Annotated in this window: 211 protein-coding genes, 7 pseudogenes, 3 riboswitches and 1 other annotated feature (2 of these 222 only partly in view); of the genes and pseudogenes, 41 read left to right on the top strand and 177 right to left on the bottom strand. The window is 39.5% G+C overall.

Annotation, left to right across the window (positions count from 1 at the left end; all coding sequences use genetic code 11):
- Positions 1-1,297, bottom strand: partial view of an Asp-tRNA(Asn)/Glu-tRNA(Gln) amidotransferase subunit GatA gene (gatA, locus tag NSQ61_RS17840; protein ID WP_094244375.1) — the 5' portion only. It extends 161 nt beyond the left edge of the window; 1,297 of the gene's 1,458 nt are visible here — the first part of the coding sequence; its start codon is at positions 1,295-1,297; its stop codon lies beyond the left edge, outside the window.
- Between the two features lie 16 nt (positions 1,298-1,313).
- A complete protein-coding gene (gene gatC, locus NSQ61_RS17835) occupies positions 1,314-1,604 on the bottom strand; it encodes an Asp-tRNA(Asn)/Glu-tRNA(Gln) amidotransferase subunit GatC (protein ID WP_063388808.1) in 291 nt (96 codons plus the stop codon).
- 273 nt (positions 1,605-1,877) lie between these two features.
- On the opposite strand from gatC, the gene NSQ61_RS17830 reads away from it, so the two are divergent.
- A complete protein-coding gene (locus tag NSQ61_RS17830) occupies positions 1,878-2,036 on the top strand; it encodes a YjcZ family sporulation protein (protein WP_082829587.1) in 159 nt (52 codons plus the stop codon).
- Between the two features lie 84 nt (positions 2,037-2,120).
- Here the strand turns inward: NSQ61_RS17830 and NSQ61_RS17825 are convergent, their stop codons facing one another.
- The 32 genes and pseudogenes from NSQ61_RS17825 to NSQ61_RS17675 form a co-directional block, all read right to left on the bottom strand.
- Complete coding sequence (locus tag NSQ61_RS17825) at positions 2,121-3,272, bottom strand: CamS family sex pheromone protein (protein ID WP_066250778.1); 1,152 nt, start codon at positions 3,270-3,272, stop codon at positions 2,121-2,123.
- 15 nt (positions 3,273-3,287) lie between these two features.
- Complete coding sequence (gene ligA, locus NSQ61_RS17820; protein ID WP_066250775.1) at positions 3,288-5,291, bottom strand: NAD-dependent DNA ligase LigA; 2,004 nt, start codon at positions 5,289-5,291, stop codon at positions 3,288-3,290.
- A gap of 26 nt (positions 5,292-5,317) precedes the next feature.
- Entirely contained in the window at positions 5,318-7,498 is a 2,181-nt protein-coding gene (gene pcrA, locus NSQ61_RS17815) for a DNA helicase PcrA (RefSeq protein WP_340807750.1), read from the bottom strand.
- A 27-nt stretch (positions 7,499-7,525) separates the two neighbouring features.
- Positions 7,526-8,212, bottom strand: coding sequence for a heptaprenylglyceryl phosphate synthase (locus tag NSQ61_RS17810; protein WP_144597458.1), 687 nt, complete (start codon positions 8,210-8,212; stop codon positions 7,526-7,528).
- A 209-nt stretch (positions 8,213-8,421) separates the two neighbouring features.
- Positions 8,422-8,727, bottom strand: coding sequence for a YerC/YecD family TrpR-related protein (locus tag NSQ61_RS17805; protein ID WP_063388817.1), 306 nt, complete (start codon positions 8,725-8,727; stop codon positions 8,422-8,424).
- 3 nt (positions 8,728-8,730) lie between these two features.
- Entirely contained in the window at positions 8,731-9,768 is a 1,038-nt protein-coding gene (locus NSQ61_RS17800; protein WP_066250766.1) for a DUF3048 domain-containing protein, read from the bottom strand.
- Between the two features lie 37 nt (positions 9,769-9,805).
- A complete protein-coding gene (locus NSQ61_RS17795) occupies positions 9,806-11,545 on the bottom strand; it encodes an adenine deaminase C-terminal domain-containing protein (protein ID WP_144597456.1) in 1,740 nt (579 codons plus the stop codon).
- Between the two features lie 372 nt (positions 11,546-11,917).
- The gene (gene purD / locus NSQ61_RS17790) at positions 11,918-13,168 is read right to left on the bottom strand and encodes a phosphoribosylamine--glycine ligase (RefSeq protein ID WP_340808164.1); all 1,251 of its coding nucleotides are present in this window, start codon (positions 13,166-13,168) and stop codon (positions 11,918-11,920) included.
- Between the two features lie 18 nt (positions 13,169-13,186).
- Positions 13,187-14,725 carry a bifunctional phosphoribosylaminoimidazolecarboxamide formyltransferase/IMP cyclohydrolase gene (gene purH, locus NSQ61_RS17785; protein WP_340807747.1) on the bottom strand — a complete coding sequence of 513 codons (1,539 nt, stop codon included), beginning with the start codon at positions 14,723-14,725 and terminating at the stop codon, positions 13,187-13,189.
- Complete coding sequence (purN, locus tag NSQ61_RS17780) at positions 14,722-15,303, bottom strand: phosphoribosylglycinamide formyltransferase (protein WP_066252087.1); 582 nt, start codon at positions 15,301-15,303, stop codon at positions 14,722-14,724. Before purN ends, purH begins: the two co-directional genes overlap by 4 nt.
- Positions 15,300-16,340: a phosphoribosylformylglycinamidine cyclo-ligase gene (gene purM, locus NSQ61_RS17775; RefSeq protein WP_311066580.1), complete on the bottom strand. Its 1,041-nt coding sequence runs from the start codon at positions 16,338-16,340 to the stop codon at positions 15,300-15,302. The genes purN and purM overlap by 4 nt, the downstream gene beginning before the upstream one ends.
- Before the next feature lie 26 nt (positions 16,341-16,366).
- Positions 16,367-17,776, bottom strand: coding sequence for an amidophosphoribosyltransferase (gene purF, locus NSQ61_RS17770; protein WP_063388823.1), 1,410 nt, complete (start codon positions 17,774-17,776; stop codon positions 16,367-16,369).
- A complete protein-coding gene (gene purL, locus NSQ61_RS17765) occupies positions 17,761-19,977 on the bottom strand; it encodes a phosphoribosylformylglycinamidine synthase subunit PurL (protein ID WP_340807744.1) in 2,217 nt (738 codons plus the stop codon). Before purL ends, purF begins: the two co-directional genes overlap by 16 nt.
- Entirely contained in the window at positions 19,961-20,644 is a 684-nt protein-coding gene (gene purQ / locus NSQ61_RS17760; protein ID WP_340807742.1) for a phosphoribosylformylglycinamidine synthase subunit PurQ, read from the bottom strand. The genes purL and purQ overlap by 17 nt, the downstream gene beginning before the upstream one ends.
- Positions 20,641-20,895, bottom strand: coding sequence for a phosphoribosylformylglycinamidine synthase subunit PurS (gene purS, locus NSQ61_RS17755; protein ID WP_063388826.1), 255 nt, complete (start codon positions 20,893-20,895; stop codon positions 20,641-20,643). Before purS ends, purQ begins: the two co-directional genes overlap by 4 nt.
- Positions 20,883-21,614 carry a phosphoribosylaminoimidazolesuccinocarboxamide synthase gene (purC, locus tag NSQ61_RS17750; RefSeq protein ID WP_327862861.1) on the bottom strand — a complete coding sequence of 244 codons (732 nt, stop codon included), beginning with the start codon at positions 21,612-21,614 and terminating at the stop codon, positions 20,883-20,885. The genes purS and purC overlap by 13 nt, the downstream gene beginning before the upstream one ends.
- A 90-nt stretch (positions 21,615-21,704) precedes the next feature.
- Positions 21,705-23,003 carry an adenylosuccinate lyase gene (purB, locus tag NSQ61_RS17745; protein ID WP_063388828.1) on the bottom strand — a complete coding sequence of 433 codons (1,299 nt, stop codon included), beginning with the start codon at positions 23,001-23,003 and terminating at the stop codon, positions 21,705-21,707.
- 47 nt (positions 23,004-23,050) lie between these two features.
- A complete protein-coding gene (gene purK / locus NSQ61_RS17740; protein ID WP_198318573.1) occupies positions 23,051-24,178 on the bottom strand; it encodes a 5-(carboxyamino)imidazole ribonucleotide synthase in 1,128 nt (375 codons plus the stop codon).
- A complete protein-coding gene (gene purE / locus NSQ61_RS17735; RefSeq protein WP_340807739.1) occupies positions 24,165-24,653 on the bottom strand; it encodes a 5-(carboxyamino)imidazole ribonucleotide mutase in 489 nt (162 codons plus the stop codon). The genes purK and purE overlap by 14 nt, the downstream gene beginning before the upstream one ends.
- A gap of 164 nt (positions 24,654-24,817) precedes the next feature.
- Positions 24,818-24,919, bottom strand: a riboswitch (purine riboswitch).
- Positions 24,920-25,103: 184 nt separating this feature from the next.
- Entirely contained in the window at positions 25,104-26,429 is a 1,326-nt protein-coding gene (locus NSQ61_RS17730; RefSeq protein WP_117017182.1) for an NCS2 family permease, read from the bottom strand.
- The gene (locus NSQ61_RS17725) at positions 26,407-26,568 is read right to left on the bottom strand and encodes a hypothetical protein (protein WP_157727845.1); all 162 of its coding nucleotides are present in this window, start codon (positions 26,566-26,568) and stop codon (positions 26,407-26,409) included. The genes NSQ61_RS17730 and NSQ61_RS17725 overlap by 23 nt, the downstream gene beginning before the upstream one ends.
- Positions 26,567-26,668, bottom strand: a riboswitch (purine riboswitch). Its footprint overlaps the gene before it by 2 nt.
- 38 nt (positions 26,669-26,706) lie before the next feature.
- Positions 26,707-28,227: a glutamine-hydrolyzing GMP synthase gene (gene guaA, locus NSQ61_RS17720; RefSeq protein ID WP_063388832.1), complete on the bottom strand. Its 1,521-nt coding sequence runs from the start codon at positions 28,225-28,227 to the stop codon at positions 26,707-26,709.
- 115 nt (positions 28,228-28,342) lie between these two features.
- Positions 28,343-28,444, bottom strand: a riboswitch (purine riboswitch).
- 33 nt (positions 28,445-28,477) lie between these two features.
- A complete protein-coding gene (locus NSQ61_RS17715; RefSeq protein WP_340807738.1) occupies positions 28,478-30,643 on the bottom strand; it encodes a DUF4129 domain-containing transglutaminase family protein in 2,166 nt (721 codons plus the stop codon).
- Positions 30,643-31,845, bottom strand: coding sequence for a DUF58 domain-containing protein (locus NSQ61_RS17710; RefSeq protein ID WP_242513761.1), 1,203 nt, complete (start codon positions 31,843-31,845; stop codon positions 30,643-30,645). The genes NSQ61_RS17715 and NSQ61_RS17710 overlap by 1 nt, the downstream gene beginning before the upstream one ends.
- 5 nt (positions 31,846-31,850) lie before the next feature.
- Positions 31,851-32,804 (bottom strand): AAA family ATPase, encoded by a 954-nt coding sequence (locus tag NSQ61_RS17705; protein WP_340807736.1) that lies wholly within the window; start codon positions 32,802-32,804, stop codon positions 31,851-31,853.
- A gap of 229 nt (positions 32,805-33,033) precedes the next feature.
- Positions 33,034-33,750 carry a 5-formyltetrahydrofolate cyclo-ligase gene (locus tag NSQ61_RS17700; RefSeq protein WP_339210499.1) on the bottom strand — a complete coding sequence of 239 codons (717 nt, stop codon included), beginning with the start codon at positions 33,748-33,750 and terminating at the stop codon, positions 33,034-33,036.
- Positions 33,751-34,006: 256 nt separating this feature from the next.
- Positions 34,007-34,174, bottom strand: a complete 168-nt coding sequence (locus NSQ61_RS17695; protein WP_082829641.1) for an aspartyl-phosphate phosphatase Spo0E family protein — start codon at positions 34,172-34,174, stop codon at positions 34,007-34,009.
- 352 nt (positions 34,175-34,526) lie between these two features.
- Positions 34,527-34,682, bottom strand: a pseudogene (locus tag NSQ61_RS20390) (helix-turn-helix domain-containing protein); the annotation flags it as partial.
- A 53-nt stretch (positions 34,683-34,735) separates the two neighbouring features.
- Positions 34,736-34,939: a hypothetical protein gene (locus tag NSQ61_RS17690; RefSeq protein ID WP_144597440.1), complete on the bottom strand. Its 204-nt coding sequence runs from the start codon at positions 34,937-34,939 to the stop codon at positions 34,736-34,738.
- A 147-nt stretch (positions 34,940-35,086) separates the two neighbouring features.
- A complete protein-coding gene (locus tag NSQ61_RS17685; protein ID WP_144597438.1) occupies positions 35,087-35,269 on the bottom strand; it encodes a hypothetical protein in 183 nt (60 codons plus the stop codon).
- A gap of 44 nt (positions 35,270-35,313) precedes the next feature.
- Positions 35,314-35,793, bottom strand: coding sequence for a hypothetical protein (locus NSQ61_RS17680; RefSeq protein WP_144597436.1), 480 nt, complete (start codon positions 35,791-35,793; stop codon positions 35,314-35,316).
- A gap of 61 nt (positions 35,794-35,854) precedes the next feature.
- Positions 35,855-36,334 (bottom strand): V4R domain-containing protein, encoded by a 480-nt coding sequence (locus NSQ61_RS17675; RefSeq protein WP_144597435.1) that lies wholly within the window; start codon positions 36,332-36,334, stop codon positions 35,855-35,857.
- 234 nt (positions 36,335-36,568) lie between these two features.
- On the opposite strand from NSQ61_RS17675, the gene NSQ61_RS17670 reads away from it, so the two are divergent.
- A complete protein-coding gene (locus tag NSQ61_RS17670) occupies positions 36,569-37,204 on the top strand; it encodes a hypothetical protein (protein WP_117017177.1) in 636 nt (211 codons plus the stop codon).
- A 371-nt stretch (positions 37,205-37,575) separates the two neighbouring features.
- Here NSQ61_RS17670 and NSQ61_RS17665 read toward each other — a convergent pair whose 3' ends face one another.
- The 20 genes from NSQ61_RS17665 to hpaB form a co-directional block, all read right to left on the bottom strand.
- Positions 37,576-38,076 (bottom strand): 3-phenylpropionate/cinnamic acid dioxygenase subunit beta, encoded by a 501-nt coding sequence (locus NSQ61_RS17665; protein WP_144597431.1) that lies wholly within the window; start codon positions 38,074-38,076, stop codon positions 37,576-37,578.
- Entirely contained in the window at positions 38,069-39,403 is a 1,335-nt protein-coding gene (locus NSQ61_RS17660; protein ID WP_094244350.1) for an aromatic ring-hydroxylating oxygenase subunit alpha, read from the bottom strand. The genes NSQ61_RS17665 and NSQ61_RS17660 overlap by 8 nt, the downstream gene beginning before the upstream one ends.
- A 102-nt stretch (positions 39,404-39,505) precedes the next feature.
- A complete protein-coding gene (locus NSQ61_RS17655; protein WP_066252126.1) occupies positions 39,506-40,243 on the bottom strand; it encodes an ABC transporter ATP-binding protein in 738 nt (245 codons plus the stop codon).
- Positions 40,243-41,019 carry an ABC transporter ATP-binding protein gene (locus NSQ61_RS17650; RefSeq protein WP_094244349.1) on the bottom strand — a complete coding sequence of 259 codons (777 nt, stop codon included), beginning with the start codon at positions 41,017-41,019 and terminating at the stop codon, positions 40,243-40,245. The genes NSQ61_RS17655 and NSQ61_RS17650 overlap by 1 nt, the downstream gene beginning before the upstream one ends.
- Positions 41,012-42,064: a branched-chain amino acid ABC transporter permease gene (locus NSQ61_RS17645; protein ID WP_066252130.1), complete on the bottom strand. Its 1,053-nt coding sequence runs from the start codon at positions 42,062-42,064 to the stop codon at positions 41,012-41,014. The genes NSQ61_RS17650 and NSQ61_RS17645 overlap by 8 nt, the downstream gene beginning before the upstream one ends.
- Before the next feature lie 13 nt (positions 42,065-42,077).
- Positions 42,078-42,959 carry a branched-chain amino acid ABC transporter permease gene (locus NSQ61_RS17640; RefSeq protein ID WP_063388844.1) on the bottom strand — a complete coding sequence of 294 codons (882 nt, stop codon included), beginning with the start codon at positions 42,957-42,959 and terminating at the stop codon, positions 42,078-42,080.
- A 76-nt stretch (positions 42,960-43,035) separates the two neighbouring features.
- The gene (locus tag NSQ61_RS17635; RefSeq protein WP_066252139.1) at positions 43,036-44,223 is read right to left on the bottom strand and encodes an ABC transporter substrate-binding protein; all 1,188 of its coding nucleotides are present in this window, start codon (positions 44,221-44,223) and stop codon (positions 43,036-43,038) included.
- A gap of 311 nt (positions 44,224-44,534) precedes the next feature.
- A complete protein-coding gene (locus tag NSQ61_RS17630) occupies positions 44,535-45,689 on the bottom strand; it encodes an iron-containing alcohol dehydrogenase (RefSeq protein WP_144597423.1) in 1,155 nt (384 codons plus the stop codon).
- Between the two features lie 27 nt (positions 45,690-45,716).
- Positions 45,717-47,168, bottom strand: a complete 1,452-nt coding sequence (locus tag NSQ61_RS17625) for an aldehyde dehydrogenase family protein (protein ID WP_340807724.1) — start codon at positions 47,166-47,168, stop codon at positions 45,717-45,719.
- 181 nt (positions 47,169-47,349) lie between these two features.
- Entirely contained in the window at positions 47,350-48,006 is a 657-nt protein-coding gene (locus NSQ61_RS17620) for a GntR family transcriptional regulator (protein WP_063388846.1), read from the bottom strand.
- Between the two features lie 56 nt (positions 48,007-48,062).
- Positions 48,063-49,577: a 5-carboxymethyl-2-hydroxymuconate semialdehyde dehydrogenase gene (gene hpaE / locus NSQ61_RS17615; protein ID WP_063388847.1), complete on the bottom strand. Its 1,515-nt coding sequence runs from the start codon at positions 49,575-49,577 to the stop codon at positions 48,063-48,065.
- 22 nt (positions 49,578-49,599) lie between these two features.
- Positions 49,600-49,986 carry a 5-carboxymethyl-2-hydroxymuconate Delta-isomerase gene (locus tag NSQ61_RS17610; protein WP_063388848.1) on the bottom strand — a complete coding sequence of 129 codons (387 nt, stop codon included), beginning with the start codon at positions 49,984-49,986 and terminating at the stop codon, positions 49,600-49,602.
- A gap of 56 nt (positions 49,987-50,042) precedes the next feature.
- Complete coding sequence (locus tag NSQ61_RS17605; RefSeq protein WP_063388849.1) at positions 50,043-50,777, bottom strand: fumarylacetoacetate hydrolase family protein; 735 nt, start codon at positions 50,775-50,777, stop codon at positions 50,043-50,045.
- Positions 50,774-51,565, bottom strand: a complete 792-nt coding sequence (locus tag NSQ61_RS17600) for a fumarylacetoacetate hydrolase family protein (protein WP_340807718.1) — start codon at positions 51,563-51,565, stop codon at positions 50,774-50,776. Before NSQ61_RS17600 ends, NSQ61_RS17605 begins: the two co-directional genes overlap by 4 nt.
- Before the next feature lie 49 nt (positions 51,566-51,614).
- Positions 51,615-52,532, bottom strand: a complete 918-nt coding sequence (gene hpaI, locus NSQ61_RS17595; RefSeq protein WP_340807715.1) for a 2,4-dihydroxyhept-2-ene-1,7-dioic acid aldolase — start codon at positions 52,530-52,532, stop codon at positions 51,615-51,617.
- Between the two features lie 105 nt (positions 52,533-52,637).
- Complete coding sequence (locus tag NSQ61_RS17590) at positions 52,638-53,522, bottom strand: FAD synthetase family protein (RefSeq protein ID WP_066252152.1); 885 nt, start codon at positions 53,520-53,522, stop codon at positions 52,638-52,640.
- A 4-nt stretch (positions 53,523-53,526) separates the two neighbouring features.
- On the bottom strand, positions 53,527-54,003 hold the full coding sequence (locus NSQ61_RS17585) for a flavin reductase family protein (protein WP_063388853.1): 477 nt from the start codon (positions 54,001-54,003) through the stop codon (positions 53,527-53,529).
- Positions 54,004-54,028: 25 nt separating this feature from the next.
- Complete coding sequence (locus NSQ61_RS17580) at positions 54,029-55,453, bottom strand: aldehyde dehydrogenase family protein (RefSeq protein WP_063388854.1); 1,425 nt, start codon at positions 55,451-55,453, stop codon at positions 54,029-54,031.
- Positions 55,454-55,479: 26 nt separating this feature from the next.
- Positions 55,480-56,460, bottom strand: a complete 981-nt coding sequence (gene hpaD / locus NSQ61_RS17575) for a 3,4-dihydroxyphenylacetate 2,3-dioxygenase (protein ID WP_063388855.1) — start codon at positions 56,458-56,460, stop codon at positions 55,480-55,482.
- Positions 56,461-56,623: 163 nt separating this feature from the next.
- Entirely contained in the window at positions 56,624-58,084 is a 1,461-nt protein-coding gene (hpaB, locus tag NSQ61_RS17570) for a 4-hydroxyphenylacetate 3-monooxygenase, oxygenase component (protein WP_327873367.1), read from the bottom strand.
- Between the two features lie 156 nt (positions 58,085-58,240).
- Here hpaB and NSQ61_RS17565 point away from each other — a divergent pair, with 156 nt between their 5' ends.
- Positions 58,241-59,161, top strand: a complete 921-nt coding sequence (locus tag NSQ61_RS17565; protein WP_063388857.1) for a LysR family transcriptional regulator — start codon at positions 58,241-58,243, stop codon at positions 59,159-59,161.
- Positions 59,162-59,363: 202 nt separating this feature from the next.
- Here NSQ61_RS17565 and NSQ61_RS17560 read toward each other — a convergent pair whose 3' ends face one another.
- Positions 59,364-59,804, bottom strand: a complete 441-nt coding sequence (locus tag NSQ61_RS17560) for a hypothetical protein (protein WP_327848107.1) — start codon at positions 59,802-59,804, stop codon at positions 59,364-59,366.
- A 680-nt stretch (positions 59,805-60,484) separates the two neighbouring features.
- On the opposite strand from NSQ61_RS17560, the gene NSQ61_RS17555 reads away from it, so the two are divergent.
- Together NSQ61_RS17555 and NSQ61_RS17550 are read left to right on the top strand one after the other, a co-directional pair.
- Positions 60,485-61,456 carry a 2-hydroxyacid dehydrogenase gene (locus NSQ61_RS17555; RefSeq protein ID WP_340807710.1) on the top strand — a complete coding sequence of 324 codons (972 nt, stop codon included), beginning with the start codon at positions 60,485-60,487 and terminating at the stop codon, positions 61,454-61,456.
- Positions 61,457-62,066: 610 nt separating this feature from the next.
- The gene (locus NSQ61_RS17550) at positions 62,067-63,359 is read left to right on the top strand and encodes an MFS transporter (RefSeq protein ID WP_066252165.1); all 1,293 of its coding nucleotides are present in this window, start codon (positions 62,067-62,069) and stop codon (positions 63,357-63,359) included.
- Positions 63,360-63,781: 422 nt separating this feature from the next.
- Here the strand turns inward: NSQ61_RS17550 and NSQ61_RS17545 are convergent, their stop codons facing one another.
- From NSQ61_RS17545 to NSQ61_RS17505, 9 genes are all read right to left on the bottom strand, one after another.
- Positions 63,782-64,723, bottom strand: coding sequence for an MTP-1 family protein (locus NSQ61_RS17545; protein WP_063388861.1), 942 nt, complete (start codon positions 64,721-64,723; stop codon positions 63,782-63,784).
- A gap of 256 nt (positions 64,724-64,979) precedes the next feature.
- The gene (locus tag NSQ61_RS17540) at positions 64,980-66,038 is read right to left on the bottom strand and encodes a BtaManbiosPhlase (protein WP_340807706.1); all 1,059 of its coding nucleotides are present in this window, start codon (positions 66,036-66,038) and stop codon (positions 64,980-64,982) included.
- Between the two features lie 1,114 nt (positions 66,039-67,152).
- Complete coding sequence (locus tag NSQ61_RS17535) at positions 67,153-68,208, bottom strand: galactitol-1-phosphate 5-dehydrogenase (protein ID WP_066251196.1); 1,056 nt, start codon at positions 68,206-68,208, stop codon at positions 67,153-67,155.
- A 24-nt stretch (positions 68,209-68,232) separates the two neighbouring features.
- Positions 68,233-68,415, bottom strand: a complete 183-nt coding sequence (locus NSQ61_RS17530; protein ID WP_066251194.1) for a hypothetical protein — start codon at positions 68,413-68,415, stop codon at positions 68,233-68,235.
- Positions 68,416-68,520: 105 nt separating this feature from the next.
- Positions 68,521-69,555, bottom strand: a complete 1,035-nt coding sequence (locus tag NSQ61_RS17525) for a zinc-binding dehydrogenase (protein ID WP_340807703.1) — start codon at positions 69,553-69,555, stop codon at positions 68,521-68,523.
- 38 nt (positions 69,556-69,593) lie between these two features.
- Positions 69,594-70,856, bottom strand: coding sequence for a PTS galactitol transporter subunit IIC (locus NSQ61_RS17520; RefSeq protein ID WP_340807701.1), 1,263 nt, complete (start codon positions 70,854-70,856; stop codon positions 69,594-69,596).
- Positions 70,857-70,901: 45 nt separating this feature from the next.
- Complete coding sequence (locus NSQ61_RS17515; RefSeq protein WP_063388867.1) at positions 70,902-71,186, bottom strand: PTS sugar transporter subunit IIB; 285 nt, start codon at positions 71,184-71,186, stop codon at positions 70,902-70,904.
- Between the two features lies 1 nt (position 71,187).
- Complete coding sequence (locus NSQ61_RS17510; protein WP_311066594.1) at positions 71,188-71,667, bottom strand: PTS sugar transporter subunit IIA; 480 nt, start codon at positions 71,665-71,667, stop codon at positions 71,188-71,190.
- A gap of 34 nt (positions 71,668-71,701) precedes the next feature.
- Positions 71,702-73,753: a BglG family transcription antiterminator gene (locus tag NSQ61_RS17505; RefSeq protein WP_340807699.1), complete on the bottom strand. Its 2,052-nt coding sequence runs from the start codon at positions 73,751-73,753 to the stop codon at positions 71,702-71,704.
- Positions 73,754-74,467: 714 nt separating this feature from the next.
- On the opposite strand from NSQ61_RS17505, the gene NSQ61_RS17500 reads away from it, so the two are divergent.
- Together NSQ61_RS17500 and NSQ61_RS17495 are read left to right on the top strand one after the other, a co-directional pair.
- Positions 74,468-75,604 carry a carbon-nitrogen hydrolase family protein gene (locus tag NSQ61_RS17500; RefSeq protein WP_327856621.1) on the top strand — a complete coding sequence of 379 codons (1,137 nt, stop codon included), beginning with the start codon at positions 74,468-74,470 and terminating at the stop codon, positions 75,602-75,604.
- Positions 75,605-75,606: 2 nt separating this feature from the next.
- Positions 75,607-75,774: a hypothetical protein gene (locus tag NSQ61_RS17495; RefSeq protein ID WP_157727840.1), complete on the top strand. Its 168-nt coding sequence runs from the start codon at positions 75,607-75,609 to the stop codon at positions 75,772-75,774.
- A 356-nt stretch (positions 75,775-76,130) separates the two neighbouring features.
- Here the strand turns inward: NSQ61_RS17495 and NSQ61_RS17490 are convergent, their stop codons facing one another.
- The 6 genes from NSQ61_RS17490 to NSQ61_RS17465 all read right to left on the bottom strand — a co-directional run bounded on the left by NSQ61_RS17490 (position 76,131) and on the right by NSQ61_RS17465 (position 82,244).
- Positions 76,131-77,114, bottom strand: coding sequence for an endonuclease I family protein (locus tag NSQ61_RS17490; RefSeq protein ID WP_327856623.1), 984 nt, complete (start codon positions 77,112-77,114; stop codon positions 76,131-76,133).
- A 116-nt stretch (positions 77,115-77,230) separates the two neighbouring features.
- Entirely contained in the window at positions 77,231-78,202 is a 972-nt protein-coding gene (locus tag NSQ61_RS17485; protein ID WP_340807695.1) for an MBL fold metallo-hydrolase, read from the bottom strand.
- A 598-nt stretch (positions 78,203-78,800) separates the two neighbouring features.
- On the bottom strand, positions 78,801-79,547 hold the full coding sequence (locus NSQ61_RS17480; protein WP_063388872.1) for an IclR family transcriptional regulator: 747 nt from the start codon (positions 79,545-79,547) through the stop codon (positions 78,801-78,803).
- A 653-nt stretch (positions 79,548-80,200) separates the two neighbouring features.
- On the bottom strand, positions 80,201-80,707 hold the full coding sequence (locus tag NSQ61_RS17475; RefSeq protein WP_063388873.1) for a flavin reductase family protein: 507 nt from the start codon (positions 80,705-80,707) through the stop codon (positions 80,201-80,203).
- 49 nt (positions 80,708-80,756) lie between these two features.
- A complete protein-coding gene (locus NSQ61_RS17470) occupies positions 80,757-80,969 on the bottom strand; it encodes a hypothetical protein (protein WP_144597393.1) in 213 nt (70 codons plus the stop codon).
- A 195-nt stretch (positions 80,970-81,164) separates the two neighbouring features.
- Positions 81,165-82,244: an LLM class flavin-dependent oxidoreductase gene (locus tag NSQ61_RS17465; protein WP_063388875.1), complete on the bottom strand. Its 1,080-nt coding sequence runs from the start codon at positions 82,242-82,244 to the stop codon at positions 81,165-81,167.
- A 354-nt stretch (positions 82,245-82,598) separates the two neighbouring features.
- Here NSQ61_RS17465 and NSQ61_RS17460 point away from each other — a divergent pair, with 354 nt between their 5' ends.
- Positions 82,599-83,972: an MFS transporter gene (locus tag NSQ61_RS17460; protein WP_340807693.1), complete on the top strand. Its 1,374-nt coding sequence runs from the start codon at positions 82,599-82,601 to the stop codon at positions 83,970-83,972.
- 180 nt (positions 83,973-84,152) lie between these two features.
- Here NSQ61_RS17460 and NSQ61_RS17455 read toward each other — a convergent pair whose 3' ends face one another.
- From NSQ61_RS17455 to NSQ61_RS17410, 10 genes are all read right to left on the bottom strand, one after another.
- Complete coding sequence (locus tag NSQ61_RS17455; RefSeq protein WP_063388877.1) at positions 84,153-84,704, bottom strand: glutathione peroxidase; 552 nt, start codon at positions 84,702-84,704, stop codon at positions 84,153-84,155.
- A 592-nt stretch (positions 84,705-85,296) separates the two neighbouring features.
- The gene (locus NSQ61_RS17450; RefSeq protein WP_340807691.1) at positions 85,297-86,352 is read right to left on the bottom strand and encodes an LLM class flavin-dependent oxidoreductase; all 1,056 of its coding nucleotides are present in this window, start codon (positions 86,350-86,352) and stop codon (positions 85,297-85,299) included.
- A 44-nt stretch (positions 86,353-86,396) separates the two neighbouring features.
- Entirely contained in the window at positions 86,397-87,455 is a 1,059-nt protein-coding gene (locus NSQ61_RS17445; protein WP_340807688.1) for an LLM class flavin-dependent oxidoreductase, read from the bottom strand.
- Positions 87,456-87,904: 449 nt separating this feature from the next.
- Positions 87,905-88,186 (bottom strand): hypothetical protein, encoded by a 282-nt coding sequence (locus NSQ61_RS17440; RefSeq protein ID WP_340807686.1) that lies wholly within the window; start codon positions 88,184-88,186, stop codon positions 87,905-87,907.
- 1,127 nt (positions 88,187-89,313) lie between these two features.
- The gene (locus tag NSQ61_RS17435) at positions 89,314-89,679 is read right to left on the bottom strand and encodes a PTS glucitol/sorbitol transporter subunit IIA (protein ID WP_063388881.1); all 366 of its coding nucleotides are present in this window, start codon (positions 89,677-89,679) and stop codon (positions 89,314-89,316) included.
- A gap of 84 nt (positions 89,680-89,763) precedes the next feature.
- Positions 89,764-90,783, bottom strand: coding sequence for a PTS glucitol/sorbitol transporter subunit IIB (gene srlE / locus NSQ61_RS17430; RefSeq protein ID WP_339197790.1), 1,020 nt, complete (start codon positions 90,781-90,783; stop codon positions 89,764-89,766).
- 20 nt (positions 90,784-90,803) lie between these two features.
- Complete coding sequence (gene srlA, locus NSQ61_RS17425; protein ID WP_066251165.1) at positions 90,804-91,358, bottom strand: PTS glucitol/sorbitol transporter subunit IIC; 555 nt, start codon at positions 91,356-91,358, stop codon at positions 90,804-90,806.
- A gap of 13 nt (positions 91,359-91,371) precedes the next feature.
- Complete coding sequence (locus tag NSQ61_RS17420; RefSeq protein WP_186439333.1) at positions 91,372-91,824, bottom strand: transcriptional regulator GutM; 453 nt, start codon at positions 91,822-91,824, stop codon at positions 91,372-91,374.
- Between the two features lie 4 nt (positions 91,825-91,828).
- Positions 91,829-93,769 carry a BglG family transcription antiterminator gene (locus tag NSQ61_RS17415; RefSeq protein WP_340807684.1) on the bottom strand — a complete coding sequence of 647 codons (1,941 nt, stop codon included), beginning with the start codon at positions 93,767-93,769 and terminating at the stop codon, positions 91,829-91,831.
- Between the two features lie 115 nt (positions 93,770-93,884).
- Positions 93,885-94,685 carry an SDR family oxidoreductase gene (locus tag NSQ61_RS17410; protein ID WP_066251157.1) on the bottom strand — a complete coding sequence of 267 codons (801 nt, stop codon included), beginning with the start codon at positions 94,683-94,685 and terminating at the stop codon, positions 93,885-93,887.
- Between the two features lie 876 nt (positions 94,686-95,561).
- On the opposite strand from NSQ61_RS17410, the gene NSQ61_RS17405 reads away from it, so the two are divergent.
- Entirely contained in the window at positions 95,562-95,795 is a 234-nt protein-coding gene (locus NSQ61_RS17405) for a hypothetical protein (protein WP_340807682.1), read from the top strand.
- Positions 95,796-96,562: 767 nt separating this feature from the next.
- On the opposite strand, the gene NSQ61_RS17400 is transcribed toward NSQ61_RS17405, so the two are convergent.
- Positions 96,563-97,966: a sensor histidine kinase gene (locus NSQ61_RS17400; protein ID WP_340807680.1), complete on the bottom strand. Its 1,404-nt coding sequence runs from the start codon at positions 97,964-97,966 to the stop codon at positions 96,563-96,565.
- Positions 97,963-98,646, bottom strand: coding sequence for a response regulator transcription factor (locus NSQ61_RS17395; protein WP_063388886.1), 684 nt, complete (start codon positions 98,644-98,646; stop codon positions 97,963-97,965). Before NSQ61_RS17395 ends, NSQ61_RS17400 begins: the two co-directional genes overlap by 4 nt.
- A 335-nt stretch (positions 98,647-98,981) precedes the next feature.
- Here NSQ61_RS17395 and NSQ61_RS17390 point away from each other — a divergent pair, with 335 nt between their 5' ends.
- The 5 genes from NSQ61_RS17390 to NSQ61_RS17370 are packed head-to-tail and all read left to right on the top strand — an operon-like array spanning position 98,982 to position 103,809.
- Entirely contained in the window at positions 98,982-100,259 is a 1,278-nt protein-coding gene (locus tag NSQ61_RS17390) for a right-handed parallel beta-helix repeat-containing protein (protein ID WP_340807679.1), read from the top strand.
- The gene (locus NSQ61_RS17385; RefSeq protein WP_327848122.1) at positions 100,252-100,797 is read left to right on the top strand and encodes a nitrous oxide reductase accessory protein NosL; all 546 of its coding nucleotides are present in this window, start codon (positions 100,252-100,254) and stop codon (positions 100,795-100,797) included. The genes NSQ61_RS17390 and NSQ61_RS17385 overlap by 8 nt, the downstream gene beginning before the upstream one ends.
- Before the next feature lie 43 nt (positions 100,798-100,840).
- A complete protein-coding gene (locus tag NSQ61_RS17380; RefSeq protein WP_340807677.1) occupies positions 100,841-101,653 on the top strand; it encodes an ABC transporter permease in 813 nt (270 codons plus the stop codon).
- Entirely contained in the window at positions 101,650-102,351 is a 702-nt protein-coding gene (locus NSQ61_RS17375; protein WP_339197808.1) for an ABC transporter ATP-binding protein, read from the top strand. The genes NSQ61_RS17380 and NSQ61_RS17375 overlap by 4 nt, the downstream gene beginning before the upstream one ends.
- A gap of 36 nt (positions 102,352-102,387) precedes the next feature.
- Entirely contained in the window at positions 102,388-103,809 is a 1,422-nt protein-coding gene (locus NSQ61_RS17370; RefSeq protein WP_340807676.1) for a PepSY-associated TM helix domain-containing protein, read from the top strand.
- 341 nt (positions 103,810-104,150) lie between these two features.
- Here the strand turns inward: NSQ61_RS17370 and NSQ61_RS17365 are convergent, their stop codons facing one another.
- The 6 genes from NSQ61_RS17365 to NSQ61_RS17340 form a co-directional block, all read right to left on the bottom strand.
- Positions 104,151-105,116 carry an Rpn family recombination-promoting nuclease/putative transposase gene (locus NSQ61_RS17365; protein ID WP_340808160.1) on the bottom strand — a complete coding sequence of 322 codons (966 nt, stop codon included), beginning with the start codon at positions 105,114-105,116 and terminating at the stop codon, positions 104,151-104,153.
- Positions 105,117-105,984: 868 nt separating this feature from the next.
- Positions 105,985-107,118 (bottom strand): hypothetical protein, encoded by a 1,134-nt coding sequence (locus tag NSQ61_RS17360; RefSeq protein ID WP_340807675.1) that lies wholly within the window; start codon positions 107,116-107,118, stop codon positions 105,985-105,987.
- An 11-nt stretch (positions 107,119-107,129) separates the two neighbouring features.
- Positions 107,130-108,383, bottom strand: a complete 1,254-nt coding sequence (locus tag NSQ61_RS17355) for a hypothetical protein (protein WP_327873705.1) — start codon at positions 108,381-108,383, stop codon at positions 107,130-107,132.
- Entirely contained in the window at positions 108,383-109,252 is an 870-nt protein-coding gene (locus NSQ61_RS17350) for an ABC transporter ATP-binding protein (RefSeq protein ID WP_327862907.1), read from the bottom strand. The genes NSQ61_RS17355 and NSQ61_RS17350 overlap by 1 nt, the downstream gene beginning before the upstream one ends.
- Before the next feature lie 2 nt (positions 109,253-109,254).
- Positions 109,255-110,013, bottom strand: a complete 759-nt coding sequence (locus NSQ61_RS17345; RefSeq protein WP_144597791.1) for a hypothetical protein — start codon at positions 110,011-110,013, stop codon at positions 109,255-109,257.
- The gene (locus tag NSQ61_RS17340; protein ID WP_063388899.1) at positions 110,003-110,554 is read right to left on the bottom strand and encodes an RNA polymerase sigma factor; all 552 of its coding nucleotides are present in this window, start codon (positions 110,552-110,554) and stop codon (positions 110,003-110,005) included. Before NSQ61_RS17340 ends, NSQ61_RS17345 begins: the two co-directional genes overlap by 11 nt.
- A 499-nt stretch (positions 110,555-111,053) precedes the next feature.
- Between NSQ61_RS17340 and nagA the strand changes: the two are divergent.
- A pseudogene (gene nagA / locus NSQ61_RS17335) lies at positions 111,054-112,237 on the top strand (N-acetylglucosamine-6-phosphate deacetylase).
- A gap of 598 nt (positions 112,238-112,835) precedes the next feature.
- Here nagA and NSQ61_RS17330 read toward each other — a convergent pair.
- Entirely contained in the window at positions 112,836-113,228 is a 393-nt protein-coding gene (locus NSQ61_RS17330) for an Rpn family recombination-promoting nuclease/putative transposase (protein ID WP_327873706.1), read from the bottom strand.
- 1,431 nt (positions 113,229-114,659) lie between these two features.
- Here NSQ61_RS17330 and NSQ61_RS17325 point away from each other — a divergent pair.
- A complete protein-coding gene (locus NSQ61_RS17325) occupies positions 114,660-114,926 on the top strand; it encodes a hypothetical protein (protein WP_339212136.1) in 267 nt (88 codons plus the stop codon).
- A gap of 31 nt (positions 114,927-114,957) precedes the next feature.
- Here the strand turns inward: NSQ61_RS17325 and NSQ61_RS17320 are convergent, their stop codons facing one another.
- From NSQ61_RS17320 to NSQ61_RS17290, 7 genes are all read right to left on the bottom strand, one after another.
- Positions 114,958-116,355, bottom strand: a complete 1,398-nt coding sequence (locus NSQ61_RS17320; RefSeq protein WP_327873708.1) for an NAD-dependent succinate-semialdehyde dehydrogenase — start codon at positions 116,353-116,355, stop codon at positions 114,958-114,960.
- Between the two features lie 105 nt (positions 116,356-116,460).
- A complete protein-coding gene (gene gabT / locus NSQ61_RS17315) occupies positions 116,461-117,762 on the bottom strand; it encodes a 4-aminobutyrate--2-oxoglutarate transaminase (protein ID WP_327873709.1) in 1,302 nt (433 codons plus the stop codon).
- Between the two features lie 1,269 nt (positions 117,763-119,031).
- A complete protein-coding gene (locus tag NSQ61_RS17310) occupies positions 119,032-119,799 on the bottom strand; it encodes a LamB/YcsF family protein (RefSeq protein WP_327873710.1) in 768 nt (255 codons plus the stop codon).
- A 10-nt stretch (positions 119,800-119,809) separates the two neighbouring features.
- The gene (locus NSQ61_RS17305; protein WP_327873711.1) at positions 119,810-121,165 is read right to left on the bottom strand and encodes an acetyl-CoA carboxylase biotin carboxylase subunit; all 1,356 of its coding nucleotides are present in this window, start codon (positions 121,163-121,165) and stop codon (positions 119,810-119,812) included.
- Between the two features lie 25 nt (positions 121,166-121,190).
- A complete protein-coding gene (locus tag NSQ61_RS17300) occupies positions 121,191-121,436 on the bottom strand; it encodes an acetyl-CoA carboxylase (protein ID WP_130157666.1) in 246 nt (81 codons plus the stop codon).
- 16 nt (positions 121,437-121,452) lie between these two features.
- Positions 121,453-122,424: a 5-oxoprolinase subunit C family protein gene (locus NSQ61_RS17295; protein ID WP_117017413.1), complete on the bottom strand. Its 972-nt coding sequence runs from the start codon at positions 122,422-122,424 to the stop codon at positions 121,453-121,455.
- Positions 122,421-123,290 (bottom strand): 5-oxoprolinase subunit B family protein, encoded by an 870-nt coding sequence (locus NSQ61_RS17290; RefSeq protein ID WP_327873712.1) that lies wholly within the window; start codon positions 123,288-123,290, stop codon positions 122,421-122,423. The genes NSQ61_RS17295 and NSQ61_RS17290 overlap by 4 nt, the downstream gene beginning before the upstream one ends.
- Positions 123,291-124,140: 850 nt before the next feature.
- On the opposite strand from NSQ61_RS17290, the gene gabR reads away from it, so the two are divergent.
- From gabR to pdxA (NSQ61_RS17265), 5 genes are all read left to right on the top strand, one after another.
- Complete coding sequence (gene gabR / locus NSQ61_RS17285) at positions 124,141-125,556, top strand: MocR-like transcriptional regulator GabR (RefSeq protein WP_445659466.1); 1,416 nt, start codon at positions 124,141-124,143, stop codon at positions 125,554-125,556.
- A 715-nt stretch (positions 125,557-126,271) separates the two neighbouring features.
- Positions 126,272-128,065: a sigma-54-dependent Fis family transcriptional regulator gene (locus NSQ61_RS17280; RefSeq protein ID WP_117017417.1), complete on the top strand. Its 1,794-nt coding sequence runs from the start codon at positions 126,272-126,274 to the stop codon at positions 128,063-128,065.
- 160 nt (positions 128,066-128,225) lie between these two features.
- Entirely contained in the window at positions 128,226-129,209 is a 984-nt protein-coding gene (locus NSQ61_RS17275) for a 2-keto-3-deoxygluconate permease (protein WP_117017418.1), read from the top strand.
- A 56-nt stretch (positions 129,210-129,265) separates the two neighbouring features.
- Positions 129,266-130,558 carry a four-carbon acid sugar kinase family protein gene (locus tag NSQ61_RS17270; protein WP_311066614.1) on the top strand — a complete coding sequence of 431 codons (1,293 nt, stop codon included), beginning with the start codon at positions 129,266-129,268 and terminating at the stop codon, positions 130,556-130,558.
- On the top strand, positions 130,555-131,550 hold the full coding sequence (pdxA, locus tag NSQ61_RS17265; protein ID WP_327873714.1) for a 4-hydroxythreonine-4-phosphate dehydrogenase PdxA: 996 nt from the start codon (positions 130,555-130,557) through the stop codon (positions 131,548-131,550). The genes NSQ61_RS17270 and pdxA (NSQ61_RS17265) overlap by 4 nt, the downstream gene beginning before the upstream one ends.
- Before the next feature lie 465 nt (positions 131,551-132,015).
- Here the strand turns inward: pdxA (NSQ61_RS17265) and NSQ61_RS17260 are convergent, their stop codons facing one another.
- Entirely contained in the window at positions 132,016-133,359 is a 1,344-nt protein-coding gene (locus tag NSQ61_RS17260; protein WP_063388908.1) for an MFS transporter, read from the bottom strand.
- A 437-nt stretch (positions 133,360-133,796) separates the two neighbouring features.
- Between NSQ61_RS17260 and NSQ61_RS20385 the strand changes: the two are divergent.
- Positions 133,797-134,063, top strand: a pseudogene (locus NSQ61_RS20385) (IS1634 family transposase); the annotation flags it as partial.
- 313 nt (positions 134,064-134,376) lie between these two features.
- Here the strand turns inward: NSQ61_RS20385 and NSQ61_RS17255 are convergent.
- Both NSQ61_RS17255 and NSQ61_RS17250 read right to left on the bottom strand, forming a co-directional pair.
- The gene (locus NSQ61_RS17255; protein WP_327873715.1) at positions 134,377-134,616 is read right to left on the bottom strand and encodes a hypothetical protein; all 240 of its coding nucleotides are present in this window, start codon (positions 134,614-134,616) and stop codon (positions 134,377-134,379) included.
- Positions 134,617-135,048: 432 nt separating this feature from the next.
- Entirely contained in the window at positions 135,049-135,990 is a 942-nt protein-coding gene (locus tag NSQ61_RS17250) for an Rpn family recombination-promoting nuclease/putative transposase (protein ID WP_327873716.1), read from the bottom strand.
- 702 nt (positions 135,991-136,692) lie between these two features.
- Positions 136,693-136,988: a binding site (T-box leader), on the top strand.
- Positions 136,989-137,044: 56 nt separating this feature from the next.
- On the opposite strand from NSQ61_RS17250, the gene NSQ61_RS17245 reads away from it, so the two are divergent.
- Genes NSQ61_RS17245 through NSQ61_RS17230 form a run of 4 tightly spaced genes read left to right on the top strand, consistent with a single transcriptional unit; the run spans position 137,045 to position 141,079 of the window.
- On the top strand, positions 137,045-137,914 hold the full coding sequence (locus NSQ61_RS17245; protein ID WP_063388964.1) for an SAM hydrolase/SAM-dependent halogenase family protein: 870 nt from the start codon (positions 137,045-137,047) through the stop codon (positions 137,912-137,914).
- 30 nt (positions 137,915-137,944) lie between these two features.
- Positions 137,945-138,499: an ECF-type riboflavin transporter substrate-binding protein gene (locus tag NSQ61_RS17240; RefSeq protein WP_327873717.1), complete on the top strand. Its 555-nt coding sequence runs from the start codon at positions 137,945-137,947 to the stop codon at positions 138,497-138,499.
- A gap of 50 nt (positions 138,500-138,549) precedes the next feature.
- A complete protein-coding gene (locus tag NSQ61_RS17235; protein WP_327873718.1) occupies positions 138,550-140,280 on the top strand; it encodes an ABC transporter ATP-binding protein in 1,731 nt (576 codons plus the stop codon).
- Positions 140,252-141,079 (top strand): energy-coupling factor transporter transmembrane component T family protein, encoded by an 828-nt coding sequence (locus NSQ61_RS17230; RefSeq protein WP_327873719.1) that lies wholly within the window; start codon positions 140,252-140,254, stop codon positions 141,077-141,079. The genes NSQ61_RS17235 and NSQ61_RS17230 overlap by 29 nt, the downstream gene beginning before the upstream one ends.
- A 492-nt stretch (positions 141,080-141,571) precedes the next feature.
- Here the strand turns inward: NSQ61_RS17230 and NSQ61_RS17225 are convergent, their stop codons facing one another.
- Positions 141,572-142,117 (bottom strand): transposase, encoded by a 546-nt coding sequence (locus tag NSQ61_RS17225; protein WP_327873721.1) that lies wholly within the window; start codon positions 142,115-142,117, stop codon positions 141,572-141,574.
- A gap of 5 nt (positions 142,118-142,122) precedes the next feature.
- Positions 142,123-143,624, bottom strand: a pseudogene (locus NSQ61_RS17220) (YifB family Mg chelatase-like AAA ATPase).
- A gap of 356 nt (positions 143,625-143,980) precedes the next feature.
- On the opposite strand from NSQ61_RS17220, the gene ehuB reads away from it, so the two are divergent.
- The 4 genes from ehuB to ehuA all read left to right on the top strand — a co-directional run bounded on the left by ehuB (position 143,981) and on the right by ehuA (position 147,259).
- On the top strand, positions 143,981-144,856 hold the full coding sequence (ehuB, locus tag NSQ61_RS17215) for an ectoine/hydroxyectoine ABC transporter substrate-binding protein EhuB (RefSeq protein ID WP_327873300.1): 876 nt from the start codon (positions 143,981-143,983) through the stop codon (positions 144,854-144,856).
- A gap of 167 nt (positions 144,857-145,023) precedes the next feature.
- The gene (ehuC, locus tag NSQ61_RS17210) at positions 145,024-145,680 is read left to right on the top strand and encodes an ectoine/hydroxyectoine ABC transporter permease subunit EhuC (protein ID WP_327862712.1); all 657 of its coding nucleotides are present in this window, start codon (positions 145,024-145,026) and stop codon (positions 145,678-145,680) included.
- Positions 145,677-146,348: an ectoine/hydroxyectoine ABC transporter permease subunit EhuD gene (gene ehuD, locus NSQ61_RS17205; protein ID WP_327862713.1), complete on the top strand. Its 672-nt coding sequence runs from the start codon at positions 145,677-145,679 to the stop codon at positions 146,346-146,348. Before ehuC ends, ehuD begins: the two co-directional genes overlap by 4 nt.
- Positions 146,349-146,431: 83 nt before the next feature.
- Positions 146,432-147,259 (top strand): ectoine/hydroxyectoine ABC transporter ATP-binding protein EhuA, encoded by an 828-nt coding sequence (ehuA, locus tag NSQ61_RS17200; protein ID WP_327862714.1) that lies wholly within the window; start codon positions 146,432-146,434, stop codon positions 147,257-147,259.
- A 406-nt stretch (positions 147,260-147,665) separates the two neighbouring features.
- Here ehuA and NSQ61_RS17195 read toward each other — a convergent pair.
- A pseudogene (locus tag NSQ61_RS17195) lies at positions 147,666-148,751 on the bottom strand (YifB family Mg chelatase-like AAA ATPase); the annotation flags it as partial.
- Between the two features lie 343 nt (positions 148,752-149,094).
- Between NSQ61_RS17195 and NSQ61_RS17190 the strand changes: the two are divergent.
- From NSQ61_RS17190 to NSQ61_RS17175, 4 genes are all read left to right on the top strand, one after another.
- Positions 149,095-149,862 (top strand): DeoR/GlpR family DNA-binding transcription regulator, encoded by a 768-nt coding sequence (locus NSQ61_RS17190; RefSeq protein ID WP_327873691.1) that lies wholly within the window; start codon positions 149,095-149,097, stop codon positions 149,860-149,862.
- Positions 149,863-150,013: 151 nt separating this feature from the next.
- Positions 150,014-151,336 (top strand): four-carbon acid sugar kinase family protein, encoded by a 1,323-nt coding sequence (locus tag NSQ61_RS17185; RefSeq protein ID WP_327873690.1) that lies wholly within the window; start codon positions 150,014-150,016, stop codon positions 151,334-151,336.
- Complete coding sequence (gene pdxA, locus NSQ61_RS17180) at positions 151,320-152,336, top strand: 4-hydroxythreonine-4-phosphate dehydrogenase PdxA (protein WP_339212137.1); 1,017 nt, start codon at positions 151,320-151,322, stop codon at positions 152,334-152,336. The genes NSQ61_RS17185 and pdxA (NSQ61_RS17180) overlap by 17 nt, the downstream gene beginning before the upstream one ends.
- A 50-nt stretch (positions 152,337-152,386) precedes the next feature.
- Positions 152,387-153,757, top strand: coding sequence for a GntP family permease (locus NSQ61_RS17175; RefSeq protein WP_015375993.1), 1,371 nt, complete (start codon positions 152,387-152,389; stop codon positions 153,755-153,757).
- Positions 153,758-153,811: 54 nt separating this feature from the next.
- Here the strand turns inward: NSQ61_RS17175 and NSQ61_RS17170 are convergent.
- From NSQ61_RS17170 to NSQ61_RS17055, 24 genes and pseudogenes are all read right to left on the bottom strand, one after another.
- Positions 153,812-154,040, bottom strand: a pseudogene (locus NSQ61_RS17170) (UDP-glucose 4-epimerase GalE); the annotation flags it as partial.
- 69 nt (positions 154,041-154,109) lie between these two features.
- On the bottom strand, positions 154,110-154,433 hold the full coding sequence (locus tag NSQ61_RS17165; protein WP_327873688.1) for an HIRAN domain-containing protein: 324 nt from the start codon (positions 154,431-154,433) through the stop codon (positions 154,110-154,112).
- 58 nt (positions 154,434-154,491) lie between these two features.
- Entirely contained in the window at positions 154,492-154,857 is a 366-nt protein-coding gene (locus NSQ61_RS17160) for a hypothetical protein (protein ID WP_327873687.1), read from the bottom strand.
- 321 nt (positions 154,858-155,178) lie between these two features.
- Positions 155,179-156,139: pseudogene (gene galE / locus NSQ61_RS17155) on the bottom strand (UDP-glucose 4-epimerase GalE).
- 290 nt (positions 156,140-156,429) lie between these two features.
- Positions 156,430-157,806, bottom strand: coding sequence for a sugar phosphate nucleotidyltransferase (locus NSQ61_RS17150; protein WP_340807664.1), 1,377 nt, complete (start codon positions 157,804-157,806; stop codon positions 156,430-156,432).
- Positions 157,807-157,828: 22 nt separating this feature from the next.
- Complete coding sequence (locus NSQ61_RS17145) at positions 157,829-158,950, bottom strand: glycosyltransferase family 4 protein (RefSeq protein ID WP_340807663.1); 1,122 nt, start codon at positions 158,948-158,950, stop codon at positions 157,829-157,831.
- Positions 158,947-160,035, bottom strand: coding sequence for a glycosyltransferase family 4 protein (locus tag NSQ61_RS17140; protein ID WP_327863714.1), 1,089 nt, complete (start codon positions 160,033-160,035; stop codon positions 158,947-158,949). Before NSQ61_RS17140 ends, NSQ61_RS17145 begins: the two co-directional genes overlap by 4 nt.
- 2 nt (positions 160,036-160,037) lie before the next feature.
- Complete coding sequence (locus NSQ61_RS17135) at positions 160,038-161,258, bottom strand: O-antigen polymerase (protein ID WP_340807662.1); 1,221 nt, start codon at positions 161,256-161,258, stop codon at positions 160,038-160,040.
- Positions 161,259-162,360: 1,102 nt separating this feature from the next.
- Positions 162,361-162,762, bottom strand: a complete 402-nt coding sequence (locus tag NSQ61_RS17130; protein ID WP_412675489.1) for a hypothetical protein — start codon at positions 162,760-162,762, stop codon at positions 162,361-162,363.
- Positions 162,763-162,827: 65 nt separating this feature from the next.
- Positions 162,828-163,274, bottom strand: a complete 447-nt coding sequence (locus NSQ61_RS17125) for a hypothetical protein (RefSeq protein WP_327864126.1) — start codon at positions 163,272-163,274, stop codon at positions 162,828-162,830.
- A 114-nt stretch (positions 163,275-163,388) separates the two neighbouring features.
- Positions 163,389-164,657 carry a lipopolysaccharide biosynthesis protein gene (locus NSQ61_RS17120; RefSeq protein WP_327864125.1) on the bottom strand — a complete coding sequence of 423 codons (1,269 nt, stop codon included), beginning with the start codon at positions 164,655-164,657 and terminating at the stop codon, positions 163,389-163,391.
- A gap of 12 nt (positions 164,658-164,669) precedes the next feature.
- Entirely contained in the window at positions 164,670-165,728 is a 1,059-nt protein-coding gene (gene pseI, locus NSQ61_RS17115; RefSeq protein WP_340807658.1) for a pseudaminic acid synthase, read from the bottom strand.
- Entirely contained in the window at positions 165,725-166,282 is a 558-nt protein-coding gene (gene pseH, locus NSQ61_RS17110; RefSeq protein WP_340807656.1) for a UDP-4-amino-4,6-dideoxy-N-acetyl-beta-L-altrosamine N-acetyltransferase, read from the bottom strand. The genes pseI and pseH overlap by 4 nt, the downstream gene beginning before the upstream one ends.
- Positions 166,279-167,373: a UDP-2,4-diacetamido-2,4,6-trideoxy-beta-L-altropyranose hydrolase gene (gene pseG / locus NSQ61_RS17105; protein ID WP_339193557.1), complete on the bottom strand. Its 1,095-nt coding sequence runs from the start codon at positions 167,371-167,373 to the stop codon at positions 166,279-166,281. Before pseG ends, pseH begins: the two co-directional genes overlap by 4 nt.
- A 15-nt stretch (positions 167,374-167,388) precedes the next feature.
- The gene (locus tag NSQ61_RS17100) at positions 167,389-168,120 is read right to left on the bottom strand and encodes a glycosyltransferase family protein (protein WP_340807653.1); all 732 of its coding nucleotides are present in this window, start codon (positions 168,118-168,120) and stop codon (positions 167,389-167,391) included.
- A gap of 12 nt (positions 168,121-168,132) precedes the next feature.
- Positions 168,133-169,317, bottom strand: coding sequence for a UDP-4-amino-4,6-dideoxy-N-acetyl-beta-L-altrosamine transaminase (pseC, locus tag NSQ61_RS17095; RefSeq protein WP_063388980.1), 1,185 nt, complete (start codon positions 169,315-169,317; stop codon positions 168,133-168,135).
- A gap of 40 nt (positions 169,318-169,357) precedes the next feature.
- Positions 169,358-170,329, bottom strand: a complete 972-nt coding sequence (gene pseB / locus NSQ61_RS17090) for a UDP-N-acetylglucosamine 4,6-dehydratase (inverting) (RefSeq protein WP_063388981.1) — start codon at positions 170,327-170,329, stop codon at positions 169,358-169,360.
- 43 nt (positions 170,330-170,372) lie between these two features.
- On the bottom strand, positions 170,373-171,011 hold the full coding sequence (locus tag NSQ61_RS17085) for a sugar transferase (RefSeq protein WP_240326809.1): 639 nt from the start codon (positions 171,009-171,011) through the stop codon (positions 170,373-170,375).
- A gap of 67 nt (positions 171,012-171,078) precedes the next feature.
- Positions 171,079-171,960 (bottom strand): UTP--glucose-1-phosphate uridylyltransferase GalU, encoded by an 882-nt coding sequence (gene galU / locus NSQ61_RS17080; RefSeq protein ID WP_340808156.1) that lies wholly within the window; start codon positions 171,958-171,960, stop codon positions 171,079-171,081.
- A gap of 649 nt (positions 171,961-172,609) precedes the next feature.
- The gene (locus NSQ61_RS17075) at positions 172,610-173,374 is read right to left on the bottom strand and encodes a tyrosine-protein phosphatase (protein WP_340808153.1); all 765 of its coding nucleotides are present in this window, start codon (positions 173,372-173,374) and stop codon (positions 172,610-172,612) included.
- Between the two features lie 96 nt (positions 173,375-173,470).
- A complete protein-coding gene (locus tag NSQ61_RS17070) occupies positions 173,471-174,169 on the bottom strand; it encodes a CpsD/CapB family tyrosine-protein kinase (RefSeq protein WP_066248043.1) in 699 nt (232 codons plus the stop codon).
- Positions 174,159-174,905, bottom strand: a complete 747-nt coding sequence (locus NSQ61_RS17065) for a YveK family protein (protein WP_066248041.1) — start codon at positions 174,903-174,905, stop codon at positions 174,159-174,161. The genes NSQ61_RS17070 and NSQ61_RS17065 overlap by 11 nt, the downstream gene beginning before the upstream one ends.
- 162 nt (positions 174,906-175,067) lie before the next feature.
- Complete coding sequence (locus NSQ61_RS17060) at positions 175,068-175,205, bottom strand: hypothetical protein (RefSeq protein ID WP_158640180.1); 138 nt, start codon at positions 175,203-175,205, stop codon at positions 175,068-175,070.
- A gap of 348 nt (positions 175,206-175,553) precedes the next feature.
- Positions 175,554-175,697: a hypothetical protein gene (locus tag NSQ61_RS17055; protein ID WP_186439282.1), complete on the bottom strand. Its 144-nt coding sequence runs from the start codon at positions 175,695-175,697 to the stop codon at positions 175,554-175,556.
- A 177-nt stretch (positions 175,698-175,874) separates the two neighbouring features.
- Here NSQ61_RS17055 and NSQ61_RS17050 point away from each other — a divergent pair, with 177 nt between their 5' ends.
- Together NSQ61_RS17050 and NSQ61_RS17045 are read left to right on the top strand one after the other, a co-directional pair.
- Positions 175,875-177,488 carry an SWIM zinc finger family protein gene (locus NSQ61_RS17050; protein ID WP_340807651.1) on the top strand — a complete coding sequence of 538 codons (1,614 nt, stop codon included), beginning with the start codon at positions 175,875-175,877 and terminating at the stop codon, positions 177,486-177,488.
- A 48-nt stretch (positions 177,489-177,536) separates the two neighbouring features.
- The gene (locus NSQ61_RS17045; protein WP_340807649.1) at positions 177,537-180,284 is read left to right on the top strand and encodes a DEAD/DEAH box helicase; all 2,748 of its coding nucleotides are present in this window, start codon (positions 177,537-177,539) and stop codon (positions 180,282-180,284) included.
- Positions 180,285-181,112: 828 nt separating this feature from the next.
- Here NSQ61_RS17045 and NSQ61_RS17040 read toward each other — a convergent pair.
- Complete coding sequence (locus NSQ61_RS17040) at positions 181,113-181,496, bottom strand: single-stranded DNA-binding protein (RefSeq protein ID WP_063388989.1); 384 nt, start codon at positions 181,494-181,496, stop codon at positions 181,113-181,115.
- A gap of 147 nt (positions 181,497-181,643) precedes the next feature.
- On the bottom strand, positions 181,644-182,039 hold the full coding sequence (locus tag NSQ61_RS17035; protein ID WP_117017298.1) for a hypothetical protein: 396 nt from the start codon (positions 182,037-182,039) through the stop codon (positions 181,644-181,646).
- Between the two features lie 260 nt (positions 182,040-182,299).
- Here NSQ61_RS17035 and NSQ61_RS17030 point away from each other — a divergent pair, with 260 nt between their 5' ends.
- Positions 182,300-182,701 carry a helix-turn-helix domain-containing protein gene (locus tag NSQ61_RS17030; protein ID WP_066248034.1) on the top strand — a complete coding sequence of 134 codons (402 nt, stop codon included), beginning with the start codon at positions 182,300-182,302 and terminating at the stop codon, positions 182,699-182,701.
- Between the two features lie 73 nt (positions 182,702-182,774).
- Positions 182,775-183,233, top strand: coding sequence for a YwpF-like family protein (locus tag NSQ61_RS17025; protein ID WP_063388992.1), 459 nt, complete (start codon positions 182,775-182,777; stop codon positions 183,231-183,233).
- A gap of 186 nt (positions 183,234-183,419) precedes the next feature.
- On the opposite strand, the gene NSQ61_RS17020 is transcribed toward NSQ61_RS17025, so the two are convergent.
- From NSQ61_RS17020 to NSQ61_RS16965, 12 genes are all read right to left on the bottom strand, one after another.
- Positions 183,420-183,680: a hypothetical protein gene (locus NSQ61_RS17020; RefSeq protein ID WP_311066647.1), complete on the bottom strand. Its 261-nt coding sequence runs from the start codon at positions 183,678-183,680 to the stop codon at positions 183,420-183,422.
- A 479-nt stretch (positions 183,681-184,159) separates the two neighbouring features.
- On the bottom strand, positions 184,160-184,582 hold the full coding sequence (gene fabZ, locus NSQ61_RS17015) for a 3-hydroxyacyl-ACP dehydratase FabZ (protein WP_094244697.1): 423 nt from the start codon (positions 184,580-184,582) through the stop codon (positions 184,160-184,162).
- A gap of 198 nt (positions 184,583-184,780) precedes the next feature.
- Complete coding sequence (locus NSQ61_RS17010; RefSeq protein ID WP_094244698.1) at positions 184,781-185,047, bottom strand: DNA-directed RNA polymerase subunit beta; 267 nt, start codon at positions 185,045-185,047, stop codon at positions 184,781-184,783.
- Positions 185,048-185,233: 186 nt separating this feature from the next.
- On the bottom strand, positions 185,234-186,064 hold the full coding sequence (locus tag NSQ61_RS17005) for a flagellar hook-basal body protein (RefSeq protein ID WP_340807645.1): 831 nt from the start codon (positions 186,062-186,064) through the stop codon (positions 185,234-185,236).
- 16 nt (positions 186,065-186,080) lie between these two features.
- The gene (locus NSQ61_RS17000) at positions 186,081-186,899 is read right to left on the bottom strand and encodes a flagellar hook-basal body protein (protein WP_063388997.1); all 819 of its coding nucleotides are present in this window, start codon (positions 186,897-186,899) and stop codon (positions 186,081-186,083) included.
- Positions 186,900-187,188: 289 nt separating this feature from the next.
- Positions 187,189-188,190: a rod shape-determining protein gene (locus NSQ61_RS16995; RefSeq protein ID WP_063388998.1), complete on the bottom strand. Its 1,002-nt coding sequence runs from the start codon at positions 188,188-188,190 to the stop codon at positions 187,189-187,191.
- Positions 188,191-188,334: 144 nt separating this feature from the next.
- A complete protein-coding gene (gene spoIIID, locus NSQ61_RS16990) occupies positions 188,335-188,610 on the bottom strand; it encodes a sporulation transcriptional regulator SpoIIID (protein WP_063388999.1) in 276 nt (91 codons plus the stop codon).
- A gap of 598 nt (positions 188,611-189,208) precedes the next feature.
- Positions 189,209-190,168, bottom strand: a complete 960-nt coding sequence (locus NSQ61_RS16985) for a 5-oxoprolinase subunit C family protein (RefSeq protein WP_063389001.1) — start codon at positions 190,166-190,168, stop codon at positions 189,209-189,211.
- The gene (locus tag NSQ61_RS16980) at positions 190,146-190,934 is read right to left on the bottom strand and encodes a LamB/YcsF family protein (RefSeq protein ID WP_063389002.1); all 789 of its coding nucleotides are present in this window, start codon (positions 190,932-190,934) and stop codon (positions 190,146-190,148) included. The genes NSQ61_RS16985 and NSQ61_RS16980 overlap by 23 nt, the downstream gene beginning before the upstream one ends.
- Complete coding sequence (gene pxpB, locus NSQ61_RS16975; protein WP_117017303.1) at positions 190,931-191,665, bottom strand: 5-oxoprolinase subunit PxpB; 735 nt, start codon at positions 191,663-191,665, stop codon at positions 190,931-190,933. The genes NSQ61_RS16980 and pxpB overlap by 4 nt, the downstream gene beginning before the upstream one ends.
- Positions 191,666-192,192: 527 nt before the next feature.
- Positions 192,193-192,696, bottom strand: a complete 504-nt coding sequence (locus NSQ61_RS16970; protein WP_340807644.1) for a GNAT family N-acetyltransferase — start codon at positions 192,694-192,696, stop codon at positions 192,193-192,195.
- 266 nt (positions 192,697-192,962) lie between these two features.
- Complete coding sequence (locus NSQ61_RS16965) at positions 192,963-193,826, bottom strand: M23 family metallopeptidase (protein WP_340807642.1); 864 nt, start codon at positions 193,824-193,826, stop codon at positions 192,963-192,965.
- A gap of 134 nt (positions 193,827-193,960) precedes the next feature.
- Here NSQ61_RS16965 and NSQ61_RS16960 point away from each other — a divergent pair, with 134 nt between their 5' ends.
- On the top strand, positions 193,961-194,398 hold the full coding sequence (locus NSQ61_RS16960) for a VanZ family protein (RefSeq protein WP_340807640.1): 438 nt from the start codon (positions 193,961-193,963) through the stop codon (positions 194,396-194,398).
- Between the two features lie 255 nt (positions 194,399-194,653).
- On the opposite strand, the gene spoIID is transcribed toward NSQ61_RS16960, so the two are convergent.
- The 27 genes from spoIID to prfA form a co-directional block, all read right to left on the bottom strand.
- Positions 194,654-195,673 carry a stage II sporulation protein D gene (gene spoIID / locus NSQ61_RS16955; RefSeq protein WP_340807638.1) on the bottom strand — a complete coding sequence of 340 codons (1,020 nt, stop codon included), beginning with the start codon at positions 195,671-195,673 and terminating at the stop codon, positions 194,654-194,656.
- A 192-nt stretch (positions 195,674-195,865) separates the two neighbouring features.
- Positions 195,866-197,179, bottom strand: a complete 1,314-nt coding sequence (gene murA, locus NSQ61_RS16950) for a UDP-N-acetylglucosamine 1-carboxyvinyltransferase (RefSeq protein ID WP_340807636.1) — start codon at positions 197,177-197,179, stop codon at positions 195,866-195,868.
- Positions 197,180-197,211: 32 nt separating this feature from the next.
- Positions 197,212-197,946: a YwmB family TATA-box binding protein gene (locus NSQ61_RS16945; protein ID WP_340807634.1), complete on the bottom strand. Its 735-nt coding sequence runs from the start codon at positions 197,944-197,946 to the stop codon at positions 197,212-197,214.
- A gap of 112 nt (positions 197,947-198,058) precedes the next feature.
- Positions 198,059-198,289, bottom strand: a complete 231-nt coding sequence (locus NSQ61_RS16940) for a DUF1146 family protein (protein ID WP_063389010.1) — start codon at positions 198,287-198,289, stop codon at positions 198,059-198,061.
- A gap of 385 nt (positions 198,290-198,674) precedes the next feature.
- Positions 198,675-199,088 (bottom strand): F0F1 ATP synthase subunit epsilon, encoded by a 414-nt coding sequence (locus tag NSQ61_RS16935; RefSeq protein ID WP_340734327.1) that lies wholly within the window; start codon positions 199,086-199,088, stop codon positions 198,675-198,677.
- Between the two features lie 28 nt (positions 199,089-199,116).
- Positions 199,117-200,535 carry a F0F1 ATP synthase subunit beta gene (gene atpD, locus NSQ61_RS16930; RefSeq protein WP_063389012.1) on the bottom strand — a complete coding sequence of 473 codons (1,419 nt, stop codon included), beginning with the start codon at positions 200,533-200,535 and terminating at the stop codon, positions 199,117-199,119.
- Between the two features lie 36 nt (positions 200,536-200,571).
- Positions 200,572-201,429 carry an ATP synthase F1 subunit gamma gene (gene atpG / locus NSQ61_RS16925; RefSeq protein ID WP_066251293.1) on the bottom strand — a complete coding sequence of 286 codons (858 nt, stop codon included), beginning with the start codon at positions 201,427-201,429 and terminating at the stop codon, positions 200,572-200,574.
- 90 nt (positions 201,430-201,519) lie between these two features.
- Positions 201,520-203,028, bottom strand: coding sequence for a F0F1 ATP synthase subunit alpha (gene atpA, locus NSQ61_RS16920; RefSeq protein ID WP_063389014.1), 1,509 nt, complete (start codon positions 203,026-203,028; stop codon positions 201,520-201,522).
- Positions 203,029-203,043: 15 nt separating this feature from the next.
- A complete protein-coding gene (locus NSQ61_RS16915) occupies positions 203,044-203,583 on the bottom strand; it encodes a F0F1 ATP synthase subunit delta (RefSeq protein ID WP_340807631.1) in 540 nt (179 codons plus the stop codon).
- The gene (gene atpF, locus NSQ61_RS16910) at positions 203,580-204,044 is read right to left on the bottom strand and encodes a F0F1 ATP synthase subunit B (RefSeq protein WP_082829615.1); all 465 of its coding nucleotides are present in this window, start codon (positions 204,042-204,044) and stop codon (positions 203,580-203,582) included. The genes NSQ61_RS16915 and atpF overlap by 4 nt, the downstream gene beginning before the upstream one ends.
- Positions 204,045-204,325: 281 nt before the next feature.
- Positions 204,326-204,538 (bottom strand): F0F1 ATP synthase subunit C, encoded by a 213-nt coding sequence (atpE, locus tag NSQ61_RS16905; RefSeq protein WP_063389017.1) that lies wholly within the window; start codon positions 204,536-204,538, stop codon positions 204,326-204,328.
- A 69-nt stretch (positions 204,539-204,607) separates the two neighbouring features.
- The gene (gene atpB, locus NSQ61_RS16900; protein WP_066251301.1) at positions 204,608-205,318 is read right to left on the bottom strand and encodes a F0F1 ATP synthase subunit A; all 711 of its coding nucleotides are present in this window, start codon (positions 205,316-205,318) and stop codon (positions 204,608-204,610) included.
- 6 nt (positions 205,319-205,324) lie between these two features.
- Positions 205,325-205,708: an ATP synthase subunit I gene (locus NSQ61_RS16895; RefSeq protein WP_063389019.1), complete on the bottom strand. Its 384-nt coding sequence runs from the start codon at positions 205,706-205,708 to the stop codon at positions 205,325-205,327.
- Between the two features lie 2 nt (positions 205,709-205,710).
- Positions 205,711-205,938 (bottom strand): AtpZ/AtpI family protein, encoded by a 228-nt coding sequence (locus tag NSQ61_RS16890; RefSeq protein WP_066251303.1) that lies wholly within the window; start codon positions 205,936-205,938, stop codon positions 205,711-205,713.
- Positions 205,939-206,121: 183 nt separating this feature from the next.
- Positions 206,122-208,368 (bottom strand): S8 family serine peptidase, encoded by a 2,247-nt coding sequence (locus NSQ61_RS16885; protein WP_340807629.1) that lies wholly within the window; start codon positions 208,366-208,368, stop codon positions 206,122-206,124.
- A gap of 275 nt (positions 208,369-208,643) precedes the next feature.
- Positions 208,644-209,273, bottom strand: a complete 630-nt coding sequence (upp, locus tag NSQ61_RS16880) for a uracil phosphoribosyltransferase (protein WP_063389021.1) — start codon at positions 209,271-209,273, stop codon at positions 208,644-208,646.
- Between the two features lie 189 nt (positions 209,274-209,462).
- Complete coding sequence (glyA, locus tag NSQ61_RS16875) at positions 209,463-210,704, bottom strand: serine hydroxymethyltransferase (RefSeq protein ID WP_311066659.1); 1,242 nt, start codon at positions 210,702-210,704, stop codon at positions 209,463-209,465.
- A 503-nt stretch (positions 210,705-211,207) separates the two neighbouring features.
- On the bottom strand, positions 211,208-211,756 hold the full coding sequence (locus NSQ61_RS16870; protein WP_063389023.1) for a TIGR01440 family protein: 549 nt from the start codon (positions 211,754-211,756) through the stop codon (positions 211,208-211,210).
- A gap of 12 nt (positions 211,757-211,768) precedes the next feature.
- Positions 211,769-212,215 (bottom strand): ribose 5-phosphate isomerase B, encoded by a 447-nt coding sequence (gene rpiB, locus NSQ61_RS16865; protein WP_063389024.1) that lies wholly within the window; start codon positions 212,213-212,215, stop codon positions 211,769-211,771.
- A 16-nt stretch (positions 212,216-212,231) separates the two neighbouring features.
- Positions 212,232-213,527, bottom strand: a complete 1,296-nt coding sequence (locus NSQ61_RS16860) for a methyl-accepting chemotaxis protein (RefSeq protein WP_066251307.1) — start codon at positions 213,525-213,527, stop codon at positions 212,232-212,234.
- A gap of 16 nt (positions 213,528-213,543) precedes the next feature.
- Complete coding sequence (locus tag NSQ61_RS16855; RefSeq protein WP_327848500.1) at positions 213,544-213,996, bottom strand: low molecular weight protein arginine phosphatase; 453 nt, start codon at positions 213,994-213,996, stop codon at positions 213,544-213,546.
- Between the two features lie 215 nt (positions 213,997-214,211).
- The gene (locus tag NSQ61_RS16850; RefSeq protein ID WP_063389026.1) at positions 214,212-214,757 is read right to left on the bottom strand and encodes a manganese efflux pump MntP; all 546 of its coding nucleotides are present in this window, start codon (positions 214,755-214,757) and stop codon (positions 214,212-214,214) included.
- A 262-nt stretch (positions 214,758-215,019) separates the two neighbouring features.
- Positions 215,020-216,063 carry an L-threonylcarbamoyladenylate synthase gene (locus NSQ61_RS16845; protein ID WP_094244718.1) on the bottom strand — a complete coding sequence of 348 codons (1,044 nt, stop codon included), beginning with the start codon at positions 216,061-216,063 and terminating at the stop codon, positions 215,020-215,022.
- A gap of 174 nt (positions 216,064-216,237) precedes the next feature.
- The gene (locus NSQ61_RS16840; RefSeq protein ID WP_063389028.1) at positions 216,238-216,669 is read right to left on the bottom strand and encodes a GNAT family N-acetyltransferase; all 432 of its coding nucleotides are present in this window, start codon (positions 216,667-216,669) and stop codon (positions 216,238-216,240) included.
- Positions 216,670-216,733: 64 nt separating this feature from the next.
- Positions 216,734-217,378, bottom strand: coding sequence for a stage II sporulation protein R (gene spoIIR / locus NSQ61_RS16835; RefSeq protein WP_066251316.1), 645 nt, complete (start codon positions 217,376-217,378; stop codon positions 216,734-216,736).
- A 114-nt stretch (positions 217,379-217,492) separates the two neighbouring features.
- On the bottom strand, positions 217,493-218,353 hold the full coding sequence (gene prmC, locus NSQ61_RS16830; RefSeq protein ID WP_130156429.1) for a peptide chain release factor N(5)-glutamine methyltransferase: 861 nt from the start codon (positions 218,351-218,353) through the stop codon (positions 217,493-217,495).
- A gap of 3 nt (positions 218,354-218,356) precedes the next feature.
- Positions 218,357-219,427 (bottom strand): peptide chain release factor 1, encoded by a 1,071-nt coding sequence (prfA, locus tag NSQ61_RS16825; protein ID WP_063389031.1) that lies wholly within the window; start codon positions 219,425-219,427, stop codon positions 218,357-218,359.
- A gap of 562 nt (positions 219,428-219,989) precedes the next feature.
- Between prfA and NSQ61_RS16820 the strand changes: the two genes are divergently transcribed.
- Positions 219,990-220,484 carry a MerR family transcriptional regulator gene (locus tag NSQ61_RS16820; protein WP_066251323.1) on the top strand — a complete coding sequence of 165 codons (495 nt, stop codon included), beginning with the start codon at positions 219,990-219,992 and terminating at the stop codon, positions 220,482-220,484.
- A gap of 88 nt (positions 220,485-220,572) precedes the next feature.
- Here the strand turns inward: NSQ61_RS16820 and NSQ61_RS16815 are convergent, their stop codons facing one another.
- The 9 genes from NSQ61_RS16815 to NSQ61_RS16775 form a co-directional block, all read right to left on the bottom strand.
- Positions 220,573-221,004, bottom strand: coding sequence for a hypothetical protein (locus tag NSQ61_RS16815; RefSeq protein WP_340807624.1), 432 nt, complete (start codon positions 221,002-221,004; stop codon positions 220,573-220,575).
- A gap of 134 nt (positions 221,005-221,138) precedes the next feature.
- Positions 221,139-221,711 (bottom strand): thymidine kinase, encoded by a 573-nt coding sequence (locus tag NSQ61_RS16810; RefSeq protein ID WP_063389034.1) that lies wholly within the window; start codon positions 221,709-221,711, stop codon positions 221,139-221,141.
- A gap of 85 nt (positions 221,712-221,796) precedes the next feature.
- Entirely contained in the window at positions 221,797-221,997 is a 201-nt protein-coding gene (gene rpmE, locus NSQ61_RS16805) for a 50S ribosomal protein L31 (protein ID WP_063389035.1), read from the bottom strand.
- A 138-nt stretch (positions 221,998-222,135) separates the two neighbouring features.
- Positions 222,136-223,413, bottom strand: a complete 1,278-nt coding sequence (gene rho / locus NSQ61_RS16800; RefSeq protein ID WP_063389036.1) for a transcription termination factor Rho — start codon at positions 223,411-223,413, stop codon at positions 222,136-222,138.
- A gap of 273 nt (positions 223,414-223,686) precedes the next feature.
- Positions 223,687-224,652 carry a class II fructose-bisphosphatase gene (glpX, locus tag NSQ61_RS16795; protein ID WP_063389037.1) on the bottom strand — a complete coding sequence of 322 codons (966 nt, stop codon included), beginning with the start codon at positions 224,650-224,652 and terminating at the stop codon, positions 223,687-223,689.
- Positions 224,653-224,700: 48 nt separating this feature from the next.
- A complete protein-coding gene (locus NSQ61_RS16790; protein ID WP_063389038.1) occupies positions 224,701-225,990 on the bottom strand; it encodes a UDP-N-acetylglucosamine 1-carboxyvinyltransferase in 1,290 nt (429 codons plus the stop codon).
- A gap of 285 nt (positions 225,991-226,275) precedes the next feature.
- Positions 226,276-226,917, bottom strand: a complete 642-nt coding sequence (gene fsa, locus NSQ61_RS16785) for a fructose-6-phosphate aldolase (RefSeq protein WP_066251329.1) — start codon at positions 226,915-226,917, stop codon at positions 226,276-226,278.
- A 113-nt stretch (positions 226,918-227,030) separates the two neighbouring features.
- Positions 227,031-227,891 (bottom strand): class II fructose-bisphosphate aldolase, encoded by an 861-nt coding sequence (locus NSQ61_RS16780; protein ID WP_063389040.1) that lies wholly within the window; start codon positions 227,889-227,891, stop codon positions 227,031-227,033.
- A gap of 177 nt (positions 227,892-228,068) precedes the next feature.
- Positions 228,069-228,440 carry a response regulator gene (locus NSQ61_RS16775; protein WP_063389041.1) on the bottom strand — a complete coding sequence of 124 codons (372 nt, stop codon included), beginning with the start codon at positions 228,438-228,440 and terminating at the stop codon, positions 228,069-228,071.
- A gap of 178 nt (positions 228,441-228,618) precedes the next feature.
- Here NSQ61_RS16775 and NSQ61_RS16770 point away from each other — a divergent pair, with 178 nt between their 5' ends.
- Positions 228,619-229,137, top strand: coding sequence for a DUF2529 domain-containing protein (locus NSQ61_RS16770; protein WP_063389042.1), 519 nt, complete (start codon positions 228,619-228,621; stop codon positions 229,135-229,137).
- Between the two features lie 429 nt (positions 229,138-229,566).
- Here NSQ61_RS16770 and NSQ61_RS16765 read toward each other — a convergent pair whose 3' ends face one another.
- Positions 229,567-230,686 carry the 3' portion of a CTP synthase gene (locus NSQ61_RS16765; protein ID WP_063389043.1) on the bottom strand. The gene runs 485 nt beyond the window's last position, so only the last 1,120 of its 1,605 coding nucleotides appear in the window; its start codon lies beyond the right edge, outside the window; its stop codon occupies positions 229,567-229,569.

Here is a 230,686-nt window from a genome sequence, read left to right as displayed (position 1 = left end):
GGTTCACATTGATTGTTAAAATATCGTTCGCATACATCGTGAGTGGATCGTCAATTTTTTCGCCGATTTTAAATGCTGGAGTCGGGGTTGTCGGTCCGATGATGACGTCATATTTTTCAAAAACGTCTTCAAAATCTTTTTTAATAAGCGTGCGCACTTGCTGCGCTTTTTTGTAATATGCATCATAATATCCAGAGCTTAATGCAAATGTACCGAGCATAATGCGGCGTTTTACCTCATTTCCAAAGCCTTCCGCGCGTGTTTGTTTATACATATCGATCAAGGTTTCAGCGTTGTCGGAGCGATAGCCGTAGCGGACTCCGTCAAAACGGGCGAGATTCGCAGATGCTTCGGATGAGGCAAGCAAATAATATGTAGCAATACCGTATTTGGAATGCGGCAAAGATACTTCTTCCCATTCTGCGCCCAATCCTTCGAGTACTTTTAAAGCAGCCAGTACGGCCTCGCGCGACTCACGGCTTACCCCTTCACCTAAATACTCTTTTGGAACCGCAATTTTCAGCCCTTTAATATCTCCAGTTAAAGCGGATATATAATCAGGAACTTCCACATTTGCACTTGTGGAATCCATTGGATCAAGACCTGAAATGACTTGAAGAAGGTAAGCGTTGTCTTCAACAGTTCTTGTTATCGGTCCGATTTGATCTAATGAAGACGCGAATGCGACTAATCCGAAACGGGAGACTCGTCCATATGTAGGCTTCAAGCCAACAACCCCGCAGAATGCTGCCGGCTGGCGAATCGAGCCGCCTGTATCAGAGCCTAGTGCAAACGGAACTTCTCCTGCGCTGACAGCCGCTGCGCTGCCGCCGCTGGAACCGCCTGGAACCGCTTCTAAATTCCATGGGTTTTTCGTCTTTTTAAATGCGGACGTTTCAGTGGATGATCCCATCGCAAACTCATCCATGTTTAATTTGCCGATCGTAATCGCTTCAGCTTCTTCCAGCTTGCGCATAACTGTTGCATCATAAATTGGGTCAAAGTTTTCAAGAATTTTGCTTGCACAGGTTGTGCGTAAATCCTTTGTCACAATGTTATCTTTAATTCCTATCGGCATGCCAAACAATAAACCGTATGTATCTTTTTTTCCTATTTCATTATCCAGTTGTTTTGCTTTTTCTCGGGCTCGTTCTTCATCGAGGGTTAAGAAAGCTTCTACCTTTCCGTCGACTTCTTGAATGCGCTTGTAAGACTCATCGACAAGATCGGAGACGGAAATTTCTTTTCGGTGCAGCATTTGTTTTAATTCAGATATTTTATGATCAAACAGAGCCATGTTCGCTTCGTCCTCCTTACTCAAGAATGGCTGGTACGCGGAATTGTCCGTCTTTTTGGTCAGGAGCATTTTTCAACGCAACTTCCCGTGGAAGACCCGGCTCAGGTTGATCTTCGCGCATGACATTTTTCATATCCAAAACGTGGGAAGTTGGTTGAACGTTCTCCGTATCCAATTCATTTAACTGCTCAGCAAACGTTATAATCGCGTCAAGCTGATTGGTAAACATCTCTGCTTCCTCTTCCGTAATTGCCAAGCGGGCAAGATGCGCAACATGTTTTACTTGTTCTTTCGAAATGCGTGACATTCCAATTCACCTCCACTTTTTCGAACACACTGCAATACTCTGATAATATCAAATTTTAGCCAGATAAAGCAACACCCCCGAAATGTTGAAACAATATTGCACGAAGGCAGGCTGAAAAAAGCCCCTCTTACAGATGATTTTCTTTTCATATGTAATTTTCAAAACGTCGAAGGACTTCAACCAAAAATTCAAATATAGGTACATTCGTCCAAACGTTTTATTCATTCGTGAATATAAAAATATTGTACGGTACATTATTCGGAGGTGAAAAACATGAGTTTTGGATTCGGTTCTTGTCAAGGCTACGGTTACGGAGGATATGACGGCGGATTCGGGTACGGTGGTGGATTCGGACACGGCGGCGGATTTGCCCTTATAGTAGTATTGTTCATTTTGTTGATCATTGTCGGTACTGCTTTTGTAAAGTGGTAAACACCGTTTAACCAAATGCCCGCCAAAAAACGATCAATATAAAGGTGATTTCAAAATCCCCCCTTTTTGAAATCACCTGTTTTTTTATTGAAAAACATGAACTGTCGGTTTGTCCTGCCCTGGCTCTCTAACGATGAGCGCTTCCGGACCTCTTGAAGAGTTGATGGTCACTTCCAGAGAAATATAGTTTTTGTAATATTCCACAACTTTTCCAGTTAAAAATTGCGTAAAGGCTATGACCTCTGTTTTTCCGTAAAACTGAACCGGTATTTCTATTTTCATTTGCTTCATTTCACCGTCTTGATAAAAAGCCTTCCCAATGACGCCTGTGTAGTTAGGGAAAAAGTCTTCAATATCTCCTTTTAAACGTTTAAATGTGTTGGCATCATCCGGTTTTTTCTTTGTTCCCTCTTCAGATGGGAAAAAGTAATACTCTTCGTTAATATTTTCCCACTTTCCGATATTTTCGCTTCCACCATCAACGATTGTTCTTGCAAAAAAGTGCCCTGGAACAATCGAAGATTTAGGCGCTTGTTCGTAAAGGGAAACGACAATCGGCACTTTTTCTAATCCTTCTATATCTCGAAGCCTCTTCACAACCACTTGTGCGATTTCCTTCCCTTTCTTTTCAATGGTGGCCTTGTCTATTTTATTTTCTTTTTGGATGCCGTCTTCCGTGCGGTAATAATAAACAGAATTCAAGGCCAAACCGATTGACACTCCGCCAAGCTCAAGTGTTTTTTCATCTTTTTTTACAAGGTAATTATGTTCAAGTATATGCGTTACATAAATGGGGCTTTTTTCGGAGCTTTCTGGCGGATTTAAACCTTCATTTTTGAAAGATTTATCCTTTTTTTTCGCTTCTTCTAAATCTTTTCCTTCCAGCTTGCGGCTAAGCCAGTTTTGGACAGTTTTTTTGTCTAAATATTGTCCTTCTTGAAACACATATTTATCCGTTGGAAACTTGTCGCTGGCCATCCGCATAAGACCAGTTTCAAATTCATCAACATCAAATCTTGTATTGAGATTGCTTGCCACAAGCCCTCGCGCTTCACTCGTTTTAAAAGGCACGAGCATCTTATAATAATCTTCCGAAATTCTGTATTTCGGTATAATTGCTTTTTCTTCCGTTGATTCTTCCGTCTCTTGTACAATTTGCTCCGGTTCTCCAATGTCCTGCGAGCATGCACTGAGCACAGCCATGCACGCTGCCGCTATGATCAAAAGTTTTTTCAAGGTACCTTCCCTCTCCTATTTCCTTAGTTCTTCAAGTAAACGAGACTCATCCCAAACCTCTATGTTTAATTCGCGAGCTTTTGCAAGCTTGCTGCCGGCATCTTCACCAGCGATTACAAGATCTGTTTTTTTGCTCACACTGCCAGTAACTTTTCCGCCTCTTGCTTCAATTTGTTCTTTTGCTTCATTGCGGGACATTTCAGCAAGCTTCCCTGTTAAAACGATTGTCTTACCGGCAAAATACGAATCCCCTTCATCTGAATTTGTCCGTTTCGGACCTTTATACGTCATATTGACGCCGAACGACTTTAATTCTTCAATCAATTCTTTTACTTCAGGCTGTTCAAAAAAAGTAGCGATGGAATCAGCCATTTTTTCTCCGATTTCCGGTATGTTGATTAATTGTTCTCTTGTCGCGCTTTGCAGCCGTTCCATTGTTTCAAAATGCTCTGCTAAAATCTTGGCGGCTTTTTCGCCGACATAGCGAATGCCTAAACCGAATAAAAGGCGCTCCAGCGAATTTTCCTTCGACCGTTCAATCGCGTGCAACAAATTATCCGTTGATTTTTCACCCATCCGTTCAAGCTGAAGCAATTGGGGTTTTGTTAATTTGTATAAATCCGCTACATCTTGAATCAAGCCTTCTTTAAACAATTGGGTGATGACGCGCTCCCCTAGTCCTTCAATATTCATCGCATTTCGGGAAACAAAATGGATGAGACCTTCGCGAATTTGCGCCGGACATTTTGGATTAATGCATCTAAGCGCAACTTCTCCTTCCAACCGGACCAGCTCGCTATTGCATTCAGGACAGTGCGAAGGCATCCGAAAATCCTGTTCATTGCCTGTTCTTCTGTCAACAAGAACATTTACAATTTCAGGAATGATGTCCCCGGCTTTTTTCACGACGACGAAGTCCCCAAGCTTAATATCTTTTTCCCGAATCAAATCTTCATTATGAAGGGAAGCTCGTTTGACGGTTGTCCCGGCAACCTTTACAGGCTCTAAGATCGCTGTTGGGGTAATGACGCCGGTGCGTCCGACAGCGAGTTCAATATCCAGCAGCTTCGTCACCACCTCTTCTGCCGGAAACTTATAGGCAATCGCCCATCTCGGGCTTTTCGCAGTTGCCCCGAGCGCTTCCTGCTGACGCAAACTATCAACCTTAATTACAACTCCGTCAATATCATACGGAAGCTGAGAGCGCTTTTCCAACAATTGATCAAGCAGCTCGATCACTTCGTCGATGTTTTTGCATTTTCTGCGTTCACGATTTGTTTTAAAGCCGAGTTCATCAAGCAAGTCCAATGCTTCACTATGAGAAGACACTCCGGTATCGCCAAGCTCTGCTATGTTATAGACGAAAATATCTAAATTTCGTTTCGCGGCAATTTTTGGGTCTAGCTGGCGCAAGGAACCAGCCGCAGCGTTTCTCGGATTGGCAAACGGAACTTCCCCTTTTGCAATGCGCTCCTCATTTAATTTCTCAAATGATGCTTTCGGCATAAATGCTTCCCCGCGCACTTCCATCGATAAATTTTTCTTTAGTCTCAAAGGGATCGAGCGGATCGTTTTTAAATTTTCCGTGATATCTTCCCCCGTCGTGCCGTCTCCTCGTGTTGATCCTTGTACAAACAGGCCGTTTTCATATCGAAGGGAAACCGCAAGCCCGTCAATTTTCAGCTCCACTACATATTCGACATCCCCAACTGCTTGGCGGACTCGCCTGTCAAAGTCACGCAAGTCCTGCTCATTAAAAGCGTTTGCCAAACTTAGCATCGGCACGCGGTGCGCCACTTTTCGGAAAGCATCTAAAACAGCGCCCCCCACCCGCTGGGAGGGAGAATCAGGGGTTTTCAGCTCTGGATATTTTTCTTCAAGTTCTATTAGTTCTCTCATGAGGCGGTCATACTCTGCGTCAGGAACAGACGGATTGTCAAGAACGTGATATTCATAATTATATTGATTCAAAAGCTTGTGCAATTCTTTTACACGGTTTTCTGCCGTACGTTTGTCCATATGTGTCAATTCCTTCCTTCAAATAGTTACTGTACTTTTTCAATTGGTGCAAATTTAGCAAGCAACCGTTTTATGCCGACAGGACTTGGAAATGCCACGTCAAGTTCTTGATCCTCCCCATCGCCTTTCACTCGGACGACAACACCGACACCCCATTTTCCGTGCACGGCTTTATCACCTACTGACCAAGCCTTTACATCTCCTCCCGCTGATTTCGCTCCGATTGTTCTATTTAGTTTCGGCTTTGGAGATTTCTTTTCATTTAAGTCTTCTAAAACCTCTTTCGGCATCTCTTCAATAAAACGAGATTCCGGGTTCATGTTTGTTCTTCCAAAAAGGGTCCTCATTTTCGCATTTGTTACATACAATTCTTCCTCTGCCCGCGTTATCCCGACGTATGCCAGCCGGCGCTCTTCCTCCATTTCCGCCTCTTCCATCAAGGCTCGGTTGTGAGGAAATACACCTTCTTCCATCCCGATCATAAATACAACCGGAAACTCTAAACCTTTTGCCGAATGGATCGTCATCAATAACACGGAATCTTTCTGCTCCGATTGCTCTTCATCAATGCGGTCAATGTCCGCAATCAAGGCCAAATCCGTTAAAAAGGCGACGAGGCTTTTGTCCTCATTTTGCTTTTCAAAGTTTTGAGTTACAGATAAAAATTCATCAATGTTCTCTAAACGACCTTGGGCTTCCAATGTTTTTTCCTGCTTAAGCATCTCCCTGTAGCCGGTTCTGTCAAGAATCTCTTCCACAAGCTCAGTAACAGACACATAGTCTTGCATTTGTGACAGCTGCTGGATCAATTCACGGAATTCCGTCAACACTTTCATAGCACGAGTGCTGACCCCGATATGTTCCATTTCTTCTAAAGCAGCAAACATCGAGATACCTTGCTGGGCTGCATAATTCATTATTTTTTCAACGGTTGATGCACCGATGCCCCGTTTCGGAACATTGATGATTCGCACCAAACTAATATCATCATTCTGGTTTGCCACTAGACGCATGTATGCAAGAATATCCTTGATTTCTTTCCGGTCATAGAACTTTATGCCGCCGACAATTTTATAATCAATATTCGATTTTAACAGCACTTCCTCTATGACACGGGACTGTGCATTTGTACGGTACAATACAGCAATATCGGAAAGTCTTCTTTTGCCCGATTGGACGAGCTCTTGAATTTGCTTGGCGACAAACTGGGCCTCCCCAATTTCGTGATCAGCCCGGTAGTAAATAATTTTTTTCCCCTCAGGGTTTTCCGTCCATAAATTTTTCGGCTTTCTGTTCATATTATTTTTAATGACTTCATTAGCCGCATGCAAAATACGCTTGGTAGAACGATAATTTTGTTCAAGCAAAATCACTTTAGCGTTCGGATAATCTTTTTCAAACGATAAAATGTTTCCGATGTCCGCCCCTCGCCAGCGATAAATCGATTGATCCGAATCGCCGACAACACAAATATTTTGAAAACGGGATGCTAGCATCTTTACAAGCGTGTATTGTGCGCGGTTTGTATCTTGATATTCATCAACATGAATGTATTGAAATTTCCGCTGATAATATTCGAGTACTTCTGGAACACGTTGAAAAAGCAGTATCGTTGACATAATGAGGTCATCAAAATCAAGAGCTTGGTTTTTCAACAATTTTTTTTGGTAGTCGATATAGATATCGCTGACAATTTGCTCCCACACATCTCCTGCTTGACGAGCAAATTCCTCCGGGGAAATGAGATCGTTTTTCGCGCTGCTGATAGTGCCGAGAATAGCTCGAGGATCATATTTTTTAGGATCAATGTTTCGTTCTTTTAAAATTCCTTTGATGACAGACAATTGGTCTGATGTATCCAATATCGTAAAATTGCGATTGACGCCGATCCGGTCAATATCTCGGCGAAGGATTCGCACGCACATCGAGTGAAAAGTGGAAATCCATATTTCCTCAGCACCAGGGCCAAGCAGTTGTTCAATCCGGTCTTTCATTTCCCTCGCTGCTTTATTTGTGAAGGTAATAGCAAGAATATTCCAAGGTGCTACTCCTTTTTCTGCCATTAAATAAGCGATCCGGTGGGTGAGAACCCTTGTCTTGCCGCTGCCTGCACCCGCCATGATTAAAAGAGGACCTTCCGTATGTTTCGTCGCTTTTTGCTGCTGTTCATTCAAACCTGAGAGGAGCTGCTCAGTCAAAAAATGCATTCAACACTCACCTCATTTTCACTTTCTTTACCCTTTGACAGCGCTGACGGTTTCAAGCGCTGCTTGTAAATTTTCATAAATGGCATTCCCGACAACGATGATATCAGCGTGCTCGGCCATTTCTTTTGCTTGCGCAGCATTTTGAATGCCGCCCCCATAAATAAGCCTAGTATTCGTTAAAACCGATTTCGCTGCTTTTACTGCTTCAACATTGCCGTACGTTCCGCTATATTCTAAATAAAAGAGCGGAAGATGAAACATGTTCTCCGCCATTCTCGCATACGCTTTAATATCATCCAAATTAAGCTCCGTCTTTGCTTCGGTCAATTTTGCCGCTTTGCACTCTCCATTTAAAATGCAATAACCTTCCATTAAAATATCATTCCAGTTCATAATGTCACCAAACTCTTTCATTGCTTGGTGATGCAGCTCCGTAATCCATGTAGTATTTCGGCTGTTTAAAACCGTCGGAATAAAATACAAATCAAATCCTGGAACAATCGATTCTAAATTCGATACTTCCAGCACGCATGGAACGAGAAAACGCCGCACCCGCGAAAGCAAAGAAAGAACATTATCTTCCGTTACATTGTCGCTTCCTCCAATGATAACAGCGTCCGTTTTTGATTCACAAATTTTTTCAAGCAGTTCATCGGAAATGGCTTTATCCGGATCGAGCTTAAACACATGTCTCCACTCGTTCACATCATACATACATAATCCTCCATTTCATATACCATTTCATTATTATATCAAATTATAATAGGACAAAAAAATGGTGAATCAATGAAAGTCTGTAGATGTTTAGAAAGAGTTTTTTTAATATGAGAGGGGGTTTTTTTAAGCTATGTTGAAGAAGCCTTTCAGAGTTTTAAAAGTTCTAAACTAAAAAAGAGCTGCTGATTTCACCCAGCAGCCCAAATTTATGACGAAGCGTTGTCATCTTTAATTCTTTCAAGCGCCATTGCATAAGCATCATTTCCGTAATTCAAGCACCGCTTTACCCGGGAGATTGTCGCTGTCGATGCACCTGTTTCTGTTTCAATTTTATGATACGTATAGCCTTCCTGAAGCATTCTTGCAACTTCAAACCGTTGGGCAAGCGATTGGATTTCATTGACAGTGCAAAGGTCATCAAAAAAACGGTAGCATTCCTCCAAATCTCTTAAAGAAAGGATAGCCCGGAACAATTGGTCTAACTCTCTCCCCCGCAGCTTGTCAATTTGCATGCATCATTCTCCTTTCTCAGCTGAATTTTGAAAAGCCTTATCCAAATCTGGCACGATATTGATCCAAGTATGGCCGGGAACTAATTTTACTTGTTCTTCATTTTCATAAGGAAGGATGCGTCCGTTCACATTTTTCCAATCGACCCTTTTCATCATACCTTTTTGCAAAAGAATTCCCTCGCCCCCAGAGTTTAAATCAATCGTTCTGCGACCGTAATCATCAAGAAAACGATGATCCGTTTGGACAATAAAAATATTGTCTAAAAGAACAGGTTCTTCCGTTTCGCGATCGACTGTCAGTTCGTCCCCGGAATACCGCTTATACCGGCCTAGCTGCTGATCGAATACATATTTAATGCGCCATTCCGGTTTAGAACCATAGGAAACAACAGCTTCTAACATTTCTTCTCCAGAAATGCCGCTTATTTCTTCATCTGAAAGAAAAGGCAACGGGGCAACTTCCTTTGTCATTGAATACCCGTTTTCTTTTGCTCCTTTTACGACATTTTCAAAAGAAATATACGAGTTATGAGGAGCTTTCCGGGTTGAATCCCGCCAAAACAGCGTACCATCATAAAACAGACCGTTTAAATAGTCTAGGTGCTCTGACTCCAGCATTTCTTTAGCAGTGGGACTCCAGCCGTGACTGATATAAATTGCTTCATACCCTTTACTCAAATCGACAAAATATTCCCGCGCACTTCTGACTGGACCGATAATTTTTGGTTTCTCGCTTTGATAAATGGCTAAAAAGCGCGTGATCGTGCCTTCAGCTAAAGCCTCGTAAACAATATCCGCTTTATTTAATCCTGATTGAGGCCTCGCTTTCGGATGGTTGTTAATCGTGACAGCAATTGGGCGGCTGTCAATGCTTCCGGTCGCAGCATTTCCTGTCAAAGGGCTTACGGCTGTTTCTTTTTCAACTGGCTGATTTTCAGATGATGACGGTTCGTCATTTGTTTTCTCTTTTTCTTTTTCATTTGTGCAAGCTGTTATAAAGACAAAGAAAAGCATCGTAAATAAAATCAATGTTCTTTTCATTCATTCACAACCTTAACTAATTTATCCCTTTTATATTTTAACGTATTATTGTCGGAAAGAGTATTGTTTTTTTCATAACATCATAAATTCCTTCCTGTGTAACCCGGATATATGGTAAATGTGTGCAGGATAAAAAGAGCAGGCTGTGAATCGGGTCTAAAAATTTATAGCCCTTTTCTCGCATAATTTGGACTAAATCATTTTCCTCCTTAATGAGATCTTTAAATTTTTTCGATGACGCAGCGCCGTTAATGTTAAGAGGCATTTCAAAAATCACTTGGCCATTTTCCGTTATTACTATTCCCCCGCCGATTTCTTTCAATCTGGAAAATGCATGCATCATATCTTGTTTGTTTTTCCCTATCAACACCACATCTCCAGTCGTTGAATAAGTGCTTGCAAAGCCTTTTATCCCCTTTGCGAAGCCTTTTAACATTGTATTGATCCGCCATTTCCCTTTTTTATCGATGACAGCGAGGAAGCTTTCGTCATGATCTAGCGGAAGTTCATCAACGAAGTTGTCAATAGTGATGGAATACGGCTCAATAATAACCGTGTTTCTCATTTTTAATCCCATCGGCATAGAAAATTGAAGATCATCCATTGTCAAATCCCAATCAAGTTCAAGCGGTGCAACTTCATATTTGTTCCAGTCTGCTTGAGGGAAATGATCAAACACCTGACCGTCCTTATGAATCCATTTCCCTTTCGCCAAAACAGCCACTGGGTTCGGGTTATTTTTCGCTTCCAGAAAATTTATGGAGGCTAACCTGCCAGGACCGATTACTCCCAATTTTGAATCAAGCATATAATATCTAGCAACATTGTACGTTGCCATTTTATAAGCCTCAAACTCTGGAATTCCGGCCTCCAGCGCTATTTGAATGGTCTGATTAATCATTCCATTTTCATAAAAAGCAGGCGTTGAACCATCCGTTGTAAAAAACATTTCGTCAAAACGATTAACTCCAAATGCAAGCAGCTCTTCCAACAATTTCGGCAAATCCGGCCGTATTGAAGAATAGCGGAGCGGCACGCTGTATCCGCATAACAATCGATTATATACTTCTTCTCCGCTAATAGATTCGTGATCGGAATCGACACCAAATAATTTCATTTTTGTCAATGTTTTTCGAGAAGCCCCTGGAAAATGGCCTTCTACACGCTTCCCGACCTTTTTTGTCTCATGAATCCAGTGTAAAAACAAGTCATCCCCTAAAAGAAGCTTTGGCCAGCCTGTCAATTCTCCTCCTTGAATAACGGCTGGATGCTCGATCCATTGTTTTACGACATCTGGCGGAATGAGTTGATCTTCTTCTCTGCATTCCGTTTGCAAGTCATAGCGGGCCCACCAAAAAAACTGAACTGGAGAAGATTGCATATCTTCAACAAAAGAAAACGCTTTCTTTTTTGGGAATTGTAATAGCAAAAATAGGTTATCGCATATTAGTGTTGTAGTTCCCGTTTGCGATACATGTTGTGCAAGCGAATGAGGATTATATAATTGAAACGGATGGGCGTGCGGTTCAATATAGCCAGGAACTAAATAAAGTCCTTTGCAATCAAATATTTCCGTATTTGCTGTTTTTTCCGGCTCTTCATTGCCGACATAAATAATGCGGTCTTTATAAATCCAAATATTTGACTTCACCCACTGGTTTAAATATGGATGTAAAAATACTGCATTTTTCAACCACAAGGTTGGTGCTAATCTATTTGAAACGACATCTATATGTTCACGAATTTCATGGGCTTTCCAAAAAGCACCAGATCGCATGATCTGCTCAGTCCTCCTCAATTAAAAGTAATTACTCAAAATAGTGACTCTGTTACTTTATATATTAACATATGAAAAATATTAAAGCACTAAAGTTTCTTACAAAATTTTGAACTTGGGATAACGGTGCAGAGGCTTTCTTGATTGATCGTTTCCTAATAGAAGAAACGCTGGTTTATTTTTAATAATGAGCGGTCAAAATAGGAAGTTGTTTAAGAAGAAGCTATGTCAAAAATGCCGATTACATTCCTTTATAAAATGAAAAGGACAGGAACAACCTCCTGTCCCATTGGAAAGGTTTATAAAATATGTGGTAGATATGTCTTTTATTTATTAGTATTCATCGGTTCGGAATATTGAAAGCCAAATTCGTTATAGTGCGCGATAGCCGATGTCTTTACGATAAAACAAACCTTCCGTCTCAAGCTCTTTTAATTGCTTGTACACTTTTTCTTGCGCATTTTTTAAATTATCTCCAAATGACGCCACAAGGTATACACGACCCCCGTCTGTTACAAATTGGCCGCCTTCCTCTTTTGTTCCGGCATGGAATAAAAGGGCATCCGCACTAACCTTTAACAAACCGATCGGTGTTCCTTTCTTATAGCTGCCCGGATAGCCTTCCGCCGCCACAACGACTCCCAACACCGCTTGATCTGTCCATTCAAGTTCAACCGGTTCTCCTTTTAACACTTTCAACATCACATCGATAAGGTCTGATTTTAGCCGAGGAAGAACTACCTGTGTTTCTGGATCTCCAAAACGCGCATTGAATTCAATCACCTTCGGGCCGTCTTTTGTCAGCATGAGGCCGGCATAAAGAATACCGGTAAATGCCGCTCCTTCATTTTTCAAAGCTTTCGCTACCGGCTTTAAAATTTTCTCTACAGACTCATGAACAACATCATTAGAAATCTGCGGGACAGGAGAATAAGCCCCCATTCCACCTGTATTCGGTCCTTTGTCTCCGTCAAAGGCCCGCTTATGATCCTGCGCAATCACCATCGGGTAAATGTTTTCTCCATTTACGAAAGCCATAAGGGAAAACTCTTCACCTGTCAAAAATTCTTCAATTACAACGGATTTTCCTGCTTCTCCCAGCTTATTTTCCTTTAAATAGCCGGACAGCGTGTCAATTGCTTCTTCATTTGTCATTGCAACAACGACACCTTTTCCCGCCGCAAGCCCATCCGCTTTAATCACAATCGGGGCGCCTTTTTCTTCTACATATTGCTTCGCTTTGGCAAAATCAGAGAACGTTTCATAATTGGCAGTCGGAATGTTATATTTTTTCATTAAATTTTTTGCAAATGATTTGCTTCCTTCAATAATTGCCGCTTCTTTCCTCGGTCCGAATACAGTTAATCCAGCGTCTTCAAATTCGTTGACAATACCGTTCATTAAAGGAATTTCAGGACCAACAATGGTTAAATCAATGTTGTTTGTTTTGGCAAATTGGATCAATTCGTCTGTTTGTTCTTCTGAAATCGGAACTCTTATTGCAACGTCTTTCATACCATCATTGCCAGGCGCGACATACACTTTTTCAACGAGAGGGCTATTGGCCGCCTTCCAAGCGATCGCATGCTCACGGCCCCCTTTTCCAATAACAAGTACTTTCATCATCAGTCATCCCCTTTCTTAATGTTTGAAATGACGGACTCCAGTAAAGACCATTGCAATTCCGTATTCATCCGCTTTTTTTATCGAATCTTCATCGCGAATGGATCCGCCTGGTTGTATGATTGCTGTAACCCCTGCTTTCGCTGCTTCTTCAACGGTGTCAGGCATTGGGAAGAACGCATCTGATGCAAGTGCACTGCCTTTCGCTTTCTCGCCAGCCTGTGCAATCGCAATTTTGGCAGCACCAACCCGGTTCATTTGGCCTGCACCAACACCAACGGTCATTTCATCTTTTGCCAAAACAATCGCATTTGACTTGACGTGCTTCACGACTTTCCAGCCAAGCTTTAAGTCCTTCCATTCTTGTTCAGTCGGCTGTCTTTTTGTTGGGATTGAAATGTTCGCGTCATCGAGCGTATAAATATCTTGATCTTGAACAAGAAGGCCGCCGTAAACAGATGTCAGCTGCTTCTCCGGTTGGAATTTTTTCGAAAAGTCGATCGTTAACAATCGAATATTTTTCTTTTTCGTTAATATTTCAAGAGCTTCTTGGCTAAACGAAGGGGCAATGATAATTTCCAAAAAAATTTCGCTCATTTTTTCAGCCGTTTTCTGATCAACTTCACGATTCAGTGCAACAATGCCGCCGAAAATTGAAGTCGGGTCCGCCTCATATGCCCGATTATAAGCTTCAAAAATGGTTTCACCTGCGCCGACGCCGCACGGATTCATATGCTTAACAGCGACCGCTGCCGGTCCATCAAATTCTTTGACAATGCTAAGTGCCGCATCCGCATCTTTAATGTTGTTATACGACAATTCCTTTCCATGGAGCTGGATGGCTTCGGCAATAGATGATGGAGGCGTGATCGGCTTTTTATAGAACGTTGCCTGTTGGTGAGGATTTTCCCCATAACGAAGGGATTGCTTCCTTTCAAATGTCACAGTAATCGATTCAGGCTCTTCTTCCCCTGCCTGCTCTGTTAAATATTCCGCAATCAGTGCATCGTATGCAGCAGTATGCCGGAATACTTTGGCAGCCAGCTTCCGTTTTGTTTCTATGCTTACTTCTCCGTTCTCTTTCAGTTCGGTTAAAATGACGGGATAATCTTCAGGATCAACGACAACCACTACATCTTGGTGATTTTTTGCAGCAGCCCGAAGCATCGTCGGCCCGCCGATGTCAATGTTCTCGATCGCTTCCTCAAAAGTCACGCCATCTTTGGCAATTGTCTCTTTAAACGGATATAAATTCACAACGACTAAGTCAATCGGTTGAATACCGTTTTCCTCCATCTGCTTCATATGGTTATCATTGCTGCGAACCGCAAGCAGCCCCCCGTGAATAGCAGGGTGCAGCGTTTTAACTCTTCCGTCCATAATTTCCGGAAAACCGGTTACTTCCTGAATTCCAATTACATCTATTCCATTTTCCTCAAGAAGCTTTTTCGTTCCGCCAGTGGAGATTACTTCAATCCCAAGATTGACAAGCTCTTGCACAAACGGAATGATGTTTGCTTTATTAGATACACTGACAATTGCCCGTCTGATTGTCATGCTTTCACCTCTAATTTTTCTAAAATTTTTCCTATTGTTTCAGGATAAAATGAATGCTCGATTTTATGGATTTTCTCTGCAAGTGTATTAGCATCATCATCTTCGCTGATTTCAACCGCACGCTGAGCGATGATCGGGCCTGTATCCATTCCTTCATCAACATAATGGATGGTGACACCCGTAATTTTTACGCCGGCACGGAGCGCTTGTTCAATTGCATGTTTTCCCGGAAATGCAGGAAGCAAGGAAGGATGTATATTCACAATTCTCCCCGCAAAAGCGTCAAGAAGAGTGTGGCCGATTAAACGCATGTAGCCGGCCAGCACGATAAAGTCCACTTGATAGTGCCTCAATTGCTGTAAAATATCTTCTTCAAACTGTTCCTTCGACTCATATTGCTTCGGATCAAAAACAAAAGCAGGAATCTGCTCCTTTTCTGCCCGCTCCACTACTTTAGCACCGGGTTTATCACAAACTAAAAGCATCACATTTGCTTTTAGCTTCCCGCTCTTTACATGGTCTACAATCGCTTGGAAATTAGAGCCGCTCCCGGATGCAAACACCGCGATCCGCTTCATGAAAAAGGCCCTCCTTTCAGCCGAATTCCGCTTCCTTCTTTTACCCGGCCGATGAGAAAAGCCTTTTCTCCCAGCTTTTCAAGCTCATTAAGGCACTGCTGAACAACATCTTCTTCGACCGCCAGAACAAAGCCGATTCCCATATTGAACACTTCAAACATTTCAGACAAATCGATATTTCCTTGCTGTTGAATAAAGGTAAAAATCGGATGAATCGGCCATGAACCGAAATCGATTTCTGCTCCAAGCCCTTCCGGAAGCATTCTCGGGATGTTTTCAATAAACCCTCCTCCGGTAATATGGGCCATGCCGTCAACTTTATATGCTTTCACAAGCGGCAGGACGGAAGAAACATAAATTTTTGTCGGCTTTAGCAATTCTTCTCCGAGCGTTTCGGTTAGAGGCTCGTATATTTCATGTAAATCAAGCTTATTTTCTTCCAAAAGCACTTTGCGAACGAGTGAATAACCGTTTGAATGGATGCCGTTTGATGAAAGGCCGATGAGAAAGTGCCCAGGCTTGATCCGTTCGCCTGTGACAATGTTTTCTTTCTCGACAACACCGACAGCAAAGCCGGCAATGTCGTATTCATCTTCATCATATACGCCGGGCATTTCCGCTGTTTCTCCACCGATGAGCGCACAACCCGCCTGCAGGCAGCCATCGGCAACACCTTTAACAATTTTTTCAATTTTTTCAGGGTCTGCTTTCCCGAGCCCCAAATAGTCCAGGAAAAAAAGCGGCTCCGCACCTTGTGCCAAAATGTCGTTTACACACATAGCCACAGCGTCTATTCCAATCGTATCGTGTTTATTCGCCATAAAGGCAAGCTTCAGCTTCGTTCCCACTCCGTCTGTTCCGGAAACAAGCACCGGCTCCTTATATCCTAAGCTTGCCAGATCAAACATTCCGCCAAAACTGCCGATCCCTCCTAAAACACCGGGACGCTTCGTTTTTTCCACATGCTTTTTCATGCGGCGAACTGCTTCATAGCCCGCATGAATGTCCACACCTGCTTCTCTATACGCTTTGGACATGAATTATCCTCCTTCGGTCTGTCATATTAGCCTTTCTCATGAGGAAGAATCGTATCTTCATAAATGTCTGTCGGATATTTTCCTGTAAAACATGCCATACATTGCCCGCGAAATTCACCTTCATATTTCCTTCCGATCGCATCCAGCATCCCTTCTGTGCTTAAGAAAGCAAGACTATCGGCGCCAATGATGCTGCGAATTTCTTCTACAGTATGAGAAGAAGCGATCAGCTCCTCATGAGTGGAGGTGTCAATACCGTAATAGCAAGGGTTGGCAATCGGCGGTGAACTGATGCGGACATGCACTTCTGTTGCCCCTGCTTCCCGCAGCATCTTGACAATACGCTTCGATGTCGTTCCTCTTACGATTGAGTCATCCACCATGACAACCCGTTTGCCTTCCACTACCCCGCGGACAGGGGAAAGCTTCATTTTCACTCCTTGCTCCCGCAATGATTGGGACGGCTGAATAAACGTACGGCCGACATATCGGTTTTTAATTAAACCGAGCTCGTACGGTATACCGGATGCCTCGGCATAGCCGATCGCCGCAGATATGCTGGAATCCGGAACTCCAGTCACTACGTCCGCCTCTACAGGCGCTTCTATCGCAAGCCGTTTGCCGAGATTTTTTCTTGCAGTATGAACATTTATTCCTTCCACATTGCTGTCAGGGCGTGAAAAATAAACGTATTCCATCGTACAAATCGCACGGTTAATCGTTTTGGAAAAACGTTCGCTTTTCAGTCCTTCACCATTGATGATGATAAGCTCGCCAGGCTCAACATCCCTTTCTAGCTGAGCTCCAACAGCATCAAAAGCGCAGGTTTCCGAAGCGACAACATATGCATCACCGAGACGTCCGATAGATAAAGGACGGAGTCCGTTCGGATCAAGGGCAATCATCAGCTCTGTTTCCGTCATGATTAAAAAGGCGTATGCCCCTTTAATCATCGTAAGCGCGTTTTTCACTTTATCTTTTAGCTCTAAATAGCCGCTTCTTTTAATTAAATGAGCAAGAACTTCTGTATCTGACGTTGTTTGAAAGATGCTTCCTTGATTTTCAAGCTGATGCTTCAATCCGGAAGCATTCACTAAATTTCCGTTGTGAGCTAATGCGAGACCGCCTTGCTCAGATCGAAAAAGGAACGGCTGGACGTTTTCATAACCGCCTCCTCCAGCCGTCGCATAGCGAACATGGCCAATAGCTCCTGTTCCTTTTAAATTGTCTACCCCATTGGCAAACACTTCTGTGACAAGTCCTTCCCCTTTAAACCCTGTCAGTTTTTCGCCGTCTGTTACGACAATCCCTGCCCCCTCTTGTCCGCGATGCTGAAGGCTGTGCAGACCGTAATAAGTGATTTGAGCAGCGTCCTTATGACCCCATATGCCGAATACACCGCATTCTTCATTTAGCCCCTTTATTTCAGCAAGCATGGGATAGCTCCTTTCCAAGCTTGTTCTAACTCTTCCACTGATGCTTGAATCAATGTTTCTCCATTGCCGTTGACAATTTTAAGAATTCCGCTGTTTGTGACCGTTCCGATAGCTTCAGCTTGAACAATCTTTTCAAACGCCTCTTTGTTTTCCGGTTTTACGGAAACGACGATGCGGGACTGGGATTCGCTGAACAGCCCTGCCAATGCATCACCGTTGATCGTTATTTCCGCTCCAAGGCCCGTTCCGATTAAGCATTCACTTAGCGCAACGGCCAGGCCTCCTTCGGCAACGTCATGAGCCGACTGGACAAGCCCTTCGCGAATGGCAGCTAACAGCTGATCTAAACGTTGCTTCTCTTCTTCCAGGTCAATTTCCGGCGCTTTGCCAAAGATCTTGCCTTCAAGCATTTTTTGCAATTCGCTTCCAGAAAATTCTGCTTTTGTCTCACCAAGCAAATAAACGATACTGCCCGCCTCTTTAAATGATTGCGTTGTAATATGATCTGTATCTTCAATAAGTCCGACCATACCGACAACCGGAGTTGGATAAATAGCTGTTCCGTTCGTTTCATTGTACAAGGAAACATTTCCGCCAATGACAGGTGTATTTAAAGCTAAGCACGCTTCGCTCATGCCGTCCACCGCTTTTTCAAGCTGCCAAAAAATCTCTGGTTTTTCCGGGCTGCCGAAGTTTAAACAGTCTGTAATAGCGAGCGGCACCGCTCCTGAACATACGATGTTTCTTGCTGCTTCACTAACTGCAATTTTTCCGCCGACTTCTGGATCTAAATATAAATAGCGTGAGTTGCAATCGGTTGTCATCGCCAAAGCTTTTTTCGTCCCTCTGATTCTAAGGACAGCCGCATCAGAACCGGGCGCCACGACAGTGTTCGTCCGCACCATATAATCGTATTGGTCATATACCCACTCCTTGCTGGCTATCGTTGGCTGTTTCAGCAATGCAAGAAGGGTTTCTTTGTAATCGTCAACTTTTGGAACATATGGCGGCATGCTTTGAAACTGGCGATAATATTCAGGTTCTTTAGACGGTTTATAGTAAACAGGCGCATCTTCCGCAAGCGCATCAACAGGAATTTCCGCAACGATTTCTCCTTTATGAATAAGGCGCAGCATCTTGTCATCTGTAACTTTACCAATCGGTGCAGCCTCCAGATCATATTTTTTAAACAGATCAATGATTTCCTGCTCCCGCCCTTTTTTAATAACGAGAAGCATTCTTTCTTGCGATTCGGATAACATCATCTCATAAGGAGTCATTCCTGCTTCCCGCTGAGGAACAAGATCCAAGTTCATTTCAATTCCTGAGCCCGCCTTGCTCGCCATTTCTGCCGATGAGCTTGTAAGCCCCGCTGCCCCCATATCTTGAATGCCGACAAGTGCATCAGATTTGATTACTTCAAGGCAAGCTTCCAAAAGCAGTTTTTCCATGAAAGGATCTCCAACTTGAACAGCCGGACGCTTTTCTTCGGAAGCTTCCGACAATTCTTCGGAAGCAAATGTAGCACCGTGAATGCCGTCTCTTCCGGTTTTGGCCCCGACGTACATCACTGTATTGCCGACACCAGTTGCTTGCCCTTTTTTGATATCTTCATGGTTTATGAGTCCGACACACATCGCATTGACCAGCGGATTTCCTTCATAGGAAGCGTCAAACTGCACTTCTCCTCCAACGGTTGGAATTCCGATACAGTTACCGTATCCGGCAATGCCAGCGACAACTTCTTCAAACAAATATTTGACACGCGGGCTTGTAAGTTCCCCAAAGCGAAGAGAGTTAAGGAGAGCGATTGGTCTGGCTCCCATCGAGAAAACATCGCGAATAATGCCTCCGACTCCTGTTGCTGCACCTTGATACGGTTCAATTGCAGAAGGGTGGTTATGGCTTTCTATTTTAAAGACGACGGCTTGATTGTCGCCGATATCAACAATCCCTGCTCCTTCACCAGGTCCTTGCAGCACACGTTCTCCTTTTGTTGGAAACTTTTTTAATACTGGTTTTGAATTTTTGTAGCTGCAATGCTCTGACCACATAACAGAAAAAATTCCAATTTCCGTGTAATTCGGCAATCGTCCTAAAATTTTTTCAATGAGGGCAAACTCCTCATCACTAACTCCCATTTGCTTATAAATTTTGTCGTTTTTTATCATTTCTGGACTTGGTTCAAGAATTTGTGACATGAGCTTCCCTCCAACTTCTTACAATCGATTGAAACAATTTCAACCCGTCTGTGTTTCCTAAAAGTTCGCTGACTGCCCGTTCCGGATGCGGCATCATTCCAAGGACATTGCCGCGTTTATTTACGATGCCTGCAATGTTATTTAAGCTTCCGTTCGGATTATCTTGATACGTAAAAACAATTTGCTTGTTTGCGATTAAATCTTCAAGAGTTTTTTCATCACAATAATAATTTCCTTCCCCATGTGCGATCGGAATGGTGATAATCTCGCCCTTATCATATTTGTTCGAAAACATCGTTTCGTTGTTTTCCACCTTTAATTTCACAGGGCGGCAAATAAATTTCAGCTTCTCGTTCCGTCTCATGGCACCCGGAAGAAGACCAGCCTCAAGCAAAATCTGAAACCCATTGCAAACGCCAAGTACAGGCTTCCCTTCATCTGCAGCTTTCACAACTTCCTTCATGACATTGGCAAAACGGGCAATGGCTCCGCTGCGCAAATAATCGCCGTATGAGAAGCCGCCGGGAAGGAGAATGCCATCGAAGCCACTTAAATCTTGAGCGTCATGCCAAACGTATTCGACTTCCTCTCCCAGTTCGTCTTTAATGGCATGGTACATGTCAACGTCACAATTGGAACCCGGAAAAACGATCACGGCAAATTTCACTTGACGGCTACCTCCTCTATTTCATAACGGTAGTCTTCAATCACAGGATTTGCTAAAAGCTTTTTACACATTTCGTCGACAATCTCTTCGACATTTCGATCCGTTTTTCCGATTGCTAGCTCCATGTACTTCCCGATACGAACATCTTCCACTTCGTTGAAATTCATTGAATGTAAAGCATTTTTCACCGCATTTCCTTGAGGATCAAGCACACTTTCACGCAATGTAACATATACTTTTACTCTGTACATGGAACTGTACCTCCTAAACGTTTTAAAATTTCTTTATAAGCATCCGTCAAATTGCCGATATCCCGGCGGAACACATCTTTATCAAGCTTTTCATTTGTATGTTTGTCCCAAAGTCGGCACGTATCAGGGGAAATTTCATCTGCAACAACAAGCGTTCCGTCGTTAAGCAAGCCAAATTCAAGCTTAAAATCTACTAGTCTCACGTTTCTTTCATGAAAATGCTTCAATAAAATATCGTTTACTTTGAAAGCTAATGTTTTTATTTCATCCAGCTGCTCTTTTTCCGCAAGCTCTAGTAGTTCAATATGGAAACTGTTAATTAAAGGGTCTCCCAGGTCATCATTTTTATAGTAGAACTCAATGATCGGCTTTTTAATCTCAGTTCCTTCGGCAATGCCCAATCTTTTGGACAAGCTTCCTGCCACAATATTTCGTACAACTACTTCAATCGGAATGATTGTCACCCGTTTGACAAGCTGTTCATTTGACGAAATTTTTTGAACAAAGTGGGTCGGAATGCCGTGTTCATTTAACTTTTCAAACAGCAAACTTGAAATTTCATTGTTTAGCTGTCCTTTGCCTACAATCTCAGCTTTTTTCTCCCCATTAAACGCGGTAGCGGAATCTTTATAATAAACAAGAAAAATGTTAGGATCGTCTGTTTCATAAATTTTTTTCGCTTTTCCTTCGTACAGCAATGAGCCCTTTTGAACGGTCATGATCATGCCTCCTAATGCGGAATATTGGCCTTTCAATTTATGTCAAGAGGCAGGGCAGTTTTTGCGATTTGCCGAGCCCCATTTGGACATCTATTGTTCTAACCCGCAGCGTTTAAAAATGTAATCCACATTTTTCAAATGGTAATTGTAATCGAAGCAGTCATCGATTTCTTCTTTCGAAAGCTTTGTTGTAATTTGTTTTTCCGCTTCGATCAGCTCTCTAAACGGAACTTGGCGCTCCCACGCTTCCATCGCTTTTGGCTGAACTAAATCGTATGCTTCTTCACGTGTCATACCTTTATTGATTAGCGCAAGCAAAACCCGCTGTGAGTAGATCAATCCCAGCGTTTTCTCCATATTGCGCTTCATATTTTCCGGGAAGACCGTCAAGTTTTTCACAATATTGCCAAATCGATTTAACATGTAATTCAACGCGATCGTAGCATCTGGCAAAATGATGCGCTCTGCCGAAGAATGAGAAATGTCGCGCTCATGCCACAATGGAACATTTTCGTAAGCCGTCAGCATCATTCCGCGAATGACCCTTGCCATTCCTGTCATGTTTTCCGATCCGATCGGATTGCGCTTATGCGGCATCGCAGATGAACCTTTCTGTCCTTTGGCAAAAAACTCTTCCACCTCGCGGGTTTCGCTCTTTTGCAAGCCGCGAATCTCAACTGCAAACTTTTCAATCGATGTAGCAATTAAAGCAAGCGTAGCCATGTACTCGGCATGTCGATCACGCTGCAATGTTTGCGTCGAAATCGGCGCCGGCTTTAAACCGAGTTTTTCACACACATACTGCTCCACAAACGGATCAATGTTGGCATAAGTGCCGACTGCTCCGGAAATTTTGCCGACTTCAATCTCTTCTCTTGCGCGTTTAAACCGCTCTAGATTTCGCTTCATTTCTTCATACCATAGCGCCAATTTCAAACCAAACGTTGTCGGTTCTGCATGCACCCCGTGCGTACGCCCCATCATGACGGTGTATTTATGCTCCAACGCTTTATCTCTTAAAATAGCGATGAAATTTTCCAAGTCTTTTTGTAAAATTTCGTTCGCTTGCTTTAGCAAATAAGATAAAGCGGTATCCACGACATCAGTGGAGGTCAATCCGTAATGCACCCATTTTCGTTCGTCGCCAAGCGTTTCTGATACAGCACGGGTAAACGCCACTACGTCGTGCCTTGTTTCCTCTTCAATTTGCTTAATTCGGTTCACATCAAATGAAGCACGTTCACGCAGTTTTTTTACATCTTCCTTCGGGATCACACCAAGCTCCGCCCACGCTTCACATGCTAAAATCTCCACTTCAAGCCAAGCTTTAAAGCGGTTTTCTTCCGTCCAAATCGCGCCCATTTCAGGACGTGTGTATCGTTCAATCATTCCTGCAACCTCCTATTGATCTCTCCGTCTTGTTTATGAATAGCTTGTCAAACATTCCAAATTTGAGTCGATTCGATATATGTCAATAGTTCCTCAATTTCATCACTGAAGAACGTAATATGTCCCATTTTTCTGTTGATTTTTGCCTCCGCTTTTCCATATAAAAATAATTTCCCTTTTTTCAGCAGCTCTTCGTTTTTCAACACAGGCTCTAGATGCTGGCCCAGTATATTCACCATAATTCCTTGATGAATGAGCTTCGTGTTTCCGAGAGGCAATCCGCAAATCGCGCGAATATGCTGTTCAAACTGCGATGTTTCACATAAATTTAATGAATAATGACCTGAATTATGAGGCCGGGGGGCGAGCTCATTTATATAAATTTCATCGTTTGCCACAAACATTTCAACTGCCAGCGTTCCAATCAGCCCAAGCTTCGCCGCCAATGTTTTTGCTGTTTCCTCCGCCTGTTCCTTCAACGAATCAGAAATTCTTGCAGGTACAATGCTTTCGTGCAAAATATTGTTAACATGAATGTTTTCGGCAACAGGCAATGTGCTGACTTCACCTGTCACGCTTCTAGTGACAATAACCGAAATTTCTTTGTCGAACGCGATCCATTTTTCCAATACACAGCGTCCGTTCTTCAACAAAGCTTTTGCTTCTTCTATATCTTCTTCTTGCTTTAGTACAAATTGGCCTTTCCCATCATATCCTCCGCGGCATGTCTTTAAAACACTCGGGATGCCTATGTTGGATACGGCTTGATAAAAATCATCTTCTGATTCAACGACTTCATACGGCGCAACTTTTACACCAGCGTTCGCCACTGCTTCCTTTTCCGTCTGGCGATCTTGTGTAATGGCGAGCAGTCTGCTTCCTTGAGGCAAGTAGGCGTTTTGCTCAAGCCAAGTTAACGCCTCGTAATCAATATTTTCAAATTCATACGTTATACAATCGCTCACCTTCGCAAGCTCTTTGATTGCATCCAAATCATCGTAACGGGCTGTGATTTCAATGTCGCTCACTTGGCCGCATGGAGAATTCGGTGTTGGATCAAGCACCGCCACTCGATATCCCATATTTTTGGCAGCGATAGCCATAAATTTGCCTAGTTGACCGCCTCCAATGATTCCAATTGTACTTTGAGGCAAAAGTTTTTTATACAAGCTGATCACTGCTTTCCATGACGTTTTTTCTTATATATTCTCGCCGTTGTTCAAGCTTTTGCTGAACATCAGCATCATTGATTGACAAAATTTGCGCCGCTAACAGACCAGCGTTCACCGCGCCCGCTTTTCCTATCGCCACTGTTGCAACAGGCACGCCGCCGGGCATTTGCACGATCGAGAGCAGCGAATCCAGTCCGTTTAACGCGTTTGTTTTAACCGGAACTCCGATGACAGGGAGAGTTGTTTTCGATGCAACCATTCCCGGCAAGTGTGCTGCTCCGCCTGCGCCTGCAATGATCACTTGAATTCCGCGATCCCTGGCAGTGCTTGCATATTGAAACATCCAATCAGGTGTGCGATGGGCAGAAACAACCTTTTTTTCATAAGGAATATTCAGCTCATCTAATATTTCACAGGCATGCTTCATCGTTTCCCAATCTGAAGTGCTTCCCATTATCACTCCAACGACAGGATTCATGGCGATGCTCCCCTCTTTATTTTTAATAATAGGTTGCCACCTTCGTTAAAAATCTTGACAATAATTGAAAGGCATAAAAAAAGCCCGCTTCTGCATTTTCCCTATCAATAAGGGAAAGTAACACAAACCGGGCATAAGCAATATGTATGCTCAGTTGAAAAATCTTGCCGATTACTTTCCCTCATAGTCCAACAATTTACGGTTGTTGGGTAGAAACTTTTGGGCCATATTCCCAAGATTATATGAGGTTTTAGTTTTCATATGTTGTTTTCGACTCCATCTTAACAATGAAAAATCATTATGTCAACGATAAAATCGAACATTATTTTTCTTTAAACCCCGAATGTTCGGATTTTGATGAACCTTGATCATGATCTGTGCCGTTTCACTGCCTTCTGAAACAAAAGAAAAGGATCAGACAGCATTTCAGTCTGATCCTTCGACTTCTTATTAATTGACAAGAAAGATGAAATAAAGCAGAAATACAATAGATAAACCATACAAAATCGGATGAATCTCTTTTCCTCTTCCTTTCAGAAGCATCGTGATCGGGTAGAAAATAAAGCCGATAGCAATACCGGTTGCGATGCTGTACGTTAATGGCATTGTAATCAAGATTAAAAACGCCGGAACAGCAATTTCAAACTGATCCCATTTTATTTGCCCTAAAGATGATACCATTAAAACTCCGACAATAATGAGCGCTGGAGCCGTAACAGAAGATGTAATAACGCTCAATAGCGGCGAGAAAAATAAAGCTAATAGGAAACATCCTGCCGTTATAATGGAAGCAAAACCTGTCCGCGCGCCTGCCGCAACCCCTGCTGATGATTCTACATAAGAAGTTGTTGAAGATGTTCCTAAAATCGCTCCGACAACTGTTCCCATTGAATCAGATACTAAAGCTCTGCCGATTCGCGGAAGTTTATTGTTTTTCAATAACCCTGCTTGATTGGCAACCGCAACCAGCGTTCCTGCCGTATCAAAAAAGTCAACAAACATAAACGTTAAGATTACGACAAGCATTTGTAAAGAAAAAATATCTCCTAAATGTCCTAAAGCTACTCCAAACGTCGGAGCCAAGCTCGGAATTTCCCCAATAATTTTATCCGGTTTTGGTACAAGGCCAAAAATCATTCCGACAACGGCCGTAATCACCATGCCGTAAAACACGCCGCCTTTCACTTGCCGAACCATTAAAATAATCGTAATAGTTAATCCAAAAATAGATAGAAGAGTATTTCCATTCCGCAAGTCTCCCAAGCCGACAAGAACAGCGTCATCATTAACAATTATGCCTGCATTTTGAAAACCGATAAATGTGATAAACAATCCGATTCCCGCACCGACTGCATGCTTCAGCTCCGGCGGAATGGAATCAATAATTTTTTCCCGCAATCCGCTAAGCGTCAGCAAGACAAGAAAGAGACCTGAAACAAGAACACCTGAAAGGGCTGTTTGCCAAGGGATGCCGTACGTCAAAACGACAGTAAAAGCAAAGAACGCGTTCAATCCCATACCGGGAGCAAGAGCTACCGGATACCGTGCCACAATACCCATGATGAGTGTCCCGATGGCTGCAGCCAACGCGGTCGCAGTGAAGACAGCTCCTTGATCCATTCTCAATTCATTGGGAAAATCAGCAACAGAGCTTAATGAAAGCGTTGCTGGATTGACAAACAAAATATAGGCCATTGAAAGAAAAGTTGTAATTCCGCCAATAATTTCCCTGCGGTAATTAGTGCCAAGTTCATCAAATTGAAAATATTTTTTCATTATAAAGTCCTCCTACAATTGGCTGTATAAAAAACTTTAAGCAAAAAAATAAGCGCTCCATTCCAAGGATGCGCTTGACCATGAGGTTGCTGAAAGCCCAATGTGAGAAAGGAAAAGGATCCTCTCCTCCTTCAGCCATCGAACCGTCAACACCTCGTAGTCAAGCTATTTACGGTAGCTTGGTAGAAACTTTCGGGCCATATTCCCGAAATTATACGAGAATGTTTATATTTATTATATAAAAATGATAATTCCGATTTATACAAGTTGGTCAGATTTATTCCCATTCAATTGTTGCCGGCGGCTTGCTTGTAATATCGTAGACAACTCGGTTCACGTGCGGCACTTCATTGACAATCCGCGTAGAGATCACTTCCAGCACTTCCCACGGAATACGAGCCCAATCTGAAGTCATGCCGTCAATTGAAGTGACAGCACGGATTCCAATTGTATGATCGTACGTGCGGGCATCGCCCATCACACCTACGCTGCGGATGTTAGGCAAAACGGTGAAATATTGCCAAATGTCCCGCTCTAATCCGGCTTTTTTAATTTCCTCTCGTAAAATAGCATCGGATTCCCGAACAATCTCTAGCTTTTCTTCCGTTACTTCTCCTAAAACCCGAATGGCTAATCCTGGTCCCGGGAACGGCTGCCGCCAAACGATTTCATCTGGAATACCAAGCTCTGTTCCAAGTGCGCGAACTTCGTCTTTAAAGAGTGTATTCAATGGTTCAATCAGTTGAAATTTCATATCCTCCGGAAGTCCGCCGACATTGTGATGCGATTTGATCGTTTGCGCCGTCTGCGTACCGCTTTCGATAATGTCTGTATAAAGTGTTCCTTGAGCAAGAAACTCAATGCCCTCCAATTTTGCCGCTTCATCATCAAAAACATAGATAAACTCGTTGCCGATGATTTTTCTTTTCTTTTCCGGGTCAGTAACACCCTTCAATTTTTCTAAAAAGCGGTCTTTTGCATCTACTTTAATGACATTCATGTTAAACCCTTCGCTAAACGTCTTCATGACGCTTTCCGCTTCCCCTTTGCGAAGGAGTCCGTGGTCAACAAAAATGCACGTTAATTGATTGCCGATCGCTTTATGGATTAAAACGGCTACAACAGATGAGTCCACCCCGCCGCTTAGCGCGCACAGCACTTTCTTATTTCCGACAGTTTTGCGGATGTTCTCTATTTGCATTTCAATAAAGTTTTCCATCGTCCACGAATTTGTGCACCCGCAAATGCGGAAAACGAAATTTTTCAATAGGTCGTTTCCAAATTCTGTATGGCGCACTTCGGGATGAAATTGAACCCCGTACATGTTCCGCTCATCATTGCTGATTGCGGCAAATGGACATGATGGGCTAGTGGCGTCTACTTTAAAGCCGTTCGGAATATCGGCCACAAGATCCCCGTGACTCATCCAAACGATTTGATCATCAGGCAAGCCTTCAAACAACGGCGATTTTTCCTTTACTTGTAAAGCTGCTTTCCCATATTCCCGGTGCTTCGCCTTTTCCACTTTTCCCCCGAGCAAATAGGTCATTAATTGCATGCCATAGCAAATTCCGAGCACTGGAACCCCGAGTTCAAAAATCCGCTCGTCGCAGCGAAAAGACTTTTCGTCATATACGCTGTTTGGACCCCCTGACAAAATAATTCCTTTCGGATTCATTTTTTTGATATCTTCTATCGACAGCGTATGCGGATGAAGCTCGCTGTAAACACCAAATTCGCGAATTCTGCGCGTAATTAATTGATTGTATTGGCTGCCGAAATCTAACACTAAGATCATGTCTTGGATGTTCTCCAACGTGTTCACCTCATTATTTTGATGGATCAATATATTGTTTCACATCTGACTTCAAAAAAATAGAATTCTACCGAAAAAAAGGCAGAATTCTAGTACATCTACTAACTTCTGCCTTCATAGTCGGGTTATTTACGGTAACCCGGTAGAGACTCTCGAACCATATTATCGAGGATATACGAAGGAGCTTCCCGCTATGAATTTTTTCTTATCATACCAAGTGATCAAGACCCGGTCAAGAAGTTGTTTTTTTGATTAAATCTTCCCATAATTCTTTCGATTGCTCCCATTCCTTGCTTGGATCATCGCCCCGATACAGCGCCCGCTCATAAATGTAAGTTAATTGCGACATACTATTTGTTCCAAACATTTGATCAATCTGTTTTGCATATTCTCTTAACGTTTGCCCGTTTTCCCGTTTGTAGCCACATCTTTCCAGAGATTTAAGCAAAAGCCTGTATGCTTTCAAAAAATCTTTCTCATCATGATTCCATTTATAGAAGCTAGTCATCCAACTAGTCATCCATTTATTTCTCGTTTTGAAAAGTATTAACACACATGCCGCTATAAACAAGATGAAACCGATGGAGACAATAACAGCTGGTGATAGCGAAAAAGGGAATTTCTTTGGCTGCTTAGCATCATCCGTATCGATTTGTTCTTGACTTTCTTCCTCAAGCGGCTGACTTTGTTCTTGTTCGGCAGCAGATGAATCTTGTTGATTTTCATTTGATTGATGTGCAAATTCCTGCGGATTGGAAAAACCGATCGTCGGTTCAAAAGGGACCCAGCCAATTCCAGAAAAATAAACCTCTACCCACGAATGGGCATTGTTGCTAGTTACTTCATACACTTCCAATCCTTCGCTTGTCGTTTCCACAAACTGCCCTGGGGTATATCCCTTTACCCAGCGCGCCGGAATTCCGACAGACCGAAGAAGAACAACCATAGATGTTGAAAAATTGTCGCAATATCCTTTCTTCGTTTCAAATAAAAACTGATCGACATAATCTTCATCCAATTCCGGGACAGCCACATCATTCGTTTCATATACAAACGGTTCTTTCAAAAAATACTGTTCAACCGCCTTGGCTTTATCATAAAAGTTGTTTTTATCTTTTGTAATCTCCACAGCGAGATTTTTCACGCGTTCCGGAAGGCTTGCGGGAAGCTGCGTATATCGTTCAACCAATTCTTTTGGAGCACCTTCATTCGAGTGAACAGCCTGCAATTTTTCAATTTCAAACAAGGGATCAGAATATTTCAAAGAATAACTGGAAAGTCGTTCCCCCGATTCATTAAACATTGGGAATATATTCTCCGTTACATGATCGATGCGGTATTGATCAGCATCACTGGAAATTTCCTGCAATCCAAGCGGATAAATAATATGCTGATATGGATATTCGCGCTCAATTTCTACAGTCGAAACAAGCTGTTCCGTTTGAACCTGACTACTCGTCAAGTTTAAATACGGACCGATAAATCCATTTGCAATGGAAAATTGTCTGTCGCTTGTCATCCAGCCTTTTCCTGTATAAACATCTTTTGTTTCAACTCGCCAATAATGCTGTCTTTCTACATACGTCCGAAAAGCAGGTGCATCGTTTGGAATGAACGGACCGCCCAATTGCTCATCATTGGTACCATAACCGATTTTTTTGACAACCGAATTTGACAAATGCTCCCCTTCTCCGTCCTGTTTATACTTCGAAAAATACGGTAAAGGGTCTGGCCATTGGGGGGCCGCTTTCGGAGCGAGCCACCCGATCGCAGCGGAAACAACAATCATTGCCAAAAGCGGCACAATCCATTTCCAATACAAAATAGACCTAAACGGAATTTTCTCCGAAAAAATCATCCTTTCAAAATAAAGAAGACCTAAAAGGAAAAATCCTACCACCGCTAACCGTATAATCGCATAAGTTGCATCATATGGCGAAAACGTATCTAATACTGCCACATACGTAATAGTTAAAATTAAAAATAATAAAATTCTTTTTCTCTGAATAATCCAATAGTTTAATAAATAGACAAGCAGCCACAATAATACAAAGAAAAGAAACGTCCGGAATGGAGGAGTCATTCCGCCGAAATACCTTTCGGTGATCAAGTTTAAGTTATAGCGAAGATCATGAATAAATTCTAATATCCATCCTATTTCAAAAACAGAGCCGTTGTAAAACAGCTGATGAATAAAAAAGAAAATATAGCATAATTTAACCGGATACGAGATATACCATTTTAGCTGCATAAATGTAAAAAAGAGAGAAATTCCGATAAATATAACGAAAATAACGGTATAGATAGAATCAGTCGAATATTCAAGCGGCCGCAGCCATTCCCACAGCAAAATAAACGATAGCAAATATAAACAAAAGTTAACGATTTGCTGTTTCATTATCGGCTTCCCACCCTTTGCGCTGCATCTCGGAACATGCCGGCGTCAACAGTGCGGACAGTTATCGAATGCCGCCGCAATTTATCTATTAGTTCTTGATCTCTTCTCGGCTTTTCAACCGCTTTTGTCACATGCCAAATGGTGACATGACGCGGCTTCGGAAACGCTAGAAGCTTGTCAATCAAGGAAGGGTGTAAATGACTTGTCATAATCATGATAGATGAATGCTGTCCCCATTTGTTCAATTCCTCTAAAAGCTGGTTGATAAACTCGTCCTCACCATCGCAATCCGCCACTGCTAAATGATACAGGATATGCTTCCAATGATGCTCATGATTTGATATAGGAAAAACTTTCTTCGTTTTCCCAACCGAAACTACCCCGAGCTTGGAACCGTTTTTGAGCACTGCTTTAGAGAACGAAGCTGTAAATGAGATAAGCTCTTCAAATGACGATGACTTTGTTCGATCGATGAAACAAACAATTTGTTGGCTATTTAGCTGCTCAAATTCCTTTGTCATGATCGAATGGCGTCTCGCTGTCGCCTTCCAGTCTATCCAAGATAATTTGTCTCCTGGTTCATATTCCCTTACCCCAGCAACAATCGAAACATCTTTTATATATCGTGTTCTAGCAAAACCTGCATCCTTTTCAAGTGAAAGTTGTTGGGGACGGTACTGAAACTCAAAAAATGGCGGATAGACCACAATGTGATTGTTTGCCGAATAAATGCCTTCTCTTTCAATGATTCCAAACAAATCTCCTGTTTTAAATCGCACTGTTTCAAAATGATGGGATCCCCTCGGAAGATTAGATAACGAATATTGGAATGAAAAACGTTTTTTCCACCAAGGAAACAAGACAATCTTCGCTGATCCCGAATTTTTCAGCTTTTCAGGAAGGACATCCTCAACGATTCCAAAGAAAAAAGGGAAGGGAAACGGCTGTTCAATTTCGATAGTACAAACAAGCGGTTCGCCTGCTTGAAATTCCGTTTTATTTAATTTGCGCCGAACTCGCAGCTTCTTCAGCGGATAAAGAGCCAACGCAACAGAATAAACAACAAACGGCAGCAATGAATACAATAAAAACCAGCTGACAAATCCTCCTTGAAACATGGCATATGCAAAGGAAGCCGCCACGAGCAATATTAAAAAAGCAAGGTTCCACGCCAGCCGTGTGCCTTTTAGCAAGCCTTTCATTGATTTCACAGCGACCTCACTACAGGCACAGGGATTTCGGCAAGAATATCTTCAATGATTTGTTCAGCTGTTTTCCCTTCATAACGCGCTTCAGATGTCAAAATAATGCGATGGGGCAGGACATGCACGGATAAATATTGAACATCATCGGGGATCACATAATCTCGGGCATGAATAAACGCATACGCCTGAGATGCCTTCATAAGTGCAACAGAACCACGGGGACTGACTCCTAAATAGACGGAATCATGGTTCCGCGTCTTATTTACGATGTCTACAATATAATGTTTAATCGTATCATCTACATATACTTGTTTGATTTCTTCCTGAAGTGTCGTTAGTTCGTCTTTGGTGATGACTGACGTTAATTCATCAAGCGGCTGTCCTTTTTCGGCTTTTGTCAACACTTCTATTTCTTCTGAAACAGAAGGATAGCCCATTTTCAGTTTTAGTAAAAATCGATCCAATTGAGCCTCCGGCAACGGATAAGTTCCTTCATACTCAACGGGATTTTGTGTCGCCATAACGAAAAAAGGTTTTTCAAGCGGCATTGTCACGCCATCAATGGTGACACTTCCTTCCTCCATGCCTTCAAGCAAGGCGGATTGGGTCTTTGGTGAGCTTCGATTTATTTCATCGGCCAAAATAATATTAGCCATAATCGGTCCTGGTCGGTATTCAAATTCAATCGTTTTCGGATTATATATCGATACTCCAGTAACGTCTGAAGGCAGTAAATCAGGTGTAAACTGAATTCTTTTAAAATCAGCCCCAACAGACTTTGCCAATGCCTTCACCATCATCGTTTTTCCAACTCCGGGTACATCTTCGAGAAGCACATGCCCTCCAGCAAGCAATGCCGACAAACTTAAAATGACCAGTTCACTCTTTCCTACAATAACTTTTTCAACATTTTCGACAATTTTTTCTAATTTTGGATGCATCGTCTCCCCTTGCATTTATAGGCCTCCCAATCATCATATCTGCACTTCTAACTCTATTATACAATTGCCTAATAGCAGAAAAAAATGATTCGTTTTCTAACTGTTTAAAATTTATTGTACATTGTTCCGTTTTCTTCTGAGAAAAGAAGAAGGGATAGAAAATTGAGAATTTTCACAAATTTTATGCTTCTAAATGAATGGGATGACGTCATGCTAAATAAAGTAAAATGCAAGGGAATGATCGTTAAGAACGCTTGTATAGCATTGCCCAAATTTCTTTTAAAACAGGCATTTGTTCTTTCTCTTCTTCACTTACTTGTTCCCAAATGATTCCTTCCGGCTTTGAATAAGGAGTGTTCGTTTTGATCAATTCTTTTTCTGTAGCAATCCAATCAACCGTCAAATCATACGGATCAATAGGAAAATCGTCTTCTACCAGCTGAATGCTATGAACAGTCGTGACGACAGGAACAGAAGGCTGCCCAAGCTCCCGAATAATGGCATATTCGCGATCGGCATATCCTTCACCTTTTCCAATTCTGCGCCCGTCCCTATGGACTGCAACCGATCCAACCACAATGAAATCAATAGTTGGCAGCTGATCGAGAGAGATTTCCTTTCCGAACGTATTCATATGTTTCAAGCTGGCGGCTTTTCTCTCTTCTCCTTTTGGCACCCATTCAGGCTTCACCATGATAAAACCGGATTTTAATCTTGGAGTTGGCATAAGAAGAATCTTTCCATCAATTAGCACTTTCGTCCGAATTGGAAGCTGCGGAGCATCAGGGTTCACCTTTACGACGTTTGCCGATTTATATTCAGGCATCGAAGCAACAATTTTTGCAGCTTGTTCAGCTCCTTTGAAATTTGGAATTCTATTTTTCAGCGGAAACGGAAAGCGTCCAAGCTTCTCTTTTTCAAGCTGAGTCCATATTTTTTCCCTGACGGCCTGTTTATCCATCTTCTAAACCTTCTTCCTGCGCTGTGATTTAACCTTTACAAATAAAAAAGCAGAGCCAATTGACAAACGAAAAGATGATGTTTTCATATTCTATCTTGGGGCTCATAGAACAAGAACAGCGGTATACTCCGGGAATCTAAAATATGTGTCGGAAAATCAAAAGAGCTGCCATTCTTACGATTGCCCAATTTGAAAGCTGAAAGGTAGATACCATTTTGATTCAAGATGGGAGATAATTTTATCAATACTGCCAAGTTCACTTCGTTTTTTTTAAGAGCTCGATTTGGTATTGATGAATCAGCTTATCAAGTTCCTGGCTGATTTTTAACACAACCTCAGATGTATATCCATATTTCTCAGCCAATGAAATCATATATGCTCGTTCATTTTCTATTTTAATAGATAGAATATTCATTTTATTCATTTTTCAGTAACCCCATTTTTTACGAGTTTTAGTAGTATTAATAGTACCATACTCTTACGAATAATGTAAAGATTTGTAATTTATTGAAGAAATTTGCGGAAGAAGGGGGTAAATTCCCCCATTTAAAAAGTATTGGGGTTTATTTTCTCCACCGTGTAGAAAAAAACGTTCCTAGCACAATAAACCCATTGTAAAATTTTTAAAATAGCGTTCACTTAAAAAATCGGATAATTATTTTTGTAAATTTCCTGAATGGATTGTATTTTCTGATGAAAATCCTCTGAAGCAGCCTGAGCGTGCAAGAGGGAGTAGAGTTTATTGGACAAATTGTCATGATTATAAAACTTGCGCTTTATTTCATTTTGACTTCAATGAGCCCTAAGAAAAGATAAATATTGACCGCAGCATGAACATCAAAGAAGCCTTGGCTCGACGATAAATCAAACCCGCCAATTTCTTGCATCCTCTTCAGTCGGTAACGAACAGACCCTAATGAAACATGCATTCTTTCGGTTGTTTTATATAGATGTCCGTTATTTTCAACATACCAATAAAGCGTTTCTAATAAATCTGAGCATGCTTGTCATCGTAGTTTTTTATTTTTTGAAGCATTGTATGTGCAAAGGCTTCCATTTCCGGTAAATTTTCAGAGCATATTAACTCCGCAACCGCTAAAAACTCCTTAAATGCTTTGACTTTCGCATTGCTTTTAGAAAACTTCATAATCTTAATTGTTTTTTCTGCTTCTTTTAATCCTTTTTTCAAATCTGATGCTTGCTGACATAAACTGCTGATCCCCAATTTCATTTCAAAAGGTTTAATCTCGGAGAAAATCTGATCAATTAGCCATTGCCCGCATGAAACTTCAGATGAAAATTGACGGATAAAATCTTCAGGAATAACAGCAATCAGCTAATTGACTTTTGTTGTCATTATGCATGCTAAACCTTGCTGCTTGATCAATTTATTTAAGCTTTCAGCTGCTGCAGTTTTATAATGATTAAGCGAATCTTCAAGCTCTTTTCGATTAAACTCTTGGCTGCTGTCCAGATGAAACAAAAACACATATTGCGGTTGATTAAGATTGTATCCCATTAATTTTAATCGGTAAGTAAGCTCCTCTTCTGAAAATTCCCCCCCTAAAAACGGCGTTCAGCAATTCTCTTTTTAATTCGTTGTTCGTTTTCAAACGCAGAAGTTTCATTTATTATTTGCATAACACAAATGGATGCCGCCTTTTTAATGACGATATAGTCCAATTCCGAAAAGCCTTCTGATTCACGAATTAGTGAAACATAACCAAAAATATTGTTTCTTACAAAAACAGGAGATATTAATTTTTCAAATGTATAGCCTTTTGCTGAAGAAACTTTTATCCGATTCGTATTACATTTTTCTTTTATATCTACTGTTTCCACTTTCTCCCTCACATAATCAGCGCTGTTTAAATAAATTTTTCGAAGCGAATCGCTCGCTTCAATCAACTGACGGTGAGAGTTTTCCAGCAGAAGAGCACAATTCATCTCAACCGCTAAAGTGTTCAATATCCCCTTTAGTCCACACCCATTTAATAGCGAATTTGTCAACTTTTCAATAATCATAAGAGCTTTCTTAAACATTTCTTTCTGCCTTTCTATCCTTATAAAAGCTTTGTCTAGCTCTTGTCCTAAATTTTCCTCTTCATAATAAGGCAGCTCTTTTTCGATTTCTTCTCCCCAATCCTAAAACCGGTTTGGCAATCCAATGACAATGCGGATCACCCTTTCCTTCACACTCAACTTCTTTAAAAATTACTTTTCTACCCAACTGATTGCTCACATATCCGCCTGCAAATCCTATTAGTGTAAAACATACTGGATCAGAAGATAATCCAAAGGTGGCAATATGGTGTTCAGCTTCTTGTGAATGCTTCCAATAGCCTTCTGAATAATAATCTTTTGTTACAGGGTCGATATGCAGCTCTTTAACTGAAATGCCTAAATCAGCCGTTATGCCGTGCATATGCGAACCAGCGATAAACAGTTCTTTCAATGTCAGCGTATGATAAGCATCTTTCCTTCTTAAATGATTTGAAAAATTATTGCCGCAATCCCAGCCATACCGTAATAAAAAACCTTTAGCTCTGTCGAGACCTAAAGCTGAAATTAAATGATTTCGCAAAGTATTTAAGATTGCCCAGATTCAGGCAAAAATTTCATCATTTCGTTGGAGTCTAAAACTTCCCCCATTTCCATCCCCCTCACCACAAACTATTAGCATTTTTTATCAAAATTATCATAATATTTAATAAATTTCGCGCTACAATTTGTAGGAAATTTTATATAAGATATCAGTAATGAAAAGAATTGATACTGTTAAAAATGTAAGCGTTAACAAATAGAGGGGGAGAATAATATGAATACATTTGAAGAACAAATTTATAATTGCATGAAACCCGTTGAAGAATTGCTGGCTAAAACAACCAATCCACTGCATATTGCGATTCTTGAAAACTTCCGCCGACACGTGCATCTGGAAGGCGCCGGCATGTTCAATGAAATTGTTTCTTCCGATATGATGGTCGATCACCCCGTTTATCGTGTTACTTGGGGAAGCGAGCCTGCTGTTATTGAAGGAAAAGAAGGAGTCCTCAACTTCTATCATATTGCATCAAAATCAGTACTTTGGCATTCTGATGACTTGCTAGCTGTGGCTGATTGGGGAATTGCAGATGAACTGACTTTCCACCAATTAATTAAAGGCCAAGGATTGCTTGATTTAGGATTTGAAGTAGATGATCCGGACAAAATTTATCATTACTCAAGCCGTCAAGTATTTTTATGGCCGTATGATGAAACGGGGAGACTTAAGGGAGAGCATCTTTACGAAGATAAAAGTACAGTAAAAATTGTAGAAGTGGATCCTGCTGACGTCATCACACCAGAACGAGTTGCCGAAATCCACCGGGAATGCTTGGCAAAATTAGAAGCAGAAAAACCGCCGAAATATTGGACGCTGGAAGTTATAAAACAACAGCTGGAAGGCAAATGATAAAATGAGTTTTCATGAAGACGAACACACGATCATTCATTTTTTGAGTCTAGTACATCATGAATGAATGCCCGACGCGAGGGAGCTAATTTAACTCTCTCGCGTTTTATGCATCTAAACATGGCAAGCTGGCAAATTTATGCCTAATGTAATCAAAGCAAAAAAAGCCGTTAAACATTTCGAATCATAAACTAAACGATTGGAATATCAGCAAATCTATCATTTCCTTTAAGCTATTTCCGCCTTTACAGAAAATATAGAAGCTTCATAAATCCTTTCCAATCATTTTCTTCTTCAAGCAGCAAACAGCCTAAATATGTTGATAATTCGAGAAATGGGCAAAAAAAATATATTGGCACATAACACGTTTTTTATAAAAACATACTGACATTCATGACTGATAATACGGACTGATCTGGATACACAGTTCGTTTTGCTATTTTCCATTTTCCATTCACTTTCCGAATAATATCTTCTCTTTCTCCGAACAATTCCTCGGTTTTTGCTTCTGAACTTCGGCTGCGCTTAAATAGAAAATAACTTCTAACCTTATAATCATTAGAGCTAAAGCAAGGCTCAACGACCACATTGCTTATAAAATGCCTCTGCCTTGTAGGCGGGTTTTCAACCCAGGCTGATTTCGTATAAAGTCTTTCGACCTTTATCTCTATGTCCTTTTTCGAATCTGCAAAATAAGTCATTTCAGTATTCAAATTGCTTCCCATTTTGTTATCAACAGTTACCCGCAGGGGCATCGTGTATTGAATATCATCATCAAGCAATTCAAGCCATTCCCGATATTTTCGGTGGTCAAGCAAATAGGCCTCATAATATAAAAATTGAGAAATTTCATATTGAATATCACTATTCATGAGATTTCACCTCTGGCTCTTTCGTAATCAGCTCCAGCCAGTATTTATGCATACTTCTTGCAATATGATCTGTATAGCAAGTTGGGTACGCTTTTCCCGGTCCCGGAAAATTCTCATCCGGATCTAAGTGATCTAATCCCATTAAGTAGTTGAGCATATTGTTGTAGCTGAGATTTCGATCTCTTGCCATTAACCCTTGGCTGGCCTCAACAATGCGAGCCCAATTTTCCGTATCATCCTGTTCAAGAGTACCTGCCGCGCCAAACGTTGCAATAAAGCCTTTGTACGATTTTTCCTTATAATCTTCCGGCAGCGCCTTATCAATCATATACCAAATCCAAATTTCAACTTGATCGGGCCCTAACGGCCGCCATACTCTAAATTGAAGATGATTATACTTTGTTCCTTCTGTTCCGCTGCAAGAGCTTAAGAATGATAGATTTGGAAAAACTCCGCCAACAAAATTTTGAACTCTAGAAAAAATGTCCAATTGTTCTTTATTTAAATTTTTCTCAAACATCGACCACATCGATTCAGGCATACCTTGGTATATGTTATTCGATCTTCCAGTAGCAGATGTAATTACATTAATTCCATGTCCGTTTGACAAAACAACTTGATGTCCATATGATGCATACAAAGGATCGCTCGGTGTAAGCTTCAATTCCACGGCGGATCTATGAGTCGTTTGAACATGGTAAGGATCTGCCGCGAAATTTTCACTTGTCATTTTCCAATTTGCTTTTGCCACCCATCGTTGAGGGACTCCCCTCACTTCCATCCCTCCGTCGCTCCGGCCAAGCATTATATCAAAATACCATTTCATTTCGCCTAAATAATCTTCTAAAGACATAGCGTCAGGATCAAGATTTCCAAAAATCATTCCTTGATAGCTTTCAACACGAGGAACTGGGCGCAGTCCCCACTCGCTTTTATCCATCGATTCCCCAAATACTTTATTCCCTGCAACAACCCCGATCAGTTCACCGTTTAAATTATAAGTCCAGCCATGATAAGGGCATGAAAATGCTTTTTTATTTCCATAATCTTCTGTACACAAACGAACACCCCTATGAGAACAAGAGTTCAAAAATGCGTTGATTTCTCCATTTTTATTTTTCACTAAAATAATCGGGTCATCGACCATCATCCTCGTAACAAAGCTTCCTGGTTCTTTTAATTCCGATTCGTGCGCCAGAAACTGCCATGTTCTGCCGAAAATTCTTTCTTTTTCTAGTTCGTATATTTCCGGATCTGTAACTAACCATTGAGGAAATCGGCCGTTTTCTATATTTTTCTCAACTTCCTTCCAATCTATCGTTCTCATATCCGTTCCCTTCCTCCTTTGGTTATTGGAATATTCGGAATACTATGCCGCCAAACTCTCGGCTTTTGGGCAAGTTAGGTTAGTACAGACCTGTTGTTTATACTAAAGCTTTAGTCTTTCTTTTTTGCTTATACCTAAATACGTATCTTTTATTTTTTCATCTTCCAGCAAATCGCTCGCTTTTCCTTGAATGACAATTTCTCCGCGATCCAATACACAAGCGTGATCTGCAATTTGCAAAGCTGCTTTGACGTTTTGTTCAATTAACAAAATGGTCGTTCCAAATGTTTTTTTCATTTGCTTTAAAATATTCATAATGTCTTTGACAATAAGCGGAGCCAATCCTAAAGACGGTTCATCCAGCATCATTAGTTTTGGCTTCGCCATCAGCCCGCGGCCTATGGCAACCATTTGCTGCTCGCCGCCGCTCAACAATCCGCCCGGTCGATCCAACATTGTTTTTAATTTAGGGAAAAAGTCTAGAACTTGCTCGAAATCCTCCATAACACTTTTTTTGTCATTTTTATATCGGTGATAAGATCCTAACAGCAAATTATCCTTAACAGAAAGATCATCAAAAATTTGTCTTCTTTCCGGGACAAGACAAATGCCTTTTTCAACGATCTTTTCTACTTTACCATAAGAAATTTCTTCATTTTCAAATACAATGGTTCCTGATCTCGGTTTATAAATGCCTGCTATTGTTCCAAGAAGGGTGCTTTTCCCGGCGCCATTTGACCCTACCATCGCAAAGATTTCGCCTTGTTTTATTTCAAAGTGAATCCCTTTCAAAACGTGCAAATATCCGTGGTACGTATGAAGGTTGTCTACTACTAACATTAGATTGCTTCCTCCTCTCCCAAATAGGCTGCAATAACTTTAGGATTGCTGGCAATTTCTTCAGGCGTTCCTTCTGCAATTTTTTTCCCATAGTCAAGAACTACAATTTTATCTGCAATCGACATCACCGTTTCCATATCATGTTCAACAAATAAAAATGTCATCCCTTGTTTTCTCATATTTTTCAGTACATTCACTAGATTGCGGGATTCCTGCGGATTCAGCCCGGCCATCGGTTCATCCAGTAAAATAAATGAAGGCTCTGCAGCTACTGCCCTGGCAATCTCTAATAATCTTTGATTTCCATAAGGCAATGTTTCAGCTCGTTCAAAAGCTAAATCAGCAATACCGACCTGTTCAAGGCATTGCAATGCTTTTTGCATTACCTCTTTTTCTTCTTTATAAACGTTCGGCAATCGCAGGCCTGAGCTTAAAATTCCAGTTTTTAATCTTATATGACTTCCTGTCATCACATTTTCGATGACGGTCATATTATTAAATACTTGCAAGTTTTGAAATGTTCTTGTCATCCCTAGACTTGCAATTTGATAAGGTCTTTTCCCGATGATGGAAACGCCTTTAAAGGTTATTTTTCCGCTTGTTGCAGGGATGACACCTGTCACTAAATTAAAAAGGGTTGTTTTGCCGGCGCCATTTGGACCTATTACAGCAACAATTTCCCCTTTTTTCACTTCAAACGAAACATTTTCAACGGCATTTACACCGCCGAATGATTTTGAAAGATTTTCGACTTTTAATAATGTTTCCTCAGTCATGAATATCACTTCCCGTTGACTTCTTTGAAAATGCTGAAACTGGTTTATTTTTAAAGCTTGAAGTGATTCTTTTGATAAAATGAAAGATCGCTTTTGAAATTCCATTTGGCATGTATATTAAAATAACTACAAGCAGCACGCCGAAAAATACAATTTCGAATTCCCCGCTAGCATTGGGAATAATTTTCGGTACAATATCTTTCAACAATTCTCCTAAAAATACATATATCGCTGCTCCGATCAATCCGCCCCAAATATTCCCTATCCCACCGATGACAACCATTATTAAAAAGTAGATAGATGTCATCATTTCAAACAATTGAGGATTTATAAAGGTGACATAGTGTGCGTATAAGCTTCCAGCAATTGAAGCATAAACGGCGCTTAATACAAAAATTTGCAATTTATATTTATTAATATTTATACCAATTGCTTCCGAAGCAATTTCGCTGCCATGGATAGACATTAAAGCTCTTCCGACTCTTGATTGAACAATATTGCGCGCAAAGAAAATTCCTAAAAAGACAAAGATCCAAATTAAGAAGTAAAATTGAAAATCTGTTGAAAATGAAATGCCGAATAAGCTTAAAGGAGGTATGCCAAAAAACCCGTTTAATCCTCCAGTTATTGTTTTCCACTCTTTAAAAAATGTAAATATGATCACTCCAAATCCAAGAGTGGCTAAGGCTAAATAATGCCCTTTTAGTTTAAACACTGGAATACCAATGATTAAAGAAACGAGTGATGCAATAATCGCCCCAACTAAAATTCCTATCCAGGAAGGCATCTGCAATGTAGCCGTAAAATATGCAGAGGTATAGGCACCAATACCGTAAAAAGCTGCATGCCCGAGGGAAATTTGCCCTGCATATCCGATTAATAGCGTCAGTCCAGTCGTGACCAATGAGTAAAAACCGATCATAATGAAAGTACTTAAAATATAATTATTTGATTGAAAAATAAAAGGAAGAAGCATAATAACGACAAAAAAGATAAGAGGACCTTTCAAACTCCTGTTGTATATTTTCGTTAAATTGTTATCCATTTTTTCCTCTCCTCTAAACACGTTTTCCTGATACTTTCGAGAACAATCCATTTGGCATGAAGAATAATACGATTAAAAGAAGAGTGAAGCTAATGGCATCTTTATATCCTGAAGATAAATATCCTTCCGTAAAAGATTCTAATATTCCGATTAAAAATGCTCCGGCAATAGCAGCAGGTGCATTTGACAACCCTCCAATTACTGCAGCAATAAATGCTTTTAAGCCAATCATGATTCCCATATCATACGAAGCACCCGAAATGGGGGCAATCACTATTCCTGCGAGCGCTCCAAGACCAGCACTAATGGATACTGCCCAAAACGACATTTTTTGGGGGCTGATTCCCATTAGCCTTGCTGCAAAACGATTGACAACACAAGCTGTTACCGCTTTTCCTAAGTAGGTTTTATTAAAAAAGTAGTAAAGGACAGCTAAACTTAATAAGGAAATACCGATAGCCCATAAGCTTTGCGGCTGAATGGTAGCATCCAAAAAATTGATATTCTGATTTCCAGAGAAAGGACGCAGCGCCAAAGGCTGAGTTCCCCAAATTAAAATGCTAATTCCCCGAAATACAAAAGCTGCACCTATCGTAATAATAAGAAGTGTTGCGGTTGATGAATTTCTTGCAGGATAAATTGCCAACCTTTCGAACAAACCACCGATAATCGTGACTATGACAACACTTACTGCTATTGCAATAATTAATGGAAAGCCCATATTGACAAACGAAATACAAGTAAGTGCACCCAGCATGGCAAAATCGCCTTGTGCTAAATTTAAAAGGCCGGTTATGTTGTAAATAATGACAAATCCAATAGCAATCAGTGCATAGATGCTTCCAATGGTCAGTCCAGAAAAAATTAACTGAATAAATTGGCTGGTCAGTTCCATTCCCACACTTCCCTTCTATTTTTGGTCTTTAGGGATCTTCCCCGTACTTTTAATCGTTGAAGATCCCTTTACAGCATTATTCTGCAATGACAAATTTGCCGTCTTTGATTTGAACCATAACTAAGCTGCTTTCATCAAGGCCAGTATGATTATCTTTCGAAAAATTGAATATTCCGGAAATTCCAACAAAATTTTTCGTATTTTCGAGCTGTTCTCTAATTTTTTCTTTGTCAGTTCCGGCTTTTTCAATTGCATTCACTAATAAATAGAATGCGTCCCAAGTATGGCCTCCAAACGTATTTGCGTCGTAGTTGAATTTTGCTTTAAAATCCTCTTTATACTTAATAAGTGTTTCTTTTTGCGGATCATTATCCGGCAATTGTTCAGCGACAATTAAACGCCCTGCAGGAAAAATAACTCCTTCCGCTGCTTCTCCGGTTAACTCAATAAACTCTTTAGTACCAATTCCCTGACTTTCAATAATGGGAAGTTTCATTCCTAATTGATGGAGATTTTTCGTAATAACTGAAGACTCCTGAGCAGTTCCCCAAACGATAATTGCCTGTGGATTTGATTTCTTTACGCGAGTCAGCATCGCTTTCGCATCATCAACAGTTGCTTCAAATTCCTCTTCAATAACAGCTTCAATGCCGTATTCACCTTTCAGGCGATTAAATTCTTCATGAGCACTTGTGCCGTATTGGTTGGCAACATTCAGCCAGGCAATTTTCGTTAAATTTTTTTCTTTCAAATAGGCTAAAATTTTAGGAATTACTACATCATCACTTTGTGTCGTTTTGAAGATCCAGTCCCGTGAAGAATTATCATCAGGTTTTACAATTTGTTTACTTGTAGCTGATGCAATGAATGGAGTTTTTGACTTTTCCGCAAGCGGCACCATTGCTAAAGCATTTCCGCTTAGCGTACCCCCAACAACAGCCAATACTTTATCCTGCTCAATTAATTTTTTCATAGACAGCACGGCTTCATTTTGATCGGACTTATCATCATAGGCAATCAGCTCTATTTTCTTTCCATCTATTCCATCGTTTTCATTTACTTGCTCCACCAGCATTTTTACCGTTTCCATCTGTGATTTTCCTAAAGGAGCACCGCCGCCCGAAGCTGAATAAATAGCACCAATTTTAATGACATCGGAACCACCGGAATCATTATTTTTTCCACCGGCGCTTTCAGAATTTCCGCATGCTGCCAGCATAGAGAGAAATAACATCAAAATGATCAACGAAACAAATTTTTTCAACGTAACCCCCTCCTTTATTTTTGGCAAAATTCCTTAAAAGCTTTATCTTTCTTAGTGACAACGCTTTCATATTAGTGAAATCAGAGGACCACCCCTTTCCTTTGACCAACAAATCATCAATAATATTATATATGATTTAAGATATGGTTTCAAATATTCCGAAAATTACTTCTATTTGTTTTTTTGCTAGCTTTTATTCGTTTTTTTATAACGGAATTAAAAATATTTTGGAATCAGTTTGATATCAATCGATTTTTAAATATATAAACATTTTTAAAAATATCTTTTATTTATTCATTCGCCTTATTTTTTTAATAAGCAACTTCTAAAATTTTTAATATATCTTGTTTAGTTACTTCTCTTGGATTCGCTAATATGCTTAATTCCTCATTTAAAGTAGCATCAGCTAAAATGTCAAACTGCTCTCGTTTAACTCCTAATTTACTTAGAGACGGTATTTGAACTTTTTCAGACAAATTTCTCACAGCCTCAATAGCTTGTTTAGTTGCTTTAAAGTCCGATAAATCTTCAACAGGCAAACCCATTGCCTTTGCGACATTCTTAAATCTCTTTTGTACATTTTCATCTTTCGCATTAAAATCCATGACATATGGCAAAGTACAAGCATTTGCTACCCCATGAGGTAATCCACAATAGACACTTAACGGGTGAGCTATTGCATGAACTAAACCTAATAATGCAGAGTTAAATGCAAATCCAGCAAGCATGCTTCCGAGTAACATGTTTGTCCGTGCTTCGATGTTTTTCCCATTATTAAATGCCTTTTCCAGATTGCTATAAATAAGTTCAATTGCTTTTAAAGCGTTGATATCTGTTGGAATAGAATGAAACTTTGATACATATGCTTCAATTCCGTGAGTTAAAGCATCCATACCTGTTGATGCAGTAATATTGGGTGGCAATGCTATTGTAAGTTCAGGATCTACTAGCGCAACATCTGCACCACAATTTCGTCCAGCAATTACCATTTTCTTTTTTCTTTTTGTATCAGTTATAACGGTTACCCCAGTAACTTCACTACCCGTACCTGCAGTAGTAGGAATTGCTATTAAAGGTTTTGTTGGACGTTCAACTTTATTCACTCCTTCATACTTAGCGATTGGACCAGGGTTAGAAATAAGTATATTGATTGCTTTAGCTGCATCAATTGAACTACCACCACCTATTGCGATCAATGCGTCAATTTGTTCGTTTTTGGCTAGAAGAGCTCCTTTTTCTAAAATAGTATCAGGAGGATTTGGAAGAACTTGATTAAACTCAATAATATCAACATTAGTTTTCTTAATCTTTGACAATACTTTTTCAACAATTCCTGCTTTTTGTACACCTTGATCATATATACACATTACTCTTTTTACATGAAACTCTGCTAGGACGTCCTGAAGCTTTGAAGCGGCACCCTTACCAAAGATTACTTGACTAGGAATATTAAATTCAAAATTCATCTTCTACACCTCTCCATTCATTTATTTTTAATTTTCATTCAAATCAATCCAAACATGCTTAGTTTGCGTATACATTTCCATCGCTTGAACACCTAATTCACGACCAAACCCACTTTGTTTTGTTCCGCCAAAAGGTGCTGCACTATCTAATAAACTGTAAGTATTAACCCATACAGTTCCTGCTTTAAGACCGCGAGCCATTCTGTGGGCACGTTTTAAATTATTGGTCCAAATACCAGCAGCTAGTCCATAAATGGTATCATTTGCTTTAATTAATGCATCTTCTTCATCTTTAAACTTAATGACTGATACAACAGGGCCGAATATTTCCTCACGTGCAATCGTCATGTCATTTGTAACGTTTTCAAACACTGTTGGAGTAAAATAGTATCCATTTGCCTCTTTATTTAATCTTTTCCCACCTATTGTCAGTCGAGCCCCTTCATCCAATCCAACAGCAACATAATGTTCTATTTTTTTTAAATGTTCTTCTGAAATTTGTGGCCCCATTTCCGTACTCTGATCAAGCGGATTTCCTACACGAATAGAATTAGCTTTTTTTATGAATAGATCCATGAATTTGTCGTAAATTGACTCCTGTACAAATAAACGAGACCCAGCCGCACATACTTGTCCTTGGGCAAAGTAAATTCCAAAAGCAGACATATTTACAGCTTTTTCAAGACTAGCATCATCAAACACAATATTCGGGGATTTTCCACCCAACTCAAGTGAAACTGGTTTTAAATTTTTGCTGGCTGCTTGCATAATTAGTTGACCTGTTTTTGTGGACCCTGTAAATGCAATCTTGTCTACATCTGGATGAGAAGCCAAGGCTTGGCCTGCAGTTTCTCCAAAACCTGTTACAACATTAATTACTCCATCTGGAATTCCGACTTCTTGAAATAGTTTTACTAACTCTAAGATACTCACCGGTGTCTGTTCAGCCGGCTTAATCACAATTGTATTTCCAGCTGCAAGAGCAGGAGCCAATTTCCACATAGTAAGCATAAGCGGAAAATTCCAAGGTACTATAGCTCCAATAACACCTAATGGTTCTCTTAGAGTATAATTGAAACGGTTGTTAGGTGATGCTAGTGTTTCACCTTGAACTTTATTTGCCAAACCTGCATAAAATTCTAAAACATCGATCGTTGCTGGTATTGCAATAGACTTGGTATCACTTATTGGCAATCCATTGTCCTGTGATTCCACTTCAGCAAGAAAATCGGCTTTTTCCCACATTTTTTGCGCAGCCTTATACAATAACCTACCTCGGTCACTGGGGGTCATTTTTGTCCAAGGACCTGATTCAAATGCCTTTCTAGCAGCTCTAACCGCCCGATTGACATCATCTGCACCTGCCTCCGCAACGATAGCGTGTACCTCACCAGATCCGGGATTAACTGATTCAAAAGTCTTTCCAGAAATAGCGTCTACCCATTTCCCATCAATAAAAAGTTGATACTTTTTTACCATAGCTTCTCCCCCTTAATATTTCATTTTCTCAAAATATTTTAGAAATCGCTTTCACAAAATACTTATTTTAATACTATATATAAAATTATATACGATATTGGCTGCAGAAATATTTATTTTACCTGAACAAATTCAACTGAGTACGGAGTACGATCAGTTGAATTTGTTCGAAATTGTTTTATTATGAAAATTTTTGCCGATTTCTGAATGCTTCTGCTGTATTTAATTTGTGTTGGCGGACAAATTCCTCAATTTGGTTGGGCGGAGCCTTTTCCCGAAGTAATCGAATAATTTCTTCGTGCTCTTTAATGGACTCTTTAGAGCGCTTCGGTACAAGTGTGAAGCCATAAGTCCGTATCCGCTTCATCCTCTGCCAAATTTGCTTAATCTGCTCCTCTAAAAAGTTATTGCCGCAGTTTTCATATATTAAGGTGTGGAACTGATAATTTAATTCACTAAATTGCTCTAATTCAAAATCTTGCAGCGACTGTTTCATCTTTTCATTTAATTCTTCTAATTTTTTGATCGTCTCCTCCTTTATAATATTAGAACTTAAAACAGTCGCGTAGCCTTCTAGCACCGCCAAAACCGAAATGGTTTGCAAATACTCTTTTTCGTTGATATTGCTTACAACTGCTCCGCTATACGGCTTATATTGAATTAAGCCTTCTGCTTCCAATTGGCGGATCGCTTCTCTGACAGGGATGCTGCTTAAATTCAGCTCTTTTGCAATTTGATCGATTACTATTCGATATCCAGGCCCGTAAGCACCATTTTCAATTCGTGAAAGAATATAATCATATGCAATTTGTGTTTTATTTTTTACCTTCTGTTCCATACTTATATCATATATTAAAGAATATATACTAACAAGCAAAACGAGTTAGCTTTCCATTATTGCTGAGCCGAAATCGTTTCGGCTTTTTTTGATTTACCAAACTGAGGAATGTGATGATCTCCAATCGCCACATGAATTACTTGAACCTCTGTATAAAAATCAAAACTATAATGTCCGCCCTCTCGGCCAATACCGCTATATTTCGTTCCGCCAAACGGGATTCTTAAATCCCTGACGTTTTGCGAATTTACCCAAGCCATTCCGCTTTCAATCGATTGGACAATTCGGTGTCCGCGCTTCAAATTGTTCGTCCATACATAAGCAGCCAGCCCATATTTTACATCATTAGCCATTTTTATGACTTCTTCTTCAGTCTCAAATGGTATGACTGCCATGACAGGTCCGAATATTTCCTCTTGAGCAACTTTCATACCGTTATGGCAATTCAGAAGAAGTGTCGGTGGAACAAAGTTGCCGTTTTTCAATGATTGCGGAACGTTTCCTGAAAACACTTCTGCTCCTTCTTTTTTGGCTATTTCAATGTAATGTAAAACGGTTTCCCAATGTTTTTTGTGAATTAGCGGCCCTAGTTCTGTCGAAGAATCCAATGGATCCCCTACCGAGATATTTTGCACACGCTCTTTCAGCCGTTCAACAAAGGAATCATAGATCGATTTTTCCAAAAACAACCGCGAATTGGCTGTACAGCGCTCCCCGTTAAGAGAAAATACTCCCCAAACGACAGCATCCAAGGCTTTTTCCAAATCAGCATCGGCAAAGATAATTGCAGGAGATTTTCCTCCTAGCTCCATAGAGGTTTTTTTCAACGTATCTGCGCTATTTTTTATTATTTCGGCACCTGTTGTCGTCTCGCCCGTAAAGGAAATAAGCCGGACATCAGAATGTCTCACGAGGGATGCGCCAGCTGTTTCCCCAAAGCCGTGAACAATATTAAAAACTCCCTCTGGCAGTCCCGCTTCATGAATAATTTCAGCCAGCTTGTTAGCAGTCAGCGGCGACCATTCAGCAGGTTTTAGGACAACCGTATTGCCTGTTGCCAACGCCGGAGCCACCTTCCATGTTTCCAGCATGAACGGAGTGTTCCATGGCGTAATTAAACCTGCCACCCCAATTGGCTTGTAAATAGTATAATTAATAAAATCTCCGTCTACTTTATACGCTTCTCCTACCATGCGGCTTTTAACCATTTGTGCATAAAATCGAAAGTTTTCAGCTGCACGGGATGCTTGCTTTTTCGTTTGACTGATTGGCAATCCTGTATCTAGAGATTCCAAATAAGCAATTTCTTCCGCATTTTCTTCAATTAATGCAGCAATTCGTAAAATATACTTCATTCTTTCATCTACCGACATTGTTCCCCAAGGGACGTCATCAAAAGCTTTTTTGGCAGCTTTTACTGCTAAGTCAATATCTTCTGCAAATCCTTCCGCTACCTCATTGATTACTTCATTATTAAAGGGATTAATATTCTCAAAGCTTTTCCCTGCAACTCCCTCTACAAACTTGCCATTGATATAATGAAGAACTTTCCCAACTTTATATGTGGTCATTTCGATTCCTCCAAGTATGCAATTAATTTTTGTAGCGCTGATGAATGTTATTATATTTGTACGTTCCAAATTCACTAAATTCATATAGTTCTAAAGACAATGCAAGATATCTCCTTTTGAAAAGGATCGAAAAATGATCTTTCATCACTGCAAAGATCTCATCACAAACTGCTTTTTTATCCTCTTCAGTACGCCCAGCGCCAATCTTTAGCGTACCGTGGACAAAGGCATCATCCTCAGAGCCGTCAGCCACACAATAATCTTTCAATTCAATGGCTCTAGATCTCACGCCTCCAATTGGAAATATATCGCTTTTGGAAATCAGCACATCATTAACTTTTTTCAGCAGCTCTGGAATTTTTGCCTCTTTTTTGATATTGTCGGTATATTCTAAAATAAAATGCGGCATAACGTCAGCTCTCCTTTAAAGTATTGGTGACGGAGAAAAGATTCTGAATGACAGCTTCATATAATTCGATTAATTAAACGTCCAATCCCTTCTATTTCTGTAATCACTTCATCGCCAACATTAACATTGACCGCTCCTTTAGGTGTTCCTGTGAGAATTATGTCCCCGTAATTTAAGGTCATAAAGCTCGTTAAATACTCGATTAACATAGGGATTGTAAAAATCATATCTTTTGTATTTCCTTCCTGCACTAACGCTCCATTAACGTAAGTACGAAGGACCAAGTTCATCGGATCTGGTATATCTTCTTTATCGACAAGCCAAGGGCCTATCGGGGTAAATGCATCGCGATTTTTCACGCGCAAATTCGGCCGGTAATAGTTCTCTAAATAATCCCTGACAGCGTAGTCATTTGCAACTGTATATCCTAAGACGTATTCATACGCTTCACTAGCCTTGACATTACGCGCCATTTTTCCGATTACCACTGCCAGTTCACATTCATAGTGCATAAAATCTACATCAGGAGGACGTTTCGTTTCAGATCGATGCCCAACAATCGTATTCGGTCCCTTTAGAAACACAAGCGGTTCAGTTGGTGCATGAAATGACAGCTCTTTAGCATGATCTGCATAATTCAAACCTAATGCAAAAACAGTCCGCGGGCTTACAGGCGGAAGCCAGACTACGTCCTTTTCTGTCACTTTATGATAATCGTTCAGTTGAAGGAAGCCGTTATCTTCAATTGCTTCATAAATAGTGCCGTTCATAGCAACTCTAGCTCGTTTCATCGCACAGCCCCCTTCACATAATCCGCTTCATGAACAATTGTATTTTCTAGACTGCCTACACCTTCAATTTCAATACGAACATGGTCTCCTGCCTTTACTAAAGGCGCTTGCTCAGGAACACCTGTCAGCAGCACATCTCCTGGATAAAGCGTCATAAATTCTGTTATATCAGCCAGCAGCCGAGCAACTGGCCGGATGAAATTTTTCGTGTTATTTTTTTGTGCAAGCTTTCCATTGACAAAAACGCGAATGTCCAATGAATCAGGATCAACTATCGATTCCTTTTTGATGATCCACGGACCAACCGGATTAAATCCATCTCTTGCCCGCTCCCTAATCGCCGGACGATAAATGTTTTCGTGCGGAATTGCTACATCATTCACAACTGTATATCCAGCAACATATTGAAAGGCTTCTTCTTCCTTTACTTTAGTGGCAGTACGCCCAATGACCACGCCGAGTGCTGCCCCCACTTCTAATTCGCCTGCATCCTCAGGCAATGGTATGGGGCTCCTGTAGCCACTTAATGTGTTGATCGGTTTTATATATAAAATTGGCGCTTTCGGCGGTTCGTTATATGGTGAATGTGTCATTTGCTCACGATATCGATGAAAGGCGCCCTGATAATTCAAAAGGACACCGTAAATCGTACCTGAAACCGGAGGCTCCCAAGAAAGCTGGTTGACGTGATATTGAGTTCCATTTAAAAAAATTGAATTGTTTTCTGGATCCACTTCGGCTTCCGTTATATTTGGCATTCCAAAAATTTTCACTACTGCATTGCCCATCCAATTCACTCCTTAGCAGGCGCAATACATCAGCCCTTTTTAGCTTGCCTTAATTTTTTACTTTCTCTAAAAGACCATATTTTTGCAGCGTTTGCCGAATTCTTTCTTGAAGCTCCTCCGCAGGCAAATCAAGAGGCAATCTTAATTTCGGCGTGATTTTTCCCATCATTCCAAGCGCCGCCTTTACAGGTCCCGGATTTGTCTCGGCAAATAAAATATCGTTTAATTCCATTAACTCGAAATGGAGGTCCTGAGCTCTCTTTATATCGCCTTCAAACCAAGCATCATGCAATTCCGCAACTTTTGCCGGTTCCACATTAGCCGTTGCACTAATAGAACCTGCCCCCCCGATTGCTAGCATTGGATAGCATAAAAGCTCGATTCCTGAAAATAGTAAAAAATCTCTTCCGCAATGAAGCAGCACCCGATTCACATGCTCAAAATCTTTATTGGATTCTTTTGCACCGATAATGTTCGGGCAATCCTCCACTAAACGAGCCATTGTTTTGACCTCTAAATTTACAGCTGTTCTCCCTGGGATGTTGTAGATAATGATCGGAATATCTACAGAATCAGCTACTGCTTTAAAATGCTTATACAACGCATGCTGGGACGGCCTATTATAATACGGAACAATGACCATCGCAGCATCTGCGCCAATTTCTTGTGCAAATTTCGTTAGTTCAAGTGTTTCATCATGATTAGTCGATCCTGTTGCCGGAACAAACGGGACTCGGCCATTCACTGTTTTTTTCGCCAGCTCCATTACCTGCTTGCGTTCCTCCGTTGTTAATGAACTGGGTTCGCCAGAAGTTCCTGTCACTGAGATCCCATGGCTGCCGCTTTCAATTTGCCAGTTGATTAAATTTTTCATCGTTTCAAAATGAATATTGCCTTCCGCATCAAATGGAGTAACAACAGGAGCAATCGATCCTCTTAATCTTTGCTTTATTTCGTTATAAGACATATATAAGCAACCTCCTGAACAAAATGATTATTATCTGAATATTTCAAATCTCATTAATTTATTTTTATTATATATATAATCATATATGATTTCAACTATAAATTATTATATGACTGTTCGGCTAAAAAGATCATAAGCAGCAGCAACTGGTCGATCAAGCAATTGTTCTATGAACCTCAATTGGACATTATTTTTTTCTGCTATTCTATCCAATCCGTCAATAACACCCTCAAATAAGTAAGGTTTTAATGTTTTGTTCGTTATATGGCATAAACCGTTGTAAAATGTCTCATTGAGATTTATTTGGATTTTATAAATTCCCGGTTTAGGCAGGAAATAATCATGATCGATTTGCGCTTTAAAAATAAAATTGTTGTCAGCATCGCCTCGTTCCATCGATTTGACTAAACATGAAACACGATAATAATCCCCAAGATAATGAGGTATTTCATTTACAAGGCCTGACTCTAGCAGCTTCCGAATCATGGAGGAGCTTATTTTTTCTTGTTTATATTGGATTTTCGGTATAGTCGTCACATCAAAAAATCCCGTTCCAACGTTTTTCAGCTTCTCCATATTCCCTTTTCCTTTAAAACCATACGTAAAGTCGAAGCCGGCAACGACATGTTTGCACATCAAGCCTTTTAAGTATTGATTCACAAAGTCTTGATCGGATAATTCAGAAAAATTTTTATCGAATTTTACAATATACAGTTTCTCTACCCCTAATTGTGAAAAGATTTCCATTTTGGAAGGAAGCGGCGACAGATAGGAGATAACTTTTCTATCCGTTTCAATGACTTGACTTGGATGTGGAAAAAATGTCATCACGGCAAATGTTAGTTTTTTTACTTGCGCGATTTCTTTCGCTTTTTCAATGATTTTCTTATGTCCTAAATGCACTCCATCAAAGAAGCCGACTGCCATGACACACGGCTCGGGCTTGCATTCCGCTAATACTTTGGAATTGTTAATATAAACGACTTCCATCCATTCACCCCGCGTTGGCATGACTAGCCAAATTTCTATATTTTCCTTCAAAAAATAACAATGGGTCACCATCCTTCATATAAATGTCAGTCACCTTTCCAATGTATAAAGTGTGGTCGCCGGCAACATGTGTATTGTATACGTCACATAAAATATTTGCTAACGAATTGGGCAGCACTGGTTGATCACCGACCCAATCAAAAGTAACATTTTGTTTCTCTTTTAATTGGCCGGCAAAAAGCATCGATAAATCTTGTTGTTCTTCAGACAAAATATTTACTGTAAATTTTCCTGTCTGCTTAATGATTTCATTCATTTTTGCTTTTTCTCCAATTGAAATGAGAATTAGTTTAGGATCTAAAGAGACAGACATAAATGCATTTGCCGTCATTCCGCGTACTTCCCCATTTAGGGCAGTCGTAATAACAGTGACTCCTGTCGCAAACTTCCCCATTGCATTTCGAAACGTGCGATCATCCATGTTACACACCTCTTTTTACGCTTTTTTATACTTGCCGATTTATCACGACTAATTTTAGCTCCGTCATTTCTTCAATCGCATATTTAATTCCTTCTCTCCCCATTCCGCTCTCTTTCACTCCGCCGTATGGCATATGATCGACTCGGAACGTTGGGATATCATTAATCATTACACCGCCTACTTTTAGCTCTTCAGCCGCATATAAAGCATGGTGGATATTTTTTGTATAAATCCCTGCCTGCAGTCCATACCGAGAATCATTTACATACTCAACAGCCTGTTCAATCGATGAAACCTTTTCGATTAACACTACAGGGCCGAAAATTTCTTGACAGGAAACTTTCATATCAGGTTTTGTGTTGAGTAAAACCGTCGGTTCGACAATATTTCCCTTCGCATTTCCCCCTGTTGCAACTATTGCACCTGTTTTTTTAGCTTCTTCGATCCAGCTGATGACACGGATTACATCATGTTCGGAAATCAGCGCTGAAACATCTGTTTGAAAATCCAGCGGATCTCCTGTTGTCAGCTTTTCCGTTTCTTTCACAAATGCATTGACAAACTCATCATATACATGTTCATGTACGTAAATTCTTTGCAGCGAGATGCATACTTGCCCTTGGTTAGAAAAAGCCCCTTTAACACATCTTGGAATGATGCTTTTAACATCAATTCCTTCATCTACGATCAAAGCCGAGTTGGAACCTAACTCAAGCGTGACGCGTTTCAAGCCTGCTTTATTTCTGATCTCTTTTCCGACTTGCGGGCTTCCTGTAAACGTAATCATTTTAACCCGCTCATCTTCTACGATTTTTTTGCCAACGATGCTGCCGCTTCCTGTTACAACATTTAATGCACCATCAGGCAGTCCTGCTTCCTGCAATAATTCAGCTATAAAGAAAGCAGATAACGGTGTTTGGGAGGCCGGCTTTAAGACAATCGTATTTCCGGAGGCAATGGCCGGTCCTACTTTATGCGCAACTAGATTCATTGGAAAATTAAACGGAGTGATAGCTCCTATTACACCGATCGGTTCACGAACCGTATAAGCAGTCCGATTTTCCCCGCCGGGCGCCGCATCTAATGATAGTGCCTCACCATGAATTCTTTTTGCCTCTTCAGCCGAAAATTTGTATGTTTGAATGGTTCTTTGCACTTCCTCTAATGCTGTTTTGATTGGCTTCGCCGCCTCTTTTGCAATAATTTCTGCCGCTTCCTCTTTCCTCTTATCTAAAAGCATCACCAGTTTTTCCAAAATATGTCCGCGTTCATGCTTTGGCATTTTCGCCATTTTCAGAAAGGCGTTATGTGCGGCTTCGATCGCTTTTTCAACGTCAGCTTCTGAAGCAATTGGAATTTCTGCAATTACTTTTTTATCATATGGAGAGGAAAGAGGAGCATAATGTTCTGCTCCTACCCAACTTCCATTAATAAACAATTTTCTTTTCATCGTTACCTCTCTTTTCTTACTTAAAATTAAATGACAAAATCAGGTTTTAGCTTTTGCACACTTGGCTCTTTTAGTTCAACTAACTCTCCGCTATGAATATCAAATACTTGTGATGCTTCATTAAACCAGCAGTCCGGTGCTTCATGCCCCCAAAATGTTTGGCGTCTTGGATCATTTATATCCCAGCGAATCGGCAGAAAATCCGGATCGCTTGTCAAGTAATCTCCATTGTATAATTCAATTCGATGTCCATCTGGATCACGCAAATAGAGGAAAAATGCGTTTGAAAGTCCATGGCGTCCAGGGCCTCTTTCTATATTTTTCGCATATCCCATAGCCGCTAACACATCACAGGCATGAATGAGACTAAGTTGATCCGACAGCCAAAAGCCGATATGGTGAAGACGAGGGCCGTTTCCATTCATAAACGCCAAATCATGCACATTAGGTTTTCGATGCAGCCATGCAGCCCATAATTCATTATTCTCTGTTTCGGTATACTCAGAGCACGCAAACCCCAGCTCTTTTACGTAAAAGTCATATGCTTTTTGTACATCCGGCACCATGCAATTAAAGTGGTCAATTCGCTGTATTCTTGCTCCTTTATATAAGTCATATCTTTGCAGCAGCCTTTCGACCGTGTCCATTCTGGCAAAAAACTCAACTGGAAGACCTGAAATATCCTGCACACGGAAAGCCCTTTCAACTGCATGCTGATTTTCTATCCATTTTGGATTCATATTTTTTTGTTGAAAATAGTCATATAATTTGTTTAAATCCTCATCGGAATAAACCTTGTAACTGATCGCTTCCACACCAGGCTGCTCTGCTTTTTTCAACACCAGGCTGTGATGATTATGTTCCTCATACCCTCTGAGATATAAATGGTTTTCATCAGCCTCTGTCACAACGAACCCTAAAGCGTTTTCATAAAAATCGCGTGAAGCCTCCAAATTTGTCACCAACAGTACCGCCCTTGCACAACGAATAATATTAAAATCTACCATCTTGAAAGTCCCTCCCTATTAAATTCCCCCGAGAATAGAAAATTTTCAGAAAAATATAGTTTGCTAGAATCATATATGATATTGTATATTAAGTCAAGTTCAACTCGCTATGCTGTCATGATCACTTTCACAATTAACGTGTGGCACCTTCATTTATTATTTGTTAAACAGTTGTTACTTTTGTAGTTCCTAAAAATTCACGAACCAAGTCTTTGAAATAATCTTTTTCGTACCCGTCAAAATAAACCATACCCATGCGGACCGGATCTCCAAAGAAATAATATTCATAATGAGTTTGACGGCTTCCAAATGCACTCATTGTAATATCCCAAGCTAAACGGAACAACTGAACGCGCTCATATCCATCAATATTTGCTCCTTGCATCGCTCTTCTGACAATATCGCCGATTTCTTCATTATTAAAATCAGCTTCTGTCGGAATGGCCATTAATCCAGAAGCGCCAAGAATCCTTAAGATTTCCACTAAACGAGGGTAAATTCTTGGGTACCAATTTCGAGCAGCATCAAGCGCAGCAAAATCCGGCGTCATTGTTCCCCATTTATCAAGCTTTGCATTATGCTCTGCACGATATAAATGACTGCGCATTGTCTCAAGAGTCAGCATAATTTCTGTTCCTTTATCTTTTACATGCTGAAACTGTTCAATTCCAATAGCCTCCATAATTAAAAGGACAACTCCAAGTATAAATTCAGTTTTCACTACATTTTTGGCAACTACTTGATGCGACATGTGGACAACGGCATTCGTCTCACGGAAGGTTCGGTTGCAAATGGAAGAATTGCCGCAGACAAATACCCGTTCCCAAGGAACGAAAACGTTTTCAAATGAAACAATAGCATCTCCTTCTTCAAATCGCGACCCGAGCGGATGATCCCAATGACTTTTTCCATAGTCAAAGGCTTCGCGGCAAATAAATTTTACGCCTGGAGTATTATTTGGAATTGCAAAAGCTAATGAATACGGGTCATCCCCTTCACTTGATTTTTTAACTGTTGAAGGAAAAACTAATATTTCATCCGTTATGCCGCCTTGCGTAGCCAACAAACGAATCCCATCAACAATAATTCCATCTTTATTTTTCTCGACTAAATGCAAGGAAACATTTGCATCCTTTTGCTCATGCTGAGCTTTAGAGCGATTAATCTGCGGATGTATAAGGGTATGTGTTAAAGAAATATCGTTTTCTCTCGCATATTCATAATATTTTCTTGCGTTCTCCGCATACATTGGATCATCTTCTGCGAACAGATCATTCGCTATTCCCATTGCCATCACTTCAGCATTTAAATAATCCGGAGACCGCCCCATCATTCCGGCGGAAGTTCGAGCCCATTCCTGTATTGCTTTGCGTCTTGCAATCAGTTCTTCTTTTGTAGTAGGCTGCATAAATGTTATACCGACTTTTTCTCCTGTTGTTGGTGAAGTATACAGCATCTTATCAGCTTTTTCATATTGAAGATCGTAAAGTTTTGCCATTGATTGAATCACATTTTTCAATGCAGGATGCTCCGTTACGTCATCTACTTTCTCCCCATGAATGTAAACGCTGCTTTTCGCTTTCTTCAAACGCTCAATATACTCTTTGCCAGTTTTTGCAGGCATCTTCATTCCCCCTTAAATAGATTTTTTCATCCACAATTCGATTTACTTTTTTGAATCTTCAAAAATAATATAACATATGATATCATATATGAAAAATATGAAAAAAATTGGTTTTGTATATAAAAAAAATATACACCTTCACATGAGGTGATCAGATTGATTGACATTAAACAGCTGAAATATTTTGCAGCGATTGTCGAGGAAGGACAAATTACACGCGCGGCGAAAAAGCTGCATATGGCGCAGCCGCCTTTAAGTCATCAGTTGAAGCAATTGGAGGAAACGCTTGGAGTCATTTTATTAGAACGGAACGGAAAAAAACTTGAATTAACGGAATCCGGGAAAATTTTCTACAAAAAAACGAAACAGCTCCTTCATCAATTGAATGATATGATTTTGGAAGTCCAAGAAATAAACGATGGAACGAAAGGCACATTATCAATAGGATGTGTGAAATCATGCTTTTCCTATTTACCCAAAACAATGCGGAAGCTTCTTGAGAAATTCCCCAATGTCAAATTCCATTTAAGAGAAGGAGATACATTCTTAATCAGTGAATTTTTAAAAAGCAGAGAAATAGAGGTAGGGATTATACGATTGCCCATTGATACCGATGAATATCAAACAATAAAACTGCCAAGCGATCCATATGTGGCCGTCATCCCGCAGCATTGGAATTATAAACATCATTCTATTCAAATGAAAGATATAAAAGAAATGCCTTTGCTTCTATTACACCGAATCAGCGGGAAAGGCCAGTATGAAATGGTTGTGAATGAATGCGCGCGGCATGGATTTGAACCAAAAATTTTATGCGAGTGTCCTGATGTAACGATTCTTTTATCATTAGTTGCAGAAGGTGTAGGTGCAACGATTGTCCCAAAATCTGCCGTTTCCAATTTTCAAATTCCAAACATTCAAATGCTGGAAATTGAGGATTCATCCATTACAGCTGAAGCATCGATAATTTTCGAAAAAAATCGGTACCTGTCTAAAAGTGCAGCGAATTTTATTAAGATACTAAAAACTGAATATCCGATTGATGATCAGCTTGGCAGACCGCAGCCAAATAAATAAATGCACACCGAAGAGAATCTTTGTTTGGAATTCATGTCTATTATAGTAGCACAAGGACTTAAAATTGAAATCGAGAGAAGACCTCGACTTAACTAGATTAAAAGGCTGGCTTCTTTTCTCAATATTCTACGGTTGTGTTCGCAAAATATTGGGCGACGGATAGTTTTCATCAACTAAAAAGTGATGAAGAAATATTTCCTCATCACTTCTTAAATCCTGTTGTTGCCCATGTCAATTTATATGTAACTTTCTTTTTGGTTCCTTCGTTAACGAGCTTGAATCTGTAACGATCTTTTGGTGAAAATTTCGGTGAATCGAAACGGGTTGTGCCGTTTTTGTTGGCATTGATCGTTTTGATCGTTTTCCAGCTTCCTTTATTATTTTGTTTAATTTGTATATACAGCTTAAATGTTCCTTTTGCTGCACTTGAAGCTTCAATGCGTCCGTATGAGATGGAGACATTTTTTGTGCTGCTCGTCCACTTTTCTTGATAGCTTGGCGTTTCGACATAATTGGTAAAATAGCCGCTTTTGTATTGAAAAAGAGAAAGACCTGCTGCTTTTTTCGGAGCTGCTCCAAAACTAGCAAAAGCAAAAAGTATTAAGACAACAGCTATTGCACCTATTATGAAGTTCTTTTTCATTATGAATATTCCTCCTATCCCATCAATATCCAGATTGATTATAATATGGGTGGATCATAAATGCATCCTCCGAATGAACTAACATAATTTAATAGAAAGAACCGATTTTTGAAAAATAGTATCTTTCAATCTATGAATGACAAATTGCTGCTTCTCAATCAGCACAAAGAGGAAAAATTGAAGGGCATGAAATTGCCGAAAACGTATTGAAAAAAACGCATGAAATAGTGCTAAATGTCCAGAAGTCCTGATTACGGAGAAGAGCGCTTTTAGGTTTTAAGTTGTTGTTCAGCTGACAGGGACACTACCTAGTGAGAACATCATCCTTTCAGCAAACAGACAAACTCGTCCAAGACGTTTGAATCGCTGCGCCCATTTATAACTGTGCTCCGACAAACTTGTATTAGATGTTATAAAGCGGGAAAGCTCGCAGCCTGTATTATTAACGCGCCGTTAAGAGATAAATTGCAAAATCAACAGAGGTTTTGTGGACAAGCAGCCTTGATAACCTTCTTTGTTTTCCTAGATAAATTGGGAAAATCTCCATGCTCAACTTTAGATCGGTCAATCGCTTACTTCCATTTTTCTCACATGAAAGACACCTTTAGAATACGTGCAGCACAATTTCTTCCATAATAGATTCCGCCTTGATGTAAAATATATGTTTGGAGGATAAAAACATGAAACCAAAGGTGATAGTATATAAAAAATTGCCTGAAGATATTTTAAACAGCTTGAAACAAGTATGTGAGATCAAATATTACCCCGGCAGTGAAGACTATTCTATATTCTTGCATGACTTACATGACGCTGAAGGGATGATTGGCGCAGGAATGCGAATCGATCAGCATTTTTTAAAGCAAGCTCCAAAATTGCGAATTGTCAGCAATGTTTCCGTTGGATATGACAATTTAGACATTCAGGAATTAACGAAACGAAACATTATGGCAACCAATACACCTGATGTTTTAAATGAAACAACGGCTGACGCAATTTTTGGGCTGCTCCTTATAACAGCTAGAAGAATGGCGGAGTTAGATCGTTACGTAAAAGAAGGCAAATGGGAAGCCCCGATTGGAGAAAATTTATTTGGTGTTGACGTTCATCATAAAACACTTGGGATTATTGGCATGGGGAAAATCGGCACCGCCATTGCCAAAAGAGCACATTTCGGTTTTGGCATGAACATTTTATATCATAACCGATCCCGCAATCAAAAGGCAGAGGAACAATTTCATGCCATCTATTGCGAGCTTGAGGACTTACTAAAACAATCAGACTTTGTCTGCCTCATGACGCCGTTAACATCAGAAACAAAGCATTTAATCGGGCTAAAACAATTTCAATTGATGAAACGAAGCGCCATTTTCATCAACGGTTCAAGGGGCCAGACCGTCAACGAAAAAGACCTTATTTACGCGCTCCAAAACAAACTCATTTTAGGTGCCGGGCTTGATGTATTTGAACAAGAACCTGTCCCGAAAGATCACCCTCTGTTAAAAATGAATAATGTCGTCACATTACCGCATATCGGCTCAGCAACTTATGAAACGCGGTATGCAATGGCAAAACTGGCGGCGGAAAATTTAATAAAGGGGCTGAAAGGATTATGTCCGCCCAATTTAATAAATCAAGAAGTGATGCGAAAGTGAATTGCTAATTTCAAACATTGACCATCGGAAACACTCCTTTCCAAAAAATCTTTTCAAAGAAAAAAAGCGCTCTCCACGGAGGCGCTTTTTTCTTTGAAAACATAAAATGTGAGTCCTTAAACTGCTGCTTGCTGAAACCTAGATAAATAATGATTCATTCAAGCCGTTCTAAGTTCAGCCTTTAGCTCCAGGCTGAGGAGGCTCGCACTCTTTTTGCAATGAGCTGCTTTTTCTGTTATATTTCATTCGCTGCTGATGATTGTGCTGAAATAATCAAATCGTTTTCTTAAAGCATTCAGCAGTCATGGATGCTAGTTTTTATTTGCAGATCGGACGTTGGATGATCTGCTTTATTTACGTATTTAGTTAAATAATTCGTGAAATGGAATTTTTTTAAAAAGATACTTTTTACAAAAATGTCATTTATGTTAATATAAAAAAAGATATTTCTATTTTCCGGTCATCAGATGACCCGTTTATCTGTTGTCAGAAAATTTAATAAAATGAAAGGAGGCGGACAAAGCTCTAAATGAACTGAAAGCTTCGTGAAAATGAAAGCGTTTAAACAATTCGATTTTATAACGAAAAATTTAAAGAGGGGGAGAAAGCCATGGTCAAGGGTAAATGGAAAATATTGATTGCCAGTTTAGTAGGAAGTGCGATTGAATGGTTTGACTACTTTCTTTATGGAACAGTTGCATCATTAGTTTTTAACCAATTGTTTTTTGTTAATGAAGACCCTACAGTCGGATTATTAATTGCCTATACTTCTTTTGCTTTAGCGTTTTTCCTCAGACCTGTTGGCGGAATTATTTTCAGCCATATTGGCGACAGGTTAGGAAGAAAGAAAACATTGGTTTTAACCCTTAGCTTAATGGGAATTGCCACATTTGGCATGGGGGTAATGCCTACGTATCAAGTGATCGGAATTTGGGCTCCTATCTTTTTGACTCTGTTGCGTTTCATACAAGGTTTAGCTCTTGGCGGAGAATGGGGAGGCTCTGTTTTACTAGCTGTTGAATATGCTTCAAAAAATAATAGAGGTTTTTTTGGAAGTGTACCTCAAATGGGAATTTCTTTAGGATTGATTTTAGGCACCCTTGCCCTTTCAATTATGTCACTTTTGCCGCATGATCAATTTATGTCATGGGGCTGGCGTGTTCCATTTCTGTTAAGTGCATTGCTTGTAATTTTCGGGCTGTGGATTAGAAAAGGAATTGATGAGACGCCTGCCTTTAAAAAAGCTCAACAAGAAGGAGAGGTTGCTAAAATTCCATTGGTAGACACTCTTCGCTACCATTGGAAAGAGGTTTTAATTGCGATGGGTGCAAAAGTCGTGGAAACTGCACCGTTTTATATATTCGGTACGTTTATTGTATCGTATGCCACTTCAACTTTGAATTTTGATAATACAGATGCATTAAATGCTGTACTGATCGGCTCTATCGTAGCTACAATCGTCATTCCGCTCGTCGGAAGCTTATCAGATCGAATCGGACGAAAAACGATTTATATTAGCGGAATTATACTCACTATTTTATATGCGTTCCCATATTTTTGGATGCTTCAACAAAATTCGGTGTTTTTATTAATTTTAGCAACGGTGATCGGCCTAGGTGTTATTTGGGGATCTGTGAATGCAGTTCTCGGCACAATGATTTCAGAAATTTTTTCGGCCAAAGTTCGATATACGGGAATATCTCTAGGCTATCAGCTTGGGGCTGCAGTTGCCGGAGGGACCGCACCGTTAATTGCAACCGCTTTATTAGTGGAATTTAACAATTCCTACATTCCTGTTGCCATTTATATTATTTTCGCTGCATTGATCAGCTTCATAGCTATTTGGTCTGTAAAAGATGGAGCGAATAGAGAGCTGAATGATAAAATACAAATAAAGGCTTAAGAAAATTACAAAGCCCAGATTATTCCATTCCATGTGGATAATCTGGGCTTTATTTCTCACCATACTTGGGGTTGTTAATAGAAAAATGAATAATTTTTCCATTAATACGTATAAAAAAGCGAAAACTCTAGTATCGTAATTGTTGACTAGACAAACTAATTTATCAAATCTATGCTGCCATTACCATCTTTTTTATGGTTTCTATGCCTTCTGATGGAGTGCCTGCTGTTTTTCCAACCCAAGCAGCACCTCCATGCATTCTTTGTCCCATTTGCTTTGGGAAAAAATAAAATAAAACTCATCAAAAAGGGGGGATGGATACCGAAACAACGAACATCTTTTCTTTCGTATCCGCCTAGAAACGGGAAGGAAATTTGTCACCCCCGCCTTTTGATGATGAACCTTTTATTTTGCAATCTTCCTTATTTTTCATACTTCACAAACGGATCAGCAATGGTAATTTTTTGCGCTTCTGCATCGCTGGTGCCTACATATAGATCAGCTGTTCCATCCCCTTTTCTGATTAAACCGCCGCTGAAAACTACATTGACAAGGTCAGGCCGCTTGGCAGCGCCTTTCAAAAAATGGGATCTCGTTGCAATGAGTTCCATATCAGAAAATTTCATTGTATCAGGATCTAATACAAACACCATCGGATAATAATGGCGGTTCCCTTGTTCATCTTTGCTTGCTATATGTCCGAGCACACCAATCAGACCGTTAGAAAGCAAATGCAGTTCGTTTGCTCCTCCCCATTCTTCATCCGTAAATTGGCCCTCTAAAAGCGTGGCTTTTTCGAGATTTTCGGGATTAAGATCATCAAGAGTCGGTATTCGGATAAACCCAATTTTGCCGAGACCGCCTTTCTCGCCTTGAGGCCTTGTCAACACTCCAATTGATCCGTCTTTTAATTCAATCACTCTGATATCCTTCATGCCTTCAGGACCTTTAGCGAATTTTTCTAAATCTGCAATATTTTTCCCTTTATAAAAAAGCGTTCTCCACCAAAGTGAGCTTTTAAAAGTGGGATGCGGAAAAATTTCAACTCCGCCAAAAACTAAATCTCCGCCAATTCTCGTCACGAACGGATCCTGCAGCTGAAATTTCGGCGCTCCTTCTTTCGGAATCCACTTTCCATCCCGATTTACAAAGAAATATACTTCTGAATGCTCGCTGTTTCGAGGCTCTACTCTACCTGCTATGACAAGTTCCCCATCATCTAAAAACGGCGCCGAGATATTATATACGTCCCTATTTCCTACACCTTTGAAAATTAACTTTTGTGGATTGATCGGCTGAGGAGCATTTTCAAATTCTTTTAGCAGCTTAGCGCTTGACTTAATGCCCGTTTTCTCCAACCGCACAAAAGCTCCCTCCACACTTTTGCATTTCTGTTTCTAGCAAAGACTTTCTGATGTTTTATCATATTCAATTCCAATGATGCTTGACAATGATGTGTAACGGGGGAAAAATATTTTACAAATGGATTCATCATATTATTTACCTTTTCAAAAGAATTCTTTTAATTATTTTACATAACAAAAGTATTTCGTCAATTATATCATTTACAAAGATCAGCAAATTATTTATATGCCCTGCCCTATTTCAAATAAAACATTTTCAAAGTTTTTCCATTATTTCTTCAAGAGGAATTTCCGCACCTGCAATCGATTGATCCGATGCACCATAATAAATCCGAACTGTACCATTTTCCGTCAAAGCTCCGCATGTAAATACAACCTGACCGAAGAATCCGTTCATTTCATAATCCGCTTCAGGCTTTAAAATGGGTTCCTCCGTCTTAGCTAACATTCTCCCAGGATCATTCAAGTCTAGAAGCAGAGCACCTAAAGAATAGCAGTCGTTTTGATCAGCGCCATGATAAATAGCTAACCAGCCTCTATCGGTTTTAAACGGAACTGCTCCCCCGCCAATGCGGCAGCTGTCCCATCCTTTTTCGCTAAGACTAAGCAAATGCCGATGATTTCCCCAATATAAAAGATTGTCCGATTCAGCAATCCATATTTCCGGTCTGCCGATTCCTTTCGGTACAGGCCGATGCAGCGCATAGTACTTGCCATTAATTTTTTCAGGAAAAATGGCCACATCTTTGTTTTCAGGATGAAAAATTAACCCTAGCCGCCTGCATGTTTTAAAATCAGTTGTTGAGGCAAGCCCCACTCCAATGCCTTCAGGCGACACTGCGCTGTACTGAATGTAAAAAGATGCACCAATCTTAGTAATTCTTGGGTCTTCAATCCCCCATGCTTCACGTTCAGTTTCCGGATACATGAAAGGTTTATCATCAATGGTGAAATTCCGTCCGTCTTTGCTGCGGGCAAGCCGAAAATAAGATAAAGATGTGACATAGGCAGCTCTATGCATGGAATCACTGTAAAAAATCATTCTTGGGTCAGAAAAATCATATCTTTTGTCATTTTTTTGCAATTCCATCTCTTTCAGCTTTCCTTTTCCTGAAGAAAAATCGATATAAGAAATTTTCACGACATTTGGATCAGTACAGACAGGACGCTCAGCAACGCGCAGCAATAAAAGCACTTCGCCGTTCAACTGGGCAACACCAGCATTAAAAACTCCTATTACTTCATGTCCACGGTGAAAAGGTTTTACATCGTCCGGAGCAATCAGTGGATTTTCTGGAAAACGAAAAACTTTCACAACCAATGCCTCCTGTTTTAAAAAAATCTAGGAAGTTTTTTGAATTGCCATGTTATTTTTCTTCAATGTCCCCTTTTCAATTCCTGTTACCAATTGTGATCGAATGTTAAACAATCCATGATCAACGTTTGAATTATCTATCCAAAGAACATCTCATTTATACAGCGTCGCTAATATAAATATTCAGAATAAAAATCAAGGTTGATATGGCAATTTTCAATCAAAGGTAAGAGTTAAAGCATGAAATCCAGCTGTCCAAAAATCCACAAACACCTCTTGAATGGATTGGCAAGGCAAAACGCAGCACTTATGTATTGAAAGATGAGCCATTATTTTTATGGTGACAAAACAAACGAAAGATTGACATACTGCATAATGACAGGGATGGTTATCAAGGGGCGTACAGAGCAAATTCAAACAAAATTCTCTATATAAAAATGACAGTCCGATGGGTTCCTAAAATGAAGGATTGGGGAGGAATACTACTGTGAAGGACAAAAATAATCGAATAAAATTTGTAAATGTCCTTCATAGAGGCAATGAAGTCCAACAAGAAGCAATTGTATGTGCTGAATGTCCATCATAAAACTTTTGAAGAACGTAATTCAGAAAGAGAACATCAGAAAAATCCTTCATAAGACTTCTGAAGGATTAAACAAGATAGGAAAAAATGGTTTGTCCGATAAATCCCTAAAATGAAGTGGCTCCAAAAAGTCAGTTAACTTGGGCACCTCTCCAACGGAATATTTTGACTGTACCAAATGAATGGCTCCAAAAAGTCAGTTAACCCTGACTTTTTGGACAGCCCTACCATCTAAGCGTCTATTCATTTCGATTTTTTCCACCTTAGTCTGTCTTAAAAACGCTTGGCAGACAAGGAACTGATCTTTAGAGAAGATGCGAATCGAACCAAAAAAGTTCATGAGCGGACGAGGCCAGTGACGCTGGATGAAAGCATTCGCCGACAGTCTGAATGCCTCCCAAATAAGGAAGGCTAGACTTTGTTCAGCTGTTTTTATTCATTTGTATATTTTGCAAATGAAGCTCCAAGCAGGCAACAATAGTTCAAATGGCAAGAATAAGCTTTCCGCATAGCTCAAACAGCGGCTGAAAATTAAAGCCTAATTTCCGGATAAAACAATACTTTGCCGATGAACTCTTTTTTTTCTAAAATTTTTTCAAACATTTTCGGTCCTTCCTCTAACGTGATGCGATGTGTGATCAGCGCCTCAGCGTTTATTTTTCCGGTTCTCATACAATCGATGGTCGTTTTCCATTCTTTTCCCGGAAACGGAGACGATATGGCATTCCAAGATCCTAATACGGTTAATTCGTTTCGGACGATTTTTTCAAAGTAAAATCTTTCGACTAGGACGTCTCCGTATGGAATTCCCATAAATACAACCTGCCCTCTCTTTTTCGCTAATGAAAAAACTTGGGCGGAAGTTACAGGGGATCCCGCTGATTCTACAGCAATGTCTACTCCTTTTCCATTCGTCAGCTCCATGATTTGATCATATGCCGATTTTTCAAGAGGATTAATCGTAAAATCCGCTCCCATTTCTTTGGCAATATTTAATTTCTGATCATCGATATCAATCGCAAAGATTTCACTTGCTCCAAAAATTTTTGCCCATTGGACTGCGAGAAGCCCGATAGTTCCGCATCCCATGACAGCAACGCTGTCACCCGGCTGCAACGATGTCCGGTAAAGCCCGTGTACGACAACGGATGACGGCTCAATCAAAGCAGCGGAGTCATAGCTTATCTCGTCCGGTATTAAAAGCACATTTTCACTAGGCAATTTCACATATTCGGCAAAGGATCCCGGCTGTAAGGCTCCAATAACATGCAAGCTTTCACATTGGGACAAAATCCCTTTTTTGCAGCTTTCACATTTACCGCAATATAAAGCAGGACAGCCGACAACCCTGTCTCCTGCTTTTACATGAGAGACAGAAGGACCAACTTCTACCACTTCACCGGAAAATTCATGTCCCCAAATCATCCCTTGTACGTAAGGTCCCAGTTTTGCATATCTTGAAATGTCTGAACCGCATATGCCTGTTGCTTTTACTTTAATGATCACGTCGTTCTCATTTTCTATCCTTGGTTCACTAGCATCCTCGAACCGCAGATCTCGTTTTCCGTAAAGTTTTAGTGCTTTCATTTCCTATTCCCTTTCCCGCATGGTTTAATTTTCGTTATGAACCTTCATATCTTGCTCCGAACGAACACCTTTAGATTTATTTTTGAAAAGCTTGTAAAATGCAACTGCCAACACGATTGAATTTATGATAAATTGATGTTCAATATAAAAATCGCTGACCATTCTCCCATACGGTCCAAGAATAAAATCTATGATGCTCTCAATCATTTTTTCACCTTCTTATTGACATGTTTGTCAATACTTTACTTCTTCCCCTTTGCCAAGACTTACATGAGACATATCCCCACCTGCTATGCGGTGGGGAACAACTGATTATTCATGAACAGGAGTTAAAATAACTTTAATTGCATCGCCGCTTTTAATTGCTTCGTATGCTTTATCCCATTCAGAAATGTTGAATTGATGTGTTACAAGTGTTTTAGTATTTACTCTATTTTCATTCATCAAGGCTAAAGACGGCTCCCAATCGCTTGGTTTTTGACTGCGAGATCCGGTAAATACAATTTCTTTTTGAATAATTTTTTCCATATCAATAGGGATTTCAGATTTTGCATAAATGCCAACCTGTACAAATTGGCCTTTCTTTTTCAATAAATCGAGCCCCATGTTCAAAGCAGGTACAGCACCGGTACATTCAAATACTGCGTCTACACCGTAGCCATCCGTCAAATCATTGACTAATTGTTTGACGTCTTCTTCTTGAATGTTTACGGCATAATCCAGTCCAAGCTCTTTTGCCTTTTCCAGCCGCAGCTTGTCATTGCTTAATCCGGTTATGATAACTTTAGCTCCTAAATCTTTTACGACTTGAGCGACTAATAAACCAATCGGACCGGGGCCGAGTACTAAAACGACATCACCTTGATGAATCGTAGCTTTCTTTACTGCATGATGTGCACATGCAAGCGGCTCCGTCATCGCTGCAGATAGAAAATCTACATTTTCAGGAAGCTTATGAACACTTTCTTTACGTGCAATCAAATAGGTTGCAAAGCTTCCATCTTGCTGCGTGCCCAGCCCTTTTCTGTTGCTGCATAAATTGTAATCACCGGACTTACAGTATTTACATGTTCCGCATATATAATAAGTAGTTTCAGAGGTTACCCGATCTCCTACCTGAAATTCAGTTACATTCTCCCCGACTTCTGCTACTACACCGGAAAATTCATGGCCTAACGTAACGGGGGCCTTCACTTTGTAATGTCCTTCATACGTATGAATGTCCGTACCGCATATTCCGCTGTATTTCACTAAAATTTTGACTTGATCCGGTCCGACTTTCGGTTCTTCCACATCTACTATTTCCAAGTTCCCAAATCCTAGTTCTTTTTTTACTAAAGCTTTCATTTCTTTATCCCTCCAGCAAGCTGCAATATTGGAGACTATTAATTGAATAGCGCAAAAATTCTATAGATAACGTAATTGATCAGATTTCCACCTTGGTCGATACTAGAGATTTTGCTCGCTCCTTCAGGCATGTTAAATTTAGATTCTACAGCCATCTCAGTATGGAGCGCCGCCAAATCTGTCGCCATGTACAGTGACAGGGCGATTAACAACGTACCAACGATTACCGAATGAACAATGTTTCCTCTTGCAGCACCGACAATAAATGCAACAATGAAAGGAATGGTAGCTAAGTCCCCAAACGGAAGAACGTTATTTCCAGGTAAAATAATGGCGATTGCAACTGTGATCGGTACTAAAATAAGAGCTGTTGAAATTACGGACGGGTGACCAATTGCAACGGCAGCATCTAGCCCGATATAAATATTTTGTGCGCCGAATTTCTTTTGAAGCAGTTCTCTAGCTGATTCAGAAATCGGCATTAAACCTTCCATTAAAATTTTCACCATTCTCGGCATTAACACCATAACTGCTGCCATAGACATCCCGATTTCGATCGTATCTCCGACAGAATATCCAGCCAATAATCCTAATGCGACACCTAAAATTAGCCCCATAAAGATCGGTTCACCAAAGATCCCAAATCTTTTTTGAATCGTTTCCGGATCAGCATTTAAATTTTTAAGACCTGGTATTTTTTGAATCAATTGGATCAATGGGATACCAAGAACTGCGTATGAAACCGTGCTTCCCGTTGCAACAGAAATTCCCGGAAGCCCGAAATATTTATCAAGCATCGGAGCTGTCCAATCTGCAATTTTCAAGCAAGCAATTTGGAATAATACCGCGGCAATTAAACCTTGAAAAATACTGCCTGATAACGTATATACAATTGCACCGGTAAAAGTGTAATGCCAAAAATTCCAAATATCTACATTCATTGTTTTTGTCGTTTTTGTCACAAGCATCAAAACATTTACTAACAATCCGAGAGGAATGATAAAGGCTGCGATTGGGGAGGCCCAAGAAATCGATGCAGCAGCCGGCCAACCTACATCAATAACATTCAGTTCGATTCCAAATCGATCAACCATTCCTTGAGCTGCCGGCCCTAGATTATTGACTAAAAGATCAACTACTAAGAAAATCCCTACGAATGCAACACCAATCGTCAAACCGGCCCGAAAGGCTTTTCCGGGTTTTTGTCCGAAAATTAACCCTAGTATAAAAATCGCTACGGGCAAAATAACTGTTGCACCTAAATCTAAAAATGCTCGTATCGCATCAACAAAACCTTGCATATTTTTCCCCTCCTTAAACCCCTACCAAAATAATCAAACGTTTGTTTAATTTTTCAGCGCTTCCAAAATTTCTTTTTTCACTTCATCCAGTCCAATGCCTGTTAAGAAAGCGCGTGCATTAATAACCGGGAACGGGTACTCCTGTTGTACAATTGTTGTACTAATTAATAAGTCAGCCGTGTCCACATAAGAACCAACTTCTGTAATTTTTATTTGAATAATTTCACATTCAATGTTATGTTCTTTGCAAAGCTGTTGCACCGCATCATTGACAATAGTTGAAGTAGCAATTCCAGCACCACATGCGACTAATACTTGTTTTTTCTTCATTTCAATTCATCTCCTTTAAATCTAAACATTCTATAATTTTTGTTTTGATTAATGTTTTATTTTTTTCTGTTGTTAAAAACTTGATGACATCCTCGTTTTGAAAGATGCTTATCAGTTTTTGCAAAATTTTCAAATGAGAATCTTGCTTGTCGATCGCTAATAAAAACACAATCTTTACCGGAGTTTTTGCCTCCTGCTCCCCCATAATTCCAAACTCAACAGCGTCTTTTAGTATCGCCAAGCTGATCGCCTTTTTATTGACATGAACGGAATCCGTATGGGGAATGGCGACAGATATATTACTGGAAGTTGGGAGACCGGTCGGAAAGGTTTTTTCCCTCTCAATAATTGCATCTATAAAACTCTCTTTTACAAAGTTTTTTTCGTAAAGATGGTTTCCCATTACTTTCAAAACTTCTTCCTGATCCTTCGCTTTTAAGTCGCAAAAAATCAAAGATTCATCAAAATGCAAATCAATCACTGGTATATCACCTACTCCATTAATAAAAGAGCTTTTATTCTTGTGCATATAATTTCAGAACTTCATGTAAGTCTTTCATGCTTTGTGCGTTCAATACTTTATTCAAATCCTGTTCATTTCTCACTAAATTCATTAATTGCATGAATGCTTTTAAATGTTGATCTTTATCTAAAGCTGCAATCACAATGATTAACTTAATGGACTGATAGTTTTCAAAGGCTACTCCTTTTCGCAATTTCAATAAGCTCATCGATAAACGATTTACTCCTTCATCAAGTGAAGCATGTGGAATGGCTACATGTTCACTGATGACAAAATAAGGATCTGATTGGCAATGTTTGATCATTGCTTCAACATATTGTTCTTTAATGCTTTTATCCTTCAGCAAAGGCTGGGCCGCCAGTTTAATCGCTTCTTCCCAACTACGAACCGAATGGCGGAATATCATCGTTGAAGGAGTAATTAAATCGCATAAATTCGGATTTTTAATAGAATGATTTTCTAACTTGTTGTTAGAGCCTTGGTGAATATAGCTTTGAATCGCATTGTAAAGCTCTTTTTTATTTTTAATGACAGCATGCTTTTCAATAATTCCCATTAATTCTTCAACATTTATTACTTCAGGTACAAACCCATATAAGTCAGACATCACTTCTTTTCGCAATCGTCTTTTTTCTTCAGCACCAATAAAATGATCTACAAGGAAGAACTTTTTATTTGTTTTCAAATAAACTGGAGAAAAGACAATGTCATAATCCATTTCATATTGTTGGAATTCGCGCACAGACAATGAATCAAGAAAAATAAATTCAGGAAACAGTTCTCTTAGCGTCCCATACATCAATCTGGAAACTGATATTCCTTTTGGGCAGACAACTATGGCTTTCATTCTTTGGCTAATATTGTCGCCCTGCCTGGAAAGCCACCCGCCGATTAAAATTGTTAAATAAGCAATCTCACTTTCCGGAATAGCTGAACCGATTAAATCTTCCAGCGGTTTAACCGATTTTTTAACAAGATGATGCAATTCCTTGAAATTTTTATTGATATCATCAAGAACATCATTTGTATCAGTTAAATTGTATTTAATTCGAAAATAGGCGGGCTTCATATGAAGGACGAGCTTTTGAAGAAGCTGCTCTTTATCCTTCAAAAAAATGAACGTATTTTTTTCAAAGTTGTCGATCACTTGACTTAGCGCGCTTTTTAATTCAGGAATTTCTTTATCAATCTCCTCTTTAGACCAATAAACATTCGTTGTCAGCAAGTTCAGAGTAATAAAGAGCCGTTCTTCCTCTGAAACATTTGGAAAATCATGCAAAAGTTCTTCCGTTGCCAAGTATTCTTTTGTGCCGGAAATCTCATTATAATTAAGGTTAAAAGAACCGATATGATGGCCTTTCCGTATTCTTCTTAAAATAAAAATTAAAATATAAGGCATTAACTCAAGTTTTTCGTCTGTAAATTTCAGATTTAACGATGCCTCCACTTTTTCGAGGCGATTTTTAAATTCCTCTAACTCATCTACAGATAATTGCGAAATCTGAATGATCTTTTCTTTTCCTTGATCTGCTGTCCAGATGCTGTTCGTGATAGAGATTAACAGTTTCCGGCATTGAAATTCGTCTCCCTCAATGACGTATCCATATTTTCTTGAATACTTGTATTCAAGGCCGTGTTGTTCGACAATATCCTTTACTTTTTTCAAATCGTCAATAACGGTATTCTTGCTCACTTTTAGTTCAGATGTGAAATGAGCCAACGATAAGGCATCCATTCTCGTTAAAATCATCAATATAATGAAATGGACGCGCTGCAGTTTCGATAAATCATAAAAATCGACTGATTGAGTATTTTCCTTTTCACTCAATACTTTTAGTAAACTCGGATCTACAACAAAATAGCCGTGATTTGTCCTTTCAATCTGAGGGAAATTTTGTTCATAAAGCCAATCATTGATCTTGGAAAAACTATAATTGATCTGTCTCTTGCTCAAGTTGAATTTTTGAGCAAGTTCATTGCTACTAATGTTTGGATTTTTGATTACTTCTTTCAAAAGACAATTGCTTCGAATGTCTAGTAGCATTTGTACCTCCTTTCTAAGCACAATTTTAGGCCACTTTTCCTAAAATTGATTACGCTTTCATTCCTTTTTTTGAATTTTCGCTTTACAATTTTGGGATGAACTGATCTGTTCTCGTTATTATCAAATATTAAGGACACCTTCTGAACGAATGACATCCTCCTTCTGATAAATCTCATTTTCAGGCATTAAGGCAGTCCGAAATGGATGCTGCATCAAGTAAATGGATTTAAATCCAATTACTTATTTAATTTATCTATAGACTTCCCAACAAGGATTTAGAATATAAAGAAGTACAAGGTCAAAGATCTTACCCAGTCGCTTGTAATCAACAGCGACGAAAAAACTGTCCATCCGGAAAAGATAAGACGGGATTCGTTTGACACTTACTGTAAAATCGAATGTCCTTGGATGTACGAGCTCTTCTTAACCGTCTTGTTAGGAATCAGCTAATATACTAACACAATTACATAATGTTATTTATAATTTCATAAAAGAAACATAATGAAAAATATTTAAAATTTTATCTAAATTTTAAAATATAATTATAAAAAATCCATATTTTATCATAAATTAAGGAAAGATATATGAATCATAATACAAATTCTTATTATTCATTCGTATAAAAAACGTAATTTTTTTATTGAACTCAAATAAAATTTACTGTATATTCTAATTATTCTTATAATTAAAAATTCTATGGGGTGGGATTAGCTGATGAGCGATTTTTCAAATGAGAAATTCACGGTTGCTGCCGTACAAGCCTCTTCGATTTTATATGACAGGGAAAAATGCTTGGAAAAAGCTATTTCGCTAATTGAAGAATCGGCGAAACAAGGGGCTCAATTAGTTGTATTGCCTGAGTCTTATATTCCTGGCTATCCGTATCACATCTGGTTAGGAACACCAATGTGGTATCATGAACTATTTAAGGAATGGTTTCTCAATTCTGTAGAAATACCTAGTAAAACAACTGATGCTTTATGTGAAGCTGCACGAAAACATAATATACATGTCGTTATTGGTATTTCAGAGCGCGACGGAAAAACATGCTATAACACAATTTTATTTATTGATAATAAAGGGAAAATTTTTGGCAAACACAGGAAATTGATGCCGACTCATGTTGAGCGTGTTCATTGGGGCATGGGAGATGGAAGTTATCTAAATGTTTATGACACAGAGCTGGGACGAATGAGCGGGCTGGTCTGCTGGGAGCATACTATGGATTTGGTACGTCATTCCCTTATCGCACAACGCTCCCAGCTGCATTGTGCCGTATGGGTAGGATTTTCAAGTATAACGGGTTGGGATACATTATTTGATATGTCTACTGAACTATCTGCGCGTTATCATGCTCAAGTAGGCGGATGTTTTGTTATCAATTGTCAAAGTACAGTCGACAAGGACAATGTGGAAAAGTTAACACAGACTGATTATCAAAAAGAGTGGATAAAGCCTGGAGGGGGCTGGACGGCGATTATCGCACCCGGTGGTTCCATATTATCCGGTCCTTTAAAAGGAAAGGAAGGTATTTTGTACGCTGAAGTTGATATGAAATTAATTGCTGATATGGCACATTGGCACGATGCCATCGGACATTATTCACGACCTGATGTGACTAGTCTTCTGTTAAACCGCGAGCCTTATAAAGTGCTCCGAGATATGAACAATGCCAATAACATTAGTAATCCGAAGAATGGAAGTGGTCATGATCAACAATCTGTTGATCAAATAATGAACTTGTTAAAGCAATTAGAACAAAATCTTCGAAGCAGTGAATCAGATGAGCTCAGCAGAAGATTATCAGAAATTCAGCGCGAAGCCGTTCATGCATTTACAAGGGGGAATTAACCATGTGTCTTTGTTCTTTCGGTCCGAATTCTGGTGTTCACACTTATGATGTGACAAAATCAAAAGTAACGTATTTCAAATATAATATCAATGATCGTACTTTAGTTACGAACAAACAAGAGCAAGCAGATAGTGAAGCGTTGCCTAAGGGAAAAAGTCAATCATTATAAGCATATGCAACAAAAACTCCCTTGTTTTTCTCGAAACTAGGGAGTTCTGAATGACAGAAATATAGCCAATTTTTCAAACGAACGAACATTCGTCTGTTCTTCATTATAAATCGCCGACCAGCAACCATTACGGATCAGCAGGTTGCAAATAAACAGAGACAAACAAAATCCGAAATGTTTCTGACCGCAAGCTGCCATTGACCGTCATCTTGTATGGAAAGAGCATCTTGAAATTTTAGCTCAGAGTTAAGCAGGAAAAATCAGGAGCTTTACAATCGGTATTTCGAAAGAACGGCTCTTCTTGTGATTATTTTGCAAAACGAGGTGCTCTAAGTATGCTCCTATAGTCTATGATTTCACGATTCCTTGACGCCACATGATCCAATATGAAACGGAAACTTTATTTTATACGCTAACTCTTGAAAGTCTATAAAAGGATTGCGGTTTCCCTGTATATAATAAATCGATTGGTTCCGATGCTTTTCATAGATGGAAACGGGAAACGATTCATGCCAGTGAATCAGTAAAGAAAGATTAATTTGTTTAAGGCTGCTTTTTTTTATTTCATTCGGGTATCGCAATAAAAAATACATCATTGCTCTCGCAACAGTACCTTTGCCATGTTCCGGTTCGAATCGGCCGTCTTTGACAACTCCGCAGCGATTGCGGATTTTTTCTTTTGGCGATTCCGGCTGATAAAAAGAAAAATCATGAAAAGGATAATTGGATCGTTTGACATTGCACTCCGGATGACAAACAAATAAATGATGCAAATCGCTTTTCATCGGTTCCCGTGCATGAAACCAAGACTGCGGAACAATATGTTCTGTATTATATTTTAAACGCAAGTCAATGCTTTTCATCTTTTTCAATAAAGAAATGTCCTTTTTGCTCACTATTTCTAAAAGAGCTTGAAATTGCTCATATCTTTTTTGAATTATTTCGAAATCTTCTTGTATGATTCGGCTAGGATCGCTTTTTTCGCCAGAATAGATGCTTTTCACTGTTCCATCCGGCTGCAAATCGACCCACGTATACAAATAATGATCTTTGCATATAAAATACGGCAGCTGATTTTTATGTGTTTTTTTCACTAGATTATGATAATGGTAAAATAGGTTCAGCCCCTTGATTTCTTTTCCGATGACATTTTTGTAATAATGCTCTATATCTTTTTTATCTTTTTCTGGATCATAATAAAACTTCGTGTTTTGGCGGATTTTTTCCTGATTCTGCAAAAGAGTAAGAGATGTCCGAGTACGATCTTTTTTCTGCCACTCCTTGTGCTCTGCAATATTTTTAATTAAAGGTGCATCTTTTCTCCTTTTTCTTCCCATCATTCCTCATACCTCAATAATTAGTATCATGCTTGCAAACAATGAAACTTTGTTACTTTTGCAGCTTGCGAAATACAAGAAAAAATTTTCATCGTCAACAGCCAATCAAAAACCTTCTATTATTCTTTATTAATGGAATAATGCCAAACTCCTTTTTCCATCTTCTTTCTAATTTTTCCGTTTAATTCCAAATAATCTAGATGTCCTATAATTTCAGACATCACAAGCGAAAACTGCTCCGAATACTTATTTCCATAATAGGCTTGGGCTAGACCGCTCGCGGTTGTTACCCCGTTTAAAATGAGATTCATAATTTTTTCTGCTTTTTTCTCAATCCCTTTTAATCTTTTATTTATTAAATCTTTCGGGTCTTGAATGAATACGCCGTGTCCCGGAAATACGAGATCGAGAGGCAAATCCGAAACTTTCTCTAAAGAATGTTTATGCTGGAGTAAAGTCGGCATCCGCCGTCCAAAAGAATCGGGTTCGACAAGTGCGTTGCTGGATATATGCTGAATCAGCAAATCACCTGAAATCATCCAACGATGCTTTGGATCATACAGCGCAATTTGATCCGGAGCATGTCCGGGCACCTCGATAATTTGAAAATCCAAATGGCTGTTCTCGACTGGAATGATCTCCGCTTGGATAGCAAGTTTTCTGTTTTTCACAATCGATTCTTTTAAATAATCGACCTGCTTTCTTCCTGCTTCATGACATCCCATTTCCTCATATAATTTAGAAAAAAACTCCACCCTCATCTCAAGAAATTGGCGGTCTCTCTTTAAGCGCGGGATCGCATTTTTGTGGGCATAAACTTGAATGGGGTGATCCGCAATGATTCGATTCACTAATCCGACATGATCTATATGGTTGTGAGTTAAAATGATTTCGGTTAAGTCATGCAAAGCCAACCCGTTTTTTTGCAGCGCTTCCAACAATGCATTCCAACAAGCCTCATGATCCAAACCGGCATCTATTAAAGCAAGGGATTCTTTTGCTTTCACTAAAAAAAAGTTGATCGTTCTTAAATTAGACGGAACATCGACGATAATCGGGATGATTTCATAATTTTGCTTGCGAAGCTCCATATTTTTACTCCCCCTTTGTTTTGACGAACCAAATAAACCGCTTAAAACCCCCGACTTTAAAATTTGATACAAAGCGAAAAAAAAAGTTATGTGATTTATTCCAGTCTTTGCAGTGCAGACGCTTACTTTAACCAAATCCCCATTTTTGCCATACCCTTTGGAAAATTTAGAACTGTATAAACATATTATATGTTTTTTTTAAAAGGTTTGTAAAAGAGGGTCTGCCAATTTATTTACAACTTGTAAGGGAAACAACACAATATCAATTATTCCTGGGGTTCGGTCACGGATCACGCTGTTGTCTTTGCCGCTTCAGAGAAAAATCCACAGGTAATCTGGCTTACAAGGTGCTGTTAATCGAAGCGCTTCACATAAAAACATCTAAGCTCTTTATTGAAAAACAAATAACCCCTTTCCTAAAATTCAATGGAGAGGGGAGGAAATCAGCTTGAACCTTAAAATCATACAGCTTCATATTCTTTTCAACATGTTGATCTAAAATTAGATTACATTTTAGTTAGGCATATCTGATTCATATTTTCAAATCATGACCCTGCAATGTTTTCTAAGTCGAATGGAGCTTATTTCAAATTAAAGCTTAATAACCTAGTTCACGGGAAATTTCTTTTGCTGTCTTCAATAATTCCTTGGTGTATATAGAATTTTCAGATATATCTATAACACCGGATAGACCAATCACAGTTAATGCTGCGACGAGCTCTTTATTTGGTCCGAAAATTGGGGCAGAAATAGCTGTGATTCCAGGCAAATACGATTGAGTATAAGCATATCCTTCTTTTTTTATTGTTGATAGTGTTTCCTCTAATTGCTTTTGATTCATTTGATTTTTGGAAAGCTCACGATCAATTAAATCTTTTGTTTTAGTTTCTGGATAAAAAGCAGCAAAAATATTTCCAGTTGCACTAGTCGTTAGAGGAACGATCGATCCGACTCGAACATTAATTTTAATTAGTTTGCTGCTTTCTTCCCAACTGATAAAAATCGGCCCCTCATTTTCAATCCAAATAGCTAACGCAATAGTCTCATCTAATGTCTTATTTAATTGTTTAATAAACGGCTGAGCCTTAATATGTATATCAACATTTTCCATGGCACGAATGCCAATCGAAATGAGTTCATCTCCAAGGGCATATCGTAAGTCAGAACCTTTTTTTAAAAAACCAATTCTGCATAAACTTACAAGATAACGATAAATTTGGCTTTTTGGCATATTGCATATTTTAGATAACTCTGTAATAGTTAATGGTTCGTCGGAACGGGATACAGCTTTAACTATAGAAAATCCTACCTCAATTGATTTTATTCCCTTTTTTTCCATTTCCATATAGTTTCCCCTCATTCTCCACTTTTTGTTATCTATATTACCATAAGGAATTTTGATCGACCTTATTTAAAGTGCGCTTCTATATCTTTTATCATATCAATAATCTCAGATTACTGAAAAAATCTTATAATTCCATTTCGATCTCTTTTAATGTTTTTGCCCACCTGTGATAAACTCCTACATAGTTCTCTCTTTCCTCCTTGTGTGTGATTTGTGCACTTATCACAATACAGGAAGAGAGTCCTTTTTGCATCTAACTTGCCTTTCCACCTAGTTTTTAAGAGAAACTCCTCCTTCTAACGGAAAGGATCTTATCTTTCTCCAACAAACATTTTATTCATACATAGGAAATATAATGGAAAAAAAGGCTGAGGTTTTCTCGCATTGCGGCTAGAGAAAAGAATGGTTCCTAACTAATGTGATGATTGTTAATAAAATAACTATAATCACACGCAAAACGCACATAAAATTATTGACGATACTTCAGGAAAATGGAGAGTTTATTGAATTTTATTTTAATCTTCAAATTTTTTGTAGAAACATCTTTGCACATAAAACGATTACTTTAAAATGTATTGGTTCGCTGATCACATTTTCTTAAAAACAAAAAGCTTGTAGACTTATTGAATTCCTCCCGTCTACAAGCTTAACCATTAATTTTTAGTTGTGTAAAACTCCGGCGGTATGGAAGCAAAATGTCTACGATGGTACAACATTGGGTCTTTATTGCTATCGATTTGAATTTCCTGTACTTCTCCTATTAAAATAGTGTGGTCTCCAGCTTCTACAGTTTTGTATGTTTTGCACTGTAAAACAGCAAAAGTTCCTTCAATAATCGGCAACTTATTGTCAGAAAAAGCCCAATGACATTTGCTAAAGCGATCCACACCTTTGCTCGCAAAAGTTTTGCATAGTTCCTGCTGTTCACCAGCAAGTATGTGAACCGCAAACTGTCCGCTTTTAATAAAATCATTAAAAGACGAAACTTTATGATCAATACACCAAAGCACCATTAGAGGATCTAACGATACAGAAGCAAATGAGTTAACCGTTAGTCCAACGGGCTTTCCATCTTCAGACGTCGTCGTAACAATCGTTACACCCGTAGGATAATTTCCCATCACTTCTTTAAATAAAAGTTGTTTATCGGTTTTCAGCATAATTCTTTCCCCTTTACACCAATAAATATTTCACAATACAGTTTCTATTTTAATTGCATATATACCAAGAATTTCCTTTATTTAAGACTTTTTGTTTTCTCTTTAAAACTCTAAGTTTTTTAAAAACGATTGTTTGCAAAGTATCCTGTTTTATTTGTGTAGATCTGGTATTAATTGCTGCATTTAAGTTTTTTAGCATTTTTTGTGCACTTGCTCCCGGATGTGCTTTTAAATATTCAAGTATAGCATTTTCAATATTCAAAAACATCATCACCCTTCAAAATTTTCTTGTGAAAGAATGACGATATTACTAATAAAAAAATCATTGGATCATATTTTCATCTTTCCTGCTTATCTTGCCTCACGTATATATGGCCTGAAACTAGAATGATAATATGACTGTTTCAAATGAAAGAGGGTGACATTTCTGCGGAACTGCCCCCTCTTACTTCATTAATCACCGAGCGGAAATTGAGATATTTGAATCTTGGAAGTGCGGCATTACATATTTTGAGAATCGCTCCATCGATTTTAAAGTTTCTTTGTGTGATAGACCTCCAAAATCAAAATAAATAATAACTTCTTCTATTCCTGCAGCCTCCACTTTTTTCAACACTTCCACGCAGTATTCTGCATCGCCAACAATAATGCTTTGCTCACTCAAATCAGATGTTTTCATGTTCTTAAGTTTATAAACTATATCAACAAAATAACGAATATGCGGAGGTGCCGTGCTCGGATCAGAAGGGAAAGCAGGTACTAATCCATTGAAATATTTCAGCATTCTTTGTTTCGTTTCCTCTACTTCTTTTTCGCTTTCTACTACATTTAAGAAATATGAACAACGTGCTTGTTTTCCTTTAAAACCTTTCGATTCAGATAATTTTTTAAACTCATTTACAGCATTTTGTACACTACCAAAAACCATCGTAGCTGCAAATGGTGCAAATATAACATTTTCCCCCATTTCTGCAGCTTTTTCTATAGATGGTCGACTAAATGCAGCTACATAAATTGGTGGATGTGGATCTTGGATCGGTCTTGGCGTTAACTCAACTTCTGGGAATTGATAAAACTCTCCATTATATGAAAAAGATTTTTCTGTCCATGCTTTTTTAATAATGTCTAATTGCTCAAAGAAAATATCTCTACTTCTATTAAAATCTACTTGAAATACGTCATATTCCCTCTTGTCATACCCTCTTCCAGCCGAGAAAATGGCTCTTCCATCACTTAATAAATCTAAAAGCGCATATTCCTCTGCCATTCTAATTGGATGGCTTGCCGGCAATAAGACTGTTGCTGGAGCTAGTTTTACTTTTTTTGTTTTCGCTGCAATATATGTCAGTGCCATGGAAGGAGATGGAAGAACACCAAACACACTAAAATGATGTTCTGGCAACCATACAGAATTAAAACCTAATTCTTCTGCATACACTCCTTGCTCTACAACATCTTTAATGAGCTGATTTGGATCTTTCCTTTCAGCACCGTATTCAATGGGATTATCAGTCAAAGTAAAAAAACCAAATTTCATGCAAAACACCCTCTCACAGTAATTGTTAAACATAGTTTAACTATGTTGTTTATTGTTTAATTAAATATTAAACGCTTTCATCATTTTCTGTCAATAATTATTTTGATAAGAATTTCTATTCTAAATTTATAGAAAATTATTTACAAAAGATTGGATAGTTGTTAATATATTGTACAACATTATTTAATTTAGTTAAACATAAGTTAACAAAATTGAGGAGGGTGTATGCTCTTACAATCAAACGCTGCGTTTGCTCCTAGAAAGTAAATTCAGTGGGAAAGATTTCGTGAGTCAAAATGAGACATGCGACAAGGTAATGGCAAAATAATAAATTTTATATGGGGAGGTAAATGTATGCACATTAACATCGAAAAGGTCGTCAACGAAGCCAAATTTAATTCTTTTCACTTTCTTTTAGTTTTCTGGTGTGGCTTTATCATTATGTTTGACGGATATGATCTAGTTATATACGGTTCAGCTATCCCAATATTAATAAAAGAATGGTCTTTAACACCTACTCAAGCGGGGGCGTTGGGAAGTTATGCATTAATCGGAATGATGTTTGGCGCTTTAATTTTTGGCCCGCTTGCTGATAAAATTGGAAGAAAAAATGTTATTTTATTTTGTTTAGCGCTTTTTAGCTTTTTTACCTTTTTAATCGGTTTTTCCAATGGACCCGGTCAATTTGGGATTTATCGGTTTATTGCAGGACTTGGGTTAGGCGGAGTTATGCCAAATGCTGTTGCTTTAACAACTGAATACTCCCCTAAACCTTTGAAAAGTACGTTAGTATCCATTATGTTCAGTGGATATTCATTAGGGGGAATGTTATCAGCTGGTCTTGCCATTCTCCTCTTGCCAAAATTCGGATGGCAATCATTGTTTTTTGTAGGAGGACTCCCTTTGCTTTTTTTACCTATTTTATACAAGACGCTACCAGAATCTTCTAATTTCTTATTAGCAAAATCAAATGCCGAAAACATTAAAAAAGTATTAAAACGTATTAATCCAAGCTTACAATTTCAAGATGGAGATTCTTTTGTAATTTCCAATAAAGAAAAACAGCAAGGAATTTCAGTAATGAAATTATTCCATGAAAAACGTGCATTAAGCACTATATTACTATGGATTTCTTTTTTTATGTGTTTATTAATGATATATGGACTAAACACATGGTTGCCGCAATTAATGTTGGAATCCGGCTACCCTATCAATTCTAGTTTAATGTTTTTACTGGTGCTAAATTTAGGAGCAATTTTTGGTGCGATTTTTGGAGGATGGCTGGCTGATCGTTGGAGTGCAAAGAAAGTTTTAATTCTCTTTTTTGTCCTAGGCTCCGTCTCATTAACATTGTTAGGCTTTAAGGGACATATTCTCTTTTTATATTTTCTTATTGGAATAGCAGGAGCAGCTACGATTGGCACTCAAATAATTTCGAATGCATACGCATCTAACTATTATCCGTTGACAATCAGGTCAAGTGGTGTCGGCTGGGCATTGGGGATTGGCAGACTGGGAGCTATTGTCGGTCCAATAATGGGGGGAGTTTTATTATCTATGCAACTTTCTACATTCCAAAATTTCTTAGCCTTTGCTATACCTGGAATAATCGCTGCAATAAGCGTATCATTTATAAACGAGCATCAGCCTCAGTCCGCTTCTTTGGAAAGCTCTGAATCATCAACTAAATTGTCTACTATTGAGAATATCGAGAATACAAAAGTTTAAAAAAATGATAAATGACACCGCTTTCAACGGTGTCACTTTTTTTTGATATCTTTCAACATTCTAGCCGCTGACGCAGTAATTGAAAGATGAGTGAAACAGGCAAAAGAACTAGCAGCTTCTTGCTAGCATCCTTATACATAAAAATAAAACCGGTCGAATGAAAAAACGATTCAACCGGAATTAGTTTTTCAATAATTTCTGAATATCTTGCTCAAAATCAATCGGTTCGTCCCATGGTTCATATCTATTCACGACTTGACCGTTTTCATCAATTAAATATTTTGTAAAATTCCATTTAATATCGTTGCCAACCAGCCATTCAGGGTATTCATTTGCTAGTTTGATTTTTAATAGCTTTTCTGCCGTATTCGATTCATCAAATCCGCGGAACGGCGCCTCATTTTTCAAATATTCGAATAATGGATGAGCGTTTTTTCCGTTCACGTCGATTTTTGCAAACATCGGGAATGTGACGCCATAATTTAATTGGCAAAAAGAAGCTGCTTCATCGCTTGTTCCCGGCTCCTGTTGATCAAACTGGTTGCATGGAAATCCTAGTATTTCAAAACCTTGATCATGATATTTTTTATATAGCTTTTGCAATTCTTCAAACTGGTATGTAAATCGACATTTACTAGCGGTGTTCACCACTAAGAGCACTTGACCTTTAAATTCTGCTAAAGAAACTTTTTCGCCGTTTGCTTTTTCTACTTCAAATTGATAAATAGACATAGGAAACACCTCTTTATCTATTATTAAGTTATAATTATTATAATATAAAAATATTATCACGCAAAAAAATTGCTCTCAGTTACAAATTTGGAAACTTTTTTCCTGAATCAAAAAGAAGGTGAATGCCCGCCTATTTTTTCAATTTGAAGCATTTTGCCTTGGCGAAATGCCTTCTTATTTTGTCCAGCCCATTTTCACTCACTTCAACTAGAAAAATGAATGTTCCCTCAATCAAAATAAAAAAATCCTTGCTTCATCTTCTCCCTTATTTTTAAAAAAGAAGACTTACCCAAGGAAAGATGTTTGAATACCTGCCAAACTAGCTTCTTTATATGCCATGAAAGCATCAGTTTTTATAAAGCACTTGTATCAAAAAAAGCATCGGCAGGTCATCATTTTAAATGATCCTAAAACGTTCAATTGTTTTTATATTATCAACATATACGAGCAATTTTTTTATGTCATTAGATATATAGCTCAACCGCTTGTATGCTTGTTTTTATTATGCATCGGTGTAAGCATATTGTTCGTTTTGGAGCGACAGTGCCAGTTTCCAAATACAATTTATCTAAGATTCGTTACATCATTCATATTATTGTAGTTCAACAGCCTTATAGTTTAATTGAGGGATGACATTTTCATAAAATTCCGGTAGTTCCTGCAACGGATTGCGGAAGGTTAATAGAATTTTGTCGATTCCGATTGATTCGAGGTCAATGATTTTCCGTGCAACTTCTTCGTAGCTCCCAATGAGACCTGTTCGAAAGCCTTCGTTATTGGCTATAAAATCACTAATCGTTGTAGCGTTTTTCCACATACCTTTTGTTTCTCTTCGTTTTTTTAACAAAGTAATAGCTGCGTCATCTGCGTGATCGATGATCATTTGATATTCTTTCAGTGCTTCGCTTGTTGTTTCCCTAGCGATAACAAATGCGTTGACAGCAAATTTTACTTGGCGGCCATATTTCGCCGCAATTTCACTGACTGATTTTATTTGTTCCTCAAGTTCTTCTATAGGAGCACCGTTCATAAAATAATAATCTGATAAACGGCCTGCCATTTCTTGTGATTCCTTAGAATTTCCTCCTTGATAAATAGCGGGATAAGGTTTTTGGATCGGTTTGGGAGTTAATGTAGCATTTTTAATTTGATAATACTTTCCTTCATAGGAAAAATTATCGGAAGTCCACAACCCTTTTAGAACCTCCAAATATTCCGTTGACCTCCGATACCGCTCTTCATGCTTGATCCATTCTAATCCGAACATTTCTTGTTCTTCTTTAAACCATCCACTAACTAGGTTTATATGAAATCTCCCGTTGGAAATAATGTCAATCGTGGCTCCTATTTTGGCTAATGTCGCTGGGTGAATAAATGCGGGTAATACTGCAGCAATAAAATGAATGCTGCTTGTTTCGGCTGCTAAAGCTGCAACGACTGATAAAGGATCCAGCTGGCCGCTGTTTGCCGAATGATTTCCGCCAATATTCCCAACATAACGAACAGGAAAAAGAATGGAATCTACACGCAATTGATCAGCAACTTGAACAAGCTGCCGATTATATTCTATGCTTCCATCTGTACTTTGCTCGATTTTAGAACGAAGGAATCCTCCAGACAAGTTGGCGCCCCAAATCGAAAATTTCATACTGTTTCATCCCTTCAGCTGCAAATTCAATATAATAACTTTTTTCAAATTAAGACCTTTTCTTTAAATAAAGGCAAAACTGTTTCACCGAATCTGGATGCTTCTTCAAAATGAGGGAATCCAGAGAGAATAAAATGTGTTACACCTGCATTTATATATTCTTGCAAACCTTCTCTAATTTGTTCAGGAGTGCCCACAAGAGCTGTTCCTGCACCTTTTCTTATTCTTCCAATTCCAGACCATCCGTATTTGTCAAAGCGATCTCCCTGCTTTGTCAATTCATTCATTCTTTTTTGAGCAACGGAATCTGTCGTTTCATAATAATGATTCATATTGTTTTGAACGCTGTGATCAATCTTGCTGATGATATGATTTGCTGCTTCCCATGCTTCTTTCTCGTCATGCCGAACAACGATGTGAATTCTAACACCGTACTCTAACTCTCTGCCATATTTTTTCGCTCTCTGCTTTACATCTTCAATCTGCTGTTTAATTTGTTCTACAGGTTCACCCCATTGAAGGTAGACATCGGCTGACTTTGCAGCAATCTCTTTGGCGATATCAGATGAACCGCCAAAATAAATTGGAATGTTTGGGCTTTGGTGAATAGGCGGAATTAATTTCCCTTGTTTGATCATAAAGTACTCGCCTTGATAGTCGAATTCCTCACCAGCCCATGCTTTTTTAATAACTTCAAGAAATTCATCCGTGCGTCGGTATCGATCATCATGCTCTAAAAAATCACCGTCTTGACCTAATTCCTTTGCTGAACCACCAGTCACTACATTGACAAGTATTCTTCCTTCAGAAAATTGATCGAGAGTTGCTGACATTTTAGCAGCAACAGTAGGTGCTACAAAACCTGGGCGGAAAGCGATCAACGGCTTGATTTTTTCTGTATTATGAATAATAGCTGAGCCAACTAACCATGAATCTAGATAAGGTATGCCTGTTGGAATTAGGATTCCTTCAAAGCCTGCTTTTTCTGCTGTCTGTGCTACTTGAATAATATAGTCTAGAGTCGGTTTTCGATCGGGCACTTTCAATCCTAAAAATTCACCATCTCCATTAGTTGGTGCAAACCAGTAAAAATGAACAGTCATCGTAAAAGCCTCCCTATTTAAATCTCTCATATGCGAAAATCAATTGATTTAATATGAGCTTTCCAATCATTTTCATTTCAAAAGTTAACTCCTAAAAACACAAAAAGCCCTTGGCGGAATAAAAATAAATTTATTCCAATCAAGGGCTATCGGTTGTCCGGTAAGCATATTCAGTTTAGTACTCATTATATTAAATAAAACCGATGTGTCAAGTATGATTTCGTATTAGTTAGAAAATTTTCACAAAAATACAAAGTTTACTCCCAGTTATAGTCTACATATTTTTAAAGCCTGCCATAAACCGATGAGGGATTATATGTTAAGCCAGCCTCCAATGTTTTTTTCATTTTGCTGTTTACATCATTTATTCGATCCGTTTTGTTCTTCATAAACTTTGTCAGCAACTCTGCGAGTATATATTTTGATCGCCAATAAACTAGCGGCTCCAACTAAAAGGATGGAAAGGTTAGGAATAAAAAAGCCCAAACAATCGAAATTAAATAAAAGAAATAATAAGCGACAATGGATAAATACGTTTCTTTTACAGAAATGAACCCGCTTTTTAAAAATTCTTTTTTGATATGCTGCACATATTTAATCGATAAAATCAATATGATGCCTACAACTCCGGCAAAAATACAAATATTTCCTGCGATAAAAACAACTATACAAAAGGCAGCAAACATATAGTCCAGTTTAGTAACCGCATGATAGAGAGGTGTTTTCTCCAATGCTAGCCCCATATTATAAAACAATTTGACTTCTTTTATGAGATCGAACTAACATCTTCAGGGATGTTTTTTATTTTAAAGTTTAAAACGCTTGAAGCAATAAAAATAGCCATCAGGAATGCGATGCTGTCTGTTCTGGCATAAGCTACATGCCCTAATGTCAAAAATGCAACGATTCCGAAGCACATACATCCTACGTTTATATAAGACCGCTCGAAACTTTTTGTTAAAAGAAAGGACGATGTAAAAAGTACATAAAAGAATAAACACCCCTAGTGTTAGTAAAAACAAGATTAGCTTAAAGATATTAGCATCTGTGGAAATGTACGGGATGGTCAGGATGAATGCGACTAGACATACATAGTAGACGAAATAAAAAGATTCATCATTAATTTCATTTTTTCAAGTCCTTCTTTACTATAAAAATTTGGGAGCTCTCGGCGGAATCCATTAATTTTTGAAAATATATGTTTCCTAAATAACTCGAGCCTTCAGATTTTCCGGCGCTCGCAATTAAGTTGTAATTAGATACACTCACTAATTCCTTCATCCATTTCTTGTGTTAAAGTGATAAAGTAAGCAGGCAAAAGTTCTCCTTCAACCGTTCCATACTTATAAGTATTCAACCACTAGTGCCAGCTGGACTTTTTGTCCAATCTTTCCTTTCATCTTAAGCTCCCGCCTGCAGATCATCATAATCTTTGAGTTGGCTTGAATGGACAGTGAACAAATCCCATCTAACCAAAGAAGATTCGGAATTTTTCTTACTAATTCTGCCAATTTAATTGTACCTCAAATCTTCCATATAGAAAATGATTCCGGACAACTTGCGTGACTTTTTCTTATTTTCAATGTTGTCAAGGCGTAGTGATCATAAATTATTGCCGGCAAGCAAACTGCTGTTAAGAGAAAGAATTAAAAAGCCAAAAAAACCGGGCAAAAAATGGGTGCCCGGTTTGCTGTCTTATTTACTTGTTTCACTTAAATCTTTCACAGTTTATCCATTGAAGCTGCAAAAAATCTTTTATGTATATGATTCATTCACTGAATCTATTCAGCCTCATTTTTCCCTCCTATTGAAAAAAGTCGGATGAATAGCCAATGATGAATGGAAAATATCAAAATTTTTATTCACTTGCAATCTTTATTTCGGTATTCAATCCAATTTCAGGGATATCTTTATTTTCCAAGTACAAAGTGCCCGGCAGTTCCGGTGTTGTCGATCCGTCAAAGCGCAAAGTAATATGCCCCAATGTTGTTAAGTTTCTTTGCACAGCATCGCCGACAGACGTGATTTCAAATTTTTCATTATTAATATAAAGCTTCTGTCCAGCTTGAATGACTCCTTCCGCCTTTACGACATCAATGACATAACAAAAATCTTTCAGATCCTGCGGAGCTTCATTGCCAAATAAAATAATCATTTTCTCTTTCAAAAAATGATCGGCCATTGTTCCGATTCCTTTTATTTTATTCTTATAAATGATTGTCATAAAGTCGGCACAAACCTGTTACGGTTGTGCCTTCCCTCCCATATGTCAGATTTTTGCAAAACTCATGATGTTATAATTACAAATTTACGAATCATAAAGTCCGAAGCTTGCCAGCCAAGCGACAAACACCCTTGGAACCCCGATTAAGAATCTTGAATAAAGGACGGACGGTACACCGACCTCTACTGTTTCAGGTTCTGCTTCTGCAAGTCCTAAACCTACAGGTATAAAGTCACAGGCGTTTTGCGTATTGATGGCAAATAATGCTGGCAGCGCCAAGTTTGGCGGGATATTCCCTTTGCCAATTTCCACTCCAATCAGCGTCCCGATAATCTGAGCGATTACTGCTCCAGGTCCAAGCAAAGGGGATAAAAATGGCAATGAACAGATAAACCCGATTAAGAGCAATCCCCATATATCGCCAGCCAGCGGCGACATGATCTTGGCAAATACGTTTCCGATTCCTGAACCTTGAATAATTCCAATCAGCAATGATACAAAAGCCATGAACGGAATAATCGTGTTAATCATTGTTTGCACTGCTTCACGTCCTGCTTGATAGAACGTGCTAATGACTTTTCCTGCGCCAAGTCCAATTTTCGTTAGTAAGTTTTTATTGGAGCTTGCTGCCATTGTTTCAGAAATCTTTTTATCACTGCTATATTTAAACTCTCTTTCAGGTTTTTCTTCCGGGATTTTTTCTTCAGCCGGAGCCGCCTGTCTAGCACTCTCTTCAACGGGCTGAATTTGATCCAACCCCACATCTGAAACGTAAATATCTTCCGTAATATATTGGGCCAACGGTCCGCTTTTTCCTGTTGGCATAATATTGACAGTTGGAATGCGTTTTTGCGGATAGATGCCGCAGCGTAATGTACCGCCGCAATCAATAATTGCAAGCGCAATCTCTTCATCCGGTACTGATGTTTTAAAACCGTTGACCGGCTCGGCACCTGTCAGTTCAGCAATTTTGTCTACAATTTCAGGCTTTGCTCCTCCGGTAATATAAACAATTTTATTTCTTTTTTCCGTCGGTGTAATGATGAGCGGTCCGCCAAAACCGCCGCTGCCCTTCACAATTTTTATCGACCGATATTTAGCCATTTCCCATTCCTCCTCCTTTTCTAACGATGATGTAACGTTACTTCTGTTTTCAATTTAATATTTTGCTGTTTTTCTACTATTCTAGTTGTAAAATCTGTAATCCATCCTGCGAAGAAGTTCATCACGAGACCGACAAGGAAATAACGGACAGCCAATTCTGCAGTACTTAAACCTAGTTTCTCAATTCCAGCCGCAATACCTAGCCAAATAAATAATTCCCCTGGGTTTATATGTGGAAATAAACCGTTGCTGGTATGGCAAAAATATGCACCTGAAGCGAAATAGCTCGGTTTATATCTTTCCGGCAAAAAACGTCCTAATGACAACGCCATTGGGTTTCCTAGCATAAATGAACCGACAAGCGGCAAGACTAAATATCTTAACAACGGGTTTTTAGAAGATGCCATCGCAAGTTTATTGACCCGCTTTTCTCCAATAAGCTGAATGAATGTATTCATACAAACCATCAATAGCAACACGAGCGGAACAATGCTTTGCATCCATGAAATAAATGTTTCTGCGCCAGTTTTAAACAAATTCATAAAACCTTCAGCAATCGTAACAATAATATCCACGTTCCTCACCTCTTCATGATTTTTTTACCGAAACAATGTTTTCTGCCTGCATCATGATTCGTTTAAAGATACTCGGCTTTTCGGGAATTTCCCCGCCGCTCATAATAATCTTATAATTGCTGACCGCATCCAAAATAGCTGATTTCAATAGCTTGTTGCAATGAGCCATATCGGCTTCTCCAAGCGTTTTTATATTTTTGCCCGTAAAGCCTTTCAATTCCCGAACTTTCGCTAAAACTGTAACCCCTTGTATTTTCATTGCTTTCAGAATCTTCCCGCTGTCGGAAACGGCAAATAATACAATGGTGCCCGCCCGAATTCTGCCGGGGCGCTTTCCGATTGCCACTTTTCCAATCTTTCGCAGCTCTATATACGCTTTGGCAAAATGTTTAATTTGAAAATAACCTAATGCCAATTGCACGATAAATGCTCCTGCTATAAAAAGCATAATGATGATCAATTGCATCCTATCACATCCCTAAGATTGATGATGAACTGCTTGCTTGTTCGAGGCATTTTGTAAAATCTTCGTAGCTGGCTGCACCGGCCAATTCCTCTACCTGTTTCTGATCAGAGGCGATTTTGATGATTTCATCGTAAATTTTAATCAGGAGGCTTGCATCATTATCGGCTTTTTCCGGTATTCCCAACAGAAAGACAAGCTTGATTTCCTTCCCGTCAACCACTGCTTTTTCAGGAAAAACACCGATCGCCATTTCAATCTGATTGGACTTGTAGTTAACTGTATGCGGCAAGGATATATACCGGTCAAAAACCATTGATCCTTTCTCTTCCCTTTCTCTCAGCCTCTCTTTAAACCCTTCGTCCAAATAGCCTTTCTTGACTAAAACGTCGATCATATCATTCACATTTTCGTGGTAGCCTTTATTTGTATCTAAGACGAAGAATTTATCTTTGTTGAGTAAAAGTTTTAAAATTGAACGGTGATTGCCAAAATCTTTCATTTTAAATTTTTTCCGATAGGTCATCTTTTCTATTTGCCTAGAAACACTCGCTTCGTCAAAGATTTCGTTAATTATGATGACAGGTGGATCAATTGCAAAATGAAGCTTTACTGTTGAAAAGACCATATCGTATTGATTCAAAAGCTCTTTTGAAATTTCAATTTCAGAGTAAATATCAATTTGAGTATTTGGATTTAATATGCGCTGCAGTTGAATAGAGACTAATTTGGCAGATCCCCGCCCGGTTCCGCAAATGACTGCAACTTTTTTTAATGCTCTCGTTATTTCATCATGTTGGGCAATGAATACTCCGAAATACAAGGATAGGTAGCCAAGCTCATCTTCAGGAACCTTCAGTCCATACTCTTTCTCAATTACTTGCCCGGCAATTTCGGCCAATTTAAAGGCGACAGGATACTTCTCCTTCACATCAGCCAGCTGCGGATTTTTCAAACGCACATCAAACATCAAGCGGTTCAGCATAAAGGTTAAATGATACAGAATATCTTTGAAAAATGTTTCATTTTCGAAAATAATGCTTTTATCAAACCCTACTTGTTCGATTATTAAGTCCAAGAGACGTTTAATATCGTCGGAAATTGTAATGTCTGCAATTGTTCGAATGTTTGTCGGCGTTCTTCTTCCCGCGATCGGCAATGTTATAAACAGTATTTCAGGTTGTGAAATTTCAACCGGCAAATGCCGTTCGATTACGGAAACGATTTCTGAAGCAATCGAATAGTCCTGTGTATTTAATAGTTTGTTATATTTTTCATCCAATTCCGTAAGAGGATGATTTTTTATAAAACGATCCAACATGACAATAATAAATTGCATTAACTTTTTTTGGGTGGTAGACTCTAAATTGTAGTGATTGGCAATCTTCATTATTTCTTCTTTAATATCTTCATCCAGCGGGTAATCCCCGTATAAATAGTCATAGACGTTATCTAATATAAAAAAACGGATATCCAGTTCATTTCCTTTTAGGCTCATCCCGCTGTTCGGTTTTCCATGAATGGCTAAATTGTAAGATTCCAACGCTACGGCAGCTTTTTTTATTTCATTTACAAGAGTTGTTCTCCCCAGATTCATGTCAAAAGCGAGCTCATCCAGCGTATTCCTTCCTTTGCTGTTGATTAATCGATCAATGATAAAAGCGATACGCCTTTGTGATGAATCCAGCATGTTTTTCTTCTTAGAAACGGTTTCAATGAAATCATCAAACATATGGCCATCTTCAATAAACAAATGGTAGCCTTTTCCCTTTTCGTTTTTGATGGCTGCAATCCCATTCAGTTCACTGTTAAGTAGCTTAATATAATTGCGGATTGTTCTCGTGCTGACTCCCAATGAGTTGGCAAGATAATCCAAAGAACAATAGGATTTTTTTTGAAACATTTCTAGCATTTGAACAACACGGCCATCAATTGTAAAATCCAACAATATTCACCACCTTTTACGTAAAAATAAAGTGACATAGTTTCGTCTATCAGTCAAAGGTAGTGATTGGAATTTTGTGATATTTCGTTATAGGCCCTTTTTTTAGGCTGCTGTGATCTTAACCGCGGGATTTGCCTCCAGAAATATTAACTGTCGTACCAGTAATATAACTTGCACGGTCTGAAGCCAAGTAAGAAACTAAATCGGCTATTTCCTTTAGTTTACCCGGACGCCCAAGAGGAATGGAATTGCTGTAATCCGTTGACAATTGATCAACTGTGACGCCTCGAGTATAGGCAAGCGCTTCATTATAAGCATCTGACGTCAAGCCTGTCGGTTCGTTGATGCCAGGCGCCACCGCAACAACTCGGATATTGTATTTGCCGAGTTCTTTTGCCCACGAACGAGTGAAAGCTATTAATGCTCCCTTTGTCGCGGCATAGCAGCTTTGTCCAGATGATCCTTCCTGTCCGGCTTCGGAAGCAATATTGATAATAACTCCTTTATTTTGTTTAATCATTTCCCTGGCAGACGCCTGTGCACAAAGGTAAGGACCTTTTTGATTGACAGCTACCATAAAGTCAAAATCTTTCTCATTCAACTCGTATTCAGGTTTTTCACCTTTGACATCGACTAACAGTCTTGGCAGGTTGACTCCGGCATTATTTACTAAAATATCGACTGAGCCGAATAATTTCACGGTTTCGGCCACCATTTTGTCAACGCTTTCTTTTTTTGTAACGTCACATTTTAGAAAATAAGAACCATTATCTTGCGGTCCTTCTTCTCCATTTAAATCGGCTACAACAACTTTTGCCCCATTTCGGATCAGTTCGTTTGTGATATGTAATCCGATCCCGGAAGCGCCGCCTGTTACAATCGCCACCTTTCCTTCTAATTCAAGCCATGAGTCACTCATTACGATCTCCTCCTTTTGATCTAGTCTCTGCTCATTAGATGCTTTTAGTGTAAAATGTTTTAACCTTTTATTTAATACACAGTTTTTCACTTAAAATTGAAAAGTGGTGCATGAGCGGACAAAACGGTGGAAACAGATTGGAGCTGTAGAAATGAAAGAAAGTCTTACCTGCTTTCAAGGGTGGCTATAAGCCAAAAGACATATAAAAGTACGGAGTAACGAGAAAAAGACGTTCAACGTTCCAGAAGAAATACCGTAATGAACGCAAGCGCACGACGTAACGAAGCGATATTCGTTCATGAAAGCAAAATGGTGTAAACCGCACGCTTTCAGCAGCTGATAAATATATGAATGAATCGGATTGTTTTATTTTTATTGCATGAATTTTAGACTACAGGAAATCTATCATTTATTAACGAAAAAATAATCTTTCTTATCAAATGAAGGATTAGACTATAAATCCCTAATTTTTAGTCAAAAAACGATGCAAAACTTATCATTTCAAAGGCAATGGGTGTTGAACCACGATTGTATTCCTCCTTGTATTCACTAACGGGAAGCAGTCTTCATGTTTTCATTTTTACACTATCAAATGTGTGGACTGAATTTGCAAGATTTAATGCTTTTGAATTACTCTAATTTGCTGATTTTTATTTACATAATATTACAAAAAAGTTTATTATGGCATCATACTTAAGGGAATGAGACAAGCTGCATTACTTGTGAGCGGCAAAATAGACTTATAGGAATATTAAGTGAGGTCATCATTTATATACCTACTAATGCCCAATTAGGAATTAGACTAGTTTTAAATGAATATAGATTCAGGAGTGAAAAGATTGCGCAACATTCATTTTATTATTCATTATGGTTTTTTTGGTTGGCTGCAATAATGTAAATGAATTAAAGAAAGATGAGAAAACTGCAAGTTACGGAATTTTTGAGCTGAAATTAAAAGCCCCCAAAGCGGTTAAAAACAAACAAGAATTTGATATCATTGCAGCTTTTAAAAATAACGGAACTGAAACAACTTTATTTCATAGTAAACCAATAATAGAATCGTTCATTATAAAGGATAAGCGAGGTGAAGTAATTTATTCAAAAGATTAAACCTCAAACAGAGTTTTATATAAAGACGAAATCAAGCCTAATCAAAAATTTGAGGAGAAATTTCATATAGCTATAGATAAAACGGGAACATATTATGTAGCAGTCAACACTTCCAAATTATCTGAGAGCGAGGATGTTGAAGGTAAAAGATTTTCCATTAAGAACATAAAAATAAATGTTGAACAACAACATATAAGCAATCTTACAAATTAAACCCGGCTTTTATTATGATCCCTCTTATGCAGACAGTTAGGAAAAAGTTTAACCTTCGTTTTCTGCAAGAAAAAAATACAGAGGGTTACAGTATATCTTTATCAAAATTTTGAATAAATGTATATGTGATCTATCCATCAAGGGCTTGGCGTAAATCCTCTGTAGCCATGATTCTTTAGTCAAGCGCCAGCTTCAACAGTTTTGGCAAAACCAAAAAAGGTTATCATGGCTTCTCCTCCATGTAAAGCCCCATTGCATATCACTGCATAAGGATTTTGCAATTCTCTGCACTTTATTTTGCAAAAAACACCTAACCTGTCTCACAGAGGGATTTTTCACGGAAATAAAAGGATAAATATACTGATGAGTTTCAATGATGGTTGTTTAGGAATCTTAAACAGGAACGACGTTTAGCTAAAAAATTTCTTGAAATATTCGTCAGTAGGTTAAAAAATGCGAAACCTCAAAAAAGATTGATCAAAAGCATTTGCAGACCAAAGGAAACTTTTATCGTACTGCCTGAAGGCCACATTTCGTATAGCCTTTTTAAACATCTACTCTACTATCGGAAATGACAAAATAACCGATGTTCCTTGCCCTTCTTCACTTTCAATTTTCATCGTCCCGTTATGTAAAGCAACAATTTGTTTGACGATGGAAAGCCCAAGGCCTGTTCCCCCTGTTTCTCTTGAACGCGATTTATCTGTCCGGTAAAAACGTTCCCCTATACGATCCAACTCTTTTTTCGGTATGCCTATTCCATTATCCCGAACGATAACAACAGCCCGCCTCTCTTTCTGATACAATATAATGTTGATCATCCCGTTTTCGAAGGAATACTTAATGGCATTATCAATCACATTACAAAAAACTTGATGCAGCCGGTTCATATCTCCCATAATGATGATTTCATCATCTAAATCTGTTTTGATGGATATATTCCTTTTCTTCAGCGCAGGCGCAAACAGTTCTAATGAATCAAGAATCAATTGGGAAAAGGCGATCGGCTCTGCTTCAAGAGTCATATCTTTGTTTTCCAGCTCATTTAATTGTAATAAGTCGTTTATGAGCTTCTGCATTCGCGTTGTTTCTTTATTGATGAGCAGAAGATGATTTTTCGCCTCTTCTTTTGATGAATAAGCTTCATCCAGCAAGATTTGCGTGTATCCTCCAATATATGTGAGAGGGGTTCTTAATTCATGAGCCACGTTGGATAAAAATTCTTTCTTGCGCTCGTCTTGTTTTTCAAGAGATTCCGTCATTTTGTTGAAGGCGCTCGCCAATTCTCCTATATCATCTGACGTTTGGATAGGAACTCTTTTAGAAAAATTTCCGCGGCTGATCTCTTTTGCAATCGTTTGAATAGTTCGCAGCGAACGAAAGATCGAATGAATTGAGTACGTGATAACAAAATAGATCAATACGAAAAAGATTAAACCGAACAAGATTAAAATCGGAATGCCTTTACTAAAAACCTCTGGTATTTCGGCTAAAGGAATATAAATATATATAAAACCTATTAAGTTCTGTTCGTGGGTTAGCGGGAATATTGCTCCGACAATCTTTCGATCCAATTCATGAACATAGCCCTCTTTAACTACGTATTGCCCGGATGAGAGCTTTTTCTCATCTTCTTGACTGATCAGATGTTTGTAATCAATTTGATACGGAAAATGTTGATGAAGCTCATCTAATTGATCAACAGCTATTACTTCATAAGGTGAAATGAGATTATACCATTCAATTTTTTCTTTAATATCTTCACTAAGCGAGCCGTAATGAAAGTGAGCAGCTGTCTGCTTTCCTTCAAAAATAAGCCGCTCTTTCACACTGCGAATGTAAAGCTCTTTATATAGGAAGTGAATGAACAGAAAAGAAAACAAGATGGAAAAAATAATGCTGATGAAAAAGAGCAGCAATACTTTCTGACTAACTGAAAAATGTTTTATTTTTTTCAAGACGGCACCTCAAACTTGTAACCGATTCCCCAAACGGTTTGAATTAGATGGCTGTGCTCCTTTAATTTTAGACGAATCGTTTTAATATGAGTATCAACAGTTCGTTCACTTCCTGCATAATCGGAATCCCATATTTGGTCAAGCAATTGACCACGCGTAAATACTTTTCCTTTATTTTTGGCTAAAAGGAATAATAGATCAAATTCTTTTTGTGTGAGCGCAAGCCTGCGGCCTTCAACAGTGGCAATCCGGCCTTGAAGATCAAATTGCAACGGTCCAATAGCTGCTATTTTTACATCGCTTGCAATTCGATGTGTTCTGCGAAAAATCACTTCCATACGCGCCAAAAGCTCTGAAGGATGAAAAGGTTTTACTATATAGTCATCTCCCCCAATCTTTAAACCTTTCACCTTATCTTCCTCATTCCCTTTTGCCGTTAAAAAAATGACTGGAGAATCAATTTGAAGATATTGCCGCATTTCCTCGACTAAAGTAAAACCATCAATGTAAGGCATCATGACATCAACGATCAGCATATCCGGGTTTTCCTTTTTTAATCTTTCAAGTGCTTCAAACCCGTCTTTTGCTTCCAAACATATATATCCTTCTCTTGTCAAATACGTTCTAATCAGCTTTCGCATCTTTTCTTCATCATCAACGATTAACACCTTTAAAGACATCAGCCACTTGACACCTTCTCTCAACTTAGTTAAATGAATTTTCTAATTTATTAATTATAACCAGAAATTATGAAATTTGTTTGAAGTTTTTCATAAATTTGTCCTAGTAAGCTCCGAGCGATAGAAAGGCAAGCAAATGTTTCACATGACTGTCCATCATGTTTAGACCTCCTGCGATTGGATTTGACAAATTGCCAATTTTAAAAGCAAAGGTCAGTAAATGAATGTAAGAAAGGAAACAAATGTAAAAAAATATCCAAATAGGCTTCATAGTTTTCACACAATTATACGCTAACCTTCAATTAGAACAATGACACTGAAAAAAGGATTCCGTCATGAAAAAATTATGGTATTTAATCGTTTTTTTGATGCTTTTTTGGACACATCCATCCAGCATCCATGCCGAAAGCACATTGCAATATCTGATTGATCAAGCTCCAGAGCACTCAATCGTGAGAATACCGAGAGGCGTTTATCATGAATCGATTGTGCTCTCAAAACCTGTTACGTTACAAGGAAATGGACAAGTAACCATTCAATCCTGCCGTAAAGAACCCGTCATCTCCATCAAAGGTCAACGCGTTTCAGTAAAAAACGTAACGGTCATTCAATGCAGCCAAGAGAAAAACGCTGCCGCCATACAAGTATCAGGAACTCATCACCGAATTGAACACGTTCATATTCGTACAAAGGGGATCGGGATAAAGCTTGAACACGCCTATCACACCGTCATCACACAAAGCTCGATAAAAGGTGAAAAACAACATAACGGGATTGATTTATGGAAGTCAGAACAAAATGTCATTGAAAAAGTCAGAATCGAAAAAGTGAGAGATGGGATTTATATGGAGCAAAGCGATTATACAACGGCCGTCCAAAACCTCATCCAGCAATCAAATTACGGCATACACATTATGTATTCTGACCACATAACAATTCAAAAAAACATTTCCAAAAATAACGTGGCAGGAGCGATGGTCATGGAAACAAAGGGTGGAAAAATCGAAAATAATGAATTCATTTTTAACAACCGCAATGTTCATGCTCAGGGGATTCTTTTATTTGATGCGACAGAGACAAAGGTGGTTCGCAATAATATTTCTTATAATCGAGTTGGTATTTTGGCCGAAAGCGCCTCCAATAACCTTATTTTATCCAATGAAGTGCGTGGGAATTTGATTGGCATTCAATTCAAAGAGGCGAACGGAAACATCGTTTCAAACAATACGTTTATTAGCAATGTAAATGAAGCTCAAGCTTTGAGCAGCTCGGACAATGAAGTGAAAAGGAATTATTGGGACGCCTCTCTAAAGCTTGATGCCGATGGATCCGGTTATAGCGACATACCTTATAAAACGAATCCGTTCTTTTTAAGTTTGACGAAGGATATTCCAGAATACCAGCTGTTTTTCCATTCACCAGGCATGGTTGTATTGCAAAAATTATGGAAAAGTCCAGACAATGAAGCGATGACGGATGACTCGCCGCTTATGACAGCTAAAATACAAGATGAATCAAAGTCATCTTCTGGAGTGATCATTGTTTTCAGTCTTCTCTTGTTTTTAGGAAGCATTACTTTATGGAGGATAGGGAGGAAAAAAGAGGATGCGTAAAATGTATTTCATTTTCATGTTATGCGCTCTACTGATTATCACTGCTGCGTGCGGAAAAAAGGAAGTGTCGCCAAGAGCCATTGATGAAAAAAACGATAAATGCGCTCAATGTAACATGGCTGTAATGGATAATCAGTTTGCAACACAGCTTATTTTAAAAAATGGCAAAACATTAGTTTTTGATGATATCGGATGTATGTATAAATGGAAAAGCGAAAATAAAAATGAAAACATCGAAGCGGAATTCGTCAGAGATTATCATTCGAAAGAATGGGTTGAATCTGATAAAGCAACCTACGTGTATGATCAATCGATACGGACGCCAATGGCCTATAACGTCATTTCTTTCCAAGATAAAAAAGATGCTGAAGCCTTCATTTCAAAAAATAGCGGAAAAATATTAAACTTCGATCAATTGCAAGATCATAAATGGAAAATGAATAAAGAAATGATGGAAAAGAATATGCAGGATGGTCATACGGATATGAATGGCGACCACAGCCACATGGATGAGGGCAATGATCATTCACATGAATGAAGGGCAAATTTATAAGTGCCCTTTTTTTACAGCGGGAGGAGTTATGCGGAACATATGGAAAGCCGAATGGCGTTTGACAATCAGGCAGCGTTCTTCTTACACGTTTGTGTTTCTATGGATTTTCGTTTTATCATTACTATTTTTGTTAGAGCGGAATAACCCTGCTCTCACAGGCTATACAAACATGACAGGCACAATCGCCAACATTGTGCTGTACATCGTACCTCTGTTTATGCTGGTGGCTGGATCGTTTTCCATTGCGAATGAAATGGAAAATGGCCAGTGGAGTCTTTTATGCACGTATCCGTTGCCGACTATTGCCTATTGGGTTGGGAAGCTTTGCGGGCAATTGACCGCACAATCTGCCATCTTCAGCTTAAGCTTCAGTTTGAGCCTTTTGGTCGGCACTTTATTGGGAAGTTCATTATCTTTGAAATGGGTGCTCATTTTATATTTTTTTTCTATCTCGCTAATATGGTTTTTTCTCGTCATCGGCTTGACCATTGGCTCGTTTTCAGAAACGAGATGGCAAGCTCTCATACTTTCGGTCGGCGTGTGGTTCTTTCTTATCATGATATGGCCGACTGCAGTCATTTCCGTTTTGAGCTTTGTCCCTTATCCGATGATAGCTCCGCTTTTAAAGGCATCTTTATTCTGTAATCCGGCGGAATTGCTCCGCATAGTATTTGTTGTTCAGCTTGACGGCGGAGCTGTTTTTGGACAATCATACGACGAGCTCATCTCTTTTATGCAAACAAAAGCGTTATGGGTGCTGTTCGTCGGTTATATGTTCATCTTTTCAAGCATCATGCTTGCATTTTCCGTCTGGAAGCTTGAAAGGAAGAAAAGACAATGACAACATTACAAGTCTCCGACGTTTCAAAAAAATATAAAACAAAAGTTGTGCTTTCTTCCATGTCACTGGAAGCAAAAAAAGGGGAATGCATCGTATTATGCGGCGGAAACGGAGCCGGAAAAAGCACGCTTCTTCGCATTTTGGCGGGTATTTCAAAACCGTCCTCCGGGGACATTGTTTTAAACAATATCAGTCTAATTAAAAACAGAAAAAACTATATCGAGCAGATAGGCTACATGCCCGATGATTTTCATGCTCAGCAATTCATGACCCTTCAAGAATTTTTATCATTTTATGCCAAACTGCGGAAAAAAGATCAATCATCTGTAAAAGACATTTTAAAAAAAATAGGTTTGGAAGAATTTAAAAGAGAACTAGTGAAAAATGTATCAAAAGGAATGAGGCAAAGACTATTATTAGGACAAGCATTGTTAGGAAATCCAAAACTGCTCTTGTTAGATGAGCCAACAAATGGTTTAGACCCATTTTGGATTGATCAGTTTGTCAATTTGATAAAAGAACAAAAGATGAAAGGCACAATCATCATTTTTTCCACTCATATGATGGATGTTGCCGCAGAAGCAGGCGATCAAATTCTGTTTATAAAGGAAGGCTCTATTATTGACCATATGAAAAATACAATTCATAAGGAAAAAACCGCATTGCAATTGTTGAGGTTATATCGACATGATCTATAAAAGTTTTTGTCATTGCTTAAAAAAAGGGTGAAAACAATGGAATTTGAAAGAATAGATGCAGTAGCAAAGGATTCAAAAGCATTCACTGATAAACAAACGAAAGCTTCTTTATATAAAACAGTATGGAGATGGCATTTTTACGCAGGGATTTTTTTCGCACCGCTGATTATTTTTTTGTCTATTACCGGAGGAATTTACCTGTTTAAACCGCAAATTGAAAATTACATGTACCATGATCTTTATTACGTCCAACAAGGTCAGCAAAAAATTTCATCTACAGAACAGATTCATGAAGTGAAAAAGAATTATCCACATGCAAAAATTACAGGTTTTACACCTTCCGTTGCACCGGACAGATCATCTGAGGTTGAAATAATGGTGAACGGAAAAAGTATATCTGTGTTTGTCAATCCATACAACGGCGACATTATTGGAAAGTTAAATGAGAATGCACGCTTCATGGCATGGGTGAAAGATTTGCATAACGGTGAATTATGGGGCGGCACCATTGGAAACTGGTTAGTAGAGCTCTCCGCTTGCTGGTTCATTATCCTAATTATTACTGGTGTTTACTTATGGTGGCCGCGAAATAGAAAATCTCTTTTTGGGACATTGATTCCGCGAATAAACCTGAGTAAAAGAAACCGCACGTTTTGGCGCGATATGCATGCCGTTACAGCAATCTGGCTTTCTCTTTTTATCGTCGTACAATTGTTTTCTGGACTCATGTGGTCCGGTGTTTGGGGAAGCATGGCACATCGTATCGTTGATCCCATTTCCGGAAACCCGGAAGGAGATCAACCATGGGAAAAATATGCATTTCCTAAATCAACAATTCCAACAAAAGAAATAGCAGATGTTCCTTGGGCAGCTGAAAACTTACCTGTGCCCGAATCAAGTCCCAATGGGGTGAAAACAATTTCTGTTGATAAAGTTATGCAAATTGCAGAAAAAAACAACGTCCAACCGGGATATAGAATTGCATTTCCTGATGGAGAAACCGGTGTATATACGATCTTTCTAGATCCTGCTGACGTCTATCCTAACCGCCCACTGCCTTGGGCGCAACAAACGCTGCATATAGATCAATACAGCGGAAAAGTTTTAGCTAAATTTGCATGGAGTGACTATGGTGCATTGGGAAAATTAATTTCACTAGGCATTGCATTTCATCAAGGAGAATTTGGATTCATTAGCCAGCTGTTCATGCTTGCATTAACTATTGGCATTATAATGATTGTTGTAAGTGGCGTTATAATGTGGTGGAAGCGAAAACCGAAAGGCAAATTGGGTGCTCCGGCTTTGCCAGAAAACTTTAAAATGTTAAAGGGAGTAGCCGTCATTGTCATTGTTCTAGGTCTTTTCTTCCCATTAGTAGGCGCGTCACTATTAGCGGTGTGGGTTTTGGATTATTTCGTCATTAAAAGAATTCCCATTGCGAAACAGTGGATCGGGTAGAAAGCTAAATGGGAGCATCACACGAATAATGAATAAATTGTTATCAACCATTTACTGGCACCAGAGCCAATAAATCATTTCGCCTGTCAGCTCATCGATTGCATACGTCTGATTCCGTGAATCCCCGTCAAGGGAGGAAAGTTTTCAAGTTCGTGCGCGCTGGCAGGCGCCTTCAATGTTGGCACATGCTTTGCAGCAGCTACCCACTCTCCCATTTTACTGGAATAACAAGTATAACTCCTCTATCTCGTCCACAAAATTCAGGTAACTTCCTTTTTACAAAATTGACCTGAACAGCTGGCAATAGTTAGTCATGTAATGAGAGTCTCGTTCCTTCCCGCTTAAAAGGAGTTGGAGGATAGTTTCTTTTTCAGTTCATCTAGCTCTTCTTCAGTTAATTTCGTAACTGACATAATAACTTCCTGTTCTAGCCCTGAACGAAGCATGTCTATGGCTACCTGTCGAACTCCTTCTTCCCGGCCCTGATTCAACCCTTTTTTCAATCCTTCTTCCATTCCCTTTTTCAGCCCTTCCTCCCATCCTGCTCGCCGTTCGCCTTGAAGGTTTGACAATTGGTCCCGCAGCCATTTCAAACGCATTTCGTATTCATAACGGTTTACCGGGTTGACGCTTAAGCTTTCCCATTCTTCCAGCGCTTCACGAATTTCCTGCTCATTCATCGCAAACACCTCCAGTTCACTGAGCATAAACTCATCGATTTTCCCCTTTTTGGCGTCTACTGCTGACAGCATCATCAGCCACGGATACTCTGGCAATCGTTTTATTTCTCTGTTATATTTCTTCCATTTTACCATAAACTGCTGTAAATCAATGACGTGAAATTCAAGGTGCGGACACCAAAGAAAATGTTCTTCATCTTCTCGTATATGGAAAACCGTATGAAATCGCTCCGTTTCATGAGGAAAAAGCCGATAATTAAGGATGGTAATCATAAAGGTAGGGGGAAGCATGCTGTACGGCTGTCCTTTTGCTAATGACCGGGAGAAAACCCTCGCCCAGTAATACAAAATTCGTTCCGGTAAATCGTGCTGATTTACGATTTGAATTTCCACATTGATGCGCTCGCCTCGATCCGTCAGTACCAGTACATCAAGCCGGTTCATTTTTCCATCTTCTGTCTCTTTCGTCAGCTCCGTGCTTTCAAACTGAACATCGACAATGCGATCTGCTTCGCTCCGATGTAAAATCGCATTCAAAAAAGCAATGGTAAGCGACTTGCGGTTCGGGTCGCCGAACAGCTGCTTAAACATGAAATCCATCTTCAAATCGAGGTATTCTTTCATAATGGAGATCGTCCTTTCGATGGAGAATAAAAATAAGAGGAAAACATAAGAGGGGGAAAGATTAAAAATCGTAACAGCTAGGACAAGTATTAATATTCTCACCAAACAGAACGTATGTTCTGTTTCTAATATAAAACTAACTATAAGAAATGTCAACCTAAAATTTCAAACTTATTAATAGGAATTTAAATAATGAAGTTTTTTACTAGATTTTTGAACGTTTCCAGCCCGCTACAATTCAAAACAGCAGAGACAGGCATTTTTTCAGTTTTACTGTAAACGCTCAAGTAATGCTGTTAAAGCCTCACTGCATCATATAACAATAATGAATATAAAAGAGGAAAAACATTTAGATTTAGAAAAAAACAGAAATGACGGAAACCTTCATCGTTTCGCTTGATACAGGTGTCCAAAAGTAATGCACTTCAATAAAAAAGACCTTGCCATCCTCCTGAAATGTCCACCTTAAACCATACGGAGCAGATAGAAAGGAAGGCTGGCAAAGTCTAAGATTCATCGTCTTAAAGTTTTCGAATCCCATAAACTGAATAGCCGATACTAAAATTGTTTCAATGAGATTGATTGTCTTAAAGTTTCGAGCCTCTCTCGATCAATCAAATTTCAAAATGGTAGGGATTTATAGAAATCAGTCAAAAAATAGGCAGATAAAAATCAGAAGGTATAGCGGCATGATGTTTCTGATTGCTTGCCGAAGCTCTAAAAAATGAATGTAAATCGTATCAGACTGTCTGTTATTTTATCGAGGCTGGAGGAAGGAAAATCAGAAGAAGGAAGCAACCCCGTGAATTCCTGCTTCATCGATCTCCAGCCCGCTATCAGCAAGATCGTGCTTTGTCCGCTATCGCTTGGTTTATATAAGATCAACAAGCTTTTCCTGCTTCATTCTGTAAATGATGAATATCGTACTGATCGCGATCAATACAAGAAAGGTGCCGATTGTAAGCATAAGCGGATGAAGAATCGCAAACAGTTCGCCAACAAGGTATTTTAAAGTACAATAGCTTAGCAGCACAACGATCGGGACAAGCGAGCCGATCAATGTGATGTAGTTTTGTGCGATCCGTGAGAAAAATACTGAAAAGAGCGCCGCAACAATGGCAACAATATAAATAGCAATCACCGTTGTGATGATATAGCCTTCAAATGTAAAGTCAAACCAAAAATAGTAAAAATTATAGAACGAATTGATGGAAAGCGGAAAAAAAGCTTGCGTAACATTCCCAAGATAGAAAAACCAAAAAATGACGATCTGCACAGTTGTGATCAATGCTGTGGCTGCTAAAGCAGCAAGAAGTTTTGCAGAAAACAAATTCCGACCGGTTTTCGTCGTGTATTGCAGACTGATCGCATTGTTTAGTCTGTCTGTAATATGAACGCGGCATGTTACCATGACAACGCTTATAATAATCAAAACCGCCCAAAAGCGGGTGAGCTCATTGTAATTTTCATAGACAAGATATGGAAAAACAGAATTGACATCATTGTTTGCCATGATTTGTTTTACACGTTCTTGCTGATCTTCATCGGTATAAGATTCAATATCCCTCCCTTTCGATTCATATTGTTCAATGATATTTTCGAATGCTTGCAGCTCCCAAAAAACATCTGCTTGATCAACAAACACGACTTTTTCATGAAAATCTGCATACTGTTTATTTGTTAAATCCAATTGTCGAAACTGTTCATATGTTGTAATGCCTAGTTTTTCCGCATCTTGTTGTGATTTTAAATAGGCATTGGCCTCGTCTTTTTTTTGCTTATACCAGTTTTTAAAATGTTGAAACTCTTTTTCGTCCATTTCATGCCCATATTTATTGATCATTTCTTTCGTAATCATAAACTCATCTTTTGCAGGCCGTCCATTAGGGAAATTTTCAAAATAAAAGCTTAAAAACAGCTTGTAAAACAGAAAACTGATGAACAAAATAAGCAGCAGCACCTTCCAATTGAACAATTTTCTTAGTTCGTATAAAAAAACTCTCAATATTCTTCCCCCTAATTTAATGGTTGCCGTTTAAATTTGTACATGCTGAAGAATCCTAATAGAACAAATATGACCGCCCACGCTGCTATCGTTACAGCTTCAAAATATGGAAACATCGTAAAAATGTTGTTTCCCATAAACCATACATGCGGATTCATAATTAAATAAAAAGGATTCACATGCATGATCAAGATAAATTTACTATTCAGTGAAACAACGCTTGGAAGCCATAAACTAACACCAGCGAACAAAGCAAATGTAAAGAAAACAAGATAGCTGTTTTTCAGCCATATAGATAAGCTGAAGGTGAGCAGCATGTACAGCAGCTGGCTTAATAGTAAACAGCCGACAAATAAACAAACATACTGCAAGAATGATAGATTCCACCACGATATGTAAGGAAAAGGCGTTTCGCTATTAAAATAGCTGCTAATCGGCACAAACAGAAGATTAGAATAATCATAGACAGAAAAGTAAATGATCAATGTCGCTGCGATTAACAACATAACAGCACACACATTAGCGATTACACTTGCAGCAAGCTTGTCCCATAGCAAATTTCTCCCGCGTTTGCTCGTAAATGCAACAAAGAATGTACGGTGTTCAAATTCATAATTAGTTAGCAATGCTGTGATTAAAACAACGAGGATCATTCCTTCAAAAGCGATCGCCCGGCCAAGCTTTTTAAATAGCAAGGAATGCATTTCATAGACTGATCCTAAATAAAAGAAATGGCGATGTTCACCGTTTTTCACTAGCTGCTGCAGCCGCTTTTCTAAAAGATTGGCTTGGTTCAGCACCGTTTCTTCTGCCTCCCCGCTTAATCCGTATTTCTTGATTTGTTGCCGGGCAAACTCTGTCGCATCCAGCTCGCTGTAAATATCATCGACGCTTTTAGCGGTTTCATAATATTGAGTGAACAAGTTGAGATTGAATAGCCTGTTTAATTCACGATCCGTAAGATGTTGGTACAGAAACGCTTCATGGCCTTTTATAAACTCATATGGAAACTGATACTGCTTCTCGCTTTTTGGATTCAGCTCATTCACCCATACCATTTCATGATCGATTTCTTTTTTCATACCTGCCAATGCTTCATCATCGATTTTCGTCCCGTATTGCTCAACTATGTTTTGTAAAACAGGTAAATTTTCCCGTTCATTTTTATGGTCGAAAATAATCAAACCATTCAACGCCACAAAAAATAATAGTAAAATGATAAAGATCGGCGACTTGACAACTTTTATTAATTCGTATTTGATCATTATGCCAGCGCTCCTTCTCCATATACATGAAGAAATACGTCCTCTAATGTCGGCTCAACACTTTTCCAATTTTCATTTGGCTGTTCGTCGCTAACAAACCGAAAGATCATCTGGCCATTTTCTTGCTTTTCCGAAATTGTTGCAAATCGCTTCCGAAAGATTTCTGCATCCTGAAAATCAGCTGCGGTCTCATAAATGCGGCCGGACAATAATTGGCATAATTCACGTATCGGCTTTTTATATAAAATCGTTTTATCTTTAATCATAATGATTTCATTGGCAATCGATTCGACATCAGACACAATATGCGTTGATAAAATAATGATCCGATCGTTTGCTAATTGGGTTAAAAGCTTGCGGAAACGGGCGCGTTCGGTCGGATCAAGACCTGCAGTGGGCTCATCAAGAATCAAAATTTTTGGATCGTTCAGCAATGCCTGGGCGATGCCGACCCGCTGAATCATCCCGCCGGAAAACTTCCTCATTTTTTTATGCATGACATCTTCAAGTCCAACGAGCTTTAAAAGCTTCGGTATTTTTTCTTTTGCTTCATGCTTTGAAATCCCTTTTAATGCTGAAAGGTAAAGCAAATATTTTGCAGGGCTGTAATGCTTGTAATATCCGAACTGCTGCGGCAAATAACCGAGAAGCTCGCGGTATTTGCTGCCGAGATGGATGATATTTTCTCCGTTGTAACGAATTTCTCCTTTTGTCGGAAAGATGAGTGTGACAAGCATTTTCATCAATGTTGTCTTCCCAGCGCCATTTGGGGCTAATAGTCCGTAAATTCCGTTGTCAAACTGTAAATGAACATTTTCAAGAGCAATAAAATTGCCGTAATATTTGGAAACATGGTCGACAATTAGCATCTTTACAAAACTCCTTTTATATTGGTTTTGACGAAAAACAGCTTAAGCTGATGAACATATATATACATCGCAGCCATCCCGATGATGATGTAAATAAAATACGGAACGTTTAACAAAAAGGCTTGATAAACATAGCTGTTCATGTAAGAAAGAAACAAGTTTGCGGCAATCCAGCTGATAAATAAAGCAATTTTCCCACTTTTTGTCGGTACATAAAGCAATACATACAAAAAAGCAGCAGCAAAAAGAAATAAAGATGCAACAGATAATAAAAAGGCAAAAGGAAAATGAATGGAAAACTCTGTTGCCAGCCAGAAAATGATGACTCCATTGGCGAGCATAGCGAAAATGCTGAACATGAACATACGGAATGCTGCTAATTGATACACATTGTATTTACAAGTCATTTCCACCTCAAACGCCGGCTTTTGCTTTTGGCAAATAAAAAAGAAAAAAACGATGACAAAATAAATAACAGGTGAAAAACAAAAGATGAATGTATATACATCCAAGGCTGTCCATGAAAAATATTCTGCGGTTGAAAGAACAAACATAGCGAAAACAGCGATAGTTAAAACAATCGTAAAAGCGATTTCCGTCAGATCACGAAAGACGTTGCGGAAACCGACTTCGCGATACATAGTGAACATATATTGCCAAAAGGAAGGCTTTTTGTTCATGCCTTTTGCAATAATCTTCTGAATTTCTTGTTTGATCTCCTTATCGCTAGGAAAAGGAATTTTTTCGTTATCAATGGCCATGGACATCCTCCTTTAACTGCTCATTGATTTTTCGCAATGTAGAATAATATTTCGTTTTTACGGTTGATTCTTTTATCTGGAGCTTTGCGGCAATCTCGGCAAATGTTTGGCCTGCAAAAATTTTCATTTGCACAATTCGTCGATTCTCATGATCAAATCGTTCAAGCAGGTTTAAAACCTGTTTTACCTCGTCCTTTTGTTCGATTGTAAAAAGCACATCATCACTTTCCCGCTGATCTGTTAACAAATTGACCGTTTTCTTCTGCTGTTTATATTCTTTCGAGCGATAGTAATCGATGATTCTCGCCTTTGCGATTTTATACAGCCATGTCCGGAACGCCGCTTTCCCCTCATAGTGGTGAATGCCGCGCAGCATGCTGATGAAAATCTCCTGCGTCAAATCTTTCGCTAATTCTTGATCAAACGTTTGTTTAAATACGAACGCATAAATCTCTTTGTAATAATAAGAGATCAGCTTATTTGCCGCTTTTTCACTTGCCCGCTTCTGTATTGCTTTTATCCATTTCTTCTCTTGATCCATCGTGAAGCTTCACTTCCAATCCCAAAGCTCAAAACTTCTATCACTACCTATATATTCGCAAATAATAAATAAAAAGTTTTGCGAAAATCAAAAAAATTATCCAGCCGCTAGCCTCTCGATTGTTCGGAGCTTCACAGGCGACGCTTAACGACATATCCATACTGATTGGACCGGTCTGTTTTATGCACACTAGCGAAAAAAACGTTTCTTTCAGAACGGAAGCTTACATTACGAATAAGCGATTGTGATATAATGTGTATTCCGGCATGCAGATGAACGATATGTTTGCTTCAAAATACTGAAACGACTGCGGTTTAATGGAAAAGCTGCTAAAAAGAATTATTGAAATCTTCTTTATCTGGAAGCAGTAGTTTCATATTTTTTCAATTTTCCGGATAGACCAATATATGTGCTTAAAAATCCCATAAAAGTCATTTAACATTTTGTTCCACATACATACAATTTAAATAGAGATTGTTACTAGAAAAAGGAGATCTTTATGAGCAAGATTTTATTATCGAATATGACGGTATATGCTGAAGAACGAGTTTTCAAAAATGGATATGTATTAATAGAAAATGGGAAAATTCTTGACGTTGGTCCTCAAGAAAAGCTGGCTGTTACAGACGAACGGGTTGAAAAAATTGAAAGCAAAAACAATTATGCAGTCATTCCTGGTTTTATCGATTTGCATATTCATGGAGCAGCAGGCGCTGATACGATGGATGGAACCGATGAGGCAATTCGCAAAATGGCAGCGGCACTCCCCCGGGAAGGAACGACGAGTTTTTAGCAACAACGATGACAAGCTCTGAACAGCGGATTGAAGAAGCTCTGATCAATGTAAGAAAGTACATGGAAACAGCGAATGAACCCGGATATGCAGAAGTGTTAGGAGTCCACTTGGAAGGTCCGTTTATTTCCCCTAAAAGAGCAGGGGCGCAGCACTCAGAAAATATTCTCGAACCGAACTTGCAGTTATTTAAAAAATGGCAGCATATGTCCGGCGGAGCGATAAAGCTTGTGACATTGGCGCCTGAAAGAAAAGGTGGAATAGAATTAACCGATTATTTAAAACAAACAGGAGTTGTCGCCTCCATCGGGCATTCAGATGCTTCTTATGCTGAAGCTGCTAAAAGCATACAAGCTGGCATTACCCATGCAACCCATTTATTTAATGGAATGAGCGGATTGCACCATCGCAAGCCGGGAGCTGCTCTAGCAGTGCTCATGCATGATGAGGTGTTGTGCGAAATTATCGCAGATGGCATTCATGTGTGTCCGGGAATGGTGAAATTTGCTTATCAAAACAAAGGAAATGACGGGCTTATTTTAATCACGGATGCAATGAGAGCGAAATGTCTCGGTAAAGGAATCTATGAACTTGGAGGCCAAGAAGTCCGAGTGAATGAAGATCGGGCAGTTTTGCGGGATGGGACGCTGGCAGGAAGTATTTTGAAGCTGAATGATGCAGCCAAAAACATGATGGCTTACACCGGATGTACGCTTCAAGACATTATTCAAATGGCAGCCGTTAACCCTGCTAAACAAATAAACGTTTATGATCGCAAAGGAAGCATTGCAAAAGGAAAAGATGCTGACTTAGTTGTTTTAAATGACCGCCTTGAAGTAGTAATGACATTTTGCCGCGGAAAACTTGCCTATTCACAACAAGAAATGTGAATGATGCTATTGCTGCCAGCGAAAGATTACGGTGATATGAGCATGAAAGCAGCACAAATGATTAGGTAAACAAGAACTGAATTTTGCATTAAGACGGATCAGTTATTGCTGCTTTTACACAACAGCTCACATCAATAAACAAATTCGCTCTGTGAATCTAGATGAAGATGTGGACTGCATCCATTTAATAAAAAATAGTTACGATCATGATGGGGAGCACTATCCGCTAAAAGCAGATCCTCTCTTTTGTACCGATACCATTAATAACACAAAAACGAAGTGGAATTTAAGCTATGGTGGCAGGATCGAGAAAAACTATTGTTGTAAATGATTCCATTGAAATCGCTTCAATGATGGCTCTATCCCTTAGCCATGACTATCGCTTAATGGAATGTTAGCGCAAAAAGCCTTAAACGAGCCAAAAAAATTTAAGTGATTCCGACCAGTTGTTTGAAAAATAACACCATTAACCAACCGTCTTACTAGAGAAAATATGGAATAAGTGATAAAAGGAGCGGATCCCGTTAGGAATGCAAAAACATACAAAAACCCAAAAGTTTTTCGCAAACAAGCCCATTTCAGTCAAATCGATAGGTAACTATTTCAACCACTTTCGCACTTCCTCTTCCGCAAGTCCAGTGAGATCGGCAATATCTTTCGCTGCCATTCCTTTCGCCGACATATGCCGGATCATATTCTTCCGTTCTTCCTCCCGACCTTGCTTTAGCCCTTGCTTCAACCCTTGTTTCAATCCTTTTTCCAACCCTTCCTCCATCCCAGCACGCCGCTCGCCAAGAAGATTGGACAATTGATCCCGCAGCCATTTCAGCCGCATTTCATACGCGTAGCGATTTTCCGAACTGACGCTTAGCTTCTCCCACTCTTCCAATGCTTCGCGAATTTCTTGCTCGTTCATCGCCAACACCTCCAGTTCCTTGAGAATCGTCTCATCGATCTCTTGTTTCCGGGCATCCACCGCTGACAGCATCATTAACCAGGGCCACTCCGAAGATCGCTTCACATCACGTCTATATTTCTTCCATTTTACCATAAATTGTGATAAGTTCTTTTTCCCTTGAAAATAGATCCTAATTATTTTCTAGATGAGTAATCCTTCCTTATTTTTCAAATGGAGGCGGAAATAAAGGAGTTATTTTATTTGACTCGATCGAAATAGCAGACAGGATCTGAGAAGAGGCAAGCATGATCCGTGCCTTTCATGCGAAGAAGCATTAGACTAAGTTTCATCATAGTCCGAATCCTTTGACTGCATGTACTTATTGAAAGGGAGAGTGTATGAATGGGTACGAAGACTTACGGCAAATCAAAACACGTATTCAGGCTGTAACAAATATTCTTCTTCATGAATTCATCAGGAAAACTCTTGCATTCTATGAAAATAAATCTCGCGACTCAAAAAACTGTTTTCTGCAAGAAAAAATACAGAGTGTTGCAGTATACCTATATCAAAATTATGTATAAATATACATATATGTGATCTATCCATCAAGGGCTTGGCGTGAATCCTCTGTAGCCATGATTCTTTAGTCAAGCGTCAGCTTCAATAATTTTGGAAAACCAAAAAAGGTTATGATGGCCCTCTCTCCATGTATAGCCCCTTTGCATATCACTGCATAAGGATTTTTCGATTCTCTGCCCTTTTATTTTGGAAAAAAACAGAAACCCTAATGAACTGGAAGCTGTACTATGAAGTGCCCAGTTATCAACGATACTAAACTTAGGTTGTGGAAATCCAAATATTGATACCTGAACCATTTGAAATTTAGAGAAATTAAGAACAAAAATAAAAAATTTTAACTTCTAATCAAGTTTTTTATTTGAACATTTTACATTTTTTTGTTCTAAGAGCCATAAGACTTTCAAAAGAAAAAAGGACTTCACCCCTCATTTGTAGAATTTTTGATGTGACCTAAACACAATAATTCGCTAGGGGGAAGTCACTTTGTACATTCTACAAGAAAGTCTATTTTCCTTTTTGAAGAACTGTAAATTTTAGATTCTAAAGAAAATTTGCCAAATCTTTTTTAGTGTTGATTTACGTCCCTTTGCTAAGCAATTCTTCACCCCAAGGGGGGGGCTGAAGGTCATTCTAAGGAAAGGAATTTTAAGAGCTCTAATTGCTGCTCCATTAGAAGGTTTTGATACGTTTACAGCCCTTCGTAACCGATTGGATTAAGACATTCATTCCGTTATCAATGCGGTTTAAATATCAGTCGACCTGAACCATCTACCTCTACTTTTAGTACAGTATTTTCCATGAACACACCCAAAAAAATCTAGCAGAAAAAATCTTTATATGATCTTGTCCAGATAGGCCAAGCTGAAGTCGTATCAATGGAGGGCATCAGGCTATCGATAGTGCCGCCATTAACGCCTATGAAAAGATCAAGCCTAAAACAGAGTGAACAACAAGGGAGCAAAGTTTGATTCTTTTAGCAATAAAATCACTTGGTTTGGCCATAAAGTGCATCTTTCTGTAGATACCATCAGTGAATTACCGATTGCGATCGAAGTAACTCCAACTCATGTAAACGATGGAGAAGTCGACCCAACATTGATCGGAAATGTGACAGATTGTACAAATCTCCAAATCGAATTCCTGATCATGGATGGTGGATGTAACCAACTTTATGAAAAACCGATTAGTTTCTATCAAATTGAAAATTAACAGCTGTTAAAAACTCCCTGCAAAAAGTCTTTTATTTATAAATATCCCCTATTGACAAATATTTCGTTTCCAAATACGGTTCAATGCCTTCCACTCCACCTTCACGGCCGATTCCGCTTTCTTTCATTCCTCCAAAAGGAGCGTGGGCAGCAGATGGAGAGCCGTCATTCCAGCCGATAATTCCGAAATCTAAATGCTCATGCAGATAGATGCCTGTTCTATAGTCATTTGTAAAAAAGTAAGCGGCCAGACCATAAGGCGTGCTGTTTGCAATATTAACAGCTTCTTCTAATTCCTGAAACGTTGTGATTGGCAAAATGGGTCCAAATGTTTCCTCTTGCATAATCTTCATGTTCTCATTGACATTTTTGAGAACTGTCGGATAAACAAAGAAATAGCCTTTTTCCCTATTTGCATTGTATTTATTGCCGCAAAGAACTTCAGCACCTTTACTGATTGCATCGTTGACCTGCGAGACAATCTTATGAAAGCCTTTTTCATTAATAACTGGCCCAATTTGAGTGCCTTTTTCCAAACCATTTCCAACTTTTAATTTTTTAACTTCATTTGTTAATTTTTCAGCAAATTCCTCTACAATGCTTTCATGCACTAGAACTCTGTTTGCACAAATACATGTTTGACCGGCATTTCTGAACTTGGAAGCTATCGTTTGTTCTACCGCCAAATCAATATCAGCATCATGTGCAACAATGACCGGTGCGTGGCCGCCTAATTCCATTGAAACATGTTTAACTGTACTGGCACTGTCTCTGATCAATAATTTTCCTACAGGAGTCGAGCCGGTAAACGTAATTTTTCTGACATATTTGCTTTCCGTAAATATTTTTCCTACCTCACTGCCATAGCCATTCACACATTGAATTACATCCGCTGGTATTCCGGCTTCATGAGCGAGCTCAATCAATTTCATCGTGGTTAACGGGGTATCTTCTGCTGGTTTCACAACGAATGTACATCCAGCTGCCAATGCCGGTGCAGCTTTTCTTGTCATCATTGCGGCTGGAAAATTCCAAGGAGTAATGGCTGCAACCAATCCTACCGGTTGGCGGCTGACAATGATACGTTTGGATTCCGTATTTGCAGGAATTGTTCGTCCATAAAGCCGCTTCGCCTCTTCTGCATACCAATCAATGTAACTAGTTGCATAGTCAACTTCACCCAATGATTCGTGCAAAGGTTTACCGCTTTCCATTGTCATGATCTTTGCAAGATCATCTTTATGTTCTTGGATTTTTTTAGACCAAAGCTTTAATAGTCTCGATCGTTCATGTGCATTTGTTTTGGACCACTTTCGGAAACTTTCATGCCCTCTCCGCAATGCAAGATGAATCTCTTCTTCTGTATCTGCCTTTACTTCCTGGATCAACTCACCTGTTGCAGGATTCGTGACTTTAATCGTCGCTGCCATCAAGGTTTACCTCCCTCTGGGTTTTTCTTTGCTGGGATATAATAATATATAACGCCACTGGTTAATGGATTCCCGGCAATTTTATCCTCAGTTTCTTCACCCAGTTCATTGAGCAAAAGCTTTTTCCAATATGGATAGCCCTTTATATAATTCCTCGTCAGTAATAACCAACGGAGCTAAAAAGCGTATAATATTTCCATCAATACCAGCTGAAAGCAATAAAAGACCATGTTCATTCGCATATTTCAGAATTTGATTCGTTTTCTCTTTATTCGGTCGTTTGTTCTGGCGGTTATCTACGATCTCCACCGCTACCATAGCACCTAAGCGGCGAATTTCCCCTACAAACTCATGTTTCGCTTGTAATTCCAGCAGTTTTTTCTCAATCTTTTGTCCCAGTATTTCTGATTTTGTGAGCAAATCCTCTTCTTCGATGATATCAATGACTGCCAGTGCGGCGGCACAAGCTACAGGATTCCCAGCATACGTTCCACCCAGTTCACCCGGATCGGCAGCATTTAAAATTTCCGCCTTTCCTACTACACCGCTTAAAGGCAACCCGGCAGCCAATGACTTGGAAACAGTAATCAAATCCGGGACAACATCAAAATGTTCAATTGCAAATAATTTGCCTGTACGGCCAAAACCAGTTTGAATTTCATCTGCCACAAAAACAATACCGTGATCATCACAGAAGTCCCTGACAAATTTGACAAATTTCTTCGGTGGGATAATAAAACCGCCTTCCCCTTGAACAGGTTCCATTACGATACAAGCAACCGTTTCAGGTGCCACAGTAGCAGCGAAAAACCTCTTGAATTCTTCAATCGTCCAATCAATATATTGTTCATCTGTCATATGATCCGGTTTTCGGTACAAGTATGGATAAGGAGCTTGATACACTTCTGAAGCAAAAGGACCGAATCCGAATTTATATGGTTTGACTTTGCTCGTCATGCTCAACGTCAGATTCGTTCTTCCATGAAACCCTCTGACAAATGAAACGACCGCTTGTCTGCCTGTAAATTTACGGGACACTTTAACTGCATTTTCAACTGCTTCAGCCCCCGAATTAAAAAGAATTGCTTGTTTATCAAAATTGCCTGGCGTAATCTTGCATAATTTTTCTGCCAGCTTAATGTATCCTTCGTACATGATCACATTAAAACCAGGATGCAAAAATTTATCAACCTGTTCTTTTACCGCAGCCGTTACTTTAGGATGACTATGCCCTACATTTAAAGTTCCGATTGCCCCTGCAAAATCTATCCATTCATTCTGATCAATGTCTACGATGGTAGCCCCTTTTGCATGATGCGCAATACTTAAATTTCCATTGCTCACCCCTTTAGGAACATACTTTTTCCGTTTAGCCTGCAAGTCTTCCATCGTTGTCGATGATGCCATTTTTTCATTGCCTCCTCAAAATCAATATATATACGAATTATGTCAATTTTCTGTTATAGTGAAAAGCACCAGTTTTCTGATTTTTCAGGTACCAGTAGAAGAGATTGATCATGTTTTTTTCAAATAAATACTCTCATTCCAATCATTTTCATTAGGGAATTTCTAAAAACGGTAAATAAATCTATTTTAATGATTCTAACCAAATAAAAATTACCTTCTAAAAGAAAATCAGGGGGAAGTAACATTCGTGCAGTTCCTAGATGAAGAAGCTATTTACGACAATTGAAAGAAAAAGATGTTATGAAGAAAATATTACAAAGTTAAAAATTACAATGTAATTTCCGGTAAATAAAATCATTTATGAAGAAAGGAAGGCTGGCTTTCTCTTTTACATATACCTGCTGATATTTCCATCCTTCCTTTTAAACAATGTTTAACATTAGAATCACAAACAAAAAAAGAGAATTATTAGTTTTCTTTGTGATTAGCCAGAAATGACGACGCTTACAAAAGAGAGTGTATATGAACTGAAACGAGTAATGATCGACCTAAGAACATATTCTTCGAACCTGCAGGATAACTTTTATTTCAAAAAGAATTGGTCAGCTAAATTATACGCTGACTCTTAAAAAAGATTGATTAATTAGTTATTTTAAAATATGGCACAGAAAACATATAGTCCCACCACTTTAAACCAGTAATGACACCGTCGGTAAATTTTTGTCGGCACATTTCTAAAAACGTTATGTTAGGTTTCTTCCTTGTATTTTGTCCCTAACTTAATACCACATTATTTATGAAAAAAACCTCTGGTGTCCGAGTGTTTCACTGACGTCTGGCACTTTCCAATTTTCCTAAGCGTTGAGCCAATATAAGGTATTGGCTTGAGCTCGTATTGATATTATTTTTTGTTTGCCAAAAAGATGACACATCTTCTGACGGATACCACGGATCCTAGCCGCCCCTTCAAAACAGACAAAACGAGGCTTAGAATGGTTTTAAAAATGCTTAGAAAGTTACCAAACATGCTTTTGAAAAAGCCTACAAGAAAGTTCTTTTTCATTGATTTTGTTCCACGGTCCAAATATTCTTTTTTATCAAATCCCTTAAGGTTCACTTGATAAATTTCCTGATTTACGCAACAATTTTTTAAACCACACTTAACATCTTGTATCGCCTATATATGAAAAGCTCACGTGAAAGCATTACTTCCTAATTCAGAATCTTTGCTTTACACATAAAGGGAGACTTCCTGTTCAGATTCATAACTCAATTAAGAATTTTATTTATAGGCAGAACTTGTATATCATTTTTGTTACATGCTTCTACGATTGCCTTTGCTAGTTCCGGTGCTCCAGGAGTATCTCCATGAATACAAATCGTATCTGCTTCAATAGAAACCTCTTTTCCATCGTGAGTAATGACTTTTTTATCTTTAATCATTCTAACAACACGATCAGCCATTGCAGCATAGTCCTTTATTTCGGAGCCTTTTCTAGTTAATATAATAGACCCATTTTCCGTATGTTCACGATCCGAATAAGCTTCCTTGGCTACAGGGATACCCATTTTTATTGCTTCTTCCATAAATTCTGAATTATTTAAAGCAAACACAATCATATCCTTTGACACAGCATGGATAGCCTCAAGAATGGCACGTGCCACCTGTTTATCCTCCATTGCCCTCATATACAAAGCTCCATGCGGTTTGCAATGTTGTAATTTTACATCAAAAATGTTTGCAAATTCTCTCAATGCTCCCATTTGATAAATGATATAATCCTTAATTTCCGACGGTGTACAAGCCATTGCGCGTCGGCCGAAACCAAGCAAATCAGGAAATCCGGGATGCACACCAATTCCTACATTATATTTCTTCGCCAATTCAACTGTTTTCCTCATGACATGAGGATCTCCTGCATGAAAACCGCATGCGATATTTGCTGAAGAAATATACTTCATCATTTCTTCATCGTTTCCTTGTTCATAAAGGCCAAAACTTTCACCCATATCGCAATTGATATCTACCTTATACATGTTGATCCCCTCATTTCACTTGTTGATTCAAATTAAAATGATCGAGAAACTTGGTTGTATAATATCCTTTAGCAAACAGATCATTTTGCATAATTTTTTTCAATAATGGCAGATTTGTTTTAATTCCTTGAATTTCGATTTGCTCAAGGACGTGTTTTGTTTTTTCTAGCGAATCTCTTCGATTGCTGCCATGTACAATTATCTTCCCTATCATAGGATCGTAAAATGGAGTAACATGATTCCCTTCTACTACACCGAAATCAAATCTTGCTTGATGAACAGGCAAAGTCAAACGTTCGATCTGCCCGGGAGAAGGAAAGTAAGTGACCGGATCTTCCGCATACAACCGGCACTCAATGGCGTGGCCGTTTCTGTGAATTTGATCTTGTTGCAACGGAAGAGGTTGTTTAGCGGCAATCCGCAGCTGCCATTCAACTAAATCAAGGCTTGTAATTTCTTCAGTTACCGGATGCTCTACTTGCAGCCTTGTATTCATTTCAAGGAAGTAGAAATTTTTATGTTCATCAAAGATAAATTCCATTGTACCTAGATTGGTATATCCTATATGCTTTACTCCCCGAAGTGCTGTTGTCAACAATTTTTCCCTAAGTTCCTCATCAAGAAATGGGGATGGACTTTCTTCAATCACTTTCTGATGTCTTCTTTGTATAGAACATTCTCTTTCAAATAAGTGGACAGTATTGCCATAATGATCGGCAGCTATTTGTACTTCAATATGACGTGGTTCTGAAATCCATTTTTCCAGAAAAATCGTTCCGTCTCCAAAGAAAGATGTTGCTTGTTGCCTCGTTGAGTGAAAGGCTTCTTCCAGTTCTTTATCGTCTCGAACCAGTTTCATCCCGATTCCCCCGCCACCTGCGCTCGCCTTTAACATAAGGGGATAACCAATTTGGTTCGCAATAGATAACGCTTCTTCCACTGAATCCAAACTTCCTTCCGATCCAGGGACTACAGGAACTCCCGCTTCAGACATTTTGATCCGGGCTTCTACTTTGCTTCCCATCAATTTCATTACCTGTGCACTAGGACCAATGAAAACAATACCTTCTTCTTCGCATCCCTTAACAAAATCAGCATTTTCAGATAAGAAACCATATCCAGGATGAATTGCTTCCGCTTTTGTTTCTTTTGCTGCCCGGATTATGCTTTCCATATTCAGATAACTCTTCTTTACTTGGCTTTCTCCAATGTAAACTGCTTCAGCTGCTTCCTTTACAAACGGTGCATCCGCATCTGCATCAGAATATACTGCAACGGTTTGAATGCCCATCCGATTGCAAGTTTTGATAATTCTTCTGGCAATTTCTCCACGGTTAGCGATTAATACTTTTTTGAAAAGACTCATTGATTTGTTTGTTCACCCCATTCTTTCACTTTTCTTCTTTAATCACTGCTATCTCTTGTCCGGCATTAATTGGTTCTTCATTTGAAACTAAAAATCTATCAATAATTCCCTCTTTTTCTGCCTTTATTTCATAATAAGTTTTCATGACTTCAACTAATCCTATAACATCTCCTGCCTTAATACGGTCACCTTCCTTAACAAATTCATCTTCTTCAGGAGACGGTTTTCGATAAAATATTCCAGGGATCGCAGATACAATGATACTTTCCATATTAGATTCCTCCAATTTAACAAAGTTGTTGTTTTATTTGATTTAATATATTTTTTATTTCTTTTCTTGCTGAAAGGGCTTCTTCGATATCAACAGCCACAAATCTTACGGATTCATTTGTTTTGACTTGTGCCAATTTGTTTAAATCGGCGCTTATGATTGTACCAATTGTAGCGTATCCTCCGCCTGTAACGGCATCATTTAATAATGCAATTGGTTCAATACCATCTGGCACTTGAATGGATCCAATCGGATAACCTAAATCGACTACGTTCGAAGGGTTGCTTCCTGCCCCAAACGGCTGTTTGCGTTCAACAAAATTCAAACGTTCCCCTCTGAAGCGATAGCCCACCCGATTTGCTTCTGTTGAAACAGTCCAATCAATGGAAAAAAAGCGTTCCTTACTCTCCTCCGTTAAACGATAACTGCATAACCCCAAAACAACGCGGATTTCATGTTGATTTGAAAATTGCGGAATAAATGAATCGTCAATGCGTGCCCCAATTTTTGCAGGGCGTATATTTTCATTTCCTATTTTAAGTATGTCATTTTCTTGCAGTTGTCTCCCATCTAGCCCCCCTATGCCGCATAGCGTGTATGTAGAACGCGAGCCCATTACTAAAGGAACATCAAAACCGCCCGCTACAGCGAGGTATACTCTTGCGCCATTTTTGACAAAATCAAAAGAAAGTTGATCCCCAGCTTTAACAGCCAAAGCTTCCCACATTGGAACGGATTGTCCGTTTATTTTTGGAGGAATTTCCCCGCCGGTTAGAGCAATAATGGCATCTTCTTGAAATTCAAGAGTTGGCCCCATGTATGTGATTTCCAATGCAGCAGCATTTTCATTATTACCGACAAGTAAATTGCCTACAATGTAAGAGAACTTATCCATCGCACCTGACGGAGGCATTCCAACTTCATAGTAGCCAATACGGCCATTGTCCTGAATAGTCGTTTGCAGTCCGGGGGTTATGACTTTTATCATGAATACAACCTCCTTAACACATCTTCAGAAAATGCTTTAGGATCCTTTAGTACTTTTTTTGTTGAAAACGTAATATCCTTCGTCAAATAGCGGAAGGTCCCATCATTTACTTTTTTACGAATTTCCTCATACTCTTCCATGGTGATACTGCGGTATCTAAATATATCTCCTTGTTTTGGGAAAGTCATTGAATCTTTAAAATCATGATTGCGCTGTTCTTTCTCGAATATGGGGGCTGCCGCAATACCAAATAATTGATATCCTCCTGCCCCTTGAACTGGATATATAACAGCAAACGCTCCACCAAAACCAAATGCCCGCTCGGGAGTATATGTCCGGGGCCGAACATATTTCGGTACTTCTATTTGCTGCTCACGAGGCACCATTTGATAACACCATGGAAGCCCCGGCACAAATCCAATCATCGATACAATAAAAGGGAAGTCAGTTATTGCTTTTATTAAATCTTCTTTCGATTTGAAACCATTGATACGTGCCGCATATTCCAAGTCGGTTGATGAGGGATCTTGATGCCTGTCCCTAAAACGCATTAATGCCTCGTGTGTCCATGGATCATCAAATAAGATGGGGACATCTACAACACGTGAAGATATTTCAATGTCATCAGAAGAAACAGATTCCTCTAGTTCTCTCAATTTTGAAATCAAATCGTTCGGATGGGTACGATCTGGATCGAAACGAATCATATACGAAGAATTCGATGGACAAATATCTATTATTCCTGGAAGTCTCTCCTCCTTTAATCGATTCGTAATAGCCATTGCTTTAAAGTTTACTTCCAAACTCATCTCTTCACTTAATTCGACAAATATAAATTCGTCGCCACCATATTCATAACGAGTCATTTTCACACCACCTCTTACTTTCATAGTTTAAAATATATATAATTCCGTTAAATGAAAAATTTTTTACCAAACCTTTTTCCACAGCAAATTAGTAAACACTCATTAATTTATTTCATCTCCGGCTCTCTGCCATTGACCCACCTTTACTCCCAATACAGGAATTTATCTCTCAACTTGAAACAACAAACGGTGTTAAAGGTCTATAAATTTCCATCAATACCGTCAGAAAATAAAAAGTCACATTCATTCGGGTATTTCAGAATTTGGTTCGTTTTTTTTATGGTCCGTGTGGTCTTCAATAATCTCCGCCGCTACTATAGGATGTATGCCGCGAATTTACCTTCATCTATTATGTTCCACTTGTCATTCCAGCAGTATTTCAGAAATTGGGAGCAAATTCTTCTTTTCAACGATACCCATCATCGCCAACAAAAGAGCACATGCTGACGGATTTCTGGCATGCGTTTCACCCAGTACGGGCAGTCTTTCAAATTCCCATCTTGCCTGCTACACTGCTTAATAACCCACAGCCGACGACTTGGAAACGATCATCAAATCCGGGACAATATCAAATGTTTGATCCATATTTATATTGCTCAGCTTCCCATACCGAACGTTATATCGTTTCTTCCGTAAAACCCTTCGGCAAATAGGACGACTGCTTAATAGGCACAATTTCCGTGAAACCGCTTGAAACATTTCTTCCGATTAGTTTACAGCCCTTCAGTCGTCAATATTCCTAACATTCAATGTTGTCCTCCTTTACATTGTTTTTTAATAATATTATGATAAATATATTAAAAGAAAAGTACCAGTTTTCTGATTTTTCAGGTACCAGAGGGAGAGATAGATTATGATTTTCTTTCAAATAGATAAAAAGGATAAGTCAAATCATATCTATCAACAAATTTATAAATCGTTAAAAGAAGCGATTTTAGAGAGAAAGATTCCTACCAATGAGAAATTGCCTTCCAAAAGAAAATTAGCAGAAAAATTAGAAGTGAGCATTAATTCGGTTTCAAATGCGTACGAGCAGCTCCTGGCTGAAGGATATATTTACGCAATTGAAAGAAAAGGCTACTATGTGGAAAATATTACACAGTTCAACAATCAAAAAGAGGCTAAAATGAACTTTCCAGATGATTTAAAAGAAGAATTCTCCAAGAAAGATGAGGGAGGGCTTTCCTTATCACATATGACGGCTGACATCTCCATGTTCCCGTTTAAAGAATGGATGAAGTGTGAAAAAATAGCAATAAAAAATCACAAAAACGAACTTTCGGACATTTCTCATCCTCAAGGTCCTTACCTTGTGAGAAAAACCATCTCACGTATGATTGCGCTTACACGCGGCGTTAAATGCGAACCAGAACAAGTGATTATCGGCCCCGGGACACAGCCCTTGTTACGTCAAGTGTTGGGCATGCAGAGGGAAAATATAAAAGCTGCAATTGAGAACCCTGGGTATTCTCGCATCTACCAATTATTAAAAGATATGAATTTTGAAGTTTTTCCAATCGATCTTGATAAAAAAGGAATAGACATCAAGAAAGTGGAAGCTTTGAATCCACATTTCCTTTTTATCACCCCGTCACACCAATTCCCGACCGGAATCATTATGCCTATTTCAAGAAGAATTGAACTTTTGAATTGGGCCTCGGCTTCTGAAGGAAGGTATATTGTAGAAGACGATTACGATAGCGAATTTAAATACGGAACGGACAATATTCCGTCGCTGCAAAGCCTAGATCGGAATCAACGAGTGATTTATGCAGGAACATTCTCCAAAACGATCATGCCAAGTTTCCGAATCAGTTATCTCGTTTTGCCTCCCGATTTATTAAGAGAGTACAAAAGACATTTTTCATATTGGATACAGGGAAGCAATACACTGAATTTATTTACGCTTCACTATTTTATTGAAAGCGGCGAGTACGCAAAACACGTCAAGCGCATGAACAATCACTATGAGATGAAAAGAGAAAACCTGATTAAGGAATTGAAATGGAAATTTCGAAATGACATTAAGATTAAAAATGTGCCGGCAGGACTTCATTTCATTGCGGAATTCAAAACAGATAAAGGGTATAAAGAAATTGAAGAAAGAGCAAAAAAAGAAAAACTTGAAATATACTCCATGAAGAGGTTCAATTTACTAGGCAATATCGAAGAAGGAAAAAAAATTATTTTGATTATCGGATTTGCCAATATAAAAAATGAAGACATACCAGTTGCCGTAGATAGATTGTACCGTGTTATTTATTAACTTTACATCGGACGAATAGCCGCTTTAGGAACAATGCCATAATGTTTTAAAATGATTCATCTTGGATAAGAATGCTCAATTTCTATTTTCCGCTGTGACCTTTCCCCTTTCACTTATAATATCTGTCCGTAGTTAAAAGAGAACTATCAGCTTTTATACGCACAACCCATTTAAGAGCAAAAGAAATGATTTTATTTAAAATTTTTCGATCTGGCATGACTCATGGGGAAGGTTCTTAAAAGCCTTTTTCCCACTAGTCATGCTAGAAAGCGAAGCACACAACCGAAAAAACTACCTCTTCTTTTAATTCTCTTTTACCTCAATCTCTTATCTTGTCAAATCCTCAATAAATTCACTAACGAAATATTTTCTATTTGCTTTCCTTTATCCTCTCCCGAAAATATCTCCTTACATCTACAACGGTTATGATTCACTCATAAGCCGGCTAAGTCGGCTAATTGCCATAGATCTACATCACGAAACATTTTTATATCCCTATTTCTTGCTAGCTGTACAAAATTCTGTGCAAAGACGCCGTTCACCACTGTCAGCCTTTCCAAAATATTCATCAACATTTACAAAAATGGAACCATTATTCCGGGTCGGGAGAGATAGAGGACAAAAGCTAAAATAACAATAAGGAAACTTACCTCAAAGTGAAACTAGGCTATAATGAATGGTAGCAGAAACAAATGAGATGGGTGGATTGATAAACATGAAAATAAAAACATTATTGATTGCTCCCTACCCCGGTTTAAAAGAATTAGCCTTAACTCTCGGTAAAGAACAACAATCCCTGGACATTACAGTTGTACAAGGAGATTTACAAGAGGCTATACCCATTGCGAAACAATATGAAAAAGAAGGTTATGATCTCATTATCAGTCGCGGCGGCACCGCTCAGTTGCTGCGCCAGCATATCTCATTGCCAGTTATTGAAATAAAAGTCTCAGGCTATGACTTATTACGTATATTGACATTGGTTAAAGACCATAACGCACATCTTCACATTATTGGATTCCTAAACATATGCCAAGGTTTTGTTTCTGTATCCAATCTTTTAGATGTTAAAATTCCTTATACCATTATCCATGACCAAGAAGAGGTAGAGGAGGCAGTCCAACAAGCTAAAGCCAACGGCGCCCAAGCGATTATCGGAGACACGATTACTTGCAAGACTGCGGAAGCGAACGGGCTTCAGAGCATACTGATTACTTCAGGCAGAGAGTCCATAATCGAAGCGTTTGAACAAGCAAAACAAACTTATCAAATTATTAAAAACACTGCCAAACAAACAAAGGTATATCAACAACTGCTGCAAAAAACAAAAGAACCTTTAGTTGTTTATGACGAAAATGGCATGATACAATTTACTAGTTCTTCTTTTCAAAAAATATTTCCAGCACTCAAAAATGATTCGGATAAATCTACTATTTATTCGTATTTTCCATTTCTCAACAATGCATGCACACAATTATGCAAAAAAATTGAACCAATAGAAATATTGTACACTTTCGTTACAGATGATGAACATATGCAGTTTCGGCAAGGGTATCTTAAAATAGATAACTCCGAAAACCACCAGTATTACCTGCGGTTTTCAGCCGAAGAGAAGGAAGACCAACAAGATTATGGCCTATCCGTTGCTGCCATACAACCAATCATGACTTCCTTTTCACAGATTCTCGGGAATAGCCAATTGATGAAAGCTGTTATTAAGCAAGGGAAAAAGGCTGCTGCACATAATAAGCCAGTTGCATTATACGGAGAAAAAGGAACTGGAAAAAAAACACTAGCAGGAATCATTCATTGTGAAAGCGAGGCGAAAGATAGTTTTCTGTTGCTCATCCGAGTCTTAGAAGATCATCGCGAGATAGCAGACTATCTCAAGCTTATCTTAGTCCATTTGGACATAGGGACATGTGTTTTCGAAGGCGTTGAACGTTTGCGGTTGGAACACCAAAATCATCTAGCGCACCTGATCCACCAGACAAAAGCACGCATTATTTTTTTATTTCATGATAACCCGATTGATTTGTTGCAGCAAAAAAAATTATCGGTTCAAATTTTTAAACAATTTAAACAAAACCAAATTCGATTGCCGTCTCTGAAAGAACACGCGGAAGATTTAAACGAATATGTTCGAAAATTTATTGCGCAATATAACGTCAAATATGGAAAGCAAATCGTAGGCGTGCAGGAAGAAGCGCTAAAATGGCTGTACAGCCGTACTTGGAAAAATAATTTACAAGAATTGAGCAGTGTGATTGAACAAGCCGTCCAGTTTACGAATAATGAGTATATTAATAAAGAAGATTTAAACAACATTTGGAAAAATACAGATGAACACGCTCAACTAGGTTGTTCCGTGATTGATCTCAATAAACCGCTAGCTGAGATTGAAAAGGATATTATCTGGAAAGTGTTACAAGAAGAAGAAATGAATCAGACAAGAGCAGCCAAAAGATTGGGGATCAATCGAAGTACGTTATGGAGAAAGCTGAAATAATGTTGCATAATGCAACATTATTTCATCTTTATTATTTTTATGTAAAAATATTGTTGATAAATAAAACATACCCTAATAAAATTAAATTGAAAGCGGTTTATTATTATATTATTTATAAAATTGTTTCATTTTAAAACAACAACAAAGGAGAGGAGAAAGAATGAAAATTAAGGCAACATTAGACCGCATTCCTGGTGGAATGATGGTCGTGCCATTGCTGTTGGCCGCGACGATCAATACGTTCGCACCGAATCTGCTTCGAATCGGCAACTTTACAGAAGCGCTATTCGTCAACAGCGCAAGTGCTTTAATCGCTCTATTTTTACTTTGCGCAGGAGCACAAATTAATGTAAGAAGCGCAGGCATTGCGCTTGGTAAAGGGTTTACATTACTGTTCGTCAAGTGGGCGGTAGGGGCACTTGTAGGATTAATCGCCTATATAGCAGCTGGTCCAAGTGGTTTATTTTTAGGTTTAACACCACTGGCTATTATTGCGGCAATGACCAACAGTAACGGCGGTCTTTATATGGCGATTGTCGGTCAGTATGGGAAAGAAGATGACAAAGCGGCCTATTCTCTATTAGCATTAAATGATGGACCATTCTTAACAATGGTAGCGTTATCTATTTTCGGCGCAATGGGGTTTGTCGATGGAATGTTTTCCATTGTCTCCTTTATCTCCGTTTTACTTCCAATTGCAATCGGCATGATACTTGGAAACTTAGACAATGAAATGAGAGAATTTTTAGCAAAAGGCAGCGATATGTTAATACCATTTTTTGCGTTCGCCTTAGGAATGGGGATCGACTTTGGGGCCATCATCAAAGGGGGATTAAGTGGCGTATTGTTGGGCGTAGCTACAGTATTGTTAACAGGAACTGCCGGATACTTAATCTTTAAAGCATTCGGCTGGAATCCACTTGTCGGTGCTGCTGAAGGCTCTACCGCAGGAAACGCTGTAGCTACTCCTGCTGCGATCGCGGCAGCGAATGCTTCTTTCGCAAGCGTAGCTGATTTAGCGACAGTCCAAGTAGCGGCAAGTACGGTCACGACAGCGATTTTACTACCAATTTACATCGCGTTTTTGGCGAAACGATTGGAAAAGAAAAATAAATTGCAGCAATACTACCAATTACCAAACTAACCCATAAAGCCCATGTCTATGACTTGGGCTCCTCCATTTAAGGAAGGAGATGCACCATGAAGATCGCAATCATCGCAGATGATTTAACAGGAGCCAACGACAGCGGCGTTCAGCTTGCTCATTACGGTTTAAAAACATCCGTACTATTTCAACTGCATTCGAGCCAACTAGACGAAAACGATGCGGTTGTCATTGATACTGATAGCCGCTCTTTATCTAAGAAAGAAGCCTATGAGAAAGTAAAGGTCGTATCGGAAAAACTAAAAGATTGTTTCCCGATTATCTACAAAAAAATCGATTCCACCCTTAGAGGAAATATCGGAGCGGAAATCGATGCTGTTTACGATGCAATAAAGCCGACATTTATGATTATTGCGCCAGGTTATCCCAAAAACGGAAGAACCACTTATAAAGGATATCATTTTTTACACGATACATTGCTACATGAGACAGAAATATCAAGAGACCCTAAATGTCCAGTTAAAGAGTCGTATATTCCCAGTTTAATTGCCAAACAGACAAAGCGTCCTATAGGATTAATTGACTATCAAACACTTCGTCTCGGATTTGATAAAGTAAAAGAGAGACTAAACGATTATCGTGCGAATCATATTCCTTACATTGTCTTTGACTCTTTAACTGAAGAAGATTTGTGTTGTATCGCACAATACGTTTGCCACATTAACGAAAAAGTCGTATGGGTCGGGTCGGCAGGTCTGGCTAATTACCTTCCCGAGGTTTATCAGCTTCAAAAAGCAAAAAGAACGATCAAGATTGATCAAAATCGACAGCCCATCCTGCTAGTAGTTGGTAGCGTCAGCCAAGTATCCCGCAAACAGTTAGATCTTGCCCTTTCTTTAACGAATGTCAAAGGTGTACAGCTTGATTCCATAAGATTGGTTAGTGATGACCAAATTCGCTGCGATGAAATGAAAAAAGCCATTCACCAGGCAGAGGATTGGGTCAAACAGGGTTATCATGTCGCACTATATTCTTCTGCTTCACCCAATGAAATAAAACAGGTACAGGAAATAGGAAAATCGAAAGGATTAAGCACAATAGAAATAAGCAATTTCATTGTTCAAAAATTAGGCGAAGTTGCCTCCACATTGATCAACAAGGGCTATTTTAGAGGGATGATATTAACAGGCGGGGATACTGCAAAACATGTATGCGAGAAAATCGGAGCTTCGGGTTTTGAATTGCTGGATGAAGTGGAAACAGGAGTGCCAATAGCGAAATTAATTCATGACTCAGGAATGCATGTAGTGACAAAGGCGGGAGCCTTTGGTTCGGAAAATACATTTATTCAAGCAATTCACCAATTACAAGGAGTAGATGTCAAATGAAACCTATCATCGGAATAACGATGGGAGATGCTGCCGGTATTGGACCGGAGATTATCGTAAAAGCCCTACAAAACCGATCCATTTATGAGCAATGCAATCCTTTAGTGATAGGAGATGCAAAAATATTAGAACGGGCAGCTAGAATTACCAATTCCAAACTGACCATTCACCCTATTTCATCTGTAAAGGAAGCAACTTACCAATACAGTACAATTGATTGCATTGATTTAAATTTGCTTCCTGCCAATTTGTCTTTTGGACAAGTATCAGCAGCTGCAGGAGATGCCGCATTCCAATTTTTAAAACGTGCCATCGAATTAGCTAAAAACGGATATATACAGGCCATTTGTACAGCTCCTTTAAATAAAGAAGCCCTGCACAAAGGCGGACATCTATACCCGGGACATACAGAAATTTTGGCCGATTTAACGGGCACTCAAGATTATGCGATGATGTTATCCTCTCCAAAACTTAAAGTCATTCATATTACTACCCATGTCGGGTTAATTAAAGCGATAGAAATGATTAATCCCGATCGGACCTACAAAGTCATTAAACTGGCTCATGAAACGTTGACAAGAGCTGGAAAAGAAAACCCAAGCATCGCCGTGTGCGGCATCAACCCTCACGCTGGAGAAAACGGACTGTTTGGCAATGGAGAGGAAGAGGAAAAACTCATTCCCGGCATCCGAAAAGCACAAGTGGAAGGAATCAATGCAACCGGACCATATCCGGCAGATACATTATTTTACCGTGCGGTGCGCGGAGATTTTGATATTGTTGTCGCTTGCTACCATGACCAAGGGCACGCCCCTATTAAAGTGCTGGGGCTGGAAGCCGGAGTAAACATCACCGTCGGCCTCAAAGGCGGTATCATCCGCACATCTGTCGACCATGGAACAGCCTTTGATATCGCAGGAAAAAATCTGGCGGACGAACGCAGCATGCTCGAAGCCATTCACGCCGCTGTCGAACTGGCTCCGAAAGTTTAAACACCAACCTTTTTGCTTTATTTATCTGTTTTTGGCAATTAAAAAATGTATGAATGACAAAATACGAATATTCCATTCCCTGTATAAAATTTTAGGTCTATATCGCTTGACACGGAGCTTCTGCGGACATGTTTCCTAGCGAAAGGAGCGAGCGCCAATCCTTGCTTCGCAAGGCATCAAGCCTAACATGTCCGCCACTCCATGTAAAATTTCTATTCGGATCATTTATGCTAAATAAGCAGTATGCTCAGATATGGTTGTTCATCTACTTGACCTTAATTTTTTGTCCGGTTAAGTCAATTCATTTTAGAACCAATTTTTAAAATAAGTTCTTCATAAATTTTTAGCGATGAGGCAACAAGAAAGACGAACAAGAGCGCCCAGATGGCGGCTGGTAGTTATTTGTGCTTCCATGATTTCAATGACGGAATAGCTTTCGCCAATGACACCCCCATAAAACCTCCGTCAGCTTTTCGGCGCGGCAGGCGCCTGTGGCTTTACCTTCAGCAAAAAGAAAATGCCAAGGAGCACCATCAGCAAAAGCGATCCCATCGCCAACCGATTGGCAATGTTTCCATATGAATGAAAAAGGAGGGTAATGCTTCCATAAATCGCTGGACCAATGATGGCTGACACTTTTCCAGAAAAAGCGAACAGTCCGAAAAATTGCCCTTGCTTATCTGGCGGGGAAAGTTCGACTATATATGTTCTCGAAGTGACCCACATCGCTCCTAAACTGACGCCGAACAAACTCCCAGCAATCCAAAAAGATAGCTTGGAAAAAGCAAGCACCCCTATCGCCAGTGCGATGCACATCACGATGCCGACATACAAAACCGCTTTTTTGGCTCCCTTGCTTCTCGTAATATAGCCAAAAAGAAAGGAACCGATAATACTTGAAACTGTGGAGACTAAATATAAAAGGATGAACTCCCCTGCCGTAAACCCGGCAATGACTTTGGCATAAACGGACATGATGGCGATCGTCGTCGCCACCGCATCATTCAAAAAGAAATAAGCAATCATGAAAGTAAAAATGTTTTGATACTTTTTCATTTCTTTCAATGTTGCATAAATATCCCGATAGCCTGCAAAAAATCCGGCCTTTCGCTTTAAGGCATCGGCTTTTTCGGCTTCTTCTTTGACAAAGAAAAACAGCGGGAAAGAAAAGAGGAGAAACAAAAGAGCGCTTGGAATAAAAGCCCGATAGTAATCCATTTCTCCAACAAATGGATACACAGCTAGCCCGACAAGCGTTCCGACATATCCGACAGCAACGCCAAAACCGGAGATAAGCGGAATTTCCTGTTTATTCCCCAAACTGGAAATCATGGAATCGTAAAAAACAAGGCTCGAATGGTAAAAAAACTTTGCTGCGACAAATAAAAGCACGATTATGACAAAAGACGCCGGCAATCCAAACATGGCATTCCCAAGATTCGAATATCCGGCAACACCCATAAGCAAAGTTGCCGTAACCGAAAGAGTCGTAAAAATCCCAAGCCATTTCTTTCTTCTCCCGGTCCGATCAATCCATGTGCCATATAAAGGAGAAAATATCACTAAAAAGAAAGAAGCTAACGCATTTGCATACGAAATAAATGTACTGGCGATTTGGTTCAAGCTCTCGCTTTTTCCCACCGTTTCCGAAACATAAAGCGGGAAAAAAATCGTATTCACATTCGAGGAAAAAATCGTATTCGCAAAATCATACAACGCCCACGATAAAATCGGCAACGAAACATACAGTTTCCAGCCCGGCTTTTCATACGCATGCGAGGCAATCTTCTCCACTGCACCCTCCCCCATTCTGTCGGTGATAAAACGGCCGCAAACCGTTTATTCCATATATAGATTACTTTGTATATTTAATGATTTTGTTTCATGGATGTAAATTTTTCGAAAGAATACCTCTTGCTTCCGAAAACAATAGGTTTCATTTTTGTCAGAATATAATTAATATTTTAACAAATAAATGTGCATTTGTGTATGATCATCGTTTTCCGGAGTCAGTCAAGACTTTGTTGTAGCTTTTTTGGTTCGCTGAAAACAGGTGTAAGTCATAGGTTAGCGAACCATTTTTTGAATTTCCTGCGTAAGTGCTTTTGGACTCTCATCCCTTGTCATGACAGACGGATATGTATACTTTTTTTACCATCCCTTGAGCTCAGACAGGGCATCGAGTGGTGACAGGCACCTGACCCAAGCAAAAAAATAAAAATGGTTCTGTTCGTCAATATCTACAAATATGTCGTACATTTCGTGTAGACAATAAAGTTCGGCAACAAACGCTTTGTAATCTAGGGATATTAGAACATTTATTAGAGAATGGCTCTGTCGATCAATAAATCGAGGGATTAGCCAAATTTTCAGAGCGTTACTTTGACCGAATTCACGGGCAAGGCTCTTCCTCTTCTGTCTCCGTGCTTTGGACAAAAGAGTTTGGGCCGGTTTATCTGTTCCGAAAGGTATGGGAAAAGTTAGGGCTTGGTCGGCTATTACGTAAAATCATGCCGTAAAAACAACTTATTAGACACCCCCGTGTTGTGGGTATAGTCCAAAACACCAGTATTTTCGGGCTTTTCTTTAGTGTACTCTGTCAAACTTTTAGATATAGTAATAAAGCTTGTAGACTGTCTAAGCAGAGACTTTGTCAACAAGCGAAAGTACTAGCTGATGTTTTGTATTTTCAAGAACTGACTAAGATAATGATCCTAAATTCAAGGTCTTCCTCCTGTAATCCATTCAATTAAATATCCTATAAACATTAAAATACAAAATATTATAAACATGATAAATTTATAAATCATTTAATTCCCCACTCTATTATTTTTTACAAGGTGCTATACTAAAGTAAGCTGCTACTGCTAAGGCAGCTCTTTTTTCGTCAGATTTCATAAATGGAAGAGCGGCAGTTATCCCAGCTACTAAAGCTTTATCACAGCCACAATCGAAATATCCTTTTACTTTATAACAAAGATCATGTGTCATACATAAAGAATCTAATTTATTTTTTGGTACACCGCCACCATGTCCAGGTCCGTACCAGTTTCCCCAAACTGGCATACTTCTTAATATTTGAGATACAGATTGTGACTCTTTTTTATTTTCAATTTGATTAATTAAATATATACGTTTTACCTACGGCCGAGTAGAAACAAAATCCATTCCCGAGGGAATTCGGCGATTTGCCCAATCGCTAGAGTCCATGATACCAACATGCTGAATGACCAGCATGGTTTCTATTGAATAATACCCGTAGCTCAAAAATTAGGGGATATAAAATAGCTCTTGCATGGAAAAGTCCTTTAAAAGGAAAGTGCGATCTTCAGTTTCATGCAAGAGCACTTTCATTTTTTTCGCCTACCGAGTGCTACATTTATTTTTCGATGGCGCAGCAAAGCCTTATTAGGCGGCAGGTTTTCTAACGTTTCCACTACTTCTTCGGATGAATAAGCCTAAACCACTGTCAAACGGCTTCGACAAATGACAGGCAATCTATTTCAACCACTTTCGCACTTCCTCTTCCGCAAGTCCAGTGAGATCGGCAATATCTTTCGCTGCCATTCCTTTCGCCGACATATGTCGGATCATGTTCTTCCGTTCTTCCTCCCGACCTTGCTTTAGCCCTTGTTTCAACCCTTGTTTCAATCCTTTTTCCAACCCTTCCTCCATCCCAGCACGCCGCTCGCCAAGAAGATTGGACAATTGATCCCGCAGCCATTTCAGCCGCATTTCATACGCGTAGCGATTTTCGGAACTGACGCTTAGCTTCTCCCACTCTTCCAATGCTTCGCGAATTTCTTGCTCGTTCATCGCCAACACCTCCAGTTCCTTGAGAATCGTCTCATCAATCTCTTGTTTCCGGGCATCCACCGCTGACAGCATCATCAACCAGGGCCACTCCGTAGATCGCTTCACATCACGTCTATATTTCTTCCATTTTACCATAAATTGTGATAAATCAATGGCGTGAAATTCAAGATGCGCGCTCCAAAGAAACTGTTCTTTATCTTCGCGGATATGAAAGATGGTGTGAAACCGATCGGTTTCATGCGGAAAGAGCGGGTAGTTGAGAATTGCAATCATAATCGTGGGAGGAAGTTCGCTGTACCCTTGGCCTTTGAAGAGCGACTGGGAAAAGAGCCTCGCCCAGTAATACAAAATCCGCTCCGGCATATCGTGCTGGTCAATGATTTGAATTTCCACGTTAATCCGCTCGCCTCGGTCGGTCCACACGAGCACATCAAGTCGGTTCATTTTCCCTTCTTCGAACTCTTTTGCCAGCTCTGTGTTTTCAAACTGCACATCGATGATACGATCATGGCCTGTCCGATGCAAAACCGCATTCAAAAAAGCGATTGTAAGCTGCTTTCGGCTCGGATGGCCGAACAATTGTTTAAACATAAAGTCCAGTTTTAAATCGAGGTATTCCTTCATAACGGGAATCATCCTTTCGAGGAGAATTTGGAGGGGAGTTGAGGTTTATCTAAAGAAAAGCCGAAGTTATTTACAGATTTTTCAGATAAAAGAAAGTGCATCGCCTTACAAAACGTACTTCTTGACAAATCTCAACCAGCAGACGTTCTAATGAAAACTTTGTCACCATATACATTCAGAACGTATGTTCTGATAATGTTATTGTAATACACCTTATCTTATCTTTCAATCACCAATGATTCGACAAATTTTGAACAGAGCCAAAAACTATACCAAGTTCCTCCTTGCTTGGAAATTGATCCCAGTTGTCTTCCAAAAAACAGGAACATGAGTAATCCTTCCCATTTTTCTTAGGTTACCATTTTAATTAGCAAAGTGCCGGTGTGTTTAATCCTGCCGTGGTGACCGTCGGGAAAGGAGATAACCGTCAGTATACCGAAGCATATCTGCGTTTTCAAGCCCACTACGGGTGAAGTACAGCCGTGCAAAAGGTTGTTCACTATCCGAACCAAGTTTGTTCTACATACGCACAAACATATTTCATTCGACCTAAATCTTTTCCACATCAGACCTTCCACATCAAGCCTAATATCCAGCACTCCGCACCAAATCCCCACCACATTCCATACTTTTCGTATTCCAACGCTTGACATGTTCGCGGCGGTGATTATAATTAATTAAAAAATTGTTAATAATTTTCTTACAATAACTATGAAGAGGAAAAGTAAGGTTCAGTTATTTTTCACAGAGAGCTTCGGTAGCTGAGAAGAAGCAAAAATACGAACCCGAACAATGGCCTCTGAGTTGCGTGCTGAAAGTATTATTTTCGTGTTTTATCCCAATAAAGTATGAAGGTACAAGTAGGTTCCGCCGAGTTTGGTACTCGTTACAAATACCACAGTATGAAGGGATTAAGCCCGTAGTACTGGCAGAGGCTGTTTTGTGCGAGCAAACAGTGAAGTAAGGTGGTACCACGTGAGCAAAACCACGTCCTTATCTATATAGATAAAGACGTGGTTTTTTTTATAAAACAACAATGTATGGGGGAAAATTTATGAATCGTTTTTTAGTTATTCAAACTGATTTTGGATTAAGCGATGGAGCTGTCAGTGCAATGTATGGAGTCGCTTTGAATGTTAATCCCAGCCTGAGGATTTTTGATTTGACCCACGATATTCCCCAATATAATATTTGGGAAGCGTCTTATAGGCTGTACCAAACGATATCGTATTGGCCAAAGGAGACGGTATTTATTTCTGTTGTTGATCCGGGTGTCGGTTCAGAACGGAGAAGCATTGTTGTGAAGACAAAATCAAACCAATATATTGTGACACCCGACAATGGAACGATCACACATATTAAGAAGTATATTGGGATCGAAGAAGCAAGGCTGATCGATGAAAAGGTAAACCGACTGCCAAATTCCGGCCATTCTTATACCTTCCATGGACGTGATGTTTACGCTTATACTGGCGCACGGCTTGCATCCGAAGTGATTACGTTTGAACAGGTGGGGCCGGAAATTCCAATCGATTCGCTAATTGAACTGCCGGTTTTAGAAGCCTATATTCAAAATGGTGCGATCAAAGGGAATATTGATATACTTGATGTCCGATTTGGAAACTTATGGACCAATATTGATCGCAGCTTGTTTCAAAAGTTAGACGTAGATTACGGAGATTCTTTTGAAGTAACGATTGAAAATGAAACAAGACAAGTCTATAAAAATATTATGACGTTTGGCAGATCATTTGCGGATAGTCATTTGGGCGAGCCTTTGCTTTACGTCAATTCGCTCGACAAAATCGGTGTGGCAATCAATCAAGGATCATTTGCGAAGGCCTACCATATTGAAGCAGGTGCCAAATGGAAAATCACTATCTGCAAAGTACCGAAATTCGTATATAATGAAAATTCAGTATAATCATAAAAATGAAAAAAGGAGAGGAAGTTCATGAAAGAAAACAATCTATCGATCAAAACAATCGTAGCAATCGGAATTGGAGCAGCTGTCTTTGTTATTCTGGGAAGATTTGCGTCCATTCCAACAGGGATACCAAATTCCAATATTGAAACAACTTATGCATTTTTAGCACTTATGTCAATTATTTTTGGGCCTGTCGCAGGCGGTTTCATCGGACTTATCGGTCATGCGTTAAAAGACTTAATATTTTATGGATCTATTTGGTGGAGTTGGGTTGTTGTCAGCTTGCTTGTCGGATTTTTAATTGGTCTGGCTTCCAAAAGCATCGATATCGAATCTGGTGAATTCGGCACTAAAAAAATTATTACATTTAATATTGTTCAGGTGATTGTTCAAGCAATCGGCTGGTTCCTTGTCGCACCTTCTCTTGATATACTGGTTTATGCTGAGCCAGCAAATAAAGTCTTCCTGCAAGGATTAGTTGTTGGAATTTCCAATATGGTAACAGTTGCCGTCATTGGAACACTTCTTCTTTTACTCTATGCAAAAACACGCAGTCAAAAAGGAAGTCTTGATAAAGAATAAAAGCACATTGTGAGTTTTGACAACATATTTACTTACAGGAGCTTTTACGAATGAGAAAACGAGTGATTGAATTTCATAATTTTAGCTTTAAGTATCATAGCCAAAAAAATCCAACATTAAAAAATATTCATTTCAACATTTACGAAGGAGAAAAAGTTTTAATCGTTGGTCCTTCAGGATCTGGGAAGAGCACCATTGGCCACTGCATCAATGGTCTAATCCCCTTCTCTTATAAAGGAGAAATGACCGGAAGTTTAAAAGTAATGGGTCAGGAAACAAAGGAGTTAAATATTTTTGCTTTATCAAAAATGGTTGGTACTGTTTTACAGGATCCTGATGGCCAGTTTATAGGATTAACTGTTGGTGAAGACATAGCTTTTGTACTGGAGAATGATTGCACTCCGCAAAAGGAAATGTTCGAGATCGTAAAAGATGCTTCCAAAATGGTCGAAATGGATGATTATTTGCCTGCCTCTGTCCATCATTTGTCAGGCGGGCAAAAGCAGAGGGTTTCCCTCGCTGGTGTAATGGTTGACAAAGTGGATATCCTGTTGTTTGATGAACCGCTCGCAAACCTTGACCCCGCTACTGGAAAGTATGCAATGGCTTTAATCGACAAAATCCAAAAAGAAACGAATACAACCGTTGTCATTATTGAACACCGTTTAGAAGATGTTTTATATCGCCATGTCGATCGCATTATTGTGGTCAATGACGGCTCAATAGTAGCTGATATGAGCCCTGTCCAGCTTTTAACAACTAACATTTTAGAAGAGACAAATATCCGGGAGCCGTTATATATTAAAGCGGTTAAATATGCCGGTTGCGAACTAACTGAAGATATGCATCCTGCTGATTTCAATCAGTTTAAAGCGGATTTATGCCGAAAAAACTTGTTGGAATGGTTTGAAGATTCAAATCCAAAAACGCCAAGTAAAGAAGGAAAAACAATTTTAGAGCTGAAAAATATTTCGTTTAGCTATTCACCAGGTCACGAAACGATAAAGGATGTTTCTTTTTCAATTAACAAAGGGGAAATGGTGAGCATTGTTGGAAAAAATGGAGCAGGGAAATCTACAATTACAAAATTAATTTGTGGATTTGAAAAGCCTTCCTCAGGGAGCATATTGTTTAACGGCAAGGATATAACAAACGAAACGATTAAAGAACGCTCGTTAAAAATCGGCATGGTCATGCAAAATCCAAATCATATGATTTCAAAGCATATGATTTTTGACGAAGTAGCCTTAGGCTTAAAGGTTCGCGGCCTAGCGGAAGCTGAAATAAAAGAACGCGTCGACAATACATTAAAAATTTGCGGGCTGTACCCATTTCGGAATTGGCCGATTTCAGCATTAAGCTTCGGTCAAAAAAAGCGGGTTACGATTGCTTCCATTTTAGTGTTAGAACCAGAAATCATTATTTTGGACGAGCCAACTGCCGGACAAGATTTTCGCCATTATACTGATATTATGGAGTTTCTTGTTCAATTAAATCGGCAAGGCGTCACGATTATGATGATTACTCATGATATGCATTTAATGCTGGAGTATACAGAAAGAGCGATTGTATTTGCAGAAGGCAGGAAAATTGCCGATGACTCAGCTGTCAATGTCCTTTCTGATATTGACATCATTGAACAGGCAAATTTAAAGGAAACGTCTCTTTATAACCTGGCATTAAAAACAGGAATACCAGAACCGAGGAAGTTTGTGGAACGTTTCATAGAATATGATCGGGAGGTAAGGCAGGTTGGCAGCCGAGATGCTATCTTATATTGACCGAAAATCTCCTGTTCATCAATTGACAGGTGTAACAAAGCTAATATGCTTTATCTTATGGTCGACAGCAGCTATGCTGACATACGACACTCGTATTCTACTATTTTTATTTTTAATTAGTATTCTCATTTTTATTATTTCAAAAATTAAACTTGAAGAGATATTGTTTGTTCTTGTATTTATTTTAGTATTTCTTTTCATAAACAATGTTGCCATTTATGTCTTTTCACCGCAAGAAGGAGTAAAAATTTACGGCTCCAACCATGTGTTATTTGAAATATCAGGAAGGTATAACGTCACATTGGAACAACTTTTTTACCAATTGAATATTACGTTAAAATATTTCACAGTGATCCCAGCGGCTTTGCTTTTTATTGTGACGACTCATCCGAGCGAATTCGCCGCTTCCCTCAATCGCATCGGTGTGAGTTATCGAATTTCGTATGCTGTTTCTTTGGCATTAAGATATATACCGGACGTACAGCGGGATTTTCGGAATATAGCACGCGCCCAACAAGCCAGAGGCCTTGACATGTCCCGCAAAGAAAAACTTCCTAAACGGATCAAAAATGCCGCCTCCATCCTTGCACCGCTTATCTTATCAAGCCTAAACAAAATTAACACCATCAGCAACGCAATGGAACTGCGCGGCTTTGGCAAAAACAAAAAACGCACATGGTATAGTGCAAGACCTTTTCAAAAAAGTGACTACTTTGCAATCGCTCTATTTACTATTCTGTTCATTGTCACCTTAATCATCACATTCCATGATGGAAGCCGGTTTTATAATCCGTTTTAAAAATACTCCTACTGATCGCATCCAGTAACGCTGTTTGTTGCTGGATGCGTTTTTTTGTGAAAACATTTAAATTAGCCCTATTTTAGGGGTGGGCAGGTTGCTTCCTTGGGCCTCTAAGCTGGCAAGCCTTTTTTTATGCAATCAAGTTCTGCATTTTTTTGTTGCAGAACTCTGTATTTTTATTTTGCAATAAACACTCATGCACATCACCTAAACAGAACTGCCCACATTTGTTACGCCAATCACTCCTAGTTCATCTTCCCATATTCATCCTTTTTCCTCCATAAACTTTTTACGAAAATATACCTGTGACGTATGGACTGCTCCATAACCGACCGCCAGCACGCCCTATTAACCAATTAATAGACCGAATATTAAGTTAACAGCACCCATAAAAACAAACCGCCCCATCAAGGGCGTCTCGACCATTTGGACCCTTTCCACTGATGCCATTTCCACGCGCTTTCGATGGCTGACAAGTGACAGGCAGCCTCACCCCCTCACAAATTCAGCATATTTTTTCTTCCGCTCTGTTTTTGTGCCTGAAAAGTAATCTAATAATGCATCCATATTCATAAATTTCGGAGGCAGCGATTTGGGATGCATATACAAATAAAAACTACTCCATCGGTAAAGTTCCGGCGCATGCACCATATGAGCTTCTACAGGATTGAGATGAATATATCGACTCACTTCCAACATTCCGCTGTCATTGTCAATCAATTTACCATAATAACGCTTTTCAAATACATGTCCCATCAAACGATAGCGAGTATTATAATAATTCGCATACCGTTTGTTCATGAGCGCCATGACTTTCGAAATCGGCTCCTGTTTTGAGCGCAGCTGCAGGTGAAAGTGATTCGTCATAAGGCAATATGCGGCTATTTCAAAAGGGATTTTTTCGTAAAGCTGGTGGAGGATATGGAGAAAAGCGAGAAAATCATTTGTTTCCTTGAATAGGGGATCACGCCGATTGCCGCGGCAAACGATATGATAAAACCGACGGGGCACCCAGATCCGCTTTTGCCGTCCCATTCTTTTTACCTCGCTGTTGCTTGTTGCTTTTGTATATGTTTTCAGCCACCTTAGCGTCATCGCTTCCCAAAGCGATTCATCCGCTATCTCTTCGGTTCCCTTTAAATCGGAAATGGTCCTTGCCAGCCGAATGATTTTCGCTTGTACACGATTGCTCCATTGATGCTGGGATGCCCATTGCTGCAACAGAAGTTGCTGCCTTTTGGCAAGCGGGCTTTTTTCCATTAATAACTCAAAAGGAACACGCCCATTCGTTATTTCTTTTCCGTAACGTTCATATTGCTTTCTTCTTGCTTCTTCTACTCTTTTCCTTATGGTTTCCGAAGATTCCGAAACCCTCGTTTCTTTGGTGAAATCAATGACTTCCAATGGTAATAAAACATCCATCCGGTCATAAATCGGCCCGGAAACACGATTTCGATACGCTTGAATTTGTTTCGGACTACATGTGCAATAGCGCGTTCTTGAGCCATCGCCCCAAGCAAAATAAAGTCCGCAGGATATGTCACCGTCGACGAAATACGGCTAATCGTCACTTTCCCCGTCTCTAACGGCTGGCGAAGCATATCCAGTGTCTTTTTTGCAAATTCCGCCATTTCATCGAGAAACAAAACACCGCGATGTGCCAGCGACACTTCGCCAGGCTTTGGGTGCGTTCCCCCGCCAATTAAAGAAACCGATGAAGCAGAATAATGCGGATGACGAAAAGGTGGATAGCCGCTCTCGATTTTTTCTCCTGCCAGCTGGTACAAATTGATCACCTCTAACTGCGCATCATGAGAAAGACCCGGCAAAATCGACGGAAACGTTTCCGCTAACAAACTTTTCCCGCACCCAGGCGGTCCAACCATTAACACGTTATGTCCGCCTGCCGCTGCGATCTCCATGCACGCTTTGCTTGATGATGGCCAATAATCGATTGAAAATCCCGATGATGCTTTCGCAGGGAGTCTATAATTTCAGGAGTGTGAAAAGCTGAGGATAACGAAAGAACACGTTGTCCATGCAGATATTGCACCGTTTCTTCCAACGTCTGAACAAAGATACAATCGAGATCTTTTCAAATGATGAAGCGGAAGTGTGGGATCATACGGAAGGTATATTTTTTGAAAACCGAGCTTCTTTGCTGCCAATATCGCTGGAAGCATGCCACCCACCGGCTGAATCGTTCATCCAACGATAACGAACCTAAAAATGCTGCATCGGAGGAAGCCGGCGCTGTCAGCTTGCCTATTGCCTTCAAAATCCCAATCGCCATCGCCAAATCAAACATCGGGCTATGCTTTTTCCGCTCCGGCGGAGACAAATGAACAACGAGTCTTTTATCAAAAACGTCGCATCCGAAAGCATAAAGCGAAGCAAGAACACGTTCCTTTGCCTCTTTCACCGATGCATCCGGCAACCCAACAATCACCATCGCCGCAATCCCCGGCACTTCCTGCACCTCCACCTGCACTCGATACCCTTCTAACCCCCTTAACCCAATGCTTAAAATCTTCACCGTCACTCATCCATCCCTCCCAATCACAGAACATTAGTTCTTACCCATTATTGTAATACCCTCCCTTTTATCTTTCAATTACCAATATTTCGACAAATTTCGGGCGGTGACAGGCACCGACCCCGGATTTTGGGGGATATGGGAGCATCCTTTAATAATTTTGAGTTATTCCATTTTAATACTATCTCACGCTGGGTGAGCCCAAATAATCCCATCATATCCTCGATTATGCGATTTGTGTCAATCGTTTACTTCCCATAGACTTATTGTATACCACCTTTTTTCCAGTGTACTATTTCTACTTTTCCCTTCTTATTTCCAGTTTCTAAAAAATTCAAAAGTAAAAACAGGGGGTTTGATTATTGAAAAAATTATTAACTGGTCTGCTTATAGGTTTGTTGTTGCTAAGTGTTTCCGCTTGTTCATCAACATCTTCAGGGTCTGAAGAAAAAATGTCTACACTAGAACGAGCTCAAAAAGAAGGAAAAATAGTTGTGGGATTTTCCGGTGAGGTTCCTTATGCTTATGAGGATGAAAATGGGAATTTGACCGGTCAATCTGTAGAAGTGGCCCGTGCTGTTTTTAATGAACTTGGCATTGAGGAAATGGAAGGAAAGTTAACGAAGTTTAGCTCACTTATTCCAGGATTAAAATCGGGCAATTTTGATGTGATTACGGCTGGAATGTACATTACACCAGAACGGTGTGAACAAGTCGATTTTGGGGAACCTGAATATAGCATTGGTGAAGCTTTGGCAGTGCAAAAAGGAAATCCTCTAAATCTGCAAAGCTATGAAGATATTGCAAAAAACCCAGATGTAAAGGTGGCTATTATGAATGGCGCCATTGAAATTGATTATTTAAAAGCTGCTGGCGTTAAAGAAAGTCAAATGGAATTTGTTCAGGACATCCCTTCCAATATTGCCGCTTTAGAATCAGGGCGTGTTGATGCGATTACGATGACTGGACCGACACTAGAGGCGGCTCTTTCCACAGCTAATGCCAAGAATATCGAACGTGTTACTGACTTTATTCAACCGACGGTCAATGGAGAATCCATTCGTGGATATGGAGCAGCGGCTTTTAAACCAGAGGATGATGATTTAAGAATAGCCTATAATGAAGTATTGCAAAAATTAAAAGATTCTGGTCAACTTCTTGAAATTATTAGTGAATTTGGTTTTACAGAGGCGGATTTGCCAGGAGATATGACAACGGAGCAGCTATGTGAAAAGTAGAATGATTTAAATAAAAACAGGCGCTCTTCCATGGGCGTCTGTTTTCATAAAGCAAGGTAGACAGCCATGCCATTTCTGCAAATGGTGCAGCAATTGAGCAAGGAGGCTATTCTAGAAACGGTGACTTCGCTCTAAAAATAAAATTCCAAAGGAAGTGATGAAAAAATATGTACGTATATGCAGAGATTATCCCTAAAATAGCACCGGGGCTTATAGTAACGATCGAAATTTTACTCGCTGCCTCGTTCCTCGCATTGATTGTCGCTTTTATCGCTGGTTTAGGACGGATTTCAAAGTTTACGATCATTAGAAAATTGATAGCTATCTATGTTGAACTTTTCAGAGGTACCTCTTTGTTAGTGCAACTGTTTTGGATTTTCTTTGCCCTCCCTGCCTTTGGATTACAACTTTCTCCATTTTTTGCAGGTGTTGTTGCGCTAGGACTAAATTACGGTGCCTATGCCTCTGAAGTTGTCCGCAGCACGATTTTGGCCATTCCCCATGGACAAACGGAAGCGGCGATTGCTTTGAATATGACGCGCTGGCAACGGATGAGACTTGTGATCCTCCCGCAAGCATTGCGAATGATGCTCCCTGGTTTTGGAAATATTTCGATTGAGCTTTTAAAAGGCACTTCGCTTGTTTCTCTCATAACTCTGACAGACCTGACCTATAAAGGCTTAATGATCCAAAATACGAATATTAGCTATACGTTTCCCGTCTTTATCGTCTTGCTCATCCTTTATTTTATAATTGCTCTGCCACTGATCATTGCAGTAAGAAAATTGGAGAAATACGCTTCGAAAGGAGTGGCTCAAGCATGACATGGGACTGGAATTTTGCGATTCAGATATTTCCTGAGATTGCAAGTGCGATTTGGGTGGTGATCGGGATCACATTTGGTGCTTATATTTTTTCATTAATCTTTGGCCTTGTTCTTACATTTTTAAGAAGATCAAGCTTTAAACCGTTATCAATGCTTACTTATGGCTTCATTGAATTTATAAGAAGCACCCCGCCTTTAGTCCAACTGTTTTTTGTGTTTTTTGCCTTGCCTTCGCTTGGAATTTCCTTCGATAAATATACAGCAGGAATTCTCACGCTGGGAATCCATTATAGTACGTACTTGTCTGAAGTGTATCGTTCCGGCATTGAATCCGTACCAAAAGGACAATGGGAGGCTGCGAAAGCAATGAACTTTACGAAAACGCAAACGTGGATCAATATTATTCTTCCACAAGCGATCCCTCCTGTGATCCCGATGCTCGGAAACTATCTGCTTGTTTTATTTAAAGAAACACCAATTTTAATGGCTATTGGCGTCGGTGAATTTTTGCAAAAAGCCCAGTTAATAGGAGCGGAACACTTTAAATATCTTGAGCCGATCACGATTGTTGGCATTTTATTCTTGCTGTTAAGTTACCCATCGGCCATTTTCATAAACAAACTTGAACAGCGGTCGAAACTTACTTTTGGCGAAAGAAAACACTGATTGAAAATGTATGTATACGTAAGATAACAGGTTGGAACTAAACTTTGTTTTGATAAAAGAAATCATTGAAAGGATGATGATACATGGGAGCTTTGGAAAAAGATCTGATCATGATAAGAAATTCCAAGCGACAACCGGCTGAAACATTAGTAAGCTATGAAAATGTAACGAAAAAATTTGGCGAAACGGAAGTATTAAAAGGAATAAATTTAGAGATTAAACGTGGTGAAAAAGTGGCGCTGATCGGTCCGAGCGGGTCGGGAAAAACGACGATTATTAGAATGTTGATGACCCTTGAAAAACCGACGTCCGGGATTATAACAATAGGTGGAGAACCGCTATGGCATAAAAAAACTGCGAGCGGCAAACTTGTCCAGGCTGATGAGAAACATTTGCGGAAAATGCGCAGCGATATCGGCATGGTTTTCCAACATTTTAACTTGTTTCCGCATATGACGATTTTACGTAATGTAACAGAAGCGCCGATTCATGTGCTGGGACTTTCAAAAGAGGAAGCCCATGCGAGGGCGGTAGACATGCTGACAAAAGTCGGTCTAGGCGATAAATTAGATGCTTACCCTTCACAGCTTTCCGGCGGACAAAAGCAGCGGGTGGCAATTGCCCGTGCTGTCGTCATGCACCCCAAAGTTATGCTGTTTGATGAACCAACTTCGGCTCTTGACCCTGAGTTGGTCGGCGAAGTTCTTCAAGTCATCAAAGACTTGGCTAAAAAAACCGACATGGCGATGATTCTTGTAACCCATGAAATGGATTTTGCCCGTGATGTGGCAGACCGCGTTGTATTTTTGCATGATGGCCAAATTGAAGAACAAGGAACACCACAAGAACTATTTGAAAATCCGAAAAGTGAAAGACTGCAGGCATTTTTAAAGCGTTTTTTAAAAAGGTAAACATCATTTTACAAAAGTCTAGCCCAAAGGTTACTAAAATGGAGAATTGGGGCTAGGCTACTTTTTTATAGTTTTCTATTTTGGTGGAGATCATTTTTTCCCTTGTCCTTGAATTATATATAGAGCGATCCAGATTTAGTTTTCTGCAAAAGATTCTAAAACATAGAGAGGATCTTTTAGGGGGGAGTGAAAACGGTAGAACGAAGTATTTGAAAAAATGCGATAAAAACATAAAAGACCAAAACATTGAAAATGCTGATGTCGAAGTTACAAATAGGTCGCCGCTGACGAAAATTGGAAAAGGTCGGCAAGGGGCTGTGTTCCCATTTACAGATGACATTTGTGTAAAGTTCTTTGGGAAAGAAGAGGATTGTGACCGAGAATATTACGCTTTATCACTTGGCCATGTGCAATAGCGCGTTCTTGAGCCTAAATATCCACACGGACACGGATTCATCGCCCAAAGCAAAATAAAGTCCGCGGGATATGTCACCGTCGACGAAATACGGCTAATCGTCACTTTCCCCGTCTCTAACGGCTGGCGAAGCATATCCAGTGTCTTTTTTGCAAATTCCGCCATTTCATCGAGAAACAAAACACCGCGATGTGCCAGCGACACTTCGCCAGGCTTTGGGTGCGTTCCCCTGCCAATTAAAGAAACCGATGAAGCGGAATGATGCGGATGACGAAAAGGTGGATAGCCGCTCTCGATTTTTTCTCCTGCCAGCTGGTACAAATTGATCACCTCTAACTGCTCATCATGAGAAAGACCCGGCAAAATCGACGGAAACGTTTCCGCTAACAAACTTTTCCCGCACCCAGGCGGTCCAACCTTTAACACGTTATGTCCGCCTGCCGCTGCGATCTCCAATGCACGCTTTGCTTGATGATGGCCAATAATCGATTGAAAATCCCGATGATGCTTTCGCAGGGAGTCTATAATTTCAGGAGAACGCAAAGCTGGGGGTAACGAAAGAACACGTTGTCCTTGCAGATATTGCACCGTTTCTTCCAACGTCTGAACAAAGATACAATCGAGATCTTTCAAATGATGAAGCGGAAGTGTGGGATCATACGGAAGGTATATTTTTTGAAAACCGAGCTTCTTTGCTGCCAATATCGCTGGAAGCATGCCATCCACCGGCTGAATCGTTCCATCCAACGATAACGAACCTAAAAACGCTGCATCGTAGGAAACCGGCGCTGTCAGCTTGCCTATTGCCTTCAAAATCCCAATCGCCATCGCCAAATCAAACATCGGGCTATGCTTTTTCCGCTCCGGCGGAGACAAATGAACAACAAGCCTTTTATCAAAAACGTCGCATCCGAAAGCATAAAGCGAAGCAAGAACACGTTCCTTTGCCTCTTTCACCGATGCATCCGGCAACCCAACAATCACCATCGCCGCAATCCCAGGCACCTCCTGCACCTCCACCTGCACCCGATACCCTTCTAACCCCCTTAACCCAATGCTTAAAATCTTCACCGTCAATCATCCATCCCTCCCAACCACAGAACATTAGTTCTTATCCATAATTGTAATACCCCTCCGTTTATCTTTCAATTACCAATATTTCGACAAATTTCGGGCGGTGACAGGCACCGCCCCCAATCGCCCCCAATTATTGGAATTAATTATTGGAATTAATTATTGGAATTTATTAGAATTGGAATAATTATTGGAATAACCCCCATTATGAATAACCCCCATTATTAGAATTATAAAAATATTTTTACTTCCATGTTGACAAAAATGAACAAAATCGAATAAAATTATGTTACAAGTTAACAAATAATCGTTAAAATCGAACAACTAGTTCAAAGGGTGAATACACATGTTACCAAAAGAACGACGCCGATGGATTGAAAAACAATTGATCACCCAAGGTAAAGTGGATATCGAAGAACTGTCGCAACAATTAAACGTGTCAGCAATGACGATCAGAAGAGATTTGGCTCTTCTTGAAAGAGAGGGCAAGATCGTCCGAACACATGGGGGTGCGATTCATCCGAAATCGCTAATTCAAGAAACACCGTACTCAACGAAAAAAGAAAAAAATATCGAGCAGAAAAAAGCCATTGCCCGTAAAGCAGTCGAACTGATTCCAGAAGGAGCTAATGTCATTTTAGATTCAGGAACGACCACTATTGAAGTCGCTAGGTTGATTAAAGACAGGGAAGATTTAACTGTTATTACTAATGACATTAAGATTGCAGCCGAATTAATGGAAAGTAAATTAAAGGTGATCGTGACGGGAGGGGAATTGCAAAACCAAGTTGGTACTTTGTATGGCTGCCCTACCCAAGAGTTACTGAAAAACATCCATGCAGATATTTTCTTTTTAGGGATCCATGCTGTCGATATTGCATCAGGAGTAACATCGCCCACTTTTGAAAAATCGCTAATCAAAAAACTAATGATGCAAGCGGCCGAATCTACTTGGTTGCTGGCCGATTCCAGCAAGTTTAACCAAAAGGCTTTTTCTCTTGTTTGCCAACTTTCAGAGTTGGAAGGGATTATTACAGACACGGGATTAAGCCAAGAAGACCAGTGTAAATATAGTGAACATGTAAACGTGATTGTTGTGCGCCCTATTGAATGAGAATGAGTATAGGCAGTCCCAACTTCAACTAAAAATCAACGTCATATGAAAAACCCCTTACTGTCCTGCTTGGTGATAAACAAAAATAAGGGGGTGATCCATCGGCAACGATATAAACGATTTTGATAGACAGGGAGGGGGAACAATACTTATGAGAATAGGAGTAATTGCAGATGATCTGACCGGCGCTAATGCAACAGGAGTCAGATTGGCCAAACAAGGATTCAAAACAGCTACCTTCGTCAGAAACGCACCTTTGACAAATATAGAAAACTACGATGCTATTTGTATTGATACCGATAGCCGATACGCTTCTAGGGAGATTGCGGAAAATCGCGTACGCCAGGCAATCAAAAATCTCAAACAATGGAATGTGAAGATATTTTGCAAGAGAATTGACAGCACCATCCGTGGCAATATTGGGATCGAAATTGATACCGTTTTAAATGAACTCGGCGAACATTCTATCGCCATCGTCGTCCCTTCTTTTCCCGACTCGGGAAGAATAACAACCGGGGGATATTTGCTCGTTGATGGTGTACCTGTCCAGGAAACCGACGTAGCCAAAGATCCTCTTATGCCCGTCAATCAGTCGTTTGTCCCAGACATCATTCGACAACAAAGCATCCATTCAGTCTCATTGATAGGGCTGGATGCCGTTCTTTCCGGCGTCGGGAGAATCACCAATAAATTACGGGAAGAAATCGAACAGGGAAACCGAATCATCGTGGTTGATGCAGTAAACGATGAACATATCGAAACAATTGCCCTTGCGATGACAAAGATTAAAGATAAAATCATTGTTCCCGTCGATCCAGGTCCCTTAACCGCTTACTATGCAAGATTATACTTACATCAAGAACTCAACACACAAAAAATATTAATCGTCATCGGAAGTGTGACCTTTTTAACCGGCCGACAACTTCATTATCTCTTAGCTAAAACAAACGCTAACCCGGTATACGTAAATCCAGAAAAATTAGCGAGTTTCACAAATAGCTGGAATGAAGAAGTTGAACGGGCCGTATCCATTGGCCTAAAAAGATTAGAAACAGAAAACATCTTAATTGTGACTACGTACCACCCCGCGAATAAACTGATCAACTTGAAAGCGTTATCTGAGATAGAGCAAGTATCTGAAGATGCTCTAGCTAAAAGAATAACAGACGGACTTGCCGTAATTAGCAGGAAAATTATTGAGAGTTCCAAATATCCTATTTCTGGATGCTTCACAAGCGGCGGCGATGTAACCGCATCCCTTTGCGCCGTAGGAAGAGCAAATGGCATTGAAATTGAAGACGAAGTTCTCCCATTGACATCATTCGGATACTTCTCGGGAGGATACTTGGACGGACTCCCTGTCGTCACAAAGGGAGGCATGGTTGGCGACCAACGGTCCATTTACAAAAGTCTACGGTTTTTACAAATGAAAATCAATCACCAAAGGAGTGGAAAACATGTCAGTACAAACTAAACCGATTATCGCAATCCCAATGGGAGATCCGGCAGGAATCGGACCAGAGATCACAGTTAAAGCCTTGAATAACCCGAAAATATATGAAGTTTGCTCACCCCTTGTTATTGGTCATAGTGAAGTATTGAAAATGGCTATGAATTTTACAAGTATCTCGCTGAACATCCGTAAAATTAAAGATCCTTCAGATGGAAAATACGAACATGGAACAATAGATGTTATCTCATTAAACAACGTAAACGTAGACACCCTTGAAATGGGGAAAGTTCAGGCACAATGCGGGAAGGCAGCTTACGAATATATTGAAACAGCTGTCCATCTAGCCCTTAACGGAAAAGTGTCAGCTTTAGCCACGACGCCGATCAATAAAGAATCGTTGAAAGCGGCAAACGTTCCTTTTATCGGACATACAGAAATATTAGCCGCATTGACCAATACCCATGATCCACTGACGATGTTTGAAGTAAGAAACATGAGAATTTTCTTTTTAACGAGACACCTGTCCCTAAAAGACGCCATCGCCGCAATGACAAAAGAGAGAGTTTGTGACTATTTAATTCGTTGTGATCAAGCATTGCAACGCCTAGGAGTGGAAAATCGCAAAATCGCCGTAGCAGCATTAAACCCACACGGCGGAGAAAACGGGCTGTTTGGAAGGGAAGAAATCGATGAGATTCTCCCAGGCATTCAAATGGCTCAAGAAAAAGGGATTAACGCCGTTGGGCCAATCCCTGCTGACTCTGTTTTTCATCACGCACTAAATGGGCTTTATGATGCTGTACTATCCCTTTACCATGATCAAGGTCATATTGCCGCGAAGATGGCGGATTTTGAAAGAACGATTTCGATTACAAACGGTCTTCCATTTTTGCGCACATCTGTCGACCACGGAACAGCCTTCGATATTGCCGGAAAGGGAATTGCAAGTAGCGTAAGTATGGAAGAAGCCATTACACTTGCAGCAAAATATGCGCCAAAATTTCAGCCTTCATGGGCATAACTCTTCTATGGTCTAGGCAACAAAAGGGGAATGAAAAGGGGGTATAAGCGTTGGAAGCATCGGGCGCCCAAATGATATTCGGGCTCGTATTAGGGGTAGCGATCCTCATTTTCCTAGTACTTAAGACGAAAATACACGCATTTTTGGCTCTGATCATAGCAGCTTCCATTACTGGACTGGTTGGGGGCATGTCTGCTCCCGACGTCATCAACGCGATCACCGCAGGATTCGGATCCACTTTAGGATCTATAGGAATCGTGATTGGATTCGGAGTGATGATGGGACGCATTTTAGAAGTATCCGGTGCTGCTGAAAAAATGGCATATACGCTTGTAAAATGGGTCGGAAAACGAAAAGAAGAATGGGCAATGGCGATCACAGGGTATATCGTTTCCATCCCTATCTTTGTGGACTCAGCCTTTGTGATTTTAACGCCGCTTGTGAAAGCCCTTTCTAAAAAAACCGGGAAATCCGTTCTCACCATTGGCGTGGCACTCGGAGCCGGGCTCGTCGCCACCCACCATGCGGTGCCACCAACACCCGGTCCATTGGGTGTTGCGGGAATTTTTGGAGTTGACGTCGGATTGATGATTGCGTGGGGATTAGTTTTTGCCATCCCCGTTACCGTTGTAGGCGTCCTATATGCCAAATGGCTTGGAAAGAAAATATATCAAATCCCTGATGAAACAGGCTTAGATTATGTACGACCGGTTAATCCGATCACGGTCCAGGAATTTCTTGAATCTAAGGAAAAGAAAGACTTACCTTCGCTAACACGATCGGTGCTTCCTATTTTCGTTCCGATTATATTAATCTTTGCGAATACAACCGTCACCGCCCTCAAATTAAAGGGAGGAATTTACGACTACATCACATTTCTTGGCTCGCCCATTATTGCAGTTGGAATCGGATTGATCTTCTCCATATACGGATTATATCACCATGTGAAGCGCTCTGAAGCGCTTGACCAAATGGAGGAAGGAATCAAAACGTCCGGAATCATCCTCCTCGTCACCGGTGCCGGTGGGGCGCTCGGGAACGTCCTAAGGGAGAGTGGAAGCGGGGATTATATTGCCCAACAAGTAGCGCAATTACATCTCCCAGCCATCTTAATCCCTTTCATCATCGCAACGATTGTGAGACTGATTCAAGGCAGCGGAACCGTGGCCATGATTACCGCCGCCTCCATCTCAGCACCTATTTTGCAACAATTAGATGTCAATATGGCATTGGCTGCACAGGCAGCCGCCTTAGGTGCAATGGTCTTCTCATATTTTAACGATAGCTTATTTTGGGTCATTAACCGCATGTTAGGAATTAAAGAAGTGAAAGAACAAATTTTGACATGGTCTATTCCAACCACACTGGCATGGGCAGCGTCTCTGGTTACGTTACTCATCGTCAATGCATTTTTCGGATAAATCAACAAAAATGAAACTTACAAGCCGCCCTTGTTACGGGGTGGCTTGTCCTCCTTACCCTTTCCGCTGATGCCATTCCCACACGCTTCCACTGATTGATTCCAACGAACATTCCGCTTTCCATCCAAGTTCTTCATCAATTTTTTGTGAATAAGGCGGCAAGGCGCGCCGGTTCGCCTGGGCGGCGATCGATGGATTCAAATGACTTTGCGTTCGGTGCTTTTTCACATGTTTCAATCACTTCTTTGACGGAATAGCCTAAGCCGTTGCCGAGGTTATCAATATCCATGGCAATGACCAAGCCATCCCCCCTAATGTTAAATCTTTGACAAACTTCGAAGCACGGCAGGTATTATCCCATAACAGGGGCTAATTCATCCAATGTTGCACCTTGGAAAGAAGGAATCTCGCACTCAAAGGCTACTTTCAACCACCAATGAGGTGTTGATTTTTCATTCATATACACAACACGAACAGAAGGGTTCACTCCATTTTCTAACAAGGAAAAGATGGCCTTACTATAAAAAGCCGGAACATATCCAAGCTTCTTCCCCCCATGAGTATAAATAGCAACAGCATGAGGGTCATAAGCGTTTGTTGGTTCTTGTACTAATTTCAACGTTTCGTTAATGGCCAGCCATGTTGCCCAATTTTGAGGAAGATTTTGATGGCGCATGCCATGAACAAAAAAGCTGACGCGCAGCTTGCCATCGTTTTCAAGACGCAGCGGCTGCTCAAAAAGAATAAGTGTCGCTGGCTAACCGCCCACGTGTTTGTTGAAGCAAGTCCATCTTAGTGGAATTCTCATCCAGACCTAAATCGGACAAAATGGCTTTAAAATCCGCACGATCTGGTGACGGCAATCGGCGTTCAAACGCCGGAAACAGCTCCTTTGATCGATATATTTTAGTTGGGTCTGGGAAAGCTGGATGCAACATATACCCGTTATTCAATGCATCTTTCAGTTTTCCGTGACCAGAGGCATTATAGGTGTAAGTGAACTCATAATAGCCATCATAATGAGAAAGAGTTCCTATATGATAAAAAGAACGGGTTTTGGGATTTTGCCAAACCACTAAAAGTGTATGAACTTTTTTCATGTTATTGATCACCCCTTCCAATCCACTCCAATATTTTCTTTCTTCGAAAAGGCACTATACTCAATAACCAGTCTTTTTGTGCCTCGCTTAAAATATCTAATGATTGAATAAAATCAGAATACCTTATTAAATCAAATTCAACTAATTTTTGGATACTTTGATGAAACTCATCGGATTCAGTAAAGTAATAAATCATGCTGCACCATAGAATACGAGTCCCCAGCGAAGCCATTTGTTTTTCATATAAATTTATCCCTTCTATTTCCTTTTAAAAACAAATTCAGCCTCCCGCTGACACTCATTCAGCAGGAGGTTTTCTATTTACTTCCCATTGCGACTATGCCATTTCCACGCGCTTTCGATGATTTTTTCTAATGAATATTCCGCTTTCCAGCCAAGTTCTTCATCAATTTTTTGCGAGGATGCGACAAGATGCGCCAAGTCGCCCGGACGGCGGTCAGTGTATTCAATGACGGCTTTACGTCCCGTGACTTTTTCACATGTTTCTATCACTTCTTTAACGGAATAACCTAAGCCGTTGCCGAGATTGTAAATGGCAGTTTTCTTTTTACCAGTCAACAATGCTTCAAGCGCTAAAATATGCGCTTTCGCTAAATCGGTGACATGGATATAGTCACGAATGCATGTCCCATCTGGTGTATTATAGTCCGTACCAAAGACAGAAATTTTGTTGCGCTGACCTAACAAATGCTGCAAGACAATCGGAATTAAATGCGTTTCTGGGTTATGGTCCTCACCAATTTCTCCCGACTCATGCGCACCAAATAGCGAAGGACGACATAGTTTAGCCCATACGCAGAAGCAAAATCCGCTAAAATTTGTTCGATCATTAACTTCGAACGGCCGTATGGGTTAATTGGATTTGTTGGGCAATCTTCCGTAATTAATTCGACATTTGGAATCCCATACGTTGCCGCAGTAGACGAAAAAATAAAGTTTTTCACATTATATTTCAGCATCGTCTCTTATAACGTTAATGTAGCGGCAACGTTGTTTTGATAATATTTCAGCGGATTCACCACTGATTCGCCGACTAAGCTGTTCGCCGCAAAATGCATGACAGCTTGAATCGGGTATTTTTCAAAAATCGATTAAGATCCGCTTTGTTCCCTAAATCCCCTTGCACAAACACCGCGCGATCATCCACTAAATACCGCTGACCGGTCGAGAAGTTATCAAGCACAATTACTTCCTCTTTTTCCACTAACTCTTTCACTAAAGACTATCGATATAACCGGCACCCGCCGACAACGAGAATCATATACAATCCCCCAATTTAATACGTTAACTATTTGATGGACTATTGTCATGACTGAGTTTTCTAATGCGGAAACAAGTTCTTCGCTCTCTTGTATGGATGCGCCGAATTGGCCAACACTCTCTCGTTTGCTCAGAAGGAATGTCATACCCGTACAAATCCCGCAATTTCGTACCGCACCAGATGCATTCCTAGAAAACAGAGTGCATGAAAATCGATTAAAACCCTTCTTTTTCTTTTACTAACAAAAAAGAAGCTGCTAGAAGAAACACATCCTTCTAGCAACCAAACAATTATTTACTCGCAGATAAGCAATTTGCTTCTACTTCTTCCCATGTCATATAAATACGAACAATATCTTCTTCAATTAACTCCGTTCCTGTTTGTACTTCAATAAACTCTAAATCAGTAATTGCTTTAATTCCATGCTTAGCGCCAACTGGGATTTCAAGCACATCACCCGGTTTCACACGACGAATTTCTCCGTTAAAAGCAAATTCTCCTTCACCTTTAATGATGGTCCACACTTCACTGCGATGATAATGCATTTGATAACTTAAATTTTTCCCTGCTGTAACGCCGATTCGTTTTGTTAATACTTCTCGTCCATCTTCAAACTTCGTATAATCTAATACTCGATACCAGCCCCAGCGGCGTTCTTCGTACATTGGACGCTGATCAAAATTGTTCACTAACTCTTTAATTTTTGGGCTTTTTGCCTTATCTGCAACTAAAATCCCATCAGGACTTGACGCAATGATAGCATTTGATACTCCTAATACTGTCACAGGAATGTCTAGCTCGTTAATGAGGTGGGTATTTTCACAATCAACGCTAATAACACCTTTACCAATTTGGTTTGTTGCCATCTCTTCCGTTAATGTATTCCACGTACCAAGGTCTTTCCAATAGCCATCATATGGCAACACAACAATATGTTCTGTCTTTTCCACGACCTCATAGTCAAAGCTAATTTTCGGCAACTTATCATACTGCTTTAATAGCTCATCATATTGAGTTGGAAATCCCTTTTCTTGCAGCAAAGAAATAATATAGTCGAGTTTAAAAGCAAACACGCCGCAGTTCCAAAGTGCGCCTTGTTTAATTAATTCCGCTGCTTTTTTTTCAGTTGGCTTCTCTGTAAAATGACTTACTCTTAAATAATTGCTATCACTAGATTTGGAAGCTGGAACAATATAACCGTACTTCGCAGACGGATACGTTGGCTCGACACCGATTAACGCCAAATCAGCCCCACTTGCGAGTACGGTTTCTTCTAAATCTTTTACTCGATGAAAAAAGCGATCCTCCACATAAGGATCGACAGGCAAGACGGCGACAACTTCATTTAAATCGATTCCTTCTACACTATACAAATAAACCGATGCTAGAGCGATCGCTGGGAACGTATCGCGTCTCATCGGTTCAATAATAATCGGTACATCTTGACCTAATTGGCTATGAATCATATCGACTTGGGATTTGCTTGTAGCAATCACAGCGGAATCAGCTAGGTCGACATTTCCTAACTGACCCCATACACGCTGAACCATCGACTGCAGTTCGCTGTTTTGATTTTCTAACACTTTTAAAAATTGCTTTGAACGCGCGTCATTAGATAAAGGCCAAAGGCGTTTGCCGGAACCACCAGAAAGTAATACAAGCTTCATCGGAAACCTCCTAATTTTTTATCTACATATTTTCAAGCTTACTATTTACATAGTCTTCAAACTCTTTTCTAAATCTTTCTGGGGAAAAACACAACGCATTTTCACGACAATCTTCGTATTTAATATCACCTGAAATATTCTCAAATGATTTAATAGAATCAACTAACGATTTTATTGTCTGTTCTTCAAAAAATAAACCTGTTGGATTCTCAGTTTGTCCATATCCGCGAATCGTTTCTAATGCTCCACCTTTCCCATAGGCAATAACTGGAGTACCACAAGCTTGCGCCTCAACAGGTGTGATTCCGAAATCTTCTTCTGCGGCAAATACAAACGCTTTTGCCCGCTGCATATGGTCTCTTAAAACTTCAAAAGGCTGGTATCCGAGCAACTTCACATTAGAAGCAGCCTTTGCCTTAATTTTATGAAAATCCGGTCCGTCACCTATAACGACTAATTTTTTATCTGGCATCTGTGAGAAAGCTTCAACGATTAAGTCGATTTTCTTATATGGAACCATTCGAGAGGCTGTAAGATAAAAATCTTCTTTTTGATCGTGGAAAGTAAAAGCGGACACATCTACCGGTGGATAGATAACATCCGCTTTCCTTCGATACACTTTCCAAATTCTTCTGGCGATAAATTTTGAATTGGCCACAAAATAATCAACTCCATTGGACGTGCGATAATCCCAATTTCTTATGTAATGAAGGATTGTCTTCGCGATCCAGCCTTTCATTCCTCGGTCTAATCCCGCTTCTTTTAAATATTGATGTTGCAAATCCCATGCGTAGCGGATTGGAGAATGAACATAAGAAATATGCAGTTGGTCAGGGCCGGTAATAACACCCTTCGCAACTGCATGTGAACTAGAAATGACAATATCGTATTTCGATACATCCAATTGCTCAATAGCCAACGGCATGAAAGGAAGATAGCTGCGATACTTTCTTCGAGCAAACGGCAACTTTTGAATAAAAGAGGTAGTAACCTGTTTATTTAAAATAAAACCTCTCTGATTTTTATCTATAAAGTCTACAAGGCTAAACAAATCAGCATCAGGATAAATCTTGAGTAATTGTTCCAATACTTTTTCAGCTCCTGCATAGGTAACTAGCCAGTCGTGAATGATTGCGACTTTCACTTCGCTAGCACCTCCTCAATCACTTTGAGCGTTTCCTTCGCACATTTCTCCCACGAAAACATCTTGGCTCTTTCTAGCCCTTTTCTCCGTAATTCCTCTCTTAATTTATTATTCGATAATAACAATTTGATTTTTTCAGCAATATCCTCTGGATTATATGGATCAACATACAATGCAGCATCCCCACAAACTTCTGGCAAAGAGGCTACATTTGAAACAATCACAGGACAACCGCAAGCCATTGCCTCTAAAGGCGGAAGACCGAAACCTTCGTAAAATGAAGGATAAACAAACCCTATGGCTCCTTCGTAAAGGGCTTTTAATTCTTCATCAGTCACATAGCCGATATACTTTACGCTATTAGGCAACGAATCATTAGAAGAACTAAAGATTTTAGGATTTGTTCCTCCTGCAATAATAATATCTGTACTAATATCACCTAAAGACTCAATAGCCTTAACAATTCCCTGAAAGTTTTTATTCGGATTTAAACTACTTACTGCTAAAATGTATTTTTTAGGATTAATATTATGCTTTTTAAACACATCTAAATCATCCTCAATTTGTTGAATATGTTCCCATCCTTCTGAAATAATTCTTATTTTATTCTGTTTTATCTTGCAATAATGAACTAATTCTTTTTTTGAAAATTCGGAAACTGTAACAATCTTACAAGTAATAAATGATAAAACTTTAAATAAAAACTTGTACCAATAAATAAATATTTTAGCAAATCCTTCAGGCTTTGAGTAGACGGCAGCGTCGTGAATAGTTATAATTTGCTTGCGTTTTAGTAAAGGACCTGTATTACATAAATTAACTAAAAATCCACCTCTAGAATAAAATGGGAGCTCAAATTGCTCCCATAAATGTCCTTTTAACCTACCAACTGGTATAACTTTAATATTCTTCAATTTTATATCATTAATTATATTTCGTGGAACCATAACAACTAATTCAAAACTTAAACAAATATCATTTACTTCAATTAATTTATCTAATGCTTTAACAAATTCTAACGCAAATCTTTGAACACCAGTAATACGTTGAGTAAGAAATCGACCATTTATATAAACCTTCTTCACTTTTAATTAACTTCCCCTTTTCTTTTTCCTACGACAAGTAATAAGAGTAAACTCAAAAATATAATAGGAGTTGTTCTTGGTTCCCCAATATAAAAAATTCTCAATATCTCTAATAAAAAGATAAAAAAAGTAGGATAAAGTAAAACTCCAATTATTGAGTTTTTACTATATAAATTATAAAGTAATCCTACTATTATTCCTAATACTACCATTACCACAGAAGCACCTAAAAAGCCAAAATCATGGTACACCGCAAAAATACCCGCTAAATTGTTAAATTCCCTGTTTCCGTAATTATCCAAAAAAATATTTAAGGTACTTTTTAATCCTGTATAATCTCTTAATACCTCACCAAGTATAGGGAATTTATAAACCCATGCAAATGTATATTGAAAATCAAATGAACTATTAAAAACATTTATTACACCGGCTCCATTATTTAGCGCCGTTAAATAATAATTAGATATTCTATCAAAAATGAAGCCCCAATAGTTATCATAAATAAATTTATAATAACTAGCCCAAGATCTAAAATATTCAAATATACCAAAATACAAGTATAGAAACAAAACCCCCATATAAGGTCCAAGAAATAAGATAACTCTTATTTTTTTATAAACTTTCAATTTTAACTTTGATAGTAAAATAATCGGTATTAAAATTTCAATTAATGCCAGTCTTTCAGACCAGACAATAGTACGAAATAAAGTTAAAATTAATATTATCCAATACAAAAATTTATAATGTTTTTTTAAAATAACATTCTTGAAATTAATAAAATATTTATATAAAGTAACATATACAACACCAAATTGTGACAAAGTTGTAATTCCTGGAATTGTATTGATATACATTCTAACTCCACTAGCATATGTAGAATTACCACTGAGAATATTAATTATTAAATCAAAATTTCGAATTAATTCTCCAAACCAAAAAAAATAAGCAATAATAGTAAAAATAGCAACAAAATCCAAAGTAATAATATTTATTTTAATTTCATAGTTCTTAGTTAATGAAACATTCGAAAATATTCCTAAAGTGAAGCCAAATAAACATAAAAGTATTAACCCCTGAAAAAATATTTCAAAATTAAAAAAGTTAAATGTCCCATTTATACTAGGGGAATTTGCACTAAATAAAAATATAATTACATAAACAGGTACTATAAAAAAGAAAATAATTTTTCCTGGATTAGTCCACCAGAATGATTTTATATCCATAACATCCACCTATTAAACAAATTATAATATTTAGAATAAAATGTGTTTATATAATTTAACTTTTTTAACCATTATTTCAAAAATATTAATTCTTTTATTATACCAAAACATCCTAGATATAGAAAAACTAAAGGATATTTACATTTTTTTCAAAATTAAAGTTCCTAAATAGTGTCCACCAATTCCAACAGTAAGTAAAATTTTTTTGTGTCTAGAAGTGAAATAATCTAGATTATTACAGGATAAATTTCAGATTTCAGGAAGACGCTGGTCGATCGAAAGCTACTTTCGGCAAACGAAAGAAACATTAGGTTTCGATCGATATCGAATCCGACATGAGCGAGCCATTAAACGATTTTGGGCCATCGTACAATTTACGTATATCTATTGCATGACAGAACATTCAAGTGATTTTTTAACCGGTCTTGCGAGTGTGAGATCAAGAAAAATTCACAATCTCATTGAGTTTATTTATTACGAAGCCCAACGAGGAATGCCACTAGATTCCATTAAAAAACAGTTACGAGTGGCATAAGGGGATCTTTGTTTACTTTTTAAAGATAGTAACAAATGTAATGAAATTTACTCATCTACAGTTATTTATTACGATACTGGGTGGATAAGATAATTACTATATATCCCCAAAATTACTACAAGTGGATACGACCTACTTAATTAAATCCCTTGCTCTTAATTCTATTTGGCCACGTAACTCCTTATATTTACCTTTTATACACAAATGACCATGTCACTTGATATCATTCACTCTAATAGCACCTTTTATATAATCGTCCATAATACTACATCCACTTTTTATTATGGGAAGTGGATAAAACTAACAGCTGATACCGTCTATTAAATTAGATCAAGGATGTTCTAGATTTCAATAAAAAATATCGATGTGAACAACATTTATGTTGAAATTGTTTGTTAGTATAAGAGTATAAGATCATTTACGTGCCTCTACCTGCCTCTACACCAAACGCTTTACATTTCTCTTGGAAGGTACGCGATATAACATGTGATATTTTATATGAACTCTTTAAACTTCAAAAATAATTTCTCACACTAGAAACCTTTATGTTGAAGAAGTAAGATAAATTTATATATTTACTTTTCTAACTTCTAATAAATTATAAATAGTATTTAACTGATCTAATGATTTCTTATTTTTTGTTATTGCTTTATGCACGTAATCACTATTTATTGAGACACACTCTATCTGATTCCCAAATAAAAGTTTAAGTTGAGGCAGCGCAGAACTAACAAAGGACGCAACACAATTAAATCCTTTTTCATAACTAATTTCCTCTATACACCTAGTATCTTCAAACAACCTAAAACCGTAATTATTAAATATTTCAAATCCAAAATCTGAGCTTTCTCTATGATGTTTCTTATAATAAAGCTCTGTATAACCTTTTTTTGATAAATAAAAAGCTGTCTTCTCATATAAATCAACTAGAGAGCGATTATTTAAATGATTCTCTAATGGCTCACCCAAAAATATAAGTGAATGTTCGGTGTTAATTTTATTAATTTTTAATTCCTTAATTAGTTCTACATTTTTTATTTTTTTTTTATCAATAAATGGGGCATAAATGAATACACTTTATCAAAATATTTCATCCCCATTCTATCACCTGAATAATAATAATATGGAAAGTAGCCAAAATATTTTAACGATGATTTTATCACAATTTTTATCTTTTCCTTAAAACTAAATGGATCAAGTAAAAGGTTCCCTATTCCATCTGGAAAGTTACAAAATGTTATATTTTTTCTATCGAATTTTTTAAACTTTCCAAATATCATATTATTTAACGGCCATGATATATCTGATAAAAAAATATTAATTTCTTTATAATCTTGTATTAAATCTGTAATATTTTCAATAACGGATTTACGAAGTTTATAATTCTTCCAAGCTGTGTCTCCTAAATATCCTAAGTAATGAATTTCATCCCAAATGTCTGATAAATTAGTATAAGGTTCTCTAGACTCATAGAATAACAAGAAAGTATGTTCCTTATCGTTATCATTTTTTTTAACTTCAAGTAATATATTTTCAGCAATAAATTTTTGAAATGGTGAATGAACAAAAAAGAGATTAATACATTTTATTTTAGATCACTCTCCTAAATTCAATTTTATTTTATATAAAAAATAAGAATTCATCAAAATAAAGTAAAAAAAATAAGAAAATGATGTTCCCCATGCAACTGATGAAATGTTATTTTGTATATAAAGTAGTATGAAACTCAAAATAAAATTTATAATTACTGTTATAATTTGTATAAAAATATATATTCTTTGATTTTGAGTAGCATTCAAATAATTAGCCGCAAATCCTACCAATGTTAAAGGATATATACCTAAAATTAAAATCTGTCCAGCTTTTATTCCTTCTTTATAAACTGGCATAAAATAATTTATAAAAATAGGAAACAAAAAGTATCCCATCACTACAATTAATCCTACCATAATAGAAAGTAATTTATTTACTTTCCAATAAAGTCGTTTAATCTCATCATATTTTTCTTTACTTACTAATTCAACAATCTTAGGATAAAATACTTGCCCAATTACTTGTGGTAATAACATCATAGAACTAAATATTAACATCCCCACACCATAATTACCTAAATCTTCTGGTGTCATAAAAATTGTTATAATTAAGCGGTCACTAGCAATTAATATGTTCCAAATTAAGCCTACCATTAATATAGGAAAACCTGTCTTGATTAATTCTTTATACTTATATAAATCGAATTGAAATTTAAATTCTTGAAAAGACCTACTCCCCATTACGACTTCAATAATAAAAGCTAAAAGCATTCCAATATATAAACCTTCGTATCCAATAATAAATACAAATAATATTGTTACTAACGATTGCAAAATACTTTTTACTGAAACTAATTTTGAAGCCATTCTAAAATTTTGTTCTGATTTATAATACATTTCTACATAAGTAGATAAAAAGATAAAAAACGAAATGAAGGAGGCTAATAAAAAACCTATTTGATATTCATAACTAATATCAATAAAAAATAATAAACCACTTATTATAAAAAGCAAAACAACTAAAATAAGTGGCAAAGTAAATATAAAAGATAAGGTTAGATTCTTTATCTCTATAACCCTGTTATAATCTTTTCTTGCTAAATAGAAAGGGACATCTCTATTCATTGCATTCACTGTTCCTAACTGAAACAGCGGAACAAAAGAAAACAGCATAGATACAGTTAGCCAATATCCATACTGCTCAGGGCCAAGCATATTTCTTGTTAAAACCCCTACTACAAAAGATAAGCCTGCAGATAATAGAGTAGCTGAACCAAATGAGAAAATATTACCTAGGATATTATTTCTTTTTATTTTACTTATCAATGACACAGGAAATTCCCCTTATTCTTTAAAAAGTAAATCAAGCGATAATGGAGTTCCAGCTTTTAAATCTTTATTAGCTGTTAAGCCAATAATTTTTTCAAAATATTTAGGCTCTAAACCATATCCCGGTCTAATAACTCTAATATTTTCTTTCGTGAATTTTTCCCCAGCTTTTATATCCTTTGCTACATAAATCGATCTTCTAAATTTTAGCGACGCCTTTTCTTTCTCCGTTGGTCCATATTTTACTTCCCCTAATGCCTGCCATGCTCTTTCGGTTTCTGCTACTAAAGCTTTCATTTCATCAGGCTCCATTGAAAATGCAGCGTCTACCCCGCCATCTGCTCTTGAAAGGGTAAAGTGCTTTTCAATTACTGTTGCTCCTAACGCAACACTGGCAACTGCAACCCCTACTCCCATCGTGTGATCGGATAAACCAACTTGACAGTCAAATAATTCTCTCATGTGCGGAATGGTTAGTATATTTGTATTTTCAGGAGAAGCTGGATAGGTGCTTGTACATTTTAAAAGAACTAGATCCTTACAACCTGCTTCTCTCGCTGCTCTTACCGTTTCATCTAATTCGGCTACCGTTGCCATTCCTGTTGAAATGATCATTGGTTTCCCTGTTGAAGCGACTTTTTTAATGAGTGGAATATCGGTATTTTCAAATGATGCAATCTTATACATCGGTACATCTAATTCTTCTAAAAAGTCTACTGCTGTTTCATCGAAAGGGGTGCTAAAAGGAATCATCCCTAATTCTCGAGCACGATCAAAAATAGGTTTGTGCCACTCCCAAGGAGTATAGGCTTGTTGGTATAGCTGATATAACGTATGTCCCTTCCATAAACTATCGCTATCTTCAATTTTAAATTCCGGATTTTCCAAATTTAATGTCATTGTATCCGCTGTATATGTTTGAATCTTTAACGCATGTGCTCCAGCCTTGGAAGCTGCCTCAACAATCGCTAAAGCACGTTCTAAGGATTGATTATGATTCCCAGACATTTCTGCGATAATAAATGGTTTATGATTTGGTCCAATCTTTCTTCCTTCAACAATAATTTCGTTCATACTCTCATTCCTTCAATCATATGTTTTATTTTACTTTTTTGTTCTTTCCATTCTTTATTAAATAAAGCCATTAATATCACATCTGCATATTGGTTATTTTTAAGGACGTGTTCTCTCAAAACACCTTCTGTTCTAAAACCTAACCGCTGATGATAACGAATGCTTCTTTCATTGAAGCTGATTATCTCGGCACATAATTTACGGATGTTTAACTTTTCAAATACAAAATTTAAGGCTAAGTATCCCATTAAAGTTCCTGAACCTTTTGGCGCACTTTGATCACCAACATAAAATCCCCAAGAACATTTGCCATTTTCCAAATCTATATTAGTAAAATTCACAACCCCAACTGGAACATTTTCTAAGTAAAAAATCTTTACAATGGTTCGTTTGTCTTTTTTAACTCTGTCAAACCATTTTCTATGTTCTTCTAGCGAAATAACCCGATCATGAAACATTACTGATCGAATATGTTCCTGATTTCGCCAATTTAAAACCATTTCTAAATGTGAGGAGTTCATATCTTCTAGTCTTGTACGTTCTAATAAGTTCATTTTAGTTCCTCCATAATTACCTTAACAACTGGATAAGTATTTACAATTTTGTGATTGACAAGTTTAGAAGCACGTTCAGATAGTAATTGAGCTTTTTTAGGATGCTCGATTAAATCCTTTACAGCCTCAAATATTTGATCAGACGTAACTTCATGACTACATCCAAGATTAATGGTCGCACCAAACTTGCTAACAGAATCCGTTAACTCTATTTGATTATCCGCTACAATAATTGTAATGGATGGAAGCCCTAAATAACATCTCTCCCATGTTGTTGTTCCGCCAGCTCCGATTGCTAAATCTGCTTCATTCATCAATTCTGCCATGTTTGACACTTGACAATGAAAAAAGAAGTTGAGATATCGATCACAATATTCTCGAATTTCATGTTTTCTTCTATTAGATGAACCTACAACAACATTTACTTTTATGTTATTTTCTAATAAAGCCAATGCATTCAGTGTCTTGATCGTTTCATTTGTAGGATCTGTTCCGCCAAAGAAAACAAGGATGTTATGAATTTTCCCATCACGAATGCGTTTCTGACGAGAAGCTTCGATAAATTCTTCCCTTAACAACACATAATTGGGTCCTAATAATTGTTTACATTCAGGAGGAACTAAATTTTTATATCTATCTTGATAATTTAAATACCAGTTTTGATCAAGGAGAAAATCACAAACATGCTTCCGATTTGCCAAATCATCGATCACCATTATTTTTTTTGAAAAAGGCTTTATCTTGCTTTCCCATTTACTATCCAATCCATAATGATCGACAACTAATAAATCTATTGAAAAATTATATTTTTTAAACAAGAATTGAGTTTCATATACATCTTGTTTCCAATTTTTTTCATACCATTGAAAAATGGCAAGATGGTCAGCCTTATTTATTTGAATTTTTGGGAGAACTAAAACGCGAAAACCATTGTCTTTAATAAAATTAATTAAATTGCCTTCAAGATCTCTGCATATAAAAGAAACATTGGCATTAACTTGTTTTTTTAGTTGATTTGCCAATGTTAAACATCTCATCACATGACCAGTTCCAATTGTTAGCGATGAGTCAGTCCTAAATAGTACATTCATTTTTAAAAACACAACCTATAGTTTCTTTTGTTCAATATGTGCATTAATCTGCACCCACTCAGGCTTTGATCGCAAAATTTGAATAACATCTTCAAATGTAAATAATGGCTTAGTCGGATATAACATTTCTAATATGTTTTTAATTAAGTGAAAATCTTCCTCTGTATCTACTGTCCAACGATGCTTACTTTCGTCCTTTTCATTTGAAACATTACAAAGCCTAAATTGATCAGGATGATGATATATATAGGCAGTTACATGCTCACGATACATTAACTCTTTAGCTTCTTCGTGAGCTCTTTTTAATGCTTTATATGACATCACTTCTGTATCCAGTCCTCTTGGATATGTGCGAGTTAATGTGTTTGAAACGTAATCGTATCGATCTTTATTTTCCAAATAATGTGTTACAACCTTATCAATAACATTTGGGTCTATAATTGGGCAGTCTGATGTTAATCGAACAATGACATCTGCATTAAATTGTGTAGCAGCTTCAAAATAACGAGACAGCACATCTTCCTCTGATCCTCGATAATAAGGTATTGAAAGTTGCTGACAAAGTTGAACAATTTGGTCATCACTTTCTTTCGTAGTTGTGGCGATAATGATTTCATCAATACTTTTTGCTCTTTTTACTCGTTCAATTTGATATTCAAGTAATGTTTTGTCTAATACTTTTTTTAATATTTTCCCCGGAAGTCTCGTAGAACCCATACGAGCTTGGATAATAGCAGCAACTTTCATTTTTCCACCTTCTTACTTCTTATAATAGTCTATCGTTCTTTTCACTGCTTTGATTACATCATGAACATCTTTTTCACTCATTGCAGGGAATAGAGGTAATGTAATCATTTCTTCATATAATTTTTCAGCATTCGGACAAATCCCTTTTTTGTAACCCAATTGTTGATAATAAGGTTGTAAATGGACAGGAATATAATGAACATTGACACCAATATTTTGCTGTTGCAGTGCTTCAAAAATTTCGCGCCTTGACGCTGTTAATTTATCTAATTTTAATCGAATAATATATAAATGCCAGCTTGATTGTCCATCTTCATGTTGGAATGGAGTTATAATTTCATCTATATCTTTGAATGCTTCATTATACATTGCAACATATTTTCGACGAAGTTCAACAAACTTATCAACCTTCTTCAACTGACTTGTCCCTAAAGCAGCTTGAATATCCGTCATGCGATAATTATATCCTAAAAACTGCATCTCATAATACCAAGGACCATGAAATTCGTTTAGTTTATCTTTCTCACGTGTAATCCCGTGTGAGCGGAATTGCAGTAATTTATCATAGTATTCTCTATTGTTTGTCGTAATAATTCCGCCTTCACCTGTAGTAATATGTTTTACTGGATGAAAGCTAAACATCGTCATATCACTAATGGAACCAACCTTTTTCCCTTTATATACAGCCCCTAAGGCATGTGCAGCATCCTCAATCACTACAAGGTTATGTTTTTTCGCAATTTTTAAAATTCCATCTAATTCAGCAGGTTGACCTGTAAAATCAACCGGAATAATTGCTTTCGTTTTATCAGAAATCTTTTCCTCAATTTTATTAGGGTCTATATTATATGTTTTTTCATCGATATCAGAAAAAATAGGTGTCCCGCCTTGATAAATCACACAGTTCGCACTAGCAGCAAAAGTCATTGGTGTCGTAATGACTTCATCTCCATTGCCTATTCCGGCTGCAAAGCAAGCTCCATGTAATGCCGCCGTTCCATTCGAAAAAGCAACAGCATATTTGGCTCCAACATATTCTGCAACAGCTTGTTCAAACTTTGCAAGATATGGACCCGTTGTTAAATAGCTTCCTTTCAGTACTTCTATAACAGCTTCAATATCATCTTCATCAATCCATTGCCTTCCATATGGTAAATACGATTGTCTGACAGGTTCAAAAATTTTATCTTTCTCCATATATCTCACTCCTAAACTAGAAAAAAGTAGAAGAAACGTTTTACATTTCTTCTACCAATACTCGCAACTCTTCCACAGTTAACCATTCAGAATTTGTATCACTTGTATATTTGAACCCATCTGGAAGAGGAGTTCCACCTTTCAAAGCTTCTTCTGACCACCAAGGGAATTCAGGCTGGATCACATAATATGTATCAAACTCTAAAGTGCGGCGGGCATCGTCTTCTGAAATCATCGCTTCATGAAGTTTTTCACCTGGGCGAATACCAACAATTTCGATTTCACATTCTGGAGCAATTGCTTCCGCTAAGTCTACTACTCTCATGCTTGGAATTTTCGGTACAAAAATTTCTCCGCCACGCATACGCTGTAAATTATCTATGACAAATTGAACACCTTGATCAAGTGTAATCCAAAAACGAGTCATTCTTTCATCTGTAATAGGCAATTTACCAGTATGTCGAATTTTCTTAAAGAATGGAACAACACTGCCGCGGCTGCCAACAACATTTCCATAACGAACCACTGAAAATCTCGTGTCTTTTTCACCTACGTAAGAGTTTGCAGCTACAAAAAGTTTGTCAGACGCAAGCTTCGTCGCACCATATAAGTTTACAGGGCTGCAAGCTTTATCTGTGCTTAATGCAATAACTCTTTGAACCCCTCGGTCAATCGCTGCCTCTACAATGTTTTGAGCACCATGTATATTGGTTTTGATCGCCTCAAATGGATTGTATTCACATGCACCAACGTGCTTAAGAGCTGCTGCATGAATAACAACATCAACACCATCAAACGCACGGTATAAACGATCTTTATCCCGTACATCACCAATAAAAAAGCGAATACGAGGATCCGTATATTCCTGCGCCATTTCATATTGTTTTAATTCATCTCTACTAAACACAATCACTTTTTTTATATCATATTTTAAAATTTTGTTAACAAATTTTTTGCCAAATGATCCTGTTCCACCTGTAACAAGAATAGTTTTACCATTTAAATTATACATTGCTTAAACCTCTCTCTTTTTAAATTAATTTTAATTGTGCATATTAATAAGCGTTTTTTGAAGTAAACATAACTATTATTGTTTTAAATATAAGTTTAATATCTAAAAAGATAGATCTCTCATTTATATATTTAATATCCAACTCCACCATTTCCTCAAACCCTACATTACTTCTTCCACTCACCTGCCAAAGGCCTGTGCATCCAGGAGTCACAAGCAGTCTTTGCATATCATACTTTGTATATTGTTCTACTTCTCTAGGCAGTGGAGGACGGGGGCCAACTAAACTCATATCTCCTTTAATAACGTTCCAAAGCTGCGGAAGTTCATCAATACTTGTTTTTCGGATGAATTTCCCTATTTTCGTAGTTCTTGGATCCTCTTTTATTTTAAACATCGCACCGGATACTTCGTTATATTTTAATAAATCATTTAGTCGTTCTTCCGCATCTACAACCATCGATCGGAATTTATACATATAAAAATTTTTGCCGTCTTTGCCGACGCGTATTTGCTTGAAGAACACAGGGCCTTTTGGATCTTCAAGTTTGATACAAATAGCTACAATGATAAAAACAGGTAATAACAGTATAATTCCAAGAAACGCTCCTAATAAATCCATAATTCGTTTCGCAAGCAAATATCCTCTTTTATGATTAACCGCTGTTTTGTCAATTAACAATAGCTGCTGATTTGTATCCTCTTGATTAGATGCTTTCACAAAGGCCAAATCGACTCACCCTTTTTCTCTATTTTGTTATCCTTTCCTCTTTTATCAACTCTTCCATAAACTGTATCAACTCTTGCTTTAGTTCTTCGTTTTTCATCGCAAACTCGATCGTCGTCTTAATAAATCCGATCTTTTCTCCGACATCATATCGTTTTCCTTCGAAGTTGTAGGCAAAGACACGTTGGATTTCATTTAGTTTTTGGATGGCATCAGTCAACTGGATTTCGCCGCCGGCTCCAATTTTTTGTTCTTCTAAAAATTGAAAAATTTCAGGCGTTAATATGTACCGACCCATAATGGCGAGATTGGATGGCGCTGTTCCTTTTGCCGGTTTTTCTACGAAATTTTTGACTTCGTATCGGCGGCCCGTTTGTTCGAGCGGCTCGATGATGCCGTAGCGGTGTGTTTCTTCTTCAGGAACAGGCTGTACGCCGATGATCGATGCTCCCGTTTTTCCATATTCGTCCATCAGCTGTTTTAAGCAAGGCTTGTCCGCCTGCACGATGTCATCTCCAAGAAGCACCGCAAACGGTTCGTCGCCGATAAATTTCCGAGCGCACCAGACGGCATGTCCAAGCCCTTTTGGTTCTTTTTGCCGTATGTAATGAATATCTACTTTGGAAGATTGGCGCACTTTTTCCAGGAGATCAAATTTTTCTTTTTCCACTAAATTTTGTTCAAGCTCAAAGTTGTTGTCAAAATGGTCTTCGATCGCTCTTTTTCCTTTTCCGGTGACGATGATGATGTCCTCAATTCCGGATTCGATCGCTTCCTCTACTATGTATTGAATCGTCGGTTTATCAACGATCGGCAGCATTTCTTTCGGCATCGCTTTCGTTGCGGGCAAAAATCTTGTTCCGAGCCCCGCAGCTGGTATGATGGCTTTCCTCACTTTTTTCAATATACTCACTCACTTCCCTTTGTACTTTTTGTTTATACGGACCTACGTATAATCTATTCATCAATAGAGCATACGTAGATTCATATCGGTTTTGAAAACAATAACCACTTTTTGTTTCTAGTTCCAGTTTTGTTTTTTAGTTTTAGCATTTTTTGTTTAAATACTCTTTATTTAGTTCCCTCTGTTTTAGGTAAATTATTTACTGACAATTTGCAGACTGTTTAATAAACAAAGCTTAATATGTTTGATGCAAATTTCAATTAAGATTTTTTATATAAGTCAATGTTTTCCTGTTAATTTTATCAATACTTTCTTGTGTTTGTTCAATATTGCTTTTTTACTCAATCCAATCACTCATAAAATAGTATAATTTTCCTTTCCATGCAGAGTAAAGAATGCTTACAGCTGCCTACAATTTTGGGCGTTATCCAGTGAATTCTTTCAATATACCGTGTTATTAAACCGGGCATCTAACCCGCCCTCACACCGCACCATCGACGACTAGCGTCTAAGGTGTCCTTTTGGAAGCACCCACAGTGCGGCCGAGTGCCTCTATTGATAAAGGTAAAGAGACATCACCTTTAAAAAAATTCTAAAAAACAATATATTATATAGAAAAGGCGCTAATTGCCATTCAATATATTGTAATTTAGAAAATTCCAAAAAACTTCTTTTTTTTGATGCGCTCGGGCGGTTCTTTGTAAATCGCTTCGTTTCGAATGACGCAGTCGGTGTTTTCTTTGAAATATTCGACCGCATCTATGCCAAATTGTTCTTCCACCTCTGCAAAAGCTTCCTGCATGTGAAAGCTCCTATACTTCAAATCGTGCGCATCTGAAGCAATAAAATGAACAAGATTGGAATTTAGCAACTCGAAAGAAAATTTTTTAATTTTGCTGCCAAACGTTCCCGTAATGCTTGCTGCTGTCAGCTGTGCTGCCGCTCCTTGCTTTATAAGCTTGTACAAAAGGTCGGGATTTTGCGCAATTTCGCTGTTTCTCTCTGGATGGGCAATGATCGGATTCAGCCCGGCCATCATCATATCAAATATCAACCGTTCCGCATATCTTGGCACATGGTTTGAAGGAAACTCAATTAAAATATAGTTTGACTGATTTAAACCGCCGCAGTTCCCAGCCGAAAAGTCTTCAAGCAGTTCCCCGTACAGCCGGATCTCTTGGCCGGGAACAACTGTAAGCGGAATTCCTTCCTGTTTCAATGTTTCATTCAATTTTTCTGTCTTTTCTTTAACGAAGCTCCATTCATTGTCAAACTTCCCGTTTTTATGGTGCGGTGTAGCGGTAATGACCGAAATCCCTTGACGGACAGCCGCTCGCGCCATTTCGATACTTTCAGTCAAATGCTTCGCTCCATCGTCCACTTCCGGCAATATATGACAGTGCAGATCAATCATCATACGACACCATCCTTCAAATCACGGAAAAAAATCAGATATTTCTCATTTTAAACAAGTAGACTGTTTTTTTCAAAGAAAAATAGGAAAAAATACCTAATTTTTCCCGCCGTAATAATAGTAATAATGACTGTCTTTCTGCGGCTTGCCGTTTAATACAACTCCTAACAGCTTGCTTTTTGCCGACAACAATGATTCTTTTCCTTTTAACGCTGCTTCTCTCTCCGTTTTTCCGCTTGCCACCACCATGATCGACGCATCGACTTGATTAGCCAAAATTTGCGCATCCGCTACCGCTAAAAGAGGCGGAGAATCAATAATCACAATGTCGTAATGATCATAAGCTTCTTTGAGCAGCTCCACCATGCTTCTCGATGACAAAAGCTCGGCTGGATTCGGAGGAATCGGTCCGCTCGTTAAAACGTCCAAATGATCAACTTCACTTACCGACACAGCTTCCTGTAAAGTCGCATTTCTTAACAGCACGCTCGTCAATCCGTGAATGTTTTGCAGACGGAATGTATAATGAACTGTCGGTTTGCGCAAATCAGCGTCAATTAACAGCACCTGCTTCCTTTGCTGAGCAAACACAACAGCCAAGTTTGCCGCCGTTGTCGACTTCCCTTCTCCAGGGCCTGTTGATGTAATCATGATTGAACGAATTTCATGGTCCACAGACGAAAATTGAATGTTTGTCCGAATCGTCCGGTATTGTTCAGAGATCGGCGATTTCGGGTTAAGCGCCGTGATCAATGTGCGCTGTTTTTGTTTCATTCCTTTCGCTCTAGGCGCCATACGTCTCACCCCTGACTCTCGATTTTTTTACCGCTTGATTCATTGTCGAACTGTTCATTTCATTGTCCATTTCAGAAATTGCCCCAAGCACAGGAAGCTCCAAAAGCTTCTCAATATCCTGCTCCGTCTTTACTGTGTTGTCAAGATACTCAAGCAAAAACGCAAGTCCAACGCCGGCCATCAATCCGACAACAAACGCAATCGCCATATTTAAGACAGGCTTCGGCTTGACAGGAGAAGCATTCTCTTTCACTTCCGCTTTCGACAAAATGTTGACGTTGTCAACGTTCATAATATTTTTAATTTCCTTTTGAAAAACGCTCGCGATCGTGTTGGCAATATTTGCTGCATGATTCGGATCAGGATCTTGAACGGAAATGTTGACGACCTGCGAGTCCTTTTCGCTTCCGACCGTAATTTTTTCATTTAATTCGTCGACCGTCTCGTTTAAACCCAGCTCTTCAATCACCAGCTCCAAAATTCTTGGGCTTTTAATAATGACATTGTATGTATTAATGAGCTGCAAATTCGTTTGAATTTCGTTGTATTGAAAAGCGGCTTGGTCATCCTTCGTTTGGTTGACTAAAATTTGGGTGGAAGCTTGATAAATCGGAGTAATAAAAAAATAGCTGACAATGCCGCTTGCCGCCGTTGCAATCGCCGTAATGAGAATAATTAAGCTGATCCGTTTTTTCAAAGTATCCAATATCTCTTTTAAGCTAATTGTTTCTTCCATGTTAACCTCCGTTGCAAAATATGTCATTACCTATCAATTTATTATAATATTAAATTCTTCCAACATCTAGTTGACTCGACATTTTTATAGAGAATTTTGTCCTTTTTCAGAAAAAAGCGTAAGGAGGTGAATCGCTTCAATTCACCTCCTTACACTTTCTTCCTACATCGTATTCAGCAAAATTGCAGAAGCCACCCCAATGGCAACAGCAATAACCGGAAAAGCGATATAAAGGCACATTTTTTTGATTTTTCTTCTTGCTTCGATTTCTTCCGGCGTCAGCCATCGACCTTTCTTCAAACCCTTTACCCTCCCCCGAACACACTTTTCTTGGCTGATATATTAAAATTCTTACTAAAGTAATATGGAAGTAAGACTACAATACCCATATCGGTCAGCCGCCTTATGATGTTTACAGGAAAAAAGGCTTATTTTTAGTTCGGGGGAGATAGAACAATCAAACGTTCCCTAGCTTTTAAAACATGCAGAATGAAAGGAGATGTCAGATAAGTCACTTAAAATAAATCAAGTAGAGAAAACAAACCGTTTTTCTCTACTTGATTTCGTATATTTCTATTTTTGCTTGAAAGTATCTGGCGGATGCCTGCTACTTTCAGTATGATGTGGGATAATCCCACAATCCCACAGCTATGATACATACACCTTTTTAATCTCGTGTTCAAGCTGTTTTAATAATTCTTTCGTAGTGACATGTTCGTTTGTTTCACCTTGCTTATACGCATTAAGGAGAATTTTCAGAAATTCGTCCTGGATCTTCTTTGTCTCTTTCATTCTGAAAAATTTCCTTTCTTCAAATTTTTACAAAATTAAACAGCAAGATATGACAATTATACTAACATCAAATCAAAGTTGCAATAGTTTACTAGACAAGAATAGTGTTCGATTTCGCATTTTGCGCTATAATCGTAAGGAACGTGTTGCTATAAACGACAAAGGAGCGGACTTCTCATGCCTTCCCATATTTTCGATAAACAATTAGTGCTTCATTGTTCAGAACAAGTGATAAACATGCTTTCCCCTGAAACAGAGGAACAACGTGAATGGATGAAAAAAGGGTTTCTTTTATATAGACAAGGAAACGTGTTTAATGTCAAGCAAGAAGGAATATTTATTACGGCGGCAGTTGAGGACGTAAAGCGCGCATATGTCAAGCTTGATTTGGAATATTTCCAGCTGTCAAGCTGCTCCTGTTCTAATGAGTTTCCATGCCGTCATCTCATTGCTGTTTTTTTATATATTTATGCATTAACAGACGATCTCGGTGACTTTTTTAACAAGTGGAAAGAAAATCCAAATAAAAAACTTGCCATGTGGAAGGAGGAAGGCTTGATTCAAAAAGGAATGAAGCCGAGTGAACAATCGGCTGAAGATTGGGCGGAGCTTTTTAAAGCCGAACTGGACAATGTCGAAACGCTCTTCGGTACACAAAGAATTTACGCGATTTGGTATAAAGTGTATCCGCTTCTGAAAAAAAAGGAGCCTGAAAACCGAGAATTAAAACCTCTCTACCATATCATGCTGGCAAGTAGTCTGCTTGTTGAAATTTGCCGTTTTTGCCATCAAAACGAAACAAATACAAATTCGCCAGCTCTTTTCCAGTATGCTGCTCAGGTGATAGAAGAATTGCAGCTTGAGATCATTGAACATGTAAAGCAAATCAAAACAACGCCTTTACCTTTTTCCGCTGATCCCATTTTACATGACATGAGGGATCACATCCGCGAGCTTTTGTTTTGCGGCAAAGCTTTTCTCTATGAGCGAGTCGTTATTTACCGGATCATCTGGGAGTATTTATTGAACCGAAAAAAGTGGATAGAAGAAGAGCGGACGATGCTTGAACATCGAAAAGATGATGAAATGAAAAAAGGCGGTTTGTTCATTCTTGAATGCGAACTCGCTATTTTCCATTTTGATTTTTTGGACAAAAACGATGACCGCATCATCCATTATTTGAACGAAACTGAGCTTCCACTTTTGCCGTTATTGTTTGATTGGATTATATCGATGAATAAAAGAAAAGAATTTAAACGGTTCCGAAAATGGGTTCCGGTAATTCTTGATCAAGCCAATTTGTATATTCAAGTGGAAGTTTTTTACGATCGACAAGAAACGATATATTATTTATTAAATGAGTTTGAACATTACCGTGCTCAAGCTGGGGATGACGAGACGTTCGAACACGCTTGCCGAAAGCTTCTTCCGTACAGCTATGCAGTTTATCATGAATATTTAATAGAAAAAGGCCTGTTTCATACATGGGCGGAGCTTCAGCTTTCGATCGGTTTCTCTCTAGATGATGTAGAGAGCCGGCTTCTTACTGTCATTGAAAAAAAAGCACCCGGTGTGCTGCTTCCCCTATTGCATCAAGAAATTGCCGGCAAAATCGCCGCAAAAAACCGATCAAGCTACAAAGACGCTGTGAAATATTTAAAAAGGCTGAAACGCGTTTATAAAAAAATGGGCGATATGGACACTTGGGAACACTATTTTCAGCATATTACGAGCGAGTATAAACGCCTTCGCGCTTTTCAAGAGGAGCTCGTAAAAGGAAAATTGATGTAATACACAGCTTAAATATCAAAAGTATTCAACAGAAAAGGAAGTGGGGACATGTTCACCACAACTAGTCTTGTGATTTGTGCTGAGAAAATCGGAGATCATCAATACAGCATTTGGTGTACAGATGAAGCTGGCACCTTTCTTTCGCTTAAGGAATGGCAGCAATACGCATTTATTTGGCATACTTCTTCCTTTTACGGCACCGATTTGCGTGTATCAGACAATTGTATTCTGCTTTCGCCGTGGCAGGCGGTCGAATTTTTTGCCAAACGACCTGTCAACTCTCTGCTCAATATTTCCTTTTCTAGCGATCTTGACCAGACATCGCAAACAGCTGAACTGATTTTTCAGCTTGTTCAGACCGGTAACTTCATGCCTGACTATTCATCTTGGCAAAAAGGAAAGCTGGGCTGGAAGCCGAAGGATAAAACGGTTAAGGAAATTGATCTTCCATGGTTTTCCGCTGCCGTTTCTGACCTTTTGGAAAGAAGCGCAGGAGCGAAACGTGCTTGGGATCAGCTTGTCGAAACATATCCTTTGCTCACATCATTTGAAGGGCATTTTCTTGATGAACAGGACTGGCTTGAGAAAATAGGCTGGCGATTAAACGATCGGCCGTTTCAAATCGGCTTCCGTCTAAATGAACCTGAACAGGATGGCGGCATTTGGAAGATGGAAATGTTTTTGCGTGATCAAACAGACAAAAATTCTTTGCTTTTATACAAAGGGAAAAGCTCGCTGCCGGCTAAATGGCGGAAATATACGGACACAATTGAGCGTGAACAGCAGCGCCTTACTGCAATCGTCCCATGGCTTGCATTTGAAAATGGAGAAGCTCTATTAAGCGAACAGGAGGCGTGGCGTTTTTTATTTGAAGCAAGCGAAACATTCATCAAATCAGGCATCGAGATTCTTTTGCCATCCTGGTGGCAGGCGGTGAAGCAATCGAGCCTGGCATTGAAAGCGCATGTGAATACCGTCCCGAAAGGAAGATCGTTTGTCGGAATGAATTCCCTCATCGACTTTAATTGGCGGATCGCAACAAACGGCGTGGAGCTGACCGAAGAAGAATTTGAACAGCTGGTTGAGCAAAAACGGCGGCTCGTCAACATACGGGGAAAATGGGTCATGCTTGATCCGTCAATGATCGAGCAGATGAAAAAAGTGCTGAAGCGTGCAGAAAAAGAGGGCCTCCACATTTTTGATATTTTAGAGCAGGAATTTGGGCGAAATCGCGAAGAGGGGGACGAGCTAGAGCGCCCATTTGCTGGGATCGAAATCAAATTAAACAGCACATTAAAAAAAATGGTGAAGCAGCTGGGGGAGCTTTCGGAAATCCCTTCCGTAAGCATGCCGAAGCATTTCGCCGGCACCCTCAGACCTTATCAAAAACAAGGCTTGGATTGGCTGTTATTTTTACGCCGCTTCGGTTTTGGCGCATGTTTGGCAGACGATATGGGGCTTGGGAAAACAGTGCAGATGATTGCTTATTTTCAATATGTAAAGGAACGGGAGAAGCCGGAAACGCCCGCACTGATCATCGTGCCGACGTCCGTGCTCGGCAATTGGCAAAAGGAAATAGAAAAATTCGCGCCTCAATTAAACGTTTATTTACATTACGGCCAAAACCGGAAAAAAGGCGAAGCATTTCAAAAAAAGGTTTTGGACTCCGATATTGTTTTGACATCTTACGGCTTAAGCCACGTTGATTTTGACGAACTTTCTTCTGTTCATTGGTCCAGCCTCTGCATCGATGAAGCGCAAAATATTAAAAACGCCCATACGAAACAATCGCGATCTATCCGGAAATTGAACAGCCATCAGCGCATTGCGCTGACAGGAACGCCGATAGAAAATCGCCTAACGGAGCTTTGGGCCATTTTTGATTTTATCAATAAAGGTCTTTTAGGAAGCCTTCACCAATTTCAGAAGCAATATGTGCTTCCGATCGAAAAAGGGGAAAAACCGGACAAAATTCAAAAACTGCGCAGCATGATCAGGCCGTTTCTGCTTCGAAGAACAAAACGCGATGAGCATGTCGCATTGAATTTACCGGAAAAACAAGAACAAAAGGAGTACGTGCCGCTCACCGTCGAGCAGGCATCATTATATGAACAGCTTGTCAAAGACACACTTGAGGAAGTAATGAAAGCGGACGGCTTCGAGCGGAAAGCACTCATTTTAAAAATGCTGGGCAAGCTGAAACAAATTTGCAATCACCCCGCTCTTTATTTGAAGGAAGAGGCTGTTTCTACTCTTCAAGGCCGGTCTCATAAAATCGATAAGCTGCTTGAATTAGTTGAAGCTATTTTGAATCAAGACGAAAGCTGTTTAATTTTTACCCAGTACATTCAAATGGGGAAAATGCTGAAAAACTTGCTTGAAAAAACATTTAAAATAGACGTTTTATTTTTGCACGGAGGCTTATCCAAAACAGAAAGGGACAAACTTGTCGAGACGTTTCAAAATGGAGGCAGCCGCTTGTTTATTTTGTCGCTGAAAGCCGGAGGCACAGGATTAAATTTGACAGCCGCCAACCACGTCATCCATTTTGACCGTTGGTGGAACCCGGCCGTTGAAAACCAGGCAACCGACCGCGCCTACCGCATCGGCCAAAAGCGGTTTGTCCACGTGCATAAACTGATTACTACCGGCACAATTGAAGAGAAAATCGACGACATGATCGAGAAAAAACAAGCATTAAACGAAGAGCTGATCCAAAGCGACAACTGGATCACCGAACTTTCCACAGAAGAATTGAAGGACTTAATTGCACTCAGAAATGAAGAAAGACGATAAAGCGTGTCTGCATCGATCGAAAACGACTGAGGAATAAAAAAAGAGATAAAGTGTTAAGGTTTTTTTAAATGTAAAGCTTTTTAAAAAGTGACCGTGTCTACTTTAGCGACTTCTTTTGTCAAAGTTTGAAAGCAAAGGGATTATTCCATTCTTAAGCTGTTAAAAAAGGAGGGAATCTTCTTGGCAAAAAAAGATTCTAAAACGGAAGCACATGCCCCGGAATGGGAAAAACTTTATGAAGAATTAATAAAAGCTGCAAATAAATAAGAACTCTTTTAACCACTCTTTTTGGGAGTGAGCAGCGGAGTCTATACACCACAAAAAAAGATCTGGGAGTCTTATCAATTTTAATGAGGCTGAGGCAAAGACCGAAAGCTGGAAGCAGTCTCGACGAAACAGCATAAATACATTAAAAGGAAGCCAAGAATGGAGCGGTTGAAGCTTTTATAAAATGAAGCATCATTTTCATCTCTAAAAAATTTGAACAAAATGGATCAAAACGTCATTTCTAAAAAACGGCTCTTGCCTTTCATTAGCTGATAATTCCTTTCCTCTCAACAAAACAGCCAGCCTCAAAAAAACGGCTGGCCAAAGGTTGAGGGAGCTTTTAGGGGATGCCTTGTGATTTTTTCTTTTCACTGGAAGGAAAAAAGCGGACGACTTAGCTAACGGAAGTCCATTTTCGATTTGAGTCAAAAGGTGGACTTTTCTTCTCATAAGATTGATTTTCGTTTCTTCTGCGGAATCAAAAGCAAACTTACTTTACATCAAACATGCCTTATTTTGCTGAAGACGAAAAGGATTGTTTTTCCTCTAAAGTCAGACTTACTATGCCTCAGACTGTTCAGGTGCGGATTCCGGATCGAAAAGCTCTCTTGCCCGCATTCTTTGCGGCGGAGTGCCCATAAATCGAACGGAATCCGCAACAACTTCTGTTACGTACACTTTTTTGCCCTCGCTGTTTTCATAGTTGCGCGTTTGAATTCTTCCGATTACGCCAACGATCGATCCTTTCCGGCAGTAATTTGCAGTATTTTCAGCTGTTCGTCTCCAAAGTGTACAATGAACAAAATCTGTGTCGATTTCCCCTGCCGCATTGCGAAAGTTGCGGCTCACAGCCAGCGTAATATTGGCAACAGGAGCCCCTTCACTTGTATAGCGGATTTCAGGATCTTTCGTTAATCGACCGACGAGCGTCACATGGTTGATCACATCATCCCTCCCTTCTCGTAATGTGCACCCTTATTGTAGCTGAAGTTAAAAAAATAGAAAAATGTCTATTTTTAGATTTTTCCGCCTTTAACGACGTTGATTTTCTCATTTTCCTATAGCTATTTTTCGAAAATAAACAACGATTTATTAATTTTCGCGATTTTTCATATTTTTTGTCGCAATGAAGGAAAAATGATTCGACCCATAGATGTGTATGTTCTGCAAGAGCTTTGAGAAGATTGGAGAAGATTTCATTTGCTCATCGATGATTTCTTCTTTATAGCGAAGAGTTGTGTGGTCGTATGTAAACAATTGAACATAAAACTGCTTTTCTTGCATACCAAACATTACCCGCAATATTGACAATTTATCCTCCATTTGAAAATATACATCAATTACCGCATCGCTCGGGATTTGAAAATAATGATAGCTAAGCTCATTTTCGGAAAAATCGCCAATCCTCAACATCATGAATTCCTTATTTCTAGTTCTATTTTCATGACCGCGGATAATATGAATTTTTTTGAGTTTATATTTCGTCATCAAATCCCCCCTTAGGCCTTTTTAAAAAAGTATAATCCTTAATGTCAAAATTATCTATATTTACGAAATATTTGTAATATATGTATTTTAGTTCATTTTTCCTATAAAATGTCGAAAATTCTCCTTATCTCTTGTATTTTCTTCATTTTTCAATTTCGTTCTAATACTGAACGTTTATTTTATTGATCTTATTACGATCTGACGATGCCTTCTTTTTCCTTTACCATATTTTTTAATGGTATGGAAAAGTTGGTGGAATCGTGAACGCACAGCAAAAATTTCAAATGAATATGAAATTTTTCCGAAAAGAAAAAGGATGGACTCAGAAACAGCTGGCCGAAAAATTGAATATGACAAGATCAGTAATCAGCAAATTGGAAACTGGAGTGCAGCAGCCTAGTCTGGAGCAGCTTGTTTCGATTAGTGAAGCACTCGAAATCAGCATTGATCATCTAGTTGGTCAAGGCGGTACCCCGAGCATGTTGGCAGAAGTGCTTGAACCGTATCGGTCAGAAAAACATTTGGAGGAAGTAATTGACTTTTTAATAAAACATCCCAATTTATACGATGCGATTAAAAAATTAGCGAAAACAAATCATAATCAACAGCAATTATCCCAGTATGTTGCTACGATGATTCATGAACTGTTGAAAATAGAGTAAAGGCTGACTTTTGTCAAGCCTTTTTTATTTTATGTTATAATAAAGCATAAACTCTAGTTGGGGGCCTTGAACCATGAAAACCTTTAAGCTTGTCGAATTGAAAGTTGAGAGGAAAGATCAGGAAAACCGCATCGAAAATTTACCTCTTGCTGATGGGCTGATCATTAATAAAGAGGACGGCGAAAATTCGTGGTTAATTGAGGCGCTTCTTTCTAAACAGTTTCGTCCTTATTTTGAACACCATTTGCAAAATAATGATGAACTCAAGCTTTTAGCCACGATTACTAAAAAAAATAACAGACCCGCTCATATCATTGCAAAAATTCGTTCGATCACTATGTTAAAGGATCATATTTCTGTCCTTTTTGACGGCAGAATCTATAATAACCGAACTTCCAAGCAGGAAGCAGAAATGGTCCTCAGAGAATTAATTTCAAAAGGTCTATCCGGACAAGAGCTGCTGGAGGCATTTAGTAAAACAATCCATAAAATCCATGATCCAAAAACTAAATGCCGATTTAAAAAAAATTGAATAGTCCTCCATGAAAAAGGATAGTCATGCGTATTTAATGAGAAAGCCAGCAAAAATCCTTGGACCAGATTTGCCTAGATGAAACCGCAGATGCTCCACATCTAATCAATTTTAACTTAAATCAGTTATGAGACACCTCATTTAACTCCTAAAAATAAAATAGAAGGCACAGACGGCCTTCTTTAATTATTGATTTTCTTGTTCTTCGTTGTTTTCGTCGTTATTATCGTCGGCAGTATCATCTTGATTGTTATCAGCACCTTCTTCTTCATCCGGTGGCAATTCTTCATCTAAAGTATTCCCGTTATTGTCTTCATCTGTTGGACCTGTATTTTCTTCTGTATCGTTATTATTGTCCGGAGGGACCTCATCATTCGTATTGCACCCTGTCACCACCATCAACGCCATTAGCATGCTAAATAACATGTACATCCATTTCTTTTTCATATGATTGCTCCTTTCTTATTGTTATACGTTCTTAACATGCCCAAGTATTTTTAACACATTCAACAAATTTTTCTAAAACACAGATTGAATTTTTCAACCTTCAGTATATGATGACATAGATTGAAGAAAGGATAAGAAGAAATATTCGTAAAAGAACGATTTCGAAAATAAACTTTTGCAATCCAACATTTTCATATCCAAATGTAAGAGAAAACACTTTAGAAGGGCTCATAATCGGGGAAAAACAAACGAAAGCCATATTTTCAACATCAGAAGAAATAAAAAATGAAGATATAGAGATGAATACACCGTACTGGAGCACATCAAAAATTTTGGGAGAGAATACAGAAAGAAGATCTTTTAAGATGCAAGTACATTCAAAACGAGGTCAATACAACAGCCTCCTTGAAAATTTTTGAAAAAAGCGGCTGTCTAATTTGCTTTTTAATAAAAAACAGATGCCATTATAAGGCACCCGTTTATTTCACAGCAAATGTTAATTCAGCTTCACAAGCGATTTCGTCATCAACCTTTGCAATTCCTTTTGCTTTTCCGATCGGACCCCGCTGTGCGATCATTTCCACTTCCAGTTTTAGTTGATCCCCGGGGCGTACTTGTCTTTTAAAACGGCATTTATCAATGCCAGCAAAAAGAGGGAGCTTCCCTTTATATTCTTCTTTTTTCATCATGGCAACGCCGCCTACTTGAGCCAGTGCTTCAACGATCAAAACGCCTGGCATAACCGGATAATCCGGATAATGTCCGTTAAAAAACGGTTCGTTAATTGTGACATTTTTGATGCCGACCGCCCGCTTGCCTTCCTCTAATTCAACAACTCGATCGACTAGCAAAAACGGATATCGATGTGGTATGATCTCTTTTATTTGCTGAATATCCAACATGAAGATGCCTCCTTAAGGATTAAAACGATAGTCTGTTTCCGCAGCTTTTTATGGCTCTAATAAACGATTTATGCCCCATTTTTTCGTCTCCCGATCTCCGGCATCTGAGCAATGCACAGCTCGTTTCTTAGAACCAGTCTTGCAGAAGATCTTAACAAGGAGGAAAATTCCCCCAGCCTTTCATCAAGTATATTAGAATTACGCGTCCTTTTCAACAAGATCTATGATGTGCTGCCATGTAGACGGTTTAAGTGCATCTAGTGGACGTCCGTCCCCCAACACTCCATATCCGATTATCGCACCGATTGCCATGCTGATGACCATTCCAAAAACAAGTAAAATGAGACGAAGCCAAATTGGAATAAGCCGGACTCGTGTGCGCGTTTTTCTCTTGACTCCGTCCTCTTTTTTCGCTTTTTTCCGTTCTTCCCTTGTTAAAATATCAACTTTTTCCTGAGCAGCCATCATAAAAACTCCCTTAAAAAAATAACAAGTTTTAAAAAGCTGATACAGCAGCTTCTTTTAAGGTCAAAGATCAAAAAGACCTATTTCTATATTCACGCTAACACCCGTTTAAGGCTAGAGGTAAAACTTGTTAAATTGCATTTTGCCGATTTTCAACTGTTCAACACAATTGCAGAAATCGCTCTATTACCTCACCGTGTTGATTAGTCCAAGCATTTGATCGCCGATCGTGATTGACCGAGCATTTAGTTGGTAGGAGCGTTGTGCGATCATTAAGTCTGTAATTTCTTGAGTCAGGTCGACATTTGAGCTTTCCAGAGCCCCTTGCCGCATGCCGATTTCCGTCCGCAAATCCCCTTCCAAATTCGTCAGCACATCTGTGATGGGCACGTTTCCTAATTGCTGTAAGCCGTATATATTATTGCCGAGTGAAATCATCATGCTCGGACGATCTACTCTGACAACTCCAAGATTAACCGTTTGCGGTAGTTCTCCTTCATTCCGTGACGCTGCTGTAAGCGTCCCGTTTGCAGAAATGACAATATCTCGAATATCTCCGTCCAAGTAAATCGGGTTTTGATTTTCATCAAGCACTCGGTAGCCGTCTTTCGTCACAAGCATAAGGCGGTTCGTACCATCGTTTGCAGGAGATAAATAAAGAGCACCGTCTCTTGTATACCGGACCTCGCCGTCTACTTCCACTTGTAAAAACTGATCCTTGTGTAAAAGCGCAACATCTAGCTCTCTGCCTGTCGTTTTAATAGCGCCTTGATGAAAGACAAGCTGTTTATCCAGTCTGGCGCCGACGCCAAGACGAAGGCCGTAATCAGTCAATCTGCCTATTTCTTTTTGAAGATCCGGCTGATTGTTCAGCTCTTGTCTCATCAATTCGTGAAAGGTTGTGCTCGTTTTTTTATAACCGTTTGTATCGATATTCGCTAAGTTATGACCGATTGCATCCAATTGCTGCTGTAACTGATTCATCGTATTAGTCGCTGTAATCATTGAGCGGAGCATTTACAACACCTCTTTGTCAGCCGATGCGGCCGATTTCATTGACTGCTTTGTCCATACTTCTGTCATATGCTTGCAGCACCTTCTGATTTGCTTCAAAAGAACGATAGGCTGTCAGCATATCCGTATAAGCCCTTGCAACATCAACGTTGGAACGTTCAATATATCCTTGGCGCAGCACATATTGCACATTGCCGTTTCCAATTGCACTTGGCAGCTCTGTTCCGTCAGCCGTTCGAAACAAGCCGTTCCCTTCATTGACAAGATTGCGGACATCATCTTCAAACCGAATGTCGATCGTTTGACCTGTGTATTGTCCGTTTTCCAGAACTTCTCCTTCAGGCGTAATAGTAAAATCGTTTCCTTCAATAATAATCGGCGTTCCGGCTACAGACAGGACAGGGTTTCCTGCCATTGTCAGGCGGCCTTGCTCATCAATCGTAAAGTGGCCGTTTCTCGTATATTTCACTTCACCATTTCCCGTTTCAACAGCAAAAAAGAGAGTGCCTTTTAAATTCGTTTCTTCATGAATTGGAACTGCTTCTTCCACTAAAGCTACATCAGTCGGCAAATCAGTTGCACGGATATCCCCTTGGGTAAATAGTGGAATCAATTCTTGCATATAAACGCCTGTATTGACAGATCCAACTTCCGAAATATTTGTCACACCGTTTTTTGTTTCAATTCTTGACAAAAGCATTTCCGGAAAAGCCCGTATTGCAGCCCGGTCAGATTTATATCCCGGCGTGTTAGCGTTGGCTATATTGTTTGAAAGCATTTCCGCATGGCGCTGCTGTGTGAGCATTCCTGCTGCAGCTGTATAGAATCCTCGAAGCATGATTTTTCACCCCATCCAACAAATCCGACATGTTCTCCTAATTTTATATTATAAAGGACTTTTCGATGATTCTCATTACAATTTTTTTATTATCTTATAGGTAAAAGATCACAATTTTCTGATAGGTCTTTTATCTTCCGTCTCCTTTCCAAACTGTTCATAAAGAAAAATATCATTTGGATGTTGGGAGCTGAATGGGTATGTAAAAGCAAGAATTGGTCTTTCAGATTTGAAAGTAAAAAAATCGGCGTAAAAGCCGATTTCTAAAAAACTTATTGCTACGATTTTGTTATATAAACTTTCTTTTTGGCAGTTTGTCCATGTTTTCAAGCATGATTCCTGTTCCGACAGCAACGCAGTGCAGCGGATCATCCGCTATGGTAACCGGAACCTTCAGCTCTTCAGACAAGAGCAGATCAAGCCCATGCAGGAGTGCTCCGCCGCCTGTTAAAATAACACCGCGGTCAATGATGTCTGCAGACAGCTCAGGAGGTGTGCGCTCCAACACATTTTTAGCTGCTTGAATAATGGCTTCGACAGGTTCTTTTAATGCTTGCTCGATTTCTTTCGACCTAATAGTGATCGTCCGAGGCAGTCCTGTGACCATATCACGACCCCGAATATCGATTTCTTCGTCGCGTGCACCTGGAAATACTGTTGCCGCTTTCACTTTAATATCTTCTGCAGTTCGTTCACCGATCAGAAGCTTATACTCCCGTTTAATATAATTTAAAATTTCAAGATCAAATTTGTCTCCAGCCACTTTCAAGGACGAGGCGGTAACGATATCACCCATGGATAGTACAGCTATGTCCGTCGTCCCGCCGCCAATATCCACCACCATGTTTCCACTCGGCTGGAAAATCTCCATCCCAGCGCCAATTGCAGCTACTTTTGGTTCTTCCTCTAAAAAGACTTGCTTGCCGCCGCATTTTTCAGCTGCCTCTCGGATCGCTTTCCGCTCCACTGAAGTAATGTTTGTCGGGCAGCAAATTAAAATCCGCGGCTTTGATATAATGCCTTTGACATTTAACTTATTCAAAAAATGTTTGAGCATTGTTTCTGTAATATCAAAATCTGCGATGACACCATCCTTCAGCGGGCGTATGGCAACAATATTGCCAGGTGTACGGCCAACCATACGTCTCGCTTCCTCGCCAACCGCTAACACCTTTCCGTTGTTGCGGTCAAGCGCCACAACAGAAGGCTCATTTAACACAATGCCTCTGCCCTTTACATGAATCAGCACATTTGCTGTTCCTAGGTCGATTCCTACATCTTTTGAAAACATATTACTATGATCCTCCCTTGCCAATCATCATCTCTCCAACTAATATCCTAATTTCTTATTGTATCATATAATTGCATAAAAAGTATGATTTTGTAAAAAAAGACAAGATTTTCGGAGAGTTTTGTCGGTTGGCGTCGAGAATCATCATCGTTTTATCGGTTCTTTTTGCTGTTCTTCTTTTTTATATTTTAATTTTGTTGCTTCTCCGCCACGAAGATGGCGAATCGATTTATGATAATCTAGTATTTTCTTTACTTCGTTTGCTAAATCAGGATTTATCTCCGGCAGCCTTTCTGTTAAATCTTTATGGACGGTACTCTTGGAAACGCCAAACTCTTTCGCGATTACACGAACAGTTTTTTTCGTCTCCACGATATACTTTCCAATCTTGATTGTGCGTTCTTTGATGTAATCGTGCACACCACTCGACCTCCCTAATGTGGATGTGAGAAGTGTGAAATGAGATTCGCATGCACAGTGTATACAGCTATATACATGATGTAGAATCTAAAGTTGCCATTTTTGCTGTATTGATCATCTATCTCCACGATCCCTCACCTCAAACACTCTCTTGTTAGGTTTGTAACATTTTATTAGCTTGGGTGAAGATATATTCTTGAAAAGTCAAGAAGGACAAGGGATTTATGAAAATTTATTTTCCACTTAAAGTCGAGGGCATGTTTCGACACTTTTCATTGATTAGTTTTTCGACGATATATGCCAATCATTTTCCGGGAAATATGTATAATTCCAGTGAAAAAAAGAAAACATCTGCTCCTTTTTGGAACAGATGTCGAGAAATGGAGAATGGTTTGATTCTTATGACAAAACAGAAAAACATTTTTGATGAGCTCTTCGGCAATGTGGACAAGTTCTCTCTTGCTTTTTTATGTTCCTAAAAATATTTGACTTGTTCAGGCTTTTATTAGCGCAGATACCGAAATTGTTCAGACCTTATCGGGTCTATTTAATAAAATTTCGTTCAATGATCATATATGTTCACTTTCCAAACTTTCGTTTATTCATCATATATGCCAGCTCCGACTGATATTTGGCGCATGATGCGCATCTGCTCAAAATAAAGCTTTTGAGCCTCTTGAACGGAAACCGGCTGAAAGCGAATCTTTGCCCCTGGCACCGCTTGAGCAACGTACATCAAATCCACTGTAATGACTGTTCCGATTCTCGTATATCCGCCCGTTGTTTGCCGATCAGCCATTAAAATGATCGGCTGTCCGTCAGCAGGTATTTGAATTCCGCCAAGGGGAGCAGCTTCCGACAAAATGTCGGCAGGCTTTCTATGAGAAATTTTCGGCCCTTTCAGCCGATAGCCCATTCTGTCCGATTGCGGTGTGACTTCATATACAGAAGAAAAAAAAGTGTCGATTCCTTCTTTTGTAAACGCCTCTTCATGTGGACCCGGGACAATGCGAATGGTCATGTGCTTTTCGTATTTCGGGATAAGGGAAGGGGATAACATTCGGCCAATCGTACTTGTTTTTACAGCATCCGAACCCATGATTACATCCCCTTTTTGAAGGGCTCTTCCATTTAATCCTCCTATTCCCGCTTTTAAGTACGTTGATTTGCTCCCCATGACCTTAGGGACGTTAATTCCGCCTGCGATTGCGATATAGGCTCTCGCTCCGCTTTTCAAGCCGGTAAAAGAAAGCTGATCTCCCTTTTTCAGCAGCACGCTTTTCCATAACGGAGCGTCTTTCCCATTGATTTTTGCCGCTAGATCGCCTCCGCATATCGCAATCACAATATCACGGACGGCCCTTAAGGAAGGACCTGCGATTGTTGCCTCCAGCACCGCTTCATCTTTTCGGTTGCCGACTAAAAGATTTGCGATTTGCATGGAAAACGAATCCATAGCGCCGGCAACAACAACTCCGTATTGCTGATAGCCCGTTCTTCCTAAATCTTGAACAGTCGTTAACAAACCAGGCTTTTCAACTAACAATATTTCTTTCATCTTTTTTCGCTCCCGGATTGACAATACGAATATTTTCTTCTTCCAGTTTGCTTTTTAAAGCTTCAGCGAATGCTAATGCCTTCGGACCGTCGCCATGGATGCAGATTGTATCAGCTTGAATGGGGATGTCATGCCCGTTTATTGCCGCTACTTTTCCCTCCTTCACCATACGGAGAACTCTTTCTACCGCTTCCTCTGGATCGTGTATGATTGCATTTTTTTCTGATCTTGAAGTTAATGTTCCGTCAGGCTGATACGTTCTGTCGGCAAAGACTTCATGCGCGACCGTAAGCCCGATCTTTTCCCCCGCACGGCAAAGGACGCCTCCTGAGAGTCCATATAGGATAAGCGACTCGTCAACATCTTTTACTGCTTGAGCAATCGCCTCCGCTAACGCCTTGTCTTTTTCAGCCATATTGTATAGAGCACCGTGGGGCTTCACATGGTTCAGCTTCATCCCTTTTGATGCCGCCACAGCCTGCAAAGCTCCAATTTGATAAACGACCATATTGTAGACTTCCTCAGGAGATACTTTCAATTCCCTTCGTCCGAATCCGGCTAAATCGTTCAACCCTGGATGAGCGCCTATCGCCACATCAAACTTTTTCGCAAGCTCTACAGTCCGCATCATGACATTATGGTCGCCGGCATGAAATCCACAAGCAATGTTGGCTGAAGAAATACAGCGAAGCAGTTCTTCATCATTGCCAATTTTAAAATGGCCGAAGCTTTCCCCTAAATCGCTGTTTAAGTCAACAGATATCATGTTTCTGCCGCCTCCTTTTTATATTTGACCACTTTATATGAACCCTTTAGCACCTGCTGTTCAATTTTTTCATATTCTCTTTCCGTAATGGGGACAAATCGGATGTAATCGCCGGCTTTTAGCAATATTGGATCTTGTTTCTGCGGATCATACAATTTGACAGGCGTTCTCCCGATGATTTGCCAGCCTCCCGGTGTTTCCAAAGGATAAATCCCTGTTTGCTCCCCGGCAATTCCGATTGAACCGGCAGGAATTCTAGATCTGGGTGTCTTTTTCCTCGGCGCCGCAATTCTTTTGTCCATTCCGCCTAAATATGGAAACCCTGGAACAAACCCAATCATATAAATCAAATAATCGGAGGATGAATGAATCTTCACTACTTCTTCTTCCGACAATCCATTCGTTTCAGCAACAAACTGAATATCTGGTCCTGCCTCCTTGCCATATAATGTCGGAATTTCAATGACTATTGGATCCGGCACTGGCATGCTTTCTATCTTTTCTCCAATTTTTAAAAGCTTTTGAGAAAGTTCATCGTACGAAATAATATTTGGTCGATAAAAAACAGCAAGGGTGGTGTAAGCAGGAACCCATTCGACTATTCCTTCAATGCAGCTTTGTTCCAGCCAATATACATATTGACGGATTTGTTGATAAATTGCTTCGGAAATCTCCGTACCGAATTGAATGATGATTCCTGTATCACCAAGCGGTTGAATCGAAAATTCCACCGTTTTCCACCCTCCTTTTGAAAAAGTGCTTTTACGCAGCAAAACACTTACTTTTGCTGCTTCTGTGTAAAGCTTGTCAATCCGGCCAAAACGGCTGCTGCGGATGTTTTTTTCAGTACTGGTGGATTGCTGCTGTTAAGCAAGTTTTCCAGTCCACATAAACCGTTAATCGAAGCGTTCGTATCAAAAAGAAATCAGCATAAAATGCCCCTATCACTCAATGGAAGCAAACATTTATTTAATACTCAGGTACGCAATTAAAATATACATACTCGCAGATGGCAGATCTGATTGAATTTCTTTCGCTGCACAAACTGCCAGAAAACAGGATCGCCCATAATCATGCAGCGAACAATTTTCCGCAGGAAAACTCAACATCAGTCTATAGATTCAAACAAATTTAAACAGTCGAACAATCATGTTCTAAAAAAGGATTGCAGTTTGGCTAAAAAGACGCTTTTTTCTCAACTGGCGAATGAAAAAGAAGCTAAAATACTATATTGCGAGCGGAGACACTGTTAATACGTTCAATCGGCTACACGTTTCCCCACTATCACTAAATCTCGCTCAACACCGTCCAGTACCGCCACACGGGGAAAGTGCCCCCAATCTCGGAATCCATTTTTGTAAAACAGCTTTAAGCTCGGGATGTTGTGCTTGAAAATAAAGCCAAGCAAATTTTTTATTTGGAGGCTTGGAGCCTTTTGTATAGCGGTCTTCAAGGCAAAATCGCCGATTTGTTTTCCCCGGTACTGTTCATCAATGTAAATGCTAATTTCCGCAGTTCCGTTATAAGCAGGCCTTCCATAAAAGGATTGAAAGCTGAGCCAGCCAGCTACGTTTCCATCCTGTTCGATCATCCACAACGGTCTCGTTTTTGGATTGTGCTCATGAAACCACTGTATGCGGTCTTCCACTGAAATAGGTTCAGTATCAGCTGTCACCATCCGGCTTGGGATCGTTGAATTGTAGATCGAGACGATTTTAGGCAAGTCATGTATCGTTGCATCTCGAAAGAGAATATTTTCCACGTGCTTCTTCCTTTCTCTTGCTTAGATTGATTCTATTATATATGGAATAAAGTGAATTTTCGATCGCTTCACATTATGTTTTTAAAAAATGCTTCGGCAAGCCTGCTTTCTCGCTTGCACCTTACCGTACGTTGTTTCTTGTACCGTTTATGAAAATTTTTTCAGTCTGTTCTTTATGAAAAATTCAGCAGCCTATGCTCATTTAATTTTTACCAGATATGATTTAGACAAAAAAAAACCTACTCGTTTGAGTAGGATTGTATTGGTTAAGGTTTAGTTGTAGAATTATCAGATTTTTCTTGTTCTGAATTTTCCTTTGACTGAGATTGTTCTTCATCAGGCTGAGTTTCATCTGATGGGGCTGTTTCGTCTGAAGTAGCTTCCTCTCCATCTTTATTATCTTCTTTTTGTGCTGCCCCGTCAGAAGGCTCTTCAACAGATTTTTCAGTTAAACTTGTTAACGGCTCGTCCATGTAGTTTAATGGATTGTAGGCTTTACCGTCTTTGCGGATTTCAAAGTGAACATGGACGCCAGCGTCTTTATTGAATTGGTTTTTCCCAGCTTGTCCGATAATTTCTCCTTGTTTAACTTTGTCGCCGGCCTGTACTTTCGTATCGGCAAGCGATTGGTAAATGGTTTTTACACCGTTTTCATGTTCAATTTCTACGACATATCCTAAAAGAGAATCTTTTTCAGCTTTTGCAACCGTTCCGCTTAAAGATGCAGTGACTTCAAATGCTTTTCCATCATTTGATGCGATATCGATACCTTGGTTTGGATGGTATGTGTTATTATGGAAGACAAGTGCCGTTTCTTGTTCTTTTTCTGAAGCATTAAAGTCATAAAAGTTTGTTACTACCTTCACAGAATCAGGATCGATGGCCGGCATTTTGAAGTTTTCGACGGATTGATTTACTTCCACCGATTGATCTTCATTATAGGAAACATCTGTACCATCGTCCGTTGATAAATCGTTTGCATCATTGTTGCGGATTGCTTGATACCATAAAACGGCTGTTAAAATAACGGCTGCACTGACTAAATAAATAGCAGGAAAAACCCATTTTTTTCTGAAAAACTGTTGGAACTTCGAGCCTTGAGAAGTACGTTTCTTTTCTTCCTCTCTCATTGTTCATCACCTCAGCAACCATTGTGAACAAGTTTGAGAGAATCTATACATCAAAATAAAATTTTTTCTTTTATTTTTTGCTATTTGTTTTTTTCTATGCATATTGTTGAAAAATATTTGAAGGAGTTTGGATCATGAAGAAGTTTGCGGTATATGTAATCAGTATTTTACCGATTATGTATATGGCGGTCATTTGGATCTTGTCGAGCTATCCAGCTGACACTTTCGTCAAAACGCCGTTTTCGTTCGACCATTTATTGAAAGAGTCGCTTCATCTCATTGAGTTCGGAATTCTTTATTGGCTTTTCATTTTCGCCTTCGCTGTCCATGAAAAGCTTACAGAAAAATTAAGTTTCGCCTCAGCGATGATCGCTGTTTTTTACGGGCTGTGTGATGAAATTCATCAATATTTCGTTCCCTCAAGATCTGCGACAATCATTGATCTTATTAAGGATACAATCGGTGTTTTCGCATCCTACTATATCGTCAAAATCTTTTATTTCCAAAAAGACGAATCGAAGCTGAAAACGTTTTTTTGCAAATTAGCAGCATTAAAAAGAGGGGGTGTCTAATAAGTCGTTTTTACGGCTTATTGACGCCCCCATGAATGTTTTAGAAACGTTGATATATCGGTGTTTATGATTTTTTGTTTTCAATGGGGATTTGACTTTCTGGACAGCCCCTCTAAAAAAGAATTTATCGAATCGATCAATATTTCATTTAGTTCGAAATGAAGTTGGCAGCTTAATGGCACTATCAGCAGTTGCCCTAAAGAAACATATGTGAGAAAACCGATTACCGATTTTCTTACAAAACGCACCGATTTTTTATTTTTTCGCCATATATTTTGATAAAAACGGGTTAGCTTGCGAAATTTCAATTCCCTGGTAGTAATGTGAGACAATCTCTTTATAATTTTTCCCTTCCTGCGCCATAAAATTGGCACCGTACTGACTCATGCCGACTCCGTGTCCGTATCCTTTTGTCGTAACAATAATTTGGTCGCCTTTCAATGTCCACGAAAAATCCGTTGACCTTAGACCTAGCTTTTCTCTTATTTCCCTTCCAGTAAACTTTTTCCCGTTAATTTCGACTAGAGCGACCCTGTGTCCTGGCGTCCTTTCGATAATTTTTCCAATTGAATTGCCTTTCCCTATTTTAATCCCTAATTTTTGTTCAAACTCTTGAACGGTGAATACCTCCCTGGCGAGAAATTTTTCCGATTTCTCATCCCAAGGGCTTTCCACGCTTTTTAAATAAGGAAGGGCGTTCGGCCAAATGGCCTCCGAATTTTCCGTATATCCATTGCTCGTTGAAAAAAAAGAAGCATCAATCGGCTTGTCGTCATACGTTAAAATTTGGCCTCTTGTTTCGGCAACAGCTTCTTTAATCTTTTTTATTTTCCAATCAAAATCTTTTTTCCAAATTCTCCTTAATTCTTCTTCATTTTTATAAACTTGATGGAGCTCAGTATCCGTGACTACCGCTCCTTCGGGAGAGCCGACATTTTGGCCCGTAAACAGCTCTTTCACGATGTACGTTCTAGCAGCTAAAGCTTGAGCCTTTAACGCTTCTTTTTCAAATTCTGCGGGCATCTCGGCGGCGACAACACCGACCACATATTCTTCAAGCGGAACTTCATCAATTTTTTTTTCTTGGGAACGATAAATCGGTACAGAAACTTTTGATTCCTTTTGTAGCACATCCGTTGTTTTCTTCTCGGCTAGTTCCTCGCCAAGCGTAGCTTTCGTCTTTTCGGCAAACGGGGCTACCAGCAAACTTGGCACCATTAAAATAATGAAAAATATTGCTGCAAAAAAAACAAAGAACGGTTTCACTCGTTTCATATTCAAGCCCCCATTTCTTTTTCTCTGACTTCAGTAAAGTTTATGGGGAAGGACAACCTTTTATGACTGAAATCGGAGATGCTGTTTGCAGGGGGAGTTTTATGTATGAAACGAAAAAATATGAAAAAAATAAGCGGGTAATACGAAAAAGAAGCTAGCATCTCCTAAAAGAGGCTAGCTTCTTTTGTGAAATTATACATTTAAATTCGTTGCAACGGCTTGTTGTGCAATTGCCGGGATGTCAGCTTCATCATTGACGCGTTCAATATCTGCGCCAAGTTCTTTTAACTTCTCATGAAAACGGACGTAGCCGCGATCTAAATGCTTCAGCTCCGTAACCCGTGTATACCCTTCTGCAGCAAGCCCAGCTAAAATTAATGCAGCTGCCGCTCTTAAATCGGTTGCCGTTACTTCTGCACCTTGAAGCTTTACAGGACCGTTGATGATACAAGAGCGGCCTTCGATTTTAATATCTCCGTTCATACGACGAAATTCTTCTACATGCATAAAGCGATTTTCAAATACCGTTTCGGTAATTACGCTAGTTCCGTTTGCCTGAAGCAGCAGGGCCATCATCTGAGACTGCATGTCAGTAGGAAAACCTGGATGAGGCATTGTTTTAATATCCACTGCCTTCAATGTTTCCGGACCAATGACACGAATGCCTTCTTCTTCCTCGATAATGGTTACGCCCATTTCTTCCATTTTCGCAATTAATGATGTCAAATGCTCTGGAACTGCTCCTTTTACAAGGACATTCCCTTTCGTAATGGCAGCAGCAACCATAAATGTTCCTGCTTCAATACGATCTGGAATAATTAAATGCTTTGCACCGTGCAAGGAATCTACACCTTCAATTCTGATAGTACCAGTGCCTGCGCCACGGACATTTCCGCCCATTTTGTTTATAAAATTCGCAAGGTCGACAATTTCAGGCTCCTTTGCACAGTTTTCGATTACAGTTGTTCCTTCTGCAAGTGCGGCTGCCATCATAATGTTTTCTGTTGCGCCGACACTTGGGAAATCCAAATAAATTTTGGCTCCGCGAAGTCTGCCATTCACTTCTGCATCAATAAAGCCGTTGCCGACTTTTATCGTTGCACCCATCGCTTCGAAGCCTTTCAAGTGCTGATCAATCGGACGGGATCCGATGGCACATCCTCCCGGCAAAGCAACACGTGCACGGCCTTTGCGGGCAAGAAGAGGTCCCATAACAAGCACAGATGCACGCATTTTTCTAACATATTCAAATGACGCTTCCGTTAAAAGCTCTCCGCATGCATCGACAACTACTTGATTACCATCAAAACGAACCTCTGCTCCGAGATAGCGGAGAACTTCGTTTATCGTGTAAACATCGGAGAGCTTAGGAACATCACAAATTTCACTCTTTCCTTCACTAGCTAATAAAGATGCAGCGATGACAGGTAAAACGGCATTTTTGGCTCCTTCGATCTTTACTGTACCGTTTAACTTTCGACCGCCGCGGACGATGATTTTTTCCAAGGTATTCCCCTCCGCGTCCCATTTTCTCTATATTAATATTCAGTTGTAATAATAGGTGTTCCTACTGTTACAGTAGTTCTTTCGCCCATTCCTGCACTTCTGAGCGAAATTTGAATGTTCATCTTTCCATTTTTCGTTTTAATAGAATGATCCCAATCGTTTGTAAAACCGGATATGGAAACGAAGCGTTGCTCGTTTAAGCTTTCCACCGGTTTTGCATGAAACCTTTTTAAAAGGTTATTTGCCTCAAAAAACAAAACACCTTTCATCTTATCATCTGTATAGCCTTTGACACAAGTGAAAAATGTAGGATTTCCTGGAATTTTGTCGAAAATGTGACGGTTAAAATAGCGCTCCAGCTTCATCCATGCACGGCCATTCCAACGTTTCCCTGTTGCTTCATATATAACTTGAATTTTCGGGCTTGCTTTTGCATGAGGTTTAATAATTTGCAATGTTTCAGTGATCTGCTTATCGCTGTTGTAATAAGTGCCGGTCCACTTTTCAAAATTACCGTTTTCCAAGTAAGACCAATTAAATTGACGAAACTGTGTGTAGATTCGTTTCACTTTTTTGCTTTTTTGAGAAAAAGAAAATTTTGCAAAAATTGACCATTCTGCCACATCTATGTTTTGTTGATGAAATTGCTCCACGATTTCCTCTACATGAATATCGTGTCTTTCAGCATTCGTTCGTTCTGTGTGCCAAACTGACAAAAGAAAACCGAATAAAAATATGAAAATAAAGACAAAATATAAATTTTTCACCGCCATCACCCTTTCCTTATTAAAAGTGTTGCCGGAAAGGGTTTTGGCATACGTGGAAAAAGTCGTCAAGATTAGACAACAGCCTTTATGTATTCATTGTCCCTCGACATGTTTAAAAAAGATATTGCAGCTGCTGCGACCAAAAAAAATAGTTCAAGAAAAAATTGCTCACTGATGACGCAATGGCGATGGTCAATAAAATGAGCAAAAGCCTTGTCTCGACAACTCTTCCTTTGCGAATGATTTTTTCAATTTGAAGAGCTTGTAAAGCCCGCCAAGTAAGAAAAATAAACACTAAATTTACTATGATGCTAATAAGCGCCTGCTGGCCTAGCCCCGTCACATTACTCCTCCTTCCGAAATCTTCCTTTCCTGTTTCACAAACCCACTTTATTATATAAAAATCTTTCCTGTTCATGCACACTTTTTATTTGATTTTGTGAAAAACAATGGTTAGGCAGTTTTTTTCATGTTGTTATTTCTTGTAAATGAAGCATTCATTGATGTGGAATGTAGATAGGAGGTTAATTCGTTATTTTGGATTTGCAGTTTTAGAGTTGAATGATGCGATTACATGTTGTCCATTTTTTGCTGTCAATAAAAGTAAGATGCCGATCTTTTCCACCCAGGCTAGTGCCAACATTGCAAAATAGCCATCATCATGATCTTCCTAGTTTTTTCAAAAAAGACGGCCCGAACGGAAATGCCGGGACGTCTTAAATGAGAAATTAAAATTTCTTTTTCGCCACGTTAATACGATTGATAGCACGTTGCAGCGCCAGTTCAGCGCGTTTAAAATCTATGTCTTCCTGCCCTTGGCCTTTGCGCTGCAAGCGTTCCTCAGCACGTTTCTTTGCAGCTTCCGCGCGGGCAACATCGATATCTTCAGCTCTTTCAGCTGCTTGTGCCAAGATCGTGACTTTATCAGGGCGAACTTCCAAAAAACCTCCGCTGACAGCCACGAGTTCTGTATTATTTCCTTTTTTCAGCCGAACTGCGCCAATTGCAAGCGGCGCAACCATTGGAATATGACCAGGCAAAATTCCAAGCTCGCCGCTTTGAGCTTTGGCGCTGACCAATTCTATATCCGCATCATAAACTGGGCCATCGGGAGTGACGACACTGACTTGTACGGTCTTCATATTCAGTTCCTCCTAGGGTCCCAAAATATTATACTTCAACGCCCATTTGCTTCGCTCTTTCAAGGACATCTTCAATTGTGCCCACTAAGCGGAACGCATCTTCAGGAATGTGGTCGTACTTACCTTCAAGAATTTCTTTAAATCCACGTACAGTCTCTTTTACAGGCACATATGAACCAGGCTGCCCTGTAAACTGCTCAGCAACGTGGAAGTTTTGTGATAAGAAGAATTGGATTCTTCTAGCACGATGTACAACAAGCTTATCTTCATCTGAAAGCTCGTCCATACCAAGGATTGCAATAATATCTTGCAACTCTCTATATCTTTGCAATGTTGCCTGAACTTGGCGGGCAACGTTGTAATGCTCTTCACCGACGATTTCCGGAGCCAATGCACGTGACGTTGAAGCAAGTGGATCCACCGCTGGATAAATACCCATCTCTGACAGCTTACGGTCAAGGTTTGTTGTCGCATCTAAGTGTGCGAATGTTGTAGCCGGAGCAGGGTCTGTATAGTCGTCAGCAGGCACGTAAATCGCCTGAATCGATGTAACAGAACCTACGTTTGTTGATGTAATCCGCTCCTGCAATTGTCCCATTTCTGTCGCAAGCGTCGGTTGGTATCCAACAGCAGAAGGCATACGTCCAAGCAACGCAGATACTTCGGAACCAGCTTGTGTAAAGCGGAAGATGTTGTCGATGAAGAAGAGAACGTCTTGCCCTTGTTCATCACGGAAATATTCAGCCATTGTCAAACCTGTTAATGCAACGCGCATACGCGCTCCAGGCGGCTCGTTCATTTGTCCGAACACCATTGCTGTTTTGCTGATAACGCCGGAGTCTTTCATTTCAAAGTATAGGTCGTTTCCTTCACGAGTACGCTCCCCAACTCCAGCAAATACGGAAATACCGCCGTGCTCTTGTGCAATGTTATTGATCAGCTCTTGGATTAAAACCGTTTTTCCAACTCCTGCACCGCCGAACAAGCCGATTTTTCCACCTTTAATATATGGAGCAAGCAAGTCAACAACTTTAATTCCTGTTTCCAAAATTTCAACTTGTGTTGACAGCTGTTCAAATTTCGGAGCAGGCTTATGAATTGGATCCCGGCGCGCTTCCGCTGGAATTGGGTCTCCGAGGTCAATATGGTCCCCTAACACATTGAATACCCGTCCTAATGTGACATCTCCAACTGGCACGGAGATTGGAGCGCCTAAGTCTTCGACTTCCATTCCGCGCGTTACGCCGTCCGTTGAAGCCATAGCGATTGTCCGAACGGTGTCATCCCCTAAATGAAGCGCTACTTCCAACGTTAAATCAATGTCTACCTCGTTCTCATTGCGCGCTTTATGTGAAATTTTTAGGGCGTTATAAATTTCCGGCAAATGTCCGCTTTCAAACTTTACGTCCACTACCGGACCCATTACTTGAACTACGCGTCCTTTCATGTTCCTGTTTCCCTCCTAACGTACTGTTTCAGTGATCTATTCAAGCGCTGATGCCCCGCCAACAATTTCTGTAATTTCTTGCGTAATCGCTGCCTGACGAGCTCTGTTGTAGGAAAGAGTCAGCGTATTGATCAGTTCCTTTGCGTTGTCTGTTGCATTCTTCATTGCCGTCATTCTCGCAGCATGTTCGCTTGCTTTGCTGTCAAGCAAGGCGCCGTAAATCAAACTTTCAGCATATTGCGGCAAAAGCACTGCCAAAATGTCTTCCTGAGACGGTTCAAATTCATAAGACGTCATTTTTTTATTCGCAGCGATGTCCGAAAGCGGCAGCAGCTTTTTCTCCGTTACTTCCTGCTGGATGGCGCTGACATAATGGTTGTAGAACATATAAATTTCATCTACTTTTCCATCCTCGAACAGCTTGACTGTATTGGAAGCAATTTCTTTAATATCCGAAAAGCTTATATCATCGCCTAATCCGACAATTTCTTCAACGACAGGCATACCGCGTTTTTTGAAAAAATCGCGGCCGACTTTTCCGATGGCAATCACGGCATATTCATCCGTCGAACGATGCCGTTCTTGAATCGTTTGATAAACGGCGCGCAGCACGTTGCTGTTAAACGCACCGGCAAGCCCGCGATCCGATGTAATGACAACGTATCCTGTCTTTTTGACCGGACGCTTTTCAAGCATCGGGTGGCTTACGTCCGTACTCCCAAGGGCGATGTTTGCCACAACTTCTTGAATTTTTTCCATATAAGGCACAAATGACTTGGCGCTGGTTTCCGCCCGATTCAGCTTCGAAGCTGAAACCATCTCCATCGCCTTTGTAATTTGGCTTGTCTTCTTCGTCGAATTGATGCGTGTTTTAATATCGCGCAACGATGCCAAAGGTTCTCACCACCTTTTTGAAAAATAGCCGATCATGTTTTGAAAACGGCTGTGAAAAGAATCCCCGTATTTTCACAGCCTTATCGTTCTTTATTCAGAAACTGCAAAAGTTTTTTTGAATCCTTTGATGGCTTTTTCCATTTTCTCGTCTTCAGGCAGATTTCCTGTCGAACGGATTTCTTCAAGAAGCTCTTTTTCATTTTGATCTAAATAAGCATAAAATTCTTCTTCAAAGCGGCGAATATCCTCAACAGGAATATCATCTAAAAATCCTTTTGTTAAGGTGTAAAGGATCATGACTTGTTTTTCAACTGGGATCGGCTTGTTGATGCCTTGCTTCAATACTTCAACTGTACGCATACCGCGGTTTAACTTCGCCTGAGTTGCTTTATCTAGATCAGAACCGAATTGAGCGAATGCTTCAAGCTCTCTGTATGCTGCAAGGTCTAGCCGAAGCGTACCCGAAACTTTTTTCATCGCTTTGATTTGCGCTGCACCGCCGACGCGGGAAACGGACAATCCGGCGTTTACCGCAGGACGCACACCTGAGAAGAATAGGTCAGATTGCAAGAAAATTTGTCCGTCTGTAATGGAAATTACGTTCGTAGGAATGTAAGCTGAGATGTCGCCAGCCTGCGTTTCAACAAATGGTAATGCCGTCAAAGATCCGCCGCCTTTTGCATCGCTAAGTTTTGCTGCGCGTTCCAATAGACGGGAGTGCAAGTAAAAGACATCCCCAGGGAACGCTTCACGTCCAGGTGGACGGCGTAGTAATAGAGAAAGCTCACGGTAAGCGGCAGCTTGCTTTGAAAGATCATCATATACGATAAGGACGTGTTTTCCTTGGTACATAAAATATTCGCCCATAGATACACCGGCATATGGGGCCAAATAAAGCAATGGAGCCGGTTGAGACGCAGATGCCGTTACAACGATCGTATAATCTAATGCGCCGTGTTTACGGAGTGTTTCAACAACATTTCGAACTGTTGATTCTTTTTGTCCGATCGCAACATAGATACAAATCATGTTTTCTTCTTTTTGGTTAATGATTGTGTCGATCGCAATTTGCGTTTTACCTGTTTGACGGTCACCGATGATGAGCTCGCGTTGTCCGCGGCCAATTGGGATAAGAGCGTCGATCGCTTTAATACCCGTTTGCAGCGGTTCATGAACAGATTTCCGGTCCATGACGCCTGGGGCAGGGCTTTCAATCGGACGTGTTTTTGTTGTTTCAATCGGGCCTAACCCGTCCACTGGTTGTCCAAGCGGATTTACAACGCGGCCGATCAGCTCTTCTCCAACAGGAACTTCCATAATCCGTCCTGTTCTTCTCACTTCATCGCCTTCACGAATGTCTTTAAAAGGGCCTAAAATAACAATACCGACGTTATTTTCTTCAAGGTTTTGGGCTAATCCCATAACGCCGTTTGAAAATTCGACAAGCTCACCGGCCATGACATTGTCGAGGCCATGAGCACGTGCGATCCCGTCACCTACTTGAATAACTGTGCCGACATCGCTAACTTCTATTTCAGACTGATAGTTTTCAATTTGCTTTTTTATCAGTGCACTAATTTCTTCAGCTTTGATGCTCATGAGTTTCACCCCTATCTACGAACTTTTCGCTAAATTCCGCCCGATGCGTTCGAGCTTACTCTTGATGCTACCGTCAAAAATACGATTGCCGATTTGAAGTTTCAGTCCGCCAATTAAGTTCTGATCAATGATGTTTGTGATCTTAAGCGATTTTTTTCCGACCTTTTGCGCAAATACTTCTGAAAGAGCCTGCTTTTCTTCATCCTTCAACGGACGGACGGAGTAAACCGTTGCTTCTGCTGTTTGCTGTTCTTCATTTGCAAGCTCCACAAAGTTATCTACAAGTTCAGAAACTAAGCGGATGCGATGGCGATCGATAAGCAGAAGAAGAGTATTGATAATTTCAGCATTCAATGAAGAAAACGCTTCATTGACTAATGATTTTTTGTTTTCAAGCAACACCTTCGGATGCTCTAAAATTTGCAGCATTTTTTGATTTTCAACAAACACTTGCTTTACAATTCGCAATTCTTCTTCAAACTGCTTCACTTGATTTTTTTCCTTTGCAATTTGAAAAAGAGCTGACGCATAGCGCTTTGCCACTCCGCCAATCATAATTGTTCTCCTACCTCTTTAATATAATCATTGATCAGCTTCTCTTGCTCAGCTTCATTCAATTCTTTTTCAATCACTTTGGAAGCAATAAGAACGGATAATGATGCCACTTGATTACGCAATTCAGCAACAGCTTGCTCTTTTTCGTGTTCGATTTCTTTTTTGGCTGCTTCTTTCAGTCTTTCTGCCTCCGCACGAGCCGCTTGAATAATATCTTCTTTTTGCTGTTCGCCAAGTTTTTTCGCATTTTCAACAAGCTCCTGTGCTTCGATGCGGGCCTGCTTTAATAGCTCACGCTGCTCTTCGGCAAGCTTTTTGGCTTCCGCATGCTTTTCTTCCGCAGCATTTATTTCATTTGCAATAAATTCTTCCCTCTGTTTCATAATGCCCATAAGCGGACCAAAAGCATATTTTTTGAGCAATGCTAACAAAATTAAGAATACGACGAGCTGAACGAGCATATCTCCTGCTGCGAAGCCTCCAGCTCCGAGGGCAAATTCAACTGTTAACACGGCTTCGTTTCACTCCCTTCAAAACTTCCATTCTCCAACTACCGGCTATATTGGGACTCTTTTACCATTCACAACATAAAGGAATGGCGAAGATGCTTAAAAAACTTCGCCATTTCCTCTTTTTCACTTGCTGTCCTTTCGATTCGGACTTCACGCAAATTGATTGCATGCACTTCTAAAAAGCCTTTTTCCAACACCAATCTGGGCAAGGCTCTTTTGAAATTTTTGAATTATGCACCAAAAGCCATAAATGCAATAACAACCGCGATAATCGGAATCGCCTCAACCAACGCAACCCCGATAAACATAGTTGTTTGAAGCATACCGCGCGCCTCAGGTTGACGTGCAATACCTTCTACTGTACGAGATACGATAAGTCCGTTACCAATACCAGCACCAAGTGCCGCTAAACCAATTGCAATTGCAGCTGCTAATAAATTCATGAATAAAGTCCTCCTTTATTTGTTTAAAGATAATTTTTTACACAAACATAATGATGAAGTCATTTATTTTTAATGGTCATGGCTAACTTTATGCGCCATATAAACCATTGTCAACATTGTAAAGATAAAAGCTTGGATTGCACCTACAAAAATACTGAATGCCTGCCACGCCATCATCGGAATAATTGCCCCGAGGAAGCCAAATGCTCCGCTAGTTGCCAAGCTGACAAGCAGACCTAGCAAAATTTCCCCAGCATAGATGTTACCGTAAAGACGAAGACCAAGCGTCAACGTGTTTGCAAACTCTTCAATAATTTTAAGCGGGAACAAAAACGGCAGTGGCTTGAAAAAGTCGCTTCCATAGGCGGAAAAGCCCTTTAATTTAATCCCGTAATAATGCGATAAACCGACGACTAAAATGGCCAGTGTCAGCGTTATAGTAGGATCAGCCGTAGGCGATTTCCACCAAAGTTCATGGTCAACAACGATAGCGAATGGTAGACCAAGCATATTGGAAACAAAAATGTACATGATGAGCGTCATTCCTAATGTAAGGAATCGGCCGCCTGTCTGCCAGTCCATCGTGCTGTTAATAATGTTTTTCACAAAATCCATGACCCATTCCAAAAAGTTTTGCATGCCCGTTGGCTTCATTGCCAAAGAGCGGGTCGACAATACGGCGATGATAAATACAATTGCGCTAGAAACAAGTATCATCAAAATATTGGACAAATTAAATTCAAGCCCTAATAATTTTACTATCGGCGCTTCGTGACCCAACAAAATTCACCTCTCTTCCCAAGCTTGTCCGCAAATGTATAGAATAGAATCTATCATAATGACAATATATATTGTCATTAAACCAATAACCACGCTAATTAAATGGAAATGTTCAGGGAATTTGAGTGCGATTAATACCGCCAATCCTGCGGCTGCCATCCTTGAAACCGTTCCAAGCGAACGTGCTGTACGGCCTTCTTCAATTGCTTGCTGTATTTGCTTTGATTTACGCACTAGTATCCATAAATTATAGAGGCTAAAGCTTGTACCAAGGGCAAGACCGAGGAAAATATCTTGATAAGGAGTAAACCCCCATGCTAACACATAGATGGCAAGCAAAAACAGCAAATATTTTTTGCTGCGCACAAACAATTTTTCAATACGATCCATAGTTACCGTTCATTCTCCTGAAAAAAATGTTGGACTAATCTCAGCATCGCAACTATTCCCGCAGCCAGTCCAATTAGAAGACCAATGATCAAAAAAACGGGTTCTGTATGCAACTGTCGATCAAGCCATCTTCCTGCAAAAACCCCAACGAGCACTGATCCTGCCAAATAGGAAAGAATGGCGGTCATTAAAGCGTATGCTCGGAGCGGATGGTGCTCTTTTTGCCGCATTGGGTATGTCCTCACAATATAAAATTACCTTATTTTTTATTATATCAAAAGGCTGTTGAAAACCTTATCATCCCACCCCGTTTAGCATACAATAGGCACCATTCAATGTCAATCTGTTTCACTTCAAAAGTTGAGCTATTTGTTAAGAATATCACAATTTGTTCACAAATATATTTGCTGTTTCTATTGACTTTTTAATATTTTTTTATCTAAAATGATTGTCGTTTCATAGCTGCTTTCTTCCCCGTCTTTTTTTGCAAAAATAAGCGCTTTGTAAACGCCGTTTGGAATGTCCTTAAATTGCCCGGAAATATCTCTTTTCAACAAACCTCCCGGGATATTTCTTTGCCAGTCTAAAAACCCTTTGAATGTTAAAGTATCCGGATCATACAAGGCAATCCCGAATTCATCCGCCCCTTGCGGCAAATAAAGTTCATAATGGTACATATTCCCTTGATCGGCAAGACCAAATTCAAATCCCATGATTTTTGGATAACTCTGTTCGCCAACAACGAATAAATATGGAAGGCGGATTGTCTGGCTGCCGCCCGTCACAAGAAGAGTCCCGTCATACAATCCTTCCCTCAATGATTTCGGTGCAACATCAATCGAGACGGATACTTCTCTTTTCCCGTTAGCAGGAACCTTTACGGAAATAGGGAGCTGCCATTGAACCCCTTTTTGATAATGCGGTTTAGAAAAAACAAACGTTTTTTCTTGATCGGAGAGATTTTCAAGAGTTAACGTGATCTCTTTCTTTTTCCTGCCGATATTTTTGTGAAATTGACCGAATGATAGAGATGCCGGATAAATGAGAGCTCTTGTCTGAACAGCTGATAAAATATCGATTCTTCCCGCCCCCTGCTCAAACACCTTGTACAGCCTTCCATTTTGATTATAAAGCGGTTTAGCAGTATTCATCATAGCTGCTTTTATTTGTTCCGGTAACCAATCTGGATGCTTTTGTTTGATCAATGCCGCTGCGCCTGCTATATGCGGAGCAGCCATGCTTGTTCCTTGAAGAGCCATATACCCTTTAGGTATTGTGCTGTCAATGCCTACACCAGGCGCGACAAGATCGGGCTTCACTTCCCATGTGACTGTTACCGGTCCTTTTGATGAAAAGGGTGCGAGGCGATCTTGTTCTGTCCGAATGATTGTTTTTATGAACGATTTTTCGTTCAATAGTTTGCGCAGCCATTCGCCATCTTCCTTTGAGATGGACACAACAGGAAGGTCAATTTTTTCTTCTAAATTGCCGGTAAATCTCCCTTTCATATTGTTGTAAATAATCAACGCTTGGGCTCCGGCTGATTTTGCATTTTTCGCTTTTTCGGCAAACGTGATTTCCCCGCGCTTCACCAAGGCTATTTTTCCTTTAACAGAAGGTTTAAAGTCTTTTTTCTCCCCTAAGCCTGCATATTCTATTCGTCCTCTAATTGTTGTCCAAGGGGCAGAATTGAACAAAGAGTCAGCTGGCATTTTCTTTTGAAATCCTGAAAGGGTTAAATACTTTACGTCAAGCGGCGGTGTCGATGCGCCGACGGAAATTGCTTTGCTTGCAGTGCCAGGCGAACCGACGGTCCAAATGTTAGGACCAGAGTTTCCGCTTGATACAACTGCAGTTATCCCCTCTTCAACGGCTCGGTTTAACGCCAGGCTTGTCGGATAATCCGGGCCGTTCACATCATTGCCAAGAGAAAGATTTACGATATCTACCTGATCCTCAATCGATTTTTCAATCGCTGCAATAACTTGGTCTGTCGTCCCGTATCCATGAGGGCCAAGCGCTCTATAGGCAATGATGGAGGCATCCGGAGCAACCCCTTTCAATTTTCCATTTGCGGCTATAATTCCTGCTACGTGAGTGCCGTGAATTGTCCTCGAATTGTCTTTCGCGACTGTTTCCATTGGGTCTTTGTCTAGATCTACAAAATCAAATCCGCCTTGATAATTTTTTTGTAAATCTCGGTGGTTGTAGTCGATCCCCGTATCTATAACAGCTACTTTCACTCCTTTTCCCGTCAATCTTTCATCCTTCGCGTCAAAATAGCCGCGTGCATCGATGCCGCCTATAAAAGGAACACTTTCTTCAACCGTTGCTTGAAAAGTCGTTACAGGCTCTGCATGTTCAATGTAAGGCTCCTTTACAAGCTGATCGAGGTCTCTTTTTTTTCCTTTCACAGAAAATCCAGCAAACGTTTTTTTATATTCCCAGCAAATGTTTATTTCAGGATATTTTTTTTGAACCAACTCTTTTATTTTTGAAAGGTTCTGATCTGACAAAACAATGATCATTGTCACTTGTTCATCCGCATTCTCTTCAGGGATTTGTGGATGTTCGGGGAAAGTCTTTGCAAAAGCAGTTACATCTAAAACGTGGAATATGAAGAAAAAAAGCAAACAAATTCGCACTGAAGGGTTTCCCATTTCTATCACCTCAGCACTTATTGTTTGCTATGAACATCAGTTTATTGCATGAAAAAAGTCGTTTTAAGGGAAAAGTGGGAAATTGATGGAGCTGTTTAATAAGTCGTTTTTACGGCTTATTGACGCCTATTAATGTTTCAGAAACGTTGATATATCGATGTTTATGATTTTGTGTTTTCAAATGGGGATTTGACTTTCTGGACAGCTCCTTATATTAATGAATTTTCATACTATGCTAAAAAGAAAGAGAGGGCACTTCACTTCGCCCTCTCCTGTTATTTTGTACCAAATAAACGATCTCCTGCATCTCCTAAACCTGGTACGATATAGCCATGGTCGTTTAATTTCTCATCAAGTGCGGCAATGTAAATATCGACATCTGGATGAGCTTCTTCCATTGCTTTTACCCCTTCAGGAGCAGCTACTAGACACATGAAACGGATATTTTTTGCACCGCGTTTTTTTAGACACTCTATTGCTTCAACTGCTGAACCGCCGGTAGCCAGCATTGGGTCAACAACGATGAAATCCCGCTCTTCCACATCAGAAGGAAGTTTTACATAGTATTCTACAGGCTTTAATGTTTTCGGATCCCGATATAACCCGATATGGCCGACTTTTGCGGCAGGAATCAGTTTCAAAATGCCGTCAACCATTCCTAGCCCCGCACGCAAAATGGGAATAACCCCAAGTTTTTTTCCTGACAAGATTTTTGTTTTCGCTACTCCTACCGGGGTTTCTACTTCCACTTCCTCCAGCGGAAGATCTCGTGTTATCTCAAACGCCATTAATGTAGCAATCTCATCCACAAGCTCTCGAAATTCTTTTGTTCCGGTTTTTTTATCGCGAATATAGGATAGCTTATGCTGAATTAACGGGTGATCAAATACAAACACTTTGCCCAAGTTTCACATCTCCTTTTCTTTTGCCTCAATAGATTTTACAGAAAAAATTTTTGAGTTTCAACATTTTCACCAACCTTTTTCGACAACATTCCAAACGATGAAATCCATTTTAAATAGTTTTAAGAGGCAGAAAATTAAAATAAAAAAAAGAGCGTCCGAAGCATGTGGCTTCGAACACTCAATATTTCCTCAATAATTTGGGTAGAGCGGGAATTTTTCTGTTAAAGCTTGCACCCGTTTTCTCGCTTCTTCCAATTTAACTTCGTCTTGATGGAATTTCAATGCAAATGCAATAATCGATCCGATTTCATCCATTTCTTCCAAACCAAAACCGCGGCTTGTGACAGCTGCCGTTCCAATACGGATTCCGCTTGTAACAAAAGGTGATTCAGGATCGTATGGAATCGCGTTTTTATTCACAGTAATGCCGATTTCGTCCAAAACATGTTCAGCAACTTTTCCTGTTAATTGCAGGTTACGGACATCAACTAAAATCAAATGGTTATCTGTTCCTCCAGATACTAAAGTCAGTCCTTCTTCTTTTAATTTTTCTGCCAGCCGCTTCGCATTGTTGATAATGTTTTGCGCATATGTTTTAAATTCTTCTTGTAAAACTTCTCCCAATGCTACCGCTTTTGCTGCAATAACATGCATTAACGGACCGCCTTGAATGCCTGGGAAAATGATTTTATCAATTTGTTTTGCAAATTCTTCTTTGCATAAAATCATTCCGCCTCTTGGACCGCGAAGTGTTTTATGCGTCGTAGTTGTTACAAAATGGGAGTACGGCACAGGATTTTGATGAAGACCTGCAGCAACAAGGCCGGCAATATGAGCCATGTCAACCATTAAGTAAGCTCCCACTTCATCAGCGATTTCCCGAAACTTTTTAAAATCAATTTCACGAGGATAAGCGCTGGCACCAGCAACAATGATTTTCGGTTTATGCTCAAGAGCTTTAGCTCGAACATCATCATAATCGATAAGATGAGTGTTAGGATCAACACCGTATTCAACAAAATTAAATTGCATTCCGCTGAAGTTTACCGGACTTCCATGCGTTAAATGGCCGCCGTGAGACAAATTCATTCCGAGAACAGTGTCCCCATGATTTAAGACAGCATAGTAAACAGCCATATTGGCTTGAGAACCGGAATGCGGCTGAACGTTTGCATGCTCAGCTCCAAAAATTTTTTTCGCCCGTTCGCGAGCTAAATCTTCCGCAACGTCAACATATTCGCATCCTCCATAGTAGCGACGTCCCGGATAACCTTCTGCATATTTATTTGTTAATACAGAACCTTGGGCCTCCATTACCGCTTCACTGACAAAATTTTCTGACGCAATCAATTCGATTTTCGTACGCTGGCGCTTTAATTCGTTCTGTATCGCTTCATATACTTCAGGATCCTGTTGTTGAATATATTTCATGAAATGTTCCCCCTCTAGTCTTTCATCGATTGAACGGCACAGGCGAGCGACAAAATCGTCATGCCGATCTACTTATTAATCAGAATAACCGTATTGATCATCCTTTGGCAACCCTTTTCTTTTATGTAAGCGTATTCTTCCCAAACTTTTTTTTGGCATGAATAGTTTTTAATTCGGAATTTCTTAAAACCTCGATTCTGCCTGTATACTTAAACTATCAGTTTGTAAAATGAATCATGTCTTGTACAACTCGACCAACGGAGCTTCTATACCTAGCTCAATGCACAGAGTCGTCAAGCAGGAAATGATCGGCAACCTGTATTTTCACTAAACAAAATCGCATCAAAGTTTGATACGACTTTTGCTTACAATTTCTAAAGATGGAGGGGCCCCGATACTTCAAAGAAATGATGTGCATGTTTTTTTTCGTTCCGCTCCACTTCTTTTATAAAAAATAGCAGCACAAACCATGACGTAAGTTCGCACTGCTAATATTCGAATGTTTATTTTGTATAAACTGCCCGCGCACCGCCGATAAGCTTCGGCCGGCTAAAAGCTAAGTTTACATGGGCTTGTCCGACTTGCTTGACCGAACTTCTAACAGGGACAGCAACATGCTTTAAATGCATGCCAATAAGTGTATCTCCGATGTCAATGCCTGCATCTGCCTTAATAAATTCAACAACAACCGGATCCCTCATATGCTCATAAGCAAACGCTGCCATGGAACCGCCTGCTTTCGGGATTGGGATGACAGAAACGATTTCGTAATTGCGCTTTTCTGCTGTTTCCCGTTCAACGACAAGAGCGCGATTCAAATGCTCGCAGCATTGAAAAGCGAGCTCTACACCTGTTTCTTTTTGAAATTCCGATAATGCAGAAAATATCATTTCGGCAACATCCGTATTTCCGGCAGTGCCGATTTTTTCTCCGATTACTTCGCTCGTTGAGCACCCTATGACAATCAGCTGCCCTTTTTGAATTGGTGCTTTTTCTTTAAAATCGGCCAACACTGTTAAAAGCTGTTCCCGGTATTCTTGCAATTCCGGCATTCGATCATCACCTTATAAATGGGTTTCTTCATATTTTGAAATTTTTTCTATTCTATTCGCATGCCTGCCTCCCACATATTCAGTTGTCAGCCACGTTTTCACAATTTCGCGGGCAAGTCCCGGCCCGATGACACGTTCACCCATTGCAAGCATGTTGCTGTCGTTATGCTCCCGGGTTGCTTTTGCGCTAAACACATCATGTACAAGGGCGCAGCGAATACCTTTTACTTTATTGGCCGCTATTGACATTCCGATCCCTGTTCCGCAAATTAAAATACCGCGGTCAAATTCTCCTTTCGCGACTCGTTCAGCTGCCGGCAATGCGTAATCAGGGTAATCAACTGATGTCCCACAGTCGCAGCCGATATCTTCGTATTCGATATTCATCTCGTCAAGCAATTTTTTGATTTCTTCACGTATGTTGACCCCTCCGTGATCTGAGGCAATTATGACTTTCACTAGATGCTCCTCCTTTTTATTTTTCATAAGTAAATCGATCGATTACTTTCTTTAGCTGCTGAGCGCTTGCTTCAAGCTCTCTCGTTAATTGATTAATGTTAGAAATATTATCAGCTTGTTCTTGTACAGATGAGGCCACTTCCTGTGCACCAGCAGAAGTCTCTTCGGCAATCGCTGCCACTTCTTCGGATTGCGCTCCTGTTTGTTGAATGCTTTTTTGCTGTTCGTCCATCAGCTCGCTGATCACCTTAACCGCTTCGGCAACATGCAAAATCGATTTCGACATCTCCACAAGAATTTTCTCTGTTTCTTTCCCTCTTTGCGCTTCTTGTCGAGCTGTTTTCACTTGATCTCCAATCTGTTCAACAACATTGCTTACTTCTTTTTGAATGTTAGAGATCAGCTCGGAAATTCCTTGAACAGCTTTGGCGCTTTGGTCAGCAAGCTTTCGAACTTCTTCCGCAACGACAGCAAACCCTCTGCCGTGTTCACCTGCTCTTGCCGCTTCAATTGACGCGTTCAGCGCCAGCAGGTTTGTTTGATCGGCAATATCGCCGACAAGGGATACAATAGTCTCCACCTTTTTGGCATTTTCTTCAAGACGCTGTACCGCCAAAATAGATTGCTCGTTTTTTTCGGCCAACGATTGAATCCCTTTAATTAAAGATTGAAATATCTTTTTGCTTTGGTCAAGTGATTGAACCATTTCATTCGCCATTTTTTCGGATACTTTTGCTTTTTCTTTTACCTGACTAGCAAGCTCTACCGTATCTTCCACCGCTTCTGCTGTTTCCTGAATAGCAGCCGCCGATTGGTCGGCTCCTGTTGAAATTTCCTTAATCGTATATGAAATGCTTTCAGCTTGTCTTGTTGCCTGTTCTGTTGCAGCATGTATTTGTTTCACCTGCTCATTTGTTTGCTCAAAATTTATTTCAATGTTTTTCACCATATGTCTTAAATTGGAAAGCATTTCATTAAAGGCTCTGCTCAAGGACCGAATTTCATCATCTGATTTGATGTCAGGAACATTTACGGAAATATCGCCATCGGCCGCTATAAGAGCAGCCTTTTCAAGCCGCTTTAGCGGAGAAATAAGAAATCCAGCTGCAATAGCTGTTAAAATCCCTGACCATATGATTCCAAGAGTCAACGTCAAAATGGTAAAAGATGTTCGGTCAATATATTGTTTCACATACTCGTATACAACATAAATGAAAAATCCGCTTGTTGAATATGTAATAAGAGCAACAATCGTAATAAAGATGACGATTTTTAAACGGATGCTGAATTTGTATCGATTCTTGTTTTTCACAGAGTCCACCTGCCTGCTAATTTGTTTCTAATTTTGAAATAAGCTTTTGAAGCAATTGCTCCAGCTCTTCCCTTGTTTTTCTGTACTTTTCCACGGAACTGCCAAACGGATCAGTAATATCACGTATCTCCCCATCTTTTCCAACAACGAACTCGCTTACCGTAAATGTTTTTTCGGCTGCTTTAGGAAAAAATTGGCATAATATGTTTTTATGATCTTTAGTCATCGTAAATACATATGTTGCCCAATCGATATGTTCTTCCGTAAGTTTTGAAGCACTGTGCTCAACATGTATTCCCTTTTCCTCCAGCACTTTTTTTGCATTTTCTGAAATTTTCTGCCCATCCAATGCAAACACGCCTGCTGAACGAACGTTAAATCCGCCGTTTTTTTGCAAATGCTTAAAAATAGCCTCCGCCATCGGGCTTCGACATGTATTTCCGGTGCAAACGAATAAAATGTTTGTCACAAGGTTTTCTCCCTTCTATCTCTCCCTTTTGATGTTACCTTCATTATAATCAAAAAGTTCGAAAGAATGGAAACCATGAGGAATTTTTTTTATTTTTATTATCGACAAAAAGTCACAATTTTTTTGCATAATAGGCATATTTAACCAAAAAAATTAACAAAAAAAAGCACGTCCAATGACTGTGCTCAAACGATTGGTTTAGACAATACAGCTTTCTACATTGAAAATAATAATTTCAAGCCAAATACAAGCAAAATGCTGCCACCAAAAGCTTCACTATATGTGCCGAACCAATCTTGAACCCGTTTGCCGATCAATAACCCGCTCCAAGTGAGCACCATGCTCATAAAACCAAACATTACGACGGTTAACAAAACCTCCGCTCCGTAGATACCTAGACTTAATCCTACCGAAAAACTGTCTAAACTGACGCTCAGCGCAAAAAGGAACAGGCCGATGCCGACCGGTGCAATGAAAGGCGATTCATCGCGTTTAAAAGACGAATAAATCATTTGAATTCCTAAAAGAGTGAGCAGACATCCTCCAATATACATGGCAACTAAACCAAACTTTTCCGATAGTACTTTCCCCAAGACAATTCCGATAAGCGGCATGATCATATGAAAAATCCCAATATATATACCGATGTCAAAAATTTGCTTCCATCGCAAACGAACTAAGCCCATCCCAAGGCTAACTGAAAAGGCATCCATCCCTAATGCAAATGCCATTAAAAATAAAGTTACTATTTCTGCAGCCATATAGATAACCTCCCCCGGACACGCATATTGAACGATATGCACGTCAGAGGGACATTATGACAAAGAATGGCGCCCGGTTCATTGATCTCTGTTTATTTAACTGCGCGATCTGTTTCTGCCTATGCGTGCGATGGCAGATGAGCCTTTACCATTTTTATATTTGCTTTTGATCTGTCAATTCCGCCTGTTAAACAAAGGATCAGAAAGTCTGGACTCAAAAAAACCGGCCTGAGCGCCGATTTTTGTTCAAGGCATTAAAAGTTTACCGTTCTTTTATGATCCGGTGGGATGCAGCTTTTAACAAGCGATTCATAATAGCTTGTCCAACTCCTTCCGCAGGAAACGCTTCGCTGAATAATACATCCAGCTGTTCTTCATTAAACTTTCTGAGCGAATCATACAGTGCGCTGGCAACTGTTCGCAAATCGCTTCTTTTTCCGCAGACAACAATTTTATCCGCACTGTAAAAACGACTATTTTCTTCAGTTGTCAACACCCCGACTTTTTTTTCTTTTTCTTTCTCTTTTTGTATTAATTGTTCAATAAATTCTTTGCTTCCATCGACAATCGTTAAAGGAGCATCAGGTGCATAATGTGTATATTTCATGCCCGGCGCTTTCGGCATTTCCTCCTGATTCAGCAGCGCAGCATCTATGCGCACCGAACCGATGACTTCTTCTAATTGCTGCTTTGTAACACTACCTGGACGCAGGATCACTGGAATATCCTCGGTGCAGTCAAGTACTGTTGATTCTACGCCAAGTCCAGTAGGGCCTGCATCGACAATTCCCGGGATTCGCCCTTCGAGATCATCCATGACATGTTTAGCAGAAGTGGGACTTGGCTTTCCGGAAAGATTGGCGCTCGGAGCTGCAATCGGCAGATTTGCTGCTTCGATTAATGCTAATGCTGCAGGGTGATCCGGCATGCGCACTGCTACTGTTGATAATCCTGCTGTGGCAAGATTCGACAGACCTTCTTTTTTTGGCAAAACAAGGGTGAGAGGGCCTGGCCAAAAACGGTCAATTAATGGATCAATCCAATCGGGATAGCTATCCACAATCTCTGTTAACTGTTCTTTTTTAGCAATGTGGATAATTAACGGATTATCGCTCGGTCTTCCTTTCGCGCTATAAATTTTTGCTACTGCTTCATCGCTTTTCGCGTTTGCTCCTAGTCCATAGACTGTTTCTGTTGGAAAGGCAACCAATTCATTTTTTTTCAATAGTTCGGCTGCCTGAACAATTTGTGGAGAATTTTTTGTAACATGCTCTAAATTATCCACAATCCAATGCTTCGTTTTCATTTCGTTTACTCCTTTGCTAATACATGAACGAGTGTTATGAATCTTTCTAAGCAATAGTGAAACTGTTCAATTATTTTTCAAGAACAAGCTTTATCCACAAATTGTGGATAAAGCTGTTGATTGCAGTGGATAAATATTGTGGATATTGTGTATAATTTATACGTATCCTTAGCGTTATTTTACCATAAACTCTACATTTGGAACGGATACCAACTGATTCATCAGATTTGACGCAAGCATGTGGGAAGGCAATTCATCCGCTTGAATCCTCTTGAATCCCAATATTTCTAATAACTCTGCTACAGAATTTTTGTTGACTGCAAAATAAATATTTTTCAAACGAAACTGTTCCATTAATAAGTCTGCCGATTTTAATAGGGAAATGATATGTCCTTGATTCAAATTGCTGGACACAACGCAAGAGCGGAGGAGACCATCCTGATTGATGACTTCCATTCCTAGACATCCCGCTATTTCACCATGATCAGTCTCCATAATAATAAAATGGCTGTTGTCGAAGCCTTCCGTGGAAACGCCCGCTTGATCTGCAAATTGTTGAATGGTTTTTAAGTCTTCCCTTTCCGCAAACCGCAATGAATAATACACGCTTTCACCCCTTTTATTCGGACAAATCTAGTAATCAATGTATGAGGCAAAAGCTGAATTAGACCTATGAAAACAGATTTGTAAACCATTCTACTAAGAAAAATTTCACTTCTACTTCCTCATCATGTTCTTCAGGAGCGAATAAGTTTTTTGTTTTCTCTAATTTCTTTTCTTCTTTTACTTTATCCTTTTCTTCATCCTGTTGAATAGCTTCACCGCTTGAAAAGTCGACAAAGCAAAGCGGCGGAAACAACACACACCACCAGTTGGCTCCTTTTCCTTCTCCAAGAGTGATCAATATGGCTTCATAGTTTCCAGCCGGATAAAGGAAATTTCCATAAAGCTTTGTCGGAAATTGAATTTTTTTAAACTCCACTGTAAAGGATTGGCTGCTGTTTTCCTGTTTTAAAACGCTTTGGACGATATCCTTAATTTCTGGTATTTTTGCTCGAATGATTTTACGCGCCTCATCAATCGAAGTTAGATCCTGAACCCATTGATTAATTGCTTCATTGACCGCATTCCGAACATTCCGTTTTAAAGCTTGATCTTCCGGAGAATCGCTATTTGCTAAAATTCGCAGACGAATGGCTTCGTCAGGAATGATCACCGTCTCATTTTGTTTTGCGTCTGTCGGCATTTCATAAGCTGTTAATAGGCTGCCAAACAGCATTAAAAAAATATATATAACAGATAATTTCTTTTTCATCGTTTTTCCTCTCCCTTCAGTACGTCATTATCGACAGAAGAGAGAGATCTTAAACATAAAATTGGTTCAGATTTAAAGTTTGCTAGAAAAGGAGGGAATGGCTCGAAAAGCTTATTATAACGAAAGGACAGCAAATACTTTCCGTTCTTTTCCATTCATATCGTATTCAATTTGTACCTCTGCTTTTGGAAACCTATTCTCTAGCATGCTTTTCACATCTTTTCCTTGTCCGTGCCCGATTTCAAATGCGATTAATCCAGGGTAGCGGATCACATCTGGAAGCTGCTCCACAATTTTTCGATAATACAAAAGGCCGTCCGCTCCTCCTGAAAGCGCTAATGTCGGCTCCCAGTCCTTTACAACCGTTGACAGCTCCATGATTTCTTCATCCGGAATATACGGCGGATTGGACACAACAACATCCGCTTTTTGCTTTGCATTTATAATAGGGTTCAGCAAATCGCCTTGATAAAAATGCACATTAGCACAAAGCTTTTCGCTATTTTCTTTTGCCACTGCAAGCGCTTTTTCGGAAATATCGGTGGCAGACACGCGCATTTTTTTATTTTCAAGAGCCAATGTGACGGCAATAGCACCGCTCCCCGTGCCAATATCTACAACATCGATTTGCTCCCTTTCAGAAAATAAACGTTCAGAGTGGAGCAGCACGCCTTGAACTAGCTCTTCCGTTTCCGGTCTCGGAATCAATACATGCTCGTTCACCTTAAAAGGGCGGCCGTAAAATTGTTCGCAGCCGATAATATATTGCACAGGCATCCCTTGAGCATGTTTTTGCACGTCCTGCTGAAAGATTTCCCATACTTGTTTGTCAATATCCATTCTTAAATCGGCAAGCAAGCCCGCCCGACTTTTCTTCATATGATGCAAAAGCAGCAATTCTCCCGCATTCTCATCTCTTCCCGCTTGTTTTAAAAAAGAAGAAGCCCATTTGAGGGCTTCGAAAACTTTCGGCATGGTTTACTCCCCTTGGGATTGCAGTTTTTTCGCTTGATCTTCTAAAATGAGGGCATCGATAATTTCATCCAATTTTCCTTCTAGGATGAGATCAAGCTTTTGTAATGTGAGACCGATGCGATGGTCTGTAACTCTGTTTTGCGGGAAGTTGTACGTACGAATGCGTTCCGATCGATCACCGGTTCCAACAGCAAGCTTTCGGTTTTGATCGTATTCCGCTTGCGCTTCTTGGCGGTATTTATCTAAAATGCGGGCACGCAAAACCTTCATGGCTTTCTCTTTATTTTTTATTTGCGATTTTTCATCCTGGCAGGATACGACAATTCCGGTTGGAATGTGTGTTAAACGTACAGCTGACATCGTAGTGTTAACGCTTTGTCCTCCAGGACCGCTTGATGCGAATGTATCAACACGGATATCTTTCTCGTTAATTTCTACTTCTACCTCTTCTGCTTCCGGCAAACAGGCGACTGTTGCAGTTGACGTATGAATTCTGCCTCCAGATTCCGTCTCCGGTACCCGCTGCACGCGATGGGCACCGTTTTCAAATTTTAATTTGGAATAGGCTCCTTTTCCTGTAATCATAAAAATGATCTCTTTATAGCCGCCAGTCCCGGTCGTGTTTGCTTCCATCACTTCTATTTTCCAGCCTTTATCTTCCGCATACCTAGTATACATGCGGTAAAGGTCTGCAGCAAAAAGCGCTGCTTCCTCTCCGCCTGCTGCACCGCGGATCTCCATGATAACGTTCTTTTCATCGTTTGGATCTTTTGGAAGCAATAAAATTTTTAATTGCTCAATCAGCTCGCTTTCCCGCGCTTCAAGCTCTGCCAGTTCCTCTTTTACCATTGCCCGCATTTCTGGATCAAGCTTTTCTTCAAGCATGCTTTTTGCATCTTCTAGCTGCTCTCTTACCTTTTTATATTCACGGTAAACTTCAACCGTTTCTTGAAGATCAGATTGTTCTTTCGAATATTCGCGCAGCTTTTTCGGATCGTTGACAACCTCCGGATCCATTAAAAGCTCATTCAATTTTTCATATCGGTCTTCAACCGCTTGCAAACGTTCTAACACGGAATTTCACCTCTATTTTTAATCATAGCCCACTCATAGGGAAACTCCTATGTGGTGCACCGTTTGTAACTTTCTAAATTATAGTATAGGAAACTGTACCAGTCAAAAACAACCGTTTTTAACAATTGGGAAGCAAAAAAGCTTTTTTCGATATGCGATGCTGCAAAGTCGATTTTACAGGTTCGGACGGCTTTTATAATCACATCAAGGTTTTGTTAAAAAGCGATTAATCAATCCAATATGCCGCCATCATTTGTACCAAACTAGCAACCTTTTAAAAATTTTCGTTTTTGATCTAGAGTGCAAGACAAAATCAAGTCGGCTGACAGACAAAACCAGATGTATGCGGACGAATGATTCTGCCATGAAATAGAATCAGCGGCCGAATGGAACAGAATATATTTTTTGAAGCTCTCGCAGTTTCAAACGTTCGGATAATTGCCGGCTCCTCTGTCGATATTCTAGAACTTTTGCCGGATGACCGCTTGTTTTGTCAAACAGGAAGGGTTCTCCTATAAAAAGCTGAATATGTATATTATGATCGTTTGAAAGGGGAGGTTCGATGAATACAACCGATGCTGCCAAAAAAATCGGTGTTTCTCCGAAAACAGTTCAGCGCTGGATCAAACAGCTTAATCTTCCAATGGAACGGAACGAACTTGGACATTATATGTTTTCTGACGAGGATATCGCCTTGCTCAAAGAAGTTCACAATCAAATAAAACAAGGAGTTCCAATGCAACAAGTAATAGTAAAAGCGAAAAGAAAAGAATCGGCTAAAAATGCTGGTGGAACGGTTTCGAACGAATTGTTGAAAAAAATAGCGGATCTGGAGCAAATGATCTATTCAAAAGCTGACGATGTCGTGTCATATCAGCTTTTAGTGCAAAGAAAGGAAATTGAAGAGCTGACAGGAAGGATCGAGACGCTCGAAAGAAAAATAAAAGAGCTTGAAAGCAAAAAAAGTATGCCTGAACTTCAAATGTCTTCGATTGATAAACCCCGAAAAAAGAAGGCAGTATATAAAACGCTGCTCAGCTCCATTTTCGGTTTATAAGCCCGTCTTCATGACACACACTCGATACACGAAATCAATTTTCGATTTATAAGTTCTTTATAAAACTCGCTCAATCGGTGAACGAGTTTTATTTTTTATTGATTAACTGAACATGCAAGTTGTATCGGGGCAGTGCGCGCTGCAACTTGTCATACAGCTCCTTTTGCCGGTTTTCGCGTTGTTGTTCCGTCAATTTTTGTGATGTATAAATAACCGCCCAAGCATCGTCCCCATTTGTCCAAAAAGAATCGAGCTCTAAACCTTTTTCAGTTTCCAGTGTACGGACGATTTGTTCTTTTGCCTCCCTGATCGTCAAGGGGCTGTTCGCAATATTTATGTTTGGATTTTGTGTTTGCTGGTCGACCACATCTCTTGTATTTTCAGGCTTAACGTCCCTCGTCATCAGGTTGGATCCATTATGATCGAGATTTAATGAGCGATTATCTGATATTTTATCCGCCGTTCCACACCCTGACAGTAAATATATTGCCGCCAAAATGAATGGTATCAATATTCGCATAAAAAGCACCTCCTGTTCTTAAGGTGCCCAAAAGGATCAGCTCTTTTAAATGAAAATATTTCCTTATAGTAAGATTCTCTTCATCACACCTTGCCGACAACGTTTCTTCCCATCTAATGCAAATAAGCAATGATTCATAACGGCGGATTCGCGTGGCACTTTCGGCAGACAGGATAGTACTTGTCATTTCCTCCGATTTGGATTTGCTCGCCCGAATATACTGGTTTGCCGTTGTCGTCAATCCGTAAATTCATTGTTGCTTTCCTTTCGCAGAACCAGCAAATCGTTTTCATTTCCTCAATTTTATCCGCAAAAAGCAGCAAATATTTGCTTCCTTCGAAAAGCTCATTTTGAAAATCGTTTTTCAATCCAAACGCCATTGCGGGAATATTCAATTTGTCAACAATATCCGCAAGCTCAAGTACATGCTTTTTCTTTAAAAATTGTGCCTCATCCACTAGCACACAGTACGGCTTAGGCTGATACTCCTTCACAATTTGGAAAATATTCGTATCATCGTAGATCGGTATCGCTTTTCGTCTGAAGCCAATTCTGCTTGATACATATCCAACTTCATCACGAGTATCAATGGCAGACGTGAAAATCAGCACCGATTTGTTTTGTTCCTCATAGTTATGAGCAACCTTTAAAATTTCGATGGATTTGCCGCTGTTCATCGCCCCGTATTTAAAAAACAATTGCGCCATATTTAAAAATCTCTCCCCGTTTTATAAAAACATGTCAAATAAGTGAAAAAACAGGCAGAATGAAAAGACTGCCTGTTTTACATAATTATTTAAGACCGTATTTTTTGTTAAATTTGTCTACACGTCCGGCTGCAGTTGCAAATTTTTGACGGCCTGTATAGAACGGATGGCATTCAGAACAAATTTCAACGCGCACCTCATCTTTAACAGAACCGCTTTCAAATTCGTTTCCGCATGCACATTTTACGAGTACTCTTTTATAATTTGGATGAATTCCCGGTTTCATAGTTTTCAACTCCTTTACGCCCTGAATCATTTCGAAACAGAGTTTATCTATTCGGAAACGTGCAATTATTTCACGCTTCAACATTCTTAAACACACATGAAAAAATTATAACAAGGGTTTACAAGAAATGCAACATAGTTAGAAACTTTTTATGCCAGTTGTTTTCCATTCTTCTTTTAGCATTTCAAAAAATTCCTCATTTGATTTCGTTTGGCGCATTTTCTTTAAGAAGCGTTCAGCAAAATCCATCTGATCCGACATAGATTTTCGAATCGCCCATAACATTTCTAAATGCTCTTTCGGAATTAACAATTCTTCTTTTCGTGTACCGGAACGGCGAATATCAATGGCAGGGAATATTCTCCTTTCCGCTAATGAACGATCAAGATGAAGCTCCATATTTCCCGTTCCTTTAAATTCTTCGTAAATGACATCATCCATTCGCGATCCCGTATCTACAAGCGCAGTTGCCAATATCGTCAAGCTGCCGCCTTCCTCAATGTTCCGCGCCGCCCCAAAAAACCGCTTCGGACGGTGAAATGCGGCAGGGTCAATCCCTCCTGACAGCGTCCGGCCGCTTGGCGGAATTACTAAGTTATATGCGCGGGCCAGCCGGGTTATGCTGTCCATTAAAATAATGACATCCCGTTTATGCTCCACAAGACGCATCGCTCGTTCAAGAACGAGTTCAGCGACTTTAATATGATTCTCCGGTACCTCATCGAAAGTTGAGCTTACGACATCCCCTTTTACAGAACGTTCAATATCGGTTACCTCTTCAGGACGTTCATCAATAAGCAGCACAATCAGTTCAGCCTCAGGATGGTTCGTCGTAATGGCATTGGCAATTTCTTTTAAAAGCATTGTTTTTCCTGCCTTAGGGGGTGCCACAATTAAACCGCGCTGTCCAAAGCCGACTGGTGTAATTAAATCCATAATTCTTGTTGATAAATTTTTAGGTTCGGTTTCCAATTTCATTTGTCTATTTGGATAAAGAGGAGTAAGGCCCGGGAAATGGACGCGTTCTTTCGCAGATTCGGGGTCGTCGCCATTTACCGCTTCAACGTGCAGCAATCCGTAATATCGTTCATTTTCTTTTGGCGGGCGGACTTTTCCAGATACTTTATCGCCGTTTCTTAAATCAAAACGGCGGATTTGCGAGGCTGAAATATAAATATCCTCTGCGCTGGGAGAATAGTTAATTGGACGCAGAAAACCAAATCCTTCAGAAGGAATGATTTCTAAGACGCCTTCCATAAATAGCAAATCTTCTTTCTCCGCATTTGCTTTTAATATTGCAAAAATTAATTCCTTTTTTGTTAATTTGCTGTAATATGAAATTTTAAATTGCCGTGCTAGTTCATACAACTCTTTTAATTTCATATTTTCAAGAGTTGAAATGGAAATCTCGCTCATACTTACACCACGCTTTTCTTACCATATTCAAAATGTTTCACGTTTCGTTCTTCCATCCATTAAAATTATGTTGTTTGAAAATGTAAGGACAAATGGATTGAGAAGGAGGCAGGAAGGTAGGAAGCTTAAAAGCAGAAATCTTTTTATAACAACCTCTTTATTTTTACCTTATTTTTTTACTTTTCGCAATACATTTCAAGCTAAAAAACAGCGGAAAGTATTTTGAAGGGTATATTTTTTAAAAAGCAGAGGAGATCTATTCGTCTCCTCTCACTAAGATCGAATAACTAAATTCGGTTTTTTATTCAAAGAATGGCGGCCATCGATAAAGCGAACTGTTCCGGATTTCGCACGCATCACAACAGAATGAGTCGTTGCAATAGAGCTTTTGAATTGCACACCTTTTAATAGCTCGCCATCCGTTACACCTGTTGCAGCAAAAATCGCATCATCGCCTTTTACTAAGTCTTCCATTCGAAGAGTTTTGTTGACATCAATCCCCATTTTTTTACATCGTTCCAGCTCCTGGTCATTTTGCGGCAGCAGCTTTCCTTGTATTTCTCCTCCTAAACATTTTAAAGCAACTGCTGCCAACACTCCTTCAGGAGCCCCTCCAGATCCGAACAAAATATCAACGCCCGTATGGTCAAAGGCGGTATTAATTGCCGCAGCGACATCGCCGTCATTGATCAGTTTAATGCGAACACCCGCTTCTCGAAGGGTTTGAATAATATGCTCATGTCTTTTTCGATTTAAAACAGTTGCTACAACATCTTCGATATCTTTATTTTTCGCCTTTGCAACAGCTTTTAAATTGTCGATAATCGGAGCATCAATATCTATGCACCCGACAGCTTCAGGCCCTACTGCAATTTTGTCCATATACATATCTGGCGCATGGAGCATGTTCCCATGGTCGGCTACCGCTATAACTGCAAGTGCATTCCAGCCGCCTGACGCCACAATATTGGTTCCTTCCAATGGATCTACGGCGACATCGACACGCGGGCCGTAGCCGTTGCCAAGCTTCTCCCCAATATACAGCATCGGAGCCTCGTCCATTTCTCCTTCTCCAATCACAACTGTTCCTTTCATCGGGATCGTATCTAGAACGGTTCGCATTGCTGAGGTCGCGGCATCATCCGCCTCATCTTTTTTGCCGCGGCCCATCCAACGTGCAGACGCAAGGGCAGCTGCTTCTGTCACACGTACAAGTTCCATTGATAAACTTCTTTCCATTTTGTGTTCCTCCCCCTTTGATGTCATTTCATGCAAAATTGGTGATTCTTATGAATTTTGCAATTGCTGAATTTCTTGGTCAGTTAATTTCTCCCTCCATATTTTGGCGCCAATCCCGGCAAGTTTTTCTTCCAAATGGCTGTATCCGCGATCAATATGGTCGATGCCGGTTACCTCTGTTATTCCATCGGCCATTAAACCCGCTGCTACAAGCGATGCCCCTGCCCGAAGATCGCTCGCTTTTACTTTTGCACCTTGAAGAGTTGACGGACCTGTTATGATCGCAGACCGACCCTCCACTTTGATTTGAGCACCCATCCTTCTTAATTCATCAATATGCTTGAATCTTGAAGAGTAAATGGTATCCGTCACCATGCTCGTTCCGTTCGCCTGTGTCAAAAGCGTTGTCATAGGCTGCTGCAAATCGGTTGGAAATCCCGGGTAAACGAGAGTTTTTATATCGACAGGCTTTAATTCTTTATTTCGACGGGCGATATAAACTTGATCATCGCTCGTTTCTACATGGACCCCCATTTCCCGAAGCTTCGCAATAAGGGATTCGAGATGAAGAGGTATGACATTGTCAACGATGAGCTCTTCTGCAATGCCGGCACCGATAATCATATACGTCCCTGCTTCAATTCGATCCGGAATAATCGAATGGCGGCAGCCATGCAGCTTTTCAACCCCATCGATCCGGATGACGTCCGTTCCGGCCCCTTTTATTTTTGCACCCATGCTGGATAATAAAGTTGCAACATCAATAATTTCAGGTTCTTTTGCAGCATTTTCAATAATTGTCCGCCCTTTTGCCAAGACCGCTGCAAGCATGATGTTTATGGTGGCACCCACGCTTACAACATCAAGAAAAATCCGAGCTCCTCTAAGCTCATCCGCACGCAAATAAATGGCACCATGCTCATTTGTTACAGAAGCACCTAAAGCTTCAAACCCTTTTATGTGCTGGTCGATTGGTCTCGGGCCTAAATGACAGCCGCCGGGAAGCCCGATCACCGCTTTTTTAAACCGGCCAAGCATCGCTCCCATTAAATAATAAGAGGCTCTCAGCTTTTTCACTTTTCCGTTTGGAAGCGGCATTGAAAGCATGCTTGTCGGATCGACTGTAATATCGTTTTGATGAAACGAAACTTTGCCCCCTATTTCCTCCAATAAATCGCCCAAAATATGTACATCAGATATATCCGGAAGCCCTTCAATCGTAACGGATGAGCTTGCTAAAATTGTTGCTGGAATCAATGCTACTGCGCTATTTTTGGCACCGCTTACCTTCACCGTACCTTTCAACTTCTGCCCGCCTGCAACTTTTAACTTTTCCATAGCAGTCTCCCTTCTTGTGACCTAACAGTTTGCTAAAGAAAACGGGATCCAGATTTTCTTTAACAAACTGTCATGATGAAAAGCCCTCTTTACACATTGATTACCATTTGTTGAAAAATACATACGAAAAGGCGGCAATTTTATTGTACACAAATAGATAGGGCATGACAAAACGTTCATCAGAAAAACGAGCAGATTCTACTCCTTCAGGCGTTACAGCAAGTCAAAAGACCGGATTCTGCGGCAAAAGATTTTTCAAACGGGGGAAATCCCCCGTTTTATCATTTATCGATTGTTCCAGTCTGCTAAAAATTTCTCAATACCTTGATCAGTCAGCGGATGTTTGAACAGCTGCATCAACACTTTATAAGGAATCGTGGCAATATGAGCTCCGCGCAATGCTGCCTCAGTTACATGCTGCGGATGACGGATGGAAGCAGCAATAATTTTCGTATCAATGCCATGAATATCAAATATTTGGGAGATTTCCGAAATGAGATTCAATCCATTATGACCGATGTCATCTAACCGACCTAAAAAAGGAGAAACATATGTAGCACCTGCTCTTGCAGCTAGTAGCGCTTGATTGGCGTTAAAAATAAGCGTCACGTTTGTATGAATTCCTAATTCTGAGAATTTTTTGACTGCTTTTAGACCATCAGGGGTCATAGGAACTTTTATCGTAATATTTGGTGCAATTTTAGCTAATTCTTGACCTTCCTTAATCATTTCTTCCGCTTTAGTTGAGATGACTTCCGCGCTGACAGATCCGGAAACAATGGATGTAATTTCTTTCAATCTTTCTTCAAACGTTACGCCTTTTTCTTTTGCAACCAAGCTAGGGTTAGTTGTTACTCCTGACAAAACGCCTAGTGATTGAGCTTCCTTAATTTCTTCGATATTTGCTGTATCAATAAAAAATAACATGCCTAGTACCTCCCTTATGTGATCGCTTTCGCAAAAACAAGAAACGAAACCGCCATACTTCATAAAAGAAAGGCGGCCGTTAATTGCATAAAGAAATATGAAACCTTATCTATTTATTCTGCTTTTCCGGATGAACCGAATTCGCGCATTTTGCCTTTAACTGTTTCTTTAATGGCTTCCCGGGCAGGACCTAAATATTTGCGCGGATCATACATATCCGGATTTTCTGCCAAAACTTCGCGTACGCGTTTAGCAGATGCTATTTGGTTTTCTGTATTAACGTTAATTTTCGCAGTTCCTAAAGAAATTGCTCTTTGAATATCCTTTGTCGGAATTCCTGTTCCCCCGTGCAGTACTAATGGAACGCCAGTCCGGTTGCTGATTTCCTCCATTTCTTTAAAGCCTAGGTTCGGCTCTCCTTTATACGGACCGTGAACAGATCCCAATGCAGGAGCTAGGCAATCAATACCTGTCCGTTTTACAAGCTCTTCACATTCATTTGGATCAGCGTAAATAATTCCTTCTCCTACTACGTCATCTTCCTGTCCGCCGACAACACCTAATTCCGCTTCAACAGAAACACCATGTAGATGAGCAAGCTCCACTACTTTGGAAGTTAAAGCGACATTCTCTTCAAAAGGATGATGAGAGGCATCGATCATAACAGAAGTAAAGCCGGCATGAATAGCTTTTGCACATGATTCAAAGCTTGAGCCGTGATCTAAATGGATGGCAACTGGAACGGTAATTTTATAATCTTCCATCAAACCTTTTACCATGTTCACAACCGTTTTAAAACCGCCCATATAGCGACCAGCGCCTTCAGAAACGCCTAAAATAACCGGTGATTTTTCTTCTTCTGCTGCTTGCAGAATTGCTTGTGTGAACTCGAGATTGTTTAAATTAAACTGTCCTACAGCATAGCCGTTTTCTTTTGCACGATTTAACATTTCAGTCATTGAAACTAAGGGCATCGAAAAATCCTCCTTAAATTAAGTAGCCTATGTTGCGATTAGCGAAAAGCTCAAATCTAGCATGACCTGAGCAAGAAAAATGTATGTATGATGCCAATCATCTTTTCTTACTAAATAGAATACCAACTTATGAGGATTTCGGCAACTTTATCCCGATAAATTCATGGATTATACACTTTATTTCGCTCGGGAAGGCAAATATTTTCTCACTGTATCCCGCAGCTCGTCAATGTCAAACGGCTTGGCGAAGTGTGTTAATGCCCCTAAATCTTTCGCTTCCTGAATCATATCCAATTCTCCATACGCGGTCATGATAATGACTCGTATATCAGGGTTAACCTTTTTTAGCCTTTTTAAAATTTCTATCCCGTCCATCCCTGGAATTTTCATGTCTAATAAAACGAGATCAGGGGAATGGTTTTCGGCTATTTCTAATGCCTGAAAACCGTTAGCAGCTTGAAAAGTTTGATAACCCTCTTTATTGAACACTTCATTCAGCAAAATCCGAATTCCGTATTGATCGTCGACAATTAAAATTTTCCCATCCATTTTTACACCTCTTAACTTAAACAAATGCAATACTTTTTAAAATTTTATTTAGTTATGTATTCTCGATTAAATTACAATTTCCTGCCAACCGGTTCACAAATTATTCATATTTTGATTCTTCGCCGCTTTTTCTTATTATATAAGCAGAGAACTTTGTATAAAGGTGGCTGATGATTGAATGTTAAAAATTTTTACGACACAATTAACAGGGTTTTTCCAAAGAATTCAAGAGAAAGAAAACAGCCAAATAGAAGATGCCGCACGTCTTCTGGCGCAAGCTGCAATCGGAGAAGGCGCCATTTATGTAAAAGGATGGGGAATTCTTGAAGGAATTTATGCCCAAGTTGAAAAAGGAGAATCCTTTCCGGCATGCAAGCCTTTGCCTGATGTGGATAACGTAACCGCAGCAGACCGCGTTCTCCTTTTCACTCCGTTTTCGACTGATCTTGATGCGATTGATACTGCGCAGCAATTGGCCGAAAAAGGGATTCCAACCGTTGGGGTTTCCGCAGCTGTTAACGGCGAAAAAAGCTTACAGCAATTTGTCGATATACATGTAGATTCCAAATTAACAAAACCCATTATTCCCACTGAACATAATGAACGAATCGGCTTCCCTGTGCTCATGACTTCATTATATGTTTACTACTGCTTATTTTTGACTGTGAAAGAAATATTGGAGGAACATGAAGAATAAACTTTACATGCAAGAAATGCGAAGAAATTGGCAAATCGCCAATTTCTTTTTTTATGAATTAGCATAGAAACCTATTGATTTCAAATTTAGTCCTCTCTTATACAGACTTTAGACCTTTATCAATACATTTTGTAGAGCAGAGAGGCTGATGACCTGTTTCATGATTTACAATGCGTTTTTATGAAAAATCGCGTATAAGTCTTTTTTGCGATACTCTAATAAAATTTTATGAAAAATGCGACGCCGTTTATAGGGATGGTTTTTAAATTTAGAACAGCGTCGATTTCCCGGCCGATTCTTTCTTCAAAATGAAAAACAAAGCCGCTGCTTTCGGAAATCAGTGAAAGATTTGTCGTAATAAAAAAATTTGTATTACGAGCAAAAAAAGGCTGTCTAACCAATCGTTCAGACAACCTTTTCTTTCATTTCTTATTGATTTTTCTTGTTTAGAGAAGCGTGAATGAACTCCCGGAAAAGAGGCTGCGGTCTAGTTGGCCGTGATGTAAACTCCGGATGGAATTGGGACGCAACAAACCAAGGGTGGTCTTGTAATTCAATGATTTCTACTAACCGTCCATCTGGACTTGTTCCGGAGAATACAAATCCGGCCTCTTCCATTTGCTGACGGAACTCATTGTTAAATTCGTACCGATGGCGATGACGTTCATAAATTACTTCATCGTTGTAGGCTTCATAAGCCTTTGTTCCTTCTTTCAATTTGCAAGGATATAAACCAAGACGGAGCGTTCCTCCTAAATCCTCTACTTCTTTTTGCTCCGGAAGCAAGTCAATAATCGGATATGGAGTGTTTGGATCAATTTCAGATGAATTCGCACCTTTTAATCCTAGAACGTTGCGGGCAAACTCGATCGAAGCTACCTGCATGCCAAGACAGATGCCAAGGAAAGGAATTTTTTGTTCGCGGGCGTATTGAGTCGCGATTATTTTCCCTTCCACTCCCCTGTCTCCAAATCCGCCAGGAACTAATATACCTTCAGCTCCCTGAAGCAAGTCTGCTACATTCTCTTTCGTAACATGCTCCGCATTGATCCAATCAATTTCCACATCGGCATCATAATAATATCCGGCATGCTTCAAAGCTTCCACAACGGAAATATAGGCGTCCTGAAGCTCGACATATTTGCCGACTAAGGCGATTTTGACTGTTTTTGATAAATTGCGGACTTTATTGACAAGCTCGATCCATTCCGTCATATCAGCTTGTCCGCATTGAAGATCCAAATAATCGCAAACAATTTGATCAAGGTTTTGTTCTTGCAATGCTAAAGGGACGCTGTAAAGAATATCGGCATCACGGCATTCAATGACAGCTTTCGGTTCAATGTCGCAGAACAAAGCAATTTTATCTTTCATCTCTTGGGAAATCGGCATTTCTGTGCGCACTACAATCACATTTGGCTGTATTCCCAATGAGCGCAATTCTTTCACACTATGCTGTGTCGGCTTTGTTTTCATTTCTCCTGCTGCTTTAATATATGGCACAAGAGTACAATGAATGTACATGACGTTTTTGCGGCCTGCTTCATTT

Origin of the sequence: Aeribacillus sp. FSL K6-1121 (genome assembly GCF_038003725.1) — a bacterium.
Classification (GTDB): domain Bacteria; phylum Bacillota; class Bacilli; order Bacillales; family Aeribacillaceae; genus Aeribacillus; species Aeribacillus composti.
The sequence above is the reverse complement of the archived record's forward strand: the minus strand, read 5'-3'. Positions and strand labels throughout refer to the sequence as shown.

Coding starts and splice junctions, on each gene's coding strand:
- NSQ61_RS17165 (WP_327873688.1), bottom strand. CDS start 154,433: ATGCGCCATCAAAATCTTCCTCAAAATTGGGCAACATGGCTGGCCATT.
- NSQ61_RS17645 (WP_066252130.1), bottom strand. CDS start 42,064: ATGGATAACAATTTAACGAAAATATACAACAGGAGTTTGAAAGGTCCT.
- NSQ61_RS17000 (WP_063388997.1), bottom strand. CDS start 186,899: ATGCTTCGAGGATTCTATACAGCTGCAGCAGGAATGCTCACACAGCAG.
- NSQ61_RS17535 (WP_066251196.1), bottom strand. CDS start 68,208: ATGAAAGCACTAAAACTTTACGGAAAACGAGATCTGCGGTTCGAGGAT.
- NSQ61_RS17260 (WP_063388908.1), bottom strand. CDS start 133,359: ATGGGGGAGGGTGCAGTGGAGAAGATTGCCTCGCATGCGTATGAAAAG.
- gabT (WP_327873709.1), bottom strand. CDS start 117,762: ATGGCATCATCGACAACGATGGAAGACTTGCAGGCTAAACGGAAAAAG.
- NSQ61_RS17100 (WP_340807653.1), bottom strand. CDS start 168,120: ATGAAAGTTGCTGCTATTATCCAAGCTCGTATGGGTTCTACGAGACTT.
- NSQ61_RS17275 (WP_117017418.1), top strand. CDS start 128,226: ATGAAAATTAAGGCAACATTAGACCGCATTCCTGGTGGAATGATGGTC.
- NSQ61_RS17300 (WP_130157666.1), bottom strand. CDS start 121,436: ATGGAAAGTATCATTGTATCTGCGATCCCTGGAATATTTTATCGAAAA.
- NSQ61_RS17480 (WP_063388872.1), bottom strand. CDS start 79,547: ATGGAAATGGAAAAAAAGGGAATAAAATCAATTGAGGTAGGATTTTCT.
- rho (WP_063389036.1), bottom strand. CDS start 223,413: ATGAGCGAGATTTCCATTTCAACTCTTGAAAATATGAAATTAAAAGAG.
- NSQ61_RS17585 (WP_063388853.1), bottom strand. CDS start 54,003: ATGGATGATCGCACGTTTCGAAATGCAATGGGGAAGTTTGCGACAGGA.
- NSQ61_RS16850 (WP_063389026.1), bottom strand. CDS start 214,757: ATGGCTGCAGAAATAGTAACTTTATTTTTAATGGCATTTGCATTAGGG.
- NSQ61_RS17630 (WP_144597423.1), bottom strand. CDS start 45,689: ATGAATTTTGAATTTAATATTCCTAGTCAAGTAATCTTTGGTAAGGGT.
- NSQ61_RS17305 (WP_327873711.1), bottom strand. CDS start 121,165: ATGAGTCTTTTCAAAAAAGTATTAATCGCTAACCGTGGAGAAATTGCC.
- NSQ61_RS16820 (WP_066251323.1), top strand. CDS start 219,990: ATGAATACAACCGATGCTGCCAAAAAAATCGGTGTTTCTCCGAAAACA.
- NSQ61_RS17640 (WP_063388844.1), bottom strand. CDS start 42,959: ATGGAACTGACCAGCCAATTTATTCAGTTAATTTTTTCTGGACTGACC.
- NSQ61_RS17490 (WP_327856623.1), bottom strand. CDS start 77,114: ATGATGGGAAGAAAAAGGAGAAAAGATGCACCTTTAATTAAAAATATT.
- NSQ61_RS17805 (WP_063388817.1), bottom strand. CDS start 8,727: ATGCAAATTGACAAGCTGCGGGGGAGAGAGTTAGACCAATTGTTCCGG.
- NSQ61_RS17525 (WP_340807703.1), bottom strand. CDS start 69,555: ATGAAAGCTTTAGTAAAAAAAGAACTAGGATTTGGGAACTTGGAAATA.
- purF (WP_063388823.1), bottom strand. CDS start 17,776: ATGCTTGCTGAAATAAAGGGGCTAAATGAAGAATGCGGTGTATTCGGC.
- fabZ (WP_094244697.1), bottom strand. CDS start 184,582: ATGTTGGATATTCAGCAAATAAAAGAGATCATACCACATCGATATCCG.
- NSQ61_RS17065 (WP_066248041.1), bottom strand. CDS start 174,905: ATGGAAGAAACAATTAGCTTAAAAGAGATATTGGATACTTTGAAAAAA.
- ehuA (WP_327862714.1), top strand. CDS start 146,432: ATGGGAGCTTTGGAAAAAGATCTGATCATGATAAGAAATTCCAAGCGA.
- NSQ61_RS17450 (WP_340807691.1), bottom strand. CDS start 86,352: ATGAAATTTTCGATTTGGGGCGCCAACTTGTCTGGAGGATTCCTTCGT.
- NSQ61_RS17550 (WP_066252165.1), top strand. CDS start 62,067: ATGGTCAAGGGTAAATGGAAAATATTGATTGCCAGTTTAGTAGGAAGT.
- ehuD (WP_327862713.1), top strand. CDS start 145,677: ATGACATGGGACTGGAATTTTGCGATTCAGATATTTCCTGAGATTGCA.
- NSQ61_RS17465 (WP_063388875.1), bottom strand. CDS start 82,244: ATGAAATTTGGTTTTTTTACTTTGACTGATAATCCCATTGAATACGGT.
- NSQ61_RS16770 (WP_063389042.1), top strand. CDS start 228,619: ATGTTAAAAATTTTTACGACACAATTAACAGGGTTTTTCCAAAGAATT.
- NSQ61_RS17355 (WP_327873705.1), bottom strand. CDS start 108,383: ATGATCAAATACGAATTAATAAAAGTTGTCAAGTCGCCGATCTTTATC.
- rpmE (WP_063389035.1), bottom strand. CDS start 221,997: ATGAAACCGGGAATTCATCCAAATTATAAAAGAGTACTCGTAAAATGT.
- purC (WP_327862861.1), bottom strand. CDS start 21,614: ATGACCGTTCAAAAGGGCTCATTGCTGTACGAAGGAAAAGCGAAAAAA.
- NSQ61_RS17475 (WP_063388873.1), bottom strand. CDS start 80,707: ATGCTGAAAACCGATAAACAACTTTTATTTAAAGAAGTGATGGGAAAT.
- pdxA (WP_339212137.1), top strand. CDS start 151,320: ATGTCAGTACAAACTAAACCGATTATCGCAATCCCAATGGGAGATCCG.
- ligA (WP_066250775.1), bottom strand. CDS start 5,291: ATGGACAAACGTACGGCAGAAAACCGTGTAAAAGAATTGCACAAGCTT.
- NSQ61_RS17390 (WP_340807679.1), top strand. CDS start 98,982: ATGAAAAAATTATGGTATTTAATCGTTTTTTTGATGCTTTTTTGGACA.
- NSQ61_RS17655 (WP_066252126.1), bottom strand. CDS start 40,243: ATGTTAGTAGTAGACAACCTTCATACGTACCACGGATATTTGCACGTT.
- hpaB (WP_327873367.1), bottom strand. CDS start 58,084: ATGCCTGCAAAAACTGGCAAAGAGTATATTGAGCGTTTGAAGAAAGCG.
- NSQ61_RS17795 (WP_144597456.1), bottom strand. CDS start 11,545: ATGCGATCTGGTGCTTTTTGGAAAGCCCATGAAATTCGTGAACATATA.
- NSQ61_RS17500 (WP_327856621.1), top strand. CDS start 74,468: ATGAGCGATTTTTCAAATGAGAAATTCACGGTTGCTGCCGTACAAGCC.
- NSQ61_RS17255 (WP_327873715.1), bottom strand. CDS start 134,616: ATGCCAGTTTGGGGAAACTGGTACGGACCTGGACATGGTGGCGGTGTA.
- NSQ61_RS17420 (WP_186439333.1), bottom strand. CDS start 91,824: ATGCAATTGATCATCATTATGCTTTTTATAGCAGGAGCATTTATCGTG.
- atpF (WP_082829615.1), bottom strand. CDS start 204,044: ATGCTCGTTCAGCTCGTCGTATTCTTAATTTTGTTAGCATTGCTCAAA.
- NSQ61_RS17505 (WP_340807699.1), bottom strand. CDS start 73,753: ATGCTACTAGACATTCGAAGCAATTGTCTTTTGAAAGAAGTAATCAAA.
- NSQ61_RS17135 (WP_340807662.1), bottom strand. CDS start 161,258: ATGGATATAAAATCATTCTGGTGGACTAATCCAGGAAAAATTATTTTC.
- glpX (WP_063389037.1), bottom strand. CDS start 224,652: ATGGAAAGAAGTTTATCAATGGAACTTGTACGTGTGACAGAAGCAGCT.
- pdxA (WP_327873714.1), top strand. CDS start 130,555: ATGAAACCTATCATCGGAATAACGATGGGAGATGCTGCCGGTATTGGA.
- NSQ61_RS17620 (WP_063388846.1), bottom strand. CDS start 48,006: ATGGAACAGAAGGTAAAAAATAAAACACAAATTGCATATGATTATATT.
- guaA (WP_063388832.1), bottom strand. CDS start 28,227: ATGATCTTAGTGTTAGATTTCGGCAGCCAATACAATCAATTAATTACG.
- hpaD (WP_063388855.1), bottom strand. CDS start 56,460: ATGGTAGATTTTAATATTATTCGTTGTGCAAGGGCGGTACTGTTGGTG.
- NSQ61_RS17715 (WP_340807738.1), bottom strand. CDS start 30,643: ATGAAACAGCAAATCGTTAACTTTTGTTTATATTTGCTATCGTTTATT.
- NSQ61_RS17395 (WP_063388886.1), bottom strand. CDS start 98,646: ATGTCTTTAAAGGTGTTAATCGTTGATGATGAAGAAAAGATGCGAAAG.
- NSQ61_RS17225 (WP_327873721.1), bottom strand. CDS start 142,117: ATGGGACGGCAAAAGCGGATCTGGGTGCCCCGTCGGTTTTATCATATC.
- NSQ61_RS17190 (WP_327873691.1), top strand. CDS start 149,095: ATGTTACCAAAAGAACGACGCCGATGGATTGAAAAACAATTGATCACC.
- NSQ61_RS17250 (WP_327873716.1), bottom strand. CDS start 135,990: ATGAAGGAATACCTCGATTTAAAACTGGACTTTATGTTTAAACAATTG.
- purE (WP_340807739.1), bottom strand. CDS start 24,653: ATGAATCCTGTCGTTGGAGTGATAATGGGAAGCACTTCAGATTGGGAA.
- NSQ61_RS17320 (WP_327873708.1), bottom strand. CDS start 116,355: ATGGCAGCGACGATTAAAGTCACGAATCCTGCAACAGGTGAGTTGATC.
- pseH (WP_340807656.1), bottom strand. CDS start 166,282: ATGAACTTATTAGAACGTACAAGACTAGAAGATATGAACTCCTCACAT.
- NSQ61_RS17800 (WP_066250766.1), bottom strand. CDS start 9,768: ATGAAAAGAACATTGATTTTATTTACGATGCTTTTCTTTGTCTTTATA.
- fsa (WP_066251329.1), bottom strand. CDS start 226,917: ATGTTATTTTTTATTGATACAGCAAATATCGAAGAAATTAAGGAAGCT.
- NSQ61_RS17370 (WP_340807676.1), top strand. CDS start 102,388: ATGGAATTTGAAAGAATAGATGCAGTAGCAAAGGATTCAAAAGCATTC.
- NSQ61_RS16985 (WP_063389001.1), bottom strand. CDS start 190,168: ATGAAAGAAATATTGTTAGTTGAAAAGCCTGGTTTGTTAACGACTGTT.
- purM (WP_311066580.1), bottom strand. CDS start 16,340: ATGTCCAAAGCGTATAGAGAAGCAGGTGTGGACATTCATGCGGGCTAT.
- NSQ61_RS17455 (WP_063388877.1), bottom strand. CDS start 84,704: ATGTCTATTTATCAATTTGAAGTAGAAAAAGCAAACGGCGAAAAAGTT.
- prmC (WP_130156429.1), bottom strand. CDS start 218,353: ATGCCGAAAGTTTTCGAAGCCCTCAAATGGGCTTCTTCTTTTTTAAAA.
- NSQ61_RS17050 (WP_340807651.1), top strand. CDS start 175,875: ATGCCTTCCCATATTTTCGATAAACAATTAGTGCTTCATTGTTCAGAA.
- NSQ61_RS17520 (WP_340807701.1), bottom strand. CDS start 70,856: ATGCAAGGTTTTGTTGATGCGATACGAGCATTTTTAGATTTAGGTGCA.
- NSQ61_RS17270 (WP_311066614.1), top strand. CDS start 129,266: ATGAAGATCGCAATCATCGCAGATGATTTAACAGGAGCCAACGACAGC.
- NSQ61_RS17515 (WP_063388867.1), bottom strand. CDS start 71,186: ATGAAGAAAAAACAAGTATTAGTCGCATGTGGTGCTGGAATTGCTACT.
- NSQ61_RS17600 (WP_340807718.1), bottom strand. CDS start 51,565: ATGGGCAATGCAGTAGTGAAAATTTTTGGAATGCCAAATATAACGGAA.
- NSQ61_RS17280 (WP_117017417.1), top strand. CDS start 126,272: ATGAAAATAAAAACATTATTGATTGCTCCCTACCCCGGTTTAAAAGAA.
- NSQ61_RS17705 (WP_340807736.1), bottom strand. CDS start 32,804: ATGCAAGGGGAGACGATGCATCCAAAATTAGAAAAAATTGTCGAAAAT.
- NSQ61_RS17345 (WP_144597791.1), bottom strand. CDS start 110,013: ATGGCCATTGATAACGAAAAAATTCCTTTTCCTAGCGATAAGGAGATC.
- NSQ61_RS17025 (WP_063388992.1), top strand. CDS start 182,775: ATGAAAACCTTTAAGCTTGTCGAATTGAAAGTTGAGAGGAAAGATCAG.
- NSQ61_RS17375 (WP_339197808.1), top strand. CDS start 101,650: ATGACAACATTACAAGTCTCCGACGTTTCAAAAAAATATAAAACAAAA.
- NSQ61_RS17700 (WP_339210499.1), bottom strand. CDS start 33,750: ATGGATAAACAGGCCGTCAGGGAAAAAATATGGACTCAGCTTGAAAAA.
- NSQ61_RS17485 (WP_340807695.1), bottom strand. CDS start 78,202: ATGGAGCTTCGCAAGCAAAATTATGAAATCATCCCGATTATCGTCGAT.
- NSQ61_RS17290 (WP_327873712.1), bottom strand. CDS start 123,290: ATGACTCGTTATGAATATGGTGGCGACGAATTTATATTTGTCGAATTA.
- NSQ61_RS17235 (WP_327873718.1), top strand. CDS start 138,550: ATGAGAAAACGAGTGATTGAATTTCATAATTTTAGCTTTAAGTATCAT.
- NSQ61_RS17725 (WP_157727845.1), bottom strand. CDS start 26,568: ATGGCTGAAGGAGGAGAGGATCCTTTTCCTTTCTCACATTGGGCTTTC.
- NSQ61_RS17005 (WP_340807645.1), bottom strand. CDS start 186,064: ATGCTCCGCTCAATGATTACAGCGACTAATACGATGAATCAGTTACAG.
- NSQ61_RS17055 (WP_186439282.1), bottom strand. CDS start 175,697: ATGAAAGAGACAAAGAAGATCCAGGACGAATTTCTGAAAATTCTCCTT.
- hpaI (WP_340807715.1), bottom strand. CDS start 52,532: ATGTCTTATAACGAAATAAAGCAAAGATTAAGAGGATCGATTGCTCCT.
- NSQ61_RS17350 (WP_327862907.1), bottom strand. CDS start 109,252: ATGCTAATTGTCGACCATGTTTCCAAATATTACGGCAATTTTATTGCT.
- NSQ61_RS17385 (WP_327848122.1), top strand. CDS start 100,252: ATGCGTAAAATGTATTTCATTTTCATGTTATGCGCTCTACTGATTATC.
- NSQ61_RS17435 (WP_063388881.1), bottom strand. CDS start 89,679: ATGACAATCATTTATAAGAATAAAATAAAAGGAATCGGAACAATGGCC.
- NSQ61_RS16815 (WP_340807624.1), bottom strand. CDS start 221,004: ATGCGAATATTGATACCATTCATTTTGGCGGCAATATATTTACTGTCA.
- purN (WP_066252087.1), bottom strand. CDS start 15,303: ATGAAGCGGATCGCGGTGTTTGCATCCGGGAGCGGCTCTAATTTCCAA.
- NSQ61_RS16870 (WP_063389023.1), bottom strand. CDS start 211,756: ATGCCGGAATTGCAAGAATACCGGGAACAGCTTTTAACAGTGTTGGCC.
- atpA (WP_063389014.1), bottom strand. CDS start 203,028: ATGAGCATCAAAGCTGAAGAAATTAGTGCACTGATAAAAAAGCAAATT.
- spoIIR (WP_066251316.1), bottom strand. CDS start 217,378: ATGAAAAAGAAATTATCTGTTATATATATTTTTTTAATGCTGTTTGGC.
- NSQ61_RS17445 (WP_340807688.1), bottom strand. CDS start 87,455: ATGACTGTTCATTTTTACTGGTTTGCACCAACTAATGGAGATGGTGAA.
- NSQ61_RS17580 (WP_063388854.1), bottom strand. CDS start 55,453: ATGAAAAGAAAATTGTTTATTAATGGAAGTTGGGTAGGAGCAGAACAT.
- NSQ61_RS17650 (WP_094244349.1), bottom strand. CDS start 41,019: ATGACTGAGGAAACATTATTAAAAGTCGAAAATCTTTCAAAATCATTC.
- NSQ61_RS17555 (WP_340807710.1), top strand. CDS start 60,485: ATGAAACCAAAGGTGATAGTATATAAAAAATTGCCTGAAGATATTTTA.
- NSQ61_RS17810 (WP_144597458.1), bottom strand. CDS start 8,212: ATGTATGATGTGAACGAGTGGAGACATGTGTTTAAGCTCGATCCGGAT.
- NSQ61_RS16935 (WP_340734327.1), bottom strand. CDS start 199,088: ATGAAGACCGTACAAGTCAGTGTCGTCACTCCCGATGGCCCAGTTTAT.
- NSQ61_RS17665 (WP_144597431.1), bottom strand. CDS start 38,076: ATGAATAGTGATATTCAATATGAAATTTCTCAATTTTTATATTATGAG.
- atpE (WP_063389017.1), bottom strand. CDS start 204,538: ATGAATTTATTAGCAGCTGCAATTGCAATTGGTTTAGCGGCACTTGGT.
- NSQ61_RS17670 (WP_117017177.1), top strand. CDS start 36,569: ATGAATACATTTGAAGAACAAATTTATAATTGCATGAAACCCGTTGAA.
- NSQ61_RS17070 (WP_066248043.1), bottom strand. CDS start 174,169: ATGGCGCCTAGAGCGAAAGGAATGAAACAAAAACAGCGCACATTGATC.
- NSQ61_RS17010 (WP_094244698.1), bottom strand. CDS start 185,047: ATGGCTGCTCAGGAAAAAGTTGATATTTTAACAAGGGAAGAACGGAAA.
- NSQ61_RS17245 (WP_063388964.1), top strand. CDS start 137,045: ATGAATCGTTTTTTAGTTATTCAAACTGATTTTGGATTAAGCGATGGA.
- srlE (WP_339197790.1), bottom strand. CDS start 90,783: ATGGCTAAATATCGGTCGATAAAAATTGTGAAGGGCAGCGGCGGTTTT.
- pseG (WP_339193557.1), bottom strand. CDS start 167,373: ATGAATGTACTATTTAGGACTGACTCATCGCTAACAATTGGAACTGGT.
- NSQ61_RS17310 (WP_327873710.1), bottom strand. CDS start 119,799: ATGTATAAGGTAGATATCAATTGCGATATGGGTGAAAGTTTTGGCCTT.
- NSQ61_RS17495 (WP_157727840.1), top strand. CDS start 75,607: ATGTGTCTTTGTTCTTTCGGTCCGAATTCTGGTGTTCACACTTATGAT.
- NSQ61_RS17590 (WP_066252152.1), bottom strand. CDS start 53,522: ATGGAAGTCGTTTATATTAACAATTCCAAAGTATTAGCGGAATGCAAG.
- NSQ61_RS16995 (WP_063388998.1), bottom strand. CDS start 188,190: ATGTTTTCAAAAGATGTAGGAATCGACCTAGGAACAGCAAATGTGCTG.
- purH (WP_340807747.1), bottom strand. CDS start 14,725: ATGACAATCAGACGGGCAATTGTCAGTGTATCTAATAAAGCAAACATC.
- NSQ61_RS17560 (WP_327848107.1), bottom strand. CDS start 59,804: ATGAAAAAGAACTTCATAATAGGTGCAATAGCTGTTGTCTTAATACTT.
- NSQ61_RS17685 (WP_144597438.1), bottom strand. CDS start 35,269: ATGGGATACAATCTTAATCAACCGCAATATGTGTTTTTGTTTCATCTG.
- glyA (WP_311066659.1), bottom strand. CDS start 210,704: ATGAAATATATTCAACAACAGGATCCTGAAGTATATGAAGCGATACAG.
- ehuC (WP_327862712.1), top strand. CDS start 145,024: ATGTACGTATATGCAGAGATTATCCCTAAAATAGCACCGGGGCTTATA.
- NSQ61_RS17830 (WP_082829587.1), top strand. CDS start 1,878: ATGAGTTTTGGATTCGGTTCTTGTCAAGGCTACGGTTACGGAGGATAT.
- pseI (WP_340807658.1), bottom strand. CDS start 165,728: ATGAACGAAATTATTGTTGAAGGAAGAAAGATTGGACCAAATCATAAA.
- NSQ61_RS17045 (WP_340807649.1), top strand. CDS start 177,537: ATGTTCACCACAACTAGTCTTGTGATTTGTGCTGAGAAAATCGGAGAT.
- NSQ61_RS16790 (WP_063389038.1), bottom strand. CDS start 225,990: ATGGAAAAGTTAAAAGTTGCAGGCGGGCAGAAGTTGAAAGGTACGGTG.
- NSQ61_RS17035 (WP_117017298.1), bottom strand. CDS start 182,039: ATGACGAAATATAAACTCAAAAAAATTCATATTATCCGCGGTCATGAA.
- NSQ61_RS17020 (WP_311066647.1), bottom strand. CDS start 183,680: ATGAAAAAGAAATGGATGTACATGTTATTTAGCATGCTAATGGCGTTG.
- NSQ61_RS16960 (WP_340807640.1), top strand. CDS start 193,961: ATGAAGAAGTTTGCGGTATATGTAATCAGTATTTTACCGATTATGTAT.
- NSQ61_RS17660 (WP_094244350.1), bottom strand. CDS start 39,403: ATGAGAACGATAGATTGGAAGGAAGTTGAGAAAAATATAGAAAACGGC.
- NSQ61_RS17410 (WP_066251157.1), bottom strand. CDS start 94,685: ATGAGTGACTCATGGCTTGAATTAGAAGGAAAGGTGGCGATTGTAACA.
- NSQ61_RS17695 (WP_082829641.1), bottom strand. CDS start 34,174: ATGAATAAAATGAATATTCTATCTATTAAAATAGAAAATGAACGAGCA.
- NSQ61_RS17730 (WP_117017182.1), bottom strand. CDS start 26,429: ATGAAAAAATATTTTCAATTTGATGAACTTGGCACTAATTACCGCAGG.
- hpaE (WP_063388847.1), bottom strand. CDS start 49,577: ATGACCACATATAAAGTTGGGAAAGTTCTTCATTATATCAATGGCAAG.
- NSQ61_RS16885 (WP_340807629.1), bottom strand. CDS start 208,368: ATGGGAAACCCTTCAGTGCGAATTTGTTTGCTTTTTTTCTTCATATTC.
- NSQ61_RS17330 (WP_327873706.1), bottom strand. CDS start 113,228: ATGATGCTGTCAGCGGTGGATGCCCGGAAACAAGAGATCGATGAGACG.
- NSQ61_RS16890 (WP_066251303.1), bottom strand. CDS start 205,938: ATGCGGCAAAAAGAGCACCATCCGCTCCGAGCATACGCTTTAATGACC.
- purD (WP_340808164.1), bottom strand. CDS start 13,168: ATGAAAGTACTTGTTATTGGAAAAGGGGGCCGTGAGCATGCGATCGCT.
- NSQ61_RS17610 (WP_063388848.1), bottom strand. CDS start 49,986: ATGCCGCATTTTATTTTAGAATATACCGACAATATCAAAAAAGAGGCA.
- pseB (WP_063388981.1), bottom strand. CDS start 170,329: ATGTATAATTTAAATGGTAAAACTATTCTTGTTACAGGTGGAACAGGA.
- atpD (WP_063389012.1), bottom strand. CDS start 200,535: ATGAAAGGACGCGTAGTTCAAGTAATGGGTCCGGTAGTGGACGTAAAG.
- spoIID (WP_340807638.1), bottom strand. CDS start 195,673: ATGAAACGAGTGAAACCGTTCTTTGTTTTTTTTGCAGCAATATTTTTC.
- NSQ61_RS17530 (WP_066251194.1), bottom strand. CDS start 68,415: ATGATTGAGAGCATCATAGATTTTATTCTTGGACCGTATGGGAGAATG.
- gatC (WP_063388808.1), bottom strand. CDS start 1,604: ATGTCACGCATTTCGAAAGAACAAGTAAAACATGTTGCGCATCTTGCC.
- NSQ61_RS17380 (WP_340807677.1), top strand. CDS start 100,841: ATGCGGAACATATGGAAAGCCGAATGGCGTTTGACAATCAGGCAGCGT.
- NSQ61_RS17240 (WP_327873717.1), top strand. CDS start 137,945: ATGAAAGAAAACAATCTATCGATCAAAACAATCGTAGCAATCGGAATT.
- purS (WP_063388826.1), bottom strand. CDS start 20,895: ATGTACAGAGTAAAAGTATATGTTACATTGCGTGAAAGTGTGCTTGAT.
- NSQ61_RS16895 (WP_063389019.1), bottom strand. CDS start 205,708: ATGGATCGTATTGAAAAATTGTTTGTGCGCAGCAAAAAATATTTGCTG.
- NSQ61_RS17150 (WP_340807664.1), bottom strand. CDS start 157,806: ATGAAGCTTGTATTACTTTCTGGTGGTTCCGGCAAACGCCTTTGGCCT.
- NSQ61_RS17160 (WP_327873687.1), bottom strand. CDS start 154,857: ATGAAAAAAGTTCATACACTTTTAGTGGTTTGGCAAAATCCCAAAACC.
- NSQ61_RS17680 (WP_144597436.1), bottom strand. CDS start 35,793: ATGTTTAAGAAAGCTCTTATGATTATTGAAAAGTTGACAAATTCGCTA.
- purL (WP_340807744.1), bottom strand. CDS start 19,977: ATGTCACAAATTCTTGAACCAAGTCCAGAAATGATAAAAAACGACAAA.
- pseC (WP_063388980.1), bottom strand. CDS start 169,317: ATGGAGAAAGATAAAATTTTTGAACCTGTCAGACAATCGTATTTACCA.
- NSQ61_RS17605 (WP_063388849.1), bottom strand. CDS start 50,777: ATGAAACGAGCTAGAGTTGCTATGAACGGCACTATTTATGAAGCAATT.
- NSQ61_RS16775 (WP_063389041.1), bottom strand. CDS start 228,440: ATGGATGGGAAAATTTTAATTGTCGACGATCAATACGGAATTCGGATT.
- NSQ61_RS16845 (WP_094244718.1), bottom strand. CDS start 216,063: ATGAAAACGAAGCATTGGATTGTGGATAATTTAGAGCATGTTACAAAA.
- NSQ61_RS17625 (WP_340807724.1), bottom strand. CDS start 47,168: ATGGTAAAAAAGTATCAACTTTTTATTGATGGGAAATGGGTAGACGCT.
- NSQ61_RS16980 (WP_063389002.1), bottom strand. CDS start 190,934: ATGATATCTGTTGACTTAAACAGCGATTTAGGGGAAAGCTTCGGCCAT.
- pcrA (WP_340807750.1), bottom strand. CDS start 7,498: ATGCATTTTTTGACTGAGCAGCTCCTCTCAGGTTTGAATGAACAGCAG.
- NSQ61_RS16915 (WP_340807631.1), bottom strand. CDS start 203,583: ATGATTGGCGGAGTGGCAAAGCGCTATGCGTCAGCTCTTTTTCAAATT.
- NSQ61_RS16810 (WP_063389034.1), bottom strand. CDS start 221,711: ATGGCGCAATTGTTTTTTAAATACGGGGCGATGAACAGCGGCAAATCC.
- NSQ61_RS17710 (WP_242513761.1), bottom strand. CDS start 31,845: ATGAAAGGCTTGCTAAAAGGCACACGGCTGGCGTGGAACCTTGCTTTT.
- NSQ61_RS17185 (WP_327873690.1), top strand. CDS start 150,014: ATGAGAATAGGAGTAATTGCAGATGATCTGACCGGCGCTAATGCAACA.
- NSQ61_RS16965 (WP_340807642.1), bottom strand. CDS start 193,826: ATGAGAGAGGAAGAAAAGAAACGTACTTCTCAAGGCTCGAAGTTCCAA.
- NSQ61_RS17075 (WP_340808153.1), bottom strand. CDS start 173,374: ATGATTGATCTGCACTGTCATATATTGCCGGAAGTGGACGATGGAGCG.
- NSQ61_RS17340 (WP_063388899.1), bottom strand. CDS start 110,554: ATGGATCAAGAGAAGAAATGGATAAAAGCAATACAGAAGCGGGCAAGT.
- NSQ61_RS16780 (WP_063389040.1), bottom strand. CDS start 227,891: ATGCCCTTAGTTTCAATGACTGAAATGTTAAATCGTGCAAAAGAAAAC.
- NSQ61_RS17295 (WP_117017413.1), bottom strand. CDS start 122,424: ATGATAAAAGTCATAACCCCCGGACTGCAAACGACTATTCAGGACAAT.
- NSQ61_RS17460 (WP_340807693.1), top strand. CDS start 82,599: ATGCACATTAACATCGAAAAGGTCGTCAACGAAGCCAAATTTAATTCT.
- purB (WP_063388828.1), bottom strand. CDS start 23,003: ATGATTGAACGATACACACGTCCTGAAATGGGCGCGATTTGGACGGAA.